Source organism: Micromonospora coxensis (assembly GCF_900090295.1).
Classification (GTDB): Bacteria; Actinomycetota; Actinomycetes; order Mycobacteriales; family Micromonosporaceae; genus Micromonospora; species Micromonospora coxensis.
In genome coordinates, this window is sequence record NZ_LT607753.1 from 4,650,660 (window position 1) to 4,877,058 (window position 226,399).

Below are 226,399 nucleotides of genomic sequence, written 5' to 3' on the forward strand. Positions count from 1 at the left end.
GCCACTCCAGAGGGCACCGGAAAGCCGGAGCCGCGGAGATGGTCTCGGGTGACGGTGACACGCAACTTCCACCAGTCGTCGTCGTACTTGAAGAGCCGGCGGGTGGCGCTCGGCGCCTTGCGAGGTGCCGCTGGGCATTCCCGACGGCGGACCACGCCTTGGACGATCTCGAAGTCTCCGTTTCCGGCGTAGGCCTGAATGCTGCTCGGTGACACGTCGAACCTGCTGGTGATCGAATCGACGAGCCGTCCGATCTCCACCTCGCCTCCTGCGGCAGCGAGTTCCAGACCGATCTGCTGCCGGATTGACGTGTATTCCTCCAGCTGCCAGCTCGCCAGCCCCCAGGTCGACCGGTCGGTCCTCACGAAACGCTCGTCGTCGGCCAGCTGGTTGGCCAGACTCCGGATACTGTTGTCCCGGCCTATCTGCAGCTGCAGTTCGTCGATGTGAAGCGGCTCGCCAGTCGCCGCCAGAAGACCCGCCGCGTGGTCACCGAGCGAGCGGGTACGGGTCAGGATCTGGTTGTTGTGAAGCGTGTAGCCACACCAGCTGAGCCAGGCGAGCAGCTCGGTCTTCGGCATCGAGGTCGCGGTAGCGACAGTGGCCAGATCCACGAGGCCGTGGTCCGTCGCAAAGTCCTCAAGCAGGGTGCGGGTCTGCTCGCGTGCCGCGGCGACGTCGGGAGCTGCCGCCCACCCGTCCGTCACCTCGAAGTAGTCGTCCAAGCGATCCAGCACAAGCCAGAGTGGAACGTTTACCCCCGGAACGTCTCGGGCGAGGTCGGGGTGCAGGGTGATCAACCGGTCCAAGGCGGCGATCGGTTGGATCTCCGTGCGCAGGCTGGCCAGGAGATTCCCGATGGTTGTGCCGAAGTGGAACCTTCCGGCGAGCAGATCCTTTACCTTGCTCTCGATCTGCCGGACTCGCTCACGGGACACGTCGAAGTCGCCTGCCAGCTCGGCAAGTTTCTTTGGTGGCCTGCCGAGGAAGCGGTCGCACAGAATGCGCACCTGTCGCTCGTCGAGCTCGGACAGGAATGCGGTGAACTCGAGGACCGGATCAGAGCTTCCGGTGGCGGAAACCATGTCCGCCGCCGTGAGTGAGTTGAGCCGGAGAGCCAATTCCTGGATTTCCTCAGGCGCTCCGTCCTCGATCACGACATTCAGCAGAGACTGGTCGCCGCGACGTCGGATGTGACGCCAGTCCGCCAACTGGGTCAGGTCCTCCAGTAACTGAAGCTGAGCGGGGGGCAGGGAAGCCGGCGCCGCCCCGCGTAGCGCCTCCCGTTCGTCTTCCGGGCCATCCCACTCGTCCTGCCCACCGGACCGGACGATCGCTGCCGAGACGAGGGCTGTGACCGCATCCTCAACCGTGTTGTGCCCCGTCCCGCGGACGTCGTAGAGGTCTCCGACTGTCAAGGGCCCGAGGTCGGCGACGGTCCGCACCTGCAGGCGCTGAAATGTTGTCGCGACCCTGGAGCTGGTCGCAAGAGTGGACAGGGGCAGATGGCGGGGGACTGTGGGGAAGCTCTGGCCGAAGGCAGCGGTTGAATGACGGACGACGAACAGCTGAGCGAGATGACGGCACAGATCCTCGTGCTCAACGGTCATCGTGGTGACCGCCGGCGACTCGGTGATCCACCAGTCAGGTGAAGGAGTCAGGTCCACGAGTTCTCGTGCCGTCGCCGGCGTGTACGGAGCCAGCCAAGGCAGCAGCCGGGTCCAAGGCGCGTCGTGGTACGCCTCGGGGGGGAGATCCCCGAATGCTGTGTTCACGGGTGTCCTCTCATTGCCAGTACTCAGCACGTTGATCAGCGGTTGGCGTGGAACCCGAGTCGCTTCGCCTCGTCCATGAGTCGAAGCGCCTGACTGGCCTGTTTGTCGGTGACCGGCCAACCGTTGTTGACGTACCGGCCCACGGTCTCGGCCAACTGGCGCTGCCAAGGCTGCAGGTTGCGAGTTTCCTTAGCCCAACGTGCCACTGCAAACCATTCAGGTGCGGAGATGGCCGTCACCGTGGCGACGTCACCGGTCGTGGTATCGTCCGGCACCGTCGGCGCGCTGTCTTCGAGGGGCTGGTCAGCCAGCTCTGCGATGAGTTCGTCCGGCACCGTCCACGGGACGGCGAGGACGGCCTCCCAGCAGTCCGGACGCTTTGCCCACTCGCCGATATTGGTACCACCCCGGAGAGGGTTGACAATCACGTCACGAACGGGAACGCAGAGCTCTTCCAAAGCATTGGCGAGGGCTGGGCTGAGCCCCTGCTCCCGCCAGATCCGATCCAGGTCGATCCGGCGGTTCGTCGCCTCAGCGAGCCGGGCGATTGAGTACGACGTAATGTTGATCTTGTAGCCGCCGAAGTCTTGGGCAGCGACAATCTTGTCGGTCGCCTTGAACAGGATCGCCTTGGCGATGAGACGCTGGCCGAAACTGATGTTGATCTCCGGAACGTTGTCACCCATCCGCATCATCAGCTCGCGGAAGTTCTTCTCAGCCCCTCGGCTCACCAGGTAAGGAAGCCCAGCCCAGGAATGGATGAACTTCGCTGCGTCCGCCTTGGTGAACTTCTGAGCCAGAGGGTGCAGGCTCTTGAACTTGCGCTGGTTGGCCGGCGTTCGTTCGTGGGCCAGCGCGTCGGTGTACTGGCCCCGCGCGCGCTCGTAGAACCAGCGAGTCTCCTGCCCGCTGCCGTCCGCTGCAGGGGCCCAGAGCGATCGGGTGATCTTCTCGATGCCGACGTGGAAGGGGTGGTTCGAGCTGAAGTCGACGACCGTGACCTTGTTCTGGGTGTTCGAGTACTTCGAGATTTCAGGCACGATCTCCTGCAACCGGTCAGGAGAAACCCGGGTCAGCTTCATCTGAACGTGGACCCGACTGAGGTCCGCCTTGTCTCTCGTGTACGCGTAGTGGATGGACGCCGTCGTCTGGCCACCGTTGACGATCTGCAGGTCGTTGACGCGCCTGATCGCCTGTCCGCCGTCGGGGAGCTGGGTGAACTCCACGGTCGAGGCTGTGGCGGTGATCCCGTTGTTGTAGGCCAGGAACCGGTCAGGGTTGTGCAGCAGGGTGTCGCGGATGCCGCGGTTCACGCCGCCCTTGGTCTGCAGGAACGAGCGAACGTTGAGCTCGAGCAGACGCGTACCGTGCCTGCCGTAGAGGTCGGCGAGTTCCTGCCCCGGGATGATAGCCAGGAAGACCGAGTAGTTGCGGTCGGTCTCAGGGGTGGCCAGGCAGGGCAGCGGCGGATCGAAGTCAACCACGATCGGTTCACTGAGGGTGCCGGAGGACGACAGCCGATGAAGGCGGTTCAGGTCCCAGATCTCGTGAGTGACCTTCAGGCCGTCCAGGTCGCCGGGCGGGATGCTGGACACCGCACTGACAACGTCGGTGAGAAGGAAGAGACGGATGCGGGGGGCATCGGGTAGGGCCTTCGCGACCGCGACACACATGTCGTGGACGTCGGAGGACTCGTCGATGTCCCGCGCAAGACCGTCACGGCATTTGCGGACAAACGTTGCCAGGCGCTTGAACAAGGTCTCGACCTGGGCCCGCGGCAGGCGGTCCTCCTCAGGCCTGAGACTGAAGTGGGTGATGAAGAGATCGAGAGTCCCCAGGGACTCATTGGTGCCGTAGCCGTTGACCTCCAGCCCGTGGGCCTTGTGGTAAGCGGTGAAGGTGTTCTCGATCTCGCCGGCCTGCTCCAGTTCGTCGAGCACGCGACGGGTGAAGGTGTCGGGGGCTGTGGCGTTCTCCGCCTCGGCCGTCGCGAGCACGTCGGCGACGAGTTCCTTAGCGTAAGCCGACAGGCTGTTCTGGCTCATGCCTTCCCCTTCACGATGTTGGCCACCCATTCTGCGGAGACACCGTACTGGTCAAGTCCGGCAGTGCTTATCCGGTAGCGGCAGTCACCCACACCGGGGCGGAGGTCTACCTCCACGATTCGTGGGAAATCGCCGATGACCTGCCAGAAATCCGTCCGGCGGACGGTGTACCGAACGTCCTCGTACATGTGACGGTGCTCGGACAGGTAACCGATCCGAACAAGCAGGTCACTGAAATCAGCTCGAGCCGGGCCCTTTAGCATCACGTCTTTCAGCGAGCCGACAACCTCATTCAGCGACTCACCGGAACCGCCTCGCCGTTCGTCCACGGACAGGTGAGCCAGGATCAAGTGGTCCGTCCCAGTCTCGTCGAGCTGACGTTCGCTGGCGATCACGATACTTCCGGGGTTTCTGCCTACTCCGGTCTTGACTTCGATAGCGCTCCCCGGCAACTGAAAGTCCTGATTCGCTCCGGTAGGACCCCGCCAGGCAGAAATCGCTTCAGCGGGAGACAGGGCCGGAAGAAGGTGGTCACGGAGCACCACAAGTTCCCCGAAGAGACCCCGCCTGGCGTCCATGCCGAGGCCGGTGTCCCGAAGCGACTGAAGGAGGTGGCGCCAGTGTTCGAAGCGCTCAATCGCCGCGGTGAGCGCCTGCACCGGCCCCTCCGTTGCCTGAGCTGCCAGAGCGACATCGGCGATCAGCGGGTTGAACACCTCTCGCCGGTCGTCGGCGGTGAGCACCACCCGTAGCTCGGCATTTCCGTCGGGAGCCGTTGCGAACTGCAGCGCCAGACCTTGAGTGCTGGCGAGGGGGGAGTGTCGCTCCGCCACTTCCTCAGCCGCCGCAGCCGGCACACGGAAGACCAGTACGCGCCGCCCACTCGGCTGTTGAACCGCCAGGAAGATGTCATGCCCCGAGCGTGGGAACAGACGACGAGCGACGATGCCGTACGGGTGGTGCTCCGCTTCAAGCGGTGCCCAGTCCTCTTCGCCAATCCTCACTCGTCGGGGTCCTCGTCGTCGTAGTAGTCGATCTCCTGCTGCCTCCAGATGTCGTTGACCACATACTCGGTCTCGGTCGGATGCTCCGAGAAGGGGAAGCTGATGGCAAAGCCGACAACCGGAAGACGATCGTGGTTTGCTGTCTGCTGCGGATGCTCGATCGGGTAGATGATGAGTAGTGGCTCCTGCGCCGGGCGGAATTTCCGGAGTGACTGCCCGGTTGGGACGTCAGGCTCCTTGTACTCCCTGTTCTTGCGCTCGGCCCACGCCCGACGTGCTGCCCTCGTGGCCTGCAAAGCCAGCTCTCTCACCTCGTCTGCGAGATCGCTGCTCTCATCGGCAGGGTTGAGTACCCGCTTGATGATGAAGCGGTCGCCTTCGATCGGGCGCTCCTTGCCCTCAACCGTCGGCGGTCGCCGCTTCACCAACCCGATCTTGTGATTGCCGATCTCCACCTGCCGACCTGGAGCACCCACCAGGCGCACCGTCCACCGGGACAGTTCCCCGAAGACGGCGCAACGGCGGATGTACTCCGCGATGAAGGCGGGTCGCACGCGGTATGAGCCGCGGTCTGAGACATAACGGTCGAGAAAGCCGTCGATGATCTCTGCGGGGGTGATGTTCCGCCACACAAGGCTCTTGCCGTCGGTGTGTGGTGCGGTTGGGTCTCCCAACAGCCTGACGAAGCGCTCCAAGTTGTCGAAGTTGCGTCGCAGTACCTCTGGCCGGAGGTTGAAGATCGTAGTTTCCGGAAGCTCACCGGAGTAGCTCAGCCGTACCTTGACGCCACGGCGCATCTTGTTGGCGGCCGTGACCGCGAGTCCGGCGGAGGATGCGCGAACCCTGAGACCGAAGTTCTTTGGCGTCTCGCCGAGTGCCGCCATTTCCTCGAAATCCCGTCGCAGCTCGTTGTCCGCTGCGGTGATTTCGGCATAAGCCTTGCGAAGATCAGGCGTCGTGTACAACCGGCAGAGGTCCTCGTAACCAGGTCGGTAGCCGAACCAGCGCCCCATCTGCAGCAGAGTGTCGTAGGTGTTCGACGCGCGCAGGTAGTAGCTGACGCTCAGCCCCTCCAAGGTCAGGCCGCGGGACAGCTTGTTGCCGCCCACAGCGACGACTGAGACCCCGGTCCGCCTGTGCTCGTAGTACTCGAGGGCGTCTCGCGAGCTGCCGTTGATCGCGCGTACTTCGATCTTGAGTAGGGCAGGGCGCAGCTCCTCTCGGACATCCTGCCAGGAGGGTGGGTCGGCTTCCTCGGACGGGAATTTCGCACTGGTCGGTGCGAAGTCGCGGTCCCACAGCTCACGGAGCTGGGTGAGAACTTCGCCGGCTTCGCGACCCATGCTGTCTCGGAGCCGGTCCCGCATCAGGCCGAGGTACTCCTCGATCTGGTCGCGTATCAGGTTCTGCACGTTCATGAACCTGGTGACGTGGACAAGCATGGAGTTGTGCTGGCGGCCCTGCCCCCGTGCTCGCCGCGTCGCGCAGGTCAATACGAAGGCGTCCAGTGCCTCGCGCAGGGACTTGGGAAGGTCCTCTGGCGGCGCCCAATCCTTCTTGTGGCGCCGCGGCATCCAGTCTTCGTGATCTTTGATGGCACGGAAGATCGGTAAGGCCCCCACGTCATCCTCGTCCGGGTCCTCGGCGCGTAGGCCGAACACGCGCTCTGGCCCGAGGTAGTTGGATGGCGCAGGCAGACTCTCGATGAAGCTGTCGGGGAACAGATCGAGCCCGAACGTCTCGTGGTCGGCGTCAGGCCTGATGTAGATGTTGGCAAATGGAGTGGCGGTGTAGCCGACGTAGGCGGCCTTATCGAAGCTGTTCAGCAGGTGCCGGATGGACGCGTTGATCCGTGTTGGATCGGCGTCGTCATCCTTCGTCGTGTCGATCGAGGCGTTGTCAGCCTCATCGTCGATCACCAGCAGGGGGATGTCCCGCACGATCTTGGTCACGCCGTCAGCGGTTGGTTCACCCTCAACCTCGACCACCCATTTCCGTACGTATTCGAGGATGCTCTGGTGCTTTTTGATCACCAAGACGACGGGATAATCGCCGATTGGAAGGTTCAGGTTGCTCGCCACGTGCCGCCGGAAGTCGCCTCCCTCGGCACTGTTGGTCAATGAGGCGATTCTGAGGCGCTTCACTCCGGGCATCACGCCAACGCCGATGCGTGCGGTGCTCTTGTTCTCGTCGTAGCGTTGCTGGTACTGGGTGTCGAAGCCGAGGAGGCCTTCGTCGACCCGAAGTTGGGTCTGACTGCGCAGGCTGTTGTGGATCCCGGCAAGGATCACGATGAGCTTGTAGCCGGCGTCGGCCGCCTTGCAGGCCAAGCCGATGTAGTTGCCTGTCTTGCCCGACTGGACCTGACCGACTACCAGTCCGTTACGACGCCAGGAGCCCGGGCGCTGCGGGTCCTCAAGCTGTCGCAGGATTCTGTCTGTGCTCTGGTTCAGCCGTCGTACGACCCGTGGCGGCATCAGCCGGACGTCCTCAAGGTACCGGCGGTACCGGTCCCAGAAGTCCCAGCTGCGGTCCAGCTGCGCCTCGGCCAGCCATTCGATGTGGTTCCGGTCGTCCTTCAATCCCACCGAGTCGTCCTGCCAGACCGCCACCCGAGCCTGGATCTCCTTGAGCAGCAGCTCCCGGTCCAGTGCCTGGCCTCGGGCCTGCTGCATGGCGCAGACCATGTTCACGGCGTCGTTCAGCTCGGTCGGATTCGCCTGTCGATCCTGCGGCAGGAATGCGAGCACGAGCCGGATGGCCTGCTGCATCGCGTCATCTTCATCGTGTGTCAGCGCCGTCATCCGGCCCTCCCCGTTGGTCTGATGCGGTGGTTGGCGGTGGAGCCGTCAACGCTGCTGCCAGAAGCCGTCGAACTGGTCGAAGGGCGGCATCAGTGCGAGCCGTTCCTTGGCTTCCCTGGGAGTCCGTCCCTGAGCGACGAAAGCGGCATAGATGCGGTTCGCCACATCCCCTACCTCTTTGGGAGCCGCCCCGAGGAACGGCTCGGGATCGTCGGTGACGTCGCCGTCGTGCATGATCCGCAGCGCCGCGACCGGCACGGTCTCCTCCAGCAGCCTGATGAGGGCTTTCGCGTCAACTGCAGCATCAGGGCCGCCCTGCAGCACCTCCCGCACGAGCGGGTGGTCCCGGTTGATGCGGCAGCGGATGGTGCCGTCGCGCTTGTCGACGCGCCAGGCGTAGACGAACTCGGCGCCGTGCTCGCGTGCGGCGATCCGCCCACGGTGACTCAGCACCTCCGCGGCTCGGCTCCGGGTCGCAGTACCGATGCGTTGCAGGTGGCGACGCGCACCCACCGGCGGTACCGCCGTTGACTTCCGGACGTCGATTGCCCAGTCGGCGTCCGCCTCGGCCGGCACGTCGACGATGATGCGCGCAAGGTTGTACCGCTCGTCCCGTCGGAAGCCGCGGATGCCGAGCCAGTCGCCGGCCAGGATGAGCCGGTCCCGCCGATACACGTAGAAGCCCTGCTGGTCCAGCCAGCCTCCCGGGCCGGCTGCCTGTTGCTGCTGCTCGGGGCTGAGCTTCTTGGGGTGAGGCAGGATGAACGGCTCGATGCGGACTGTATGGTTGCCGACAGGCAGCTCTTCCCCCGGTAGTCGCTGGACCGACGGGTGTCCGCTTAGGAAGGGGTCCCAGGCCTTGACCGGTGTGCCGTTGACGGTCATCGCGAGCCGGTTCCTGCCCACGAGGAACCTCCCGAACACCATGCCAAGGTGCTCCTCGGCCCGGGTCGCCTCCGCGTAGAACTGTTTTTGCGCCCGTGCGTCTTCAGTGGTCAGGCCGTCCACGGCGAATCGGTGCAGATCTCGCCAGATGACCGTCGTTCCAGCTCCGCCTTCGGGCCGGAGTTGCTTGAGAAGCGTCGCGGTCTCCTCATCGGTCCCGTGCAACAGCCGCCACTCGCTCGTGTCTGCGACGACGGAGAGGTCCCAGGTCCGGACTGCTTCTTCCGGGCTGGCTGCGGTGCTCGTGCCCACAGTGAGGCGGGCCGCCTGCGAGAACGAAGCGCTCTTCAACCCCATGCCGAAGCGCCCAAGATCCTCGGCGGCGCGAGCCTGGTAGGAGCCCCTCGCCGCCACGGTCATTGCAGTGACGAGTTCGTCAGTTGTCATCCCTCTGCCGTCGTCCACCACCGCCACCCATGAGGCGGCGCCGGCCCACGTGAAGTAGACGTCGATCCGACGGGCGCCGGCGGAGACACTGTTGTCCACGAGATCCGCCACAGCAGCCTCGACGCTGTAGCCGAACGACCGTAGTGACGTGATGGTGCCCGCCGGGTCGGGGTTCGCGATGTCGTAGCTCAAGGCATCGGCTCCAGTCGGTGCAGGAACCTCTTCGGTGCCGCACGGTCGCGTTCGTTGCTTCCCTACTCGGCGGGCGTATCGAAGTCTCGGCGGAACCCGAGCCCCGGAGCGGGCTTGATGAGTATAGGTACGTGACGGTGCTTACAGTCAGCCCTCCAAGATCGCTCTTCGCGGGATTTGAGCAGATTGTTCGATTTTGGGAGCGAACTTCAAGCCGTACGGGCAGTAGTTGCCTCAGGACAACGGTGACCTCGGATCCATACCAGTAGCTGCATGGCGGTGTGTCGCCGCCAGCGGTCGATGACACGGGTGGCGTGCCGGTAACCTGCCTTGTCGTGACCACTGAAGACCACCCCCCCGCCCCAGCCCGACGCCGTGGGTACGGAGTCAAGTTGGTCCGTGGTCCTTTCGTCCGGCTCGCACCGCACCCCAAGGCCTGCTCGGAACCCGAGGAGCTCATCTCCCTCGCGTCTGAGCTACGAGCCGAGGGTGTGCGTCTTGCCGCTGACCTGTTCAGCGGCGCCGGCGGTTTGAGTCTTGGTCTTGACGCCGCAGGCTACAAGGTCGTACTCGCGGTCGACCATGACGACGAGGCCGTCGAGACTCACCGCCACCATCACCCGGGACTGAGCGTCAACTGGGACTTGGGCGACCCGGACCGGGTTCGGCAGGTTGGCGAACTCCTGAAGGCCGCCGGAGTTGAGCTGCTGGCGGGCGGCCCGCCTTGCCAGCCGTTCTCGAAGGCGGGGCGCTCGAAGATTCGACACCGGGTCCGGCATGGCCTCCGTGATCCGTATGACGAGCGCCGGGACTTGTGGCGGTCATTCCTGGAGATCGCACGGACCGCGCGTCCACAGGCCGTTGTCATGGAGAACGTGCCAGACATGGCGCTCGACAAGGAGATGTTCATCCTCCGAACGATGGTCCACGAGCTTGAATCGATCGGCTATTCGGTCGAAGAGCGGTCGGTAGAGACGTTCCGCTACGGAGTGCCGCAGTTCCGCCAACGACTCATACTTGTTGCGCTGCGGGACGGCGTCCAGTTCATCTGGCCGCGGGAACAGCCCGAGCGGGTCACGGTCTGGAACGCGATCGGCGATCTTCCCCCTGTCGAGGGGGGCTGGCGACCGGAGGGTGGTGCGGAGGGCTGGAGCGACTACGAGGGGCCGGTCAGCGAATTCCAGCGCCGAATGCGCCAGGCCGTGTCCGCCTCCGACAAGCACAAGGTCTTCGACCACATCACGAGGCCGGTCCGGGAGGACGACGCGCGCGCCTTCGAGGCCATGGATCACAGCACGCGGTACAGCGACCTACCGGACGAGATGAAGCGGTACCGGGACGACATCTTCGACGACAAGTACAAGCGGCTCGACGAGAACAACCTTTCCCGGACCATCACCGCGCACATCGCCAAGGACGGTTACTGGTACATCCATCCTCGTCAGAACCGGACCCTGACGGTTCGGGAGGCGGCCCGCCTCCAGACCTTCCCGGACTGGTTCCGCTTCGCCGGTCCGCCGTCGGCCGCATTCCGTCAGATCGGTAATGCCGTGCCGCCGTTGCTCGGCGAGCATCTCGCCGGCGCCGTGCAGGCATCACTCGACAACCCGCATCCGGTATCGGCTACGACCCAGGATGTCGCGGCGATTCTCGCCAGCTGGTTCGACAGTGCCGTCGTCCGGGGGCTTCCCTGGCTGCGGGCCGAGACACGATGGCAGGTTATACAGGCAGAAATGCTGCTGGACCGTGCCCCGGCGGAGGTCGTGCGTTTCATCTGGCCGCTACTTGCGCGCTGGCGGCAGCCTCAGGACACGGTCCTGTCGGAGAGCGAGCTTGTCGAGATCAGCAAGTGGGCGTCGCGGCCCCAGCGCGCCGGGACGATTCTCGAACTGGCGGGACGGCTCGCGGACAACCCTGAACTGCTCAATGATGACGATCAGCTACGCCAGGTGGCTGGGCTGACGGAGTCGGTGGCTGACTTGGCGGTCCTGGTCGTGCCCGCTTATGGGGACGAGGACTCCGAGGAACCCGTCCTGGTGACCAAGGGCGTGTTGCGAGTGGCGGCACGTTTCAGTGGGGATCCCGTGAATCGCCGCAACCGGCTCACTGACGGGCGGCTCGAGATAGCGCGGATGATTGGCGCGGACAGCGACGCCCGCCGTGCTCACCTCGGACTGGTCGAGCTGGCGAACACCCTGTGCCGGCCGGTGGAGCCCGAGTGCAACGCGTGCCCACTGCAGAAGCTGTGCCTTGAGTCTCGTGCTGACCCATTGCGGCTCTTCTGAGTAGGGTTTCACCGACTCAGCTGTCCAGGCCCAGCGACCTTGCGACCTCGGGCGCTTCTTTGCGCAGGGAAGCGGCGATCCGCTGCCAAGCAGCCCACTCGCCTGCCTGCATCGCTGCGGCTCGAAGGGCTAGCCCGGCGGTGGTCGCTGCCTGCGCGGCGACACGAACGTCGGGAGTGGCATTGAGGTCCGTGGGGACCGACTTCTGCTTGGGCCGTGCGCTCCGACGGTAGGCGTCGTTGGCGTAGATGCAGAGTTCATTGACCGGAGCCTCGAGCATCTGACGTAGCTGCGCGGGTAGCGAAACCCTCATCTTGGCCACGTTGATGTTGAAGGCAGAGTCGAGGTCGGTGCTGAAGTCGAGAGCGGCACGCGCCATCTTCGTATGCTCGTCAATGCCCCGGATGCCACTCCAGCCGCCCCACTGCACCAGTCGGTCTGCACGGTAAACGTAGATGCCCTGCTGCCGGTTCCAGTTCAGCGGGCCGGAGAGCCGCTCGAACTCGCCAGGAGTGGAGAATCGGTCGCGCGAGGGAAGGACGAAGCGTCGAAGATCCACGTGACCTGTAACGTCACCGATCGTGACCTCAAAGCGCTGGGACGGCAGCTCAGACACGCCAGGCTCTTCGGGTGCAAATGGGTTCCAGGCCCTGACCTTCTGACCGTTGACCGTGATGACCAGTGGGGCTTTGCCGTCGATGCCCTCAAGGAAGCGGTGGAACACGACTCCCAAGTGCTCAGCAGTCTTCGCGGCCAGGTTCTCGAACCGGCGCCGAGCCCAACCGCCCTCAGGCTGCTTCTCGGGCAGTACCCGGTCAAGGTGACGCCAGAGGACCACTGTCCCGGTACCCTCGGCCAGCCACTGCTTGGCTCTGGCGACGTCTGGATCATTTCCCGGGTCTACCACGACCCATTGGTCCAATTCCTCCACCACGTCAAGGTCGAGGACCCGGGCCGACGTCCGCACCACCTCGGGATTGCTCCGGGAAACCACCGCCACCGATCGGCACTGGGACAGTGAGGCGGTCTTGAGACCCAACCCGTAGCGGCCCAGCTCACCCAGCCTGTAGGTGCGACGCGTGCCGAGTCGCAGGCCCTCCAGCAAAGCGCCCGGCGACATGCCGCAGCCATCATCTGCTATGTAGACCCGCGACCTTGATCCCGCAAACTCGATCATCACCTCCACCCGCGTCGCTCCGGCAGCCACGCTGTTGTCGACGATGTCCGCCACAGCCGTAGGGAAGTCGTAGCCGATGTCACGAAGCGAGCTGGTCAGGCGGGCAGCCGACGGCGCAACATCGAACCAGGCCTTGCCGGGCACGGCTACCTCCATGAAGTCATGCGAGCGAGGACCAGGATGTCACAGACCACGTCACGACCTTCCACCGGATGCCTGCTCGCTGAGCAGGTGCCGCCACAGCCGCGCGATCTCGTCCGTGGCTCTCACTGGATCCTCATGCTCCCAGAAGTGCCGAACGTGCCAGCCCAGGGCCGACAGCGCCGCGTCCTTCTCCCGGTCCCGCTCAACGTTGCGGAGGAGCTTCGCCTCCCACCAGTCGCGGTTGTTCCTGGGCAGCACACCATGTACCGGACATCGATGCCAGAAGCAGCCGTCAACGAAGACGGCAAGCCGGGCTCTGGTGAAGACGATGTCTGGCTTTCCGGGCAATCCTGGGTGATTTACTCGAAAGCGAAGACCGCGGCGGTGTAGCTCCCTACGGATGAGCAGCTCAGGCTTAGTGGAGGCCCGACGCATGCGCTTCATCTGAGCCGAGACTGCTTGGCTGAGTGGAGCAGGGCGACGGCCGGTAGCGACACGGGGAGAGCGGCTCATCGCCACGGCCTCGCCTCCCTTATCGTTCTGAGCTGTCCGTCCACGTTGCTGATCTCCCCGCCCGGTTCGAGCTTCCGCAGCTTCCTCCGCCGCCCGGCAAGTATTCCGGCTGGGCAGGACGCGAGGGTATCGGCCAGATGACAAGGAAGGTCAGGGCCCCTCGCTCGGTCTTGGTGAGGTGCCCCTTCCAATCCCCCCGGCTCCGGCGCACCAAACTGCGGGTCAGTCGATCACGGCTTAGTCGCTGCGGTCGGCTGCTGTCGACAAGAGTCTCTAAGCTCTCGGCCATGTCGCTCCCGCAGAAGCCCCTTGCTGGCTTCAGCCCGTCCACGTACGAGAGCAAGCTCCGGCAGCTGCTCCAAGACGTCATGAACCTGGCCAGCGGATATTCGCACAAGGGTTCGCCTGCGATGCGTTCCCGCGACGCGGCCCTTCATGATATTGCTGAGGTTCTCAGGGACCTAGTCGGCTCGGCTGCAGCGTCTCTTGGCCTCGATCACCTGAGTTTGGATGTACAGCACGGGGGACGGAGGGGGAGTTATGGCCCTGTTCCCTGGGTGAGGATGTTCTCCAAGCTCTATGCGCCGAGCGCGCAGGAGGGGTATTACCTGGCATATCTCTTTGCGGCTGACGGATCCCGAGTGTACCTGTCCCTGATGCAGGGCACGAGTGAACTCCGTGCAGGAAAGCGTCGACCAGTGCAGAATCGCAGGTTGATCCATTCTCGATCGGCAGAGGCGCGGAGCCTTTTGCGGGGCGTCGCAGGGGCCTCCTTCGACGCTATGGACGCGAGCATCGTTGACCTTGGACTGGGTGGGATTCCGCCCGTAGGCTCAGAAAGCCGTGACCGAATCCGCAATTATGAGGCGGGAACCATTGCCGCTCGCTGCTATGACCGTCTACAAATGCCGACAGGCGACGTTCTTCTCCGACACGTCATCGAGATGCTGACTCTTCTCGCGTACCTTTACCGTGAGCCAGTCATGCAAGGTGTGGTCGGGTCGGTGGGTCCCGCCGAGGCTGAGTTGAAAGCGGTGATTGAAGAGTCTGGTCGTAGCGTTGCCGAACTACGGCAAGGTCGCCTGATGGATCCCATTGTCCGGAAGCTGGTCGAGGTGCATGCTGAGGGGATGGCCAAGGCGGAACTTGTCGCTGACGGTTGGCATGTTCAGGAGGTAGGTCAGTACAAGCGTGGCTACGATCTCGACTGCTGGCGCGATAACGGGCGCGAGTTGCATGTGGAGGTGAAGGGCACCCGATCGTGTGGACGGGAAATAGTACTAACGCCCAATGAGGTCTTTCACAGTCAATCTGCGACGGGCTGTTTTGCCGAACATGCCCTGTATGTCGCGTCGGATATTCGAATTGTTCATGACGTCGGCGTCAGGGCCGTCGGGGGCAGAGGGCGCTGGTTCTGGCCTTGGAGGATCAGCCAAGACGATCTGATCCCCACCGAATACGCTTACCGCCTTCCGGTGAAAACTGGTGATCATGCCCCTTTGTCATCCCCGTCGCCCTCCAGTGATCTGCGGCGCGAGGATGGACGGACTGGGGGTCTTGACTCGCGGTTCTTGGACTAACGACCGTAGCTGCCGTGTAAATTCAGTGCGGCGAGCGCTCGGGTGGCGTAATCGGATGGTCGAGGCAGTCTCGAAAGATTTGGACCGTGGCGAACGGCGTCCATGCTGCGCTGGTTTCGCATCTTCTGATTGATTGCATCCGGTTGGCGAATTCTGCCCGGATCTTGTCGGAGCTGTCGAGGATCGGTGCGGCAGCTGCGATCATTTTGAGTTCTCTGGCTTCACGAAGTGTTGGCCAATACCAGTCGGTCGCGACGTCATACCCATAAGCGGCTGCCATGCTGGCATGTGCTTCGGCTCGGCCGAAGCGCACGCCACCAACCGCCACTGCCGTAAGATCAATCTGCCACGGTCCCTTGCAGGTGGCATCGAAGTCGCACAGCACCACTCGCCCACGTCGATCCCGAAGCAGGTTGCCCACGTGCGCGTCGCCGTGGATGAGCTGCGAGTCATCCTGCCGGCGAAGAGCTGCCACCGGTTCGTCCAAGCGCTCACACCAGCTGAGCAGGAACTCACGATCGTCGTCGCTCAGCCCGTCCGCCTCACTGATGCGACTCCGCGCATCACCAACCGGGTCCCATGCCGGAAGCGGGAACGGAGGAGGTCCGAGGGCGTGAAACTCCCGCAGGACCACTCCGAGGTCCTCGACGGCCGGCGCCGGCGAATTCGGCGGCAGGTACTGCCAGACCGAGGCGATCAGGTCACCTGCCTGCACCGGTTGAGCAATGCCCTCCGCGAGGCGGATGGTCGGCGCGTCGACCTGCTCGAACCACCGCCCGAGCTCGACCACCTTCCGTACCCGGTCCCGCAGCCGATGCGTCCGCGCTATCCGAATCACGATCCCCTCGGACGGCAGCGCGAACACCGCGTTGTTGGTGAGCTGGAGCAGACGTGCATCGTCGGCCCGAACCCCCAGTTGGTCGGCGACCTGGCGCATGGCTGCCGTCATGGCCTCTTCGCCGAATCGTCCAGCCCTGCTCATGCCGGTACAGCCTGGAACGCCGCGAGCTCGCGTGCGAAGGCGACAACCTCCGGATCGTTGCGGCAGGTGGTCATGTCCCGTCTGAGGTTCCGCACCCGGTCCACCGTTCGCTGCGAGGTCAGCGTTCCCGCCCGGCCGATAGCGCGCCGGCCCACGGCCACCGCCTGCTGCGGATCGTCAGCCAGGAACATCGCGCTGCAAAGGCCCACTTCGTTTAGCACGGTGCTGCGGACGTTCTGCTGCCCGAACGCTGCCACCGCCTCCTGTACCCACCGCACCGCATCCGGTGCGTGTCTGCGGTCCGCGCGGGCCAGGTCCCGGTACACCCGGCCGTACTGCGCCAGCAGTTCGCCCCGGTCGTAGAAGCGCATCCACTCCGGCTCCCGGTCGACGGTGATCCGGTCGAAGGCGTCTGTCGACCTCCCGAGCGCTGCCAGTGCTTCCCTGCGCTGGCCGACAGCGGCCAGGGCAGCCGCCTCCGCCCCATGGAGCATCGCCGAGACGGCCGGTGCCGCGGCGGAGCCGAGTTGGATGCGGGCGAGTTGCAGGGTGGCAAGCGCATCCCGATTGTGGCGTTGGTGCTGCAGTTGCCGGGCCTGGCAGTAGCGCACCCTTGCGGCGAGCAGCACGTCGTCGGCGGCCAAGGCGGCTCGCTCGGCAGCGGCGAAGTGCCGCTGCGCGTGATCGTGCAGTCCGGCGTCGAGAGCCGTCCAACCTGCAAGTTGGCGGGCCGCCGCGACCGAACCGACCAGCCTCGGCGTCAACGACTCAGGGTGTGACCAGTCGAGCAGCGCGTACACCGACTGAGCGAATCGATCGACTTCCCGGTAGAGCAGCCCACCGCCACACTCGTAGTCCACCGACCGGTACAGCTCCAGTACGGCGTTGAGTCGTGCGATGTCCGCCGGGCCGAGCCGGCGGGGCCGGGGGAGCGCCACGGCTCCGAGCAGACCGGCGCCGGCGGCCACGGCAGCTATGCCGGCCAGCAGAGCGCGACGGCTTTCATCAGTTGCCATTAACGGATCCAGATCCGGAGGAGTGCTGTCGGTGGACTGCGGCGAGGCGGCCGACGGTGCCCCGGGAAGCGCGAACCACAGCTGCGAGGCCGGTATCCCGAGGACCTTCGCCCAGTGCGCCAACCGGTCCAGGTGCACCACCGGTGGCCCGTTCTCCACCCGGCTCAACTGCGCCTGCGTGATCCCCAACCACCCCGCCACCACGGTCTGCGGCAACACCGATCGCCCGTGGTACGGATGGCACCGGTACGCCCGGATGACCCGCCCCAGGTGCCGTGACGCCAACGCCTGTCGTACTGGCTCGTGCTCCCAGAACGACGCCGGCACCACCGGCGGCGCGCTCATCCGGTCGCGCTCGGCTGCCTGGCAGGGCGCGCAGCGGCCGCTGTCGTTGTCGCGGGCCAGGCGTCCGCCGCACCGGGGGCAGTTCGCGTGTGTCACCGGCAACCTCGCCATCGGCAGGTGACTCCCGTCCGTGTCGCCTCGTCGAGCCTATCCATTCAACCCGCTGAGCGGGGGAGCGGTATACGCAGCGCACATATCGATGATGCTCGCGCTGTCATGTGACCGCGTGTCGTGAACGAGCAGCCTGAGGGCACCGCCGACGGAAGGAGCGTCATGCTGCTGACGAGCACCACACGCACCGGCAGGGAGCTGATCTCGGAGCAGCTCTTCGACCAACTGACCGCCCGCATCGCCCGGGACCATCCTGACCTGGACTCGGACCTGCCGCCCCGGATCCTGGACCAGGCGCTCGCCTTCCTCGGCGCCTGCGCTCTGACGATCGAACCGATCGGCCCGTCCGAGCTGGTCGACATCGGCTGGCACACCTTCATCCTCCACACCCGCGACTACGCCGACTTCTGCCACCGGATCGCCGGCCGGTTCATCCACCACCAGCCCGAGCCCACTTCCGACGACCCGCAGCCGTCGTCACCGGAGCCGATCGGTGCCCCGATCGCCCGTACCGTCTCCGCGATCACTGCCGCCGGCTTCGCGCTCGACCAGGTGCTGTGGGGCGGCACGGCGGCCGAGTGCGGCACGAAGTGCTCCCAGTGCCACGCCGGCTGCACCGACAGCCCGACCCGGTAAGACCGGCTGAGCAGCGGTCCCGGGCATACACTGCCCGGGACCGCTCGCTGTCGGGAGGGCCCGCGATGCCGCGTCGTCACTGGGAGCAGATCCCCGACGAGGTACGCCGCGAGGTCGCTCGCCACAGCGGCCCGATCCGCTCTGCGGTGACTGTCGCCTCCGGTGCCTCCTGCGACCTGGCCGTCGTCCTCGACACCGCCACCGGTCCGGTCTTCTGCAAGGGCGGCGAGGCGGACGGTCCGACCGGCTGGCTCTACCGCAACGAGGCCCGGATCAACCCGTGGCTGCCCGACGTGGCACCGCGCCTGCGCTGGACGGTTGAGAGCTCCGGCTGGCTGCTGCTCGGCTTCGACCACGTCGCGGGTCGCCACCCCGACCTGGCCCCCGGCTCGCCGGACCTCGTCCCGCTCGCCGCGCTGCTCACCGGGCTGACCGGCACGCTGACGCCCTGCCCGCCGGTGCCGGTCCAACGCTTCACCGCACGGTGGCACGGGTTGATCGCCCCCGAACTGGTCGACGGTGACAGCCTCCTGCACACCGACATGACCCCACGGAACTTCCTGCTCGGCGACCGCCTCCACCTCGTCGACTGGTCCAGCCCCGCTGTGGGCGCCGCCTGGATCGACGCCGCGTTCGTCGTGGTGCGACTCGTCCGTGCCGGCCATGAGCCAACGGATGCCGAGTCGTGGGCCAGGCGGATCCCCGCCTACGCCGAAGCCCACGAGCGTGCGGTGACCGCCTTCGTCGACGCCTTCGTCCGCCTCCGGGAACGCAAGCAGCGCACCGTGCCGGCCCCTCACCATGGCCCGATCCTCGATGCGGCCCGCCGCTGGGCGGCCTATCGGGCGCGTCACCGCGCGCATACGCGGCGCGCATGACGGTCACGATCATCGCGGCATAACGGCACTCCTCCCCGCCGGCCAGGGTCGACGCATGGCCCGGGGCGGGTGCTGGGCGCCGGAGGTGCGTCGACCCGAACGACGCGCCTCCGTCCCCGCCCGCCCCGGCGCCCCTTGACCAGCCCCAGCCACCGAGGGACGACCATGAGCGCCACCACGACCGACCTCACCGATCACCACGAGAAGACCAGGCACGCCGGCCGCACCGAGCAGAGCCGATGGGCGTGACACCAGACGAGATCACCAGCACCTGGCTGCGGCTGGTGGTCGCGGACGCGGAGCTGTCGCCGTACCTCATCGGGGTTGATCTGGAACGGCTGGCCACCCACCTGACTGCGGCGCTCGACAACGGCGGCGCGGTGGATGCCTGGCGCGGCCTGGGCCTGTCCGAGGCGCAGCACCGGCGCGTCGTTGACTACCTGACCGGCGTGCTATGGGCGCTCGATCTACCGGAAGACCGCATCGCCCAGGTCACGAAGGCGGTCAGCGGATGACCGCCGCCGACCTCCTACGCGACGCGCTGCGCCCCCGGCTCGCCGAGCACGACGCGCAGCTCCTCCTCGCCGCCCTGCGCCGACACACGGAAGGCGGCGACGACAAGGCGGGCCGGCGCGCACTGCTGACGGTCCTCGGCCAGACCGTCAGCCACTTCGACCTGCTGCCACACGCCGACCGGATCGCCCGACTCACCGGTTGCGCGGTCCCTGCCGCACCCGGCAGCGGCGATGACAAGCCCTGGCGGCCCGCCGAGGTGATCGCCCACGACCGCCCCTGCGCCGGCATCGCCATCCTGACCGTCCGCCCCTGGCACCGCCTGCACTGGCGACCCGGCCAGGCCGTCCCGGTCAACACCCCACGGCACCCCGGCCACTGGCGCTGGTACTCCCCGGCCAACACTCCACGCCCCGACGGCACGATCGAGCTGCACGTCCGTGCCGTCGGCGCCGTCTCCGGCAGCCTCGTGCACGAGGTACGCCCCGGCGAACTGCTGTACCTCGGCCCACCCCGCGACACCAACCTGCACCTGCGCGACGGTGACCTGCTGCTGGTCGCCGGCGGCACCGGCCTGGCCCCGCTACGCGCCCTCGTCGAGCAGACTGCCGCAGCAGCCGAGCATCGGCAGGCCGCCGCCGCACCCGGGCAGCGGCACGCCACCGGACCCGAGCAGCAGCAGGACGCCACCGCAGCCGAGCACCAACACGCCACCACCGCCCCCGGGCAACGGCAGGTCACCCTCATCGTCGGTGCCCGCACCTTCGCCGAGCTGTACGACGCGGTCACCCTCGACCGGCTTCAGTGCGCCCACGACTGGTTGACCCTGGTCCCGGCCCTCTCACGACCCGAGCGCGGAGCCGGCCGAGCGGGGTGACGCCCTCACCCTGGCCCTGCACCACTACCGGCCGCACCAGCGGGTGTACGTGTGCGGCCCACCCGCGATGGTGGCCCACGCCCGCCGCTGGCTGCCGATCGCCGGTGTCCCCGCCGACCGCGTACACCTGCCGGTGGTGCCCTGATGGCCGTCTACCGCAGCCGCAACGCCCTGGCCGGCCCGCTCACCCCGGACGGGCTCACCGCCGTCACCCTGCCGCGCACCCCGCTCGGCCGGCGCGGCTACCGGCCCGCCGACGTCGACGCCCTGCTCCACCGCCTCGCCCACGAGCTGCGCGAACGCACCCGTGAGCGGGACCGGGCGTACGCCGAGAACCAGCGCATCAAGGACGCCCTGCGCACCTGGCAGTCCCGCGGTGCCGAACAGCGGCAGAAGCAGATGTCATCCGCCGACGGCGGGAGCCTCGGCTGCGGAAGGTGATCGCGTGAGCCAGCCGCACTGCGCTCATTCGACGGCCTCGGTCAGGCGGGCGACGAGCCCGCGCACGTGTGCGATCAGCTCGGCCGGCTCGTGGATCCGGAACCGGAAGCCGAGCAGCGCGACGTACAGGGCCAGCTCGTCCAGCGAGTTCGACCCGGTGTGCAGCACGCAGCTGTCCTCGTCGACGGCTTCCACCATGCCGATGGTGGGTGGGATCCGGTCGGCGACGGCCTCAGCCGGGGCGTACACGGTGATGCGCGCCCGGTGGCGGTAGGGCGCGGAGGACACGCCGTGGGTGAGGTAGCCGGCGAGGTCGACGTCGGGTGGTGTGCGCGGGACGAAGCGGGGGCCGCCGGGAATCCGGGGGCGGATCCGGTCGGCCCGGTAGGTGCGCCAGTCACGGCGGTCGGTGTCCCAACCGACGAGGTACCAGCGCCGCCCGGTGTGGACGAGCCGGTGCGGCTCGGTCTCGCGCAGCGAGGTGCTGCCGTCGTGGCGCTGGTAGTCGAAGCGGAGCCGCTGGTGGTCGCGGCACGCGGCGGCGATCGCGGTGAGCACGTCCGGGTCGACCGTCGGGCCGCCGTCGGGCACCGTCACGGTGACCGAGCGGAGCAGGTCGACCCGGTGCCGGACGCGCGACGGGAGGACCTGGTCGAGCTTGGCCAGCGCCCGCAGGGAGCTGTCCTCGATGCCGGTGACCGCGCCCCGTACGGCGGTGCGCAGGCCCACCGCCACGGCGACGGCCTCGTCGTCGTCGAGCAGCAGCGGCGGCAGCTTCGATCCGGCGCCGAGCCGGTAGCCGGCCGCGCCCGGGGTGGCGTGCACCGGGTAGCCGAGGTCGCGCAGTTTCTGGATGTCACGGCGCACGGTGCGGGCGTCCACTCCGAGGCGTGCGGCCAGGTCGGCGCCGCTCCAGTCGCGGGGCGTCTGGAGGAGCGAGAGCAGGCGGAGCAGCCGCGCCGAGGTTTCCCACATGGCCGCAAGTCTGTCAGGAAGCTAGGGCGGAAGCTGTCCTAGCTGGTTCCTAGCGTGGTGGTCATGACCGAAGAGATCACCCCGTTCCGCATCGACATCGCCCAGGACCGCCTCGACGACCTGCGGGACCGGCTGGCGCGGACCCGCTGGCCGGCACCCCTGCCTGGCGACGGCTGGGACACCGGCGTGCCGACCGGCTGGCTTCGGGAGCTGACCGAGCACTGGCGTACGGGCTACGACTGGCGGGCCGCCGAGGCGCAACTCAACGCGTACCCGCAGTTCACCACGACCATCGACGGGCAGCGGATCCACTTCCTGCACGTCCGCTCGCCCGAGCCGGACGCCTTCCCGCTGGTGCTCACCCACGGCTGGCCCGGCTCGGTGGTCGAGTTCCTCGACCTGATCGGGCCGCTGACCGACCCTGTCGCCCACGGCGGCGACCGGTCCGACGCGTTCCACCTGGTGATCCCGTCGCTGCCCGGCTTCGGGTTCTCCGGGCCGACCGCCGACGGCGGCTGGGACACCGACCGGATCGCCCGTGCCTGGGCCGAGCTGATGCGCCGGCTCGGCTACCACCGGTACGGCGCGCACGGCGGGGACATCGGCGCGGCGGTCAGCCCCCAACTGGGCCGGGTCGCACCGGACCGGGTGGCCGGCGTGCACGTCAACGGCGGCCCCGGGCTGCCGCCGCTGCCCCTGGCCGAGGAGGAACTGGCCGACCTCTCCGACGTCGAACGCGACCGGGTCCGCCGGATCGAGGCGTTCATGCAGGAAGAGTTCGGCTACATCGCGATCCAGTCGACCCGCCCGCAGACCCTGGCGTACGGCCTGACCGACTCTCCGGTCGGTCAGCTCGCCTGGCTGATGGACAAGTTCCGCGAGTGGACCCACCCGCGCGAGGTACTGCCCGATCAGATCATCGACCGGGACCGTCTGCTCACCAACGCGATGATCTACTGGCTGACCGGCACCGCCGGTTCGGCCGCGTACGTGGGCTACGTCCAGGAAGCCGCCTGGGGTGCGGTGAAGCCGAACTCGGGTGTGCCCACGGCGGCGATCGTCTTCGCCCACGACGTCGGAATCCGCCGCTACGCCGAGACCGAGAACACCATCACCCGCTGGGTGGACGTCGACCGAGGCGGCCACTTCGCCGCCCTCGAGGAACCCGAGCTGCTGACCGCCGACCTCCGGGAGTTCTTCCGGGATCTGCGCCGGTAGCCGGTGGGACTCCGGCCCGCCCGGTCGCGGGCGGGCCGGGGCAGCCCGCCCTCCCCTGGGGGGTGATCCCGTACAGACCTGGTGGCGATCCCGGATGACTCGATCGTCGACTGTCACTAGCGTCGGTCGGCAGTGGACACTCGACACCACGGGGAGGACGTCCGATGACCCACCACCACCAGCAGAAGGCCGCCCGATGAGGCGGCGTCCCGCGCGCCGGCTCGGCGCCGCCGCCACCGCCCTCGGCCTGTTCGCCGCGGCGCTGACCGTCACCGCGACCCCGGCCACCGCCGCACCCGGCCACGGCGGCGGCTACCAGGCCCTGATCCAGCGCGCCTCGTACGGCGTTCCGCACATCACCGCCCGGGACTTCGCCGGCCTCGGCTACGGCGTCGGCTACGCCCAGGCCGAGGACAACATCTGCCTGATCGCCGAGACGGTCGTCACCGTCAACGCCCAGCGCAGCCGCACCTTCGGCGGCAGTGAGGAGAACGTCACCAGCGACCTGTTCCACCAGAAGGCGATCGACGGCCGGGTGGTCGAGCGGCTGCTCGCCGGCCCCCGCGATGGGGTGCACTCGCCGTCGGGCGAGGTCCGCGACCAGGTGCGCGGCTTCGCCGCCGGCTACAACGCCCACCTGCGTCGTACCGGGGTGGACAGGCTGACCGATCCGGCGTGCGCCGGCAAGCCGTGGGTACGCCCGATCAGCGAGCGGGATCTGTGGCGGGCGCACTGGGCGCGGATGGTTCGGGCCAGCTCCGGCGCGCTCGCCGACGGCATCGTCGCCGCCACCCCACCGCGCGCCGACGGGACCAGCGCGCCGGCGAGCGCCCCGCAGGCCACGTCGATCGTCGACGCCTCCGACGGCGCGCCCGCCGGGGTGGGCAGCAACGCGTACGCCCTCGGGCGGGACACCACCGTCGGCCGCAGCGGGATGCTGCTGGCCAACCCGCACTTCCCATGGGACGGCGACGAGCGGTTCTACCGCATGCGCCTGAAGATCCCCGGCCGGTACGACGTCGAGGGCGCCGCCCTGGTCGGCGACCCGCTGGTGGAGATCGGCCACAACGGCCGGGTCGCCTGGACGCACACCGTCTCCACCGCCCGCCGCTTCGTCTGGCACCGGCTGACCCTGGCCCCCGGTGACCCGACCAGCTACCTGCACGACGGCCGACCCCGGAAGATGACCGCCCGTACGGTCACCGTGCGGACCCCCGGCGGGCCGGTCAGCCGTACCTTCCACGACACCCACTTCGGCCCGGTCGTGGTGGTGCCGGGCCGCTTCGACTGGACCGCCGACACGGCGTACGCGATCAGCGACCCCAACGCCGCGAACAACCGTGCGCTCGACGGCTGGCTCGCCATGGGGCGCGCCCGGTCGGTGGGTGACCTGCGGGCGGCGCTGGACCGGCGGCAGTTCCTGCCCTGGGTCAACGTGATCGCCAGCGACGACCGGGGTCGGGCCCTCTACGCCGACCACTCCGTGGTGCCCCGGGTCACCGACGACCTCGCCGCCACCTGCATCCCCGCGCCGTTCCGCCCCCTGTACGCCAGCAGCGGCCAGGCCGTCCTCGACGGCTCACGGTCCGCCTGCGAGCTGGGCGCGGACCCGGACGCCGCCGTGCCCGGCATCCTCGGCCCGGCGCGCCTGCCGACCCTGGTCCGCTCCGACTACGTGACCAACTCCAACGACAGCTACTGGCTGGCCAACCCCGAGCAGCGGCTGGAGGGCTTCCCGCGCATCATCGGCGACGAGCGCACCGAACGCAGCCTGCGTACCCGGCTCGGCCTGCTCCAGGTGCAGCAGCGCGTCGCCGGCACCGACGGGCTGCCCGGCGCCGGGTTCACCACCGGCAACCTGTGGCAGGTCACCCTCGGCAACCGGGCGTACGGCGGCGAACTGGTCCGCGACGACCTGGTCCGCCTCTGCGAGGCGAACCCGGACGCCACCGCCTCCGACGGCACGCCGGTGGACCTGACCGCCGCCTGCGCCGCCCTGCGCGGCTGGGACCTGCGGGTCGACCTGGACAGCCGGGGCTCGCACGTGTTCACCGAGTTCGCCCGCGAGGGCGGCATGCGCTTCGCCGATCCGTTCGACCCGGCGGCCCCGGTCACCACGCCGCACCGGCTCGCCGTCGACGACCCGAAGGTGCGCACCGCCCTCGCCGACGCGGTCCGCGCGCTGGACGGTGTCCCGCTGGACGCCCGCCTCGGCGACATCCAGACCGAGCCGCGCGGCGACGAGCGGATCCCGATCCACGGCGGCTGGCCGGAGGCCGGCATCTTCAACATGACCATCAACGTGCTCGAACCCGGCATCGGGTACCCGAAGGTGCGGCACGGCACGTCGTACCTGATGGCCGTCGAGCTGGGCCGCGACGGGCCGTCGGGCCGGCAGATCCTCACCTACTCGCAGTCGGCCAACCCGAACTCGCCCTGGTACGCCGACCAGACCCGGCGGTACTCCGGCAAGGGCTTCGACACGATCAAGTTCACCGAGAAGCAGCTCAGGGCCGACCCGAACCTGATCACCTACCGGGTGGGGGAGCGCCGCCACTGACCGGATCGGTGCGCGGTTTGCGGCGTGTCGCGGTGTCCTCGCAGCCGGACACCGCGACACGCCGCAAAAACGGGGGGCGGGAGCGCGGGGCGCGAGGCGCGTTGTCGGGGCGGGCTCGTATGGTGGCGGGACCGCTGCCAGGGGTGGCAGCCGTGCCGGGAGGTGGTCGATGCGCGCCGCGTTGGCGGTCCCGCCCGCCGTCGAGGCGGAACAGGTCATCACCGCCGTCCTCGCCGACCTGCGCTCCGGCGCGCACCGCGGCGTGGTCGTCGACTCCCCGCCCGGCGCCGGCAAGTCCACCCTCGTCGTCCGCGCCGCCGTCGAGCTGGCCGCCGCCGGTGAACCGCTGATCATCGTGGCGCAGACCAACGAGCAGGTCGACGACCTGATCGACCGGCTCGCCCGCAAGGCCCCCGAGCTGCGCATCGGCCGGCTGTCCGCCGGCGACTACCAGCCGTCGGAGCGGGTGAAGGGCCACGACAACGTCCGGGTCGCCGCCAAGGTCACCGACCTCGGCGGTCCGGCGGTCGTCATCGGTACGGCCGCCAAGTGGGCCACCGTCGTTGAGGGCTGCTGGCCGTGGGCGATCGTCGACGAGGCGTACCAGATGCGCTCGGACGCCCTGCTGCGCGTGGCCGGCCGGTTCGAGCGGGCGCTGTTCGTCGGTGACCCGGGGCAGCTCGACCCGTTCTCCACCGTCGAGACCGTCCGCTGGACCGGCCTGACCTGGGATCCGATGCAGGCGGCAGTGGCGGTGCTGCTGCGACACAACCCGGAGCTGCCGGTGCACCGGCTGCCGGTGTCGTGGCGGCTGCCCGCCTCGGCGGCCCCGGTGGTGGCGGAGGCGTTCTACCCGTTCACCGGTTTCCGCGCCGGCACCGGCCCGACCGAGCGGGCGTTGGCGTTCACCGAGCCCGGGCCGGGTGACGCGCTCGACGCGGCGGTGGAGGCGGCCGCGGCGACCGGCTGGGCGTTGCACGAGCTGCCGGCCCGGCACACCGTGCGTACCGATGCGGAGGCGGCCTCGGCCTGCGCGGCGCTGGCGCTGCGGGTGCTGGCCCGGGGCGCGGTCGCGGTCAGCGAGCACGCGCCGGCCGGCACGCCGGTCACCGCCGACCGGATCGCGATCGGCGCCGCGCACCGCGATCAGGTCGCGGCCATCCGCGCCCACCTCGGCGAGGCCGGGGCGGGCGTCACCGTCGACACCGCCAACCGGCTGCAGGGCCGCGAGTACGACCTGACGATCGTGCTGCACCCGCTGTCCGGGCGGCGCGACGCGACCACGTTCCACCTGGAGTCGGGGCGGCTCTGCGTGCTGGCGTCGCGGCACCGGCACGCCTGTGTGGTGGTGGCCCGGGCGGGCATCGGTGAGCTGCTGGACGCGCACCCGTCGACGGAGACGGTGCACCTGGACGTGCCGGTGAAGTTCCCGGACGGGTGGGCCGCCAACCGCACCATGCTCACCCACCTGGGCGCGAGGTGACGACCCCTTCGGGAGCGATCGAGCGGGAAATCGGTTCTCGCCGGTCTGAGTCTCGTGGGATTTCCACGGTTCCCGGCTGATTCATTATCGGTATGTCGACACCTGATCGACCTCCCGCCAACCTGGTGATCAGGCAGGACGGCTTCCTATCCTGAGCCGGACGAAGAAATCCATCGATATCTCGTCGCTGTCCGGAGCTTTCCTCTTCCCGTTCTGCGCGCTCACCACAAGCGAGGTGCCGAATGGTCCTGTCCCGTTTCCTGCGCACGGTGCTCGCCGCGCTCTGCGGCGCGGTTCTGCTCGTGCCGGCCGTGCCCGGCCCGGCACTGGCCGCCTCCGCCGAGCGGGTCGCCGCCCGCCGGCAGGTGGCGGCGTACCTGGCCGCCCATCCCGGCGGGGTGGCGATCAACGACAACGAGATCAGCTACGGCGGGGGCGCGCTCGTGATCACGTTGCGCGCCCCCGAGCGCAACTACGCCGTGGCCGATTGCCCCTGGGGCTGGTACTGCTTCTACGACCGCACCGACTTCGGCTACCCCCGGGGCAAGCTCTCCTCGTGCGGGCGGCAGAACCTGGCCACCTGGCAGTGGCAGTTCCGCGTCGAGTCGGCCCACTACAACATGAGCAGCGGATCGGTGACCTTCTCCTACTACGACACCCCGCTGTTCAGCGTCGGCGCGGGAAACCGGATCCGGGCCGACGCCTCTCCGTACCGGAACTGGGCGAACTACGTCAACCGGTGGTGTTAGCGGGCCTCGAGTCGGCGGACGTCACGCCGCAGCGGGTCTGCGCCGTGCTGTCCGTCCGGGTGGTGGACAGCAACAGGAAGTAGCTGAGCAGGTTGTTGCCCGGGCCGGTGGTCTCGTGGCTGAGCAACTGCCCGGTCGTCGGGTGAAACGTCAGGACCTCCCAGCGTCCCTCGCCGTCAGCGGCGCTGATCGCGTGCCCGACGCGGTCGGCCCGGTCGGGATAGCTGCCCTGGTAGGTGACGCCCGGCGTCTCGGCGAGCAACACGAGCAGGGCGGCGCGCTGCCGTGACGTGAGCGGGCGGTACCGGTAGATCCAGGCGACGGTGCTGATCACCCCGGCCGCGTTGCGCAGCTCCGGCGGGCTCCGGTCGAGCTGCGCGGCGACCTGCCGGCGCAGTTCGGCCGGGTCCGTCGCCGGATTCGGCGGCACATCGGTCAGCTCGCCGTCGTCGTAGCGGGTGACGACCGGCTCGGCGCGCCGACCGTCCTCGACCGCGGTCACCATCCGGCGGCCGGAGCGGCGTGTCGTCCACCAGAGCAGCTCCTCGCGGTACCGGTTCGGGTTCTCCGAGCCGTACGCCAGGTCCTTCGGCGACCACACCCGCAGGCAGGTGTACGCGTACCTGCCCTGCGTCACGGGCTCGGGCAGCGCCGCGACGGCCTCGGCGAGCTGACGCAGCTTGCCCGGCGGGGCCGCCACGTCGACGACCGGCGTCGTGGTCGACGCCCCGTGCCCGTGCCCCTCGCTCTCGTCGCGTACCGGAGTCCGGGCCACCGACCCGGACCGTCCCGGCTCGACCGTGACGCCCGGCAGCAAGAGTGGGAGCAGGCTGGTGCCGAGAATCGCGACGAGTCGGGTCAGCGGCACCGTCCGGCGCCCGCCGACGCGCAGCGAGCGGACGTTCATCCGCCTACGGAGCCGCGGGGCCGGACCGCCGGGCGTGGGGTTGCGCGGCCGCAGTTCCGGCGTCCCGGCCGGCGGGTCGGCCGCCGGCCGCGCTGAGGTCCGGCCGCCGGAGTTCGGGGCGGCGTTGCGCGTCCGGGTCTGGGGTGCCGTCGGACCCGCCGGCGAGGTGGCGGTGTCGACGCGGTGCCGTCCCGGTCGCGCCCCGGCGGTGACCTGCGCGCCGACCGGGCCGATCGATGTCTGCCAGGAGCGCGCCATGGTGTCCTGCGGCCACGCCGGCTCGACCGGGTCGGGCGGGTGCGGGCTGTCCGGGCCGGCCTCGCGTCGGGTCGTCGGGGTGGACCCTCCGGAAGGGGGGACCGGCACCGCCTGCGGCGGTGGGGGGACCATCGCGGGGTGGTGCGCCCGGCGGTGGGCCTCGGCGGCGTGGGCGGCCAGCCGAAAGCACCAGGTGCGGCCGGCGTCCGTGACGCTGTCGAACGTCATGCAGGTGAGTGCCTGGCTGATCAGGGAGAGCCGGTACTGCTGGCGCCACTCCGGCTTCCAGTTGTCCCGCTCGGCGTAGGCCATCCCCGCCTCGTGGACGATCCCGACCAGGGTGGCGAGGACGGACGGCAGCCGGGGTGACGGCTTGTCGTCCGGCCTGACGAGGTGGTCGAGCAGGCTCTCGGCCTGGTCGGGCGGCAGCCCCGGCTGGGAAGCGCCGTCCTCGTCCGGTGGCGGCGCGATCCAGCGCAGCACCGTGGTCAGCAGCAGGCAGATCAGGTCCCGGGTCAGCGGTGCGTCCTGCTGGTAGTTGTCGAGGTCGACCAGCCAGAACCGGTGCGGGTCGACCGGACCGTCGCCGGGGGCCGGGATCAGGGCGTTGCCGCCGTGCAAATCGCCGTGGGAGAAGCCGCAGAGGTGGTCGAGGCTGAACCCGGCGAAGAGGGAGTCGTCGTCGGCCAGGCGCAGCGGGTTCGGCAGCACCCGGCCGTCGAGGCGTACCCAGTCCGCGTCGGGCGTGACCAGCCCCAGCTCCCTGGCCGCCGCCCGGGCCTCCGGCAGCGCCCGCATCACCGCCAGTTCCCGGCCGACGTACGCGGGGAGGTCGGCGCGTCGGATGGACGGCCCGACGCCGGGGTGCTGCTTGGCGTCGCCGTTCCAGTCCGTGAGCAGGCCGGTCACCACCGCCCGGACGGCGCTGACCAGCGTCTCGTCGTCGGTCAGCTCGGTCAGGGCCGAGACCGGGTCGCCGCCGTTGGCGACGCTCTGAAACATCAGGTGCCGGCCGTCGCCCACCGGATACCAGCTGTAGGGCTGCCGGACCAGGTGGCGGGCGGCGAAGTCGGGGGCGGACGACCAGGCACGCTCCTGCTGGCCGGGCTCCGGCGCGTCCCGGCCGGCGGGCAGCACCTTGACGAACAGCTTCTCGTTGCGTCCGGGCCGCCGGAAGGCGATGGTGAACAGGACCGCGCCGCTGTAGCCCTGAGTACGCCTTGACTGGGCGAGCCGGCAGACCGTGCCGTCGTACCCGGCGGCCCACCGGCACAGGGCGGCTGTCACCTCGTCGTCCTGGATGTACTCCGCCAGGCCGGCGTGAAGACCGTGGTTCATCGTCGTCGTTGAACCTTCTGCAAGAGGGGTGGAGCAGGCAGGGGCGACCCGGGGGTACGTCGCCGGGGGGAGGAGTGCGCGGGTACGCGCGGAAGGAAGCTACCTCAACTCGGCCGTTAGTCGGTACTAATTCGCGTGTCAGTCAAAAGCCCTACTTACCGGTAACCATCCATTCACACGAAGGATTGTCTCGATCACCCGAAGTGACATCTAGCAGGCTGGATATAGAATCGGTCACCGGACCAGGAGGCTGATGTGACGCAGCGTGCTGATTCCCTGCTCAGGCACCAGAGCGATCCCGAGATGATGGCGATCCTCCGGGCGATGTCGGTCTGCCACGCACGTGCCCAGCGACTGGACGGCCTGCGCCTGTACCTCTCGATCGCGATCTGCGGGGCCGGCGCCGTGGTGGCGTTCACCGGCGTATCCGCCACCGCGGTGACCGCCGTCGGCGCGCTGTGGGCCGTCGCCAACGCCGTGGGGCTCGCCTCGTGGTCGAACGGGCAGATCCGGCGGGCCGCCACCCTCCAGGAGATGTTCGACGTCGACCTTTTCGGTCTGCCGTGGAACACCGTGGCCGCCGGTGAGCGGCTCGGCCCCCACGAGGTGAGCCGACTCGACCGCGCCTACCGCGGTGGCGAGGTGTACCTGCGCGACTACTACGAGATCCCCGACCTGCCCGCCCCGTACGACGTGCTGGCCTGCCAGCAGCAGAACCTCGGCTGGGGCGCACGGCTGCGCCGCCGGTACGCGTACACCGTGCTCGCCGGCGTGGCGGCCTGGGTCTCGGTCGGCGTGGTCTTCGGTGTCGTCGCCGGGCTGACCGTCGCGCAACTGCTGTTGCAGTGGTTCGTGCCGTCACTGGGCGCGCTGCTGCTCGGCCTGGAGATCTACCGGGGGCAGCGGGACGTCGCGGCCGACCGCGACCGCGCCATGAGCATCCTGCAGGACCGCATCACCTCAGCCGTGCGCCGCCCGCACGACCCGTCTGTGCAGGCGGAGCTGCTGACCCTGGCCCGGCAGGTACAGGACCTGATCCTGCACAGCCGCCGGGGACAGGCACGCGTGCCCGACTGGTTCTTCCGCCGGTTCCACGCCGCCGACCGCGTCGACTTCCAGTCCACCATGGCCAACCTCGCCGAGCTGCTGAACCGGCCCGCGCCCGCGACCCGGCTCGACGGCTGAGCGCGGCAGTCCGCCCGGCCGGGCACGGTGGGACGTGCGCGGCGGCCGGTGGGCAGGCACGCCCACCGGCCGTCGGGACGTCAACCCTGGTGGACCTCCGGTCCGCCTCCGGTGGAGTTGTTCCCGGCCACTACCTGCGCCTCGACGTCGAGTTGTCCGTCGAGCCGGCGCAACAGATCCGTCAGTTCCCGGTCGAGGATGTTCGGGTGGTGACGGTCGAGCAGGTCGCGGACCAGCCGCAGGGTCGACAGCCGTAGCGACGGGCCGGTCAGCCCTTCGAACAGCCGCAGGTCCGTGACGTCGTCGTCCGCCGTCGTGGTGAACGCCGGGGACACCGTGCCGGTCAGACCGTGCCGTGCCCGGGCCTCGGCGATCTCCGTCCAGGCATCGGTGAGGTGCCGCCGGACGGCGTTGGCGGCGTCCTCGACCGTGAGGTGCAGCTCCTGCCACGCCTTCTCGTGCGCGCCCAGCAACCCCTGGGCCTCGGCCCTGAGCCGCTCGTAGCGGCGTCCGGCCAGCTTGGCGCGCCGCTTCACCCGCCGTTGCCGCTCGGCGTACGGGTTGTACGCGCTGGCCTTGAAGGCGATCGCCGAGACGGTCAGCAGCACCAGCAGGGCCACCAGCGGCCAGCGCAGATGCGGTTGCTGGATGCGGTCGCCCCGCAGCCAGGCCCAGAACGCCAGGATCCCGACCATCAGGACGGTGAACGTCACCGGCAGCACCCAGCTCGGCCAGGGCAGCTCATCGGGTCGACGCTCCTCGTCCTCCGGCCGCCACCGCACGAAGATCCGGCGTAGCACGACCTGCCAGTCCAGCCGTCGCCGCCAACGGCGCCGTTCGGCCCGGGACCGATGCCTGAACAGCGGCACCGCCAGCCAGCTGCCGGCGAGCACCAGCCCCATGAAGATCCCGAAACCGGGCAGGTAGGAGACCAGCGACTCGACCGTCGACAGTTCCGTCCCAGTGTCGATGGCGCTTCGGAACGCCTGGGCGAAGAAGAAGGTGTCGTAGATGGCGCTGATGAAGATGACCGTCCAGACGAGGAGCGGATGCTGCCAGCCCGGCCGATTCCGGCGGTCCTCCGCACCGTCGCCGGCGTGCTCCCGTTCGACCAGGTCCTGTCCCGTCGCCGCAGCGGTCAGTTCCCGCCGGGACAGCAACTCCTCCAGCCGGTGCAGGGCCAGCTTGGTCCGCCGCCACGTGTCGATCAGCCGGTCACCCGCGCCCTGCACCCGCGAGTGGTGGGTGACCAGTGTCGCCTCCGCGTCGGCCTTGGCCCGGACCAGCTGTGCGGCCTCGGTGTGGGACAGCTCGTCGACCCGGTACGGTTCCGGAGTGGCGACCGGTTCCGCCAGCCGGGTCGCCCCGAGCGTGAGCGGCCGACCACACGGCACCGACGGATAGCGGCGGCCCGGGGAGCCGTTCTGGTGCAGTACACCGTTCTCATGCATCGCTCATCCGCTCTCTCTGGTGATGACGATCTCGACCCTGCGATTGCGCCCCAGGCACTCCTCGTCCCAGCCGCCGTTGCGTCGCTCGTGCAGGCAGATCCGTCGGGTCTCCCCGACGCCCCGGGTCACCGACACCGGCAGGCCCAACCGCGCCAGCTCCCGTCCGACCGCAGCCGCACGCCGCTCGGAGAGGGCCTTGTTGTACGCGGCGCCACCACGCGAGTCGGTGTGCCCGACGATCTCGACCCGGCTGACCCGTGCGTTCCCGATCCGCTCCCGGACCGCGCCGAGCCGAGCGACACCCTCCGGCCCCACCACGTCGGATTCGTTGGCGAACAGCGCCGCGCTCGGCAGGCTGTAGGTGATGTCGGGTGGGGTCGGCGGCGGGCCGGCCCCGGGCTTGAACAGCACCACCGGGTCGGCCGGCGGGGAGGTCGCGACACCGGACTGGCGGGTGGGCGCCGGGGCGGTGGAGACCTCGCAGGACGCGGCCGGCACGGTCAGGCAGAGCCGCTCCCAGTACTGCCGCAACCAGGCAAGATGCCCGGTCTCCGGCACCGGCCGTCCGGCGACTGGATTGCCCACCCCCACCATCAGCAGGTCCGCCCCGACCAGAGAGGTGGGCCACTCGGGTCGATCCGGGCAGTCCCGGACGGCGGCGTCGATCAGCGCCTCGCCGCCGACCGGGGCGCGGCTGAGATCGGTGCAGCCGGTCGTGCTGAGCCCGTCCGTGGCGAGGACCACGGTCCTGCGGGCCTCACCGGCCGCCCGGGTCTGCTCGGCCGCCACACCGAGCGCGCCCAGCACGTCGGTGCCGGCGGTCCGGGGCGCTGTCGCCGCTGCCTGCGCGGCAACCCGGCGTAGGCAGGACCTGGTTGCCTCCGTCTCGTACTCCTGATTGTCCGGGGTGGTGCTGGTGGGGGCGGTGACGCGGTTCTCGATGGCCCAGGTGACGGTGGCGGCAGAGCCGTCGAAGGTACCGATGGAGACCACGTCGCGGCGCTCGATGGCGGCCTCGACCGGTCCGGCCACCGCAGCCGCCCAGTCCGGTGCGGCGCCGGTCGAACGGGTGGACGCGGTGACGTCGATCAGCACCGCCGTGTGAGCCACCCCGGCGATCGGCGGCGGATCGCCCAGCACCTCGCAGGCGTCCCGGTCGTCCGTGCAGGCCGGGACGGCGATCAGCGCCGCCACGCCCACCACGGCCAGCGCGGCGCGGCCGGACCGTGAGACCCGACGGCGCATCACGACGAGGCCTTCGTCTCGTCGGCGACCGGGAAGCCGTTCTCGTCCAGGTGCATCTGCCGGCGCAGGTTCTGCAGCGCGGCGTCGTAGGCGGCGGCGAACTCGTACAGGCCCACGTGCTCGTGGTCCTTGCTGGCCTGCCGGAGCACGTCGGCCAACTCCACGGCGGAGGCCCGACGGTGGTTGACCAGTCCGGTGACCACCCCGGCGATCGCCGGATCGGTGAGCTGCGCGGCGTAGGCGACCATCGCGTCGTGCCCGAGCTCGTCGAAGAGCCGCTGCCAGCGTCGGGCGACCTCCTCGAACCGGTCGGCCCGCAGCAGCGCCAGCGCCGTGTTGGCCTCCAGCTCCAGCTCCCGCAGTTCGAAGGGCATCAGGTGGTCGCGCACCTTCGGGTCGGGGCGGACCCAGGCCTTGGCCGAGCAGTGCACGGTGCCGGCCGCACCCCGGTAGCACCAGGTGTCGGCGAGCGCCTGCTGGATCGCCTGCTCGGCGGCGGCGGACTGGTAGGGGGAGAAGCCCCGCGCCACCTGCCAGATCCGCTCTCGCACGGTGTCCCGGGCGCTGGCGGTGAACTCCCGCGCCTCGTCCACCAGGTCGTCGTACGACATCTGACGGGAGGACCAGACGAGCGCGGTGTCGACCTGGAACTCGAAGACGTCACCGTGGCTGAGCGCGCTCACCCGGGCGATGTCGTCGGTCGGCTGGTGGATGACCTCCTCGTTGCTGATCGAGGGTGTCGGGCGTGGGGCGCCACGGAACCAGTCGACCAGCCGGCGCCACAGGCTGCGCCGGCGCTTGCCGTGCCGGTACTTGCTGCTCACGGGGTACCTCCTGAGGTGGGGATGGGAGCCGCGGCGCCGCCCGGAGCGCCGGGGCCGTACAGGCGGCGGGCGGTGGCGGAGCCCGGCGACCACTCCCGCAGGTGGAAGCGGCCACGCGCGGCGATCCGGCCGACGAGCATCCGGCCGACCAGGTCGACCACCAGGTCGGCGAGCGCCGCGCCGTCGTCGGCGAGCCGGATCCAGCCGTGCAGTTCCTTCCAGGCACGGAAGGCGGTGGTCGGGTCGGCGAGCGCGGTCTGCCAGAGTGCGACCAGCTCACTGTGGTCGGGGGTGAAGGCGCCGGTGGCGGTGAGCAGCAGGGGCCGGGTCTCCTCGGGTGGCGACGCCCGCTCCCCGGCGAGCAGGGTCAGGCCCCGGGCGGCGTGCACCCGCAGCCGTTGCAGCCCGTCGCCGCTCCAGGTGACCAGCGCCTGCCAGGTCACCTCGGGCGCGACTCCGTACAGGGTGACCAGGGTGCGGGCCACCGAGGCGCTGGCGTTGAGATCCTTCCGGCTGGCCAGCGTCCGAAGCTCCTGCACTGCCTCCTCGGGAGCGAGCTGACCGATCCGGGTGCCGTAGGCGCGGGCGGCGGTGTCGTGCAGCAGGGGGTCGGAACTGCGGACCCAGTCGCGTACCCGGCCACGGATCCGGCCGAGCAGCCGTGGATCAGCGGTCGCCACGTCCAGCGCCCACGCCGCCGCCTGGCGTACGGTGCCCCGGCCATCGGCCGCCCACCGCCGGATCATCGTGTTGCAGACCTCGTCGAAGTCGTACGTGGCCAGCCAACCGGTCACCTCGGCGGCCCGTCGGCGGACCGCTGCTCGGGGACCGAGGACCAGCCGGTCCAGCCAGAACAACAGGGGCAGCCGGACCCCGTCGAAGTCGTTCCACACCACGTCGAGCACGTCGAGCAGCAGCCGCGGGTCGGCGAGCAGGGCCCGCCGGGGTTGCTCGCCGGACTCCACCGTGGCGAGCCGGGGCTCCCCGGACCAGGTGCGCAGCAACTGCTCGACGCCCCCGTCGAAGACCACCCGAACCGTCTGCTCGCTCCCGCTCTCCACCGCCCGCAGGATCCCCAGCAGCAGCTCACCGGCGTCGAAGACATCGGTGAGAGGGTGACTGTGGAAGGTGGCGTACGCGATCTGGAACGACCGGCGGCGCGGGGTCTCCAGCGGGTCGTCCGGGTCCCCTGCCGCGCTGAGCAGCCGGGCCGCGAAGTCACGGCGGTGGCGGCTCAGTCCGCCGAGCGCGTCCTCCAGTTCCTCGTCGACACCGCTCCAGCCCGCCAGCGACCGGGCCAGCTCCACCGTCGGCGCCGGCTGAGGGTGGGTGAACAGCTCGGTGCGGACCCGGTCGTGGGCCAGACACCGGGCGACGAAGCGCGTCCGGCACTCGCCGCTGCACGGCGTACAGCCGTCCAGGCAGCGGCCGGCACGTGTCAGCAGCCGGAGCAGGTGGCGGCCGAGCACGTTCTCCACCGGCGGCTGCCGGTGCGCGAACGTGTACGGCGCGAGCGCCGGGTCCGGGCTGTCCTCGCGGTCCTCCACGATCACCACGTACGCCCCGGCGTCGTGGGCCAGCTTCTCGAAGATGCGCAGCGTCGCCATCCCCACCGCTCCGGCGGCGGGCAGCTCCAGCACCGTGCCGTGCCCCTCGACCAGGAGTCCGTCCTGCCCGGCCAACTGGGTCAGGGTCACGCCGGCGTCGGTGTTCTCGATGCCGACCACCCGGTCGAACCCGACCACGCCGGCGAGCAGCAGTTCCGCGGTGGTCCGGCGGCCGGTGCCGGCCGTCCCGCGCAGCAGCAGGACCCGCCGCTCCTCCAGTTGCCGGCGTGCCTCGGCGAAACCCTCGACGGTGACGTAGGTGGTCTCCGCCTCCCGTAGCGACGCCTCGGTGCGCTGCGACCGCAGGACGGTGATCTGCCGCCCGTCGGGGAGCTGGAAGTTGAACATCATGGCGTGGTCGCCGTAGACGGTCTGCCCGACGTTGCGGAACGTCGAGCCGCCGCCCTGGCCGCCACCGCCGCGCTCGTCCGACGCCTCGTTCGTCCAGCTCTCGTCCTCGCCCTTGGCCTCCCCGGCTGCGTCGCCGGACTGCCGCTCCCGCTTCCATGCCTCCAGGGCCGGTGCGTGTCCCCTGTGGTCGTCGGTCTCGGCGGTGTCCGTACCCGTGGGACTGGCCGGAGCGGTGGGTCCGGCGTCGGCGGGTGCCGGCCGTCCGGGGTCCGGCGGTGGTGGGGTGGCCGGCTCGGGTGCGACCTCGGCCACCGGCTCCTGCCCGGTAGCCGGAGGCAGAGCCGCCGGTTCCACGCTGGTGGGGGTGTCGTCGTCGGTGCTCATGTCCAGTTCCGCCCGTTGCCGATGCCGCCGTGGTTGGTGACCGTGGCGTGGTCGCCGTAGACGACTTGGCCGACGTTGTCGCCGGTGCGCCGCCCATCGAGCGTCCGGCCCTGGTCGGCGCGGGGCGGGCGGGGCCGGGGCATCGACCCTGTCGGGTCCGCGCGGTGGCCGTCCGGCGGCGTGCCGGTGTCCGGTCCCAGGTCGCCGGCCGGTGCCGGATCGTCCGCTGAGACCCAGGGCGGCGGGTAGCCCGGCAGGTGCAGCCAGGCAGTCGCGTCGAACCCCTTCGCCGGCACGTGCGCGCGCACCCGCCGGAACATCCGGGGCTGCACACCGAGCGCCTGGTGCGGGACGACCCGCTGGTAGACGGTGTCCGAGACCACCGCCACGACCGGTGCGTCGGGCACGGCCAACATGGCGTCACGGGCGGCCGCGCAGCTCTGCAACCGGACCGCGTGGACGATCGCGTCGCCACCACGCGGGATGCCCGCCGTGTCGACCTGCACGTCGCCGAAGTCGATCCCGATCCGCAGGCGCAGCCTGCTCTCGGCGTTCTTGTTGCGGTTGTACTCACCGACCTCGACCCGTACCTGGTCGAGGAAGCGAGCCAGCACCCAAGCGACCGGCACGTCGGCGGGAACCAGGACGAGTTCGCCGTCGCCACGTTCGCGGTGGATCCAGCTGCCGCCGTTGGGGCAGGCCTGCTCGACCCTGCTCATGATGCTCTCGGCGGCGAGGGCGAGGTCAGAATGGCGCGGGTAACCGCCAGGGCTCGAATCGACGATGTCGGAGGAGATCGCGGTCCAGGGGCGTGGAAGTTCCATGGCGATTCTTCACCTGCTTCGCATGAGGGAGGAGCGGATTCCACTGTGTGGCAGGAATTGCACGTCCAGCCAGTTGATCTACATCAGGTGATGCAATTCCTGTCTTCCTCGGCGACCTGCGCCAATGCGACCTCGTCCCGGATGACGACCGAGCCGTGTCGGGTGTCGAGGAGGCCGTCCCGGGCCAGCCGGCGCAGCGCCCGGTGCACCGACACCTGGGACGCGCCGACGAGTTGGGCGAGTTCACGTTGTGTCACGTTCACGGTCAGCCGGTCCCCGTCCGCCGCGGCCAGCTCGCACAGGGTGGCGGCGACCCGGGTCGTTACGTCGTGGGACGCGGCCACCGTGCGCTTGTCGGCCGCGCGCAGCCGGTCGGCGAGCACCTGGGCGAAGGGCCGGATCGCTGTCGGGTGGTCGCGTAGGAAGTGGTCGAAGGCGGTCGCGGTGATCCGTCGGGCCACCACCGTCCCGACTGCGATCACCGAGGCGGACCGCGGCCGCTCGTCCAGGTAGGACAGCTCGCCGAGGAGGTCCCCCGACGAGCGGAGGGCGATGCTCCGGACGTCGTCCACGACGACCCGGGCGCGTCCGCTGGTGAGCAGGAGCAGGTGCCGACCGGGCTCGCCCTGGCGGAGCAGGCGGTGGTTGTGCGGGAACTCCTGTCGTCCACCGAGTCGCAGCAGGGCGTCCCGGTCCGACTGCGGCAGACGCCCGGCGAAACTGGTCCTGGACCACCAGGCGGGTGTGGGTCGTTTCGGATGGACGGTGCCGGACAGCATGACGTCTTCTCCTTCTCGAGGGTCGGTTAGAGCAGGCCGAGCGCGACCAGGGCGGCGGCGAGCGTGGTGAGCACGGTCCCGGCACGGGTCCAGCGGTACTTCGTCATCACCAGCCGGCTGATCCAGCAGAGTTGCGAGACCAGGCCCGGCATGGAGTCCCTGGCGGCCCGCTCCACGTACCGGCGGACCAGTGCCGGGTCACGCAGCCGGTGCACGTGGCCGAAGTAGGCCACGTGCCGCAGTTCGGGGGAGCCGGCCGTCCGGGGCAGCAATGCCAGGGCGAACGAGAGCAGCGCCGCGGCGGCGCAGGCGCAGCCGGACCACCAGGCCCAGGCGGCCGCACCGTTGAGGTCGCGGGGTGACCAAGACGCCCCGACGAACACCGTCAGCAGGGCGAGCGAGACGCCCCCGAGCATGGTCAGCCATTGCGAAGCCTTGGCGTCCGCGCGGCGCAACTCGTCCCGGGCCTCGGAGAGCAGCCGCTCGGTGAGCCGTACCGCCGTCTGTGGGTCGGTCCCCGCGCTTCCGGACCGATGGGCGAGGCTGCGGGTCGCGACCCGGACGCCGGGCCGGGCCGGTCGGCGGGCGACCATGCGGACAGTGGGTCGGGCTTCGTCCATGACACTCCTCCGTGATGGATCGGCACCGTCCAGACGAGGGTCGCGAATCGCAGCCCGGGGCTCGATGTCGTCGGCTACGGCTTGGATGTCGACATCGACACAGAGCCGGCCAGGGAGCGGAGTAGATCGGGCTGGACCACGACGATCTGTCGTCGTCGGGTGAGCAGGACGTCGCGCTGCCGGAGCACCCGTAGGGTCCGGGCCACCACCTCGCGTGAGGTGCCCACCGACGCGGCCAGGTCCTGCTGGGTCAGCGGGAGGTCGAGCACGACCCCCTCCGGGGAGGGCACGCCGTGCTTCTCCAGCAGTTCCACCAGCAGCACGACCAGCCGGCTGTCGCCGTTGCTGGATCCGTACTCGACCCGGCGGTTGTCGGCCTCGCGCAGGCTGGAGGCGAGGTGCCGCAGCAGCGACAGGGCGATCTCGGGCCACGCGGTCAGGCAGTCCTGCAACTGCTCGGCGGTGAGCACCGTGGCCGTGACCCGGGTCAGCCCGCTGACGGTGGCCAACCGGGGCCGGCCGTCGACTGCGGAGAGCTCCCCCAGGATGTCGCCCGGTCCCCGGATCGCCAGCAGCGCCTCCCAGCCCTGACGGGAGTAAGAGGTCACCTTCACCCAGCCCTCCCCGATCAACACCACGTGTCGGGACGGGTCGCCCTGGTGGAACAGGGCCGTGCCGGCCGGGTACACCTGGCGGCGGCCGGCCCGCGTCAGCGCGTCCCGTGCCGTCGGCGACAGGTTCGCCAGGAAGGTCCCCACCGGGGGAGACTCGGTGGGCCCGCCGCCACGACGTGCCTGCGTCATCCGCGGTTCACTCCTCTCCTCGCCTCCCGTTCCGCCGGCAATCCACCGGAAGTCCCGTCGACGGGATGCGAGCCGGCGGGCCGGATCGTCGTCGAAGAAAACGGGATGGCGTCCTTTGTATCGTCCGCGTCAATGTCGGGTGATCCGCTGAATGGACGGGCGGGGAACGCCGAAGGTCATTGTCCGTCGGCACGGCCGCGGCACCTTCGCGGGAGACGTCGACCCGTTCATTCAGCGGTCTCGGGACGGTGTCGGGATAGCCATTGACCGAATGGTGGGCGGAGCGTGAAATCTGTCATGCCGTTTCCGGGGATGCAGAAAAGCGGGTCGGCTACGCTGTGTGATCATCTGGGCGGTCGAGTGGGTCGACTGAACTGGTGAGCGTCGATGAGCCGTATCCATGGGTGTGCGGACGACGGAGCTGGTCACCTGCCCCCGGAACACGTTCGACTGGCTCGGGCCGGCCGGCGTCCGCGATGTGGTGGTCCGCTGGCTGCGGCTGATCGCGGCCGACGCCGAACTCGCGCCGTACCTGATCGGGATCGACCGCCCACAGCTCGTCACTCACCTCACCGCCCGGCTCACCGCGGCCCTGGGTGGCCCGGCGGGCGGCCGGGCGGCCGGCGACGCCTGGCGGCGGCTGGGGCTGACCGAGGAGCAGCGCTGGCGGGTGCGGGACTACCTGGCCGCGGTGCTCTGGGCGCGCGACGTGCCGGTCGACACGATCGTCCGCGCGCAGCGGGAGGTGGACGCGTGAGCGGCCGTGCTCGGTAGGCACAGGAATGCCTGCTCACGCCACCGTCGATCACCGGGTTTGCTGTCGGCGTCCCGATAGCGGAGCCGTTCAGGTGATCTATATCGGTCTATAGAGTCCGGTGCATGGACCACAACGGACACCCGCTCTCCCGTCGCCGGCTGCTCGCCGGCGCGGCGGCGGCCTCGGCGGTCACCGTCGCCGGCGTGACCGCCGGCCCGACCGCCGCCACGGCGGCCCCGACCCGCACCACCACCCCGCTGGTCGTCCGCGACGGGATCGCCACCGCCCAGCTGCGTACGGCGGACGGCGGGGTGGCCCGCTTCCAGACCGACTTCCACGAACGCCTCGGCGCCTGGCTGGCGTTCTGGTCGGCCAACTCGCCCCGCTCGTGGAGCGTGCCGGTCGAGGTGGTCGCCTCCGTCGGCGCGGACGGCGACACGCTCACCCTGCACACCGTCCGCCACCGCTACGGCGTCCACCTGCGCGACGGATTCACCGCCGGCCGGGTCGACGCCGCCTGGTGGGGCACCCTCGCCAGCCTGCACCACCACTTCCCGACGGTCCGCGCGCTGCCCGACGGCAGCCTGCGGGTGGTCGACGGCTCCGCCGGCTGGACGGGCTCGTCCGCCCAGGTCGCCTTCGCCGGTGCGGCGCTGCGTGAGCTGTGGGGGGAGCGGTCGACCGGCTGGCAGGAGCCCGCCAACCGGGTGCTCCGCCGGGCCGGGCTCCGGGCGGACGTCGCCTCCCGGGCCGGATGGGCCGCCTTCACCAGGGTCAGCCTGCGCCGCGGGCTGGGCACCGAATCGTACGAGTGATCGGAGACACCACATGTCCCGCAACGAGTTCCGCTTCGTCGTCGACGGCGTCGACCTGACCCCCGAGCAGCAGAGCCACATCGCCGGGGAGATCCAGAAGGCCGGCCTGGCCGCCCTGTCCAGCGCCGGGGCCCAGCTGGCCACCCCGCTCGCCCTCGGCCACGCCAACCTCAAGCTGCGCCCCGAGTGGTACGGGATCTGGGTCATCGACGGCCCGTTCGCCCAGGAGCTCGGCCAGAAGATCAACGACATCGGATTCTGGATGCCCCGGTGACCGAGCCGGCCCGTCGGCCGGACCCGCCGGAGCGGATGTGTCCGAGCACCTCCGCGGCCAACGCCACGGTCTTCCTCGGCATGATCACTCCGGCGGGTCGGGTCGCCTACGTCACCCCGCAGGTCCCCGCCGAGGTCGCGCTCGCCGTGCCCGTCGAGGCGGGCACCCCGGTCGAGGCCCGCTACCGGCTCGCCGGTCCCTGCGTCACCTCGTCCTGCGGCTTCTGGACCGGTGAGCACTGCGGCCTCGGGGCCCGCGTCGTGGCCTCCTACCGGGAGGTGGTCGGCCCGGCCGAGCCGGAGCTGCCCAAGTGCGCGATCCGGCGCACCTGCCGCTGGTACGCCGAGCAGGGGCCGGCGGCCTGCCCCGCCTGCTCGCACGTGGTCACCGACGCCCGCTGAGTGGTGAACCGCTCACCGTGATCGTCCGTATCCCTGGGCGTGGGGATCACGGGGTGCGCGACGGTGGACGGGCTCACGGGCCGACGGGTGGGACGCTGAGGTGGGGACGTACCGCAGTCGCAACGTCCTCACCGAACAGCTGACCCCCGAGCAGATCGCCGCCGTGCGGCTGCCGCTGGCCGCGTGGTACCAGCGCGGCTACCGCCGCGAGGAGGTCGACGCGCTGCTGCACCGGCTGGCGTACGAGCTGCGCGCCCGTGGGCGTGAGCTGGAGGAGGCGCGGGCCGAGAACCAGCGGATCAAGCGGGCGTTGCGGACCTGGCAGTCGGAGCGGGCCGGCGGCGCGAAGTCGAAGCGGACGACGACCGCGCGGCGGGTGCGCCGTACCCAGCCGAAGGTGGCGGCCGACGCCGACCGGCCTCCGAAACTCGCGGGTCACGCCCCGGGCGCCGAGTAGGCGGCCGTCCGGCGGGTCGCCTCGTCGACCTCCTCCGGTGTCAGCACCGGCGTGACCTGCACGCGCAGGCCGCCCGCCGCGCCGATGGCGATCGCCAGCGAGGCGGCCGTCGGATGGTCCGGCAGCTCGCACACCACGTAGGTGTCGTCCTCGCCGAAGGCGAAGTGCATCGACTCCAGCCGCCCGCCGGCGTCCTCGACCATCTTCCGGACGACCTCGGCGCGTCGGCTGCCGCCGTCGCCGGCCAGGCCCCTGAGCCCGTCGGCGGTGTAGGTCGACCTCAGCAGGAACCTCGACATGCCGCATCACTCCCTGGTACTCGTCAGGCCCCGCCCTGCCGGTTGACCCGGTCGCCGTGTGCCAGCGAGGACCGGCCGTGGTCACGCTCGCTGCCCGAGGTGCCGGTCGCGGCGCGCAGGTGCCGGCGCTTCGGTGAACGCTCGACCTCGGAGCCCTGCCGGCCCCGTGCGCCGCTGCCCGGACTCCGTCCGGCGCGGGCCGACTCGCCGCCGGGGTCGTGCTTGTTCTCCTTGTGGCTACCCATGGCCCGCGCGTACCCGGTGCGGGCGCGGCTAGTCATCGGGAGGCGGTCCACCCGAACCGGTCAGACGAACCCCTGCTCGACCAGGACGACCTCTTCCTGGGTGATCTCGTGCCGCCGGCCGGACCCACCGACCACCCGCATCCAGCTCGTCGCCGTCAGCTTCGCCCGCCCCTCGTCGACGGCGAGCCGGTACGTGAAGCCGCCGTACATGCCGGGCACGGCGAAGTGGGTGTCCTCGGTCGGCGTCTCCCGCAGCACCTCCAGCTCCGGCAGCCGGAGCCGGTGCTCGTCGACGAGCGCGCCGACCCGGGCCCGGATCAGGCCGTGGAAGTGCTCCTGTACGGCGCGCAGCTCCCGATCCGGCACGTCGAGCAGCCGGGGCGGGGTCAACACCTCGGTCAGGTGGTGATGACCGGCGCGGACGGCGATGTCGACCGGCCGTTCCCCGTCGGCGGTACGCAGCCCCCGCCAGGCGCCCAGCTCCACCAGGCGGTGCACCACCTCGACGGGCGCACCGGCCCGGGCGGCCTGGTGCAGCGGCGCCCACCGGGAGGTGCCGTCGGGGCGGGTGGCGTTGACCCAGCCCCCGCCGCCCGGCGCGGTGAGCACCGTCAGCACACCTGCCCAGTCGTACGCCCGCGCCCGGTCGGCCAGCTCGTTGCGGGCGGTGAGCGCCCAGTCCGACAGCGACGTGCCCCGCGTGATCCCGTCCCAGGTGTGCCCCACATGATCATTGTGGGGCCGGGGCGCCGGTCGGGGCAGCCCCGCTCAGGCGTACGTGTCGCCGAACTCGCGGACGCCGTCGACGTCGAGGGTGATCCGGTCGTTGCGCGTCCACGCCCCGACGGCCGCCTCCCAGCTCGGGTCGTCGCGCTCGTCGAAGGCGGTCCAGTTGTGCCGGTGCAGGCGGAGCTGGATCGGACCGGTCGACCCGCCGGGGACCAGGACACCGCCGGTGAAGGTGATCTCCACCCAGCCGGGGACCGGCGTCCCGGGCGGCGGGAAGACCGTCGGCGTCGGGCTCGGCGTCGGTGGGCCGGGCGGCGGCGCGGGCGGCGGGAAGTACTGGAGGGTGCGCTGGATCTTCGCGCAGCCCAGCTGGGCCCAGTCGCACTCCGGCACCAGCGAGGTGTTCCCGTCGCCGAAGCGCACGTGGTAGCGGATCCGCACGGTGGTCAGGTCCAGCGGGGCGTCCCCGCTGTTGGTCACCCGCAGCACGAACTGCGCCTGGTTGTCCGTCGGCGACCAGTCCAGGTTGAGGTAGTCGACGACCGCCCGCCCGTCCACGGTCCGCACGACGGTGACCGGTGAGGTGTCGGAGTACCCGCCGATCGCGTACGCCTGCACGGCGATCCGGTACTCGGTGCCGGGGGCCAGGTTGGTCAGCGTGATGGTGGTGTCCTGTGTGCTGCCGAGTCCCCGGTACACGTTGGGGCCCAGGGGTGAGCGCACGTCGTAGGTGATCGGACCGCCCGGCTCGCCCTTCCACAGTGCGGGCGACCAGGCCAGGGTGAGCCGGTGCGGCTCGTTGGCGACCACCACCGGGGCGCTCGGGGTGGTCAGCGCCGGGGTGTCGTCGGCGCGGGCGACGCCGACCGCCAGGCCGCTGAGCAGCGCGGCGAGGGCGGCGACGAGGGTGACGCGGCGGGCACGCATGGTGAGGATGCTACGGATGGACATGCATCCTTATCAATCGTTTGGTCGGCGGCCCCGCGCGTGCTTGCGTTTCGACCGGGGCATCGACACCGGGCCGACGGCCCGCGGGCGCGGTCGTGACCCACCGCGTAGCCGGGCCGTCAGGGCGTCCTTCAGCCGACCGCCCCCGATGACGGCCAGTCCGACCAGCGGCACCGCGAGCAGCACGAAGCCGACGGCCCCCAGCACGCCCTGCACCCGGCCCCGATGGCCGCTGAGCTGGCCGTAGTCGGTGACGAAGTCACCCGGGTCGGTGCGGCTCACCCGGATCGGCACGGTGCTGCGCCAGGCCGGGCACACCTGCACGCAGGCGATCTCCTGCTCGTGGGTGACGCTGTCGAGCGCGTACCGGACGTACACGGTGGTCCGGCTGCGCTCGGTCCGCACGTCGTACACGTACGCCTGCGCCGGCCGGCCCCGCTCGCGCAGCTCGACGGCCCACCGGTCCTGATCGCGGCGCGTCTGGAACGGCACGGAGAACAGTGCCGCGCCGAGGAGCAGCACCACGGGCAGGATCACGGCGGGCCGGGCCAGCCGCGCGAGCCGACCCCGGGCGGCCGACTGGTCGGTCCCGGTCACGACCGGCACGGTAGCCGCGCGGATCAAGCGGCGAGGACGGCGTCCGCCGGTGGAATGTCGGTGCCGGTTGCTTCACTGGAGACCGGCCGACCGGACGGGGGAGCGGTGACGACAGCGGTGCGGATCAGACCATGGGACCAGGACGACCTGGAGTTGCTGCGGCGGCTCAACGCGCCGGAGATCCGCCACCACACCGGCGGCCCGGAGACCGACGAGCAGGTGCTCGCCCGCAACGAGCGATACGCGCGGTTGGCCGGCACCGGCCAGGGCGGCATGTTCACCGTCGTGCTGCCCGACGGGGCGAAGGCCGGCAGCGTCGGCTACTGGGAACGGGTCTGGCACGACGAGCCGGTCTACGAGATGGGCTGGGCGATCCTGCCCGAGCACCAGGGGCGCGGCCTGGCCACCGCCGCCGTCCGGGCGGTCGTCGCCGAGGCCGCCGCCCAGCGCCGGCGTCGCTGGGCGCACGCGTACCCGTCGGTGGACAACCCGGCCTCGAACGCGGTCTGCCGCAAGGCCGGCTTCACCCTGCTCGGCGAGACCGAGTTCGAGTACCCGCCGGGACACCTGATGCGCTCCAACGACTGGCGGATCGACCTGGGCGCCTGACACCACGGCGCGGCGCCTGACACCACGACGCGGCGCCTGACACCACGGCGCGGCGGCGACACCGACGCCACGCCGTGGTGCCGGATCAGCCGACACGGGCCGGTCAGCGCGCCTCGTCCAGCCGGGCCCGCTGCGCCTCGGTCAACTCCAGGTCCACCGCCGCCAAGCTCTCCTCCAACTGCGCCACCGATGACGCGCCGACCAACGGGATCGCCGGTGTCTCCCCGCCCATCAGCCAGGCCAGCACCACCTGGTTCACCGTCGCCCCGCTCTCCGCGGCCACCTGCCGCAGCACGGCCAGCCGGCCGGGCGCGCTGGGCAGGTCGTACGCCGGGCCGAGCGGCCGGTCCGCCCGGGTGTAGCCGCCCTTGGCCAGCGGCGAGTACGCCACCAGCGTCAGCCCCCGCTCCACCCGCAGGTAGCTGGCCAGATCCGGACCGACCGAGCCGACGTCACCGTCCGGATCCAGCTCACTGGGCAGGTCGACCCGGCGGTGCAGGTAGGTGTGGTGGTACTGGAGCACCTCGTACCCGGGCAGGCCGGCCGCCGCGGCCAGCGTGCGGGCCCGTTCCACCCGCCAGGCACGGTGGTTGCTCGCTCCCAACAACCCGACCGTGCCCTCGGCCACCAGTTCGCCGAACGCGCCGACGGTCTCCTCCACCGGCACGGTGCGGTCCTCGATGTGCGCGTAGAGCAGGTCGAGCCGTTCCGTGCCCAGCCGCTCCCGGCTGCGCTGCGCCGACTCGCGGATCACCGTCGCCGACAACCCCTCGGCGTTGTCCGTGTAGCTGGTGCCCGGGGCGAGCGGCCGCGCCCCCACCTTGGTGGCGATGACGATCTCGTCGCCGACGCCCCGGCTGCGCCGCCAGCGCCCGAGCAGCTCCTCGCTCTCCCCGCCCTGCTTGCCGTTGACCCAGAAGGCGTAGTTGTCCGAGGTGTCGATGAACGTCCCGCCCGCCTCGACGTAGCGGTCGAGGATCGCGTACGAGGTGGCCTCGTCGGTAGCGGTGCCGAAGAGCATCGCGCCGAGACTGAGCACGCTCACCTCCCGCCGGGTCGCCGGGTCGGTGCCGATCGTGCGGTAGCGCATGGATCTCCCCTCCACCCGGCCCCCGCCAGGTGTCCGACTCCACCCTCGACGTTCGAGCGCACTCCAGGTCAAGCCCTCACCAGGGCAGCGCCCCCGACGAGTCGTCGGCGGCGAGGTGGCCCCAGAGCAGGCCGCTCGGCCCGTCCGCCGGCAACGTCGCCAGGTGCACGCTCACCTCGGCGCCCTGCTCCGCGCTGCGGTACCCGGAGTTGCCGTTGAGGTCGGTGGCGCAGTACCCGGGGTTGGCCGCGTTGACCAGGATCGGGGTGTCCCGCAGCTCCTTGGCGTACATCGCGGTGACCATGTTCAACGCGGACTTCGACGACGGGTACGGCACCGACGTCAGCGGCCAGAGGAAGCTCTCCGGGTCGGTCATCGTGGTGATCGAACCGACCTCGCTGGAGACGTTGACGATCCGCCCGGCGGGGGAGCGGCGCAGCAGCGGCAGGAACGCGTTGGTCACCGTGACCACCGCGAAGACGTTCGTCTCGTACACCTCGCGCAGGGTGGCCAGGGTGGTCTCGCTGGGCAGCGCCGAGCCGTCGGCCCGGACGATCCCGGCGTTGTTCACCAGCACGTCGAGGCGGCCGTACTCCTGCGCGACGTGCTTCGCGGCGGCGGCGACCGACTCCGGGTCGGTCACCTCCAGCGCCACCGGGTGCGCGTCCGCGCCGCCGTCGCGCAGCGCCGCCACCGCCGCCCCGCCCCGGTCGGCGTCCCGCGCGCCCACCAGCACCGTCATGCCCCGCCCGGCGAGCTGCCGCGCGGTGGCGTACCCGATTCCCTTGTTGGCCCCGGTGACCAGGGCGAGCTTCGTCGTCGTCATGGCGTCGAGCCTGCCGACGAGCCGGTGCGGGCGGGATAGACCGGCGCAGCCTGGGACCGGCGGTACCACCCTCGGCGGGCGCCGGTGCGGCAGGCTGGGGGACATGACCGCAGCCGGGTTGCGCCGCGACGAGCTGGCCACCTTCCTGCGCAGCCGCCGCGCCCGGTTGCGCCCGGCCGACGTCGGCCTGCCCGACGGGGTACGCCGCCGCACCCCCGGCCTGCGCCGCCAGGAGGTCGCCCAGCTCGCCGGCCTCTCCGTCGACTACTACGTGCGGCTGGAGCAGGGCCGTGGCCCGCACCCGTCCCGGCAGGTGCTCGCCGCGCTGGCCCGGGCGCTGCTGCTCACCCGCGACGAGCGGGAGTACCTGTTCCGGGTCGCGGGGCAGAGCCCGCCCCCGGTGCCCGGCCCGAGCGGTGACGTCCCGCCGGGGCTGCGCGACCTGCTCGACGCCATGACCACCACCCCGGCGTACTTGGTCGACGCCAAGTACGACGTGCTGGCCGTCAACCGGCTCGCCGCGCGCCTGCTGGGCGACCTGCCGGAGCGCAACATGATCCGCTGGATGTTCCGGCACCCCACCCCGGACGACCCGGAGGCGCGGCGCTTCGTCCGCGACTCGGTGGCCGACCTGCGCGCCGCCTACGGCCGGTACCCGGGCGACCGGGGGCTGACCGAGCTGGTCACCGAGTTGCTCGGCGTCTCACCCCGGTTCGCCGCGCTCTGGGCCGAGCACGACGTGGCGCAGCGCCGCCCGGTGACCAAGCGGGTGGCGCACCCGGAGCTGGGGCCGCTGGAGTTCGAGTGCCGGGTGCTGCTGGTGCCGGAGACCGACCAGCGGCTGATCGTGTACACCGCCGCCCCCGGCTCGCCGACGCACGAGGTGTTCCGCCGCCTCGCCGAGCAGGTGCGCCCGTGACGCGCACAGCGGGTGCCGGGGTTGCCGACCCGCCGCAGGCCGGCCAGGGACGACGACGAACGTCCTAGTTGACGCCGGTCGGGCGGCGGCTCGGCGCGGGCCCGGCGACCGTCGCCGCGACGGTGCGTCCCGGCACGATCGGGGCGTCCCGGCCGGTGCCGCGCCGGCCGTCACCGCGCCCGGCCCGCTCGTGGTAGTCCTGCTCCACGTTGACGGTCCAGACGTCGTGGCCGGCGCCGTGCACGATGTTCTCGGCGGTCAGCATCGCGGTCAGCATCGAGTGGTCCTGGTTGTTGTACCGGTGCATGCCGTTGCGCCCGACGGGGTGCACGTTGGGCAGCTCCCGGGCCAGCCAGGCCCGGATGGTGTCGACGTTGTGCTGGTAGCGCTCGTCGTAGACCGGGTACGCCTTCGGCATCCGCACCACGTACCCGCTCTCCACGCACCCCGGCCGGACCAGGCCGAGCTGTTCCAACTCGGCGGTGGCCAGCGCCACCAGCTCGTCGTCGGGCCTGCGCCAGGTCTCGTCGTCCTCGAAGACGAAGTACTCCAGGCCGAGGCAGGTGCGCCCGTCCTTGACCAGGTAGGGCGACCAGGAGCCGAAGTTCTGGATCCGGCCGACCTGCACGGCCGGGTCGTGCACGTAGATCCAGTTGTCCGGGAACGAGAACTCCTCCGGCACCACCAGCGCCACCGTGAGGAAGTCGCGGTGGCGCAGGTCGGCGGCGCAGGCCAGCACCTCGGCCGGGGCGGCCGGCCGGACCGCCGTGACCAGCTCGGAGATCGGCATGGAGGAGATCACGTGGTCGGCCGGGACCCGGCGCTCGCCGCCCGGCCCGTCGACGGTGACCGCGACGGCCCGGCCACCCTCGCGGTGCACCGCCGTCACCCAGGTGCCGGTGGAGACCTCGCCGCCGCGCCGGCGGACCTCGTCGGTGCAGCGCTCCCACATCATGCCGGGCCCGAACTTCGGGTACTGGAACTCCTCGATCAGGCTGGTCACGTCCTTGCGGTTGCGGCGGGGCAGCAGCGCGTGGAGCACCGCCCGGGCCAGCGACAGGTTCTTGATCCGCTGGGCCGCCCAGTCGGCCTGCAATCGGTCGGCCGGCATCCCCCACACCTTCTCCGTGTAGGTCTTGAAGAAGATCGAGTACAGCCGCCAGCCGAAGCGCGCCGACACCCAGCCCTCGAAGTGCGACTGGTCGCGGGGCGGACGCAGCCGCGCCTTCGCGTACGAGCCCATGCACCGGGCCGCCTCACGGATCCCGAGGTTGCGCAGGGCGTTGCCGGCGTTGAGCGGGTAGTCGTAGAGCGCGCCACGGTAGAAGATCCGGCTCATCCGGGGGCGCAGCAGGAACTCGTCGTCGGGTAGCACCTCGTGCCAGAACGCCTCGACCCGCGGCACCTTGGTGAAGAACCGGTGCCCGCCGATGTCGAACCGCCAGCCGTCGCGCTCCACCGTACGACTGATCCCGCCGACCACCTGGTCGGCCTCGAACACCCGCACCGTCGCACCGTGCCGGAGCAGCTCGTACGCGGCGGTCAGGCCCGCCGGGCCGGCGCCGATGACCACCGTGCCGTGACGCTCGTCCATCCCCGTGCGCTCCCTGCGGTCGACCCCTGCGGACAGGCGCGGATACCCCGTCCCCGCGTTCTCTCACGTCCCCTGCGGGGAAACTCCCGATCATGCCGCTCCGCGCCGTCGGGGGGCTCATCCGTCCGGGAGGTGTCATCGGGGCCGGGCGGGGGATGTCGGGGCAGCTTCGCGGCCCGTCCCGATCGGCCGCGGGTGCGGACCCGACCTGCGAGGAAGCGCTGATGGCCGACGGCACGACCCAGGAGACGTCCGCGCCGGGCGGCCGCCGGCCCGGCGTGGGCGAACGGGTGGACCGGCTGCGGGCGCGAGCCGGCGGCGTGGCCGCCCGGGTGCCGTGGCGCTGGCGGTACGTCCTGGCGCTCTTCGTCGGCGCGAAGGTCGTCTTCGCCGTCCTCGGCGTGGTCGCGCTGGCGGCGTGGGACGGGGTGCCCGGCGCGCCACCGGCCGACGAGGCGGGCATGCGCACCGCCCAGGAGGCGATCTCCGGGCAGCGCTGGATCTCGCTCTGGTTCGCCTGGGACGCCCTGATCTACGACCACCTGGCCCGGCAACCTGTCACCGGCGACTGGGACGACTTCGGCTTCCCGCTGCTCTACCCGTTCCTGGCCCGGGCGCTGGCGGTGCCGCTCGGCGGGCACACCGCCCTGGCGCTGCTGCTCATCGCCAACGTGGCGTTCCTGCTGCTGCTGTACTACGCGCTGCGGCTGGGGGAGGCGGTGCTCGGCGACGACGCCTCGGCGCGCCGGTTCACCCGGTACCTGGTGCTGCTGCCGACCGCGTTCCTGTTCCAGGCGGCGCTGACCGAGTCGCTCTTCCTCTGCCTCGCCCTGGCCGCGTTCCACTACGCCGAGCAGCGGCGCTGGCTGCTCGTGGGGCTGGTCGGGTACTTCCTGGGGCTCAGCCGCTCGATCGGGTTCCTGGTCGCCGTCCCGCTGGCCCTGGTCCTGCTGCGCCAGCACCGCTACCGGCCGGACCCGCGCAGCACGGCGCGCTACCTGCGCGACGGATGGCCACTGCTGCTGATCCCCGCCGGCTGGCTGACCTTCATGGCGTTCTGCCGCGTCACCGGCGGGGACTGGTTCGCCTACAAGCACGCCCAGGAGAAGGGCTGGGGCATCCGGGTGCAGAACCCGCTGTGGGTGCTCTGGCACGGCCTCACCGGCGGCGACGGCCGGGACGCGGTACGGGTCTGGTTCGCCGTCGCCGTCCTGGTCGTGGTGCTCGCCGGCGCCCGGTGGATCGGGCTGCCGTACGTCGTCTACGCGGTGCTGACGGTCCTGGGTCCGCTGTCGATGGGCCCGCCGGTCTACAAGAGCCTGCTGCGCTACCTGCTCGCCGCGTTCCCGGTCGGCCTGGTGCTGGCCCGCTGGGCGCGCCACGCCACGGCCGACGCCTGGCTGGGCGCCGTGCTGGCCCTGCTCCAGGGGGTGCTGTTCGTGGTCTGGCTGACCTACTGGACGCACTTCATCATCTGAGCACGCGGGGGCCGGCCGCCCCGGCCCCCGCGTCCCGTGACCCTCAGGCGGGCAGGTAGTCGAACGTGTCGGGGTTCGGGCCCTGCCGTCCGGCTTCGCCCTTGTCCAGCCCGGTGATGCGCTCCATCGTCGCCTCGTCCAGGTCGAAGTCGAAGATGTGGAAGTTCTCCTCGATCCGCCGCGGGGTGGTCGACTTCGGGAAGACGATGTCGCCGCGCTGCACGTGCCAGCGGAGCACCACCTGGGCCACCGTGCGGTCCAGTTCCTCGGCGATGTCCACCAGGGTCGGGTCGTCGAGGACCTTCCCCTGGGCGATCGGCGACCACGCCTCGGTCGGGATGCCGTGCGCCCGGCCGTACGCGCGCACGTCGGCGTTGCCGAAGTACGGGTGCACCTCGATCTGGTTCACCGCGGGCACCACCTCGGCCTCGGCGGCCAGCCGCTCGAGGTGCGCGACCTGGAAGTTGGACACGCCGATCGAGCGGGCCCGGCCGTCGCGCCGGAACTCCTCCAGCGTCTGCCAGGTGGAGACGAAGTCGCCGTCGTAGAGGGTGGGCAGCGGCCAGTGGATCAGGAACAGGTCGACGTAGTCCATCTTCAGCGCGGCCAGCGTCGAGTCGAACGCCTTGCGCGCGTCGTCCGGGCGGTGGAAGCCGTTGTTGAGCTTGCTGGTCACGAAGACCTCGCGCCGGTCCAGCCCGGAGCGGCGGACCGCCTCGCCGACCTCGGCCTCGTTGCCGTACATCTCGGCGGTGTCGATGTGCCGGTAGCCGATCTCCAGGGCCTTGCCCACCGCCTCGACGGTGTCCTTCGGCTCGATCTGGTACACCCCGAAGCCGAGCTGCGGGATCGTGTTGCCGTCGTTCAGGGTGATGTCGGGAATCGTGTTCGCCATCCGGCTTCTTCTCCCATCGTCCGGTACGCCCGCCCCGACGGGACGCCGTCGAGCGGGCACGTGCCAACCGGACTTACCCGGTCGGGCCGTACGCTCACGGACCGACCGGGGTGATCTGCGTCAGCCCCAGATGGCGCCGGCCCACTCCGGGTGGTCGACGAACGGGTTCCGGTTGCCCTGCCAGCGCTCGTAGATGCGCTGGTTGCGGCGCTTCTCGAAGGTGTCCGGCGGGTCCTGGGCGTGCCACTGCAACAGCACCGACTGCCGGCCCAGGTACGGCGCGGTGCCGTTGGAGACGGAGTTGTTCATCTCCAGGTTCGGCCAGCCGTCGTTGCCCTCGTACCGGATCGCCATGTACATGATCATGCGGGCCACGTCGCCCTTGACCGCGTTGCGCGGCTCGAACGAGTCGGCGTCGGTGTAGCAGCCCGGCGCCTCGCCGACCGGGCTGCCGCCGGTGTCGAAGTCCTTGTTGCCGCGCAGCGAGTTGACCGAGACGTCCGTCGGACGCAGGTGGTGCACGTCGGTGCCGGGCCCGGTGGCGGTGCCGAAGTCCCCGTGCGACTTGGCCCAGACGTGCTCGCGGTTCCAGTCGTCGACGCCGCCGCCGTTGCTGGTCTTGCTCTGCGAGCGGCCGGTGTAGAGCAGGATCACGTTGTTGGTGTTGGCCGGGTCCTGGTCGGTGTCCCGCAGCGCCTCCCACACCTGGTCGTAGGAGAGCCTGGTCTGGTTCCGGATGATCGAGTGCAGCGAGCTGCGCAGCGCGGGGCCGGTCTTGCCCATCGCGTTCGCGTAGTAGGTCGAGTCGTACGGGCCGCCGGTGAAGGTCGGCGACGGCGACGCGGTGGGCGACGGGGCGGCGCCGCCCAGGCTCATCGCGGTCGGGCTCTTCAACCCGCCGTGGCTGAAGTACGCGGTCAGCGTCCCGGTGGCGGTGATCTGCCTGCCGCGCAGCGACGGGTTGGTCAGCAGCCCGAAACTGCTCCGGTACGCCGTGGTGACCTGGACGTAGAGCATCCGGCCGGTGCTGGTCTCGCTCGCGGTGTCGGCGATGGCGATCGCGGTGTCGGCGGTGTAGTTCGAGGTGATGACGGTGCTCGAGGCGGTGGGTTGCCCGATCACGTAGCCGGTGACGGTGGCGGTCCGGCCGTCCTGGGCGGACAGCGCCTGCGCCACGGTCAGGGTGGCCGCCGCGGACGCCGACGTCGCGGCCACCGCCACCGAGGTCACCAGGGTGACGGCGAGTGCGAACGCCGTGACCATCCGCCCGGGTCGCGGGCGGGTGGAACTCTTCGTATTCATGGCTGGCGATGTTAACGGGCCGGCGGCGACCGGCGGGAGAGCGGCGACGTGAATTCTCAGTGGTGGGTGGTGTCGAACAGCACCGGCCAGGGGCGGGCCGACGGCACGACCGGGGCCGGTGGCGGCGGCTCCTCGGCGGCCAGCACCTCGGCGGCGAGCTGGGCGAACATCACCGCCGCCGGGTGCGCCGAGCGGTCCGGCCAGGCCGCCGACGTCCGCTTCACCAGGGGTGCGCCGACCAGCGGACGCCACGCGATCCGGGGCTGGAGCCGGGCCGACGCCGCCGGCTCCAACGCCACCGCCCCACCCGCCAGCAGCAGACCGAAGATGAACTCGGGGTTACGGGCCGGGCGTACCCGGCGGGGCGTGAAGCCCTGCCGGCGGCAGACGTCCAGGACGTGGTCGTACCAGCCGGGCGCGGTGGGCCGGGGCGGGCCGACCAGGTCCAGCCCGGCCAGGTCGGCCAACGCCACCTCACGCGGCCGGGCCAGCGGCGAGGCCCGGGGCAGCAGCACCCCCACCGGTACGTCCACCGGTGGGCCGAAGCGCAGCCCGTCCGCCTGCACCGGGTGGTGCAGCAGCCCGGCGTCGAGCCGCCCCTCGGCGAGCATCCGCACCTGCTCACCGGTGGTCAGCTCGTGCAGGTCGACGTCGAGCCCGGGCGCGGCGGCGGCGAGCCGGTCCAGCAACGCACGCAGCGTCACCGCCGGGGTCTCCGGCGGCACCCCGGCCCGGAAGACGCCGAGCGCACCCTCGCGGACCTGGCGCATCAGGTGGCGTACCCGGCGCTCCCCGGCCAGCAACTCCTCGGCCTCGCCGAGCAGCAGCTGGCCGGCGGTGGTGAGCCGGACCTGCCGGCGGGACCGGTCGAACAGCTCCACCGCCAGTTCCCGCTCCAGCCGCTGGATCGACTGGCTCAGCGGCGGCTGCGCCATGCCCAGCGCCTCGGCCGCCCGGCCGAAGTGCAGCTCGCGGGCGACCACCACGAAGTGCCGCAGGTGGCGGAGCAGATCCACGCAGGGACCCTACGACAGCGCCCGCTACCGTTCACCGGTGGCAGTTCAGCAGCGGATCGCGCAGGTCTTCGCGCGGGCGGGGGTCACCGGCAGCCTGCACGTCGTACCGGTGGACGGGCCGGACGGACGGGAGATCGCCCTCGACGCCGACCGGCGGACCGTCATCGCCTCGGTCTTCAAGATCCTGCTGGTGCTGGAGTTCGCCCGGCAGGTCGCCGCCGGGCAGCTCGACCCCACCGAACGGGTGCTGGTGACCGCCGGCGACCGGCTCGGCGGCTGGGGCGTGGCCGGCTGCGCCGACGACGTCGAGGTGTCCCTGCGCGACCTGGCCTACTTCGCCATGTCGGTCAGCGACAACACCGCCGCCGACCTGCTGCTGCGCCGCGTCGGCGCGGACGTGCTGCCGATGCTCGCCGCCGAGCTGGAACTGGGGCGTACCCGGGTCCGGGGTGGACCGCGTGACCTGGTGGAGCTGATGCTCGCCGACGTGGGCGCCCGCACCGAGGCGGACTTCGCCCGGATCTTCCCGACCCTGCCGGAGGAGCGGATCCGGGCCATGCGGGTCTTCGACCCGGACCGAACCTCGTCGAGCACCGCCCGGGACCTCACCCGGCTGCTCACCCTGATCTGGCGGGACCGGGCCGGCCCGGCCGTCGCCTGCGCCACCGTGCGGGAACTGATGTCCCGCCAACTCGTACGGACCCGGCTCGCCTCCGGCTTCCCGCCCGGGGTGCGGGTGGTGTCGAAGACCGGCACCCTGCCCGGGCTCTACCTCGACGCCGGGGTGGCCGAGTACCCGGACGGCGCCCGGTACGCGATGGCCGTCCTCGTCCGCGCCGCGCACCTCGGCACCCACCGCACCGACGTGGACCTGGCCATGGGCGAGGCCGCCCGGATCGCCGTGCAGGCGCTGCGCGACACCTGAATCCCCGACCGGTCCGACCCGCTCGCAGCGGCGCTGAGCTGGTCCGATATCCGCACAGGTATCGACGGTTGCGGCATCCGGTCTTGGACGCCGCGGCCGGCGCGGTGGTGGGCTGTGGACCGACCACGTACCGCGTGAGACGGGGAGGATCCACCATGTCCGCACACCAGCTCGACCGCCGCCGCTTCCTGCGCGACAGCGCCGCCGGGGCCGCCGCGCTCACCGCCGCCGGGGCCGCCGCGCTCACCGCCGGTGGGCTCGTCGCCGGCCCGCCCGCCGCAGCCGCGCCGGCCACCGCGCCCGCCGCGACCCGGACCGCCCCCTCCGGGCCGGTCACCTTCCGCTGGTGGGGCACCTCCGGCTGGCGGATCGACATCGGCGAGCGGACCGTGCTGGTCGACCCGTACCTCAGCCGCTACGACACCGGCCTGTTCCGGGGCGCGTTCGATCCGGCCACCCCGCTGACCGTACGGTCGTCGGTGGTGGACTCCCTGGTGGACCGGGCCACCACCGTCCTGGTCACCCACACCCACTGGGACCACTTCAACGACGTGCCGTACATCGCCGGGCGCACCGGGGCCCGGGTCTTCGGCACGCTCACCGCCTACCACCTGGGCATCGCGTACGGGCTGCCGGCCGGGCAGCTCAGCCCGGTCTCCGGCGGCGAGGTGCTGGAGTTCGGCGACCACAGCGTCGAGGTGGTGGCCGCCCTGCACAGCCGCAACGCGTCGTGGTCGATGGCGTTCCCCGGCGTACGCCTCGGCCCGTCCGCGAAGCCGGCCACCATCGCCGACCTGCCCGAAGGCAACACCCTGGCGTACCAGCTGCGGGTCGACGGCGGGCCGTCGGTCTTCTTCATGGGCGCCAGCGACTTCGCCGCCCGCAACCTCACCGGCCTGGCGCCCGACGTGGCGATGGTGGCGCTGCCGGCCACCGGCTCGACCGCCGACTACGTGCCCCGGCTGATGGCGGCGCTGGAGCACCCGACGGTGGTGGTGCCGGTGCACTGGGACAACTTCGAGACCCCACTGACCAACCCGCCGGTCGTCGCCCCGAGCGACCGCAAACGCCTGGACGAGCTGGTCACGGCCGTACGCAAGGCGTCACCGCGCAGCCGGGTGCTGGTCCCCGAGTACGGCACCGCGTACCGCTTCTGAACGACGGCGGACCGGGACCGGACCCGGTCCCGGCCCCGCCGGTGTCACTTGGCGAGCGGCTGGCCCTGCTTGTCCTTGAACGAGCCGACCAGGATCATGATGAAGTCGATCAGCGTCCAGACACCCAGGCCACCGATGGTGAGCAGCTGCAGCACACCGGTGCCGATCTTGCCGGTGTAGAAGCGGTGCACACCGAGGGTGCCGAGGAAGAAGCAGAGCAACAGGGTGACGAGCCAGGACTTCTGGGTCGTGACGGGAGTGGTCACAGGGGGTCCTTTCACGAGGGATAGCCGCGGGAGCGTATCGGGGGCCCAGGTCAGAGGCAAGATCACGACTGCGGTGATCAGCCGGACGGACGAACCGGCCCCGACCGATGCGGTGCCCGGCAAACGCCTGCTCAGGGACCGGTCCGCCCCGGCGACCCGGTGCTACAGTCTGGCCGGCTCGGCGGCGCTCTCGGGGGGAGGGATCGGCGGTGACGACCTTCCGCGACACCCTGTCGCAACTGCTCAAGGCCCGCATCCCGGTGCTGCACGTCGAGTCGTACGAGGAACAGCGGGTGGTCGCCGAGATCACCGCGGTCGCCCACGACGCCGCCCGGGTACGCACCCCGCGCGGGGTGTGGATCTGGTCGGCGACCCACGGCCTGGTCGCCCCGGACGGCAGCCGCCGCAACGGCGCGGGCGAGCCGCAGGCCGCGCTCGACGCCGCGCTGCGGCTCGACGAACCGGCGGTCGTCGTCCTGCTCGACCTGCACCCGGCCCTCGGCGCCGGTGGCCGGCCCGCCGACCCCGGCGTGGTACGCCGGCTGCGCGACCTGGCCGCCGCCTACCGCTCCGGGCCGGTGCCGCGCACCCTGGTCCTGGTGTCACCGGTGCCGCACCTGCCCGGGGAGCTGGCCAAGGACGTCACCGCCGTCGACTTCCCGCTGCCCACCGAGGTCGAGATCCGGGCGGTGCTGGAAGGAATGATCGCCGCCAACACCGCCGGTGGACGGATCCGCATCGACCTCGACGCGCAGGGGCGCGAACGCCTGGCCAAGGCCGCCCTCGGGCTGACCCTGCACGAGGCGGAGAACGCCTTCGCCCGCGCCATGGTGGACGACGGCGTCCTCGACGCGCGCGACGTCGCCCTGGTGCACGAGGAGAAGCGCCAGGCGGTACGCCGCTCCGGCCTGCTGGAGTTCGTCGAGGCCGAGGTCGCGCTGGGCGACGTCGGCGGCCTGGAGAACCTGAAGCGCTGGCTGGCCAAGCGGGACGGCCTCTGGCTGGCCGAGGCCTCCGCGTACGGGCTGCCCGCGCCGCGCGGCGTCCTGATCACCGGGGTGCCGGGCTGCGGCAAGTCGCTGACCGCCAAGGCGGTCGCCGCCGCCTGGGGGCTGCCGCTGCTGCGCCTGGACATCGGCAAGGTCTTCGCCGGCCTGGTCGGCTCCAGCGAGCAGAACATGCGCGAGGCGATCCGCACGGCCGAGGCCGCCGCACCCTGCGTGCTCTGGCTCGACGAGATCGAGAAGGGCTTCGGCGGCGGCGCCGGCGGCGACTCGGGCACCTCGGGACGGGTCTTCGGCTCGTTCCTCACCTGGATGCAGGAGAAGACCCGGGCGGTCTTCGTCATCGCCACCGCCAACGACTTCGAGGGCCTGCCGCCGGAGCTGCTGCGCAAGGGGCGCTTCGACGAGATCTTCTTCGTCGACCTGCCGACCCGGGCCGAGCGCGCCTCGATCTGGGCCCTGCACGTGCAGCGCCGGCTGCGCCACCGGGCCGTCGCGGGCGCGCTCACCGTCGACCACGCGCTGCTCGCGGAGCTGGCCGAGCTGAGCGACGGCTACTCCGGCGCCGAGATCGAGCAGGCGGTGGTGGGCGCGCTGGTCGACGCGTACGCCGAGCGCCGGCCGCTGCGCCGCGACGACCTGTTGCGGGCACTGGTCAACATGGTGCCGTTGAGCGTCACCCAGGCCGAGCGGATCACCGCGGTACGCAACTGGGCGGAACACCGCGCGGTCGCCGCCACCGCCGCCGAGGACTGGGACCTGGACGCCCGCAGCGGGGCCGGTCCCGGGCGGCACGGCGGCCGCCCGGTGGAGTTCTGAGACACCGACCCGACGACGAGAGGATGCCGGTGAGCATCTCGCTGATACTCCTGCCCCTGGCGGTGGCCACGGTGACCGCCGCGCACACGGCCCGCGCCGACCGCGACGAGCGGGGCCGGGTGGTCTGCCAGGTGCAGACCCGGATGCGCGACGAGAACCTGCTGGCCGCCGCGCTGCGCGACACCGACGCCGTGGTCAGCGCCGACGCCGACGTGCTGACCGCCGACTGGTCCGGGGTACGCGCGGACTTCCGGCGTGACGCCGACGGCATCTGGACCGCGCACCTGACCGGCGAGGTGGACGACGCGCGGGCGGTCGAGATCGTCCAGGGCGTCGACGCCGCGTACGGGCGGCAGGTGCAGCGGGCGGTCCTGGAGCGGTTGCGCGCGCAGGCGCCGGCCGCCGGGCTGCGCCTGGAGTCGGAGCAGGTCACCGAGGACACCTCGGTGCGGCTGGTCTTCGCCGTCGAGGGGAGGTCGGCGTGAACGACCGGCCCCGTGTGGTGGTGACGGTGGGCCCGGACGGCGCGGTCAGCGCCGAGACCCGGGGTGTCCACGGTGACCGGTGCCTGGACTACGTCGCCGTGCTGGAGGACCTGCTGGCGGCCCGCGCGGTGCACAGCGCGTACACCGCCGACCACACCCGCGCCGGGGTGGACCTCCGGCAGGAGGAGCACGATGTCGACCGGGCCTGACGGGAGCTGGCAGCCGTTCCCGCCCGGCCCGCCGCCCGGCGCGTACGGCCCGGGCGGCCCGGCCACCCTCGGCCCGCCGCCCACGCCGTCGTCGGCGAATCCGGCGGCGAGCTGGAAGTGGCGGCTGCTGCACAGCTGGTGGCTGCTCCTGCCCATCATCGGGTGCGGCTGTCTCGGCGGCTTCGGCTTCCTCTACGTCGGACTGCGGGCCCGCCGCCCGGCCTGGTGGATCGCCGGCATCGGCTACGCGGTGCTCGGCTGGACCGCCCTGTTCCTGGCCGACGGCGACAAGGACAGCGTCCGGGGGGACATCTCGGCCTCGCTGGCGCTGGCGACCTGGGCCGCCTGCGTGGTGCACGGCATCCTGATCAACCCGGCCTGGCTGCGCTGGCAGGCCGGGTACCGGCCCTGGTACCGGCAGCCGCAGGGCGGGCCGGGCGGTCAGCCGCCGGTGCCGCCGCCGGTCGCGTCGTTCACCCCCTGGCCGCCCCCACCGGGATCGGTCGGCCCCGGCTTCCCGCCGGTCTCCGTGCCGCCGTCGCCCGCCGCGTCGTGGCCTGCGCCGGCCGCCCCGACGCCGCTCGGCGTGCCCGCCCCGACGACGCCGCCCGGCGTGCCCGCGCCGACGATGCCGCTCGGCGTGCCCGCGCCGACGATGCCGCTCGGCGTGCCCGCCCCCACGACGCCGCCCGGCGTGTCCGCGCCGACGACGTCCGCGCCGGCGATGCCGGCCGGGGCACCCGCGACGCCGGTCGCGCCGGTGTCCGGCGCTCCCGCGTCCGGCCCGCCCGCCGGGTCCACGGTGGACGTCAACACCGCGACCGCCGCGCAGCTCGGCGCCCTGCCCGGCTTCGACGCGGCCCGGGTGCACCGGGTGCTCGCCGAGCGGGACGCCCGTCGGGCCTTCGGCAGCGTCGCCGAGTTCGTCGCCGCCGCCGGCCTGGCCCCGCACGAGTACGCCCCGCTGCGGCACGTGCTGGTCTGCGCGCCACCTCCGTCACCGCCACCGGGGACCGGGCATGGACGCGTACTCGATTTCTGAGGCCGGCCCGGTCCGGCCGCCGGTCACGGGCCCGGTGGCGGTGGCCCGGTTCGTGGCCACCACCCGGGCCGAGGGGCCGGGCACCCGGACCGCCGTCTGGGTGCAGGGCTGCGCCATCCGCTGCCCCGGCTGCTTCAACCCACAGCTGTGGGGCTTCCGCGGCGGCGACCTGCTCGCCCCCGCCGACCTGCTCGCCCGGGTGCTCGCCGCCGACAGCGAGGGGCTGACGCTGCTCGGCGGCGAACCGTTCGACCAGGCCGCCGCCCTCGCCGAGGTCGCCGCCGGGGTACGCGACGCCGGCCGCTCGGTGATGACCTTCACCGGGTACACCACCGCCGGGCTGCGGCGCGCGGTCGACGGTGGCCGGACGGACGTGGCCGCCCTGCTGGCCGCGACCGACCTGCTGGTCGCCGGACCGTTCCGGGCCGACCTGGTCGACACCGGGCGGCCCTGGGTGGGCTCCACCAACCAGGAGTTCGTCCTGCTCTCCGACCGCTTCCCCGGGCTGCTCGACGAGCTGCGGCGCACCCCGGACCGGGTGGAGGTGCTGGTCGACCCGGCCGGCCGGGTCAGCGTCAACGGCTGGGCCGAGCTGGACGCGCTGGACGACCTGCTCGCCACGGCCCAGCTCCGGCGCGCCGGGCCGGCGGCCGGAGTGGTCCCCGGCGGCCGGTGATCCCGCTCGGGTGCCGGTCGTGCCGCCGTCGCCGACGCGACCCTGCTGACCCGCGGGTGGTCCCCGGGGCGGCTCAGAGCTGACGGATCGCGGTGGAGTTGACCCGGAAGCCGACCGTCGCCTCGACGATCCGCTCCACCAGCTCGGCCTTGCGGATGCCGGCCACCCCGCGCAACCCGAGCCGGGCCGCCAGTGCCCGCAGGTCCCGGCCCGACCAGCCGGCGAGGTACGCCGTACCGTCCTGGCGGGTGGACAGCGCGGCCAGCGCCGCCACCGCCCGGTCCGGGTCGACGACCGGCGCGACCGGCCGACGCGGCGCGGGCGGGCGGGCGCCGGCCGGGGGCGCCGTGACGGGCACCACCGCCAGCCGGGCCCGCCCCTCGGCCAGCGCGGCCACCTCGGCGGCCGGCAGGTCGGCCACCAGCTCCGCGAGGCGGATCAGCAGCGCGGCGGTGACGGCCGGGTCGGTCACGCCGCCACCTCGGCCGGTTGCAGGTGCGCGATGAACTCGGTGGTGATCTGGCGCAGCTCCTCCTGCACGGCCGGCAGCCCCACCCGGGGACGCAGCACCGCCGGCACGCCGCGCGGGGTGTTCGCGGCGAACAGGGTGACGTTCTCCCGCAGCACGGTCGGGAAGACCGGCAGGCCGAGCGCGCGGACCTGGTCCATGTAGCCCTGGTGCGCGGCGATCGGCTGCTGCGCGCTCAGGTGGATCATGGTGAACACCACTCCGGCGATGCCGGGGGCCACCTTCTGGTGCCGGCGGATCGTGGCGAAGCGCCGCGCGTCGGCGTTGTAGCGGTCGACCAACTCCCGGACGTTGCCGCAGAGGTAGTCGATGCCGAGGGTGGAGAGGTAGTCGGCCTTCGCCGGGATGAGCAGGTGGTCGCTGGCGATGATGGCCGACTGGGTGACCACGTTGAAGTTCGGCGGACAGTCGATCAGCACCAGGTCGTAGCCGCCCAGCGCCTCGTCGTGCAGCCCTTCGGCGAGCGAGCCGCGCACCCGGAACAGCTCCCGGTCGTACTCCTCGCCGTCGGCCACGCCCCGGGCCAGGGCCAGGTCGATGTCGGTGAGGCCGAGGTGCGAGGCGATCAGATCGAGTCGTCCCGCGCCGGACAGGTGGGCGTTGGCCGGGCCGGGAGAGACCACCAGCTCACCCAGGGTGACCGCCGGGGTGTCGCCGCGCAGCCCGTCGTACCACCGCTTCACGGTGCGCCCGTCGCGCAGCCGCTCCCGCCAGTCGTCGGGATCGTAGAAGCTGAAGGTCAGGCTGGTCTGCGGGTCGAGGTCGACCAGCAGCACCTTCATCCCCCGGTTGGCCAGCTCCGCACCGAGGTTGGCGGTCAGGGTGGTCTTGCCCACCCCGCCCTTGTAATTGATCACTGACACCACGTACACCGACGGCACCTCCCCAGACGGGGGAACCGTAGCGGGCGCGGCCTAGTCTGACCATCCATGATGGCGACTCGCGACGGTCACGCTGTGCGACCGGCAGTCAGGTACGCCGCCGGTGTGGGCCTCGCCGTCGTCGCGGCCGTGCTCTGGGCGGTCGGCATGACCGTCCTGCAACCGCTCACCGAGCCGGTCGGGCCGTGGTCCGAGACGCTGCCCGGCAACAACACCTACTGGGCCCGCGACCTGCGGTTCCTGGCGATCCTGGCGGTCGCGGCCGGGCTGGTGCTGGCCGGCGGCGGCCGGCGCGACGCGGCGGTGCCGGCGGTGCTGCTCGCCGGCGGCTGGCTGGCCGTGGACGTCGCCGTCGACCGGGCCGACCCGTACGGCGCCGGTGCGACCGTCGCGCTCGCCGTCGCCGGCTGCCTGGCCGTCGCCGCCACCGCCACCCTGGTACGCCGACCGGCCCGCGCCGCGCCCGACCGGCCGGTGCTGGCCGGGACGGCCTGCGTGGCGGCGGTGCTCGTGCTGGTCGCCACGCTGATCGAGTCACCCACCGACCGGGAGCCGGAACTCGACCCGGCGGCGCTGGCCACCGCCGGGCTGCTGCTCGCGCTGACCGTGGCGGGCGCGCTGGCCGCCGCGCCCGCGTCACCGTCGCCCGGCACGCGGCGCCCCGACGGCTCCCCGCTTCCGGTGACCGCCGAACGTCGTCGGCGCTACGCCGTCGCGGCCGGGATCGCCGTCGTGGGCCTGGTCGGCCTGGTCCTGGTCCGGGCGGTCGAGCCCGGACACCGGCTGACGCCCGCCGCCGCGCTCGGCACGGTCCTGCTGGCCGGGGTCACCCTGCTGGCGTGGGACTGGCCGGACGGCCGCCCCACGTGGTGGCGGCACGGGCTGGCCACCCTCGTCGCTGCGGTCCTCCCGGTGGGGCTGATGGTCGCCGTCGCCGTGGTCACCGGGATGCTGCGCCTGGCGGCGCCGCTGACCGCCCTCGCCGGCAACAGCCCGATCAACAGCGCCGACTCCGACGTCCTGCTGTCGCTGTCCGGGCTGCTCGCCGGCCTCGGCACGGCGCTGCTGCTGGCCCGCCCCGCCACCCTCGGTCAGGCGCCGACGCCCCCGGAGCCGCCCCTGCGGGCCAGCGCCGAGCGGCGGTAGCCGTACACGGCGTAGATGACCGCGCCGAGCAGGAACCAGACTGCGAACCGCAGCCAGGTCACCGGAGCCAGGAAGGTGATCAGCCAGACCGAGAAGAGCGCGCCGAGCGCCGGCACCACCGGCATGCCCGGCAGCCGGAACGTGCGCGGCGCGTCCGGGCGGCGGTAACGCAGCACGATCACCGCGATGCAGACCACCACGAACGCCAGCAGGATGCCGATGTTGGTCAGCTCCGCCGCCTCCCGGATCGGCAGGAAGCCGGCGATCAGCGCCGAGCCCACCCCGACGATCCAGGTGACCCGCACCGGCACCCGGCGGACCGGGTGCACCTTGGCGAACCAGGCCGGCAGCAGCCCGTCCCGGCTCATCGAGAACCACACCCGGGTCACCCCGAGCATGAAGGTGAACATCACGGTCAGGATGCCGATGATCGCGCCGACCGCGATGACGCTGGCCAGGCCGGAGAGGCCCACCGAGGCGAACGCCGAGGAGAAGCCGCTCTCCGGGTCGATCTCCCGGTAGTTCTGCATGCCGGTGAGCACCAGCGTGGCCAGCACGTACAGCACCATCGAGATGGCCAGCGAGTAGATGATGGCCTTCGGCATGTGCCGGCGGGCGTCCTTGGACTCCTCGGCGGCGGTGCTCATCGCGTCGTACCCGAAGACGGCGAAGAAGACGGTGGCCGCGCCGGTGAACGCCCCGGCGATGCCGAACGGGAAGAACGGCGAGTAGTTCGCGGTCCTGACGTAGAAGAAGCCGACCACGATGACCAGCAGCACCACGGCCACCTTCAGGCCGACCACGAACGTCTCGAAGCGGGCCGCCGTCTTGATGCCCCGGGTCAGCAGGTAGGCGATGAAGAGGCAGAGGATCACGGCGAACAGGTCGACCACGTGACCCTCGCCGGTGCCCGGCGCGCCGAGCATCCACGCCGGCAGCCCCACGCCCAGCTCACCGACGAGGAAGCCGAAGTAGCCGGAGATGCCGATCGCCACCACCGCCACGATGGCGGTGTACTCCAGCAGCAGGTCCCAGCCGATGAACCAGCCGACCGCCTCGCCGAGCACCGCGTACCCGTAGGTGTAGGCCGAGCCGGCCTTCGGGATCATGCCGGCGAACTCGGCGTACGACAGCGCCGCCGCCGCGCTGGCCAGTCCGGCGATCAGGAACGACACCAGCACGGCGGGGCCGGCCGTCTCGCTGGCCACCGCCCCGGCCAGGGCGAAGATGCCGGCCCCGATGATGCCGCCGACGCCGATCGCGGTGAGCTGCCACAGCCCCAGTGAGCGGGCCAGCGCCGCGCCCTCCACCTCGTCGACGATCTCCTCGACGGGCTTGCGTCGGAAGATCCCCGTGCCGTTGCCTGCGGAGGCCATCGTCGTCCCCTTCACCGATCGGCGTGGAGTCCCGTGGGGGACGTATGCCCCAACGACCTGACCCGCGTGCGGGTCACTCAGCGACCGGGAGGACCACCTCGTTGCGGCGCAGGAACCACGGCTTCCACGGCGGGTCGAAGCGGGCGTACCGGATCGCGCCCGACGGGGTCAGGCCGGCCGCGGTCACCGCCCGGCCCAGCGCGGTGGCCCGCCGGCCGAACGCCTGCTCCGTCCAGCGACCGGAGAAGCGGACGGCGGCGGCGAGCTGCCCGGGGACCTCCCGGACGGTGATCCGCGGGTCCTGCGGCTCGGGCGCGGTGGCCGTGGACAGGCCCGCCGGCAGCACGAACCGCACCAGCCAGCAGCCGGGCCGGTCGCCCTCCTCCTGCACGACCGGCGCGGTCATCGCGATCCGCTCGGCGCCGGCGGTCTCCTGCACCACGGGGGCGGTCATGGCGACCGTCCGCCGGGACCGGTTGGCCCCGGAGAGGTACCCGAGCAGCGGGCGGAACGCAGCCTTGCCCGCCTCGACGAGCGTCCCCTCCACCCGTATCTCGGCGACCAGGTGGGCCGGGTACCGACGCAGCTCGAAGCCCGGGTGCCTGGCCACCACCCGGTACGGCTGCTGCTCGGTCATCAGGCACGCTCCCGGGCCGTCAGGGCTCCTCCACCCGCACGCTACCGCTCGCCGGCGTCCGGCTCGGGGTGAAGCGGAACCTCCGCCGGCCGCCAGTACTGCCGTCTGCCCTCGTCGCGCACGACCACACCGAGCCGGGCCAGTTCGGCGCGCAGCTCGCGGGCCTCCCCGCCGCGGCCGGCGTCCAGGGCCCGCTGCCGGGCCCGCAGCAGCGCGTCTCCGCCGGGCGGCAGCCCCGGCAGTCCCGCCACCCACCGCCGGTACGCCTGCCGGTGCGGGTCCTGCTCGACCCACGGCCAGCCGTGCCCGGTGAACGCCGCCCGCAGCCGGTCCCGGGCCAGGTCCGACTTCTCCCGGGCCAGCTCCGCGCCGTCGGCGTCCAGCAGCACCAGCGCCTTGCCGTCGAGGAAGACGGCGCTCACCCCGGCCCGGTCGACGTCGTGCCCATGCCCGTCGCGGTGCAGCCGCACCCCGGTGCGGCCCACCGTCACGGTGAGCCGCTCCCGGGTGCCGACGTACGCCACCAGCAGCCCGGCCAGCGCCGGCACCCCCGTGCCGCCGGCGTACGCCTGGGCCTCGGGCAGCCCGGCCAGCAGCGCGAACCAGCCCTGGAACGGCACCCAGGGCAGGTCGGCGAGCCACCCCGCAGCGGCGGTGAGCGCAGCGCCCAGACCGGCCCCGAGCAGCGGGAACCCGCCCCACATGACCACCAGCTCCCCGACCCCGCCGCCGACCACCGTGGCGGTGCCGTGCCCCTGGGCGTCCACGCTCAGGACACCTCCCGCCGCAGGGTGCGGACCAGCCCGGCGGCCAGCGGCACGACCATCCAGACCAGGAGCGAGACCGCCAGCCGCCCCCACTGGCCGGCGGTGACCTCGACGCCCAGCAGCGGCTCCATGGTCACCGAGGTGTCCAGCCACGCCGCCGGCCGGTGCAGCGCCCGCACCATTGCCGACAGGATGCTCCACACGGTCGGCAGCAGCAGGTACGTGACGATCGCCAGCGGGGTGTTCAGCAGCAGCAGGCCGAAGCCCGCGCCCATCAGCACGTTCGCCACCTGCAACACGGCCGCGTGCGGCAGCAGCCGCCAGTCGAGGTTCCATTCGCCCGCGCCGCCGGTGGCCCCGGCGAGCAGCGTGCCGACGGCGGCGACGGCCAGGCTGACCCCGACCGAGGCCAGCGCCGCCAGCACCACCGCGACGAGCTTGGCGACCACCACCCGTTCCCGGCGTGGGACCAGGGCGAACGTGGTCAACGCGGTGCGCTGCGACCACTCCGCGCAGATGGACAGGATGCCGAGCACCGGCAGGAGCAGCCCGACCGGCAGCAGCGACGGGACGAAGAACGCGGTGAACGTCTGCTCGGCGTCGTCGAGGACGAACAGTTGCACGGTGACGATGCCGGCGGCGATCAGCCCGATGGTGGCCAGCAGCCAGCGTCCGGCCCGCGTGTCGGCGAGCTTGCGCAGCTCCACCCCGGTGAGCCGGGCAAGGGACGGCCCGTCGGCCACCGGGCGGCGGTCGGTGACGGCGGGTGCGGTGATGGTGGTCATTTGACGGCTTCCTTCGTCGACGCGCCGGCGGTGAGGGTGAGGAAGAGCTGTTCGAGGCCGCCGCTGCCGGCGGGACGCAGCTCGGTGAGGACCAGTCCGGCGTCGGCGGCGACCTGCCCCACGGCGCCGGGCTCGGCCCGGACCAGGAAGCCGCCGTCGGTCCCGGCGGTGGCGCGCAGGCCGACCCGGTCCAGGGTCAGCCGCAGGGCGTGCGGGTCTCGGCCACGGACCAGGGTGCCGGCGCCGGCCAGCAGCTCGTCCTTGCCGCCGGCGGCGACCACCCGGCCGCCGCCGATCACCACGACCCGGTCGGCGACCGCCTCCACCTCGCGCAGCAGGTGGGAGGAGAGCAGCACGGTGCCACCCCGATCGGCGAAGTCGCGCAGCAGGCCGCGCATCCAGAAGATGCCCTCCGGGTCGAGGCCGTTGGCCGGCTCGTCGAGGATCAGCACCCGGGGGTCACCCAGCAGCGCCAGCGCCAGGCCGAGCCGCTGCCGCATCCCGAGCGAGTACGCCCCGACCCGCCGCTTCGCCGCCGTCGCGTTCAGCCCGACCAGATCGAGGACCGCGCCCACCCGCCCGTGGTCCACGCCCATCGTCCGGGCGGCCAGGGTCAGCGCCTCCCGGCCGGTGCGCCCGGCGTGCTGCGCCGAGGCGTCCAGCAGCACCCCGACCTCCCGCCCGGGGTTGGGCAGCTCCCGGTACCGGCGGCCGGTGACGGTGGCACCGCCGGAGGTCGGCGGGGTCAGCCCGCAGATCATCCGCATGGTGGTGGACTTGCCGGCGCCGTTCGGGCCGAGGAACCCGGTCACCGTGCCCGGTTCGCAGTGGAACGAGACGTCGTCGACGGCGACGTGCGGGCCGTACCGTTTGGTGAGGTGTTCGACCGTGATCATGGCGTCGAGCCTGCCCGCGCCACCCGGCCACGCGCTGCGGCCGGCGGTCGAGAGCCACCCATACCTCGGTCTACCGGCAGCCTTCGACTTTGGTAGGTGTCGCCGGCGCGGGACGGCTTCCTAGCATGGAGCGGTGAGCAGCGCCGTCGTCGTACCCGATCATCCCTGGCTGCTGCCGGGATCCCTCGCCCCCGCCTCCCGAGTGGCCCGCCGGACACCCCGGGACTGGCTGGTCGACGGCCTGCTCTTCCTGCTCTCCCTGGCCTGGGCGGTGCTCGCCTTCGGCGACTCGCTCGGGCCGGAGCCGGAGATGGCCCTCAACGCCGGGCCGTCCTGGCTCAACGAGGTCGACCTGGTGCTCGGGGTGTGGGCCTCCACCGCCCTGTGGCTGCGCCGGCGCTGGCCGGTCGGGCTGGCCGTGGTCACCCTGCCGCTGATCCTCTTCTCGGTCAGCGCGTCGGTGGCCCTGGTGGTCATCCTCTTCACGGTGCTGGTGCACCGCCCGCTGCCGGTGGCGGCGGCGCTGACCGCCGTGCACCTGCTGAGCAGCCCGGTGTTCCTCGCGGTCCGCCCCGATCCGGCGATGCCGTACTGGGCCTCGGTCGCGTTCACGGTGCTGGTGATCGGTGTGATCGTGGCCTGGGCGCTCTTCGTCCGGGCCCGCCGTCAGCTTGTGCTGTCGCTGCGCGAGCGCGCGGACCGGGCCGAGGCCGAGCAGCAGCTGCGGGTCGCCCAGGCCCGGCAGCTGGAGCGCACCCGCATCGCCCGGGAGATGCACGACGTGCTGGCGCACCGGATCTCCCTGCTCAGCCTGCACGCCGGGGCCCTGGAGTTCCGTCCCGACGCGCCCGCGGAGGAGGTCGCGAAGGCGGCCGGGGTGATCCGGGCCAGTGCGCACGCCGCCCTGCAGGACCTGCGCGAGGTGATCGGGGTGCTGCGCGCCGAGTCCGGCGCCGCCGAGACGGCCACCCCGGAACGCCCGCAGCCGACCCTCGGCGACCTGCCGGCGCTGGTGGCGGAGTCCCGGGCGGCCGGGGTGCGGGTCGGCGTGGTGGACGCGGTCGCCGACGCCGCGGCCGTGCCTGCGGCGGTCGGGCGCAGCGCGTACCGGATCGTGCAGGAGGGGCTGACCAACGCCCGCAAGCACGCGCCGGGGGCGCTGGTGTCGGTCCAGCTCGCCGGACGCCCCGGCGACGGTCTGGCCGTCGAGATCCGCAACCCGTGGCCGGTCGGCGAGCCACCGGCCCCGGCGATCCCGGGCACCGGCACCGGCCTGGTCGGCGTCGCCGAGCGGGTCAGCCTCGCCGGTGGCCGGCTGGAGCACGGGCGGGACGCCACCGGCGACTTCCGGCTCGCCGCCTGGCTGCCCTGGCCGGCGTCGTGAGCGCGGGGGAGCAGGCGCCGGTCCGGGTGCTGATCGTGGACGACGACGCGCTGGTCCGGGCCGGACTGTCGATGATCCTCGGCGGGGCGCCCGACGTGCGGGTGGTCGGCGAGGCCGCCGACGGCGCGGAGGTGCCGGCCGCCGTCGAGGCGTACGCGCCGGACGTGGTGCTGATGGACATCCGGATGCCCCGGGTCGACGGGCTGACCGCCACCGAGGCGCTGCGCGCGGGCCCCTGCCCGCCCGAGGTGCTGGTGTTGACCACGTTCGACGCCGACGAGCAGGTGCTGCGCGCGCTGCGCGCCGGGGCGGCCGGCTTCCTGCTCAAGGACACCCCGCCCGCCGAGATCGTCCGGGCGGTGCGCCGGGTGGCGGCGGGGGAGGCCACCCTCTCCCCGACGGTGACCCGCAAGCTGATCACGCACGTGACCGCCGTGGCCGCGCCGTCCGGGCCGGATCCGCGCCGGCAGCGGGCGCTGCGGCTGCTCGACGGGCTCACCGGGCGGGAACGGGAGGTCGCGCTCGCCCTCGGGCAGGGCCGCACCAACGCGGAGATCTCGGCGGAGCTGTTCATGAGCGTGGCGACGGTGAAGGCGTACGTGTCCCGGCTGCTGACCAAGTTGGAGCTGAACAACCGGGTGCAGGTGGCGCTGCTGGTGCACGACGCCGGCCTGGTCTGAGCCCTCCGACGACCTTCTCACCGCCTGGCGCGATTGAACTCCTGCCCGCTGTGGGCCGTACCACTGCCCGAGGATGCGCTGCGGCGGACAGCCGCAGTCGCTGGCGAGCTGCGGGAGGCCTGCCGTGCGAGTTGGTGAGCAGTCGACGGACCCCATCGATCTGATCCTGGGCGAGGTGCCGGTGCCGGCGCCGCTGACGCCGGAGGACGTCCGGCTCGCGGTGCGGGCGGTGGTCGTGCACGCCGCCGAGGAGTGGCCCAACGGGCCGCTGTGCCGCAACGACGGCGCGTCGTACCCCTGCCGGCTGCATCGCTGGGGCCGGCGGGTGCTGGAGAACCACGGGCTCAACGACCGTCAGATCGAGGCCCTGATCCGGCACGGGAACCCGTTCGTGCACGTGCCGTTCCCCTTCACCTACGGCAGCCCGGCCCAGGGCCGGGCCGCCACCCCACCGGCCCGGCAGGCGCCCGGCTACCCGGCGCGCAGCCAGGCCGGGTCCGCCGGCTACCCGCCGCGCAGCCAGGCCGGCCGGGTCGGCGCACCGGGGACCCGGCCCGCCCTCCGGCCCGGCGGGCCCGGCCGGCCGGTGGCACCCCCCGCCACCGCGCCGCGCTGGCCCCGGGCGAGCTGAGCGGAGGTACGACCGCCGGCGGCGCCCGGGCGCCACGACGCCGGCCCGGACCGGGGTGGGAGAGCCCGGTCCGGGCCGGCGTCGACGTTCCCGCGCCGGATCAGTCGGCGGCGCCGACCCCGCAGTCCGGGGCCGACCAGCTCGTGGTGTTGCGGGTCCGGTCGCGGTCGTTCTCCCGCCGCGAGTCGACGTGCACGTGGCTGTCGTGGTTGGTGTATCCCGGGCCGTAGATGCCGCTGAAGCCGTGGCTGCGGGCCGCCCGGGCGACGTCGCACAGCGAGCGCGACCGGGAGACCAGGTCGGCGGCGTTGCCGTAGAGGTGCTGGCTGTCGGACGCGCCGCCCACCCGGCGGTTGCAGGCGATGTCACGGAAGCCGCTGGTCACGTTGAGCGGCCGGTCGCCGAGGCTGCGGCGCAGCGCCTCCAGCTTCCACATGGTGCGCAGCGCGTTGGCCCGGGTCTCGCCGGCCGGCAGCGGGCCTCCCGTCCATCCGCTCTGGCCGCAGCCGTCGTCCAGCTCGGTGTAGCTGAAGTGGGCGGGGGTGCAGTCGTCGTCCTGCAACTGGTAGAGCTTGGCGAAGGTCTGCCGGCCGGCGATGCCGTCGCTACGCAGCCCGTAGGCGCTCTGGAAGCGGCGTACCGCGGCGGCGGTCTCGGCGCCGTACCGGCCGTCGACGCGGACGATCCCGCCGCTGCCGGCCCACCCGGCGACCCGGATCTGGAGTTGACGGACGTCCTCGCCGGAGCGCCCCGGCGCGAGGGTGCGCTGCCAGGTGTAGCAGCCGTCGGCGTGGGCCGCCGGCGCGGCGACCACCACGGCGATCGCGGCCCCGGGCAGTGCCAGGGCGCATGCGACGAGGGCCCGTTTCAGGGTGTGTACGCGCACGGATGTCCTCCCGGTAGGAGAGCGATGGGGTGTCGATCGGGACATCGACCGAGACGTCCCGGCGCTTTCACCCTGACAGCTCTTCTGCCGTTTCGAGGCGGTTGATGAGAATTGTTCTCACGATTGCTTGTTGCTGGGCATTCCCTGGGAATTGCGGCGAATTGCGATACGGCCGAGCCGCCCGACAGTTCGCAATCGGCACAGGGCGCACCACACGGCGACGGCAACCCGAAAACACCCGTCCGGTCACCCGGGGTGACTGCCGGCCCGTGACCGGCGACCGGTAACGTCGGTCCCGGCGCGCGGCGCGCGGCGACGGGGGAGGTGGACGTGGCACGTGGTGGCGTCTTCTGCGTCGAGGGTCAGTGGCACCGGGACCTGCACGAGCGCGGATCGGTCCTGCCCACCCTGGAACTGTTGGAACGGCTCGGCAAGATCCGCTTCATCCACAAGGACGCCGCCACCCGCGACGAGCTCTTCTACTTCGTCGACCGCTGGCTGCTCAAGCAGTACGCCGACTACCGGGTCGGCTTCTTCGCCATGCACGGGGAGCCGAGCCGACTCTGCCTCACCGACTGGGACTCGGTGGCCCTCACCGACGTCGCCGAACGGATGGCCGGGCGCTGCGAGGGGCGGCGGCTCTACTTCGGCAGCTGCTCGGTGCTGCGCGCCTCCGACGCCACCCTGCGCGACTTCCTCGACACCACCGGAGCGGCGCTGGTCTGCGGCTTCACCCGGGAGGTCGACTGGGTGGAGTCGGCGGCCTTCGAGACGGTGCTGCTCGACGTGCTCGCCAACGGCCAGCGGCACAACGCCGCCGAGCTGCGGATGGGCTCGGCGCACTGGGCGCCGCTGGCGGCGTACCTCGGGTTCCGGGTGATCTACGCCAACGGCCGGGCCTGGCGGCCCACGGTCCGCCCCCGGGTTCCGGCGCAGAGTACGCCGGGTCGTGTCGCCGGCCGGTCCCGCTGACCCGCGCCCGCGATCCGCTGACCCGCGCCCGCGATCCGCTGACCCGCGCCCGCGATCCGCTGACCCGCGCCCGCGATCCGCTGACCCGCGCCCGCGATCCGCTGACCCGCGCCCGCGGCCCGGGGGTGCCCGCACGCCGGACGCCGCCGAGTGGGCCGAGGCCGGCGTGCCACCGCTGCGCCGTGCTACAGACTTGAGTACAGATGTGGGTCAGGGCGCGTTCCCCGGCTGAGTCACATCCGTACTCAAGTCTGTAGCGTCACCCGACCAGCCTCCCCCCTCCCGGCTCCGGGTGGCCGCCGCCCTCCCGCCGGGCCGCCTCCACCGGGCCGGCGCGGGGCCGGCCTGGTAGAACCGAGGCATGGCACGCAGCATCGCGAGCAACACCCGGGTCGACCGGGACGCCCTGATCGAGTTCCTCCGGCCCCGGCACCGGGTCGTGCTGATGACCACCCGGTCCGACGGGCGTCCGCAGTCCTCCCCGGTCTCCTGCGGCGTCGACGGCGAGGGCCGGCTGGTGATCTCCACCTACCCGGAACGGGCCAAGGTGCGCAACATCCGGCGCGACCCGAGGGTCTCCGCCTGTGTGCTCTCCGACGACTGGAACGGCCCCTGGGTGCAGGTCGACGGCACCGCCGAGGTGCTCGACCTGCCGGAGGCGCTGGAGCCGCTGGTGGAGTACTTCCGCAGCATCTCCGGCGAGCACCCGGACTGGGACGAGTACCGCGCGGCCATGGTGCGGCAGGGCAAGTCGCTGATCCGGGTCACCGTCGACAGTTGGGGGCCGATCGCCACCGGCGGCTTCCCGGCCCGCCTCGCCGACTGACCGCCCCGGCACTCAGTACGCGGCGGTGAAGCGCATGTTCTCGAAGCGCGGGTTCTCGATCTCGTCGACGATCGCCACGGCCAGGTCCTCGTAGGTCAGCACCGAGCGCCCCTGGTCGTCCACCACCGGGTGCTCGGTGCCGGTGCGGTAACGGCCGGTCCGTTCGCCCGGGTGGAACTCCAGCGGCGGCGGGGAGACGTACGTCCAGGTCACCCCGTCGGCCGAGGAGCGGTACGAGGCCAGCGCATCGGCCTGCCCCAGCGCCGCGTCCCGGTACTCCTCGGGGAAGTCCGGCTCCTCCAGCAGCGGGGTGTCCTTCGGCGTCAGCAGGGTCGCCCCGCCGCCGACGTGGATCACCCGGGGCGGGTCCGGCACGTCCCGCAGGACGGTGATCAGGGTCTGCGCCGCGTCCCGCCAGAGCGCCCGCTCGCCGCCGCCCACCGCCACCACGATGACGTCGGCCGCGCCGGCCAGGTCCCGGACGCTCTGCGCCGAGGTGGCGTCCCCGGTCACCAGGTTCACCCCGGCGGGCAGCCAGGTGACCGCCTCCGGGCGGCGCACCGCCGCGGTGACCCGGTGCCCGCGCGCCACCGCCTCGGCGACGATCCGCGAGCCCGCGGTGCCGCCGGCGCCGTACACCACGACGTTGCTCATGCCGTCCAGGCTATGGACCGACCCGCCCGCCCGTCGGCGGAACGGCTCAGTCCACCAGGGCGGAGTAGACCAGCTGGCGCAGCTGCGAGCGCAGCGGGTACGTGCTCGACGGCATGAGCTGGGTGAACAGCAGCGCGGTGACCTCCTCGACCGGGTCCACCCAGAACGCGGTGCTGGCCAGCCCGCCCCAGTAGTACTCGCCGACGCTGCTCGGCACCCGCGCCGGCACCGGATCCTCGACCACCGCGAAGCCCAGGCCGAAGCCGATGCCGTCCAGCACCGTCTCGGCGAACCCCTCCGGCTCGAACGACGCCAGGTCGCCGCCGCCGGGCAGGTGGTTACGGGTCATGTACCGGACCGTGCGGGGGGCGAGCAGGCGTACGCCGTCCAGTTCGCCGCCGCGCAGCAGCAGCTGGGTGAAGCGGTGGTAGTCGGCGGCCGTGGAGACCAGCCCGCCACCGCCGGAGAAGCACTCCGGGCGGGTCAGCGCGAACGCGCCGATCTTGTCGACCCGGACCGCCTGCCCGGTGGCCGGGTGCGGGGTGTAGAGGGCGGCGAGCCGCTTGGCGTTAGGCTCGTCGACCCAGAACCGGGTGTCGGTCATGCCCAGCGGGGTGAGGATCCGCTCGGTGAAGAACTCCTCCAGGCTCTGCCCGGAGATCACCTCGACCAGCCGGCCCAGCACGTCGGTGGAGACGCCGTAGTTCCAGCCGCTGCCCGGCTGGAACATCAGCGGCAGCTTCGCCATCCCGGCGGTGGCCCCGGCCAGGTCGAGTCCGGGCGGGACGCCCAGGTCGTACCCGGCGGCCCGGTAGAGGGCGTCGACCACCGAGGTCTGCGCGAAGCCGTACGTCAGGCCGGAGGTGTGGGTGAGCAGGTGCCAGACCCGGATCGGCTCGATCGCCGGCACGGTGTACGCCTTGAGCGCCGAGCCCTTGTCGAATACCCGCACGTCGGCGAACTCCGGCAGCCAGCGGCTGATCGGGTCGTTCAGCTCGAACCGGCCCTCCTCCCACAGCATCATCGCCGCGACGGAGGTGATCGGTTTGGTCATCGAGTAGATCCGCCACACGGTGTCCTGCTCGACCGGCGTGCCCGCCTCCACGTCGCGCAGCCCGTACGTCGAGGAGTGCGCCACCTCGCCACGGCGGGTCACCACGATCTGCCAGCCGGCGAGCCGACCGTCGTCGACGTAGCGGCCGAAGTGTTCGTCGATCCGCGCGAGTCGCGCCGGGTCGAAGCCGATCTGGTCCGGGTCGATGCTGCGTGCCACGCTCACGTCCGCGAACCTACTAGCCGGTACGGCGGCGACGGAAGAGCGGGAGGCCACTGTCGGAGCCCCTGGTTAGTGTGGTCCGGTGCCGCAGACGACCGAGGACGCGACGTTCCGCGACGACGACTGGTACGCCGAGGAGCTCATCGACCGGCACTTCGTCCGCTGCGCCTTCCAGCGGGTCGACCTCACCGAGGCGGTCAGCCGCGGCGCGTCCTTCACCGAGTGCCGGTTCGGCAACGTGGCGTTCAACGCCTCCCGGCACGTCGACTCGGCCTTCACCCGGTGCGCGTTCCGCCGGTGCAACCTCTTCGAGGCGGAGTTCGACGGCTGCAAGCTGGTCGGCAGCACCTTCGCGGAGTGCGACCTGCGCCCGCTGCGGGTGACCGGCGGGGACTGGTCGTTCGTCGCGCTGACCGGCGCCGACCTGCGCGGGGTGACGTTCACCGACGTACGGATGCGGGAGGCGGACCTGACCGGGGCCGATCTGACCGGCGCGACGGTGACCGGCGTCGACCTCTCCGGCGCGCAGCTGCACGGGGCCCGGCTCACCCGCGCCGACCTGCGCGGCAGCGACCTGACCTCGGTGGACCCGACCACCGTGCAGCGGGCCGGTGCGCTGATCGACGCGGAGCAGGCGATCGTGCTGGCCCAGGCGCTGGGCTTCGAGATCCGCTGACGCCGGACCACCCCGCGCCCGTATCGTGCGTTTCATGGTGGTACGGGCGGACCTTCGGGACCGGCGGCTGCGCCGGCTCAACGTGGCGGTCGGGCTGCTGCTGGCCGTCGAGGGCATCGCGATGTGGGCGGCGAGCAACGACCTCGCGCTGCCGGTGACCGCCTCCTACCTCACCGCCGACCCGGTGACCGTGCGCGACGGCACCCTGCCCGAGACGGTCTTCCGGCTGGCGATCGGCCCGACGGTGGCGGTCTTCCTGCTGCTCGCCGCCGTCGACCATCTCGTGGTGGCCGCGCCCGGCGTGCACCGCTGGTACGAGCGTCGGCTCGACCGGTGGGCCAACTACGCCCGCTGGATCGAGTACTCGCTCAGCGCGTCCATCATGATCGTCCTGATCGGACTCTTCGTCGGGATCCGCGACCTCGCGGCGGTGATCGGCATCTTCGCGGCCAACACCGCGATGATCCTCTTCGGTCTGCTGATGGAGCGCCAGCAGAAGCCGGGCGCCGCGGACTGGAGCGCCTTCTGGTTCGGCTCGCTGGTCGGCCTCGCCCCCTGGCTGGCGATCGGGGTGTACATCACCCGGCCGCCGGAGGTGCCGACCTTCGTGTACGCGATCACGGTGGTGCAGCTCGTGCTCTTCGCGGGATTCGCGGTCAACATGGCCCTCCAGTACCGTCGGGTCGGCCGGTGGCGCGACTACCGGTTCGGGGAGGTGGGCTACATCCTGCTCAGCCTGGTGGCCAAGTCCGCCCTGGCCTTGCTGATCTTTGCCAACGTGCTGCGGACCTGAGCCGCGACGACGCCCTGCCGCGACCCCGGCGGCCCACCCGCACGGTGACCGCGTGGACACCGAGGGGTTAGGATCCCTACTCGGCCGAGCGGGTCGAAACCAGCGTCGTTAGGACAGTTTTCGTTACGGCCGTTTGGTAACGAACTGGAAACGCTGGCGGGCCTGCCTATGGCGTAACCGGTCGTACGGATGAAAACGTGACGGGGCTCACGTCGGGTAGATGATCACGATCGGGCCCGGGGGAGCGGACGCGCGGCTGGGCGGAGCTGCGGTGTGGGGAACGGAGATGCGGTGACGGACGACCAGGTGAGACGGATCGGCCCGGGCCCGACCGGTGGCCCCACCCCCCGCATCGCCCGTCACCGGTACCGCCGACGCGGGGTGATCGAATCGGTGACCGCGCTGGCCTGCCTGCTCGCGGTCGTGGCGTACCTGAACCTCGACACCGATCCGGAGCCGCCCGCCACCGGCGGCGACTTCTCCGCCGGAGAACCCACGGTGGCCGGTCGCCCCACCGGCCTGCCCGGCACGGTCACCGAGGCGGGCGTCGCCTCACCGGGGCTGAAGCCCCGGCAGCGCCCGCCGTCGCCGAGCCCGTCCCCTTCGACCAGCCCGATGCCGACCCCGGAGCCGGTCACCCCGGTGCTGACCGTCGCCGAGGCCGAGGTGCCGGCCCTGGTGGACCTGACCGGCCTCGGCACCCGCGACTGGGTGCACTGGGGACTGGTCGGTCCCGACCGGACGGTCCGCAAGCGCGACGGCTCCGGCGAGATCCGCGACGAGGGCGGCCGGGGGCAGCGCGGCACCTACGACACCAACCCCGAGGGGTTCAGCTGGCGTGACGGCGCCCCGGTCGGCTCCGCCGACGCCACCCCGACCGGCACGTACGCCTGCGGCGTCGGCAACGGGTTCGTCCTGAGCGTGGCCGGCAGCGGCGAACTGCGCACCGTCCACCTCTTCGCCGGGCTCTGGATGTCGCGCGGGCGGCTCGACGTGCGGCTCTCCACCGGCGGCCCGACCCGGACGCTGCGCCTGGAGGACCCGCACACCAACCACACCGCCCAGTGGGTCATCCGGTTCCGGGCGCCCCGGGGGCAGAAGCTGCTGATGTCGTGGACCACCGAGCAGACCTTCACCGGCTGCGGCAACGTCGGCGTCCAGGCGGTCGCGCTGCGCTGAGCGGCCCCGGGTGCCCCGTGGCGTTACCTGCGCGGTAATCGACGCCACCCGAGCGCCCGCGCAGAATCGTCCCGAACGGCCCGTGCCGCGGGCCGACGGACACGGGGAGGGACGATGCCCGCCTTCGCGCTGGCCCACCTGCGCACGCCGCAGATCAACGAGGACGTGCTCGAGTACATCGACCGGATTCAGTCCACTCTCGACCCGTACCAGGGCAGGTTCCGGGTGCACGGGGCCGAGGTGGAGGTCCTGGAGGGCGACTGGCCGGGGACGGTGGTGATCGTGGAGTTCCCCGACGTGGAACGGGCCCGCGCCTGGTACGCCTCCCCGGCGTACCAGGAGATCCTGCCGCTGCGTACCCGGCACATCGAGGGCTCGACCCTCATCGTGCAGGGCGTCGACCCGGACTACGACCCGCGCCGCACCGCCGCCCGGCTGCGCGAGGCGTCCGCCGGTTGACCGGTCACCCGGGCGGGGGAGCGCGCTCCCCTCGGCACGGGAGCCGGCGCGGTCCGGCCGGCGACAGGCTGGACCCATGACCTCCCTGTCCACCGCGCACCGCCGGGACCTGCTGCCGTACGCCGTCGGGGCCTGGGCCCTCGGCTACGGCGCCCTCCGTCTCTTCTGGACCGTGACCGGTCCGCCGGACTTCCCGCCGCTCGGCGTCGACCTGGTGGTCTTCCACGGCTGGCCGGCGGTGGCGCTCTGCGTCGCCGCCGGGCTGGTCGCCGTGGCGTTGGCCCGGGCCCGGCGCTGGCGCCCGGCGCTGGCGGTCGCCGGATGGGCGGTCTGCGCGGCGCTCGTGGCCGCCTGCGCGCTGCTGCTGCTCGACGTGGTGGGGCTGCTGATCCTCCAGCCGTTCGCGCCGTCCACCGCCGGTGCGGTGGCCGGCCGGCTGGGCGCGCTCACCGGCGCGGTGCTGCTGCACCTGGCGCTGCTGGCGCACCGCCGCCGGTTCCGGGGCGACTGCGCGGGGTGCGGGCGGACCGGTCCGGTGACCGGGCGGCCGGTGGAGGTGCCGGGCTGGGCGCGGATCGCCGCCTGGGTCGCGGTGGCCGGTTGCCTGGTGCGGCTGGCCGCCCAGGTGGCGGTGGGCTTCGACGACGTGCCGCTGGCGCAGGGAGCCTCGATGGTCGCCTTCGAGGTGGGCTTCCTGCTCGCCGGGGTGCTGCTGCCGCTGGCGCTGGTGCACTCCTGGGGACGGGTCTGGCCGGTCTGGGTGCCGCTGCTGGCCGGCCGGCGCGTCCCCCGCCTGCTGCTGCTCGTGCCGGCCGCCGTCTTCTCGGTCGGCCTGGTCGGCTACTTCGGCGTCAGTCTGGGCCAGCTCGCCGTGCAGACGGCCACCGGCACCTTCGACGGCGAGGGACGCTACCCGCCGGCCTTCTTCTGGACCGCCGAGCTGGGCTACTGGGTGTGGGGCTGGGGCCTGGGCCTCGCGGCCCTCGACCACCACCTGCGGACCCGGCGACGGTGCCCACGCTGCGGACGGTGACGGGACCCCGCACGGGCGGGGCCCCGGCACCGGCTCAGCAGACGATCGGCTTCACCCAGGAACACTCCCGGCCCTCCGGGACCCGGGGCGTCTGCGGCGCCGTCGGCGGCGCCACCCGCGCCGTGGTCGGGCTCTTCTCGGTGTACGACGCCAGCGCGATGGCGACCTGGTCCTCCAGCGCCTTCACCGACGAGGCGAGGTAGTTGTTGAACACCACGGAGAAGGCGAGCAGCCGGCCGTCGGCGTCGGTGACGTAACCGGAGAGGCTGGACACCCCGGTGAGGCTGCCGGTCTTGGCGTGCACGTTGCCGGCGGCCGGGGTGCCGCGCATCCGGCTGCGCAGCGTGCCGCCGACGAAGCGGTCGGCGTCGCCGGCGACCGGCAGGGCGGCGTACCAGGTGTCGAACCACGGCTCCTGCCGCACGGCGGTGAGCAGCGCGACGAACTCCGCCGGCGGGACCATGGTGCGTCGGGAGAGCCCGGAGCCGTCGCGTTGGCGCAGCGTGCCGGTGTCCATGCCGGTGTCGGCGACGTATTCGCTGATCGCGGCGAGCCCGGCCGACCAGGTGCCGGAGCCGGAGATGATCCGGCCGACCTCCTTGGTCAGCACCTCGGCGTGCCCGTTGTTGGACAGCTTCAGAAACGGCACCATCAGCTCGGCGAGGGTCATCGAGTCGTGCCGGGCGACGGCGGTCGCGTCCGGCGGGGTGGCCCGGCCGAGCACGGTCCGCCCGAGCACCCGTACGCCGTGCCGGCGCAGCGCCGCGCGGAACACGTCGGCGGCGTACCCGGTGGGCTCCCAGACGGTCGTCCAGTCGCTCTCCGGCTCCGCACCGAGGGCGATCCGGCCGGTGACCACCACGGTGTTGGTGCCGTGCTCGCGCTCGAAGGAGATCGTCGTGTCCCCCTCGGCGACCGTCTCGGCCCGGTTGTCGATGCGCAGCCAGCCGTTGGGCGGGGTCATGGTGACCACCGGGGGAGCGCCGGGGGTGTCGGCCGGGGCGGCGTGCACGATCACGGTGCCGGCGTCGTAGTCGGTGTCCGGCGCGACGGTCAACGCGGAGACCTGCGCCGCGTAGTAGTACGGCTGGTCGTCCCAGGCCCAGTCCGGGCCGAGGCGGGTGCGGTCGTAGCGGGTGTCGTCGGCGACCAGGTTGCCCGTGACCACCCGTACGCCGTCCGCCGCGACCTGGGCGGCGAGCGCGTCGTAGTCGGCGGCGAGCATCGTCGGGTCGCCGCCGCCGCGCAGGTACAGGTCGCCGGAGAGCAGGCCGGCGCGGCGCTGCCCGGCGGCCCGTACGTCGGTGGTGAACCGGTGTCCCGGGCCGAGCAGCTCCAGCGCGGCGGTCGAGGTGAGCAGCTTGGTGTTGGACGCGGGCACCAGCCGGCGGTGGCCGTTGCGGTCGTACAGGGTCCGACCGGTGGCGGTGTCCACCACGACCACTCCGGCCTGCGCGTCGGTCAGCCGGGCGTCGGCGAGGATCGCGTCGATGGTGGCGTGCAGCCGGGTCGCCGCCGGGGTGGGTGACTCGGCGGTGGCGGGAAGCGCGCCGGCGGCGGCCACGGTGGCGGCGAGCGTCACCAGCGCCAGGCTCCGGAGGAAGAGACGACGATGCATGCGTCGACGCTGCCATGAAGATTTCCACCGGACAAGACCTCAGCGCGAAGGTTTTCTTCAAATAGGGGTTGCGTGCCGGTGGCGTCGCTCAGGCGGGGTGTCCCCCGACGTCGGGTCGGCGCGGCCCGGTCGGCTCCTCCGGCTCGCCCCGGTAGCGCGGGTTGCGCTTGGTGACCAGTGGGGCGACCAGCGCGGCCAGGGCCCCGCCCAGCAGCGGGAAGACGACGAAGAGCCAGAGTTGGCGCAGTGCCTGGCCGCCCTCGAAGAGGGCCGGCCCGAAGGACCGGGCCGGGTTGACCGACGTGCCGTCCAGGGTGACGCCCACCAGGTGTGCCGTGGCCAGCGCGAGACCGATCGCCAACCCGGCGAACCCGGCGTGTTCGGACCGGCTCGTCACCACCAGCACCACCAGGACGAAGAAGAACGTGAGCACCGTCTCCAACACCGCGGCGCCACCGGCGTTGATGTGCTCGCCGTACCCGTTGCTGCCCAACGCGCCGGTCTGGTCGACGACGTCGCCCCAGCGCACCAGCGCCCAGATCACGAAGCTCGCCACTGTGGCACCGACGAACTGGGCGATCCAGTACGCGATCGCACCCACCAGGGAGATCTTCCCGGAGAGCAGCACCCCGAGCGTCACCGCCGGGTTGACGTGGCTGCCGGAGAGCGGACCGATCGTGTAGACCAGCGCCAGCATCACGAACCCGAAGGCGAGCGCCACCACCACGACCCCGCCCTGCACGCGGGCGAAGACGGCGCTGCCCACGCCGAAGAAGACCAACAGCAGTGAGCCGAGGAACTCGGCGGCGTACCTTCTGGTGTCCTCCATGACCTCAGCGTATGGACGATCACGGGGTTGAGGAGCGGAAACGTCGAGCCGCCGGGCCCGCTCCCACCGACCGCGCTCTATTTGACGGACGGCCGCCCAGGGGGCACGGTGGTCGTAGGGGGACCGTGGAGTGTGCCCCGATTCGCCGGGCGACGGCCGTTCTCCGCCGTCGGATGCGCGCCTGTTCTCCGTGGCGCGGTGCCCGATCCCCGACCTCATGAGGGAGTTCGTCATGCTCACCATGACCGACAATGCCGTGCTCGTGATCCGTGACCTCGCCGCGCAGCAGGACGTGTCGCAGGACGGCGGTCTGCGCATCGCCGCCGACACCGAGGCCGGCTCGCTCACCGTCGAGCTGGTGTCCCAGCCCGCGCAGGGTGACCAGGTCGTCGACAACCAGGGCGCCCGGATCTTCCTCGACTCCGACGCCGCCGAGCTGCTCCACGACACCTCCGTCGACGCCAGCGTCGGCGACGACGGCGTCGTGCAGTTCGGCTTCACCGAGAAGGAGTGACTCACCCGGCCCGGCGGGTCTCGCCACCCCGGTGCGGCCGGCCGGGCCGACCGCGCTCCTCGTCGCCGCCCCAACGGCCGGACCGCCGGTCGCCGGCGGGCCGGGTCAGCGCGGCCAGCACGTGCGCCAGGTGGTGCGAGGTGCTCCACGCCGTCCAGTTCGCCGCGGACCCGGCCCCGGCCACCCGCCGCGCCCGGCGCAGCAGCTCGTGGTCGCCCCAGGAGAAGCCGGCGCCCGTCGCCGGCCAGTGCGGGGCGGTCACCAGCGTCCGGCACAGGTCGGCGAAGCGCTCGTCGCCCCGGCCGCCCCGGCGGGACCACCGGTAGACCCACCACGCCGTCTCCGTCGTGTACCGGACGGTGGGGACCCGGTCGCCGGGCACCTCGCCGCCGGGCGCGGCCGGCGCGACGCCGTAGTCGCCGTAACCGACCCCCAGGTCGGCCAGCCGCTCCCAGAGCAGCCAGTCCCAGCGGTCGAGGCGTACCGGCTCGTCGGTGGGGAGCCGGTGCACCGTGGGCGGCATGCCGCCGGCCGCCACCGTCACCGAGCGCCAGGCGTGCCGGCGGGACCACTCCACCAGCCGTCGCACCCGGGGCTCGGTCACCCGCAGATCGGCCGGACAGCAGACGTCTCCGGCGTCGACGAGCAGGTCGCACTGCTCCGGCACCAGCCGGGCGTACCGCCAGATCCGCTCCGCGGCGGTGGTGGCGTCCGGGCCGGCCCGGTCCCGGCCGGCCCGCAGCCGGACCACCGCGCGCCGGGTGTACGCCTGCGCCGCCACCCCGTGCGCCACCAGCCGCCGGTCGCTCTCCGCGAGCCCGATCACCGGCACCACCGGTACGCCCCAGCGGACCAGCTCCGTCTCCGGGGTGTCGGGCAGCGCGGAGACGTCGAGCGCGGGGACGAGCCCGGCCGGCAGCCGGCCGAGCAGCTCGACGAGGTGACCGTCGACGGTGGAGACACAGAGGACCGGAGCGAGCAGTGGAGCCGTGGCGCTGTCCAGATGACCCAGCGCCTCCAGCTCACCCCGTCGGCTGGCGAGGATGGGGCGGTAGACCGGTTCCGCCACCCGACCCCCGTGGGCGGGCACCATACTTCAATCTACCGGGACATTCGCCCTCGTCACAGGGTTTCGACCGGATCGGTGCCCGGCGCCGCGCACCGATCCGGGGCGACGCGCACACCGGACGTCCACACCGGACACCCGCGACCTTGGCGCGTCCCGGCGTCCGCCGACCCCCGCCTTTCTCGGCGGGGCCGTGGTGGAACAGTCCGGCGCGGCCGGCCGATGGCGGCCGGATGCCCCCATTCTTCGGCCGCGCGCCCGTCGGTGACTGCGTTTTCGCAGCTCAAACGGGGTGCCTGTCGGGCACCTGACAGTTTTCGACTGGTCACCCGAGCCCCGGCCGGCATAGGTTCGGAAGGGAAGCCGCGTCGGTCATCGCTGATCGGCTCCCTGAGTCGCTGCCGGCTCCACGGCCGGTGGAGGAGTGTCATGTCCAGCACCAACCCCCGGCGGAGGCAGGCCACCCAGCCCGTGCCCTGCCAGGACGACGTCACCCGCGCCGACGCCCAACTGGCCACCGACCGGCCCGTCGGCCTGCCCTGGTCGGCCCGCGCGCTCTACGCCGTGGTGAACGCCGACGGCGCCCTGGCCCGGGGGCTCGGCGCCGCCTCGTCGGCCAAGCTCGCCACCGGGATGTACCAGGTGGTCTTCGACCAGGACGTGTCCGCCGCCGCCTACGTGGGGACCCTGGGGCTGTCGGGCGCCGCCGGCGTCGCGGCCTCCGGCGCGATCACCGTCGCCGGGCGTACCGGAATCCCGAACGGGGTGTTCGTCAAGACGTTCGCCGGGGACGGGAGCGCCGCGGACCGCTCGTTCCACCTGGCGGTGCTGGCCTGAAACTTTCCGGGAAGAGCGCACGGCGCCGCACGACCCCTGGGTCGTCGCGTCGCCGCGCTCCGGCCGTCTCCCACCACCGCAGCCATCCGGCGGTACGCCGGCGGGGACCTGGCCCATCCGACGCGGTACGCGCCGGTCTGGGGTGGTCGATGCCCGTTCCGTCGCGGGTCAAACCTGACCGGGGTGAGGAATCGCGCCATCTGCCGGTACCGGCGTGACCGGTGCCCGCGCCGGGTATGAGCGCGCCATGGAGCATTTCACGATCGCGACCGTCGCCCAGAAGAGCCCGGACTTCCGCCGGGTGCTCTGGACCGGCGAGAAGACCCAGTTGGTGATCATGACCATCCCGCCCGGTGGGGAGATCGGCGAGGAGGTCCACGAGGGGATCGACCAGATCCTGACCTTCGTCAGCGGCACCGGCGAGGCCCGGGTCGCCGGGGAGACGAAGGAGGTCGCCCAGGGCGACCTGGTGGTCGTGCCGGCCGGGACGAAGCACAACTTCGTCAACACCGGCCCGAACCCGCTGGTCCTCTACACCGTGTACGGCCCGCCGGAGCACGCCGACCAGGTGGTGCACCGGACCAAGGAGGAGGCCGACGCGGCCGAGGCCGCCGGCGAGGACGAGCCGCCGACGTCCTGACGCGGACGCGGGCCGGCTCGGTGCGGGCCGGCCCGGACAGCGCCTGTACACCTCCGCCGGGTCTGATCCCGCTCCGCCCGGGTACCCGGGCCGGGTGGACCAGCCGGCGATCTCCGACTACGGGTTCCTCTCCGACTGCCGCTCCGGCGCGCTGGTCGGCCGGAACGGCTCGGTCGACTGGTGGTGTCCCGACCGGTTCGACTCGCCGTCGGTCTTCGGCCGGCTGCTCGACCCGGCCGCCGGGCACTGGTGGCTCGGGCCGTTGGGGCCGTCCCGGGTGCAGCGCGCGTACCGGCCGGACACGCTGGTGCTGCGCACGGTGCACCACACCGCCGAGGGCAGCGTGGCGGTCACCGACGCGCTCGCCGCCGAACTGGGCGCGCGCGGCCACGAACTCGGCATGAACTCCCCGGCGGTGCTGCTGCGCGTGGTGGAGGGGCTCAGCGGCCGGGTCCGGTTGGGTCTGGAGTTCGCGCCCCGCCCGGAGTACGGGCTGCTCACCCCGTACCTGCACGAGCAGCCGGACGGTTCGGTGCTGGCCACCGCCGGCCCGACGGCGCTGACCCTGCGCGGCGCCGGGCTGACCCTGCGCGCCGACGGCGACCGGGTGCGCCACGAGTTCGAGGTGGGCCCGGGCGACACCGTCGGCTTCGACCTCGCGTTCTGCCGGGCGTACGGCGCGCCGCCGGCGCGGCTCGACCCGGTGGTCGCGCTCGCCGAGACGGTGCAGGCGTGGGAGGCGTACCGGGAGACGCACGGCTACGACGGCCGGTACGCCCCGCAGGTGCGCCACGGCGCGACGGTGCTCACCGGCCTGACGTACGCCCGCAGCGGCGCGGTCGCCGCCGCGCTGACCACCTCGCTGCCCGAGCGGTGCGGCGGCGACCGGAACTACGACTACCGCTACTCCTGGCTGCGCGACTTCGCGATGACGCTGCGCGCCCTGTGGGTGGCGGCCTGCCCGGACGAGGCGAACCGCCTCTTCGCCTGGGCGGCCCGCTCGGTCGGCCGGATCGGCGACGCCCCGGTGCCGGTGATGTTCGGGCTGGAGGGGGAGCGGGACATCTCCGAGCACGAACTGGACCACCTGCGCGGGTACGCGGGCAGCCGGCCGGTGCGCATCGGCAACGACGCCTGGCGGCAGCGGCAGCTCGACGTGCCCGGCGAGGTGATCTCGGCGGTCTGGCGGCTGCACGACTACCTCGGCGAGACCTTCGACGAGGAGTTGCGCGAGATGGTGGTGGGGCTGGCCGAGCAGGTCGCGTCGACCTGGCGGCTGCCGGACCGCGGCATGTGGGAGACCCGGGACACCGAGCGGCACTACCTGTCGTCGAAGGTGCTCTGCTGGACGGCGCTGGCCCGGGCCGTGGAGTTGGCGCCCCGCCTCGGCGAGCGGGCCGACGTGGCGCGCTGGGCGGCGATCCGCGACGAGATCCGTGAGGCCGTGCTGCGGGAGGGCTGGAACGACCGGATCGGCGCGTACACCGGGGCGTTCGGGTCGGCGGAGCTGGACGCCTCGGCGCTGCTCCTGCCGATGTTGGGCTTCCTGCCGGCCACCGACGCCCGGATGCGCTCCACCATCGAGGTGGTGGAGCGGGAACTCGGCAGCGACCGGGGTCTGGTGCGGCGCTGGAGCACCGATCCGGCCGGCTTCGTGCTCTGCTCGTTCTGGCTGGTGGAGTGCCTGGTGCTGGCGGGCGAGCCGGAGCGCGCCGACCGGCTCTTCCAGCAGGTGCTCGGCCACGCCAACGACGTCGGTCTCTTCGCCGAGCAGGCCGACCTGCGCACCGGGGCGCAGCTGGGCAACATGCCGCAGGCGTTGTCGCACATCGGGCTGATCAACGCGGCCTGGCGGCTGACCGAGCCGGCCACGGACTGACCCGCCGGGTGATCCTGCAACAGTCCTGCAACCGTTCGGCATTGACGCTGATGTACGGCCGACCCTAGCCTCGTGGTACGGGAAAGCCCTTTCCCAGGGGTCGCACCCCACCCTCCCGCTCCGGAGACCGGGCCTCCGACGGGACGCACCGCGGCAACGGCCACCGACCGCCGTCGCGCCCGCGCACCCTGTTCGACGCGGACGGTCGCCGTCATCCCACCACCTGCTCCACAGGAGGAATCCGTGCGCACCAGAACCCCCACACCCCGACGTCCACTACTGCTCGCGGTGGGTGCCGGCGCCACCGTCGCCGTGCTCGCCGCCGGCATGGGCACCTCGGCCTTCGCGGCCACCGTCTTCTCCGACAACTTCGACGACGGCAACTACTCCGGCTGGTCCAAGTCCGGCGGCACCTGGGCCGTCAGCGGCGGCGTGTTCAGCCAGTCCAGCGCCGGCAGCGAACTGGCCCGGCAGTTCGCCGGCCAGACCAGCTGGACCGACTACCAGGTGCAGGCCCGCGTGCGGCCCGACGGCTTCGGCTCGTCCAGCGCCCTGGTCGGGCTCGCCGCCCGCTCCAGCAGCAGCACCAAGATGTACCGGCTGGCGCTGCTCGGCTCCGGCCGGGCCGAACTGCAGGCCGTCAACGGCAGCCAGATCACCGCCATCGGCTCCGCCTCGGTCGGCGCGTCCGCCGGCACCTGGTACACGCTGCGGATCGAGGCCACCGGCAGCACCATCCGGGGATTCGTCAACGGCACCCAGATCGCCTCGGGCAGCAACAGCCTGGTCGGCGCCGGCCGGATCGGCCTGGTCACCGCGTACGCCAAGGGCAGCTTCGACGACGTGGCGGTGGACACCGCCGGCTCCACCCCGACCACCCCGCCGCCCACGCCCACCTCGTCGCCGACCACCCCGCCGCCGACCACTCCGCCTCCCACCAGCACGCCGCCGCCGTCGACCTCGTGGCCGACGCCGACCGCCAGCGTCAAGGTGGACGCCACCACGAACGTCTCCGGCACCTTCGACGGCGGCATGAAGCGCTACTACGGCATCGGCGACGGCGGGCAGAGCGAGAGCCAGGACCCGATGTTCGTGCTGTCCGCCGGGGCGACCCTGCGCAACGTGATCATCGGCGCCCCGGCCGGTGACGGCGTGCACTGCGAGGGCAACTGCACCCTGATCAACGTGTGGTGGGAGGACGTGGGCGAGGACGCGGCCACCTTCCGCGGCGGCACCACGTACACGGTCGACGGTGGCGGCGCCCGGTCCGCCAGCGACAAGGTGTTCCAGCACAACGGCTCGGGCACGGTGTACATCAAGAACTTCCGGGTGCAGAACGCCGGCAAGCTCTACCGGGCCTGCGGCAACTGCTCCACCTCGTACCAGCGGCACGTGGTGATGGACAACATCGTCGCCACCGACACCGACGTGCTCGCCGGCATCAACACCAACTGGGGCGACACCGCCCGGTTCACCCGGATCACCGCCGACAGCGGCACCCGGATCTGCGTCAAGTACAAGGGCGTGCCGAAGGGCAGCGAGCCGACCGAGATCGGTGAGGGCGCCGACGGCGTCAACTGCGTCTACTCGCCGTCCGACATCACCTGGCGCTGAGCCGCCGCACCGGTGCTCCGTGGACGCCCGGTCCACGGGGCACCGGCCTGCTCAGACCTCGACCAGCGGCACACCGGAGACGTCCACCGTCTCCGGGTACTTCAGCCCGGCGCCGGTGTTGAGCACCACCACCCGCTCGCCGGCCCGGATCCAGCCGCCCGCCCGCAGATGCCGGGCGGCGGTCAGGCAGGCCGCGCCCTCCGGGCACAGCAGCAGCCCCTCCCGGGCGGCGAAGTCCCGCAGGTCGGCGAGGATCTCCGCGTCGTCGACGGCGAGCGCGGTGCCGCTGCTCTCCCGCAGCGCGTCCAGGATCAGCTCGTCACCGAGCGGGGCCGGCACGGTGATCCCGAAGGCGACGGTGCGCGCGTCCGCCCACGGGGTGGCCCGCTCCTCCCCGGCGGCGAAGGCGCGCACGATCGGGGCGCAGCCGGTGGACTGCACCGCGACGAGTCGGGGCAGCCGGTCCTCGACCCAGCCCAGCTCGCGCAGCTCGTGCATCGCCTTGTGGATGCCGATCAGCCCCACCCCGCCGCCGGTCGGGTAGATGATCACGTCGGGCACCTGCCAGCCGAGCTGCTCGACGATCTCGTACCCCATGGTCTTCTTGCCCTCCAGCCGGTACGGCTCGCGCAGCGTGCCGGCGTCGAAGACCGTGCCGCCGGAGTCGGCGACCAGCTTCGCCACCCACCGGCCGGCGTCGCTGATCAGGCCGTCCACCAGGCGCAGGTCCGCACCGGCGGCCAGGCACTCCCGCCGGCAGATGGTCGGCGCGTCCAGCGGCATCGCGATGGTGGCGTCCAGCCCCGCCCGCGTCGCGTACGTCGCCCACGCCGCGCCCGCGTTGCCGTTTGTCGGCATGGCGATGTGCCGCACGCCCAGCTCGCGGGCCCGGCTGACGCCCACCGCCGCCCCGCGCGCCTTGAACGACCCGGTCGGCGTCAGCCCCTCGTCCTTGACGATCAGGTCCGGAATGCCGATCTCGTGGCCGTACGCCGGGGCGCGCCACAGCGGCGTCCAGCCCTCGCCCAGCGTGGTGACGTGCCGCTCGTCGGCGACCGGCAGCACCTCCCGGTAGCGCCACAGGTCGGCCGGGCGCAGCCCGAACCGCTCCGGAGTGACCGCCGCGGCCACCGCGGCCAGGTCGTAGCGGGCCAGCAGCGGCGAGCCGCAGCCGCAGAGGTTGGCCGGCTCGCCGGCGTCGTGCTCCCGGCCGCAACGTGGGCACTCCAGGTGGGTCAGGTACACGATGCTCCTCGCCGTCAGCTCGTGTCGATGCTCAACCAGCGGCGGCTGCGCCGGCCCGGCTCGTAGACCGAGTCGAGCCGCTTCGCCACCACCCCGGGCAGCCGCTGCGCCCGCGCCGTGTCGAGGGCCTCGGCGCCGGTGCCGGGGAACCACGGCGGAGTCTGCCAGTGCGTCCCGGCCGGCGCCAGCCCGTCGAGCAGCTCCCGGCGCTGCGCGTACGGCACGTCGGCGCTGCCCACGCCCTCCAGCCAGAGCAGGTCGACGATCAGGAACTGGCCGTCGCGCCCGGAGGGCCGGCGGACCCGTCCCGCGCCGTCGATACGCACCAGCACCCCGTCCAGCACGGCCTCCGTGGGCGCCAGCGCCTCGGCCATCCCGCGCAGCCAGGGGTACGTCCCGGTGACGTCCTCGTCGGTCTCCGACAGCAGCCGCAGCCGCCCTCCGGACACGTACGCCATCGCCCGGACCCCGTCCCAGCGCAGCTCGTAGCCCCAGGCGTCGGCGTCGCGGGGCAGCCGCGCGGCGGGGGTGGTGTGCATCGGCCGGACCAGCTCCGGCATGGGCGTCCAGCCGGGCGGGGGCGGGTCGGTGCGGCGGACCATCCAGTCCCGCCCGTCCCGGCCGCCGGTGGCGAACAGCACGTACCGCCCCCGGGTCCGCTCCCCGTCGAGCACCACCACGACCTCGTCGTCCTGCCACTTCTCGCAGCGGTAGGTGCCCCGGTCGTGGATGGTCATCGTGCCGCCGCCGTACTCGCCGGCCGGGATCTCGCCGTGGAAGTCGAGGTACTCCATCGGGTGGTCCTCGGTGTGCACGGCGAGGTGGTTGCGCCCGCTGTCCCGGGGCAGGCCGCGCGGCACCGCCCAGGAGGCGAGCACGCCGTCGTGTTCCAGCCGCAGGTCCCAGTGCAGGGCACGGGCGTGGTGCTGCTGGATGACGAAGCGGGCCTCGCCCGCCCTCGCGCGTCGGCGTGGCGGGCGGCGCGGCACCGGCTCCGGGGTGCGCGCGGCGTCCCGCTTGCGCCGGTACTCCTCCAACCGGTCGGCCACCCCCGCATTCTCCGGCAGTGCGCCCGGGTTCGCCGGTTGCCCGGCATGTCCGCGGCGAACCAGGGTAGAACCGTCGGCATGGACCATGACCAGCCCACCGTCCTGCTTCCCGGCGACGTCCGGATGCCGCTGCTCGGTTTCGGCACCTGGCAGGCCACCGGCCAGGCCGGGTACGACGCCGTGCTGGCCGCCCTCGACGCCGGCTACCGGCACATCGACACGGCCACCATGTACGGCAACGAGGAGGAGGTGGGCCGGGCGGTCAAGGAGAGCGGGCTGCGTCGGGAGGACGTCTTCGTCACCACGAAGTTGCCGCCGGAGCGGGTGGGGCGGGAGCGGGAGACCATCGAGGCGAGCCTGCGCGCGCTCGGCCTGGAGTACGTCGACCTGTGGTTGATCCACTGGCCGCCGTCGGCGCCGTCGGACAGCATCCCGATGTGGCGGGAGCTGCTCGCCGCTCGGGACGAGAACCTGACCCGGGCGGTCGGGGTGAGCAACTACAGCACCGCCCAGATGGACGAGTTGATCCAGGCCACCGAGGAGAACCCGGCGGTCAACCAGATCCGGTGGGGCCCGTCGCTGTACGACCGGCGGCGGCACGCCGAGCACCGGGACCGGGGGATCGTGCTGGAGGGGTACAGCCCGTTCAAGACGACGGACCTGTCCGATCCGGTGCTGGTGCGGATCGCCGCCGCGCACGACGTGTCGCCGGCGCAGGTGGTGCTGCGGTGGCACATCGACCACGAAATCGTGGTCATCCCGAAATCGGTGACTCCGGACCGGATCAGGGCGAACGCCGATGTCTGGACCTTCTCGCTGACCGCGGAGGAGATGCGCGACATCGACGCGCTCGGTGGCTGAGCGGCTGATCCATTACCACTACGGCTTGCGTTCCGCCAGGTGTCGACCAGTGGAATGTCCGCCGCTTCGGCGGAATCTGTCGGACGATCGTCGAAACTGACCGCACGCCGATGTTCGAACGTTTGTTCGATTGTGGTCCGGCCTGATGGCCACGGCCCTGACCTGCGTCGATGGCGCGTCCGACTGGCGACGGGAAGTGGGGTTCCGAATCCCGCCGGCCGGCGTGACGACGCCTGCCCCGATCCGCCTCGACCGTCGTCGCCCGGGTCGGCCGGCACGCGGCCGGCGCATTCGACCCGTCGATGTCGCCAATACGCGCGCGCTGCGCGTTTCCTGACGTGGCGACATTGCATACCGCGACGCTGCGTCATCGGATAACCAATTGACGTACGCCGATCGCACATGCGTTTCGGCAGGTCAGCCGACGCGCCCGGCCGCATGCCGTCCGAACTGCCAAGACTCCGCGGAGTAACCAAGCTCGGCAATAAGTCCGATTCGCGGCGTACGTCCTCACAGTTCGTGACTGTGCTTGTGCCCTCCGCTCCCGGCTCCCTACAGTCCCGGTGCACACACAACTGGAGACTCACGGGGGAGGATCAGTGGCACGTCGTCAGACTGCCACCGTCCGTTCATGTCTTGCGGCAGGCGTTGCCGTGATGACGGCGGTCGCACTTTTTGGCATATCGGGCGAGCCGGCGTCGTTCCTGGCCGCAGGCCCGGACGGCGTCACCGGTGGCGTCGAGAACACATCCGACGAGGCGGTGTCCCTGCGCAAGGCGCGGGAGAGCGGTAAGCCGGTCAAGGTCGAGAGCCTCACGTCGGAGACGACCGAGGTGCACGCGCTGCCCGACGGGCAGTTCCGGGCGGACATCGCCACCGGCATGCAGCGCTTCCGGCGCGGCGGTGACTGGGTCCCGGTCGATCTCACCCTCAAGGCGGCGGCGGACGGCTCCGTCGCCCCGGTGGCCCACCCGAACGACCTGCGCATCTCCGGCCGGCAGGGCGAGGGTGCGCACGAACTGGCCGCGGTCGGCGCCGGCGCGCAGCGGGTGGCCATGGGCTGGTCGGGCGCGCTGCCCGCACCGGTCCTCGACGGCAACCGCGCCACCTACGTCGACGCCCGCCCCGGCGTGGACCTCGTCGTCGAGGCCACCCGGACCGGCTTCGAGCAGTTCCTGGTCGTGAAGAACCGGGCCGCCGCCACGCAGGTCGAGACGGTCACCTTCCCGTTCACCGGCCCCGGCGTCGCCGGCTCCAACCGGGCGAAGGACGGCTCGATCGCGATCACCGACCGGGCCGGCAAGCAGACCGCGCACATCCCCGCGCCCCTGATGTGGGACGCGAAGAAGAACACGATCACCGGCGCCCCGGCCGTCGAGAAGCCGGTCCGCACCGAACTGACCACCCGCGGCGACGCCGTCGAGCTGACCCTGGCCCCCGACCGGGCCTGGCTGCGCGACCCGGCCACCGCGTACCCGGTCACCATCGACCCGACGGTCAACCCGCTGGGCACGACGTTCGACACGTACGTCCGGGAGACGGTGACCACCGACAAGAACCAGGAGGCCGACCTGCAGATCGGTCTGCTGGCCACCACCCCGGCCACGCTCACCCGGTCGTTCCTCACCTGGGACACCACGGTCCTGGCCGGCAAGCAGATCAACTCCGCCACGGTCTCGTTCTGGAACTTCTGGTCGCACACCTGCACCGCGACCTCGTGGGAGATCTGGACCACCAACCCGTCGACCTACACCACGACGTTCACCAACCAGCCCACCTGGGACACGGTGGGACCGGACGCCAGGTCGACCGCCACCGCCGGCGGCGGCTCGGGCTGCACCAGCGCCGACGCGTGGTCCAACATCGACGGCAAGACCTTCTTCCAGAAGGCCGCCACCGCCAACAAGACCCGGGCCGGCATGGGCGTGCGGGCCACCGACGAGACGGTGACCGCCGGCTTCAAGCAGTTCCGGTCCCGCGAGGGCGCCAACGCCGCCGAGGACCCGAAGGCGTCGGTGACCTACAACTCGTGGCCGACCGTCACCGCGCGGTCCACCGTCCCGGCGACCAGCTGCGTCACCGGCTCGGGCCGTCCGCTGGTCAACACCCTGACCCCACAGCTCAAGGCGACGGTCTCCGACGGTGACGGCACCGCCATGACGGTGACCTTCGAGTGGTGGGCGATGAACGCCGACATCCCGATCGGGTCCGCCGTCTACAGCGGCGTCGCCTCCGGCGCCACCGCCGCGGCCACCGTCCCGGCCGGCGCCTTCGTCGACGGCGGCATCTACCGCTGGCGGGTCAAGGCCGCCGACGGGGTCTCCGGCAGCGACACCTGGTCGTCGTTCTGCGAGATGCAGGTGTACACCACGGTCACGCCGACGACCGGCTGCACCGCCGGCACCGACAGCGACTTCAACGGCGACGGCGTCGCCGACGTCGCCATCGCCGACCCCGAGGCGACCGTCAACGGGCACGTCCGGGCCGGCCGCGTGAACGTCGCCTACGGCGGCAGCACCACCGTCCACACGCTGCACGAGGGAGTCACCAACGTCCCCGGCGCGGCCGAGCCCGGTGACCGGTTCGGCACCTCGATCTCCGCGTACGACCACAACAACGACGGCTGCACCGACCTCGCGATCGGCGTGCCCAACCAGATCGTCGGCGGCCAGTCCTACGCGGGCGCCGTCTACGTGGTGCTCGGCTCGCCCGCGGGCCTGGCCCAGGGGGCGGCTCCGGTGGTCTACCACCAGGACGTCACCAACGTTCCGGACAGCCCGGAGTCCAACGACTGGTTCGGTCACTCGGTGGCCGGCAGCCGGACCGCCAGCGGCGAGCCCTACCTGGTGATCGGTGTACCGGGCGAGGGCCTTCCCACCGGAGCGCTCGCCGGCATGGTGCACTACCTGCGCGGCAACCTGAACCTGGCGATGAGTCAGGGCAGCGGCACCGGCTTCGCGGGCGGCATCCCCGGCTCGGCCGAGATCGACGACCGCACCGGCTACGCCGTGGCCGCCTCCAAGCACCACTGGGCGGTCAGCTCTCCGGGTGAGGCGATCGGCACCGAGGCCTTCGCCGGAGCAGTGAACGTCTTCGGGCACACGCTGACCAACGGGCTGCCCACGCTCGCCGCCGGGCTGACCCAGGACGCCACGAACGTCTCGAACGTCTCGGAGAACAACGACAACTTCGGTAAGTCGATCTCCATCGCGCCGTACCGGCCGGTGGGCTCGACCTCCCGGGACTCGCTGGTCGTCGTCGGCGTGCCGGGCGAGGACCTCACGGTCGCGGCGACGAACACCCCGGCGCCGGACGCCGGCCTGGTGCACCGCTTCCACGTCACCGCCGCCAACACCTACACCGAGCTGCCCGAGATCACTTATGCCTCCGAGGACGGCGACTACCTCGGCGAGAAGGTCGTCGTGGTGAACACCAACCCGGCCGCCGAAGGCACCAACTCGACGATGTTCATCGCGATCGGTGTCCCCGGTGAGAACGCCGGCACGACCGTCGACTCGGGTCGGGTGCGGGTCTTCCCGGCCCTGGCGAATCCGATCGGCGAGCCGATCACGCTGCACCGGTCGTCGGGCAACATGCCCGGCTCGGCGACGGCCGGGGAGATCCTCGGTACCTCGCTCGCCGCCACCTCGCAGCGGCTCTACGTCGGCACCCCGTACGGCACGGACGCCGTCTACGGCTTCACCTGGTCCGACCTGGCCGCCGGCAACGAGGTTCCGTCCTCGACCTGGCAGCCGGGCGTGGCTGGTCTCCCCGCTGACAAGAGCACCTTCGGGGCGGCGATCAGCTGATGGAACACACGAATTCACACAGTCCAACGGGGGAGGACCTGAGGGTGGCCCGTCGTACGAGAAAGCGGGGCCGGCTCTTCACGCTCGGCCTCATGGTGGGCCTCGCCGGCCTGCTGTCCGCCACGGCCTACGTGGACGCGCCGGAGTCGGCGCCGGCGACCGCGCCGGTCGCCGCGCTGGAGGAGAGCCCGGTCCGGGACACCGAGGCCGAGGCGCTGCTGGCGGCCAAGGCGCTCAACCAGCCGGTCGAGGTGCTCGCCGAGCGCAGCGAGTACCGCGACGTGTTCGCCCAGCCCGACGGCACCCTGATCGCCAACGAGCACAACCAGGCGGTCCGGGTGCTCCAGAACGACGCCTGGGTGCCGGCCGACGCGACGCTCGTCGCCCAGCCGGACGGGACGTACGCGCCCACTGCCGCGCTGCTCAACATGCGGCTGTCCCCCGGCGGCACCACGCCGCTGATGGTCGCCGAGCGCGACTCGCGCGTCATGACGCTCACCTGGCCGAACCCGCTGCCGACGCCCACCGTCAACGGGGACCAGCTCGTCTACCCCGAGGTTTTCCAGGACGTCGACCTGGTCGCGTTCGTGACCGTCGAGGGCTTCTCGCACGTCCTGGTGCTCAAGACCCCCGAGGCGGCGAACCTGCCGGAGCTGCAGAACCTGCGGCTCGGCGTCACCGGTGAGGGGCTCACCATCCAGGAGACGGAGGACGGCGGCATCGTCGCCCTCGACCCGGCCACCGGCAACCCGGTGATGGAGGCCGACGCGCCGACCATGTGGGACAGCGGCAGCCAGGAGGGCGGCGCGGTCGCCACCAGCGGCCTGCGCTCGTCCGCCATGACGGAGACGGAGGCCACCGGCACCGAGGACCCGAACGAGGCGTCCGCCCGGGGCCCGGGTGAGACCTCTCAGGTCGCCCAGGTGGGGCTCTCCTACTCCCAGGGCACGTTGAGCCTCACCCCGGACGCCGCCATGCTCGCCGACCCCGACACCACCTACCCGGTGTACGTGGACCCGGTGTGGCAGGGCAGCACCAACAGCGCCTGGGCGATGGTGGACAGCGGTTACCCGTCCGAGGAGTACTGGAAGTTCGACGGCAAGCGGCACGAGCGCATCGGCCGCTGCCCGAGCTCCTGCAACAACTCGCTGGTAAAGCGTCTCTTCTACCGGCTCTCCACCCCGTACGCGGGCAAGACGATCCTGGAGGCCAAGTTCCGGGTGACGTTGCAGCACGTGTACAACTCCACCGCGCGGGCGGCGGCGCTCTACCTCATGCCGGGGCCGATCGCCACCACCACGAACTGGAGCAACCAGCCCGGCGGGTCGAGCTGGTCGACCGCGACGCACCTGGACACGAACTCTCCGACCAGCGTGCAGTCGACCTGCACCTCCACCAACCAGAACACCGAGTGGGACGCGAAGGTGGCCGTGCAGACGGCCGTGGCGAAGGGGTGGAGCAACGTCACCCTCGGCCTGAAGTCGGTCAACGAGAGCGACTCGACCCACACCAAGCGGTTCTGCGACAACGCGGTGCTCTCGGTCCGCTACAACCGGGCGCCGGTGATCCCCAACCAGTCCGAGCTGACCATGTCGCCCGGTGGTCCCTGCGTGTACGGCACGAACGTGCCCTACACCTCCGAGGTGCCGCGACTCGACGCGATCCTGCGCGACCCGGACCACTCGTCGTCGCACACCGAGCAGGTGCAGGCCGAGTTCCGGGTGACCTACACGCCGGTGGGCAGCTCGACCCCCACGGTCCTGCTGAGCAAGACGGCGTTCAAGGCCAGCGGATCGAAGTTCAGCTACTACGTGCCCAAGACCATTCCGCAGAACGTCACGGTGTCCTGGGACGTGCGTGGTGGCGACGGGGTGAGCTGGGGACCCTGGAGTTCCGACGGGACGCGCAACGTCTGCCAGTTCATCTTCGACGCGACCAGCCCGACCGCGCCGGACGTCGACTCGGCCCAGTACCTGCCGGGCGACGCCGCCGACACCACGTCGGACTGCAAGGACGACGACGAGTGGCGGGGTTCGATCGGCGTCGTCGGCAGCTTCACCTTCGACTCGTCGGCGACCGACGTCGTCGAATACCAGTACAACTTCGACGGCGGGACCTACATCTCGGTGAAGCCGGCCACCGCCGGTGGTCCGGTCACGATCAACTGGACGCCGGACAAGGAAGGCCCCCGCCAGATCTTCGTCAAGGCCGTGGACGCGGCAAAGCGGGCCAGCTCTCCCGCCACCTGCGTCTTCCGGGTCGGCAAGCGGCCGCCGGTCGCGCAGTGGCCGATGGCGGACGCGGCGGGGTCTCCTCGGGCGGACAACACCCGTGGCCCGAACGACGCCACGGTCGGCAGCGGGGTCAGCTTCGCCTCGACCAACAACTTCGGCCAGTGGGACCGCGCCGCGATCTTCGACGGCACGTCCAACGCCTACATGGTCACGGACACGTCGGTGCTGGCGGACACCTCGCAGAGCTTCGCCATCACCGGCTGGTTCCGGGTGGACGACGTCAACCGCCGGCAGGTGGCGGTGAGCCAGGACGGCACCGGTGAGCCCGGCTTCAGCCTCGGCGTCGACCAGGGGCTCTGGTTCTTCCGGATGCCGACGAACGACGTGATCAACCTCGGCGAGTGGAAGGTGACGTCGGCCGGGGTGACCACCGAGTGGACCTTCGTCACGGCGATCTTCGACGGCCCGAACAAGAAGATCTCCCTCCAGGTCGGCAACAACCCGGTCGCCGAGAGGGAGCGGCGTTCGCTGACCCGGGCCCGTGGTCCCCTCCAGCTCGGCCGCCACACCTACAAGGGCGGCGGGTACTCGGACTTCTGGAAGGGCGGCATGGCGGACGTCTCCGTGTTCGACCGGCCGATCGTGACCGAGGACTCGACCGGGCTGCAGAAGCAGCTGCTGAACCGCAAGGCGTACTGGCAGCTCAACACGCAGACCGCGGGCCAGAGTCCGGAGGTGGGCAACGGCTCACCGATGGTGCTCAGCCAGCCGAGTCTGCTGTTCCCGACGCCGACCCCGCTCCATCGGATGGTCGGGACGGGCCACCTCCGACTGGCGGGCGTTCCCGAACACTACGCCCAGTCGACAAGCGCTCTGGTCGACCCGACGGGCAGCTTCACCATCACGGCCCGGGTGAGGCTCACCAGCAGTTCCGTCAACCACGCCATGACCGCCTTCTCGATCAAGGGACCGAACAACAGCGCCGTCATCGTCCGGGCCAACAGTCAGGGCAAGTGGGAGCTGGCCGCGACCACGGACGACACGGCGGGCGCGGTCTTCCAGAAGAAGGAGACGGAGCGGGCCCCACGCCCGGTGGGCGCCGGTGACCACCTCGCCCTGGTCTACGACGGCTACACCCGCCAGCTCACCCTCTGGGTCGAGGGCGAGTCGACGGAGCTGGAACCCCTCACCGTGCCGTTCAAGCCCACCTCGATGTCGAGCATCCAGCTCGGCCGGGCCTTCCTGGGCGCGACGGCGGGTGAGCACCTGTCCGGAAACATCGACGAGGTTCGCGTCTATGACGGTGTCGCGGACAAGGTGAAGATCGACAAGCTCCGTCTGATCGGCGAGGCTCCGACCATCTGACAGCACAGGCGTCGGGGTCGTCCTCCCGGGACGACCCCGACGCCTCCTGCTCTCGGCATCTATCGATGCAACTCTCTTTTTCCAATCGACCCCTGGGGAGGGTGGATGTTCTCCCGACTCCTGGTCGCGTCCGGCGCTGTGCAGCGCCGGGTGGTGCGACCGGTGTCCTGGGCGATGGCCGGTGTGATGAGCATGAGTCTCATCCAGGTGGCCACCGCCCCCGCCTCGGCCGCGGCGGAACGTAAACGCCCAACGGCCACCGACACGGGCAAGACCGTGCCCAACCGTGCCCCGCTCGGTGTGAAGCCGCGCAAGGGCAACCCGGCGGCGGACGCCGCCACGACCACTCCCGCCAAGGTCACCTGGCCGGCGGCGGGCGCCACCGAGATCACCGTGCCCGCCGCTCCGGTCATCGCGCCGACGCCGGCAGGGGCACGTGACGCGGGCAAGGCCGCCAAGGCCACCACCGGACCCGCGGCGACCGCGAAGGCCGGCGGTCTCGCGGTGTCGGTCGCGGCCGTGGCCGCTCCCGCGGCGAAGGTCGACGCCAAAGCGGTGGCACCGTCCATTACACCGTCGACCGCGCCGGGCAAGATCCGCGTCGAGGTGCTCGACCGCAAGGCGACCGAGCGGGCGAAGGTCGACGGCCCGCTGGTGCGAGTGCAGCGCACCGACGGCCAGCAGGGCGCCGGTGACATCAAGCTCGGCGTCAGCTACGACGGGCTGGCCGGGGCGTACGGCGGTGACTTCGGCTCCCGGTTGACGCTGGTGAAGCTGCCGGAGTGCGCGCTGACCACGCCGGAGAAGGCGGCCTGCGCCGCCCAGCCGGTGCCGACCGTCAACGACAACACCACGCGCACCCTGTCGGCGACGGTGAGCGCGGCGGCAGCCGGCACCACCTTCGCGATGGCCGCTACCGAGTCCTCCTCCCAGGGCGACTACGGCGCGACCAAGCTGGCGCCGTCGTCGAAGTGGTCGGTGGCCCCGTCCACCGGTGGCTTCTCCTGGAGCTACCCGATGCGCACGCCGCCGGTCCCGGGTGGCGGAGCCCCGGGCATCACCCTGGCCTACTCGTCGCAGTCGGTCGACGGCCGTACCGCGGCGACCAACAACCAGGGCTCCTGGGTCGGTGAGGGCTTCAACTACGAGCCCGGCCACATCGAGCGCCGCTACAAGAGCTGCTCGGACGACGGCCACGACCAGTACGTCGACCAGTGCTGGGCGTACGACAACGCCACGATCCTGCTCAACGGCAAGTCCACCGAGCTGGTGAAGAGCGGCAGCACCTGGAAGTTCGCCACCGACGACGGCTCCAAGGTGCAGCGGTTCACCGGTGCGGTCAACGGTGACAACGACGGTGAGTACTGGGTCGTCACCACCACCGATGGCACCGAGTACTACTTCGGCAAGAACCGGCTCGACGGCTGGGTCAGCGGCAAGGAGGAGACCAACTCCGTCTGGACCGTCCCGGTCTTCGGCGACGACGCGAACGAGCCATGCAACAAGGCCACCTTCCTCGAGTCGCACTGCAACCAGGCGTGGCGGTGGAGCCTCGACTACGTCAAGGACCGCTACGGCAACGTCAGCTCGTACTTCTACACCCGGGAGACGAACCACTACGCCCGGGCCAAGAACACCGACGTCAACGGGGTGCCCTACCACCGGGGCGGTCACCTCAAGCGGATCGACTACGGGCAGCGGCACAACGCCGTCTACACCACCAACGCGCCGGCGCGGGTGCGCTTCGACGTCAAGGAGCGGTGCCTGCCGTCCGGCACCATCGACTGCGACCCGGCGGACCTGAACGCCACCACCGCGCCGTACTGGCCGGACGTGCCGTTCGACCGCAACTGCAACGCGAACGTCAAGTGCAAGCTCGACCAGATCAGCCCGACGTTCTGGACCCGGGCCCGGCTGACCGGCGTCACCACCGAGATCCGCGAGGGCGCCGGTTGGACCCCGGTCGACAACTGGAAGCTGGACCACCTGCTCACCGACAACGGTGACGGCTCCCGCACCCTCTGGCTCCACAAGATCACCCACACCGGCATGTACGGCTCGGCCGCCGACATCGCCATGCCGTCCGTGGAGCTGGGCGGTCTCCAGCTGCCGAACCGGGTGGACCGGGACAACGACAACATCGGTCCGCTGGTCCGGTTCCGCCTCGCGACCGTGTGGACCGACACCGGCGGGCAGATCGACGTCAACTACGCCAGCCCGGACTGCACGGCCACAACCCTGCCCACCGAGGGCAACAGCACCAAGCGCTGCTACCCGGTGAAGTGGAACCCGCTGGGCACCGGCGACCCGATCACGGACTGGTTCTTCAAGTACGTGGTCGCGGCGGTGATCGAGACCGACCGGACCGGCGGCGCGCCGGACATGGTCACCAAGTACGACTACCTCGACGGCGCCGCCTGGCGGAAGGCCGACCCGGACGGGATCGGCGACCCGAAGGACCTCACCTGGAGCGAGTGGCGCGGCTACGGCAAGGTCGTGGTCACCGTCGGCAACGGCCAGGTGCAGACCACCAAGACCGAGTACCGCTACCTGCGCGGTATGCACGGCGACAAGATCCCGAGCAGCACGGACACCCGGGACGTCCGGGTGACCGACTCGGCGGGCGTCGAGCACATCGACTACGACCAGTTCTCCGGGCACCAGTTGGAGAGCACGGTCTACAACGGCTCGGCCGTGGTCAGCCGCAACATCGCCACCCCCTGGCGGCACAACACCGCCACCGAGTCGCACACCTGGGGTGACAAGAAGGCCTGGTTCACCAACACCTCGACCACCCGCAGCTTCGTCGCGCTGGCGGCGGGCGGCTTCCGGGAGACCAAGAACGTCTCCAGCTTCGAGACGACCTTCGGCCGGGTCACCCAGACTGAGAACCTCGGCGACGTCAACGTCACCGGCGACGAGGCGTGCAACCGCACCACCTACGCCGACAACCCCACCGCCCACCTCTACAGCCTGGTGGCGCGGACCGAGTCGGTGTCGGTGGCGTGTTCCGTCACGCCGGACCGCAAGACCCAGGTCATCTCCGACACCCGGACGCTCTACGACGGCAAGGCCTTCGGGGTTGCACCGACGCTCGGCAACCCGACGAAGTCGGAGCGGCTGAAGAGCCACGACGGCACCACGGCCACCTACATCACGGCCTCGTCGGGCACCTTCGACTCGTACGGCCGGCCGCTGACCGCGACCGACGCGATGGGCAAGACCACCACCACCGCGTACACCGAGACGAACGGCCTCACCACCAAGGTGGTCGAGACCAACCCGCTCGACCACGTCACCACCACCGAGTACGCCCCGGCCTGGGGCAGCCCGGTCAAGCAGACCGACCCGAACAACCTGGTCAGCCAGTTGGAGTACGACCCGCTGGGCCGGCTGACCAAGGTCTGGATGCCGGACCGTACCGGCGCCGCCGGGCTCGACCCGAACATCAAGTACACCTACCTGATCCGCACGGACAAGCCGGTCGCGGTCAAGACCGAGAAACGGCAGACGGACGGCAGCTACAGCGTCGAGTACAAGCTGCACGACGGCCTGCTGCGCCCGCGCCAGGTGCAGACCGAGGGGCCGAACGGCACCCGCATGGTCGCCGACACCATGTACACCCCGACCGGCAAGCTCGATCGGACGTACGCGACGTACAACGCCGCGGGCGCGCCGGCCGACACCATCTTCCCCGCCACGATCGGCGAGGTGGAGGGCCAGACGTTCTACGTCTACGACGGCGCCGACCGGGTCACCGCGGAGATCACCTCCGTCGCGGGCAACGAGAAGTGGCGGACCACCACCACGTATGGCGGTGACCGAATCTCGGTCGACCCGCCGGAGGGTGGCACGCCCACCACCAAGGTCACCAACGCCATCGGACAGACCACCCAGTTGTTGCAGTACAAGGGCACCGGTCCGTCGGGCGCGTTCGACAAGACGGAGTACACCTACACCCCGTCCGGTCAGCTCGCCACGGTGAAGGACCCGGCGGGCAACGTCTGGAGGCACGAGTACGACCAACTCGGCCGGCAGGTCAAGTCGATCGACCCGGATGCGGGGACGACCGTTACGACCTATGACAATTTGAACCGGGTCACCAGCACGACCAATGGCGCCGGCCAAATGATCAGTACCACCTACGACGCGATCGGTCGGACGACCGCCACCTACAAGGGCACGGCCGAGTCGGGTGTACTTCTCAGCAGTTGGACCTACGACCTGGAGATGCTGGGCAAACTTTCATCGGCGAGCCGATGGGTCGAGGGGGCGGAGTATGCCACCTACTACACCGCCTTCGATGAGTTCTATCGACCGCACGCCACCTACTATCAAGTTCCGGAGCACGCGGGCGCTGAGCTAGCTAGCCTTTATACCTTCTCCACTGAGTACAACAGTGATGGCACTGTGGCCTCCGTCGGCATGTCCGAGGGTGGTGGCATGCCCTTCGAGGCGATCGCCTACACCTACGACGGGCTGGAGCGCCTCACCGCCACCAACGGTGACGCCCCCTACCTGACGGATGTCGACTACTCGACCACGGGTGAGGTCATTCAGACCGAGGCGGCGTTGGGCGCCAACAAGGTCTGGTCCACCTACCAGTACGAGCAGGGCACGAAGCGGCTGTCCAAGCTGCGGCTGGACCGCAGCGGCGCGCCGGTGATCGACCTCGACGCCAACTACACGTACGACCCGTCCGGCAACATCCTGCGGATCTCCAACACGCCGTCGGGCACTCGGGACGTGCAGTGCTTCACCTACGACTACCTGCGCCGGATGGAGCGGGCTTGGACGTCGGCGAGCACGGCGACCGACCCGTGCGTCGGCGGCCCGTCGGTGACGGGTGTCGGCGGGGTGGCCCCGTACCACCACGCCTACACGTTCGACGTGACCGGCAACCGCAAGACGGAGACGCAGTACGGCACCGACGGCAGCACGCTGATCAACCGGTCGTACACGTACCCGACGGCGGGCACGGCGCAGCCGCACACGCTGCGCCAGATGACCGAGACCACCCCGCAGGGCGACCGTCTCTACTCCTACGAGTACGACGCAGCCGGCAACACCAAGCGGCGGACCAAGGTCGGCGAGGACCAGACCCTGGTCTGGGACGCCGAAGGCAACCTCGAGTCGGTCACCGACGCCACCGGCAAGAAGACCAGCTTCCTATATGACGTCGACGGTTCGCGGATGCTCCGGAAGGAGCCGAACAGCACGACGCTCTACCTGCCGGGCATGGAGATCCGGCTCAACCACACCACCCGGGCCACCGACGCCACCCGCTACTACTCGCTGCCGGGTGGCGGCACGATCGTCCGCAAGCTCAATGGCCTGTTCTACGTCGCCTCCGACCATCACGGCACTGGCCAGGCGACGGTCGACGAGACGGGTGCCATCACGCACCGGCGGACCACCCCGTTCGGCGAAAACCGGGGCAACCCGCTTGCGCCGGGGCAGTGGCCGACAGAGAAGGGCTTCGTCAACGGCAACGTGGACTCAACCACGGGGCTGGTGAACATCGGTGCTCGCGAATACGACATCGTCACCGGTCGGTTCATCTCGGTCGACCCCATCATTGACAACGGCGACCCGCAGCAGATGAACGGGTACGCGTACGCCAACAACAACCCGATCTCGTTCTCCGACCCCGATGGCCTCAAGGCGTGCTCCGATGACGCCTGCGGTCCCGGTGCGGACTACGAGGACATGTACGGCAACTACCACAACGTCAAGGGGCACAACGACGGGTGTGGTGGCTGCTCCGGGGCGTACGACCCAGATGAACCGACGATCAACGTCCATAACAACCCTCGCGCCACGGCGGCCGACAAGGCCCGTGCCGCTGCTGCGGCTGCTGAAAGAGAGCGGCAGGCACGTATCGCTCGGGCCAAGCAGCGGATTCTTGACTCGGCCAAGGCACTGGCAAAGATCCTGATGGATGAGTTGGGTATCACTGATGCCCTGAACTGCTTCACGCAGGGCGATATGGGTGGATGCCTCGCCACGGCTGGAAACATCGCGGGAGCGATGCTCGGTGGTGTTCTGGGCAAACTTGCTGTGCGGTACGGAGCGCCTTGGAAGTGGAAGAAACTTGCCAACCTGACCAGCCGGGTAAAGGGACTTCTAGGCGACCTCGTTGGCGGAGTCAAGGACTTCTTCAATGCCTGCAGAAAGCACAGCTTCGCCCCGGGAACGCTGGTTCTCTTGGCCGATGGATCAACGCGGCGGATCGAAGAAGTCAAGCCGGGCGATCAGGTTCTGGCCACGGACCCCGAGACAGGGAGGTCTGAGGCGCGGCCAGTTGTCGCCACGCATATCAACCTGGACATCGACCTGGCCGACGTTACTGTCTCCGTAGTTGGTGTAGACGACCAGGTAATCAAAACGACGCAGAATCACCCCTTCTGGAGCCAGGACCGGTTGGCGTGGTTGGGGGCCGCCGAACTTCAGATCGGCGAGAGTCTCCTGACGTCGAGTGGGGTATCTGCAACCGTAGTGGAAGTCGTATCGCACCACGGTCAGAGAGTGATGCATGACCTGACGGTCGACACCATCCACTCTTATCACGTGCTTGCTGGCCCGACTCCTGTCCTTGTTCACAACTGCGAGGTCGCGGTCGACACCAACGTTGTCTCGGCCGCGTTGGGCGAAGGCAAGGAAGCCGCAGTGGATGCCGCTCTGGGAGGGCGTAACCCGGTTCTTTCGCCTACTGCCCGTGGCGAACTCCTAGAGAAGCACTCGGCCGAGGCCGTTGATGGGTGGCTGTCGGCACGTGGCGGAAGGATGGGGCCTCCCGCGACAGAAGGTGGGGTGAAGGCCATCCAGGGTAGCCTCAGGGCTATGTGGAAGGGGAAGTCCTTCAGGCCCGTCATGAAGGACAGTGATGCTGCGGTGCTTGACTCGGCGAGGCAGGAAGGCCTGCCCTTGATGACAAATGACCAACAGTTTGCAAGAAATGCCAGGCGGTTGGGTCATGCCATCGAAGGATTCTGACACGACGGTAATTGCTGGCCCTCTGGCGTGCTGGAAGGATCGACCTTATGGGTAGGGGCGATTTCTTGAGCGATGACGAGTTGGCGGATATTGAGGAGTTGAGTGCAGCAGCCACTCCGGGTCCTTGGTTTGTGAGGAATCTAGACGACGACTCGGCAATGGGGTTGCTGGCGATCAGCACTGTCCCTGATTCCGGCCAAGGTGAAAGGTGGCCAGGGTTCGACCATCGGGAGATTGTTGCCGCTACCCTCGTCCAGCATCCTCGCTACGTCGATGTGGCTGATGGCCGTTGGGATGAGAACGCCGCCTTTATCGCCATGGCGAGGGAGGCGGTGCCCAGAATGGCCGCAGAACTCCGGCGTCTCCGTGCGTTGGTGGAGGAGCGGGGCAGGGGCGATGCGTCCTAGGTGGAGTGCCTCTGCCTGAGGCGGACGTCGCCGAGGGATGGCCAGTAGCTCAATAGCGGTGCGGGCTCCGTCTAGTTGACGGAGCCCGCACTGCGTATGCAGGGGCGCAAACTGAACGACTATTCCTGGATTGGGAACTTACTCGGCAGGGGCTGTCACGCCCGCGAGCAGGCGACCCCGTTGAGCGAGAAGCTGGTCGGCGACGAGTACGCCCCGCTCAGCGTCCCCTGGTACCCGAAGTTCGCGGTACCACCCGGTGCGATCGACCCGTTGAAGCTCACGTTTCGCGCGCTCACCGCGGACCCGCTCTGCGTCACGGTCGCGTTCCACGCGTTGGTGACCTGCTGCCCGGTCGGCAGGTTGTAGGTCAGGTTCCAGCCGTTGATGGTGCTGGAGCCCCGGTTGGTGATCGTCACGTCGGCGGTGAAGCCGTTGTTCCAGACGCTCGCCGGCGTGTACTTCACCGTGCAGGCGGCGTTCGACGGCGGGGGCGACGACGGCGGCGGGGTGGTCGGCGGCGTCGTGGTGGGCGGGGGAGTGGAGCCGCCGCCGTTGACGTTGGCGGAGAAGGACGTCACGCCGAGGCCGGCGCCGCCCTGCCACGGCTCGAAGCCGGCCTGGATGCTGGTGAGGTACCAGCTGTTGGTGATCGCGCCCCGGTTGCGGGTGTCGTTGATGAACGCGAGCAGGTTGAGGTTCGCGCTGCTGATCGCCGACGGCGCCAGGTACGAGATGACGTTGTTGGAGCCGTTGCTGCCGCGCCAGACCTCCCAGCTGCGGCCGTCGATGGTGGCGGTGCCGACCGGCGAGCCGATGGGCTGGATCGGGCCCTGGCGGTTGAGCCAGATCATGATCTCCATCTGGTTCACCCCGTCCCGCTTGGGCGTCGGGTCGAGCCAGATGTCGTACGAGGCGTTGTAGGTGGCTCCGCTGACGTACTTGTAGGTGATGCTGCTGGTGGCGCTGCTGATCTGGCTGACCTGGATCGGCAGGTTCGTGCCGGGGGAGCAGTTGGTGTAGTGGCAGCCGGCGAAGACCGACGGGTACGACACCGGCGCGCCGTTCGTGGGCGAGGAGCCCTGCTGGGTGGTGATCTCGAAGCCGGTGCTGGTGACGTTGATGCACTGCTGGGCGGTGGTGCCCCAGCGGTTGTTCTGCACCACGTACCGGTTCTGGATCGTGGTGGAGCCGTACTGCTCGCAGATCTGGGTGTCGGCGGAGGCGTTGCCGCCGAGGGCGACGGCGACGATCGACCCGGCGGCCAGTAGGCCGGCCGCGGCGATGGCCCGGAGTGAACGTTTCATGATGCTCCTTGGACTACGGCGCGGGGGCGCCGAGTGGGACGGGGGACACGGGCGGGAGCGCTCCCAGGTTCAGTCGACACATTTACATGCCTGCAACGGCATTGCAACCGAACCGGTTAAGTGAATTCACGTGGTCGCGCAGCGCAGTGGTCGTGGAACTTCCATGCGTCGCCGTGCGAGAGGCCGTCGGGTCGGCTGATGTCGCAGGTCAGCCTGGGGGGCGAGGTGGCTGCCGGCCCGAATGAGGGTGGCTCGGTCGGGCGGGGACGTGAATGAGATACGCGAATGGCGTCATCACTCCGAGGGGCGTGCCCGCCAGGGCCGATCAGATCTACCGTGCGTCGATCGCGGGGAGTAGTGTCTTGCCTTCAACGCGTGCCGATCCCCTCCGGAGGCGTACACCACCATGGGTGGCAGCTCCCCCCTGCGCATCCTCGTCGTCGGCGCGGGCATCGCCGGGCTCGCCGTGGCTCGGGCACTACGCCTGGCGGGCTTCCGGCCGGACGTCACCGAGAAGCTCCCGCCGAACGAGCAGGTCGACGGAGGCCTCTTCCTCCCCGGCAACGCGGCGCGGGCGCTGCGCCGCCTCGACCTGGACGACCCGGTCCGGCCGTACGGGCAGGTGATCCACCGGCAGCGCTTCCTCGACGCGGCGGGCGATCTGCTCTGTGAGGTTGATCTCGACGCGCTCTGGGCCGGAGTGGGCGACTGCCGGGCGCTGCCCCGCCGTGACCTCTACCAGGTGCTGCTCAGCGGTGCGGGTGGCGCGGTCCGGCACGGCGCCGAGATCAGCGCCGTGGAGTTGCTGCCCGGCGGCGTCGGGGTCACCTTCACCGACGGCACCGGCGGCGAGTACGACCTGGTCATCGGTGCCGACGGACCCCGATCGGCGGTGCGCAGCCTGGCCGCGCTCGGCGGCCCGCCCCGCCCGGCGGGTCAGGTGGTCTACCGCACCGTGGTCCGGGACGGGCCGGAAATCACCGACTGGACCGCCCTGCTGGGCCAGCGTGCCGGCTTCCTCGTGGTGCCGATCGGCGCGGGACGGCTCTACTGCTACGCCGACGAGGCCGGCACGGTCGCGCCGCCCGACCCGTCGGCCCGGCTGCGGGAACTCTTCGGCTCCTACGGCGGCCCGGTGCCGGCGGTGCTGGAGGCGATCGGCGACGACGTGCAGGTGGGGCTCACCGACGAGGTGGAGCTGGGGCGCTGGCACCGCGGCCGGGTGCTGCTGGTCGGCGACGCCGCCCACGCCACCGCCCCGACCTTGAGTCAGGGTGCCGCGATGGCGCTGGAGGACGCGGTGGTGCTCGCCGAGTCGCTGCAGGCCGCCGGCACGGTCGAGGCGGCGCTGGTGGCGTACGAGAGCCGCCGTCGTCCGCGTACCCGATGGGTGCGGGACCGGACCCGGGACCGCAACCGGACCCGGGACGTCCCGCCGGCGCTGCGCGACCCGCTGCTGCGCGGGCGTGGCGACCGCATCTTCCGGGAGCACTACCGGCTGCTGGTCGGCCCGCTCTGATCCCGTGACGGGTCGCCCGCGTCGACCCGGCCCGATCGCGGGACAGACCCCCCGCCCAGCCTGCCGCACCACCCCGAGCGGCGTTGCCACCTGCCGGGGACTATCCTCCTTGCGGATGACGGCTCGCAGATACCAGCGCGTGCCGAGCGGGACAACCGAGAACCGGAGGCCATTCGTGACCACCGTCGCACCCAAGCCGGTCGTGACCCGGCCATGGCCGGTCCGAGAGCCGGTCAAGGGGTCGGCCATCGCGCGGCTGCTGCGCACCACGGACGCGAAGCAGATCGGGATCATGTACATGGTCACCGCGTTCGTGTTCTTCATGATCGGTGGCCTGATGGCCCTGATCATGCGAGCCGAGCTGGCGCGGCCGGGCCTGCAGTTCCTGTCGCCCGAGCAGTACAACCAGCTGTTCACCATGCACGGCACGATCATGCTGCTGTTCTTCGCGACGCCGATCGTGTTCGCCTTCGCGAACTACGTCGTGCCGCTGCAGATCGGCGCGCCGGACGTCTCCTTCCCCCGGCTCAACGCCTTCGCCTACTGGCTGTACCTCTTCGGTGGCACCATGGCGACGGCCGGCTTCATCAGCCCGGGTGGCGCCGCCGACTTCGGCTGGACCGCCTACACCCCGCTGAGCACGGTCGAGCACTCGCCGGGCGTCGGGGCGAACATGTGGGTGGTCGGCCTGGCCATCTCCGGTCTGGGCACCATCCTCGGCGCGGTCAACCTGATCACCACGATCCTGACCCTGCGCGCCCCCGGCATGACCATGTTCCGGATGCCGATCTTCACCTGGAACATGCTGGTCACCAGCCTGCTGGCGATCCTGATCTTCCCGCTGCTGGCCGCCGCCCTGTTCGCGCTCGCCGCGGACCGGCTGCTCGGCGCCCACGTGTACGACCCGGCGACCGGCGGGCCGATGCTCTGGCAGCACCTGTTCTGGTTCTTCGGGCACCCCGAGGTCTACATCATCGCGCTGCCGTTCTTCGGCATCATCACCGAGATCATCCCGGTCTTCTCGCGGAAGCCGATCTTCGGTTACAAGGGCCTGGTCGCCGCGACCATCGCCATCGCCGCCCTGTCGATGAGCGTGTGGGCGCACCACATGTTCTCCACCGGCCAGGTGCTGCTGCCGTTCTTCAGCTTCCTGAGCTACCTGATCGCCGTGCCGACCGGTATGAAGTTCTTCAACTGGATCGGCACGATGTGGCGGGGCCAGATCACCTTCGAGACGCCGATGCTCTTCGCCGTCGGCTTCCTGGTGACCTTCCTCTTCGGTGGCCTCACCGGTGTGCTGCTCGCCAGCCCGCCGATCGACTTCCACCTGCACGACTCGTACTTCGTGGTGGCGCACTTCCACTACGTGCTCTTCGGCACCATCGTGTTCGCCGTCTTCGGCGGCATCTACTTCTGGTTCCCGAAGATGTTCGGCCGGATGCTCGACGAGCGGCTGGGCAAGATCCACTTCTGGCTGACGATGATCGGCTTCCACACCACGTTCCTCGTCCAGCACTGGCTGGGCAACGAGGGCATGCCGCGTCGGTACGCCGACTACCTGCCCAGCGACGGCTTCACCACGCTGAACATGATCTCCACGATCGGCGCGTTCATCACCGGTATCTCGACCCTGCCGTTCATCTGGAACTGCTGGAAGTCGTACAAGACCGGGCCGGTCGTCGAGGTCGACGACCCGTGGGGCCACGGCAACTCGCTGGAGTGGGCGACCACCTCCCCGCCGCCCCTGCGCAACTTCGACCGGATGCCGCGGATCCGCTCCGAGCGGCCGGCCTTCGACCACAAGTTCCCGGAGCTGGCCGCCGGCCAGACCCTGGCCGGGCCGCCGGAGGGTGGTGCCAAGCCGCTCACCTCCGAGTCCGACGGTGGCGCCAGCTACCAGGAGGACACCGCCAGCGACCTCGACCGGCGCTGACGCTCCGCACGACACCGCCACGGGCGCCGCACCCCACACCAGGGGTACGGCGCCCGTCGCCGTTTCTCCGGCGCCCGTGGCGCCCTCGGCATCGAGGTCGGTGGGCGGGGCCGACGGTGCCCGGAGAGGTGCCGGTCCTGCCCGGCGGCGGGCAGGCACGAGCTCGCGCGGCACCCTACGGGTGACGGAAAGTCACCGGTGGGGCGGGAGGGCGAGAGGGCGCTGTCGCCGCTTTGCTCTGCTGCCATGACCGCACCACCCCTGTGACCAGGGACGATCCGGTGGGCCCCGGGTCGGGAACAGAACGACCACCACGCTGTGTGCCTGGCGCGCCGGTGGCAGCAGAGCAGGGGGAGGGGCCGGTCGACGCGCCGGGAGCAGGGCCGCCGGGTCAGGTGGTCGCGGGAACCAGTTCGGTGGCCTCGCCCGGCGCGACGGCCGCCGCGCGCCGGTGCCGCAGCTCCAGCGGGAGCACCGCCAGGGTCAGCGCCAGCCCGACCGCGCCGGTCACCGCGAAGCCCCACAGCGGCGCCGAGACGTCGATCACCGCACCGGCCAGCGGCGCGCCCAGCGCGATGCCGACCGTGACCGCGGAGCCGTGCAGGCCCATCGCCTCGCCCCGGACCCCGGAGGGGGCCAGCCGGCTCACCGCGTCGGCGGTCGCCGCGAGGGTCGGGGCGCAGAGCGCGCCCGCCGGGACGAGGGCCAGGCAGAGCAGCCACCAGTGGTCGCCGCCCAGCCCGACCGGGATGGTGCAGAGGCTGAGCACGGCGGCCAGCGCCAGCGGGGAGAACGACCGCTGGACCGCGCCGTACGCGAAGCCGCCGACCAGCGACGCGACCGCCCACATGGCGAGGACGGCGCCGGTCCAGCCGACCTCGCCGCCGGCGCGCAGCACGGCGACCACCGCGACGTCGGTGCCGCCCAGCACCAGGGTGGCCCCGGCGCTGACCGCCAGCACGGCCAGCAGGCGGGGGGTCAGCCAGACCCGACGGGGCACCCGGGGCTGCGGCCCCACCGGCTCGTCGGCGCTGCGGGTGGGCGGGTTCATCAGCCAGAGCGTGACGCCGGCGCCGACCACGCCCGCGCCGACGGCCCAGAGCGTGAAGCGCGCCGAGACGGCGGTGGCCAGGGCGACGGCGAGCGCCGGCCCGACCATGAACGACAGCTCCACCGACATCGAGTCCAGCGCGTACGCCGGTCGGCGGCGCTCCTGCGGCACCAGCGCGGCGATCGACTGGCGGATCACCGAGAAGACCGGCAGGGCGAGCAGGCCGGCGAAGAACGCCGCGGGCAGCAGCACCGGGTACGACAGCGTCGGCGCGCTCGCCCAGAACACCGCCTCGGCGACGGTGGTGACGGCGAGCACCGGGCGCAGGCCGTGCCGGTCGACGAGGCGGCCGAGCAGCGGCGAGCCGATCGCGGCGCCCACGGTCAGCGCGGCGCCGATCAGGCCGGCGGCGCCGTAGCCGCGACCGAGGTCGAGCACGACGAAGAAGGTGAGCGTCACCCCGGTCGCGGTGAGCGGGACACGGGCCAGGACGGACACCAGCAGCAACGACCGGAGCCCGGGCTGGGCGAGCGCCTGCCGGTAAGGTGTCAAGTTCACGATGGTCCGTACCTCCGGCGGCCATCCTTCGCCGGGGGTACGACATCGGCAAGCCGTTTACCGGCTCAAGCGGCCCGCATCACAGCCTCACCCTGCAAGGTCACCCCGGCGCCCTGCATCGCCCGCACCGCCACGTCGAGGGTCTCCGGCGCGACGGCGGCGGTCAGGTCGAGCAGCACCGTGGTGTCGAAGCCCTCGCGGGCCGCGTCCAGCGCGGTGGCGCGTACGCAGTGGTCGGTGGCGATGCCCACCACGTCGACCCGGTCCACGTCGTGCCGGCGCAGCCAGTCCGCCAGGCACTCGCCGCCCTCGGCGTGCCCCTCGAAGCCGGAGTACGCGGCGGCGTGCTCGCCCTTGTGGAAGATCGCCTCCACCCGGCCGGTCTCCAGCTCGGGGTGGAACTCGGAGCCGGGGGTGCCCACCACGCAGTGCCGCGGCCAGGAGTCGACGTAGTCCGGCGGATCGCCGAAGTGCGCCCCCGGGTCGACGTGGTAGTCCTTGGTGGCGACCACGTGGTCCCAGCGCTGCGGTTCGGCGGCGAGCAGCCGGGAGATCCCGGCGGCCACGCCGGCGCCGCCGGCGACGGCGAGCGAGCCGCCCTCGCAGAAGTCGTTCTGCACGTCCACGATGATCAAGGCGTTGGCCATCGGAGGTGTCCTTCCTCAGCTTGCCGGTACGACGGTGACCGGGATGGCCGGGTCACCGGCGGAGAGCTTCAACCCCTCCCAGGGGATCGAGATCAGGCACTGCCGCAGGTGCTCCCGGGACTCGTCCAGCGACGGCAGCGCCACCGGCTCCCCGTCCACGATGAACGAGCGTTGCAGCAGCCGGTCGTTGGGCTGCCGGTCCGGCACGCCCTGCGGCACGACGACCTCCTCGGTGGCGGTGCCGGTCGGCTTGTGCCGGCGTACCGCGACCTTCCGGCCGCCGATGGTGGCCTTGTGCTCGGAGCGCTTGACCACCGCCCGGCCCTCCACCTCGACCAGCTTGTAGACCAGCCCGGCGGTCGGCGCGCCGGATCCGGTGACCACGGCGGTGCCGGCGCCGTACATGTCGACCGGCTCGGCGGCGAGCGTGGCGATGGCGTACTCGTCCAGGTCGCCGGAGACGATGATCTTCGTCTCGGTCGCGCCGAGCGAGTCGAGCAGTTCCCGGGACTGCTGGGCGATCACCGTCAGGTCGCCCGAGTCGATCCGGACGGCCCGCAGCTCCGGCCCGGCCACCTCGATCGCGTTACGGATGCCCTGGGTGATGTCGTACGTGTCGACCAGCAGGGTGGTGTCCTTGCCCAGGGTGGCCACCTGCGAGGCGAACGCCGCCTTCTCGTCGTCGTGCAGCAGGGTGAACGCGTGGGCGGCCGTGCCGGCGGTCGGGATGCCGTAGCGCTGCCCCGCCGCCAGGTTGGAGGTGAACCGGAACCCGGCCAGGTACGCCGCCCGCGCCGCGGCCACCGCCGCCTCCTCGTGCGCCCGCCGCGAACCCATCTCGATCAGCGCCCGGCCCCGGGCCGCGGTGACCATCCGGGCGGCGGCGGCCGCCACCGCGCAGTCGTGGTTGAGCACCGAGAGCACCAGCGTCTCCAGCACCACGCACTCGGCGAAGCTGCCGGAGACGGTGAGGATCGGCGAGCCGGGGAAGAAGAGTTCACCCTCGGCGTACCCGTCGACGTCGCCGGTGAAGCGGTAGCCGGCCAGCCACTCGGCGGCGGCGTCGTCGACCACGCCGGTGCGGCGCAGGAAGTCGATCTCCGTCGCGTCGAAGCGGAAGTCGCGGATCAGGTCGACCAGCCGGCCCGTCCCGGCGACCACGCCGTACCGCCGGCCGGTCGGCAGCCGCCGGCTGAACACCTCGAAGGCGCAGCGGCGCTCGGCCGTGCCGTCCCGCAGGGCAGCACTGACCATGGTCAGCTCGTAGTGGTCGGTCAGCAGCGCGGGGCGAAGGGTGCTCACCGCCCCAGCCTAGAGTTCACTCCGTCCCGTCGCCGTCGTGGCCCGTGATCGAGCGCAACGCCGCCGGCAGTTCGGCCCGCCCGGTGATGCCGAGCTTGCTGTAGACCCGCTGGAGGTGGTTCTCCACCGTCCGGGTGGAGAGGAACAGTCGCTCGGCGATCAGCCGGCTGGTCACCCCCGCCGCGGCCAGCCCGGCGATCTGCCGCTCCCGGTCGGTCAGCGCCGGACGCAGCGCCTCCAACGCCGGGGTACGGATCTGGTCGGCGGCGCCGAGCAGGGCCCCGAGCCGCTGGTGGGCGGCGGCGGCCGAGGCGGCGCGGGCCCGGCGCAGCCCGTGCAGGGCGGTCGCGGCGGCCTCGGCGGCCCACACCGTCAGGCCCAGCGCGGCGAAGGCGTCGGCCACTTCCAGCAGGTCCGCGGCGTCGTCGGCGACGGTGGCCCGGGCGTACCGGGCGAGCAGCGGCGGCAGCACCCCGTCGACCCGGTCGGAGAGTTCGGTCAGCCGCTGCGCCACCGTACGCCGGCCGCCGTCGGTGCAGGTCGGCCCGACCGGCGTGTCCGCCCGGCCCAGCCGGACCAGGTCGTGCAGGACCAGCACCTCGTGCCCGGCCAGCCCGTCGGCGCGCAGCCGGTCGGCCAGGTCGGCGAGGTGCTTGGTGGCCCCGGGCAGGTCGCCGCCGGCCGCCAGCACCGCGCCCCGGGCCTGCTCCAGCCACGGGTACAGCACCGCCATCCCCGGGGTGTGCACCCGGTCCGCCTCGGCCATCGCCTCCGCCGCCGCCCCGGCGTCGCCGTGCAGGGCTGCCGCCTGGGCGCGCTCGGCGTGCGCCAGCCCGGCGTAGACCCGGCTGGTGGCCAGCACCGCGCAGGCCCCGAGGCTGATCTTGAGGGCGTCGCCGCTGCGCCCGCGCAGCCGGGCCGCGTACGCCTGGAGGATGGCCAGGTAGCCGGTGCCGAGCCGGAAGTCGCCGGCCCCGGCCAGGTCGGCGAACTCGTCCGCGGCGATCGCGTCGATGCCGGCCAGGTCGCCGGCGAGCGCCAGCCGGGTGCCCCGGGCCAGCTCCATCGCGAGCTGGAGGTAGGGCATGTCGGCCCGCCAGGCCGGCGCCTCGGCCTGCACCCGGGCGATCGCCGCCGCGCTGCGCCGGAACTGCCCGCGCGCCGCGTCGAGGTGGGCGATGGTGCACCGGGCCAGCTCGCGGGCCGCCACGCCGGCGGCCGGGCGGTCGAGCACCGACCGGGACAGCCGCAGCGCCTCCGTCGGGTCGAGGCCGTGCAGCCGCATGATCGCCTCGAAGGCCCGGACCCGCGCCTGGTCGCCCGGGTCGGCCAGCTCTGCGCCCGCGCGGGCGATCTCCTCCACCGTGGACTCCCGGCTGAGCCCCCAGTAGGTGACCATGCCGCGTACCGTCAGCCAGCGGCTGAGCCGCCGGTCGGAGGTGACCTCGCCGGTCACCGCGTCGAGCACCCGGACCGCCTCGTCCGGCCGGTCGGCGAACATGAGGATGGTGGCGAGCAGCTCCGCGGCGTCGAAGCCGCCGTCGGCGTCGAGCGCCGCGCGGGCCAGCCGGGTCGCCAGGGGTACGTCGTAGCGGGCGAACGCCTGCGCCGCCGCGCCCAGCAGCAGGGTGCCGTCCTGGGCGGTGCCGGAGTCCAGCCGCCACACCGCGACCCGGAGCAGGTCGCCCCGGCGGCGCGCGCCGACCGCCTCCAGCAGCTCGGCCAGGCGGGCCTGCAACCGTCTGGTCCGGCTGACCGGGCAGCGGCGGCGCATGATCTCCCCGTACAGCGGGTGGGCCAGTCGGGCGTCGAAGCGGCGGTCGTCCTGCACCACGGTGATCAGGCCGCGCTCCTCGGCCAGCTCCACGTCGGCCGGGTCGGCGGCCTGGCTCAGCAGGTGCAGGCCGAGCGGCTCGCCGAAGGCGACCAGCTCCACCACCGCCCGTACGCCCGACTCCAGCCGGCCGATCCGGGTGTCGATCAGGTCGGTCAGGCTGGGGGCGAGCTCCAGCCGGCCGGTCCAGCGCCAGACCCCGTAGCGGCGGTCCAGCTCGCCCCCGCCGGCCGCGGCGTGCACCAGCTCGCGCAGCAGCAGCGGGTTGCCGGCGGAGAGCCGGAACAGCCGCTCGGCCGAGCCGGCGTCGACCGGACCGTCCAGGATGGCGGCGAGCAGGTTCGTGGTCTCGGTGGGACCCAGCGGGGCCAGCTCCGCGTGCTCGACCAGGTCGTCGGTCCAGAGCGCCCGGATCGGCAGCGGGATCTGCTCGCCGTTGCGCAGCGTCCCCAGGACGGTGGTGTTCTCCTGCCGGGCGAGCAGGTGGACCAGCGCCGCCGACGGCGGGTCGAGCAGGTGGGCGTCGTCGATGGCGAGCACGATCCGCCGGCCGGCCGCCTGCTCCCGCAGCACCTCCACGGCCCAGCGCAGCACCCCGGCGGGGGAGAGGCCCTCGGGCTGCTCGGCGGGGAGCACCTGGGCCAGCCCGCCGAAGGGCAGGGCGGCGGTGGCGCTGCTGGCGGCGACGTACCAGATCGCGTAGCGCTCGGGGGGCAGCGCGCGGACGCCCTCGCGCAGCAGCCGGCTCTTGCCGACCCCGGCGCTGCCGCTGAAGAAGAGCCCGCGTCCCTCGACCCCGTCCACCGCCGATTGCAGACGGTCAAGTTCGTCCGTTCGGCCGACGAAACACCACCGACTCATCGGAGCAGCATATCGATGGAATTCCGTCCGCGCGGGCACCGTCACGCTGCGAAGTTGAGTAATCTCGCAGTTACCGGTGAGTATCCGAGGTGTTCCGTGCCAGTCGGTAAGAGCCCTTACTCTTCCGGCATCCGGGGTGCCACCACACCGGACGTGTCCGCGGGCGGAGCCACTGCCCGCCCTACCGGGAGGCCACCGATGAGACCCGGCCCACTCCCCGGGGTCGACGTGCCCGGCGGTCCTGGCGGCGCAGCCGGGCTGCCCCGCTGCGCTCCGCTGACGACGCGCCTGGGGGTCACCGAGCCCGCGTCCGACGAGCCGCTCACCGTGGTCGCCGCCGGCCCGGCCGGCGCGGCCCGGCGCGAGGTGCTCGCCGCCCTGCTGGGCGTCTCCTCCGGCATGCTCGCCGTGCCGACCGGCAGCACCCTGCTGGTCCGGCACGACCGGACGGCCACCCGCGCGGCCTACGTCCCGGGCTACTCGAAGCCGCACTCCTACGGCGCGGACCAGGCGGCCGCCGGTCCCGCGTTGGCCCGGCCCCCGCGCCGGGTGGAGCTGCACCTGCCCGAGCCGCTGCTGCGCCACTTCGCGCTGCTCGACACGCCGGACACCGACACCCTCGGCGTCGCCGGCGGCCGGGTGCTGCTCGACGCGGTCGGGCGTGGCGGGGCGCTGCTCTTCGTCATCGGCGCGGACCAGGCCTTCGGCGCCGCCGAGCTGCACCTGCTCACCCAGGTGGCCCGCGCGTCGGTCGCGGTCTTCTTCGTGGTCACCCCGGGTGCCGGAGGGTGGGCGACGACCACCGAGGCGGCCGGGACGGAGGACACGGGGGAGTCCGTCCCGTCGCCGGTGGACCCGGCGGAGGTCAGCGTCGAGGCGCACCGGGCGGCGCTGCTCGCCGCCGTGCCGTCGCTGGCCGGGGCCCGGTGGTTCCCGGTGCACCAGGCCGAGCACCCCGGCCTGCGCCGGGCGCTGGTGGGCTGGGCGGCCGACGAGGGGCTGCGCCGGGCCAGCCTGCAACCGCCCGAGCTGCCCGGCGAGCGCGGCCGGGTGAGCGTGCCGCCGGACGCCGACGCCGGGGCGTGGTCGGAGTGGCTGGAACGGCAGAGCCGCTCCTGCGCCCGCAGCATCCGCCAGCACCTCGCCCTGGAGCTGGCCAACGCCCACCTGCGGGTGGTCCAGGAGATCGTCTTCGGGGTCGGCTGCGCGGGTCTGCCGCAGCTGCTGGACCGGGAGATGGAGGCGCTGTCGCTGCTCGCCACCGTGCAGTGCGACGAGGCGGTCCGGGGCATCGTCGACGAGGCCGCCGCGCAGGTGCTCGGTGCGCCGGTGGCCGAGGGGGTCCGGCGCCGCATCGCCCGGGCCACCCGCCTGCGCCTGGCCGACCAGCCGTCCGGGCGGGACCTCGACCGGGTGCTCCTGGTGACCAGCACCGCCGGGGTCGGCGACCTGACCGGCGCGGCGGCGCTGGACGCGCTCGCCGGGCACCCCGGCGCACCGCGCGACGAGGTGCTGCCGCCGGTGGGGGTGGCGCTCTCCGGCGGGTGCTGGCAGCACTGGCGCAGCCCCGGCAACGACGATCCGAGCGGCGCCCGGTCCTGGGCCCAGCGGGCGCTGCGCGAGGTCGAGCTGGAGCTGTGCCGGGAGGTGTCCCGGCGCTTCGAGGTGATCCGTCTCTCGCTCGGCGCGGTGCTCTCCGATGCGCTCGACCACGGCATCCTGCTCGCCTGAGCGCGTGGCCCACGCGCTGTCGCCCGGCCCGGTCACCGCGGTCCGGGAGGGTGAACCGGACGGCCCCGGCGTTCCGGTTCATCGGTTCGCCGGATCCGGTGGCACGATGGGGGGCATGGCGGCTCCACAGGTTGCACCGGTCGAGACGCCGGACACCGACGAGGTGCCGGTGTCGGACCGGCCTTGGGTGACGATCGTCTGGGACGACCCGGTCAATCTCATGACGTACGTGACCTGGGTCTTTCAGAAGCTCTTCGGGTACAGCCGGGAGAAGGCCGAGAAACTGATGCTGGACGTGCACCACAAGGGCAAGGCCGTGGTGTCGACCGGCGCCCGGGAGCGGATGGAGCACGACGCGTCGCAGCTGCACGCGTACGGGCTGTGGGCGACGGTGGAGCGCTCGTGAGCATGTTCCGTCGCCAGGGCGACCGGTACGTCGCCACCTTCGCCGTGGACGAGGTCCGCGTGCTGCGCAAGGTCGCCTCCGAGGTGGTCGGGCTGCTCACCGACGGGTTCGACCACGGCGACCCGGTGGTCGGGCGGCTCTTCCCCGACGCGTACCCGGACGACCCGGCCGGGACCGCGGAGTTCCGTCGGTACACCGAGGGCGACCTGAAGACCGCCAAGATCGACCAGGCGGGGGCGATCCTGGCCGCGCTGCCGGACTCCGCCGGCGGCGAGGTGCGGCTGGACGCCGAGGCGGCCGAGGCGTGGCTGCGGGCGCTCAACGACGCCCGGCTGGCGATGGGCGTCCGGCTGGAGATCAAGGACGGCACCGACCTCGGCGAGGAACTGGACGACGCGGTCGCCGAGGACCCCACCTCGTCCCGAGTGTTCCAACTGTCGGTATACGCCTACCTCGGCTACCTGCAGGAGTCCCTGCTCAACGCCTTGATCGACTGAAGTGTGACGGTCGCCGCCTCGCCGGGCCCGGCAGGTGGGCGCTAGGCTGGGCCACGTGCTGAGCATCGACCGGTCGATCGTCGAGGCGATCGTCGCCCACGCGCGCCGGGACCACCCGGACGAGGCGTGCGGCGTGGTCGCCGGTCCCGCCGGCAGCGACACCCCCACCCGGCACATCCCGATGGACAACGCCGCCCGCTCGATGACGTTCTACGAGTTCGACTCGATGGAGCAGTTGCGCGTGTGGCGGGAGATGGACGACCGCGACGAGGAGCCGGTCGTCATCTACCACTCGCACACCGCGACGGAGGCGTACCCGTCCCGCACGGACATCTCCTTCGCCGGTGAGCCCGGGGCCCACTACCTGCTGGTCTCCACCCGCGAGCCCGACACGGAGGAGATCCGCTCCTTCCGCATCGTCGACGGCGTGGTGACCGAGGAGCCGGTGCGGATCGTGGACGCCGCCGTTGACCCGCACGCGGTGCAGTCCTACATGTTCGGGCAGAGCCCGGCGACGGTCGACTACGAGTGTTCGGGCCGCTGACCCTTCAGCCCCGTTCCCTCTCTCCCGTCACCGAGCACACCCGATCAAGGAGCACGCCACCATGGCCATCGAGGTTCGCATCCCCACCATCCTGCGCAGCTACACCGGCGGCGCGAAGGTCGTCGAGGGCGCCGGGGACACCCTGGGCGACCTGCTCACCGACCTGGACTCCCGGCACGCCGGCCTGAAGGCCCGGCTGGTCACCGACGCCGGCACGCTGCACCGCTTCGTCAACGTCTACGTCAACGACGAGGACGTCCGCTTCCTGGGCGCGCTCGACGCCAAGCTCAACGACGGCGACAGCGTGACCATCCTGCCGGCCGTCGCCGGTGGCGCCTTCGGCTTCGCGGCCGCCGCCGCGCTGGCCGGTGGCCGCCGCGTCGCCGCCGTCCGCTGACGGCGGCCGTCATGGCGCGGTACGACAGCCTGCTCGACGCCTGCGGCGGCACCCCCCTGGTGGGGCTGCCCCGGCTCTCGCCGACGGTGCCCGAGGGGGCACCGCCGGTGCGGCTCTGGGCGAAGCTGGAGGACCGGAACCCGACCGGCAGCATCAAGGACCGCGCGGCCCTGTTCATGGTCCGCGCGGCGGAGGAGGCCGGTCGGCTCCGTCCGGGTGACACCATCCTGGAGCCCACCAGCGGCAACACCGGCATCTCGCTGGCCATGGTGGCCAAGCTGCGCGGCTACCGGCTGGTCTGCGTCATGCCGGAGAACGTCTCCACCGAGCGGGTCCAGCTGCTCCGGATGTACGGCGCGGAGATCATCTTCTCGCCGGCCGCCGGCGGCTCGAACCAGGCCGTCGCGACCGCGAAGCAGATCTCGGCCGAGCATCCCGACTGGGTGATGCTCTACCAGTACGGCAACGAGGCCAACGCCCGGGCGCACTACGAGACGACCGGGCCGGAGCTGCTGCACGACCTGCCCACGATCACCCACTTCGTGGCGGGTCTGGGCACCACCGGCACCCTGATGGGCACCGGACGGTACCTGCGCGAGAAGGTCGACGGCATCCAGGTGGTGGCCGCCGAGCCGCGCTACGGCGAGTTGGTCTACGGCCTGCGCAACATCGACGAGGGGTACGTCCCGGAGCTCTACGACGCCACCGTGCTCAACCGGCGGTTCTCCGTCGGCACCCGGGACGCGGTGCTGCGCACCCGGCAGCTCGTCGAGGTGGAGGGGATCTTCGCGGGCTTCTCCACCGGGGCGATCCTGCACGCCGCCCTGGCCGTGGCGCACGAGGCGGTGCGCGAGGGTCGCCGGGCCGACGTCGCCTTCGTGGTCTGCGACGGCGGCTGGAAGTACCTCTCCACGGGCGCGTACGGCGGCACCCTCGCCGACGCCGAGGACGCCCTCGAAGGACAGCTCTGGGCGTGATGCCCGGCCACGGGCCGGTCGGTGCGTCGCCGGCCGGCCCCGTGGGTGTCACGTTGATGACAAGTTCCAGTAGACGATTCTTGCCCCGCCGTCGCTGCGCGTAGGCTGCGCAGCGTGGCGTACGCGTCGGTAGAGATCATCAGCGGTGCTGACACCGGCGTGTCGACTACGGTCGGTGACAGCGGAGCGACTGGATGAGACTGACCGTCCTGGGCTGCGCGGGCAGCTTCCCCGGCCCCGAATCACCCTGCTCCGCCTACCTGGTCGAGGCGGACGGCTTCCGCCTCCTGGTGGACTTCGGCTCCGGCGCGCTCTCCACCCTCCAGCGCTACGTGGGGCTGCACGCCCCCGACGCCATCCTCCTGACCCACCTGCACTGCGACCACATCCTCGACGCCGCCTCGTACGTGGTGGTCCGCCGGTACGCCCCGGACGGCCCGTACCCGCCGCTGCCGGTGTACGCCCCGTCCGGCGCCCCGGACCGGCTCGCCGCCGTGTACGGCCAGGAGGACAGCACGGTCGAGGACGTCTACCAGTTCTACGGCCTGCAGCCCGGCACCTTCCCGATCGGCCCGTTCACCGTCACCGTCGACCGGATGAACCACCCCGTCGAGACGTACGGGGTGCGGCTGGAGCACGGCGGCCGGGTGCTCTGCTACTCCTCGGACACCGCGCCCTGCGACGCCCTGCTGCGGCTGGCCCAGGACGCCGACGTCTTCCTCTGCGAGGCGAGCTACCTCGACGGCATGGACAACCCGCCGGACCTGCACCTGACCGGCCGGGAGGCCGGCGAGGCGGCCACCAAGGCGGGCGTGGGCCGGCTCCTGCTCACCCATCTCGTGGTGGCCTGGGGCAGCGAGTCGCAGACCGTCGAGGCGGCGGCCGGGGCGTACACCGGGCCGCTGGAAGTCGTCCGCGCCGGCGCCACGTACGACGTGTGACGGGGCAGCCGGTGCGGGCCGGCTGACCCTAGGATCTCGCGGGTGACCGATCCCCACCCGCATCCCGACGCCGGCCCGGGTCGGGTGCCCGCCGGGCCGTACCCGCCCGGACCCGCGCCGCAGCAGCCGCCCGCGCCGGGACCGTTCCCGCCCCGCCCCGCCGGGACAGGGCCGACAGGTCCGATCCCGGTCGGACCGTTCGCGCCGCCCGTCGAGCAGCCGCCCGCGCCCGTGCCGCCCGTGCTGGCCGTGCCGCCCGTGCCCGCCGTGCCGGCTGCGTCGCCGGTGCCGACCGGGTCGCCCGTGGGGCAGTCGGGCGGGCCGTACCCGGTCGGCGCCGGGCCGTACCCGACGGCCGGGCCGTACCCGACGGCCGGGCCGTACCCGGCGGGTGCGGGGCCGTCTGCGGCGGCCTGGGCGCAGCCAGCCGGTGCGGGGCCGCAGCCGCTCGCGCCGTACCCGGCCTCGGCCGGTCAGCACGGCGGGCCGTACCCGGCGAGTGGGCCGCCGCCGGGCCCGGTCCCGCCCGTCCGGGCAGCGGGCACCGGCGGCAAGCGGGTGGCCGTCCTGGTGCTGGCCGGGGTGCTGATCCTCGCCCTCTGCGCCGGTGGGGGCCTCTTCGGCTGGTTCGGCTGGTTCGTGCCCCGGCAGGAGGCGCAGCAGCGGGAGGCCATCCGCGAGGACCTCGGGGTGCCGCGCGGGTTCACCGCGGTGCAGTCGTTCCAGGGCGACGACGTGCTGGTGGCGACGTACCGGCTCCGCTGCCCGAAGGGGGTCTGCCCGCGCGGGGTCGCGCAGGACCTGCACGAATGGCTCTCCGACGCCGGGGCGCAGGGCACCGAGGTCACCGACGTGGCCGGGTGCGTCGCCCACGGTCAGCGGCCCGGTGGGCCGTTGTGCGAGTGGCGCTGGCGCGTGCGGGGCTGCCGGGCGGAGGCGTCCACCCAGGGACTGGAAGAGGCCCCGGTGGGATGGGACCGGGACATGGTCCTGCTGATGCGGCTGCGCGAGTGCGACTGATCCCGGCGGCCCGGGGCGGTGGGCGCGCAGGGCGGCGGGGCGTCGGGCGGGCCGCCGTCGCCCTAGGATCTGCCGCGTGAGCGACCCCTCCGGGAACCCGTACGGGCACCCCGCCGGCCCTGCCCACCCCTCGGCGGCGGGCCGGCCCGCGTCCTGGGCGCACCCCGCCGCACCGGCGTACCCCACCGGCCCGCACCCGGCGGCGCCGCCCGTCCCGCAGCCGATGCGTCCGGACGGGCAGCCGGTCCCCGGCCACCCCGGACCGGGCGGCCCGCAGCCGTACCGGGCGGCTCCGGTCCCGCCGGCGCGCGGCGGGCGCGGCACGGTGTGGGTGGTCCTCGCCGTGGTGGTCGTGCTGGTCCTCGGCTGCGGTGGCGCCGCCGGCTACGTCGGCTGGTTCCGCCCCTGGTACGACGCGAAGCAGCGGGCCGAGGCGCAGACCCGGCTGGGCGCACCCGACGGCTTCACCGAGACGTCGGCGCTGGACAACGACGGCGCGGAGACCCGCACCGTGGTCTACGAGGTCACCTGCCAGGGCAGCGTCTGCCCCGTCGACGTGCCGGAGAGCCTGTACGCCTGGCTGGTCCGGGCCGGGCGGACCGACCTCGACCCCACCGACATCCGCAACTGCCTGCTGCGGCGCGCGCAGGCCGGCGCCGACGCGTGCAGCGACTGGCGATGGCGCTGGGACGGCTACGCGGTGCGCGTCGAGACCCGGGGCGCCCTGCCGCTCGCCGACCCCACGGCGACGGGGCGGAGGACCCTCCAGGTCTGGTTCCACCTCGGTCCCCGCCACTGACCACGGTCGGGCACCGACGCGTGCGCCGGACGCGGCACCCGGGGACGGTCCGTTCACGGCACCGCATAAGGTGCAGGGATGGCGCGACCTGACGGGCGGCTGCCCGACCAACTCCGACCGGTCACCCTCACCCGTGGCTGGAGCACCCACCCGGAGGGCTCGGTGCTCGTCGAGTTCGGCGGCACCCGGGTGCTCTGCACGGCCAGCGTCACCGAGGGGGTGCCCCGCTGGCGCAAGGGATCCGGGCTCGGGTGGGTGACCGCCGAGTACGCGATGCTGCCCCGGGCCACCAACACCCGCTCCGACCGGGAGAGCGTGCGCGGCAAGGTCGGCGGGCGTACCCACGAGATCTCCCGCCTGATCGGGCGCAGCCTGCGGGCCGGCATCGACCTGAAGGCGCTCGGCGAGAACTCGATCGTGCTCGACTGCGACGTGCTCCAGGCCGACGGCGGCACCCGTACGGCGGCGATCACCGGCGCGTACGTCGCCCTGCACGACGCGGTGACCTGGCTGGCCGCCCGCAAGGCGCTGGCCGGCAAGCCGGAGAAGGTCATGCACCGGTCGGTGGCCGCGGTCAGCGTCGGCGTCATCGCCGGCGAGGCGCGGCTGGACCTGAACTACGAGGAGGACGTCGCCGCCGAGGTGGACATGAACGTGGTCTGCACCGGCGCCGGCGAGTTCGTCGAGGTGCAGGGGACGGGGGAGGACGGCGTCTTCTCCCGGGGGCAGCTGGACGCGCTGCTCGACCTGGGCCTGGCGGGCTGTGTGGAACTGGCCGAGGCACAGCGGAAGGCACTGGCATCATGAACAAGGTCCTGCTCGCCACCCGTAACCGCAAGAAGCTCATCGAGCTGCAGCGGATCCTCGACGGCGCGCTCGGCGCGCACCGGATCGCCCTGGTCGGGCTGGACGACGTCGAGGAGTACCCGGAGCTGCCGGAGACCGGCCTGACCTTCGGCGAGAACGCGTTGATCAAGGCGCGGGAGGGCTGCCGGCGCACCGGCCTGCCGACCATCGCCGACGACTCCGGCATCGCCGTCGACGCGCTCAACGGCATGCCGGGCGTGTTCAGCGCCCGCTGGGCCGGCAGCCACGGCGACGACAAGGCCAACCTCCAGCTCGTCCTGGACCAGATCGCCGACCTGCCCGACGAGCACCGCAAGGCGTCCTTCGTCTGCACCGTCGCGCTGGTGCTGCCCGGCGGCAAGGAGCACCTGGTGGACGGCCGGCAGAGCGGCCGGCTGCTGCGCGCGCCGCGCGGCGAGGGCGGCTTCGGCTACGACCCGATCTTCCTCGGTGACGGCCAGGACCGGACCAACGCGGAGCTGACGCCGGAGGAGAAGGACGCGATCAGCCACCGCGGCAAGGCGCTGCGCGAGCTGGCGAAGCTGGTCGCCAAGGTGCTCCCGCCGGCCTGACCGGCACCGGCCACGCCGACACCGACGGGACGGGGACGGCCGGCGGCTCCGGTCCCTGCGGCGGCCGGACGAGGACGACGTCCCCCCCCGGACCGCGCAGTCGGTCGGGGCGGGTCGTCGGGGCACGGTGGAGAAGAGGGACGACGTGCCGGGTGTCCTGACGGGCTTCGCCGTCATCGGGGCCGTGGTCGCCGTCGGCTGGCTGCTCGGCCGGCGCGACGTCCTCGGCCCGCAGGCGTCGACGGTGCTGTCCCGGGTGGCGTTCTTCGTGGCCACCCCGGCGCTGCTGTTCACCACCGTGGCGCGGGCCGACGTGCTCGCGGCCGTCTCGTCCGCCCTGCTCGTGACGGTGCTCAGCACCGCCGTCGTGGCGACCGTCTTCGTGCTCGTGGTGCGCCTGCGGTGGCGCCGCTCCGCCGCCGAGACCACCATCGGGGTGCTCGCCTCGTCGTACGTGAACGCGGCGAACATCGGCATCCCGGTCGCCGTGTACGTCCTCGGCGACGCCTCGATCGTCGCGCCCGTGCTGATGTTCCAGCTGGTGGTGATGGCGCCGCTGGCCTTCGCCGTGCTGGAGACGAGCACCGGCGGGCGGATGCCGCCGCTGCGGGCGGTGACCCGGCCACTGGGCAATCCGGTCACCGTCGCCTGCGCCCTGGGCGTGGCGGTCAACCTGACCGGCTGGTACCCGCCGGAGGCGGTGCTGCGGCCGGTCGAACTGGTGGCCGCGATGGCCGTGCCCGCCGCCCTGCTCGCGTACGGGCTGTCGCTGCACGGGGCGCCGATGCCCGGCTCGGGCGACACCGGCCCGGACGTCCGGCTGGCGGTGCTGCTCAAGACCGTCGCCCAGCCCACCGTCGCGTACCTGATCGCCCGGTTCGCCCTGGCGCTGCCGCACCCGCTCGTGCTGGCCTGCACCGTCACCGCCGCGCTGCCGACCGCGCAGAACGTCTTCGTCTACGCGGTCCGCTACGGCCGGGGCGTGGTGCTGGCCCGGGACGCGGTGCTGCTGTCCACCGTGGTGGCGGTGCCGGTGCTGCTCGGCGTGGCGCTGCTCGGCAGCTGAGCGCCGGACACGGCTCGTCGCCGTCCGTGTCGAGGGTCGCCATCCTCCGCCGTCCGGTCGGTCACCAGCGGCGGGTCTCCAGGCCGCCCAACTCGTCGACGATCGACCTGTCCTCGCCGGCGAGGACGGTGAGCACCCGTTCGACCTCGGCCAGGGTGGCGTACCGTCCGACGGACGTGGCCGTCGAGGTGTCCAGGCGCTCCACCCAGAGGCCGTCCGGTTCCCAGGCCGTCTGCACGCAGTCACCCGAGCGGCCGACGCAGGTGAGGAAGTCCCGACTGAGCGGGCGCATCCGGCGCAGCAGGTGCAGCGTCTCGGCCGTGTCCAGCGGCACGTCCTCCTCGAAGCCCGCCGAGTGCTGGCAGGTCACCTCCAGGAAGCCCGCCGGCCCGGGGATCCGGTCGCCGCCATCCGGCAGGTCGACCAGCCGGCGCGTCAGCTCCACGCCGTCGTACCGGCCCACGCGCGCCTCGCCGCCGTCCCGGTACGCGCCGACGAGGGCGTCCCCCTCCCGCCGGACGACCACGGAGGCGGCTGCGTGGGTCAGACGGAGCCGGGCGCCGGCCGGCAGCCACGGCAGGTGCAGACCTGCGAGACGGGCGGCCGACGTCGGGCCGTCGGCCGGCGCGTGCAGGCCGCGCCATCCGTCGAGCACCTCCACGTCCACGGCGAGGTCGTCGCGAACCGTGGCGGGCAGCGCGGCGAGCCGGCCGACCCGGCGACGTCGCCAGGACATGGGCACCCGGATCCGGGTGTTCGGGTCCCCGGCCCAGTCCACCGTCAGGCCCTCGGCCCGCAGTGCTGCTGCCACCTCCTCGCCGAGCTCGACAGTCGGCGGCCCCTCGAACGACCCGTACGCCACGTGCAGGGCGTCGCCCTCCACCGCGTGCTCGGCGTCCTGCTGGTGGTAGAAGGCGTAACCCCGGACGCCGCGGCCCTGCGGCACCTCCGCGCCGATCTCGCCGAGCCCGCAGTTCTGGCAGCAGGCGAAGTTCTCCCGGGCCACGATGCCAACGGCGTCGAGCGCCCGGAACGCGGCGGTGAGCCGGTCGCTGTCGGTCGACTCCGGCCACCCCGTCTGCGCGGTGAGGTGGGCGGTCAGCTCCTCGACCACGACGGGCCAGGCGGTCGCCTCGACCCGCTCCGGATCGTCCTCGTCGCCCAGGTGCTCCACCGTGGCGGCGACGATCGCGGCGGCCGGCTGCTCCGCGAGGGCGACGTGCAGCCGGACGTGCTCCCGAACGATCCCGACCAGCTGTTCGTGATCTCCATTCACGGCTGCGGACGGTAACAGCCACGACCGACACGGGCACCCGTCAGGCGAGCGGGCCCACCTCCCGCTCGATGGCGGCCCGCAGCTCCGGACCGGCCAGCACCGTCCGGGCGGCCTCCATCACCGGGGCGAGGAAGACGTCCGGCCCGGGCTCCCCGGCGGCGCCGCCCAGCGCCGCCACGGCGGCCCGCCCGGCCGGGGACGGCACCAGCGGCGCGCGCAGCTGCAACCCGCGTACGGCGGACAGCAGCTCCACCGCGAGCACCGTGGTCAGGTTGTCCAGCACGGTGCGCAGCTTCTTGGTCGCCGCCCAGCCCATCGAGACGTGGTCCTCCTGCATGCCGCTGGTGGGCAGCGAGTCGACCGAGGCGGGCGCGGCCAGCCGGCGGTTCTCCGCGACGATCCCGGCCGCCGTGTACTGGGCGATCATCAGGCCGGAGTTGACCCCGGCGTCGGGGGAGAGGAACGCCGGCAAGTCCCGGTTGCGGGCCACGTCGAGCAGCCGGTCGACCCGTCGCTCGGCGATCGCGCCCACCTCCGCGGCGGCGATGGCCAGGTAGTCGGCGGCGAAGCCGAGCGGCGCGCCGTGGAAGTTGCCGGTCGACTCGACCCGTCCGTCCGGCAGCACCACCGGGTTGTCGACCACCGACAGCAGCTCCCGCCCGGCGACGGTCGCGGCGAAGTCGAGGGTGTCCCGGGCCGCGCCGGCCACCTGCGGCGCGCAGCGCATCGAGTACGCGTCCTGCACGGCGTGGGCCAGGTCGTCGCGGTGCGAGTCCATCACCCGGGAGTCCTGCAGCAGCCGGTGGATGTTCGCCGCCGACGCGGCCTGGCCGGGGTGCGGCCGGATGGCGTGCAGCTCCGGCAGGAACGGCCGTTCCGAGCCGAGCATCGCCTCGATCGCGAGGGCGGCGGTCACGTCGGCCATGGTGAACAGGTGCCGGGCGTCGTGGATCGCCAGCAGCAGCATGCCGAGCATGCCGTCGGTGCCGTTGATCAGCGCGAGCCCTTCCTTCGCGGCCAGTTCGATCGGGGCGAGCCCGACCCGGCGCAGCGCCTCGGCGGCGGGGACACGCTCACCGGCCGGGCCGAGCACCCAACCCTCGCCGAGCAGCACCAACGCGCAGTGCGCCAGCGGCGCCAGGTCGCCCGAGGCGCCGAGTGAGCCGTGCTCCGGCACCCACGGGGTGACCTGATGGTTGAGCAGGTCGACCAGGGCCTCGGCGACCAGCGGGCGGACCCCGGAGCGGCCGAGGGCCAGCGAGCGTACCCGCAGCAGCATCATCGCCCGGACCACCTCGCGGGGCATCGGCGCGCCCACCCCGGCGGCGTGCGAGCGGATCAGCGCGTGCTGGAGTTCGGCCCGCCGCCCGGGGGCGACGAACGTGTTGGCCAGCGCCCCGAAGCCGGTGGAGACGCCGTACACGGGCCGGCCGGCGGCCTCGATGCCGTCCACGATGGACCGGCTGGCCACCATGGCCTCGACGGCCGCCGGGTCGAGGACGACCTTGGCGGCGCCGCGGGCCACGGCGAGCACGTCGGCGGGGGAGATCCCGGTGGGTTGGATCATGACGGTCGACATTGCGGCACTCCGTTGTGCAGAACCTGGCGGATCAGTGGGACACCCGGCCGGTAGGCCAGGTGCAGGTGGGACGGCGCGTCGAGGATCATCAGGTCGGCCCGGGCGCCGGGCTCCAGCCGGCCGACGTCGCGGCGGCGCAGCGCCGCCGCCCCGCCGGCGGTGGCGGCCCGGACCGCCTCCGCCGGGGTCATCCGCATCTCGCGGACGGCGAGCGCGATGCAGAACGGCATCGACGAGGTGTACGACGACCCGGGATTGCAGTCCGTGGCCAGCGCCACGGTCACCCCCGCGTCGAGCAGCCGCCGCGCGTCCGGGTACGGCGACCGGGTGGAGAACTCGGCGCCGGGCAGCAGCGTGGCGACGGTCGTCGTCTCCGCGCCCGAGGTCCGGTCCACGGTGGTCGAGGCGAGGGCGTCGACGTCGGCGTCGCTCAGGTGGGTGCAGTGGTCGACGCTGGCCGCGCCCAGCTCCACCCCGAGCTGCACGCCCGGGCCGGGGCCGAGCTGGTTGGCGTGCACCCGTACGCCCAGCCCGACGGCCTGCCCGCAGGCCAGGATCGCCCGGGCGTGGTCGACGTCGAACGCGCCCCGCTCGCAGAACACGTCGATCCAGCGGGCGTACGGGGCGGCGGCGGCCAGCATCGGCCCGCACACCACGCCCACGTAGTCGTCGGGGCGGTCGGCGTACTCGGCGGGGACGACGTGCGCGCCGAGGAAGGTGGTGTCGTCGCTGAACTCGGCGGCGATCCGCAGCGAGCGGGCCTCGTCGGCGACGGTGAGGCCGTACCCGCTCTTGATCTCGATGGTGGTGGTGCCCTGCCGCATCGCCTCCCCGCGCAGCCGGCGCACGGTGGCCCGCAGCTCGTCGTCGGAGGCCGCGCGGGTGGCGCCGACCGTGGTGCGGATCCCGCCCCCGGTGTACGGCTCACCGGCCATCCGGGCGGCGAACTCGGCGGCCCGGTCCCCGGCGAAGACGAGGTGGGCGTGGCTGTCCACGAAGCCGGGCAGCACCGCCGCGCCCTCGGCGTCGATGCGCCGGTCGGCGGCCGGGGCGTCCCGGGCCGGCCCGACCCAGGCGACCTCACCGTCCTCCACCAGCAGCGCGACGTCCCGGCGCAGACCCAGCGGGCCGACGCCGGCGGGGGAGTTGGTGACCAGCTCCCCGATGTTGTCCACCAGCAGGCTGCCGGTGGCGCGGGGCGCCGGACGCCCGCCGGGTCCGGGCCGTGCCACCCGGTGCGACCAGGCGTCCGGGCTCACGAGGTCACCGCCTCGATCGCGTCGCGCAACTCGACCGGGACGTCCACCGTCAGGTGCCGGCCGTCGCGCACCACCACCCGGCCGTCCACCACGACGTGGTCGACGTCGGCGGCGGTGGCCGCGAAGAACACCCCCACCGGCGGCACCCCGGCGGTACGGGCGGAGTCGAGCCGTACGGTGACCAGGTCGGCGCGCATCCCGACGGCGAGTTCACCGGCGTCGCCCCAGCCCAGCGCGGCGTGCCCGGCGCGGGTCGCCGCGGTGAGCAGTTCGTCGGCGCGGAAGTGCCCGCGCCGGCGGGTACGCAGCCGCTCGTCCAGTTCCACCGCGCGGGCCTCCTCGAAGAGGTCCACCACGGCGTGGCTGTCGCTGCCCAGGCTCAGCGGGCTGCCCGCCTCGGCCATCCGCCGGGCCGGGCCGATCCCGTCGGCCAGGTCCCGTTCCGTGGTGGGGCAGAGGCAGACCCCGGTGCGGCTCTCCCCGAGCAGCGCCACGTCCGCGGCGGTCGGGTGGGTGGCGTGCACGGCGGTGGTGTGCCGCCCGAGCACCCCCCGGTCGGCCAGCAGCCGGGTCGGGCTGACTCCGTGCACCGCCCGACAGGCGTCGTTCTCGGCCGGCTGCTCCGACAGGTGTACGTGCAGCGGCGCGCCCTGCCGGTGCGCCCAGCCGGCGACCGTGGCGAGCTGACCGGCCGGCACCGCGCGCACCGAGTGGATCGCCGCGCCGACCCGGGCGTGGTCGTTCTCCGGCGTGAACGCGCCCACCCGGTCGGCCCAGCGCAGCGCGTCCCCGTCACCGAAGCGCCGCTGCGGCCCGGCCAGCGGATCGCCGTCCACCGAGGCGGTCAGGTAGCAGGTGTCGAGCAGGGTGAGCCGGATGCCGGCGTGCGCGGCGGCCTCCACCAGCGCGGCCGACATCGCGTTCGGGTCGTCGTACCGGGTGCCGTCCGGGCCGTGGTGCAGGTAGTGGAACTCGCCGACGCAGGTCACCCCGGCCAGGGCCATCTCGGCGTACGCGGCCCGGGCCAGGGCCAGGTACGAGTCCGGGTCGAGCCGCCCCGCCACGTCGTACATGACCTCCCGCCAGGTCCAGAAGTCACCCCGACCGCCGTGGGTACGCCCGCGCAGCGCCCGGTGGAAGGCGTGCGAGTGGGCGTTGGCCAGCCCCGGCAGGGTGAGCCCGGGCAGCCGTACCGCGTCGTCCAGCACCTGGACCCCGGCGGTGGGCCGGCCGGCGGTCAGCGGCGCGACGGCGGTGATCCGCCCGCCGTCGGTCTCGATCAGCACGTCCGGCGTCGGCTCGGCGTGCGCCGGCAGCCAGGCGTACTCGGCCAGCCATCTCATCGGCATGCCAGCTCCTCCAGCACCCGGGCCAGCGCGCTCACCCCGGCGGCGCAGTCGGCGTCGGTGGCGGACTCGGCGGGGGAGTGCGACACCCCGGTCGGGTTGCGGACGAAGAGCATCGCGGTGGGCAGGTGGGCGGCGAGCACCCCGGCGTCGTGCCCCGCCCCGGTGGGCAGCACCGGCGCGTCGAGCAACGCGGCCAGCCGGCCGGCGAGGCCGCCGTCGAACGCCACCAGCGGCGTCGCCGACTCCTCGGTCAGGGTCAGCCCGGTGCCGTCGCGCCGCGCCCGCTCGGCGGCCTTGGCGTGCACCGCCTCGACCAGGCCGCGCAGCGTGTCCGGCTCCGCGGCCCGGGCGTCGAGCCAGCCGGTGACCTTCGACGGGATCGCGTTGGTGGCGTTCGGCTCGACGGCGACCCGGCCGACCGTGGCGTGCGCGCCACGCAGCCGGGCCTCCTTGTTCGCCGCGAGCACCGTGAAGGCGTACGTCAGCATCGGATCGCGGCGGTCGGCCATCCGGGTCGTACCCGCGTGGTTGCCCTCGCCGTGGAAGTCGAACCGCCAGCGGCCGTGCGGCCAGATCGCGCTCGCCACCGCGACCGGCGCGTCCGCGTCGACAAGCGCCCGGCCCTGCTCGACGTGCAGCTCCACGAAGGCCGTGAAGCGGCCGGTCAGACCCGGGTCGGCCCCCGCCGGCCGGTCGCCGAGCGCCTCGGCGAAGCTCACCCCGGCCGCGTCGCGCAGCCCGGCCGCGCGGTCCACCGCGATCTCACCGGTGAGCAGCCGTGACCCCAGGCAGGGTACGCCGAACCGGGCCCCCTCCTCCTCCACGAACGCGGCCACCGCCACCGACCGGACCGGGGCGACGCCGGCCGCCCGCAGCTCGTCCACCGCGAGGAACGCGTTGACGATGCCGAGCGGCCCGTCGTACGCCCCGCCGTGCGGCACCGAGTCGAAGTGGCTGCCGGTGAGCACCGCGTCCCCGGCCGCCGGGTCTCCCCACCAGGCGAAGAGGTTGCCGTTGCCGTCGGCGGTCACCGGCATGCCCCGCCGGTCGGCCTGCTCCCGGAACCACTGCCGCAGCCGCAGCTCCGCGTCGCCGAAGGCGTAGCGCAGGTAGCCGCCGCTGCCGGCGTCCCGCCCCACCGGGGCGATCTCGTCCCAGAGCGCGCGGAACCGGGCGGCCAGGTCACTCATGCCACGCCCCTGCCGGTCGCGGTGTTCCTGCCGCTCCTGGCGTCCCTGCCGGTGGCGTCGTTCCTGCCGTTCGCGGCGTTCCTGCTGTTCGCGGCGTTCCTGCCGGGCGCGGGGGCCGGTCGCGCCGCGCTCACGCCGTCCCCTCCGCCATCGGCACCCGCACGCCGGTCCGGTCGGCGACCTCGCGGGCGGCGTCGTAGCCGGCGTCGACGTGCCGGATCACCCCCATCGCCGGGTCGTTGGTGAGCACCCGCTCGATCTTCTGCCCGGCCAGGGCGGTGCCGTCGGCGACACAGACCTGCCCGGCGTGGATGGACCGGCCGATGCCCACCCCGCCGCCGTGGTGGATGGAGACCCACGACGCCCCGCTGGCGGTGTTGACCAGGGCGTTGAGCAGCGGCCAGTCGGCGATCGCGTCGGAGCCGTCGGCCATCGCCTCGGTCTCCCGGTACGGGCTCGCCACGCTGCCGCAGTCCAGGTGGTCCCGGCCGATCACCACCGGCGCGGACAGCTCACCGGAGGCGACCATCTCGTTGAACCGCACCCCCGCCCGGTCCCGCTCGCCGTAGCCGAGCCAGCAGATCCGCGCCGGCAGGCCCTGGAAGGCGACCCGCTCGCCGGCCATCCGGATCCACCGGGCCAGCGACTCGTTCTCCGGGAACAGGTCGAGGATCGCCCGGTCGGTGGCGGCGATGTCGGCCGGGTCGCCGGAGAGCGCCGCCCACCGGAACGGGCCCTTGCCCTCGCAGAACAACGGCCGGATGTACGCCGGCACGAAGCCGGGGAAGTCGAAGGCCCGCTCGTACCCGCCGAGCTTCGCCTCGCCCCGGATCGAGTTGCCGTAGTCGAAGACCTCCGCGCCCGCGTCCAGGAAGCCGACCATCGCCTCGACGTGCTTCGCCATCGACGCCCGGGCCCGGTCGGTGAACTCGGCCGGCTTCGCCGCCGCATAGTCCCGCGCGTCGCCGAGGTCCACCCCCTCCGGCAGGTACGACAGCGGGTCGTGCGCGCTGGTCTGGTCGGTCACCACGTCGATCTCCACGCCCCGGCGCAGCAGCTCCGGGAAGACCGTGGCGGCGTTGCCGACCACGCCGACGCTCAGCGCCCGTCGGTCCCGCTTCGCCGCCAGCACCCGGTCGACGGCGTCGTCCAGCGAGTCGGCCACCTCGTCCAGGTAGCGGTCGTGCACCCGACGGTCCAGCCGGGTCCGGTCCACGTCCACCACCAGGCAGGCACCGTCGTTCATGGTGACCGCCAGGGGCTGGGCCCCGCCCATCCCGCCGCAGCCGGCGGTCAACGTCAGCGTCCCGGCCAGCGAACCGCCGAACCGCTTCGCCGCCACCGCCGCGAACGTCTCGTAGGTGCCCTGGAGGATGCCCTGGGTGCCGATGTAGATCCACGAGCCGGCGGTCATCTGCCCGTACATGGTCAGGCCGAGCTGCTCCAGGCGGCGGAACTCCGGCCAGGTGGCCCAGTCGCCGACCAGGTTCGAGTTCGCCAGCAGCACCCGGGGCGCCCACTCGTGGGTCCGGACCACGCCGACCGGGCGGCCGGACTGCACCAGCATCGTCTCGTCGTCGCGCAGCCCGGTCAGCGTCCGCACCAGCGCGTGGTACGACGGCCAGTCCCGGGCGGCCCGACCGGTGCCGCCGTAGACGACCAGGTCCTCCGGGCGCTCGGCCACCTCCGGGTCGAGGTTGTTCATCAACATCCGCAGGGCGGCCTCCTGCGGCCACCCCTGCGCGGTGCGTGCGGTGCCGCGGGCGGCGCGGACGGGCTGGTGCATCTCGTACTCCTCTCAGCCGAGGAACAACTGGCGACGGGCGGCGGACGACTCGAACGCCTCCAAGCGGGCCTGCGTGTCGGCCGGTGAGGCGTCGCAGATCGCCTGGAGGACCACCATGGCCAGGGCCATCGGGGCGGTGTGCAGGTCGAAGACGAGACCGGTGCCGACGGCGGCCGGCAGCACCAGCTCGGCGTACTCGGTGGCGGGGCTGACCGGGGAGTCGGTGATGGCGACGACGGTGAGGCCGGCGTCGCGGGCCTCCCGCAGCGCCTCGAAGGTCTCCCGGGGGTAGCGGGGCAGCACGAAGGCCAGCAGCGCGCCCGCCCCGGCGGCCGCCGCCTGCTCCAGCCGGTCGGTGAGCAGGCTGCCGCCGTCGTCGAGCACCCGCACGTCCGGGTGCACCTTCGCGGCGAAGTAGGCGAAGTAGGAGGCCAGCGGCGCGGCGGCGCGCAGCCCGAGCACCGGCAGCGGTCGGCTCGCCGCCAGCAGCCGCCCGGCGGCGGCGATCCGCTCCCGGTCGGCCAGCTCCCCGGCGAGCCGGTCGAGGTTGGCCATCTCGGCCCGGACCGCCCGTTGCAGCTCGTTGCCCTCGTCGGCGCTGCCCGCGCCGGCGCCGGCGGTCAGCTCGCGCAGGCGGCGGCGCAGCGCGGGGTAACCGTCGTGGCCGAGCGCCATGGCGAACCGGGTCACCGAGGGCTGGCTCACCCCGGCCAGCTCGGCGACCTCGGCGGCCGACAGGTACGACGCGGCGGCGGCGTGCTGCACCAGGCAGTGCGCGATACGCCGCTGGGTCGGGGTGAGCCGGACGCCGTGGAACAGGTCGAGCACCCGGTCGGGGGGTGCGGCGACAGCTCCGTCATTCATGCCGTGACTGTATGCATGAAAACTTTCAGAGGCAACCGTGCGTCGACCCGCGGCACTGCGGGCCGTGGATGCGACGGAAGCCCCGACCGGGCCAGACGCTCAGCCGTTGGGCAGGAACGGCAGCGGGCGGGGCTCGTACCCGTCGAAGTAGCGGCTCGGATCGGCGTTCAGCACCGATGCGAGGGCGGTGCCGAAGACGTCCCGGAAGTCCGTCGTGGCCTTCAGGTCGCCATGATCGAGATCGGTCAGGCTCGGCTGCTCGCCGTAGAGTCCACCCACCACTCGGCCGCCCAGGACCAGCATGGGCCCGGCCGTGCCGTGGTCGGTGCCGTCGGACGCGTTGGCGCGTACCCGGCGGCCGAACTCGCTGTACACGACGATCGTCACCCGGCGCCCGGCTTCGGACCGGGCCATCCTGGCCGTGAACGACGACAACGCCCCGTCGAGCTGTCGGAGGAGGAGCTCCTGCGTGGAGAGTTCGTCCGCGTGGGTGTCGAAGCCACCCAGGCTGACCGAGTAGACCCTGGTCGGAACGCCGACCTCCACGCAGCGGGCCACCAGGGCGAGCTGGGCGCTGAGCGCACTCTCACCGCCGGTGCCCGTCGCCGGGACAACCGGCTCGGTGACAGCCCCCGGGCTGGTCGTGATCTTGTCGGTGCCCCGGATGACGCGGCCCATCTCGAGCAGGTCGGCGAACGCCGACGCGGCCCTGGCCTGCATCTCCGGTTCGCCCGGTTCGACCCGCCCGAGCGCCGCCACCAGCCGCTCATCGGCCCAGGGTGGCAGGTCCAGCCCGTGGTAGCTGACGCAGGAGCCGATCCGTCGGCGGCCCACCAGCAGCGGCGGCAACACCGGCTCGAAGCTGACGGCCGTGCCGACGGGGGCGTCCCTGTCGTCCAACCATCGGCCCACCCAGCCGGTGGTCGCCGGAGCCTTCGGGGAGCCGGTCTGCCAGATGTCCATGGACCGGAAGTGGCTGCGGTCCGGTCGGGGGTAACCGACACCCAGGACGACTGCCAGCCGTCGCTCGTCCCAGAGCCGCTTCAACCCCGTCAGCACCGGGTTCAGGCCCAGGCTGTCGTTCAGCGGTAGGACCCGCTCGGCCGGGTACGCCAGTTCCGGACGACTCGCGTGGTAGGCGGGGTCGGCGTACGGAACGACCGTGTTCAGACCGTCGTTCCCGCCGTACAGGGTGACCAGGACGAGTGTGTCGCCGACCGAGCCGGTGGCCGGGTCTGCGGTGCGCAGCAGTTCCGAGAAGGCCAGCGCGCTTCCCCCGGTGGCCAGGGCGGCCGCACCGGTGACGCCCGAGGCGAGCAGGAACCGACGGCGAGTGAGGGCGTCCATCTCAGGTCACCGCGTATTCCGGGCTGACCAGGCCCAGGGTCAGCAACATGCGGGGGTTGCCCACCTCCCGCAGTACGGCATACGTCCGGTTGGTCCACCGGTCGACGCAGAGCATGGCCGCGACGTCCTCGGGGGTGAGGCGGCCGGGCTCGAGCAGGCTGACCAGCTTGCCGGCCAGACTGAGCTTCAGCCGGGCCGACGACGAGACGAGCCAGGTGGCGCCGGCGGGCCAACCGCCGACGCTCGGTGGGGCGAAGGGACGCTGCCCGAGCCCGCCCAGGCCGTCGCACAACTGGATCAGCATCGCCCGTGGGATGTTCGCCGGGCGTAGCTCCAACTGACGCATGGCCCCCACCATCCACTCGATCGGTTGCTTGACCATGGTGCCGGCGGTGGCACGGAAGGCGTCGTCGGTGAACAACGCCCGCAGCATCGACATCGGAGCGGGGAACGCCGCGACCATCCGGGCTCGGGTCGCCGGCGGGATCGGTTCGGTGGAGGAGGCGTAGCGGAACCACAGGCGGGTGGCGATGAACTCGGCACAGGCCGGCTGCCGGAGCAGCAGGTCGACCAGACTGCGGGCGGTGAAGTCCGACTCCGCCCCGAGGATCGTCTTGCGGCCGGGATCGTGCGCGTCCGGGTCGAGGACCATCCGCTCTGCCCTCAGGTCGAGCCGCCAGCCGGTCAGCGCCCGGCCGGCGGCCTTGACGTCGGCCTCCGTGTAGTGCCCGATGCCGAGCAGGAACAGCTCGCACAGTTCCCGCGCCAGGTTCTCGTTGGGAGCCTGCCGTGTGTTGAGTTGCCCGTCGAGCCAGTAGACGAGCGCCGGATCGACGACCATTCGGCGGGCCATGTCGCCGAAGTCCCGGGCCGAGCGGAGGGTCCTGTGCTGAGCCAACATCAGCTGTGGGCTCTTCACCTTGCGGATCGACGTCGCCCAGTGCCCGTGCCAGAAGAAGATCAGCTTCTCCACCGCCTGGTGATTGGCCACCGTCATCCGGTCCAGCCACCACCGGGTCAACTGCTCGGCCTGTTCCTCGCGGACCTTGTCCGCCGCCGCTCGTCGCGCCGGGGTCGGGTTCGGGTCGGCCGCGTACGGGTCGGGACCGAGCCGGGGCATCGACGCGCTCGTGGCCCCGATGTCGGGCCCTGGCGGCGCTGTCAGCGTGAGGGCCGTGTCGGCGTAGCCCGCCTTCGCCGCTGCTCCCAGTTCCGCGGAGGTCGGGCCGAAACCGGCGCGTCGCAGCAGCAAGGCGACGTCCCCGGACATGGCTCAACCATAGGCGATGGAGACGTCATCCCGGCGACCGTCCCTTGTGCAACGACCGCGAACGCGCATGCCGTCGCCTCCCCCCGACCGCCGGCGCGGCGTCCCCGAGCCGTGACGCCGAAGCGCAGCCGGTAGCCGGACCAGTGGCCGGGGAGCCTCGGTCACCCGCCGGGGCCACACAACCGCTCCCACCGGATATGCTGCGCCCTCCGGCTCTGGCCGGGTGCGAGAGCGTCACCGACCACCGCATGCTGGTCGCAACGGGGATGGATGGGTTGTCATGTCGGAGCAGGCCCTCCGGAAGTCCGCCGCGCCACGGACCACGGAGCACCCCTCCGCGCCGGGCACCTCGCCGACGGCGTTGGCGGGCCGGACGGTGGCTCTCGTGCACGAGTGGTTCGGCGCCACCGGTGGGTCGGAGCAGGTCTTCCGACACATCGCCGACCTCGTCCCGCACGGCGAGCGGTTCGTGCTCTGGAAGGACCGGGACGCCACCGAGCCCGGGCTGCGAGAGTCGTGGTTGGCCCGCACGCCCCTGCGACACAGCAAGGCCGTCGCGCTGCCGATGATGCCACTGGTCTGGCGGACCCTCAGCCGGCAGCGCTTCGACGTGGTCATCTCCTCCAGCCATGCCTTCGCGCACACGGTCAAGCTGGGCCCGCCAGAGGTCACCACGCATCTGAGCTACGTGCACGCTCCCGCCCGGTACATCTGGAGTCCGGCCTTCGACGGCCGAGGTTCGAGCCCGTTGCTGAACGTGCCGCGACGGGTTCTACAGGGCCTCGACGTTCGGCTCAGTGACCACGTGCGTGGCTATGCCGCCAACTCCCAGGAGGTGCGGGCAAGGATCCGCCGCTACTGGGGACGCGACGCGGTAGTCATCAACCCCCCGGTGGACGTGGACTGGTTCGCCGCCGCGCCGGCTGCGGATCGGACCCAGGCCCGCGACTACCTGCTCGGGGTGGGACGGTGGATCCCGTACAAGAACTTCGATCTGATCGTGGCGATCGCGGATGCGGCCGGACTGCCCCTCGTGCTGGCAGGTTCCGGGCCGGAGGAACAGCAGTTGCGCCGACTCGCCGAGCGTGCCGGCGTTCCGGTCACCCTCGAGGTGCGACCGGACCGGGAGCGGCTGCGGCAGCTGTACTGGGGCGCCCGCGCGCTGCTCTTCCCCGTCCACGAGGACTTCGGCATGATCCCCGTCGAGGCCCAGGCCTGCGGCACGCCAGTGGTCGGTCTGCGCCGCGGGGGTCTGTTGGAGACCGTGGTGGAGGGCGAGACCGGATTCCTGGTGGACTCCACGGATCCGGCGGATCACGTACCCCTGCTCCGACGGCTCGGCGAGCTGTCGGCGGCGCGGATCGCCGCCCACGCCGCCGGCTTCTCCCCTGCCCGGTTCGCGGCCGAGATGACGGCGTGGATCGACGATGAGTGCCGCTGACGGGCACGGCAGCAGGGCTCGACCGGCACGGATCCTGCACGTCAGCCACACCGGGCACCGGGGCGGGGCGGAGTTGGCGCTGGCCCGCATGCTCACCGCCGGGCCGCCCTGGGAGGCAGGGCTGTGCTGTCCACCGGGCGGGGACGCGTTCGACGGACTGCCCGGTCACGGGGTGGCCGTCGAGCAACGACTGCCACAGCTCCCGGTCGGCGGCACCCGCAGCCGCAGCCCGCTGCTCGCCGCGCGTTACCTGGCGACGCTGCGGGCGGCCGCCCGCGCCCTGCGGCGCAGCCCGCTGTTCGACCGGGCCGACCTGGTCCACGCGAACACCGCCGCCGCCGCGATCATCGCCGCCCTGGCCAGGCAGGGACGGCCCGTGCCGGTGGTAGTCCATTTGCGGGACCTGGTCACCCCCGAGAGTCTGGGCAGATTCGGGTACGCCGCCTTCACCCGGCTGGCGCTCCCACACGCTGCCGGGGTGATCGCCAACTCGCACACCACTCTCGAGTCGGCCACCGACCGGCTGCCGGCCGGCCTGCCCCGCGCCGTGCTGCAGAGCCCCAGCGGCCTGCACAGCCGGGTCACCGAGCCCCACGTCCGGCCAGAGGTCCGGGTGATCGGCATGGTCGGCCGCCTGCAACGGTGGAAGGGTCAGCACGTCTTCCTGCGTGCCTTCGCCGACTGCTTCCGGGGCACCGATGTGCGCGCCCGGCTGGCGGGAGCCCCGCTGTTCGAGGAGGCGGCCTACGCGGAGGAGTTGCGCTTGCTCGCCGCCGACCTCGGCATCGCGGAGCAGGTCACGTTCACGGGGCACGTCGACGACGTCGCAGGCTTCATCGACTCCGTCGACGTGCTGGTGCACGCGTCGGTCAAGCCCGAGCCACTCGGTCAGACCGTGCTGCAAGGGCTGGCCCGGGCAAAGTCGCTGATCGCCACCGAGGGTGGCGGGCCGAGCGAGTGGATCCGCAGTGGTGTCAACGGTCTGCTCGTACCACCGGACCGGCCGGAGGCACTCGCCGCCGCGATGCGGAAGCTGGCCGGTTCCCGTGAGATGCGGTGGGAGTTGGCCGCTGGGGCGGCTCGGACCGCCGGCATCCTCTCCGACACCGAGTGCGCGATGGCTCACGCTGCCTTCTTCCGGGAGGTCGTGGCGAGCGGACGGTCGGCAGAGCGGGGAGGCCGGTGAAGATGGACGCTCCCGGTCGTCCGCTGCGGGTCGCATACGTCCTGCTCCGCCCGCCGAGCTACAGCGAAACCTTCATCACTTCGGAGATCGAGGCCGTGCGCGCGGCCGGTGCCACCGTCGAGGTCTTCGTGGCCCGCCGTGACGGTGGCCGGGGCGCCGAACTGAGGCAGGTCCTCGGCGCGCTGCTGCGTCATCCGGTCCGGACGCTGGCCGGGGTGCGTGTGCTCGGGATGTCCTACCTGCCGCGGGCGCTGCTGGCCGCGGCTCACGCGGCCCGGCTGTCCGGCCCGGTGTCCCGCTTCGGCGCTGACGTGCTGCACGCCCACTTCGTCAACCTGCCGACCGCGGTCGCCGCGCTGGTCGGGCGGTGGACCGCCGTCCCGGTGACCGCCATGGCGCACGCCGCGGACTTCCTGCTGGATGGCAACGGCCCCGCCCTGGACCGGCGACTCCGGCTGCTCAGCCACCTCTTCGTCATCTCGAGGGCCGCCGCGACCCAACTGGCCGAGCGGGGGGCGACCGTGTCGGAGATCCCGCACAGCGTGGTCCGGGCCGCGTTCGACGGCGAGATCGTCGAACCGCAGGGCCGTCCCACCGGCAGCACGATCCGCCTCGTCACCGTCGCCCGCCTGGTGGAGAAGAAGGGCGTCGACACGGCGTTGGACGCCGTTGCGCTGCTGGTCCGCGCCGGCATCCCGGTCCGCTACGACATCTACGGCGACGGGCCGATCCGATCGGTGCTGGCCGATCGGGCCCACGCGTCGGCCCTCACCGACGTGGTCACGTTCCACGGCGCGGTGAGCCACCGGGTGGCCACCGCCGCGCTCGTCGGCGCGGACGCCGCGGTGCTGCCCTGCCGGCGGGCCGCCGACGGCGACCTCGACGGCATTCCCGTCTTTCTGATGGAGGCCGCCAGCCGGGGAGTGCCCGTCGTGACCACCGCCGTGTCCGGCATCCCCGAACTGATCGGATCCGACGGCGGCTGGCAGGTTCCGCCGGACGATCCGACGGCGCTGGCCGACGCGCTGCGGCAGCTGATTCACCGACCTGAAGAGGGGCGACGACGGGCGGGGATCCTGGCCCGGCGGTTGCGCGAGGAGTTCTCTCCCACGTTGCAGGCCCGGCGGCTGCTGACCGTGTGGGGCCGGCTCGTCGACCGCGCCCCGCGCTCGACCGCCTCCCGTGTCCCGTTCGTGTCCACCGTGGATGGGCGTGCTCCGGCCGCCACCGACCCGGCCGCGGGCCCGGCACGCGAACAGGTCGGCGGGACCCCGGGGGAGGTCGGGACGGCATGGACCTGACCGTCGTCGTCACGTTCTTCCCGCTGCCACAGGACCGGGGAGACCCGATCCGCGTGCTGATGATGCTGCGCGCGTTGGCACGGGCGCGGCGGTACACGTTGTTCGTGGTCCGCCGCCCGGAAACCACCGACGCGGACGTGACGCGGCTGCGCGTCCTGCTCCCCGGGGTCGCCGTGCGGGACTTCACCGCGACGCCGTACCGGCTGGACCGGCTCGGGCCCCTCGGCCGTTACCAGGAATCCCTGCTCGACGGCGTGCCGCCCTGGGTGCGTACCCGGTACAGCCACCAACTGCACGAGGCGCTGCGGACCCGCGCCGGCGTCGGGCTGGCCATCGGCGAGGCGGCCGGGGTGTATGTCCGGGACACTCCGCTGCGGTGGCACTGGGACAAGGCCAACGTGCTCGCCACGAGCAGCCGGCAGGACGTCGACGAGGCGGTGGGCGTGGCCCAGCAGCTCCGGGCGCGATACCTGGCCCGCATCTCCGCCCGATTCGAGCGGGAGGCGCTCACCGGGTGCGCGACGGTGTCGGTGACCAGCGCCGAAGAAGCCACCCGCCTGGCCCGGGAGTACGGCCGGCAGGCCGACTTCACCTTGCCCAGCTGCGTTCCGCTGCCCGACGGGTACGTCGCCCGCCCGGTCGCCGGACGACTGGTCTGGCTCAGCAGCTTCTCCTACCGGCCGAACCTGCTCGGCCTGCACCGGTTCCTTGCCGACGGGTGGCCGCGGCTGCGTGCGGCCGGGTACACCCTCGAACTCGTCGGATCCGGGCTCACCGAACCGGTTCGTGCCGCCCTCGGCGAGCACGACGGTCTGGAGCTGACCGGCTGGGCCGCGGATCTGCGACCGGTCCTCGGTAGGGCCAGGGCAGCGGTCGTGCCACTGTGGAGCGGCGCGGGAGTCAAGCTGAAGACTCTGACCCTGCTGGCACACTCGGTGCCGGTGTTCAGCACCCCGATCGGACGGGAAGGCGTCCCCGCGACGGACGCGGTGCGCACGGCCGACACGCCCGTCGGGCTCGCCGAGGCGATCCTCACCACCACGCCCGCGGAGCTCGACCGGATGGCCGACGCGGCGCTGTCCCTGGTCCGGGGGCACTTCTCGGAGGCACGCTTCGCCGACCAGTTGGTCGACTCCCTCGACCGGCTCGGACAGCTCGGCACCGTGGACTCGTACGAGGGCACCTGATGTCGACGCGCAAACTGGTGTCGGCCTCCACGGCGAATCTGTTGATCCCGATCAGCGGCTTGCTCGTCAGCCCCTTCCTCTCCCGTGAGCTGGGGCCGGAGGGCCGCGGCCTGTACGCGGCGCTCACCCTGCCGATCGTGGTGTGCGGCTGGATCGGCACGTACGGATTGCAGGACGCCCTGAGCTACCACGTCCGGGAGGGGCGGCTGTCGAGACGGGCTGCGGCGAAGGTCAGCCTGGTGGCGATGGCGCCGCTCGGCGTGCTCGCCGTCGGTCTGATGGCGGTGCTCGGGCTCTTCATCTTTCCCGACCCCACCCGGCACGGCCAGTTCCTGACGCTGGCGTTGTTCGCGCCCCTGCACGTGTTGGCGAACCTGTTCATCGGTGCCCTGACCGGTGGCTCGGACATCCGCGGCCTGAACCTGGTCAAAGTGGTGCCGGCGTTGGTCCGTACCGCCCTGGTGATCTTCTGCTGCCTGGCGTTCGATCTGAGCGCGTACCAGGCCGGCCTGATCTTCATCGGGTCGGTGTTGACCGGCCTGGTGATCGGACTGGTCCGGCTCCGCTCGGCGGTCGAGGTGCCCAGCGGTGAGTCCGCCCCGCCGGATCCGGTGCCGACCGGCTCGCTCATCCGCTACGCCCTGACGTGTCTGCCCGGGGTGCTGGCGGCGATCTCCAGCGCCCGCCTCGACCAGGTCGTCGGACTGCCGCTCATCGGAGCGCGGGAACTCGGGTACTACGCCGTCGCGGTGAGCCTGGCGGAACTTCCGATGGTTGTCGCCACAGCGGCCAGAACGGTCCTGATGGGCCGTCCTGCGGGCGAAAGTTCCCGGGACACGACACAGGTCGCCCGGTTGGCGGTTCTGGCGTCGGTGGTCATCTGCGGGCTGTTGGCTCTCTCGGCCGGATTCGCCGTGCCATTGGTCTTCGGCGCGGACTTCACGCCGGCTGTCGCCCCGACGGTCATCCTCTGCGCCGGCACTCTGCTGTACGCCTGCATGACCATCTACAGCGCGGCGCTGCTGGCGCACAACCGTCCCGGGTGGTCCTCCGCTGCCCTGGTGACGGGCTCGGTCGTCGGTATTCTGGCGCTGCTGGCGCTGGCCCCGCTCGGGGCGGTCGGGGCGGCTCTCGCGAGTCTCGCCGGGTACGCCGTTGCGATGATCATCGCCGGTGTCGCGGTCGGCCGGGTGCCGGCACTCGGGTCGCTGCGGATGCTCACGGTGCCGTACGAGGGCGATGTCCGTCTCGTCAAGGAGAAGGTGGCTCGGATGCTGGAAGGGGTACGCCCGACGGCTGCGGCGGTCGGAGGCGGAGCCGACAAGGCCGACCTGCCGGGGACCGGCAGCCCCGCCACGTCGGCAGGTTCGCCGGTGTCCCGGGCGGTAGCCCTCTACCGTCGGATCGGACCGGGCACGACCGGCGTGGCCGTCCTGATCGTCCTGGCCTGGACGCGGGTGCTGGCACCCCAGGTGATGCAGCTCGTCGACACCGGGCGGCCTGCCTTCAACTCCCGAGAGGACCTGGTCCCACCGCTGGGCGAGGCGGCCGGCAACGGGCTGACGCTGCTCTTCCTGCTGCTGGCGGCCGGCCTCGGCGTGCACGGACTGTGGCGGCGGCGCCCGGCCGGCTGGCGGTGGCTCGCTGTCGGCGTCGCTCCCCTGCTCGCCGTCGAGGTCGCCGGTCTGCTGCACGGCCAGACGCCCGGCCCGGTCGCGGTTGCCCTCCCGCTGGCAGCCTTCGCGATCTGGGCGCAGCGCCCGCGCGAGGAGGTGCTCGGGGTCATCGGCGTTCTCGGCGGGCTCACCGCCCTCGTCTCGATGGTCTTCGCCGCGGCGCGTCCCGACCTGGCGCTGATCTCCGGTGCTGCGGCGGGAGAGAAATCCGTGCTGCTCGGCGGTCTGCTCGCCGGGCCGTACCTGCACTCCAACGTATTGGGTATCGCGTTGGCGCTCAGCGTCGCCTTCGTCTTCCACCTGCGTCACCCCGGGCTCCGCTGGACGTGCCTCGCCCTGATCCTCGCCGCGTTGCTGTGGACCGGGTCCCGCACCAGCCAGCTCGCCGTCGGCGCGGTACTGCTGACGTATGTGCTGCTGCGCCTGTTCCGGCACCGGAGTTGGCCGGCGTCCGTGACGCTCGCGGCCGGCGCCCTGCTCGTGGTCGTGGTCCCACTGATCACCACCGATCCCGAGAGCTTCAGCGAGCGAGGCCGGATCTGGGCGGCACTGCTCGATCGGTGGCGGGACAGCCCGATCGTCGGTTGGGGACCGAAGCTCTTCCAGCAGGACCCCGCGCTCGCCGCCGAACTCGGCGGCCAGTTCAACCACGGGCACAACGTCATGGTTCAGCTGCTCGTCGTCGGTGGCCTGCTGGCCCTCGTCGCGTTCGGACTGCTGTGCTGGGCGGCCTGGCGCCGATCCGCGATGCTCGCGGCGCAGGGGCGACCGGCGGCGCTGCTCTTCCTCGTGGGGCTCGTCCACGTCTCGTGGTTGGAGGCTTCCCACATTCCGACGACCCTGTCCGGTTACGTCACGTGGCTACCGCTGCTGACGATCGCGCTCGCCGGACCGACCGCGCTGCTCGACGCGCCGGCGTCTCCCGCCCGGCCCGGTGCGGCGTCCCTGCCCGGATCACGGCCCCGGCCGGTACCCTGGCCGGCGCCGGACGGGCTCGCCGATTCGCACCCGGACACGCAGGGTGGGCCGGACGGAGGTCGGCCCACCCACGTCGCGCTGTCCGGTACGACCGCGACGGCGGGACCGGACGATGATGCTCAGAAGATCAACGTGCCACGCAGATAGTTGGCCACCCGGCGCAGCTGGTTCGCGCCGTCGACCGGTGCCGTCATGCGGAACACCATCTGCCGGTTGAGCTTGCCGTCGGTGCCACCGCGCCAGTAGGCGACGACCACCAACCCGTACCGGCGCTCACCGTCGATCTCCAGCGAGCTGCTCTCGGCGTAGCAGGAGTACCGGCCGCTCCGCACCCACTGCAGGTTCCAGGCCTCCTCGCTCTTGCGCATGGCGGCCTGCTGCTCCTGGGTGCAGTCGAGCGGGCAGTCCCGGACGATCAGCTCTCCGCCGATCTTCGGCTCGCCGGCCACCGCCAGACCGCAGTAGTAGCGGGCGGAGGTCTGCGTCAAGGCGCTGGGGGTGCACTGCCAGTTCTGCGGGACCTTGATCGGGAAGTCGATTCCCTCCAGACCGGTGAGGGTCTGCAAGCCGTCGTTCTCCTGGAAGCGCGGCCAGGCGGCCGGCCAGGCCCCCGCCCTGGGCGGCTCCGCTCCGGGGCTGGCAGGCTGGGCCGTGGTCGCCTCCGCGGACGGCAGCGCACTCGTGGTGCCGCCGGCGTTGGTCGGAGTGGGCCGAGGCCCTGGGTCGTTCCGCAGCACGTTGGCCGCGAGCAGGTAGCCGCCGCCGACCAGCAGCGCCAGGACGAGCGTGCTGACCGCGACCCACAGGCCGGTGCGACGCTGCCGTGGTGGTGAGGGCTTGATCCTGGGCTCGCGGGTTGCCGTGTCGACGTCCTCGGTGTGCTGCACCGGCTGGGCCATCAACGGCGGGATCTCGGTGAACGGCATGGTGACGGCGTACGGCGGAGCCGACACCGACGGCGGCGGGGTCGAGACCGGTACCCCGGAGACGGGAACGGGTGCGCCACTGGTGGGTGAGGCGTTGCCGTCGAGCTGTGCGCTGCTGTCCTGCTGAGGGCCGGTCTCCGCCGGGGGCGTCGCGGCGCTCGCCGCGGACTCCGGCCCGGCCGCCTCCGCCGGGGCGGGCGACGCCGTCAGCTCGACCCCGAGCAATTGGAAGATGCGGGCCGGTGGGGCGGCGTTGTCACCGGTGTAGGCCACCCACGGCGTCGGAGCGGTGAAGTCGGAGGCCACCTCTCCGGCGTCCGGCCGCTCGTACCGGACGGTCGCAGCGGCATTGGTGAACGCCTCCCGCCAGCCCGGGTGGCCCGCCACGGTGGCGTCGAGCTGGGCCACCGTCACGGGCAGGCCGTGAACGTCCGTCCCCGACCACACCGCGCCTGCCGGCGACGACGCCAGCGTCCTGATGAACTGGTAAGGATCCAGCTGCTGCATCTGCGCCTTCTCTGCTCTTCCTGTCGGTGGATCCTAGCGATGAGCCGCAAGCGGCCATCATCCCGGACGCGTGCGCGCCTGCTGGCGCGAGGCGCGCGTCGCACGGGAGGTGATCGGACTTCCGGAGCCCGACCACAGGTGGCTCGGCCTTGCCAGTCGGGCGGACCCGTCCCGGACGCCCGGTGTCGGCGCTGTCCGGTCAGCGACCTCCACCGCGGAAGACCTCCGCGACCGTACGCAACAGGATCTTGATGTCCAACCAGAGCGACCAGTTCTCGACGTAGTAGTTGTCGAATCGTGCCCGGTCGGAGATGGGGGTGTCCCCGCGCAGACCGCTGACCTGCGCCAGTCCGGTCAGCCCCACCGGCACCCGGTGGCGCATCGCGTAGTTCGGGTACTCCGCCGAGAACTTCTCGACGAAGTACGGCCGCTCCGGTCGTGGCCCGACCACGCTCATCTCGCCGCGCAGGATGTTCCACAGCTGGGGCAGCTCGTCCAGCGACGTACGGCGCATGAACCGCCCGATCGGTCCGACCCGTCGGTCGTGCGCGATCGACCAGTTCGTCTGGGACTCGTGCTCGTCCACCGGACGCATCGATCGGAACTTGACCACCTGGAACGGCTTGCCGTACCGACCGATCCGCTCCTGCCGGAAGAAGACGCCCCGACCACCGTCGATGAAGGTCGCGACGAGGCAGAGCAGGAGCAGTGGGCTCAGTACGAGCAGGGCCAGGGTGGCGATGACCACGTCGGAGGCCCGCTTGATCGCCCACCGTGGCCCGGAGAGCGTGATGTCGCCGATCTGGACGATCGGGATGGCGCCGACGTGGTCGGGGTATCCGCCCTGGGACCCCGAGCCCCAGAGGCGGGGGACCGCCCAGAGGTCACAGCGGGCACTGGCGGGACGGAGCAGCGCCTCCATCACGGTCGACTCGGGGCAGTCCGGATCAGCGATGATGACGACGTCGCAGTCGACCAGCCGGACGAGGTGTTCCAGGTCGTCGAGGGTGCCGATCAGCGGAACTCCACCGGCGTCCTGCCGGGTCGGCACGTCGACGCAGCCGACGAACCGCAGGCCGTACTGGGGATAGCGGCGCAGCAGCCGGGCCAGTTCCACACCCACCGGGCCGCCGCCGACGACGATGGCGTTGTGCTCCAGCCACCGGCGCCGGCGCGCCACGATGGTGAGCGTCCTGGTGCAGGCCCGCCCCACGACCACCAGCACCGCCGAGAGCGCCACGCCGTGCATGAACCCGCTGACGTACGGCACCGAGTCGTGGCGGTAGGTCGCGATGATCGCCACCACCGCGCCGCAGGCCAACAGGCGTCCACTCAGGGCGGGCAGCTCGTCCAGGATGCTGAGGTGGCGTCGGGCCCGGTAGAGCCCGCCGGTCGCGAAGACCGCCACCGCGAGGGCGGCGTTGGACAGCGTTCCCCGCCAGTAGCTCTGGCTCAACAGCAGGGGAGCGAGCAGCGCGGCGAGGTCCACGGGCAGGGCCAGCATCCAGGCCCGGAGCCCGCGGGTCCGCTTCGAGGCCCGCGAACCCGCGTACGGCAGCACTGCGGTGGTGTCGAGACCGGCGCGCGCCGGCGTCGCGGTCGTCGGCTCGCTCGGCCGGCGGACCGAGGGGATGCCCATGGGAAGGCCCTCGTCACCTGCCGCCTCGGGCGCTCGCGCGCCGGCCCGTGGTGGTGGTGGTGTGTTCAACCGCGGAACAACCGCAGCCGGATCTGTTGTCGCCGAATGGCCTGACATTGTCGAATCTCCCCCGTGACTGCCCTGGGCCCGCTCGCGCAGGCCCAGGGCGATCGAAGGATACGAGCGTCTCCGCCACACCACCACAGCCGGCACGGCAAAGGGAAGTCCTACTTTCCGGCGGAAACGATCTGCTCGACCGAGTCGCGGCGCACCGCGTCGAACAACGTCTTGGCCCTGGCGTTGTCCGGGAACACCACGCTCTCACTGCCGACGCGGCCGGTTCCCTTGACCGGGCAGGTGTAGAAGCCGAGGTTGCCGCTGCGCAGGTGCCGCATCTCCATGGCCAGGTCCACGAGCGACAGTGACTCGTCCACGGCCACCGCGTTGGCCGTGGCCTTCACGAACGAGTTCAGCTTGGTGGGGCTGCTCAACGTGCCACCCGAGGCGGCCTTGTCGAGAATCGCCTTGATGACCTGCTGCTGGTGCTTGATCCGGGTGAAGTCGCCGTTGGCGAACGCGTACCGCTCGCGGGCGTAGTCCAGGGCGGCGGCCCCGTCCATCGTCTGCCGACCCGCGACGAACTCGCGCTTGCCGCCCGGGTTGAGCGAGTGGGTCGAGGTGAAGCCCTGTTCCACGTCGATGTCGATCCCGCCCAGGGCGTCCACGATCTCCTTGAACCCGGCGAAGTCCACCATCGCCACGTGGTCGATCCGGACGCCGGTGAACTTCTCCACCGTCTGCACCATCAACGGCACGCCACCCCACGCGTACGCCGCGTTGATCTTGGCGTCCCGGCCGCCGCGGCCCTGCTTCGAGCGCGGAACGTTCGTCCAGGTGTCCCGCGGGATCGAGATGAGCTGGGCGCTCGACCGGTCCTTCGGCAGGTGGGCGAGGATGATGGTGTCGCTCCGGGAGCCCCCGGCGTTCTCCGGGTCGCGGGAGTCGCTGCCCAGGATCATGATGTTCATCGCGCCCTTGGCGACCACCTGCGGGCGGGACTCCTCGGGCACCTCGGTGAACGCGTCGACCCGGTCGATGGAGGAGTTGACCGAGCGGTAGTACAGACCGCCCGCGAGCGCGCCACCGCCGGCCAGCAACGCCACCACCAGCAGCACGATCAGCGCGATCCGCCGCCCCCGACGGCGACGCCGCACCGGCGCGACCGGCTGAGTCCCACCCTCGGCATCCACATCGGACGCCGGGAAACGCGGTTCGGGATCGGCGAGCTGCTGACGATCTGACATGGCCGCGATGCTACTGATTCACGTTTCGGCGCGGGGACCCTCGTCCGGTCGGCCGACCCCGGCCACCCGGTCGGTGAATCGAAACTTTCCTCGCCGATCTTCATCTTCGCCTGGTAGAACCCTCCCGTGGACGCAACGACGCTTCGCCGGGCCATCGCCCGCACCCGCCTCGCCCCGGTCGCCGCCTTCCCCAAGCGGCTCGCCCGGGTGGCCCGGCACGACGCCAAGGTCATCCGTACCAGCACCCGGTGGCTCTTCACCTCCCGCGAACACCACAACTACACCTACGACCTGACGAAGCTCAGCCGGCAGCACCTCGCCTGGTTCGTCAGCGTCGTCTGCGACGTGCCCGTCAAGCAGGTCCGCGCGTACCTCGACGAGATCGAGTCCGACGACACGCTGCGCGGCCACATCGAGCGGGCCACCGCCGGGTCCGCGCGCCGCGGCCTGGCCGACAAGCAGGTCCGCTACGCCCGCCGCATCGGCTGGTACGCCATCGTCCGCGCCACCCGTCCCGCCCACGTGGTGGAGACCGGCGTCGACAAGGGGCTCGGCAGCTGCGTGCTCGCCGCCGCGCTGCTGCGCAACGCCGCCGAGGGCCACCCCGGCCGGGTGACCTCACTGGACATCAACCCCGAGGCCGGCTACCTGGCCCGCACCGCCCCCTGGTCCGAGGTGGTGGACCTGGTCATCGGCGACTCGATCGCCTCGATCGGCGCGCTCGACCGTCCCGTCGACCTGTTCCTGCACGACAGCGACCACAGCCGCGCCCACGAGCGGCGCGAGTTCGAGGCCGTCGAGGCCAAGCTCGCCCCCGGCGCGATCCTGCTCACCGACAACGTCACCCACACCAACGTGCTCGCCGAGCACGCCGAACGCACCGGTCGCAGGTTCCTCGCCTACCGGGAGACCCCGCGCGACCACTGGTACCCGGGGGACGGCATCGGCGTGGCCTGGTGACCACGGCGGCCCAGGTCACGATCGGGGGTCGACCTGGGCCGACGGGCCTTGCCGCAGGCACCGACACCGATCGATGATGGCCGCACTGGCACATCGACAGAGGAGTCGAGATGCAGGTAGTCCACCACCCCCGCCTCGCCTGGGACACCGCCCGGTTGTTCGTCGCCGCGGCCGACGACGCGGAGCTGTTCGCCTGGCTCGCCCATCAGGTCGGCGAGATCCTCGGCCCCGCCCACGAGCAGGAACTGCGTGACACCGGGGCCAGGGTGTCGTACCCCGCCGAGGACCGGTCCCCGGTCGAGGCCGGCATCTGGCGGGTCCGCCTGGAGGACCTGCTGCGCGCCCGGCCGGAGGTCGTCGAGCCGCTGCGCTCGCTCACCGTGACCGCGTCGGGGCTGCTGCGCGACCGTCAGAGGCTGGCGTCCTGACAATCGCCCGGCCGACTTGTCCCCGGAGGCACCGGTCCGGCAACATCGACCGGCGTGATCGACGGTAGCGCTCCCACCGACCCCGCCACCCGTCCCGCGGCGGGCCGTCGCCGGGCTCCCCGCGCGCCCCGCACCCGCTGGCTCGCCGCCGCCGGCGCCAGCGGGCTCGCCGTCGTCCTCGCCCTGAGCCTCGCCCTGCGCTCCGGCGCCGCCCCCGCCTGCGCCGCCGCGCCGCGCGCCGCCGCCCCGCCCGTCGGCGGCGCCGTCCACAAGGGCAAGGCGACCTTCTACGACTCCAAGGGCGCCGGCGGCAACTGCTCGTACCCCGCCGCGCCCGCCAACCGGCTCTACGTCGCGCTCGGCCCCGACGAGTACGCCGCCGGCGCCGCCTGCGGCGGCCACCTCGACGTCACCGGCCCGCGCGGCACCGTCCGGGTGCTGGTCATGGACCAGTGCCCCGAGTGCGCCACCGGTCACCTCGACCTGTCCCGCGAGGCGTTCGCCCGCATCGCCGACCCCGTGCAGGGCATCGTCTCCGTCAGCTACCGCGCGGTCGTCGACCCGCCCCTGCCCGGGCCGCTCACCTTCCGGATGAAGGAGGGCTCCTCGCAGTACTGGTTCGCCGTGCTCGTCGGCGACCACGGCAACCCGCTGCGTTCCGTCGAGGTACGACCGAGCGGCTCGACGACGTTCCGCTCCGCCACCCGGCAGGACTACAACTACTGGCTGATCGAGTCCGGGGCCGGCCCCGGGCCGTACACCGTGCGGGTCACCGACGTGTACGGCCACCGCGCCACCGCCACCGGGATCCGGATGGCGCCCGGCCGGACCCAACGCAGCACCGTGCGGATGTACGGCGGCGGAAGCGCCGCGCCCGGCACCGACCGGACCGGCACGCCGACCCGGTCCCCGTCGGCGCGGCCGAGCCCGTCGCGGTCGGCCTCGCCCCGCCCCACCACCAGCCCGACGGGCAGCGCCACGCCGGCGTCGCCCGGCGCGGCCGTCGCACCGGCGGCGGAGGGGACCCGGGCACCCGGCTGCTCCTGACCGGCGGACGGCAAGAGGTGGGCCGTGTCGGGCCGTGCCCCGCCGCGCCCTGCCGTCGGCGTGGGCTGTCCCGCCCGCCCCGAGCCCCCGGCTGGGTGCTGCCCGGTCAGTCCGCCGGCTGGTCCAGGTCGAGCCAGAACAGGACCTCGTCGCGGTCGTCGCCGGGCGCCACCCGCAGCGCGGCCGGCAGCCGGCCCACCTCGCGGTAGCCGAGCCGGGCGTAGAACCTCTCCAGGCCCAGGCCGCCCCGCACGGTCACGTGCAGCGCCTGCCAGCCGAGTCCGGGGGCGAGGCGCGCGGCCTCCCGCATGATCGCGGCGCCGTACCCGCGACCCTGCGTCCCCGGATGGACCATGACCCGCTTGAGGGTGCCCCAGTGGGCCTTGAGTCGGAACCGGTTGTCCGCGAAGATCAGCACCGCGACGGGCTGCCCGTCCTCGAAACCGACGAGGAGCCGGTCCGGGCCGGCCGTGATGTCGTCGAAGGTCGCCTCGGCGACCGGGCGGACGTCGTCGGCGGTGACCGGGGCGACGAAGCCCACGGCGCCACCGGCGTTGGTGACGTCCACCCAGAGGTCGGTGATCCGTCGGCGCAGCTCGGGCGTCAGGTCGGGGTCGAGGACGAAGCACAGGCTCACGCCGGCCATCCTGCGCGACGGGGTACGGCGTTATCCTGCGATCGTGACGACCGCAACAGCGGTCGTGGGGCCGCAGGGCCGAGTGGGGCTGGTGCGGGAGGGGGGTTTCGAACCCCCACGTCCTCTCGGACACAGGCTCCTAAGGCCTGCGCGTCTGCCGTTCCGCCACTCCCGCCGACCCGCTGAGTCTAGAGCGTCGCGCGGAAACCGTGTGCAGCCCCGCTCTCCGCAGGACGGTGGAGACCGTGCCGTGGCTGACCGTGCACCTCCCGTCGGTGGCCGCCCGGATGGCGTCGGCCAGCCGGCGAGGACCGAGCGTGGGGTTGGCCAGCGCGTACGCCACGATCGTCTCCGCATGCGCCGCACCGACCGTGGTGCGGGGTGTTCGGGGCGGAATGGTGACGGTGCCCGTGGCGGTGAGTCGCTCCCGTAGCCGCGCCACGTGGTTGCGGTGGCAGCCGATGCGCCTCGCGGCCTCGGACGGCCCGATGACGCCCGCTCGCAGCTCGGTGAGGACGTCTTCGGTCTGCGCGTCCCCGAGCCGGGAACGGACGGCGGCTGTCGCGTCGGCGGGCGGTGGCGGAGCCCGCTCGGTGTCCCGCTTGTTCCGTCCCGCGTAGGTGGCGGTCTGACTGTGGCAGTTCGGGCAGAGCATCCGCAGGTTGGGCGGCCGGTTGTCGAGGAAGTCACCGTTGACGTGGTCCACGTGCAGGGTCAGGGGGCGGCCCTGCCAGATCGCCCCGACACCGCACTCCTCGCACTGCTCGGGCACCCCGATGTCGCGTAGCGCCCACTTCAGGCGGGTCCCCGGCGTACGGCGGGACCCGGGCGGCAGGCCTCGCAGCAGTTGCATGGAGGTCGTCCGCCGTACGCCCCGGCTGCCCCTGTTGTGGGCGCTGCCGGTGAAGTGCGACGTGTCGATACCGAACCGCTTCATCTGCCGGCTGATGTGCGCGTGCGACCCGCCGCTGACGCGCACCCCGAGCAGCCGCAGCACCTCGGTGACGCTGTGCGCGGCGGCGGCAACCTCGCCCAGCCGCTCGGGCGCGTACTTGTACCGGACCACGCACGGACGGTAGTGGCCCGGTACGACAACCTCAGTCCAGGCCGAGGTCGCGGCGCAGCTTGGCGACGTGCCCGGTGGCCTTGACGTTGTAGAACGCCCGCTCGAGCTTGCCGTCCGGGTCGATGACGAAGGTGGACCGGATCACTCCGGTGACGGTCCTGCCGTACATCTGCTTCTCGCCGTACGCGCCGTAGGCGGTGAGCACCGCCTTGTCGGTGTCGGCGACGAGCGGGAAGGTGATGGCGTCGCGCTCGCGGAACTTGGCCAGCTTCTCGGGCTTGTCGGGGGAGATGCCGACGACCTCGTAGCCGGCGGCCTGCAACGAGGCGAGCGAGTCGCGGAAGTCGCAGGCCTGCTTGGTGCAGCCGGGGGTCATCGCCGCCGGGTAGGCGTACAGGATGACCCGGCGGCCGCGCAGGTCCGCCAGGGCGAGCGTCTCGCCGGTGTCGGTGGGCAGGGTGAAGTCGGGGGCGGGGTCGCCGGGGCTGAGGCGGTCGGGCGCGGTCATGGCGACGACCCTACCGCCGGTCGCCGGCCGGGTGGCCGACGCGCGCCGGGCGTACGGTGATCAACGCCATGGCTTGTTGCCACATCTTGGCAACAGCGATGCCGTGGAAATAAGCTGACCCGGTGGACACCCTGGCGATGCACATCTCGAACGGGATCATCAACGGTCCCGTGGCGGGGACATTCGCGGCGCTCGCCCTCGCCGCGCTGACCGTCTGCGTCCTGCGCGGCCGCCGTGACCTGGACGACCGGCTGGCCCCGATGGCCGGCCTGGTCGCCGCCTTCATCTTCGCCGTGCAGATGCTCAACTTCCCGATCTTCACCGCCGGGGTGAGCGGCCACCTGCTCGGTGGCGCGCTCGCCGCGCTGCTGGTCGGCCCCTGGGTCGGTGCGCTCTGCGTGGCGGTGGTGCTGGTGGTGCAGGCCCTGGTCTTCGGCGACGGCGGCGTCGCGATGCTCGGCCTGAACGTCACCAACATGGCGCTGCTGGGCACCGCGGTGGCGTACCTGCTGATCGCCGGGCTGCTGCGGGTGCTGCCGCGCACCCCGGCCGGGCTGGGCGTGACCGCGTTCGTCTCCGCGCTGCTCAGCGTGGTGGTCGCCGCGCAGGGCTTCGTCCTGCAGTACTGGCTCGGCGGCACCACCGACCTGGGCGGCAACATCACCGGGCTGGCCGCCACGATGGGCGGCGTGCACCTGCTGATCGGCATCGGCGAGGGGCTGATCACCGCGACCACCGTGGTCACCGTCGCCAAGGTCCGACCCGACCTGGTGTACGCGCTGCGTTCGCTGAAGCCGGCCGCGCCGGCGCCCGTCCCGGCGGTCGGAGGTGTCCGGTGAGGAAGCGGTCCTGGGGTTTCGTCGCGGTCGGCCTGCTGGTCGCGCTCCTGCTGGCCGGGGTGGTCAGCAACTACGCCTCGTCGCACCCGGACGGGTTGGACTCCTCCCTGCTCAAGGGTTGCACGGTCGACGCCGAGGGGGAGATCACCGGCGGCTCCTGCCCGGCGCAGCAGGAGAAGGAGCACGAGGTGGGCGGTCCGCTCGCCGACTACGGGGTCGCCGGGATCGACGACGGCTTCCTCTCGACCGGCCTGTCCGGGGTGCTCGGGGTGCTGCTCACGTTCGCCATCGGCGGCGGTCTGTTCTGGCTGCTGCGCCGGCGCGGCCCGGCCGGGCCGGACGACTCCGGTGACGCGGCCCGCGACGAGCGGCAGCGCGCCGGCGCCACCGGCTGAGCGGGCGGACGACGATGGGCGCGGGACACGCGCACGTGCTCTACCGCGAGGCGTCCTCCCCGGTGCACCGGCTCGCCCCCGAGGTGAAGATCACCGCGATGGTGCTGTTCACCGTCGCCGTGGTCGCCACCCCGCGCGAGGCGCTCTGGGCGTTCGCCGGGTACGCGGCGCTGGTCGCCGTGGTCGCTGCGCTGGCCCGGGTCGGCCTGCGCTGGCTGCTGCTGCGCTCGATGATCGAGCTGCCGTTCGTGCTCTTCGCCGTCGCGCTGCCGTTCCTCGGCGCGGGGGAGCGGGTGCAGGTGGTCGGGCTGAGCCTGTCGGTGGACGGTCTCTACGGCGGGTGGAACATCGTCGCCAAGGGCACCCTGGGGGTGCTGGCGTCGCTGCTGCTGGCGGCGACCACCACGACCCGGGACCTGATTCTCGGCCTGGACCGGTTGCGCTGCCCGGAGATCGTCACCCAGATCGCCACCTTCATGCTGCGCTACCTGGACGTGCTGGTCGGCGAGGCCCGCCGGATGCGGGTGGCCCGGATGTCCCGGGGCGACGACCCACGCTTCCTGTGGCAGCTGCGCGGCTTCGCCGCCGGGGTCGGCGCGCTGTTCCTGCGCGCGTTCGAGCGGGGCGAGCGGGTGTACCTGGCGATGCTGTCGCGCGGTTACTCCGGCCGGATGCCGGCGGTCTGGCAGGGCGCGGGCGCGGCGACGGCCGGGCAGTGGCTGGCGGCGGCGACGGTGCCGGTGGTCGCGGTCTGCATCGCCGCCACCGCCGTCGTCCTGACATGATCGGGGACGTGCAGCCCGCTGTCTCCCTGGACGTCCGTGGCGTCCGGTACGCGTACCCGGACGGGCACGTCGCCCTGCACGGGGTGGACCTGACCGTCCCGCGCGGCGAGCGGGTGGCCCTGCTCGGCCCGAACGGGGCCGGCAAGACCACGCTGGTGCTGCACCTCAACGGCATCCTGACGCCCACCGAGGGCACGGTCACCGTCGGCGGGCTGACCGTGTCGAAGGACCGGGCCACGCTGGCCGAGATCCGCCGCCGGGTGGGCATCGTCTTCCAGGACCCGGACGACCAGCTCTTCCTGCCCACGGTCGCCGAGGACGTGGCGTTCGGCCCGGCCAACCTGGGGCTGCGCGGCGCGGAGCTGGCCGAGCGGGTGGACGAGGCGCTCGCGGCGGTGCGGATGGGCGAGCACCGGGACCGGGCCCCGCACCACCTGTCGTTCGGGCAGCGCCGCCGGGTGGCGGTCGCCACCGTGCTGGCCATGCGCCCGGAGATCCTGGTGCTCGACGAGCCGTCGTCGAACCTGGACCCGGCGTCGCGCCGGGAGTTGGCGGAGATCCTGCGCGGCCTGCCGGTGACCCTGCTGATGGTCACCCACGACCTGCCGTACGCGGCGGAGCTGTGCGACCGCGCGGTGATCCTGGACGCCGGCCGGATCGTCGCCGACGCCCCCACCCTGGACGTCCTGGCCGACGCCGAGCTGCTGGCCCGGCACCGCCTGGAACTTCCCTACGGCTTCACCCCGCACTCGCTGCCCCGCCCCTGACCGGCGGTGTCACCGGTGGTCGCCGCGCCGAGGCCTCGACCGACCGCCCCGGACGCCGGCCCGCCGGGCCGCCCGGGCCGCCCGAGCGCTGCCCTCGACGGGCGGTCGGGCGACCACCCGGCGGGCAGGCGCGAGGTGCGTGCGCGGCCCGACGGCGCGCGCCCGGCGAGCCAGGCGGGCAGGCGGGCGAGCGACGGCCGGCCGGGCGGGCGACCATCGTGCGGGCGACCATCGTGCAGGCGACGGGCGACGGGCGACGGGCGACGGGCGACGGGCGACGGGCGACGGGCGACGGGCGACGGGCGACGGGCGACGGGCGGTGAGGCGGTCAGGCGGGCACCGGGGTGCGGTCGGCCGACGCCGCGAGGGCGGCGCGCGAGGCGGCGTGCAGCCGTAGGACACCGGCGGCGAGCGCGCCGGCGCCGGCGGCCAGGACGAGCACGAGCAGCAGCCGGGCGTACTGGCCGGGCCAGGGCACCGGCGCCACCGCGCGGGAGAGCATCGACAGGTTGGTCACCCCGACGAAGATCGCCAGGCAGGTGCCGGCCAGCGCCAGCGCGAAGTCGGCGGCCGGGCGGCGGGCCAGCGCGTAGCCGCCCGCCGCGATCGCGCCGAGCGCGGTGAGCAGCGCCCACACCTGCCCGCCGAGCAGCCCGAGCAGCAGTCCGCCGAGGCCGTCGGCGCCGGCGTCGAGTTCCCGGCCGACGACGAGGACGACCGCCGCCGCGCCGCCGAGCGTGAGCAGCGCCCCGACCGCGCGCAGCGCCTGCGTCCCGGCGGCCGAGCCGGCCGGCAGCAGCCCGGCCGCGCCGAGGGCGAGGGCGCCGAGGGTGGCGGCCACCCACCACGGGTACGGGTCCGGCGGCGGCACCCAGTCCAGGGTGCCCCGGATCTCCACCGGCTCGGCGCCGTCGCGTACCGGCACGGCCCAGTCGCGGACCCGGTGCTCGCGGGTCGGGTCGGCGGCGACCGGGGCCGGCACCCCGGATTCGCGCCACAGGGCGCGCTGGTCGTGCCAGCGGACCCGCGGCTCGTCGGCGATCCTGCGCCACTGCGGCGGCGCGGCAGGGTCCGCCTCGGCGGGCAGGGTGGTGTCGCCGGCCAGGGTCCGGTTCAGGTACGTGGCGGGGGAGCGGGTGTTCTCGTACGCCCCGCCCGGCCCGACCTTCAGGTACGGCTCCCCGGAGTAGCCGATCACCTCGACGTCGCGTCCGCCGGTGTTGACCAGTTCCAGCCGCGCGCCCGCCTCGACCGCCCGTACGGTCAGGCCGGGGCGGGCCGGGGTGAGGCCGGTCACCTCGGTGCGGTAGTCGGTGCCGTCGGGGGCGTCCGCGCCGTGCGCGGCGGCCGGGGCGGCGACGGTGAGGACGGTGAGCAACGCGGCGGTGACGGCCAGGCCGGCCCGCCGGAGCAGGGGCGGGATCACTTGCCGGCCGCCTCCACCGCCGCCTTGATCCCCTCCGGGGAGCGGTCCGCGACGTCCTTGCCGTCGACCCGGATGGTCGGGGTGCCGGTGACGCGGGCCTTGCTGGCGTCCTCGGTCACGTGCTGGGTCCACGGCTTGAAGGTGCCGTCGGAGACGCAGGAGCCGAAGTCGTCGCGGTTCAGCCCGACCCCCGCGCCGATGTCGATCAGCTCGTCGTCGCTCAGTCCGGGGCCGCCCTCCGGCGGCTGCCGCTCGAACAGCGCGTCGGTGAACTCCTTGAACTTGCCGCCCTCGGCGGCGCAGCCGGAGGCGGCCGACGAGCGGGTCGAGTACTCGGTGGTGGAGTAGCGGTTGAGGATGGCGACCGGGTGGAAGACCACCTTCGCCTTGCCCTCGCTGACGAGCTGGTCGATGGTCGCGCCGCTGATCTCCTGGAACTGCTTGCAGGCGGGGCAGAGGTAGTCCTCGTACAGGTCGATGGTGACCGGGCCGCTGCCGATCACCACGCCGGTGCCGGCGTCGTTGGTGCCCTTGGGTGCGGTGAAGTCGTCGGCGCGCTGGCTGGAGTAGACGCTCCAGCCGATCAGCCCGGCGATGACCAGGACCACGACCGCGCCGACCGACGTCCACAGCGTCCGCTTGCGCCGCTTCTCCCGGGCCAGTTGCTCGCGGACCACCCGGGCCGCGTCCTTCTGCCCCTTGCGACTACTCATCGTCGTCCTCCACGCCAGGGTCGCCCGCCAGCCAGCCGTCCACCGAGACGGGGGTGCGGGGCCAGATCAGCAGGAATCCGGCCAGCGCCAGGAATCCCAGGTCCCGGAGGATCTCCGGGAGGTAGCTCGGGGTCTGCCCGGCGGCGAGCTGCCCGCCGCTGCCGAAGCACCCGCAGTCGATGGACAGGCCGCGGCTCCAGGCGGAGGCGATGCCGGCGACGAAGACCACCAGCAGCGCGGCGGAGACGCCGGCGGCGAGCCGGGTGGCGAGGCCGAGCAGCAGGATCACCCCGAGCGCCAGCTCCACGAAGGGCAGCGCCGCGCCGATCACCATCGCCAGGTCGTACGGCATCACCTGGTAGGCGTTGACGGCGCGGCCGGAGGCGGCGAGGTCACCGACCTTCGCCCCGCCGGCGATCAGCCAGACGGCGGCCAGGCCGAGCCGGGCGGCGACACCGATCCAGGGGCGTACGACGGGCCAGCGGCCGGTGCGGGTGGGCTCAGCGGTCACACTCATTTGTCGTCGCGTCCCGTCCCGAAGTTCCACGGTTCAGCCGGCCATCGCGTCGTGGACGGCGTCGACCAGGTCGTGGCGGGCCCGGGCCACCCGGGAGCGGATGGTGCCGACCGGCACGCCCTCCACGGCGGCGGCCTCGGCGTACGACAGGCCGAGCAGCTGGGTGAGGACGAACGCGCCGCGCCGCTCGGCGGGCAGCCGGCGGACCAGGTCGGCGGTGTCGAGCTGCCCGGCCGGGTCGGGGTGCGCCCGGCCGGTGTGCGCGTCGGCGGCGAGGCGTTCGTCCAGCCGACGCCGCCGGACCACGGTGCGCAGGTGGTCGGCGCAGGCCCGGCGGGCGATGCCGAGCAGCCAGGTGCGCGCGCTGGAGCGGCCCTGGAAGCCGGGCAGCGCCCGGAACGCCCGCAGGTAGGTCTCCTGGGTGAGGTCGTCGGCGCTGTCCGGGTCGACCAGCGCGGCGGCGAAACGCCACACCTCGACCTGGGTGGCCCGCACGAAGGCCGCCTGAGCGGTGGGATCGCCGTCCCGGGCGGCCAGCGCCCACCCGGTCGCCGGGTCCGGCGCAGCACCGCGCGCCGCCGGGTGGCGGCCGGCGGAGGTGTCACGCGGGGCGGGGATCACGTCACCCGAGGTTACGCGGCGCAAATGGGGAGGGCAGGGTCCTTCGACCCTTTCCATGGCCTGGCTCACGTCGGGAACTTTCCCGCCCCCGTACCCGACTACCTGCCCATGAACTGCGACGACGTACGCGCGGCGCTGTCGGCGCGGCTGGACGGCGAGGACCCGCAGGTCCCGGAGGCGGTGCTGGACGCGCACACGGCGGCCTGCCCCGGCTGCCGCTCCTGGCTGGCCCGCGCCGAGCAGGTGACCCGGCTCACCCGGGTACGCGCCGTGCAGGTGCCCGACCTGACCGCCCGGGTGCTGGCGGCGGTGGCCGCCGACCCGGTGCTGGCCGGGCGCGCCCCGGCGGCGGTGCGCGCCGCACGTCGTCAGGTGCTGCGGGTGGCCGTGGGAGTGGCCGCCGTGGCGCAGCTCGCCATCGCCCTGCCGGTGCTGCTCGCCGGGCTGGGGGTGGCCGCCGACCCGCACGTCAGCCGGGAGATGGCCTCGTTCGACGTGGCGCTCGCGGTGGGCTTCGCGCTGGCCGCCTGGCGGCCGGAACGGGCCCGGGCGTTCCTGCCGGTGGCGCTGGTGCTGGCGCTCTGCCTGGCCGGCACCAGCGTGGTGGACATCGCCAATTCGACGACCGCGCTGGTGCACGAGATCGGCCACCTGGCCGCCGTGGTGCAGGCGGGCCTGCTGTGGGCGCTGGGCCGGGTCGGCGGGGAACCGGGCCGGCACTGGTCGGGCGCGGTCGTGGCGGGACGCGGGTGAGCCGCCGTCCGTCGGGTCGGCAGGTCGCGCCGGGGTGGGCGGCACGCCGCCCGGGTACGCCCGTGGTGGCGGACGCCACGGTGACCGACAGGGCACGGGGCCGGGTCGCCGAACGGGCCCCGCGTCGGCGAGCATGGCCGTCATGAACGTCGTCGATCGTCGCTGGTCCGTCCGGCTCGGCGCCACCGCCGGCCTCCTGGTCGCCCTCGTCGCGTTGCTGCTCGTCCCGGCGACACCGGCGAGCGCCCACGCCGTGCTGGTGAGCAGCAGCCCGGTCGCCTCGGCCGTGGTGCCGGAGGCGCCGGCCGAGGTGGTGCTGACCTTCAGCGAGTCCGTCCGCAAGGTCACCGGCAAGATCCGGGTGATCGCCCCGGACGGCTCCCGCGCCGACCGGGGCGAGCCGACCTTCGAGGGCGCGGTGGTGACCGTCCCGGTGGACCGGGCCGGGCCGCGCGGCACCTATCTGGTCAGCTACCGGGTGATCTCCGCCGACAGCCACCCGGTCTCCGGCGCGTTCACCTACTCCGTCGGCGCGCCGTCGCCGCCGCCGACCGACTCCGGCGCGGACAGTCGCGCCAACCCGGTGGTGGAGACCGGGGTGAAGGTGGTCAAGTACCTCGGCTACGTGGGGCTGCTGCTGGTGACCGGCGCGGCCCTGGTGCTCACCGCCCTCTGGCCGCAGCGGCTCTCCCGCCGGGGCCCGGCCCGGGTGCTCTGGGCCGGCGCCGTCCTGCTCGCCGTCGCCACCGTGGCCGAGCTGTGGTTGCAGGTGCCGTACACGGCCGGGGGCGGGCCGTTCGCCGTCACCGGCGCGGGCTTCGGTGAGGTGCTGGGCAGCACGTACGGCACCGCGCACCTGGTCCGGCTGGGGTTGCTCGTGGCGGCGGTGTTCCTGCTGCGCCCGCTGACCCGGGGGCAGGTGGACCGCTCGGACGGGATCATCCTGACCGTGCTCGGCGCGGCGGCGCTGCTGACCTGGCCGCTGTCCGGGCACGCGGCGGCCTCGCCCGCGCCGGCCGTCTCGGTGCTGGTCGACGCGGTGCACCTGGGCAGCATGGCGGTCTGGCTGGGCGGGCTGGTGATGCTCGCCGGGTTCCTGCTGCGCCGCGCCGACGAGCGGGAGCTGGGGGCGATCCTGCCGATCTGGTCGCGCTGGGCGGCGCTGGCGGTGGCGGCGCTGCTGCTGGCCGGCACCGTGCAGGCGCTGATCGAGGTGGGTGGCCTCGCCGCGCTCCTCGACACCACGTACGGGCGGCTGCTGCTCGCGAAGATCGCGCTGTTCGCGCTGGTGGTCGGGGTGGCGGCGTACTCGCGGGCGCTGGTGCGCCGGCGCACCGCCGCCGGTCGGCCGACGCCGGTGCGGCGGGCGGTCTGGGTCGAGCTGGCGATCACCGCGGTGGTGCTCGGGGTCTCCGCCACCCTGGTGCAGACCACCCCGGCCCGGGTCGCCGCCGCCGAGGTGGCCGGTACCACCAACGGCACCTTCTCCGCCACGCTGACCAGCCCGATCTACTCGCTCGAGGTGCAGCTGGACCCGGCCGAGCGGGGCAACAACTCGCTGCACCTGTACGCGTACACGAAGGACAACCGGCCGCAGCCGGTGGCCGAGTGGAAGGCCACCGCCGCGCTGCCGTCGGCGGGGATCGAACCGATCGAGATCCCGCTGCTGCCGCTGACCGACAACCACGCGACCGGGGAGGTCACCTTCCCGGCGGCCGGTGAGTGGCAGCTGCGGCTCACCGTCCGCACGTCCGACATCGACCAGGCCACGGTGACCGCCACCGTGCCGATCAAGTAGGCGAAAGGCTCTCAGATGCTCCGTCTCCGGCGTACCGCAACCGCCGCCGCTGTCGTGTTCACCGTCGCCACCACGGCCGTGCTCGGCGTCGCCGGGCCCGCCTCGGCGCACGTGTCGGTCAACCCGAAGGAGGCGACCCAGGGCGGCTACGGCCGCTTCGCCTTCCGGGTCCCCAACGAGAGCGACACCGCCTCGACCACCAAGGTCGAGGTGGTGCTGCCGGAGAACGCCCCGGTCGGTTCGGTCTCGACGATGCCGGTGCCGGGGTGGACGGTCGCGGTGGAGAAGCGCAAGGTCGACCCGCCGGTGGAGGTGCACGGCAGCCAGCTCACCGAGGTGGTGTCGAAGCTGACCTGGACGGCCAGCGGCGACGCGGCGGTCAAGCCGGGCCAGTTCCAGGAGTTCCCGGTGTCGATGGGGCCGCTGCCGCAGGTCGACCGGATGGTCTTCAAGTCGTTGCAGACGTACTCCGACGGCAACGTGGTGCGCTGGATCGAGGAGCCGACCCCGGGTGCGGAGGAGCCGGAGAAGCCGGCCCCCGTCCTCACCCTCACCCCGGCGTCGGCCGCGCCGTCGGCCGCCCCGGCCGGGCAGGTCGAGGCCGACGATGACGACGACGACTCCGACGGCGCGGCGACCGGGCTGGGCGTCGCCGGCCTGGTGGCCGGGCTGGCCGGCCTGCTCCTGGGTGGACTCGCCCTGGCCCGGACCCGCCGGGAGGCCGCACCGAAGGCGTGATCGCGCGGTGCGCCGCCGGCCGTCCGCCCGCCGGCGGCCGTCCGGGTCGGTCCCGCCGATATCCGCAGATCAAGGCGGTGCCGTCGGTAAGGTCGGCCGGGTACCCGGTCACCGAAGGAGACGGAACGTATGCGGTTCGTGCGGGCGTTCACCGGAATGCTGCTGCTGGTCGTCGGGATCCCCCTGCTGCTGGCGGGCGCCGGCCTGGGTGTCGTCGCCCGGCACGCCGCCGGGGACGGGGCCTTCACCGCCCGGGTCGAGCCGCTGCGCACCCCGGGCCGGGCGGTGCTGGTGCAGGACGTCGACGCGCTGCTGCGCGCCGAGGCGCCGTTCGCCCGGGTCGGGCCGTCCCGGCTGCGGCTGACCGCCCGTACCGCCGACGGTCCGGCCTTCGTCGGCCTGGCCCCGACCGAGCAGGTGCGGGGCTGGCTGGACGGGACCGCGCACGCCGTGGTCGGGCGGGTCGCGCTGGCGCGGGGCCCGCTGCCGGTCCGGCTGACCGAGGCGACGCCCGCGTCCGCCGCCGCCCCGGCGGGGCCGGTCCCGGCCGTCCCGCTCGACGCCGCCTTCTGGGTACGCCAGGGAATCGGCGCGGTCGAGTGGAGCCCTGCCGAACTGGCGGGTCGGCGGCTGAGCCTGGTGGTGATGCGCCCCGACGGGCGCACCGACCTGGCCGTGGCGGTGCGCGCCGAGTGGCGCGCCGACTGGTTCCGGCCCCTGGCGTGGGGCTCGTCGGCCGGCGGCCTGCTCCTGGTCGCCCTGGCGGTGCTGGTGCTGGTGCGGCCCGTCCGGCCCCGCGAGGTGGTCTTCGTGGTGGAGCCGGACCAGGTGCCGGTGCTCGCCGGACGGCTCGGGGTGAGTTCGCTGAGCGGCCTGGGCGCCGGGCCCGCCCGGGAACCGGAGCGGCAACTGGTGTCGGTGGGCGCGTCCGAGGCCGCCCGTCCGGCGATCGGGGCGGTGCCGGCGCGCCGCCCGGCCAGCCTGGCGGACCTGCCGCCGTGGCCGCCGCAGCGTCCGGATGCGACACCCGACCCGGTGGACGGGGACTGACCACGTCATACGGACGGCCCTGCGCGCTGCCGACGCGCAGGGCCGTCCTCACCGGGGGATCGGTGCCACCTGACAGGTGCCAGAGGTGGGTGTCGTCAGATTAGCGCCGATAGTCGCTCGTAGGAACGTCTGTCCATTTGATGCGATTTTATCCGCGTGCCGGCCGGGTCGTCCGCCGCACCGGCAGGGTCACCAGCAGCAGCAGCGCCAGCAGCACGTACGCGTTGCGCAGCAGGAACTCCCACGGGGTGTCGGTACGCGCCGGCGCCACACCCCAGTCGTAGAAGGACACCACCCCGTACACGATCACCACGCCCGTGCCGACCGCGAGCGCGAGCAGTCGGCGCCGTCGCCGGGCTCCGCCGGCGTCGTCCCGGTCGGCGTCGAGCGCGGCGTCCACCAGCACCACCACCGCCGGGATGAACCAGTAGATGTGGTGGGTCCAGGTGATCGGGCTGATCAGCCCGCCGACCAGGCCGGTGAGGGTGAGCCCGGTCAGTTCGTCGCCGGCCCGCGCCGCCCGGGCCGCCCGCCACAGGCCGTACCCGGCGACGACCGCGACCAGCGCCAGCCAGAGCAGCCGGTTCGGCTCGGCCGGCGCGTCGATCCGGCTGAGCAGGCCGAACAACGACTGGTTGCCGGTGTAGTCGGTGCGGCCGACCCGGTCGGTCGCCCAGAGTTCGTGGGTCCAGAACCGCCAGGAGTCCCGGGGCGCCACCGCCGCCGCGAGCAGCGTCGCCACCGCCGCCGTCACCGCGGCCACCGCCGCGGCCCGCCACCGCCGGGTCACCAGCAGGTAGACGATGAAGATGCCCGGGAAGAGCTTGAGCGCCGTGGCGAGCCCGACGGCCACCCCGGCCCAGCGCCGCGCCTGCGGCACGGCGAAGAGCAGGTCGGCCAGGACCAGCACCACCAGCAGCATGTTGATCTGGCCGAAGGTGATGGTCTCCCGGGTGCTCTCGACCGCGAAGACCAGCAGCACCGCCACGGTGAGGGTGAACACCCGGGGCAGGTCGTGCCGCGCGATCACCGGGGTGAGCAGCCAGCGGGTGGTGTAGATCACCGCGATGCCGGTGAGGACGGTGAAGACCGCGATGGTCAGCCCGAGCGGCAGCACCGCGAACGGCCGCAGCAGCAGCGCGCTGAACGGCGGGTAGGTGAAGTAGAGCGCGCCCTGCACCCGGTCCGGCTGCACGTAGTCGTAGAGCGGGTGCCCGGCCGCCCACCAGTCCATCGCCCGCATGTAGATCTTCAGGTCGAAGAAGTCGTGCACCATGCCGGGCAGGTAGAGCGCCGGCAGCACGGCCGCCAGCGCCAGCACCGTGGCGACCCGGCGGACCGTACGGCTCCTCCGGTCGTCTGCGGTGACGGCGGGTGGCGCGACGGATTCGGCTGGCACGGGGAAACCCTAGCGGTCCACCGCGCCGACGGTGCCGAGGCGCGGGCACCTGGGCTGCGACTAGTCTGTCGGGCGTGGCTGACCTTCTCGTCTGGATCGACTGTGAGATGACCGGGCTCGATCTCGGCAGGGACGCGCTGATCGAGGTCGCCGCGCTCGTCACCGACCCCGACCTCAACGTGCTCGGCGAGGGGGTCGACGTGGTCATCCACGCCGACGAGGCGGCCCTGGAGGCGATGCCGGAGATCGTGCGCACGATGCACGGCAAGTCCGGGCTCACCGAGGAGGTGCGCCGCTCGACGGTCACCCTCGCGGAGGCGGAGGACATGGTGCTGGAGTACGTCACCAGCCACGTCAAGGACCCGCGGACCGCCCCGCTGTGCGGCAACTCGATCGCCACCGACCGGGGCTTCATCACCCGGGACATGCCGCGCCTCGACGCCCACCTGCACTACCGCATGATCGACGTCTCCTCGATCAAGGAGCTGTGCCGGCGCTGGTACCCCCGGGTGTACTTCGGCCAGCCGCAGAAGGGGCTGGCCCACCGGGCCCTCGCCGACATCCGGGAGAGCATCCGGGAGCTGGAGTACTACCGACGCACCATCTTCGTGCCGCTGCCCGGACCGGACGTGGACAGCGCGAAGGCGATCGCCGCCCAGCTGTAGGGCACGCTCCCTGCGGGCGTGGGCGAACCCGCTGGACGGGGCCCGCGGGGGTGTGGCTATTATTAGTCCGCACCCGCCCGGGTCACCGGAGCGGACGGCATGGTGGCTGTAGCTCAGTTGGCAGAGCACCGGGTTGTGGTCCCGGTTGTCGTGGGTTCAATTCCCATCAGTCACCCCATGACGAAGGCCCCCTCCACGCGGAGGGGGCCTTCGTCGTACCCGCCCGGTCAGGGCGTGGGCTCGGTGCTCGGCTCCTCGCCGTCGGCGCTCGGCTCGACGTCCGGCGCGGCCGGCGGCTCGTACGGCAGGGCACTGCCCTCGACGTACTGCTCCCAGCTCATGTTCCAGTCGGTCCAGCCGTTGCCGTTCTGCAGTCGGCGCTCGGTGCCCTTGACCGTGATCGGGTCACCGATCCGGGTGTTCTCGAAGAGCCACTTCCCGTCGGCCATCGAGACGTTCACGCAGCCGTGCGAGACGTTGACGCGGCCCTGCTGTCCCTCGGACCAGGGCGCGGCGTGGATGAACTCGCCGCCCCAGGTGAGCCGCTGGGCGTAGTCGATCTTCGTCCGGTAACCCTCCACCGGGCCCAGCTCCTCCAGGGTGTCGAAGACCGTCTTGCGCAGCTTCTCGATCACCACCATGGTGCCGCTGGACGACGGGGTGCTCTTCTTGCCCAGGCTCACCGGGATCGTCTTGACCACGGTGCCGTCCCTGGTGACGGTCATCCGCTTGGTCTTGTTGTCCACCACCATGACCAGCGACGGGCCGATCTTGACGTCCACCGTCAGGTCGGAGCGGCCGTACCAGCCGTCACCCATCGGCAGCCCGCCGGCCTGCACCCGGTACGACACGGTGCTGCCCGGCTGCCAGAACTCCTTCGGCCGGTAGCGGATCTCGGTCGGGCTGGCCCAGTGCCAGATCCCCTCCTGGGCCGGGGTGGAGGTGACGCTCATCCGGCGCTGCACGTCGTCGCGGTAGTCCTCCGGCACGGCCCGGCCGAACCGGACGATCAGCGGCATGCCCACGCCGACCACCTGGCCGTCGCCGAGGAAGCTGGTGATGCGCACCTGCTTGTCGGGCTGGGGCATGACGGTGAAGGTGCTGGTGGCGGTGGCCGGCTTGCCGTCGTCGCCGGTGGCCGTCACGGTGGCGGTGTACTTCCCGCCGTACTCCAACGCGCCGGTGGGCAGCCAGCTCGTGCCGTCGGCGGCCAGCTCGCCCTCGACGGCCTCGCCGGCCGAGTCGGTGAGTTCGACGGTGGTCTTCTCGGCGTCCTTGGTGGTGAAGGTGATGCCGGTGGAGGCCGGGACGTCCGTGGCGTCGGCCTTCGGTTCGGTGATGGTGACCGCCGCCCTGGGGGCGCTCTCCCCGCCGCCCGACGCGCCCGACGGCCTGTCGTCGCCGGAGCCGGTGCAGGCGGAGGTGAAGGTGAGCGCGGCGGCGAGGAGCCCCGCCGCGAGCGCGCGGCGCCGCCCGGTGCGCCGGGTCGGCCGGTCCTGGGTAGCTCGCATGATCCCCTCACAGTCGTGGTCCCCGTATGCCTCATCCTTACCCACTGACGCACGCCCGCGCCCGCCGGTTGCCGGGCGTGAAGGGGAACACGCCGATCAGGACGCGCGGATGTCGGTACGATGCCGCACCTTCCCGAGCGCGGCTCGTGTCCGGCCGGTCCGGTCGCCGGTGCGCCGGCGGGGGTCGCGCCGGCGCGGGGCCGGTTCCGGTCGGGCCGGCGGTGGTGGCCGGCCCGACCGGAGGGCTCAGATCAGCGGTCCGGAGCCGCCCTCGGGCACCGGCAGCGCGCTGCCCTTGACGAACTCCGACCAGCTCAGGCTCCAGGCCGTCCAGCCGTTGCCCGGGGCCAGCTTGCGCGAGGTGCCGCTGACCGTGATCGGGTCACCGATCTTCGTCTGGGCGAAGAGCCACCGGCCCATCGCCATGGAGACGTTGACGCACCCGTGCGACACGTTCTGCCGCCCCTGCACGCCCTCGGACCAGGGCGCCGCGTGGATGTACTCGCCACCCCAGGTCAGGCGCTGGGCGAAGTCGATGTCGATGCGGTACCTGTTCTCCGGCTCGGGGGAGTCCATGGTGTCGAAGACGGTCTTCTCCTTCTTCTCCATCACCACCATGGTGCCGCTGGAGGAGGGCGTGCTCTTCTTGCCCAGGCTGACCGGGATCGTGCGGACCACCTGGCCGTCCTGCAGGACGGTCATCTTCTTGGTGGCGTTGTCGACCTTCATCTCGAAGGAGCGTCCGATCTTGGCGGTCGCCGACCGGTCGACGTTGCCGTAGCGGCCGTTGCTCAGCGGGACGCCGGCCAGCGCGATCCGTACGTCGAGCGTGGTGCCGGGCTTCCAGTACTCCGGCGCCCGGTAGTAGGCCTGGGTGCCGTTGTAGACCCAGTGCCACGCGCCCGGCTGCGGCGGATCGGTCTTGACGAACATCCGCTTCTGCACCGCCGCCCGGTCCTTCTTCGGGATGCCCGGGTGGAACTCCACCACGACCGGCATGGCCACGCCGTACGTCCGGTCGTCGAAGAGGTACAGCCCGGAGCTGATCATCGACTTCGGCTTGGCCATGGTGGTGAAGGTGCTGGTGCCCTGCCGGGTCTCGCCCCCGGCGCCGGTGCCGGTCACCGTGGCGGTGTAGGTGGTGCCGTACTTCAGCGGCGTCGACGGCACCCACGAGGAGCCGTCCCGCCGCATCGTGCCCTCGACCTGCTTGCCGTCGGCGGAGGCGAGGGTGACCGAGGACACCTTCCCGCCGCCGGGGATCTTCGCGCTGATCTCGGTGCTGACCGGCCTGCTCTTCGCCCCGTCCGCCGGGCTGACCGCCAGGCTCGCCGCCGGGGCCGACGTGTCGCCCGGCTGGGGAGCCTGCGGCGTGTCCGCGCTCGGGGCGGTGCTGCCGCCCACGAACTCGGCCTTCTTCTCGCCGTCGCCGCACCCGGTCAGTGCCAGCGACGCCGCCAGGGCCAGGGCGCCCACCTTCGCCCCGACCCGCGTGAACCTGCCCATTCCCACCTCAGTTCTCGCGTGCCTGGCGGACATGGTGCCGCATCACCGCCATCACCTCGGTCCCGCGCAGCGGCCAACCGGCCCCTTTGGCCCCATTCGCCCGATAAGCTCACCCGAAGAGGGGAGTCGGGTACCCGATTTGGAAGAGCGCTCGGGGCCCGTGTACTGTTCTCTCCGTTGCCAACGAGCGCCGCTAGCTCAACTGGCAGAGCAGCGGACTCTTAATCCGCGGGTTCGGGGTTCGAGTCCCTGGCGGCGCACCAGCAGTAACACCCTCAAGCCCGGTCCACACGGACCGGGCTTGACCCGTTCCTGCCCTCCCCGCCTCCCCGCCTCTCCGCGCCCCCGCCCCTGCCTCCGTCGCGGTGATCAAGAGGTTCTGGTCCGGATCCGGCTCGCCGGAGACCCGGAACTTCTTGATCGACACGGTCGGGTCGATCGACATGGTGGGATCGGGGTGGGTGGAAACCCGGTTGTCGGGGGTGGGGAGGGACCCGGTATGGTGCTCTCCGTTGTCAGCGAGCGCCGCTAGCTCAACTGGCAGAGCAGCGGACTCTTAATCCGCGGGTTCGGGGTTCGAGTCCCTGGCGGCGCACCAGCAACGAAGGGCTCCGGCCTGGTGGTTCTCCACCTGGGCCGGAGCCCTCTTCGTAGCGTCCATGGGGCCCTCCGTGCCGTTTCCCGCCGACTATCCTGACCGCCTCGAACGCGGGGAGGGCTCGGCATGGCGGACGGTGAGGTGGCAGGGGTCGGACGGGGCCTGACGCCCGGCGCGGTGCTGGGGTTCGCGTCCCACACCCTGCCGATGGCGCTGGTGTGGCTGCTCGCCGTCCTGGTGCGCGAGCACGACCGGCGGGTGGACCTCGAAGCCGGCGGACGTTTCGGCGCCGCCCTCGGCATCGCGGCGCTCTTCGTCGCGGCCCACCTGCTGGTCGGGCTCGCGGTGTTCGTCGCCGAGACGCGGGGTCCGGGGCGGTCCGGCCTGGTCAGGGGATGGGCGGTCGGCTGGTTGCCCACCGCTGCCGCCGCCGTGTGGTTCTGCGCGTAGCGACCCGATCGTCAACCGGTGGTTGACGCCGAGGGTGCGTCAACCTATGGTTGACGCATGACGGAGCCCATCCAGATCGCCAATCCGGTACGCCTCGACGACCTGATCCAGGCGATCAAGAAAGCCCACACCGACGCCCTCGACCAGCTCACCGACGCCGTCATCGCGGCCGACCACCTGGGCGAGCTGGCCGACCACCTGATCGGCCACTTCGTCGACCAGGCCCGCCGCTCCGGCGCCTCGTGGACCGAGATCGGCAACAGCATGGGGGTCAGCAAGCAGGCCGCCCAGAAGCGTTCCGCCGCCAAGGTCGAGGCCGCCGCGACCCTCGACCCGGCCGCCGGCTTCAGCCGCTTCACCCCCCGGGCCCGCAACGTGGTGATGGCCTCGCAGAACGAGGCCCGCGGCACCGGGCACGCCGAGATCCGTCCGGAGCACCTGGTGCTCGGGCTGCTCGCCGAACCGGAGGCGGTCGCCGCGCTCGCCGTCGTCGAGGAGGGCGTGTCGCTGGACGACGTACGGCGGGCGGCCACCGCGGCCCTGCCGCCGCCGGCGGAGCGGGTGCCCGACCTGATCCCGTTCGACGCCCAGGGCAAGAAGGCGCTGGAGCTGACGTTCCGGGAGGCGCTGCGGCTCGGGCACAACTACGTCGGCACCGAGCACATCCTGCTCGCCCTGCTGGAGTTGGAGGACGGCGCCGGGGTCCTCTCCGGCCTGGGACTGGACAAGGCCGGGGTCGAGGGGCGGATCGTCGCCGCCCTGGCGCGCTACCGGTGAACCCCGGCGGGGGAGGCGACTCCCCCGCACCGGGGAGCACTGCGGGCCCGGACGACGGCAGAGTCGCAGGTGGACCTGGACCGACGTCAGGAGCTACCGATGCGGACGACCCTCGATGCGCCCCGCTGGGCCCGCTGGGCGGCGTACGCCGTACCCCTGCTGGTGCTGCCCTCCGGGATCTGGCGTCTCGCGCTCGGCGCGGGCGTGCCGGTGGGGTTCACCGGCGAGCTGGGCCGGCTCTACGCCGCTCCCGGCTGGATCACCCCGTACGTCGTCGTGCTCACCGTCGCGGCCGAGGCGGCGGCGCTGCTGACCCTCGGGCTGGTGCGGCCGTGGGGCGAGGTGGTGCCGGCCCGGGTGCCCCGCTTCGGCGGACGACCCCTGCCGACGTGGTGCGTGGTGCTTCCGGCGGCACTCGGCGTCGCCGCGCTCACCGCGATCGCCGTGCCCACCGTGGCCCTGTGGAACGGCCCGGAGAACATGGGCGACCCGGGCGCTCCGCAGGGGATCGCCGGCGTGGTCATGACGGCCTGCTACGCCCCGATGCTCGCCTGGCCGCCGCTGCTCGCGGCCGTCACGGTGGCCTACTGGCGGCGTCGCCGGGCCGCCGGGTGACCACCGTCGGTGGCCGGGGTGCGGCACGGGGGCGCGTCCCGGCCACCGACGGGACCAGGGTCAGGAGTCGGTGGGGAAGCCGTACCGGGCGGCGTGCTCCGGGTCGGCCGGGTCGATCTGCCGGATGCCGGCGTCGGCGAGGCGCTTGTTCACCTCGTCGAGCTGCTCCCGGACCAGTCGGGCCTCCTCCTCGGTGACCCGACCCCGGTGCGGCTTGCCGGCATGCTCGATGGTGCCGTAGTCCACCTTCTCCGCGCTCTTGCGGGCCTTCGGCGGCCGCACCCGCTCGGCCGTCCTCAGCAGCTGGGCCATCGGCACGTCGGTGGCCATCGCGTCGAACTCGCTCGCGGTCAGCACCACCCGGCGCGGCTCGCCGCCGCCGTGCCGGTCGTGGATCTCCACCACGGCGACGTCCAGCGCCGCGTCGTCGATGCTCTCCACCTCGACCGCGGTGGCGTCCAGTCGCACGGGCCCGGCCACCAGGTCAGGGTGCTCCAGCACGACGACCTTGACCACCTCGTCGTCGGGTTGCAGCACCGTGCCGCTGAAGTCGGAGACGTGGATCGTCTTCTTGCCCATGCGCGGAGTGTCTCCTGTCGTAGGCCGAGTTTCGGACCAGAAGACGCTACCCGACAGGTGTGCGAACACCCCGGCTGGACGCCCCGGGTGTGTCGTCGGTTGCCCCCGGCTCAGCGGGTGTTGAGGCCCCGGCGCGAGGAGGCGCCGGCCGGCAGGCTGTTCAGGTCGCTCCAGGAGAGCGCGGCATTCGCCCCGCGTCCGGTCCGGGCCTCGCGGTACGGCGGCTGGGCGGGGAACCGTCCGGCGGCCTCCGCCGCCTGCCACGCCCGCTCGCTGTCCTGCTGGTACCGGTCATTCGGCTGCATCGGCATGACCATTACCGTCCCAAAGAAAGTTGTACATGTATGGAAATCGATATGACGCCCGATCGATGGTGATGGTTCCACCCGATGGCTCTTCCTCCGTACCGGTTACCCGGTGCGGCGGGTGGCGAACCGGTGTGCGGCCCTCGGAACGGCGCGCCCGGGTGGCCGGTGCGGCGTACCGTGATCACGGTTGGTCGTACCCGAGCGGGGTGAGGGAGGTCTGCGGTGCTCGACCGCCGGCTCCACCTGCACCTGGTCACCTGGCTGGGCCAGTGGCCGGCCGGTCCCGGCCTGCACGTGGTGGGTTCCCGTCGGCGGGCGCGGCCGGCCTGGGACGGCCGGCTCCGCCCGGCGATCGGCGTGCGGGCCCCCTCCGGCGACACGGTGCTCTCGGTGCCCCCGGAGCGGGTCGAGGCGATCCGCGCGCTGGCCCGTGGCCCGCGCGCCGGTCTCCTCGCGGCGCTGCCCGCCGCGGTCGGCCAGCCGGGCTGGGCGGTGCACCAGGACACCTTCCGCTGGAGTGTCGCCCCGGCGCCGCTGCCCGAGGTGGGGCAGTGGTGTGCCCCCACCGATCCCGCCCTCCCCTCCTGGCTGCGCCTGTTCGACCGGGAGGTCCTGGTGGTCCGCGACGACGGCGGCGGCTACCTCGCCGGGGTGGGGATCAAGCGGCACGACGCGCACGGCCACGAACTGGCGGTGGGCACGGTGCCGGCGGCGCGCGGCCGGGGGCTGGCCCGGCGGCTGGTCGCCCAGGCGGCCCGCCGGGTGCTCGACGAGGGGGCGGTGCCGACGTACCGCCACGATCCGGCCAACCTCGCCTCGGCGCGGGTCGCCGACGCGGCCGGATTCCCGGACCGGGGCTGGGAGTCGTTCGGCGTCTATCCGCCCTGACCGGCGGGTGGACGGTGTCCGTCGTACCGGCCGCCGGCCCGACGACGGCAGGGCGCGGACCGTGGATTCCGGGCCGAATCCACGGTCCGCAGCCTTCCCCCAGGTCCCTCCGTGAGCCGGCGTCCGCCGGCTGGTCCCGTGATGGTCACGCTACGTACGGATCGGCTGCCGAGCAAGAGACGATCGACTGGTTAGGACTGTCTGGTAGTGGACTTGAGCTGCGGCGCAAGCCATGGCGCCAGCGGCGAGGGCTGGTGACGGAGCGTGCGCACCCCGGCGGCGGGCAGCGGTGTCCCGGATCCCCGCAACGTCCACGCGGGTATCGTCGGGCGGCAACGACGACTTCTCGGCGAGGAGCGGGCATGCGGGTGGACGTGCGGAGCGAGGCCGGCGGGCGAGTCGTCCTCCGCCCGGTCGGCGAGGTCGACATGTCCACCGCCGCCGTCCTGGACCGGGCCGTGGACGCCGCCCTCGACCGTCCGGAGACGGTGCAGGTGGTCGTCGATCTCGCCGAGGTGCCCTTCCTCGACTCGACCGGGCTGGCGGCCCTGCTGCGGGGCGCCGCCGAGGCGGTGGGCCGGGGCGCCTCGCTCCGGGTGGTCGACCCGCAGCCCGTGGTCGCCCGGGTCCTGCGGATCACCGCCGTCGACACGCTCCTCGGCCTCACCTCCGGGCGCCAGGCGCCACCCGAGTCCGACCCTGGCGCCACCGCCGCGTAGGGCCTGATCCGACGCCCTCCCCGGTGGCGCCCCGGCGTCCGGGGGCGTGGTCGCTGCCCGGCCGACGGCCTGGTCCCTCGTGCGGGACGGTGTCCCGAACCCGAACCCGAACCCGAACCCGAACCCGAACCCGAACCCGAACCCGAACCCGATGCCGAGCGCGGCGACTGCCGTGCCCGTGGCGGCGGGGATGTCCTGCCCCGGCCGGTGGTGCCGGGCCCCTGTCGCAGGTCGGGCGTGCCCGCCGACAACTCGTCAGTGTCGCCTGCGGAGAAATCTGCACCCGATGGCATCATCCCCGTTGCGCATGGCATCACGATGATGCCATAGTGGCGTCATGGAACTCCGTGCTTACGTCGACGCGATCCGGCACCAGCTCGCGGTGGCCGCCGCCGCAGGCGGTGACGACGCCCGGGAACTGGCCGAGCGGCTCACCGCACCGCTGGACTCCGCGATCCGGCTCGCCCTGCTCGACGCGCTCTCCGAGGCGGCCACCGAGATCACTCGCGACCTCGCGCCCGGTTCGGTCGACCTGCGCCTGCGCGACCGGGAGCCCAGCTTCGTCGTGACACCGCCGCCGGCCGAGCAGTGGGCCGACGAGGCGGAGCCGGTGGCGCCACCACCGCCGAGTCCGACACGGCCCCCCGCCGACGGCGAGGACGAGGCGACCGTACGGATCAGCCTGCGCCTGCCGGAGCACCTGAAGACGCGCGTCGAGCAGGCCGCCGCCCAGGCCGGCGTCTCGATCAACACCTGGCTGATCCGGGCGGCGACCGCCGCCGTCGACGCCGACAGCCAGCACCACCGGGCCGAGACCCCCCGGCGATCCGGCACGGCCACCGGCGGCCAGCGCTTCACCGGCTGGGTGCGCTAGCGGCACCGGCCTCCACCGACCACCCGAAAGGGGAGCACCATGCCATCCTTCGACACCCCCGCACCGATCTCGGCATCGGTCGAACTCGTCGCCGGCGACGTGCGGATCACCGCCGGCCCGCGCACCGACACCGTCGTCCAGGTGCGCCCGGCCGACGAGGCGGACGAGCGCGACGTGCGCGCCGCCGCGCAGACCCGGGTGGAGTACGCCTCCGGCCGCCTCGTGGTCCACGGGCCCAGACAGCCCCACTTCGGCATCTTCGGCCGGACCGGCTCCGTCGAGGTGACCATCGAGCTGCCGGCCGGCTCCGCCGTGGAGGGGAAGCTGGGCGTCGGCGCGGTCAACTGCTCCGGCTCGCTGGCCGACTGCCGCCTGCGCACCGGCGCGGGAGACCTCCAGGTCGAGGACGCCGACACCGTCCACCTGCACACCGGCCACGGCGCCGCCATCGCGGAGAACGTGGCCGGCGACGCGGACCTCGCCACCGGCTCCGGGAAGCTCAGCGTCCGCGCCGTCGGCGGGCGCGCGGTGCTGAAGAACGGCAACGGCGACACCTGGATCGGCGACACCCGGGGTGACCTGCGGGTCAACGCCGCGAACGGTCACGTCGCCGCCGAGCACGCCGCCGCCTCGGTCACGGCGAACACCGCCAACGGTGACATCCGCATCGGTGAGCTGGTCCGCGGATCGGCCACGTTGCGCACCGCCGCCGGGCGCATCCAGGTCGGGATCCGCCGGGGCACGGCGGCCCGGCTCGACCTGCACACCCAGTTCGGCAAGGTACGCAATGACCTGGACGCCACCGCCGGTCCCGGCGACAGCGACGAGAAGGCCGAGGTGCGGGCGCGTACCGCGTTCGGCGACATCCTGATCCACCGCTCCTGACAGCTCCCACCGACTGCTCCACCGGTCGCGGGCGTCCTGCCCGCGACCGGTGATGACGCGCGCCGTCGTGTCCCGGTCCGCCCGCGCGGCTCGACCGGCGATGACGCGCGCCCGCGACCCGCGCACAGCGACCAGTGGAGGAAACAATGGCGGCGACGACCGCTACCCGGCCGGCCATCTCGGTGTCCGGTCTGCGCAAGACGTTCGGGGACAAGCTCGTCCTCGACGGCATCGATCTCATGGTCACCGAGGGAACGATCTTCTCGCTGCTCGGGCCCAACGGCGCGGGCAAGACCACCGTGGTGCGGATCCTGTCCACCCTGGTGCCCGCCGACGCCGGCTCGGTCCGCGTCGCCGGCCACGACCTCGCCCGGCAGCCCCAGGGCGTACGGGCGTCGATCGGGGTGACCGGCCAGTTCTCCGCCGTCGACAACCTGCTCACCGGCGAGGAGAACCTCAGGCTGATGGCCGACCTCCACCACCTCGGCCGCGTCGAGGGCAGACGCCGCGTCGCCCGGCTGATCGACCGCTTCGACCTCGGGGAGATGGCGCGCAAGCCGGCCCAGGTCTACTCCGGGGGGATGCGCCGCCGCCTCGACCTGGCGATGACCCTGGTCGGCGACCCGAGGCTGATCTTCCTCGACGAACCGACCACCGGCCTCGACCCCCGCAGCCGGCAGGCGATGTGGGAGATCATCCGGGGGCTCGTCGCCGAGGGCGTCACCGTCTTCCTGACCACCCAGTACCTCGACGAGGCCGATCAGCTCGCCGACCGCATCGCCCTGCTCGACCAGGGCCGCATCGTCGTCGAGGGCACCCCCGACGAACTCAAGCGCCGCATCCCCGGCGGGCACATCCTGCTGCGCTTCGCCGACCCGGCCGCGCTGGACACCGCCGCCGGCGTGCTCACCGTCGCCCAGCGCGACGACGCCGCCCTCACCCTGCAGATCCCCGGCGGTGACGACGTCCGCTCCCTGCGGGCCGTGCTCGACCGGCTCGACGACGCACACGTCGAGGTCGACCAGCTCTCGATCCACACCCCGGACCTGGACGACGTCTTCTTCGCCTTCACCGGCACGCCCGCCACCGCCGCCCACGCCACCACCGGGGGACACCGATGACCAGCCTCGCCCACACCGTGACCGACTCGGCGACCATGCTGCGCCGACAGCTGCGCCACATGCAGCGTTACCCCTCGCTGACCGGGATGCTGATCGGCATGCCGGTCGTGCTCCTGCTGCTGTTCGTCTACGTCTTCGGCGAGACCCTCGGCGCCGGACTCCCCGTCGCGGACGGTGACCGCGGCGCCTACCTCGACTACCTGGTGCCCGGCATGTTGCTCTTCGGCGCGGCCGGCGCCGCGCAGGGCACCGCCATCTCCATCGCGATGGACACGACCGAGGGCATCGTGGACCGCTTCCGCACCATGGCCATCGCCCGCGCCGCCGTGCTGACCGGCCACGTCCTCGGCAGCCTGATCCAGACCATGCTCTGCCTCGCCGTCCTGCTCGGCGTGGCGGTGGCCATCGGCTTCCGGCCCACCGCCACCGCGCTGGAGTGGCTCGCCGCCGCCGGCGTGCTCACCGCGATCACGTTCGCGCTCATCTGGCTGTCGGTCGCCCTCGGCCTCGTCAGCGACAGCGTGGAGACCGCCAGCAACCTGCCCATGTTCCTGATCCTCCTGCCCTTCCTGGGCAGCGGCTTCGTGCCCACCGACACCATGCCCGCCGGCCTGCGGTGGTTCGCCGAGCACCAGCCGTTCACGCCGGTGATCGAGACGCTGCGCGGGCTGCTGCTCGGCACGGGCATCGGCGACAGCGCGGTCTACGCGCTGGCCTGGTGCGCGGCGATCTCGCTGCTGTCCTACCTGTGGGCCAGGCGCGCGTTCCACCGGCGGGCGGCCCGCTAGGGCGGCTGTCGAGGTCGCCGGCCGGCCTCCGGCGGCGGTGGGGGAGCCCGGCCCGGGATCAGACCAGGCCGAGCGCCTCGGCCGCCGCCCGGCCGTTGGCGTGGCTCGCGCCGAAGGTGGTGACGAAGGCGCGTACGCCGGCCGGCCGCCACCCGCCCGGCCAGCCCATCTCGACCACCGTCACCGGGCACGCCGCCGCCAGCGCGTCGACCAGCGCGGTGCCCCCGGGCGACCGGTGCAGGTGCCGGCCGACCAGCACGATGGGCCGTCCCGCGGCGAGCCGGCCCAGCTCGGCCGGCTCGATCTCGCCGGCCACCACGCGGAGCTCCTCCAGGCCGACCAGGTGCGGGCCCAACCCCCACGGCACCCGGCCCTCGGCGATGGTGGAGGTGGCGTGCACCTGCACCACCAGCGGCCGGCCCAGGCCGGTCACGTCCCCCTCGACCCGGACCGCCCGCCGCGCGGCGGCGTACCCGAGGTCGGTGGGGGTGGTGGCGGTGGCGCCGGCGGCCCGGGTCCAGCCGGCGAGCGCGGCGGCGCGGCCGGCGGCCTCCTCCACCCGGGCCCGGTCCAGCCGGCCGTCCCCGATCGCCGTCACGATCTCGGCGACCACGTGCTCGACCAGCGCGGCGTCCACCTTCGCGCCGACGCAGAGCAGGTCCGCCCCGGCGGCCAGGGCGAGCACGGCGGCCGGCCCGACCCCGCCGGCGGCGAGCGCGGCGCCCTTCATCTCCAGCGCGTCGGTGATCACCGTGCCGGTGAAGCCGTAGTCGCGGCGGAGCAGGTCGACCAGGACGGCCCGGCTGAACGTGGCCGGCCCGTCGCCGGTGAGCGCCGGCACCCGGATGTGCGCGGTCATGATCGCCCGGACCCCGGCGGAGATCACCGCGGCGAAGGGCGGCAGGTCCCGTTCGCGCAGCACGGCCGGCGAGGCGTCCACGGTGGGCAGTTCGTGGTGCGAGTCGGCGACGGTGGCGCCGTGGCCGGGGAAGTGCTTGGCGCAGGCGGCGACACCGGTGGACTGGAGGCCCTCGACGGCGGCGGCGGAGTGCGCGGCGACCCGGGCCGGGTCCGCGCCGAACGAGCGGGTGCCGATCACCGGGTTCTCGTCGGCGGTGTTCACGTCGACGGTGGGAGCCAGGTCCACGGTGACGCCGAGGGCGGCCAGCTCCGCCCCGATGGCCGCGTAGACCTGCCGGGTGAGGGTGGTGTCGTCGACCGCGCCGAGCGCGGCGTTGCCCGGGTACGGGCTGCCGGTGGCGTGCGCCAGCCGGGTGACGTCGCCGCCCTCCTCGTCGATGGCGACCAGCACGTCGGCCCGGCCGGCCCGCAGCGCGGCGGTGCTCGCCGCCACCTGGGCCGGGTCGTGGACGTTGGTGCCGAAGAGCGTGTGCCCGGCCAGCCCGTCGGTGACCAGGTCGACGGCCCAGTCCGGGGGCACCGGCCCCGGGTACGCGGCGAGCAACGTGCCCAGCGCGAGCCGACGCAGTCCTGGATCCAGCCCCACGTGATTCCCCCTTCGGTGCCGGACGGCACGAGTGTCGCACCGCGGTCGCCGGGTCGTCCGAGTTCCGCGGTGCGGGGTGGCCGATACGCTACGGGCACCCGTCTGCAGGTCGATTCGGTTAGCAAAGTTTACGGAAACTAGAGGACGTGGCATGAGTGCGACCCGGCTGCCCGGCACCCCCCGCCTGTTGCGGGCGCTCAACGACCGAGCGGCCCTGGAGCTGCTGCTGGAGCGAGGCCCGCTCACCCGGGCCCGGCTCGGCGAGCTGACCGGCCTGTCCAAGGTCACCGCCTCGCAGCTGGTGGAGCGGCTGGAGGAGCGCGGGCTGGTCGCCCGGGTCGGTGAGCAGGCCGGCGGGCGGGGCCCGAACGCCCAGCTCTACGCGGTCCGGCCGGGCAGCGCGTACGTGGTGGGCGTGGACGTCGGCGCGGAGCGGGTGGTCGCCGCGTGCGCGGACATCACCGGCGCGGTGGTCGGCCGGGTCGAGCAGTCCACCCGGGACACCGACGACCCGGTCGGCGTGGTGCACAACGCGGTGGTGCAGGCGGCCAGCAGCGCCGGGGCGGAGCTGTCCAGCGTCCGCCGGGTGGTGCTCGGCACCCCGGGCCTGGTGGACCCGGCCACCGGCGACATCACCTTCGCGTTCAACCTGCCCCGCTGGCACCGGGGCCTGCTCGCCGCGCTCCGCGAGGACCTGCACACCCCGGTCGTCTTCGAAAACGACGTCAACCTGGCGGCGGTGGCCGAGGCGCAGTCCGGCGCGGCCCGGGGGTTGACGGACTTCGTCCTGGTCTGGGTCGGCGCCGGTGTCGGTCTGGCGATCGTGCTCGGTGGGCGGCTGCACCACGGCAGCAGCGGCGCGGCCGGCGAGATCGGCTACCTGCCGGTGCCCGGGGTGCCCATCCCGCGTGACGTCTCGCGCCGGGCCAAGCCGGCGTTCCAGCAGCTCGCCGGGGCGGACGCGGTCCGGGCGGTGGCGCGCGAGCACGGCTTCGACGCCGCCGACGCGGCCGGCGCCGTGCGCGCCGCCATCGCGGCCGGCACCCAGGGCGGCCCGGTGCTCGACGAGCTGGCCCGCCGGCTGGCCCTCGGGGTGGCCAGCACCTGCGTGGTGCTGGACCCGCCGCTGGTGGTGCTCGCCGGGGAGGTCGGGCAGGCCGGTGGCGCGGCGCTGGCCGAGCGGGTGCAGCACGAGGTGGCCGCGATCACCCTGGTCCGGCCCCGGGTGGTCGCCACCGGGCTGACCGAGGAGCCGATCCTGCACGGCGCGCTGCGCACCGCGCTGGACGCCGTCCGCGACGAGGTGTTCGGCTCCACCGTCGGCTGACGCCCGTCGCCACCGACAACCCGTCATGTGAAGGAATTCTTCACCACCGGCCCGGACCACGGCAAGATCCTGCCGCTGTCCGGGCCGGTGGCGTCACCGTGCCGCGGCGACCGGCGCCGCGGCACGGCGAAGCGTCAGATCAGGTCCCGGCGACGGAACACCGCGAACGCCGACACGGTCACCGCGCCGACCAGCGTGAGCAGGATCGCCAGCGCCGGCGCCCAGGTGATCGTGTAACTGCCGGTGCAGAGACCCAGCCCTCCCGGGCCGTCGCCGCAGACCATGTCGTCGTAGAGCTCGACCCGGCCGGTCAGCCAGGCGCCCACGTACGTCGAGAGCATCAGCTGGTCGACCCGGGCCACGTCGAGGATCTCGAAGACCACCCGCGCCCCCAGCTCCCACACCACCCCGTACGCGGCCACCGCGCCCAGCGCCGCCGAGGTGTGCCGGCCCAACGTGGCGATGCCGAACCCGAGCGCGGACGCGAGCAGCACCAACGCCACGCCGCGCCCCCAGATCGCCCCCAGGTTCTGCCAGAACGGGCCGTCCATCCGGCCCGGCAGCCCGGCGGTCTGCCCGATCATCCAGAAGGTGCCCAGGTAGACGACGGTGGCGGCCACCGATAGCGCGGCCACCACGCCGATCAGCGCGCCCAGCTTGGTGCCGAGCACGGTCAGCCGGCGTGGCCGCCACAGCAGCAGGTTGACCACCCCGCCGGAGGTGATGTCGGCCCCGATGTACGAGGCGCCGACCAGGAACCCGAACAGCAGCAGGAAGGCGATCAGGAAGTAGAGCAGCGGCTCGGCCTGCTGCCCGAAGACGAAGACCCCGGGCAGGTAGTCGGCGACGACCGGCAGCCGCTCCTGCAACGCCGGGTCCAGCTCGCTGCAGTCGGCCGGCACGTACCCGGCCTGGTCGAGCGGGACCTCGCCGGCCTTGATCCGCAGGCAGCGTTGGTACTCGACCTCCAGACCACGGATCGCCTCGGAGACCTGGGCCCGGGCCTCGGCCACCTCACTCGCCGACGGCTGGTGCGACCCGAGCACGGTGGTCACCGTCGTGACCACGAACGCGAACCCCAGCAGCACCACCATCAGCTGCACGAAACGACGGGCGAGCAGCCGCTCCACCTCGGCGCGGACCAGCTTCACGCGTCCACCTCCCGGCCTGCGGTCGCGTCCAGGTCGATCATCGGCTCGGGCCCCTCTCCGGGCAGGCCGGGCCCACCCACCTGCCTCGGCAGTGTCGGATGCGGTGCGGTCCCGGTGAGCTCCAGGAAGACGCTCTCCAGGTCGGGCCGGATCGGGGTCAGCTCCCGGACCCACAGCCCCTGCTCGCCGAGGGTCCGGCTGATCAGCTCGGGCTCGGGCGCCCCGCCGACCACCAACCGTCCCTCGTGGTCGGTCACCGACAGCCCGGCCTCCCGCAGCAGCGCGCCGGCCCGCTCCGGCTCGGCCACGCCCACCTGCCACTCGTGCTGGTCGAAGCCGGCCAGCACCTCGTCGACCCGGCCGGCGGCCACCCGCCGGCCGCTCGCGATGATCGTCACGTGGTCGCAGATCAGCTGGATCTCGGCCAGGATGTGGCTGGAGATCAGCACCGTCACCCCGGACGCGGCCAGCGACCGGACCAGGTCGCGCATCTCCCGGATGCCGGCCGGGTCCAGCCCGTTCGCCGGCTCGTCGAGGATCAGCAGCTGTGGATCCTTCAGCAGGGCCGAGGCGACGGCGAGCCGCTGCTTCATGCCGAGCGAGTACCCCTTGACCCGGTCGTCGCCGCGCTCGCGCAGGCCGACCTGCTCCAGCACCTCGTCCACCCGGCTGGTCGGCACCCCGCCGGCCACGGCGAGCAGCCGCAGCGTCCGGTGACCGGTGAAGTTGCCGAAGAACTGCGGGCTCTCCACGATCGCGCCCACCCGGCCGGCCACCCGGGCCAACTCGTCGGGGGCCGGGACACCGAACACGCTCATCCGGCCGTCGTCCGGACGGACCAGGCCGAGCAGGGCGCGCAGGGTGGTCGTCTTGCCCGAGCCGTTGGGGCCGAGGAAGCCGTGCACCTGCCCGGCCTCGACCACCATGTCGAAGCCGTCCACCGCCACCCGGCGCCCCCGGCGCAGACTGTGGAACGTCTTGCGCAGCCCTTCGATCTCGATGACCGCGCTCATCGGCGGCGCCTGAGCAGGTGATCGGACATGCTCGCCCTCCCGGGTGTGGTGACCAACGACACGGCGCCCCACCCTAAGGCGGCGGCCCCGCCCGTGGGGGGCACCGCGCAGGCTGCGTGGTTGGATGGAGCGGTGACTGGTGACCTGATCCCCGGCGCCGCCGGCGCCCCCGCCGCCCCCTCGCCCGTGGACGCGGATCTGGTGGTCAGCCTCGACGGTGTCGCCGTCCTGCGCTCCGGCACCGCGCTGCTGCGCGACGTGGACTGGCGGGTCGAGCTCGACGAGCGCTGGGTCGTCCTCGGCCCCAACGGCGCCGGCAAGACCACCCTGCTCAACCTGGCCGCCGGCCAGCTGCACCCGAGCACCGGCACCGCCCACGTCCTCGGTGAGCGGATCGGCCGGACCGACGTCAACGAGCTGCGGACCCGGATCGGCCTGTCCACCGCCGCCCTGGCCGAGCGGCTGCCCGCCGAGGAGCGGGTCGGCGACGTGGTGGTCACCGCCGCCTGGTCGGTGGTGGGCCGCTGGCGGGAGAGCTACGACCGCGCCGACGAGGCCCGTGCCCGCGCCCTGCTCGGGCAGCTCGGCATCGCCCACCTCGCCGACCGGGCGTACGGCACCCTCTCCGAGGGCGAGCGCAAGCGGGTGCAGATCGCCCGCGCGCTGATGACCGACCCCGAGCTGCTGCTGCTCGACGAGCCGGCCGCCGGGCTCGACCTGGGCGGTCGGGAGGACCTCGTCGCCCGGCTGGCCGAGCTGGCGTACGACCCGGACGCCCCCGCCCTGGTGCTGGTCACCCACCACGTCGAGGAGATCCCGCCCGGCTTCACCCACGCGCTGCTGCTGCGCGACGGTGGCGTCGTCGCGCAGGGCCTGCTCGCCGAGACGCTCACCGGCGACAACCTCTCCAAGACCTTCGGCCTGCCGCTGCTCGTCGAGCGGCACGGCGAGCGGTACACCGCCCGGGCGGCCTGAGCCGCGCCGCCCGCCCCGGCGGGCAGGCCCTAGACTCGCGGCGACACGCAGGTCGGGGCAGGAGGTTCGTGGTGCGGCAGACCCGGGTCGTCGTGGTGGGCAGCGCGAACATGGACCTCGTCGGGACCGGCCCGGCGCTGCCCCGGCCGGGGGAGACCGTGCTCGGCAGCGACTTCGTGATGGTGCCCGGCGGCAAGGGCGCCAACCAGGCGATCGCCGCGGCCCGGGCGGGCGCCTCCTGCGCCTTCCTCGGCGCGCTCGGCTCGGACGCCTTCGGGGTGACCCTGCGGGCCCGGATCACCGCCGCCGGGGTGGACACCGGGCAGCTACGGGTGGTCTACGGCGCCTCCGGCGTGGCCCTGGTCATGGTCAACACCGACGGGGAGAACGCGATCCTGGTGACCCCGGGAGCCAACGCCTCCTTCCTCGGGCTCACCGACGGCGAGCTGGACGCCGTACGCCAGGCGGACGTGCTGGTCGCGCAGGTGGAGATTCCGTTGGAGACGGTGACCGCGGCGGCGGTCGCCGCCCGGCAGGCCGGCACCCGGGTGATCCTCAACGCGGCGCCGGCCCGGCCGCTGCCCGACGAGCTGCTGGCCGCGGTGGACCTGCTGGTGGTCAACGAGACCGAGGCACAGGCGCTCACCGGCCGGGGCCGCGACGAGCCGGAGGCGCTGCGGGAGCTGGTGCCCCGCGCCGTGCTCACCCTCGGCGGCGAGGGCGCCTGGTACGTCGACCGCGACGGCGCCCGCAGCCACGTGCCGGCGGTCAAGGTCGACGTGGTCGACTCCACGGCGGCGGGCGACGCCTTCACGGCCGCGCTGGCGGTGGCCTGGGGCGAGGGTCGCGAGGTGCTCGACGCGGTCCACTGGGCGGCGGCGGCCGGCGCGGCCTGTGTCCGCCGGCTCGGCGCCTCCGTGGCGCTGCCGCACCGGGCGGAGATCGACGCCCTGTACACCCCGCCCGCCGGCTGAGCGCGCCGGCGCGTCCTGCCCGCCGGCTCACCCGCCGACCGAACCGGACGGCCCGCGCTCGACCGGCCCGGGCTCAGGCGGCCCGCGCTCGACCGGCCCGGGCTCAGGCGGCCCGCGCTCGATCGGCCGGGCTCAGTCGGCCCGGGGGAAGGCCCGCCGGTACGCCGACGGCGAGGTGCGCATCGCCCGGGTGAAGTGGTGCCGGTAGGTGACCACGCTGTCGAACCCGACCGACCGGGCGACCTCGGCCACCGGCAGCGCGGTCGACTCCAGCAGCGCCAGGCTGGCCCGTACCCGCTGGTCGATCAGCCAGCGGATCGGGCTGGTGCCGGTGGCCCGGGCGAACTGCCGCAGGTAGGTGCGGGACGACATGTGCGCCTGACGGGCCAGCCGCTGCACGGTCAGCGGCTCGGCGAGGTGGGCCAGCGCCCAGTCCACGCTGCGGGCGATCCGGTCGTCGTCCGGGTCGGCCGGCACCGGGGCCTCGATGAACTGCGCCTGCCCGCCGTCGCGGTGCGGCGGGATGACCAGCCGCCGGGCCACCGCGTTGGCGATCGCCGCGCCGAAGTCGCGCCGGACGACGTGCACGCACAGGTCCAGGCCGGCGGCGCTGCCCGCGCTGGTCAGGATGTCGCCGTCGTCGAGGTAGAGCACGTCGGCGTCGACCTCGACGCGCCGATGGCGGCGGGCCAGCAGGTCGGCGTAGCGCCAGTGGGTGGTGGCCCGCCGCCCGTCGAGCAGCCCGGCCCCGGCGAGCGCGAACGCCCCGGAGCAGATCGACATGATCCGGGCGCCGGCGGCGTGCGCCCGGCGCAGCGCGGCGACCAGCTCGGGTGACGGGTCGGCGGTCACGTCCGGCACCCCCGGGACGACCACCGTCGCGGCCCGGGCCAGCACGTCCAGCCCGTACGGGGTGTGCAGGGCGGCCCCGCCGACCAGCGGCACCGGGCCCGGCCGCTCGGCGCAGACGGTGAGCGAGTACCAGTCGACGTCGAACTCGGGCCGGGGCAGCCCGAACACCTCGGTGACGATGCCGGTCTCGAAGACCGACATCCCCGGGTACGCCAGCACCGCCACCGTCCGGTCCATGGCGGGATGTTAACGGAGAACGGCGTTCCCGCCACTGCCGTGGGTGGGGCCGTGCGGCCGACGATGACAGGCATGTCGTACACCCTTGCCGTGCCGCCGGCCGACCCGGCGGTCGCCGTCGCCCACTTCCGCAACCGGCTCCGCTTCGAGACCGACGTCAGTGACGTGCACGCCGACCTGCTCGCCGGGGTGCCCGGCCTGGTGGTGGTGGACTCCCGGGGCCCGGACGCCTGGCGGCAGGGACACCTGCCCGACGCGGTGCACCTGCCCACCGCCGAGATCGCCACCCGCGCCGCCGCCCTGGTGCCGCGTGGCGCGCTGGTGGTCACCTACTGCTGGGGACCGGGCTGCAACGGCGCCACCCGGGCGGCGCTGGAGTTCGCCCGGCTCGGCTACCCGGTCAAGGAGATGCTGGGCGGCTTCGAGTACTGGGTCCGCGAAGGGCTGCCGGTGCGCACCCCGGCGGGGGAGACCCGCCGGCCGGTGGACGAGCTGACCGCTCCCCGGAGCGCGGCGACCTGCGACTGCTGACGGCGAGCCGGGCGGAGGACGCCCGGCTCGCCGGCCGGGCCGGCGTCGCCCGAGGGGGGCGGTCCGGCCGGGTCACTCGGCGGGCTCGTCCTCGGAGAGCCGCTCGCCGCGCCGGCGCAGCATGCCGAGCCCGGGGATGCCGGCCACGGCGAGCTTGAGGTCACGGGTGACGTCGAGCAGGTCGTGCAGGTCCGGCCCGACCCGGTCCAGGGTGGCCAGGATCGGCAGGATGTCCGAGGTCAGGTGCTGCTTGAGCTTGGGCAGCTCGTCGACCAGCCGGATCGCCGCCGCCACCTCCTCGTGGCTCAGCTCGGCCACGAACCGGTTCGCCATCGGTGCCCCCCGGCGCAGCGCCGGCTCGTACGCGGCGAGCAGTTCGGCGGCCGTGGCGGCCGACTCCTCCGCCGCCGCCAGCGTGCGGTCGGCCCGGCCGGCGACGGTCTGCGCCTCGGCGACCACCACACCGGCGGCGCGGGCCACCCGGTCCGCCTCGCCGACCACCACGGCCGCCGCACCGGAGACCTGCTCCGCCTCACCGACCACCACGGCCGCCGCCGTGGCGACCTCGGTGGCCGTCTCGATCGCGGTCGTCGCCGCGGCGCTGATCACCGCGACCTCCCGTACCGCCGCCTCGGCGTCGGTGAGCACCCGGTCGGTCCGGTCCAGGGTGCCTTCGATGCGGTCCACCACCCCGTTGATCCGGTGCAGCAGCGCCTCCACCCCGTCCAGGACGGCGAACGCGCGGGCCGGGACGGCGGCGAACGAGGCGGCCGAGCCGAGCGCCTGGTCGAGGGCGGAGCGGGTGAGGCCGACGACGGCGGTCGGACGGGGCAGCGGAATGGCCATGCCACCAGTGTGCGTCGCTCCCGCCAGCGACGCCGGACGGGGACGGGGCGGTTCTGGTCACGCTCCGCGCCGGCCGGGTCCGCCGGGGAGCGGTGCCCGCGAGCGCGCGGAGCGGACGCCACGGGACGGCGGGACCGCCGGGTACCGTACCGGGCATGTCGGTCCGCCCCTCCGGCGTCGCCCCGGCCACCCGCCGGACCGTCCTGCTCACGCTGCTGGCGGTGCTGGCCGTCCTGGCCGGTGCGGTCGGGCTGGTCCGCGCCGACGTGGGGTCGACCACCCGGCAGGTCACCGTCGGCGGGGTGCCGCTGACCGAGGTGCGCGCCGGACCGGCCGAGGGTCGACGACCCGGCGTGGTGATCGCCCACGGTTTCGCCGGGTCGGCGCGGCTGATGCGTCCGCTCGCCGACACGGTGGCGCGGCAGGGCGCCGTCGCGCTGCTGCTCGACTTCGCCGGGCACGGGGCCAACCCGGCCCGGCTGCCCGGCGCCGGACGGGACGCGGCCGACTCGCGCGCCGCCCTGGCGCGGGACCTGGACGTCGCCGTCGCCCACCTGCGTACCCTGCCCGACGTCGACCCGGCCCGGATCGTCCTGGTCGGACACTCGATGGGCGCCGGCGCGGTCACCCGGTACGCCGCCGGGCACCCCGACATCGCCCGGACCGTCGCGATCTCGCTGCCCGACGGCGACGACCTGCCCGACGGCCGACCGGAAGGGCTGCTGCTGATCGTCGGCGGCGCGGAGTTCCCCGGCTTCCGGGACACCGCCGAGGCCACCGCCCGCCGGGGTGACCCGGCCGATCGGCGGTTGGTGGTCGTACCGGGGGTCGAGCACATCTCGGTGCTCTTCGCCGGTCGTACCCATCGGGAGGTCGCCGCCTGGGTCGGTGGGGGCGGTGTACCCCCGTGGCCCGTCGCCCGGCCGGCGTCCGCCGGGTTGCTGCTGCTCGGCGCGGGACTCGGCTTCGTCCCGCTGGTGGGCCTGCTGCTGGGCCGGCGGCGGCCGGCGCCGCCGCGACCGGTGCCGCCGACGGCCGTGGTGGCGACGCTCGCCGTCGGGGCCGGCGTGGGCGTCGCGGCGCTCGCCCCGACCGCCCGGCTCCCGCTCGCGGTGGGCGGGTACGTCACCGGGTTCCTGCTGGTGACCGGCGGGCTGCTGGTCGCGGCCGCCCGCTGGTGGCCGCTGCCCCGCCCGGCCGCCGCGCCGGTCGGCCCCCGCCGCGACGGGCGCGCCGTGGTGGCGGGCCTCGTACTGACCGGGTACGCCGTCGGCGCCGTCGCCGTGCCGATCCACCTCGGCCTCACCTCGGCCCTGCCGGTGGGCGCCCGGTGGTGGCTGCTGCCCCTGGTGGCCGCCGGCTGCCTGGTCTTCCTCACCGGCGCGGAGCTGGTCACCGGCGGGCGGAGCCGGCGGTACGCGGCGGTCGGCGCGAGCGCCGTGCTGGCGCTGACCGGGGCGGCCGTGGTGGGGCTGGCGCCCGGGTTCGTGCTGCTGGTGGTGCCGCTCTTCGCGGTGCTGGTGGCCTGGCAGGCGGCCTGGGCGGCGGTGCTGCGCCGGGCCGGCGCGCCCCGGTGGCTGCCGGCCCTGGTGGGCGCGGTGCTGCTGGCCTGGCCGGTCGCCACCACGCTGCCGTTGAGCTGACCGGCCGGGCGGTCACGGTTGTCGCCGCGCCAGCGACGTCCCACCGGGTCGGCAGCGCCGTGGTGATGCCGGCCGGCGTCGGTCCCGACGCCGGCCGGCGTGGGCTCAGCGCACGCCCTCGAAGCTCACCTGCGGGTCGGTCTGCGCCGGGGCGCCCCAGACCGCGTCGTCGTAGCTGGTGTTCCCGGCGAGGTAGAGCAGGAACCACTCGGTGAGCAGCCGCTTGCTGATCGGCAGTTGGGCCGCCCGGGTGATGCCGCCGCTGTCGCAGAAGAGCGAGCCGCTGTCCATGAAGCCGCAGTGGAAGCCGCCCTTGATGATCCGCAGCTGCTTGGTCGGCGGTTTCGCCGTGTAGATCGGTCGCTGGTGGTCGGTGACCCCGGCGATGGTGTCGCGGTCACCGGCGATCAGTCGGACCGGCAGGGTGAGCGTCGCGGCGGCCGCCTTCGCCGACGGGTTGGTCTCCGCCGCGGCCAGGTTCGCCACCGCGTCGACCTGCGGGTTGCGGGCCGCCGCCAGGAGGCTGGCCCCGCCGCCCATCGAGTGTCCGGAGAGCCCCAGCCGGTCGGTGCGGACGTGCCCGGCGAACCGCGACCCGGTCGTGCCGTCCTGGGCGACCACCCAGGTCAGGGCGGCGTTGAGGTCGTCGGCGAAGGCGCTGTGGTTGGGCGAGAGGCCGCCCTGCGAGGTGGGGGCGAGCACGATGAAGCCCCACGAGGCGAGGTGGCCCAGGGTCGAGTAGTACTTCGACACGCTCTGGAAGAAGCCGTGGCCGAACGCGATCGCCGGGAACCGGCCCGCCGCCACCGGCTGGCCGCTGCCCGCCGTGGTGGCCGGGTAGTAGATCCGGGCGGAGAACGAGCGGCCGGACGCGCTGACCGTGGCGTCGACGTACCCGGCGGCGTACGCCCCGGGCGCGGACGGGTCGGCGGCGCTCGTCACCCCGGTCGCGGTGTCCGGCGGCGTCGCACCGGCGGCGGTGCCGGGCAGCACCAGAGCCAGGGCCGCCGCGACGGCGACGGCGGATCTTCTCCACATGACAGCCTCCCCATATCGATGGATCCCACTGACCATCGAGGAGAGCACCTAATTGGCGCGCTGCCAACAACTCGCTTCGTCAATAACACGCGGGTTATGCCCCGCTGCGGGCCACCCGCCACGCCCACCACACCAGCGGGACCTGCAACGGCAGCCGGCCGTACGCGACGGCCCGCCGGGCGGCGCCCTTGTCCCGCCAGTCCGCCGCCATCTGCACGTTCGCCGGGAACACCGCGGCGAACAGGGCCGCCGCGGCCAGGCCGCCGTGCCGCCGGGTCGCCGGGTGGGCGACCGCCGCCGCCACCGCCAGCTCCGCGACCCCGCTGGCGTACGTCCAGAAGCGGGCCGACCCGGGCAGCGCGCGCGGCACGATCCGGTCGTAGGAGCGCGGCGCGACGAAGTGGGTGACGCCGGCGGTGGCGAGCAGCCCGGCCAGGGCGGCGGCCTCGCCGCGACGGTGGGTCATCGGGGCTCTCCCTGCTGTTCGACGGCGCGCTGCACGGCCCGGTAGATCTGCCCGAACCGTAGCGCGTCCGGCGTGCGCACCAGCATCACCTCGGTGCCGTGGTGCTGCACCCACAACTCGTTCACCCGGTTGCCGCGTTCGTAGGAGCGGTCCAGCCAGCCCAGTGGCAGCTCCAGGAACGGGAGCAGCGCCAGCGCCACCACCGCGCAGGCGGCCAGGACGACCAGCGCCGGCTTCCAGTCGCCCCGGTCCTGCGCCGAGTAGACCAGCGACACCACGCAGACCAGCGCCACCAGCGGTGGCAGGGAGAGCAGCAGGACCAGCACGCCCCGGCCCAGCACCCGGCCCCGTACGGCCATCGTCGTGGCTCCCCGCGCGTGCCAGACGTACGTCACGTCGGCGATCCGGACGATGTGCCCGCCGGCCCGGATCGACTCGGAGGTCACCTGCACCGCGTCGTCCCGGTAATAGAGGGTCATCACTAACCCTAACCGTCCGCGAGGCCACCTCGCCTCCGGTCGGCACGGTGCCACGGCGTCGATCCCCTGGGGCTGAGGCCGGGTCGGCGGGGCGGCACGGACCGCGGGGCGGACCTAGCATCGGCGGCATGGGCGACGGTGAGCGGGAGCGCAACGTCGATACGGTCCGCCGGTACCTGCGGACCTTCGTCACCAAGGACCTGGCCGAACTGGCCGAGGTGGTGGCCGAGGACGTCGAGATCTACGGCTCGGGTACGGCGGTGCGGGGCCGGCAGTTCGTCGAGCGGGCGGTCTCCTCGCCCGGGTTGACCGTCCTCGACCAGGAGATCGTCGAGCTGTTCGCGGCCGGTGACCGGGTGGTGGTGTCGTTCGCGCAGACCTACCGGTACGACGCCACCGGCGCGACCACGGTGCAGAGCGGCTGCAAGATGTACCGGCTGGCCGGCGGCCGGATCGTCCAGTTCTGGGGCGAGCAGGACACCTACGGCCTGCTGCGCGGGCTGGGGCTGCTGCCCGACGAGCCGATCCCCTTCTGACGCGACGCCGGCCGGGCCGCCGGGGCGGGCCCCGGCGCCGGCCGGCGGTTCTCCACGGCCCGCTGCACCGCCCGGTAGATCTGCCCGAAGCGCAGCGCGTCCCCGGTGCGCAGCAGCAGGACCGGCCGCCCGCGCCAGCGGGCCCACATCTCCCACTCCCGGCTGCCCCGCGCGTACGAGCGGTCGAGGAACTCGAGGAGGAAGTCGGCGAGCGGGCCGACGGCGATCCCGACCAGCACCGAGGCGCCCACGATGGCGAGGGTGACGGTGGGGCTGCGGTGCAGCCAGACGGCGAGTCCGATGCCGAGCGCGGCGGCGACCAACGGCCCGGCCAGCGCCGCGCCGAGCGCGCCGCGTCCGGCGAGCACCCGCCAGGAGCGCCCGCCCCGGCGGTGCCACACCATGCCGACCTCGGCGAGCGGAACGGTGCGCCCGTCGATCCGGATGACGGTGGAGGTGACCTGCACCGACCTGTCGTCGTAGTACGTGATCATCCCTGGACTCCCGGCAGCGGGGCGGACACCTCGACTATGTACCCCAACGAGCCCGCCCGTAAGGTTGGCACGCGACTTCGACGAGGAAGTGAGGGCAGCGTGAGCGAGTTCGTGCGGCTGGAGACCAGGGACGGCATCGGCACCATCCGGCTGGAGCGGCCGCCGATGAACGCGCTCAACACCCAGGTGCAGGAGGAGTTGCGCGCCGCCGCGGCGGCGGCCACCGCCGACCCGGGCGTCCGCGCCGTGATCGTGTACGGCGGCGAGAAGGTCTTCGCGGCCGGCGCGGACATCAAGGAGATGGCCGACATGTCCTACGTGGACATGGCGGAGCGGGCCGCCGACCTGTCCAGCGCGCTCGGCGCGATCGCCCGGATCCCCAAGCCGGTCGTCGCGGCGATCACCGGGTACGCCCTCGGCGGCGGCTGCGAGCTGGCGCTGGCCTGCGACTGGCGGATCGTGGCCGAGGACGCCAAGCTCGGCCAGCCGGAGATCAAGCTCGGCATCATTCCCGGCGCCGGCGGCACCCAGCGGCTGGCCCGGCTGGTCGGCCCGGCCCGCGCCAAGGACCTGATCATGTCGGGGCGGATGGTCGACGCGCAGGAGGCGCTGCGGATCGGCCTGGCCGACCGGGTGGTCCCGGCGGCCGAGGTCTACGCCGCCGCGGTCGAGCTGGTGACGCCGTTCCTGACCGGTCCGGTGCAGGCGCTGCGCGCGGCCAAGCTGGCCGTCGACGGCGGCCTGGACATGGACCTGAACTCCGGCCTGGCCTGGGAGAGCCAGCTCTTCGCGGCGCTCTTCGCCACCGACGACCGGCGCGAGGGCATGGCCGCGTTCGTGGCCAAGCGCAAGCCGGACTTCACCGGCCGCTGACCTCGACGGGCCGGTGACCGCTGCGGGTCGCCGGCCCCCGCCGGTCGAGCCGAGAAGTGTTCACATCCCGCGTACCGGCCAGTAGCGTGTGACACCGCATCTGTGACGAGGGGAGCGGCGATGACGGAACGGGTCGAGGGCCACGGCGGGGAACTGGCGCTGGCGGCCCTGCGCGCGCACGGCGTACGGGAGATGTTCACCCTCTCCGGCGGGCACGTCTTCCCTCTCTACGACGCCGCCCACCGCACCGACTTCCCGATCTACGACGTCCGGCACGAGCAGTCCGCGGTCTTCGCCGCCGAGGCGGTCGCCAAGCTCCAGCGCCGCCCCGGCCTCGCCGTGCTCACCGCCGGCCCCGGCGTCACCAACGGCATCTCCGGCCTGACCAGCGCGTACTTCAACGCCTCCCCGGTGCTGGTGCTGGGGGGCAGGGCGCCGCAGTTCCGCTGGGGCTCGGGCAGCCTGCAGGAGATGGACCACCTGCCGCTGGTCACCCCGGTGACCAAGCACGCCGAGACGGTGTTCAGCGCCGACGACATCCCGCGCGCCGTCACCACCGCGCTGACCGCCGCGCTGACTCCGCACCGTGGCCCGGTCTTCCTCGACTTCCCGCTGGAGGCGGTCTTCTCCGTCGGCGACGCCGACCTGCCGGCGGTCGCACCGGTCGCCCCGATCGAGCCCGACCCGGACGAGGTCGCCCGGGCCGCCGCCCTGATCGCCGGGGCGAGCCGCCCGGTCGTCATCGCCGGCTCGGACGTGTACGCCGGCGACGCCGTCGACGCGTTGCGCGCCGCCGCCGAGTCGCTGCAGGTGCCGGTCTTCACCAACGGGATGGGCCGGGGCGCGCTGCCGCCCGCGCACCCGCTCGCCTTCGCCAAGGCCCGCCGGGTCGCCCTCAGGGGCGCCGACGTGGTCGTGGTGGTGGGCACCCCGCTGGACTTCCGGCTCGGCTTCGGCGACTTCGGCGACGCCAGGGTCGTGCACGTCGTCGACGCCCCCGGCCAGCGCGCCGGGCACGTGCAGCCGGCCGCCAGCCCTGCCGGTGACCTGCGGCTGATCCTGACCGCGTTCGCCGAGTACGGCGGCGACCGGGCCGGGCACGCCGACTGGGTGGCCGAGCTGCGTGCCGCCGAGGACGCCGCGAAGGCCCGCGACGCGGCCGAGATGGCCGCCGAGACCGACCCGATCCGCCCGGCCCGGGTCTACGGCGAGCTGCGCCGGGTGCTGGCCGCCGACGCGATCACCATCGGCGACGGCGGCGACTTCGTCTCGTACGCCGGGAAGTACCTGGAGCCGGCGCAGCCCGGCACCTGGCTCGACCCGGGCCCGTACGGCTGCCTCGGCACCGGCATGGGCTACGCGATGGGGGCCCGGGTCACCCACCCGGACCGGCAGATCTGCGTGCTGATGGGCGACGGCGCGGCCGGATTCTCGCTGATGGACGTGGAGTCCCTGGTCCGGCAGGAGCTGCCGGTCGTCATCGTGGTCGGCAACAACGGCATCTGGGGTCTGGAGAAGCACCCGATGCGGGCCATGTACGGCTACGACGTCGCCGCCGACCTCCAGCCGGAGCTGCGCTACGACAAGGTGGTCGAGGCGCTCGGCGGCGCCGGCGAGACGGTGGCGAAGGCCGCCGACCTCGGCCCGGCCCTGGCCCGCGCCTTCGACGCCGGGGTGCCGTACCTGGTCAACGTGCTGACCGACCCGGCGGACGCGTACCCCCGCTCGTCGAACCTGGCCTGAGGCGCGGCCGGGCCGCCGTCGCCGGGATGACCGGCGGCGGCGCGTTCGGCCCCTGGCATAAATCAGCGGAATCCTGGCGTCGGCCGTCGTAACGTCAGCCGAGTGCCGACGGAGTGTCACACCCGTCGGGCACGGTGAGACCGACCAGCGACGACGGGAGTCTCCGCATGACCTACGCGATCCGCGCCGAGGGGTTGGTGCGCCGGTTCGGCGACACCACCGCCCTGGCCGGTGTCGACCTGGCGGTCCCCACCGGGACGGTGTTCGGCCTGCTGGGGCCGAACGGCGCCGGCAAGACCACCACCGTACGGGTGCTCGCCACCCTGCTCACCGCCGACGAGGGGCACGCCACCGTCGGCGGGTACGACGTGCACCGCGACCCGCACCGGGTGCGCCAGCTCATCGGCCTGACCGGCCAGTACGCCTCGGTCGACGAAACCCTCACCGGCACGGAGAACCTGCTGCTCATCGGCCGGCTGCTCGGGCTGGGCCGGGCCGAGGCGCGGGCCCGTGCCGCCGAACTGCTCGCCGAGTTCCATCTCGACGACGCGGCCGGCCGGGCGGCCAAGACCTACTCCGGCGGGATGCGCCGCCGCCTCGACCTGGCGGCCAGCCTGGTGGGGCGGCCGCAGGTGCTCTTCCTCGACGAGCCGACCACCGGCCTCGACCCGCGCAGCCGTAACGAGCTGTGGGACATCGTGCGCAACCTGGTCGCCGACGGGGTGACCGTGCTGCTCACCACGCAGTACCTGGAGGAGGCCGACCAGCTGGCCGGCGAGATCGCGGTGGTCGACCACGGCCGGGTGATCGCGCAGGGCACCCCGGAGGAGCTGAAGGCGAAGACCGGCGGGCAGGTGCTCGCCGTCCGGCCGGTCGACCCGGCCGACGTGTCGACCGTGGTGGCCGTGGCCGGCGAGGTCGCCGGCACCGTCCCCGAGGTCGCCCAGAACACGGTCACCGTGCCGGTGAACGATCCGGGCGCGCTGCCCGCCGTGGTCCGCCGTCTCGACGACGCCGGTGTCGCCGTGGCCGAGCTGGCGTTGCGCGGTTCCAGCCTGGACGAGGTCTTCCTCTCCCTCACCGGCCACCGGGCCGAGGACGACGCCGCCACCGACGCTCTCGAGAGGAGCCCGGCATGACCGCCGCCACCGCCACCGCCGCCGCCCCGCTCACCCCGGCCCGTCGTCTCGGCGTCGTCGCCGGCCTGCGGCACACCCTGACCCTGGCCTGGCGCAGCCTGGTGCAGATCAAGCACAACCCGATGGAGCTGCTCGACCTGAGCATCCAGCCGGTGATGTTCGTGCTGCTCTTCACGTACGTCTTCGGCACCGCGATCTCCGGCTCGCCGGGGGAGTACCTCACCTTCGCGCTGCCCGGCATCATCGTGCAGAACGCCTTCTTCGCCACCATGAGCACCGGGTTCGGGCTCAACAACGACCTCACCAAGGGCGTCTTCGACCGGCTGCGGGCCCTGCCGATCGCCCGCTGGGCGCCGTTGGCCGGGCGGATCCTCGCCGACACGGTCAAGCAGGCCTGGTCGGTGTCGCTGCTGGTCTCGGTCGGCGCGATCCTCGGGTTCCGGCTGGGCAACGGGCTGGCGGGGCTGCTCGGCGCGTTCGCGTTGCTGCTGACCTTCTCCCTGGCCGCGGCCTGGATCTCGGTGCTGGTCGGGGTGCTGGTGGACGAGCCGGAGAAGGTGCAGGTCTTCGGCTTCACGGTGATCTTCCCGCTCACCTTCACCAGCAACGTCTTCGTGCCGACCGACCGGATGCCGGGCTGGCTGCAGAACTGGGTGGAGATCAACCCGGTCACCATCCTGGCCGACGCGCTGCGCGGCCTGCTGGTCGGCGGCCCGGTCGCCGGTCCCGCCCTCCAGTCGCTGCTCTGGGCGGCCGGCATCGCCGCGGTGTTCGCGCCGCTGGCGGTGCGGGCGCTGCGGCGTCGGGTGTGAGCCGGACGCCGGCCGGGGCGGCACGACGCGCGCCCCGGCCGGCGCGTCCGGCGTCCTAGGCCTGGGGGCGGTCGTCCTCGCGGGGCGGCTCGTCCTCGCGCCGGCGCAGGTCGTCCTCGCGGCGGCGCAGGTCCTCCTCCCAGCGGCGGAACAGCTCCGCGTCCTCGCGACGGGACTGTTCGGCGATGGACTTGAGGAACTCCGGATCGTCGTCCGGGGCGACGGGACGCGTGACCCGCCCGCTCCCGCCCCGGGTGGCGGGCGGACCGGCGGGCGTCGCGGGCGTCGGGCGACCGGCGAGGAACCAGGCGATCGACCCGATCAGCGGAAAGACCAGGATGATCAGCACCCAGGCGAAGCGGGGCAGCGCCCGGATCCGCTCCTCCTCGGCGGAGAGGCAGCTGATCAGCGCGATGACCGCGAGGACGATCTGGATCAGGAAGAGCAGGACGGACAGCCGGGCCATGCCCCCATGATGGCGCACCCGGCCGCGATCACCACATTCCGCGCAGCACCAACGGCACCGAGAGCAGCGCCAGCCCGGCGGTGGCCAGCGCGACCAGCGGCAGGGAGCGTGGCCCGACCGGGGTCGGCCCGCTGCCGGCGGCCCGGGCCCAGCAGGCGGTGAGCGCCCCCGCCCAGAGCAGCACCACGGCCGCCGCGAGCAACGCGCCGGCGACGTCGCCGGTCAGGGCGAGCCGGATCGCCAGCACGGTCACCACGGTCAGCGCCAGGGCGGTACGCCGCCAGGCCAGCCGGGTGCGCTCGGGTTGCAGTCCGGGGTCCCGGGTCATCGCCCGCCGAACCCCTTCACCAGCACGGCAGCCACCAGCAGCAGCGCCCCGAGCCCCACGAGCAGGGCGAGCACGGCCGGGAACCGGGAGGCGGGCAACTCCTCGCCGAGCCGGATGGCCCGTTCGGTGCGCGCCCAGTGGTCCACCGCCCGGATCGCGACGGTGCCGCCGAGCAGCAGCAACGCCACGGCGATCGCCTCGCGCAGGTGCCGCAGCGGCAGCGGCGGCAGGAACTGGGCGGCGGCCAGCCCGCCGGCGATCAGCGCCAGCCCGGTCCGCAGCCAGGCCAGGAAGGTCCGCTCGTTGGCCAGGGAGAAGCGGTAGTCCGGGGTGGTGCCCACGCTCCTGAGCTCCGACGGGTCGAACCACCGCCTGATCGCCTGCCACACGCCGACGATTATCCGCTTTGTTCCCGGCATAGCCTGGACGGATGACGGATCTTGACGCGCGGACCCTGCGCGACGCGTACGACACCCAGCTCCGTCCGGATATTCCGGACCCGCTGCCCGCCGGGGTGACCGTGGACTCCGACGGCCCGTTGGTGCGGGTCCTCGGCCTCGACCAGCGCGGCTTCCTCACCTACCGGAGCCTGGACGGCCTGGCCGGCGCGGAGTTGGACGCGCTGATCGCCCGGCAGGTCGAGTTCTTCCGTGCGCGCGGCGAGGCGGTGGAGTGGAAGCTCGTCGGCCACGACGAGCCGGCGGACCTGGCCGAGCGGCTGCGCGCCGCCGGGTTCGTGCCGGAGGACCAGGAGACCGTCGTGGTGGGCCCGGTGGCGGCGTTGGCCGGCGCCCTCCCGGTCCTGCCCGACGGGGTGCGCCTGCGCGAGGTCACCTCCCGCGCGGACCTGGAGCGCATCGCCGCCATGGAGGAGCAGGTCTGGGGTTCCGACCGCAGCCACCTGGTCATCGGCCTGGAGAAGGAGATCGCGGCCGACCCCCAGTCGATCGCGGTGGTGGTGGCCGAGGCGGGGGAGACGGTGGTCAGCGCCGGCTGGATCCGCTACCCGGCCGGCACCGGCTTCGGCACCCTGTGGGGCGGCTCGACCCTGCCCGCCTGGCGACGCCGGGGCATCTACCGGGCGTTGGTGGCGTACCGGGCGCGGCTGGCCGAGCAGCGCGGCCGGACGCTGCTGCAGGTGGACTGCTCGCCGGACAGCAGGCCGATCCTGGAACGGCTCGGACTCGTCGCGGTCACCACGACCACGCCCTACGTCTACACTCCGTGATGATGGAGCAGCGATTGACGGACGAGGAGCGGCTGACCCTCAAGACGGGCGCCTTCGGCGCGGTCTTCCTGGTGTCGAACGCCGATCCGGGCATGTTCGCCATGATCCGGGAGAGCATCGCGGCCTCGGGGGCGTTGAACGATGCCCGCGGGCTGGTGAAGGAGGCGCTGACCACCGGTCCGCTGCCCCAGTTGCCGCGTGACTCGGCGTTGGAGGTCGAGGCGGTGGTGCTCCCGGCGCTCGGCCGGGCGGTCGACATCCTGCGGGCGAAGTCGCCGGACGACCTGGCGGTGTACCGACAGGTGGTGCTGGCCGCCGCCGACCGGGTGGCCGAGGCGCACCGGGGGGTCGTGCCGGCCGAGGCGGCCGTGATCGAGCGGATCAGGGGTGCCCTGGCCGAGCCGGCCTGAGGTCGTCGTCGGCGGCGGCCTGAGGCCGTCGTCGGCGGCCGGGTCCGGCGCGCGCCCCGGGTCGCACCCGGGTCTCTCGCCGCCGTGGTCCGTGCCGGGGTGATCGTCGCCACGCCGATCGTCCCGGGTGGCTGCGGGTGGGGTGACGGCCGGCTCGTGACGGCCTCCGGGGCCCGGCGCTGCGGCGGTCAGGCGTCGGCCGGGAGCGGCCCGACCGGTTCGTCGTGCGGCTCCGACCAGACGGCGTGCACGGTGTCGCGGACGCAGCGGTCGCGGAGCCGACCGCAGGCGCAGCGGTGCGAGTCGGCCGCCTCCGAGCGCCCGCAGCGGGCCGGGTCGGTGCCGGGACGGGCGGCCGTCTCGACCGGTGGCGGGTTGCTCTGTCCCGACATGTTCGGACACCTCCCTCATGAGAATTTAACCAGGCGCGCGGTGCTCGGTGAGCTGTGTCACTCTGAGTGCCCGGGGAGCCCAAGCTACTGGCAGGTAACATTGCGCCGTGGGCAACTGCACAGCAGTCCGTTGTTGACCGACCGTTAAGTCACGCGGCAGGCTGCGCCCGAGACCGGGCGAGTGATCGCTACACCAAACAGGAGGGTCGTCGAAACGCGATGAACATCGTCGTACTCGTCAAGCAGGTGCCCGATTCGGGCGCGGACCGCAACCTGCGTAGTGACGACAACACCGTCGACCGCGGTTCGGCGAACAACGTCATCAACGAGATGGACGAGTACGCCATCGAAGAGGCGTTGAAGATCAAGGAGGCGCACGGCGGCGAGGTCACCATCCTGACCATGGGTCCGGACCGGGCGACCGAGTCGATCCGCAAGGCGCTCTCCATGGGCCCGGACAAGGCCGTGCACGTGGTGGACGACGCCCTGCACGGGTCCTGCGCCGTGGCCACCTCGAAGGTGCTCGCCGCCGCCCTGGGGCAGCTCAACGCGGACCTGGTGATCTGCGGCGCGGAGTCGACCGACGGCCGCGTGCAGGTCATGCCGCACATGATCGCCGAGCGGCTGGGCGTGGCGGCGCTGACCGGCGCCCGCAAGCTCACCGTCGACGGCGGCACGCTGACCGTCGAGCGGCAGACCGAGGAGGGCTACGAGGTGGTCACCGCCTCGACCCCGGCCGTGGTCTCCGTCTGGGACACCATCAACGAGCCGCGCTACCCGTCGTTCAAGGGCATCATGGCCGCCAAGAAGAAGCCGGTGCAGACGCTCTCCCTGGCCGACCTCGGCGTCGCCCCGACCGAGGTGGGCTTCGACGGCGCGACCAGCGCCGTGCTGGAGCACACCAAGCGTCCGCCGCGCTCCGGCGGCGCGAAGATCACCGACGAGGGCGAGGGCGGCGTCAAGCTGGTCGAGTTCCTCGCCACCGAGAAGTTCGTGTGAGAGGTCTGGACATGTCTGAGGTTCTCGTCGTCGTCGAAGCCACCCGGGAATTCGGCGTCAAGAAGGTCACCCTGGAGATGCTCACCCTCGCCCGCGAGCTGGGCACCCCGAGCGCGGTGGTGCTCGGTGGCGCCGGCGCGGCCGAGGCGCTGAGCGCCAAGCTGGGCGAGTACGGCGCGCAGAAGATCTACGCCGCCGAGAGCGAGGAGATCGACGGCTACCTGGTGGCCCCGAAGGCCACCGTGCTGGCCGAGCTGGTCAACCGGGTGCAGCCGGCGGCCGTGCTGCTGGCCTCCGCCCAGGAGGGCAAGGAGATCGCCGCCCGCCTCGCCGTCAAGCTGGACAACGGCATCCTGACCGACGTGGTCGGCCTGGACGCCGACGGCACCGCGACCCAGGTCGCCTTCGCCGGGTCCACCATCGTCAAGTCCAAGGTCACCAAGGGCCTGCCGCTGGTCACCCTCCGGCCGAACTCGGTCAACCCGACCCCGGCCCCGGCCACCCCGGCCGTCGAGCAGCTCACCGTGTCGGTCACCGACACCGACAAGCTGGCCAAGGTCGTCGACCGGGTCGCCGAGCAGAAGGGCTCCCGCCCCGAGCTGACCGAGGCCGGCGTGGTCGTCTCCGGCGGTCGCGGTGTCGGCAACGCCGACAACTTCAAGCTGGTCGAGGAGCTGGCCGACCTGCTCGGCGGCGCCGTCGGCGCGTCCCGGGCCGCCGTCGACTCCGGCTTCTACCCGCACCAGTTCCAGGTGGGCCAGACCGGCAAGACCGTCTCCCCGCAGCTCTACGTCGCGCTGGGCATCTCCGGCGCGATCCAGCACCGGGCCGGCATGCAGACCTCGAAGACCATCGTCGCCGTGAACAAGGACGGCGAGGCCCCGATCTTCGAGCTGGCCGACTTCGGCGTGGTGGGCGACCTGTTCAAGGTCGTACCGCAGGCGGCCGAGGAGATCCGCAAGCGCAAGTGAGCTGAGCACCAGCCACGGCGAGGGCCGGGAACCGCCAGTCGGTTCCCGGCCCTCGCCGTGTCCCGACCTCGCGGTCGAGCACGGCCGGAACGGCCACGACAAGCCCCGGGAGCTGCGACGATGACCGGGTCCCCCGTGCACCCGCCCGAGGAGCGACGAGGAGTGCGCCATGCCGGCCAGGACGCCCGGAGGCGGTCACCACGCGTTGGCCGTGCACGAGGTCGTGCTGCTGCTGGAGACCGACACCGACCGAGGGCTGACCGACGACGAGGCCGCCGCGCGCCTGGCCCGGTTCGGCCCGAACGTGCTGCCCGCCGCCGCCCGGGGCGGCACCCTGCGCCGGCTGCTGCGGCAGTTCCAGAACCCGCTGGTGTACGTGCTGCTCGTCGCCGGTGTGGTGACCCTCCTGCTCGCCGAGTACGTCGACTCCGCGGTGATCGTCGGGGTGGTGGTGGTCAACGCTGCCGTCGGCTTCCTCCAGGAGTCGAAGGCCGAGTCGGCGCTGGACGCGCTGCGGGCGATGGTGCGTACCGAGGCGCGGGTGGTACGCGGCGGACGGCACCTGCGGGTCCCCTCCGAGCAGGTCGTCCCCGGCGACCTGGTGCTGGTCGAGGCGGGCGAGAAGGTCCCCGCCGACCTGCGGCTGGCCCGCGCCGACGAGCTGCGCGCCGACGAGTCGGCGCTGACCGGCGAGTCCCTGCCGGTGCGCAAGGACGAGGTGGCCGTGCCCGACGAGACGCCGGTGGCCGACCGCCGCAACGTGCTCTACTCCGGCACCCTGCTCACCGGCGGCTCCGGCGCCGGCATCGTGGTGGCCACCGGGGCGGAGACCGAGCTGGGGCGCATCCACCGCCTGGTCGGTGCCGCGCAGGTCCTCGACACCCCGCTGACGGCGAAACTGGCCCGGTTCAGCCGCGTCCTCACCCTGGCGATCCTGGTGCTCGCGGGGGTCACCTTCGCCGTCGGGCTGGCCCGGGGGGAGGCGGCGGGAGCGACCTTCACCGCGGCGGTGGCGCTGGCGGTGGGGGCCATCCCCGAGGGCCTGCCGGCCGCGGTGACCATCACGCTGGCGATCGGGGTGGCGCGGATGGCCCGTCGCCGGGCGGTGATCCGGCGGCTGCCGGCCGTGGAGACCCTCGGCAGCACGACGGTGATCTGCACCGACAAGACCGGCACCCTCACCGAGAACCAGATGACCGTGCAGGCCCTCTGGACCGTCAGCGGCCGGTACGAGGTCAGCGGCGGCGGTTACACCCCGCTCGGGGAGATCCGTGACCCGGACGGCGGCCCGGCCCCCACCGGCGAGGGAGGTGCGCTGCGCTGGTCGCTGCTGGCCGGCGTCGCCTGCAACGACGCCCGTCTCGACGAGCGCGCGGAAGGGTGGACGGTGCTCGGCGACCCCACCGAGGGGGCGATGCTCGTGGTCGGCGCCAAGGTGGGGCTGCGCGCCGAGGAGGTCGCCGCCGAACTGCCCCGGGTGGCGGCCGTCCCGTTCACCTCCGAGCGGCAGTACATGGCGACCCTGCACGACCAGTCCGACGGCGCGCGGGTGGTTCTGGTCAAGGGCGCGGTGGAGCGGATCGTCGAGTGGTCCACGGCGGCGCTCGACGCCGACGGCGGGACCGTCGCGCTGGACCGTGCCGCCGTGCTGGCCGCCGCCGGGGAGCTGGCCGGCGAGGGTCTGCGGGTGCTCGCCACCGCCCTGCGCCGGGTCGACCGCGGCGACGGGCTGGCGGAGGAGTCGCTGCCCGGCCAGCTGATCTTCACCGGGCTGCACGCGATGCTCGACCCGCCCCGCGAGGCCGCGGCCGCCGCGGTCGCCTCGTGCCGGCGGGCTGGGATCGCGGTGAAGATGATCACCGGCGACCACCGGGTCACCGCGAGCGCCATCGCCGTACGCCTGGGGCTGCTGGCCGGCGAGCCGGGACCGGGCGAGGTGCTCAGCGGGGAGGACCTGGCGGGACTCTCCGACGCCGAGCGTCCGGAGGCGGTGCGCCGGGCGGCGGTGTTCGCCCGGGTGTCCCCGGAGCAGAAGCTGCGGCTGATGGAGGCGTTGCAGGCCGAGGGGCAGGTGGTGGCGATGACCGGCGACGGCGTCAACGACGCCCCCGCGCTGCGCCAGGCCGACATCGGGGTGGCGATGGGGCGCAGCGGCACCGAGGTGGCCAAGGAGGCCGCCGACATCGTGCTCACCGACGACGACTTCGCCACCATCGAGTCGGCCGTGGAGGAGGGCCGGGGCGTCTTCGCCAACCTGACCAAGTTCATCACCTGGACGCTGCCGACGAACACCGGAGAGGGACTGGTCATCCTGGTCGCGATCGTGCTCGGCACGGCGCTGCCGATCCTGCCCAGTCAGATCCTCTGGATCAACATGACCACCGCGGTGGCGCTCGGCCTGACGCTCGCCTTCGAGCCGAAGGAGCCGGGGATCATGGACCGCCCGCCGCGCGATCCCGCGCAGCCGTTGCTCACCGGCGCCCTGGTGGTCCGGATCCTGCTTGTCTCCGCCCTGCTCGTGGCGGGCGCGTGGTGGCTGTTCCAGTGGGAACTGGACAGCGGGGCGGAACTGGCCGAGGCGCGTACGGCGGCGGTGAACCTGTTCGTCACGGTGCAGGCGTTCTACCTGTTCAGCTGCCGCTCGCTGACCCGCTCGCCGTGGCGGCTCGGGCTGTTCGGCAACCGCTGGCTCATCGGCGGCGTGCTGGTCCAGGCCCTCGGTCAGCTGGCGCTGACCTACCTGCCGGTGATGAACACGCTGTTCCGGACGGCCCCCATCGACCTCGGCGCGTGGTGGCGCATCCTCGGCATCGCCGTGCTCGTCTCCGCCGTGGTGGCGCTGGACAAGCGGTTCGGCTGGTTCGGTCGCCGGCTCGGGTGACGAGCCGGCGACCGCCGGTGCGAAGGGAGCTGATCGGCGGGCCGGGGAGCTGAGCCGGCCCGCCGATCAGCCCGTCAGGGTGCCCCTCAGCAGGCTGTCGCCGGAGTGGGCGGGCTTGTTGTCGTACTGCTCGGCGGAGACGTCGACAACCGAGTATGCCTCAAGGTCGACGTTGGGTGGCAACGGGAGCAGCGCATCTCCCGACCCGTCGCGCAGCACACCGACCGAGAACATCTCCATGTTCTTCGGGTTGATCAGCCATACCTCGTAATACCCCGGAACGTCCGGGAGATTCGCCACGTGCAGGTGCAGTCGGCCGTCGACGAACACCCGCGCGTCGCCGTTGGCGTCCTTCGGTGTCTGCCCGTACGCGGTCAGCGGCGCGCTGGCCAGCACGACCTGCCGTGGCGCCGGGTCCGGCTCCCGCCGGTCCGGATCGAGCACGGCGAGCGTGCCGACCACGCCGAGCACGGCGGCGGCCGTGGCGGTCACCACGGTGATGGCCCAGCGGGGCCAGCGCCGACGGCGGCGGGACGCGCCGGCCGGCGACGCGGTGGCCGGGGCGTCCGCCACCGGCTCGGCGGTCGTGGACTGCTGGCGGCGGGCCCCGGTCAGCGAGGGCAGCTCCTCGGCGGCGCTGATCTCCGCGACGATGCCCTGCCAGATGTGCTCCGGCGGATCGGGCAGGTCGCGCAGGGTCTGCGTCGCCGCGCCGAGGCCGGCGACGTGCTGGAGGTTCTCCATCTCGCCCCGGCAGGTGGCGCAGGCGTCGAGGTGGTCGGTCTCGCCGTGGTCCGCCTCGCTCTCACCGAGCGCCAGAAAGACCAGCCGGTCGTGGTCCAGGTGCTGCACCGTCCACCTCCCATCTGCGTTTCAAGCTCGCCATGCCCCGTCGGATGTGACTCTTGACGGTGCCCAGGGGCACTCCGGTCATCGTCGAGATCTGCTGGTGTGTCAGGTCGTCGTAGAAGGCCAGCTCCAGCATCCGGCGTTGGTCGTCCGGGAGGCGGGCCAGCTCGTCGGCGACCACCAGCCGGTCGACCACGGTGTCCGGGTCCGGACCGGTGGCGACCGGCTCGGGCAGTTGCCGGACCGTCTCCACCACCCGGGTCTCCCGGGCCGAGGCGCGCAGCCGGTCGATCACCTTGCGCCGCCCGATGCCGAGCAGCCAGCCGATCAAGGAGCCCTTGGTCGGGTCGAAGGTCTCCCGCCCCAGCCAGGCCGCCACGAAGGTGGCCTGGGTGACGTCCTCCGCGTCGCTGCGGTTGGCCAGCGTGCTGGTGGCCAGGTGCAGGACGGCCCGGCCGTACCGGTCGTACGCCTCCCGCAGGGCGGTCTCGTCGCCCGTGCGGAACCGTTGCGCCAGATCGTCCTGCGGTGGGGGATCCGGCTCCTGTCGCACCGCCGTCACCGGGCGGCTCGCCTTCCGTGGAGCATGCCCGACTGTAGCTCCCACAGCCCCCGCCCCACTTTCCCGGTCCGTGTGTCCCTGTGCTCCTGTCACCTGCTCTTCGTCGCCGGGGGCGGTTCCGGATGCGATCCGGGTGAAGAAAAAGAATTCCGTCCGGCTGCATCCGGCCGTTCGGAAGCCGGCGTATCCCGTTCTGCAAGCCAGGCCTGACGAATCAGCACCAATCACCAGGAGGCAGTCATGCAGCTCTCGAACTTCCGTCGGGTCGCCGCGGGTGGCGCGGTCGCCGCCCTGACCTTCGCCGGCGTCGGGGCCCTCACCGCGACGCCCGCCTTCGCCGCCTCGTCGAAGGTCTCCGTCGTGCACGGCATCCCGGACACCCCGGTCGACGTGTACGTCAACGGCAAGAAGACGCTGGACAACTTCAAGCCCGGCGACGTGGCCGGCCCGCTGACGCTGGAGGAGGGCGCGTACGACATCGCCCTGACCAAGCCGGGCGAGGCGCTCGACAAGGCGATCCTCTCGGTCGACGACGCCGCCGTGCCGGGCGGGGCCAACATCAGCATCGCGGCCCACCTCGACGCCTCCGGCCAGCCGAAGATCACCCCGTTCGCCAACGACGTCGCCAAGGTCGGCGCCGGCAAGGCCCGGCTGATCGTCCGGCACACCGCGGCGGCCCCGGCCGTGGACGTGCGGGCCGGCGGCAGCCCGGTCTTCGAGGACCTGACCAACCCGAACGAGGCGAAGGCCGACGTCGACGCCGGCACCGTCAAGGCCGACGTGGTGCTGGCCGGCACCGAGACCGTGGCCATCGGCCCGGCGGACCTCACCCTCAAGGAGGGCACCGCGACGATCGTGTACGCGATCGGCTCCGCCGAGGGCAAGACCCTCGACCTGGTCGCCCAGACCGTGACCGGGCTGCACTCGGCGCCGGGCGGCGTGCCCAGCGGCAGCGGTGGCCAGGCCGGCACCGGCGTGGACACCTGGTGGTACGTGCTGGCCGGCGCCGGCGCGCTGCTCCTGGTCGGCGGCGGGACGCGGGTGGCGACCGCCCGGGCCGGTCGCCGGTGACGGTGCGACACCGCGGGGCGCTGGCGGCGGTGGCCGCCGGCGTCGCCGCGCTCACCGTCGCCGGGGTGGTGGCCTGCGGTTCGCAGCCGGCCGAGGACGTCGGCGCCGAGGAGGCCGCCGCGCTGGCCGGGTCCGCCACCCCGACCCCGGCGGGCACCTCGTCGTCGGTGCCGGTCACCGCCGGTGAGCTGCCGACGGGTGAGCAGAGCGTGCCTCCGGTGCGGCTCGTCATCCCGTCGATCGACGTCACCGCCACCGTCGACCCGGTCGGGGTCAACCCGCGCACCGACGAGTTCGAGGTCCCGCCGAGCGTCGACCGGATCGGCTGGTACCGGTACGGCCCCGGGCTGGAGGCGACGGCCGGGTCGGTGGTGATCGCCGGCCACGTGGACAGCGCCGACCAGGGCAAGGGGGCCTTCTTCCGGCTGCGCGAGCTGGGCCGCGACGACACCGTCACCGTCACCGGCACGGACGGCCGGCAGCGGGCGTACCGGGTGGTGGCCCGCCAGGAGTACGACAAGTCGAAGATCCCGCTGGAGCGGTACTTCGCGCGCGACGGCAAGCTCCGGTTGACCCTGATCACCTGCGGTGGGCCGTTCGACGCGAAGACCCGCTCGTACCGGGACAACATCGTCGTCACGGCGGTGCCCGCCTGAGCCGGCGTCACCCGGGCGGGCCCGGGTGGCCGGGCCGTTCCGTCGTACCCCGGGACGGGCGGTCCGGGGGCCCGCCGTCCGGTCCGACCCTCGGACCGGACCGGCCGGGGTGGGGAGGGCGCCCTCCCCACCCCGGCGCCGGAGCCGGCGGTGGTCCGGCGTCCGGGCGGCGGCCTGCCGGTCGTTACGCTGAACGGTGATGGCATACCTGGATCACGCGGCGACGACCCCGATGCTCGACGAGGCGTTGGAGGCGTACGTCGCCACCGCTCGCGAGGTCGGCAACGCGTCGTCGCTGCACGCCGCCGGCCGGCGTGCCCGACGGCGGGTCGAGGAGTCGCGTGAGCGGGTCGCCGCCGCGCTCGGCGCCCGACCGTCCGAGGTCGTCTTCACCGGCGGCGGCACGGAGAGCGACAACCTCGCGGTCAAGGGCATCTTCTGGGCCCGGCGCGGGGCCGCGCCGGCGCGGGCGCGGGTGGTGTCCAGCGCCGTCGAGCACCACGCCGTGCTGGACGCCGTGGACTGGCTCGCTGCCCACGAGGGCGCCGAGGTGGGCTGGCTGCCGGTCGACGCGGCCGGCCGGCTGGACCCGGAACGGCTGCGCGCGGAACTGGCCGGGCACGCCGACCGGGTCGCCCTGGTGACCGCAATGTGGGCCAACAACGAGGTGGGCACCGTCCAGCCGGTGGCTGCGCTGGCCGCGGTGGCCGCCGAGCACGGGGTGCCGTTCCACACCGACGCGATCCAGGCGGTCGGCCAGGTGCCGGTCGACTTCGCCGCCAGCGGCGTCTCCGCGCTCACCGTCACCGGGCACAAGCTGGGCGGCCCGGCCGGGGTCGGCGCGCTGTTGCTGGCCCGCGACGTCGCGGCCACCCCGCTGCTGCACGGCGGCGGCCAGGAGCGCGACGTGCGCTCCGGGACCCTGGACACCGCCGGCGTCGTCGCCTTCGCGGTCGCCGTCGAGGCCGCGGTCAAGGGCCAGCAGGAGTACGCCGCGCGGGTGGCCGCGCTCCGCGACGACCTGGTCCGGCGGGTCCGCGAGGCGGTGCCCGAGGTGGTCTACAACGGCGACCCGACCGACCGGCTGCCGGGCAACGCGCACTTCTCCTTTCCCGGCTGCGAGGGAGACGCGCTGCTGCTCCTGCTCGACGCCCAGGGCATCGCCTGCTCCACCGGTTCGGCCTGCTCGGCCGGGGTGGCGCAGCCCTCGCACGTGCTCATCGCGATGGGCGCCGACCACGACCGGGCCCGCTCGTCGCTGCGCTTCACCCTCGGGCACACCAGCACTCCGGCCGAGGTCGACGCCCTCATCGCGGCGCTGCCGGCGGCCGTCGAACGCGCCCGCCGCGCCGCCGCGCTGCGCAGCCCGCGCTGACCCGTCCCACCGGTGCCGGCTGCCGGTCCCGGACGCGCGCGGGCGTGGGGGTGGTCGCAGTCGCGCGGTGGGGGAGCGGACGGCGGGGCGCGGGCGGATAGGCTCGGTGGGGTGAAGGGGGTACGGCGGTGAGGGTTCTGGCGGCCATGTCGGGCGGGGTGGACTCCGCTGTCGCGGCGGCGCGCGCGGTGGCGGCCGGGCACGACGTGACCGGGGTGCACCTGGCGCTGGCCCGCAACCCGCAGACCTACCGCACCGGGGCGCGCGGCTGCTGCACCCTGGAGGACTCCCGGGACGCCCGCCGCGCCGCCGACGTGATCGGCATCCCGTTCTACGTCTGGGACATGGCCGAGCGGTTCCACGCCGACGTGGTGGACGACTTCGTCGCCGAGTACGCGGCCGGCCGTACCCCGAATCCCTGCCTCCGCTGCAACGAGAAGATCAAGTTCGCGGCGGTGCTGGACCGGGCGGTGGCCCTGGGCTTCGACGCCGTGGTCACCGGCCACCACGCCCGGCTCGGCCCCGACGGCCTGCTGCGCCGCAGCGTCGACCAGGCCAAGGACCAGTCGTACGTGCTGGCGGTGCTGACCCGCGCGCAGCTCGACCGGTCGATCTTCCCGCTCGGCGACGCCACCAAGGCCGAGGTCCGCGACGAGGCGGCCCGGCGTGGGCTGGCCGTGGCGGACAAGCCCGACTCGCACGACATCTGCTTCATCGCCGACGGCGACACCCGCGGCTTCCTCGCCGGGCGGCTGGGTGAGGCCCCCGGCGACGTGGTCGACGCGTCGACCGGCGCGGTCGTCGGCAGCCACACCGGCGCCTACCAGTACACCGTGGGGCAGCGGCGCGGCCTGCGCCTGGACCGGCCCGCCCCGGACGGCCGCCCCCGCTACGTGCTCTCCATCACCCCGAAGACCAACACGGTGACCGTCGGCCCCGCCGAGGCGCTGGAGGTCTCGCAGGTACGGGCCACCCGCCCGGTCTGGACCGGCGGCGAGCGGCCCACCGCCCCGATCGAGTGCGAGGTGCAGTTGCGCGCGCACGGCGACGTGGTCCCGGCCATCGTGACGCTGGACGGCGACACCCTCCACGCCGAGCTGCGTCGACCGGTGCGCGGGGTCGCCGCCGGACAGGCGATCGTGGCGTACCGGCCGGATCCGGCGGGCGACGTGGTGCTCGGGTCCGCCACCATCACCGGCTGACCCCGGGGGCCGCCCGACCCGTGTCCGTACCCTCCCGGGGCGAGCCGCAGCGCGGCACCAGGGTCCGGCGCCGCTCCTGTCCGACGACGCGTGGCTGACCGCCCGGCCCTCGGCGACGGATCCGACGACCCGTGTCGCTCCGGCGGCCTGTCCGGTGGCGTCGGGTGTGGGCCGCTCGCGCCGCCCGGTCCGGGGCAGCGGATACCCTTCGGCCGTGACTGAACAGTCCTGGCCATGGCCCCCGGGGGCCGCCACCGGCATCGGCTCGCTGCCCGGCACCGACGTCGCCGAGGCGCAGCGGATCGTCCTCGGCGAGCTGCCCGCCCTTCCCCACCTGCCGGAACTACCGGCGCGCGGTCCCGGCGCCGACCTGATCGGGCGGACCGGTGGGCTGCTGGTCGAGCTGCCGGTCGAGCTTTACGCGGCCCGCTGGCGGATCGCGCCCCGCCCCGGGCGGGACCTGCGCCGGGCACGCGACCTGATGGAACGCGACCTGGACCAGCTCGCCGAGCAGGCCGAGACGTACGCCGGGCCGGTGAAGATCCAGGCCGGCGGGCCGTTCACCCTGGCCGCGGCGCTGGAGCTGCCGATCGGCGGCCGGATGCTGCGCGACCCGGGCGCGGTGCGGGACCTGGCCGGTTCGCTGGCCGAGGGACTGCGGGCGCACGTCGCGGCGGTGAGCCGTCGGCTGCCCCGCGCCTCGGTGCTGCTCCAACTGGACGAGCCCTCCCTGCCGGCGGTGCTCGCCGGCCGGGTGCCCACCGAGAGCGGCTTCGGCACCCACCGGGCGGTGCAGCCCGAGGTCGCCCGGAGCCTGCTGCGCCAGGTGATCGACGCGGCCGGGGCGCCGACCGTGGTGCACTGCTGCGCCCCGGAGGTGCCGCTGGAGCTGATCCGCTCGGCCGGAGCGGTCGGGGTGGCGCTGGACCTCGCCCTGGTCAAGGAACTGGACCCGCTCGGCGAGGCGATCGACGCCGGGCTCGGGCTGCTGGCCGGGGCCGCGCCCACGCCGGCCCCGCCGGCCGGCCGCGCGCCGACCTCGGCCGAGGTCGCCGACCGGGTACGCACCCTCTGGGACCGCCTCGGGTTCCCCCGCCGCCGGCTCGCCGAGCAGGTGGTGGTCACCCCGGCCTGCGGGCTCGCCGGAGCCACCCCGGCGTACGCGCGAGCGGTCCTCGCCGCCTGCCGGGACGCCGGCCGGCGGTTGGCGGAGGACTGAGGTTTTCCGTCGTACCGGCGGGGCAGGATGACCGGCATGATTGGACAGTTGCGTTCGACGGTGATCGACTGCCCGGATCCGCGCGCCCTGGCCGCCTTCTACGCCGAGCTGCTCGGGCTGCCGCTGGTCGAGGAGCAGTCCGACGGCGACGGGTGGGTGGTGCTCGGCGGTCCGCCCGGCCACCAGCCGCGGCTCGCCTTCCAGAAGGCCCCCGACCTGCGACCGCCGGCCTGGCCGGATCCGGACCGGCCGCAGCAGTTCCACCTCGACGTCACCGTCGACGACGTCGAGGCCGCGGAACGGGCGGTGCTCGCCCTGGGCGCGCGCCGGCTGCCCGGCGAGGGCAAGGGCTTCCGGGTGTACGCCGACCCGGCCGGCCACCCGTTCTGCCTCTGCTGGGACTGACCCGCCGGCCCGGTGCCACCGGCTCCGGCGGGCTTCCTCGGTCGGGCCCGGCGGGTGCGGCCGGTGCGCCGGTCACGAGGTTGCCGGTCGGGTGCGGCGGTCACCGGGTTGCGGGCGGCCGGCATGATCACGGGCGTGATCGACTCCTCGCTCCGCCGTGCCTCCGGCTCGCTCTTCGGCCTCGCCTACGGTGACGCCCTCGGCAAGCCGACCGAGTTCCTGACCGTCGCCGAGATCCACCGCCGGTACGGCCCGACCGGCCCGCGTGAGCTGGCGGGCGACCCGGCGCTGGTCACCGACGACACGCAGATGGCCCTGGCGGTGGCGTGGGCGCTGCACGACGCGGACGCCCACACGCCGGAGGCGGTCGAGTCGCTGCTGCGGCAGCGCTTCCTCGACTGGGCGGTCAGCCCGGACAACAACCGCGCCCCGGGCACGACCTGCCTGCGCGCCTGCGCCGAGCTGAGCCGAGGGCTGCCCTGGCAGCAGGCCACCGTGGCCGGCTCGAAGGGCTGCGGCGCGAACATGCGGGTCACTCCGGTCGGGCTGCTCGACGTCGACCTGGACACCCTGGCCGGGCTGGCGCAGCTCCAGGCCGGCCTGACCCACGGCCACCCGACCGGGCTGGCGGCCAGCGAGCTGACCGCGTACGCGGTGCGGCTGCTGTGCGACGGGGCGGGCCTGGCGGAGCTGCCCGCGCTGCTCACCGCGCGGGCCCGGGAGCAGCGCCGGGTCTACCGGGGCGACTGGCTCGGTGACCTGTGGCAGCGCCCCGGGATCGACTCCCCGGCGGAGTTCATCGCCCGGGGCTGGGACGAGTGCCTGCACGCGCTGCGCCGGCTCGACCTCGCGCTCGGCCGCCCCGACGACGGCGACGACCCCTGCCGGCACACCGGTGAGGGCTGGATCGCCGAGGAGGCGCTGGCCACGGCGCTGCTCTGCGCCCTCTGGCATCCGGACGACCCGGTCACCGCGATCGCCCGGGGCGCCACCACCGCCGGCGACTCCGACTCGATCGCCGCCCTGGCCGGCGCCTTCGTCGGGGCCGCCCACGGCACGGCGGCCTGGCCGACCGACTGGCCCACCCGCATCGAGTACGCCGACCAGCTCACCGCCCTCGGCGCGGCCTGGGACTGAGCCCGGGCGGGACCGTGCGGGCGCCGGCCGGTCGGCGCAGCGGGTCTGCGGCAGGCGGCGCGCCGAAGGCCCGCACGGTCAGGCCGGGCTGCGCCGGCCGTGCAGTCGCCGTACCTGCCGCCACAGCTCCGGGTCGCAGGAGCCGGCGCGGCGGGAGAAGTCGTCGAGCGGCACGGACAGGGGCTCGGCGAGGTCGAGCCAGCTGTCGTGGTCGGCGTCCGGGTCCCAGTCGCCGGTGGGGATGCGGACGTGGTCGTCCCGGCCGCTCTTGTCCTGACTGGTGATCTTGAGCACCTCGGCGCTCCGGTCGTCGGCCCGCAGCACCAGGCAGGGGCGCACCTTCGAGCCGCTGCCGTCGGCGTACGGGACGTCGGCCCACCAGATCTCGCCCGGCCTGGGCGTACCGGTGGGGGTGCGCGGTCGGGGCGGCGCGGTCGGGCGGGCCCGGTCCCGCGGCGGGGTGCCCCGCTGCGGCCTGGCCCGGTCGCCGCCGCCGTCGGACGGGCGACCGCCCCGGCGTCGCCATTCGTTCCAGGCCCACCCGGCGACCACGGCCAGGACGACCAGCAGCGCCCACCACACCCACTCCGGCATCCGTACCCCTGCCTCTCCCCGGGCGGCGCACCGGGCCGCCGACGTGCGGCGATCGTCGCACGGACGGCGGGCGCCCGCCCGTCGGGCGCGGCGGGGGAGGCACGGGATTGTCCGACCGGCCCGTTACCGTGCTCCGGTAGCGTGATCACGGGGAGGTTCCAGGGTGTCCGGAGGCGGCGAAGTGTCGGAAGAAGAGATCTCCCCGCAGGTCAGCGCCGCGCAGGAGGCGGCGGCCGGCGGCGAACCCACCCCCGAGGTGCGGGAGCGGCACGCCACGCTGAGCCAGGAGCTCACCGAACACCAGTACCGCTACTACGTCCTCGACGCGCCGACCGTCTCCGACGCCGAGTTCGACCGGCAGCTGCGCGAGCTGGAGGCGTTGGAGGCGGAGTACCCGGCGCTGCGCACGCCCGACTCGCCGACCCAGCGCGTCGGCGGCACCTTCTCCACCGACTTCACCCCGGTGGACCACGCCGAGCGGATGCTCTCGCTGGACAACGCCTTCGCCGACGAGGAGCTGGCGGCCTGGGCCGAGCGGGTCGAGCGGGACGCCGGCGGCCCGGTGCCCTACCTCTGCGAACTCAAGGTCGACGGGCTCGCCATCAACCTCACCTACGAGAAGGGGCGGCTGGTCCGAGCGGCCACCCGGGGCGACGGGCGCACCGGCGAGGACGTCACCGCCAACGTGCGCGCCATCCGGGACGTGCCCGCCCGGCTGACCCCGTCGGCCGAGTTCGGCGCGCTGCCCGAGCTGCTGGAGGTGCGGGGCGAGATCTACTTCCCGGTGGCCGGCTTCGCCGACCTCAACGCCGGCCTGGTCGAGCAGGGCAAGGCGCCGTTCGCCAACCCGCGCAACGCCGCCGCCGGCAGCCTGCGCCAGAAGGACCCGCGGATCACCGCGTCCCGGCCGCTGCGCCTGGTGGTGCACGGCATCGGCGCCCGCCGGGGCTTCCAGCCGACCGCGCAGTCCGAGTCGTACGCGGCGCTCAAGGCGTGGGGGCTGCCCACCAGCGACCGCTGGCGGGTGGTGCCCGACCTGGCCGGCGTCGCCGAGTACATCGCCCACTACGCGACCCACCGGCACGACGTCGAGCACGAGATCGACGGGGTGGTGGTCAAGGTCGACCCGGTCTCCATCCAGGGCCGGCTCGGCTCCACCAGCCGGGCGCCCCGCTGGGCGATCGCCTTCAAGTACCCGCCGGAGGAGGTCAACACCACCCTGCTCGACATCGAGGTGGAGGTGGGGCGGACCGGCCGGGTCACGCCGCGCGCCGTGCTCCAGCCGGTGAAGGTGGCCGGCTCCACCGTCGCGTACGCCACCCTGCACAACGCCCGCGAGGTGGAGCGCAAGGGGGTGCTGATCGGCGACACGGTGGTGCTGCGCAAGGCCGGCGACGTGATCCCCGAGGTGCTCGGCCCGGTGGTCGAGCTGCGGCCCGCCGACGCCCGCCCGTTCGTCATGCCGACGACCTGCCCGTCCTGCGGCACGCCGCTCGCCCCGGCCAAGGAGAGCGACGTCGACATCCGCTGCCCCAACACCCGCAGCTGCCCGGCGCAGCTGCGCGAGCGGGTCTTCCACCTGGCCGGCCGGGGCGCCTTCGACATCGAGGTGCTCGGCTACAAGGGCGCGGCGGCGCTGCTCGACGCGCAGATCATCACCGACGAGGGCGACCTGTTCTCCCTCGACGCCGAGCAGCTCGCCCGCTCGCCGTTCTTCGTCAACAAGGACGGCACGCTCGGCAGCAACGCCACCAAGCTGCTGGACAACCTCGCCGTCGCCAAGGAACGCGACCTGTGGCGGGTGCTGGTCGCGCTCTCCATCCGGCACGTCGGCCCGACCGCCGCCCAGGCGCTGGCCCGGCACTTCCGCTCGGTCGAGGCGATCGAGGCGGCCTCCGAGGAGGAACTGTCCTCGGTGGACGGGGTCGGCCCGACCATCGCCGCGAGCATCAAGGAGTGGTTCGCCGTCGACTGGCACCGCGAGCTGGTCCGCAAGTGGGCCGAGGCGGGCGTACGGATGGCGGAGGAGGCGGTCGACGAGGGGCCGCGCCCGCTGGAGGGGGTGACGGTGGTGGTCACCGGCACCCTGGCCGGGTTCAGCCGGGACCAGGCCGCCGAGGCGATCCAGAGCCGGGGCGGCAAGGTCAGCGGCTCGGTCTCCAAGAAGACCGGCTTCGTGGTGGTCGGCGACAACCCCGGCTCGAAGGCCGACAAGGCCGCCTCGCTCAAGGTGCCGGTCCTCGACGAGGACGGCTTCCGGGTGCTGCTGGACCAGGGTCCCGACGCGGCCCGCGAGGTGGCCCGGGTCGAGGAGTGACCGTCCCGGACAGAATCGGATCTTGCGGTCGTATACCAACTTAATTACGACTACGACCGATTCGTGACTGTCGCCTGGGGGATCACGTCGCTCAGGGCGTTTCATGGGTGCACGGTGTGCGACCGACGCACACCTCGGCCGGACGCCCGGGAGGTGCGATGGAGACCGCCGACCCCCGCAACTCCGTCCCGCCCGGGCACCAGGCGTTCGGCGGGTTCGTCGTCGCGGTGACCGTGGTGGCGGCGCTGATCGCCGTCCCGGCACTGGTGGGCCTGCCGGACCGGCTGCCCGCCCTGCCGGCCGCGTTCTGGACGATGGCGGCGTTCGCGGTGGCCTGCGACGCGCGCCCGTTCGTCCCACCCGGCCGCCGGCAGACCTCGGCGGTCTTCCCGTCCACCTGCTTCACCTTCGCCATCCTGCTCGGCTGGGGGCTCGGCCCGGCGCTGGTGGTGCAGGCCGTCGCGGTCGCCGTCTCCGGCTGGCGGATGCGGCACGCGCTCTGGCGGACCGCCTTCAACACCGCCCAGTACGCCTGCGCCCTCGGCGCCGCGTACCTGGTGCTCCGGCTCGGGCCGGGCGGCCTGGCCGCTGGCGGGCGGCTGCGCTGGACCGACGTCGTCGTCGTCGGCGCGGCCGTGGTGACCTGGTTCGCGGTCAACCACGGCATGGTCAGCACCGCGCTGCGACTGCGCTTCGGCGGCCGGTGGTGGCCGAGCGTCCGGCAGGCGCTTCCCTTCGAACTGCTCTCCACCGGGTCGCTGCTGCTGCTCGCCCCCGTGCTGGTCGCCGCCGCGCGGGCCAGCGCCGCGCTGATCCCGCTGGTGCTGGTGCCGCTCTTCGCCGTCTACCGGATGTCCCGGCTCTCCGCCGAGCAGGAACAGCTCGCCGCCCTCGACCCGCTCACCGGCCTGCCCAACCGCAAGGCGCTGTTGGCCGAGGTGGCCGAGCAGGTGCACCTGCACGCCGAGCGGGTGGCCCGGGGCGCCCCGGACGCCCACCTCGCCCTGCTCCTGATCGACCTGGACCGGTTCAAGAACGTCAACGACGCGCTCGGGCACGCGGTCGGCGACCGCCTGCTGGTGGAGGTCAGCGCCCGGCTGGCCGACGTCGTCGGCGGGCGGGACATGCTGGCCCGCCTCGGCGGGGACGAGTTCGCCATCGTCGCCACCGGGCTGGCCGGCGTCGACGAGGCCCGCGAGCTGGCCGACCGGGTGGTCGCGGCGCTCGCCGAGCCGGTGCCGCTGGACGGGCTGCCGCTGGACGTGGGCGCCTCCATCGGCGTCGCGCTCTTCCCCGAGCACGGTGAGGACTACGCCACCCTGATGCGCCACGCCGACGTGGCGATGTACGACGCGAAGCACCGCAACGACACCGTCGCCGTGTACGCCGCCGAGTCCGACCACAACTCCGCCGAGCGGTTGGGCCTGCTGGCCGACCTGCGCCGGGTCCTGGAGGCGGGGCCGCACCCGGCGCGGACGGTGCGCGGCGGCGACGGGGCCACGCTGCCGTCCCGGCTGACCGACGACCCGGGCCCCCGGTCGGGGCAGAGCCGCTGGTGGCCGCGCCGCCGCCGCCCGCGCACCGGCCCCGAGCACCCGGACGAGCTGCTCAACCGGATCCTGACCGGGGCGGACCCGACCCGCCCGCGGGTCACCCGCCGGGAGCCCGAGGCGCCCCTGCCGGGCGACGCGCCGGTCGCCCCCGCCCCGGCCCGCGACGACGCGGTGGCCGACGTCGGCGCGATCACCATGTACTACCAACCGCAGATCGCCATCGCCACCGGCGAGGTGGTCGGCGTGGAGGCGCTGCTGCGGTGGCGGCACCCGCGCCGGGGCATGGTCGACCCGGGGGAGCTGATCCGCCTCGCCGAGCAGAGCGCGGTGATGCGGCTGCTCACCCGGCGGGTGGTCGACGACGTGATCGAGCAGCTGGCGAAGTGGTCGGCGGCCGGGATCACCCTGCGGGCCTCGCTCAACGTCAGCGTCCGGGACCTGCACACCGGTGAGATCGCCGACCGGATCGCCGAGCAGCTCACCCGCTTCGGGGTACGCCCGGAACGGCTGCAACTGGAGATCACCGAGGGCGCGTTGATGGCCGACCCCCGGCGGGTGCTCGCCACCATCACCCGGCTGCACCGGCTCGGGGTGGCGATCTCGCTGGACGACTTCGGCACCGGCTACTCGTCCCTGCAGCACCTGCGACGGTTGCCGCTGGCCGAGGTGAAGGTGGACCGGTCGTTCGTGCTGGGGATGGCCGACGACGCCGACGACGCGGCGGTGGTCCGGTCGATGATCGAGCTGGCGGGCGCGCTCGGGCTGCGGGTGGTCGCCGAGGGCGTGGAGGACGAGCGCACCTGGCGGCTGCTGCACACGGCCGGTTGCGACGTGGCCCAGGGCTGGTTCCACGCCCGGCCGATGCCCGCCGAGGATCTGGCCACCTGGCTGTCCCGGTACCGGCCGGTGCACCCGACGGTGGCCGCCGAGACGGACGGGCCGCGCCGCGCCGGCCGGTGACGCGGCCGACAGGCGGACGGCGGGGGGAGTCGGAGGCGTCGCCGCGTCCGCAGGACAATAGACTCGCTCCGGTCACCGCGCGTCATCTGCACCGCGACCGCGCGGCCGGCACACCGCAGACGCAGTCAGGACAGCCACGAAGGGGGCACTGATGGCCGCCATCTCCCGCGAGGAGGTCGCGCACCTCGCGCGACTGTCGCGGCTCGCCGTCACCGAGGAGGAGCTGGACACCTTCGCCGGCCAGCTCGACGTCATCCTCCAGTCGGTCGCCCAGGTCGGCGAGGTCGCCGCGGCGGACATCCCGCCGACCTCGCACTCGGTGCCGCTGACCAACGTCCTGCGCGAGGACGTGGTGGTGCCGGGGCTGACCCCGCAGGAGGCGCTGTCGGGGGCGCCCGACGCCGACCAGCAGCGGTTCCGCGTCCCGCGGATCCTGGACGAGGATGTGGCGTCATGAGCGAGCGCAGCGGGCGAATCATCAGACTCAGTGCGCTGGTGCCTCATGGCGGCGCGGAGCGAAGCGGAGTGCCGGCATGAGCGACCTGACCAGACTGACCGCGACGGAGATCGCCGGCCTGGTGGCGACGGGTGAGACCTCCGCCGTCGAGGTGACCCGGGCCCACCTGGACCGGATCGCCGCCGTCGACGAGCAGGTCCACGCGTTCCTGCACGTCGACACCGAGGGCGCGCTGGCCGCCGCCCGCGCCGTGGACGAGCGCCGGGCCGCCGGCGAGGAGCTGGGCCCGCTCGCGGGCGTGCCGGTCGCGGTCAAGGACGTGCTCACCACCAAGGGCGTGCCGACCACCGTCGGCTCGAAGATCCTGGAGGGCTGGCGCCCGCCGTACGACGCGACGATCGTGCAGCGGCTGCGCGACGCGGGCACGGTGATGCTCGGCAAGACCAACATGGACGAGTTCGCGATGGGCTCCTCCACGGAGTACTCGGCGTACGGCCCGACCCGCAACCCGTGGGACCTCGACCGCATCCCGGGTGGCTCCGGTGGCGGCAGCGCCGCAGCCCTCGCCGCGTACGAGGCCCCGCTGTCGATCGGCTCGGACACCGGCGGCTCGATCCGGCAGCCGGGCGCGGTCACCGGCACGGTCGGCGCGAAGCCCACCTACGGCGGCACCTCCCGCTACGGCCTGGTGGCCTTCTCCTCCTCGCTGGACACCCCCGGCCCGTGCGCCCGTACGGTGCTCGACGCCGCGCTGCTGCACCAGGTCATCGGTGGGCACGACCCGCGCGACTCGACCTCCATCCCGGCCCCGGTGCCGGACGTGGTGGCCGCCGCGAAGCTCGGCGCGACCGGCGACCTGACCGGCGTGAAGCTCGGCGTCGTCACCGAGTTCACCGGTGAGGGCGCGGAGCCGGGTGTGATGGCCGCGTTCCGCGAGTCGGTCGACACGCTGGCCAAGCTGGGCGCCGAGATCGTCGAGGTGTCCTGCCCGCACTTCCGGTACGCGCTGCCGGCGTACTACCTGATCGCGCCGAGCGAGTGCTCCTCCAACCTGGCCCGCTTCGACGGCGTCCGGTTCGGCCTGCGGGTCGGCGACGACGGCAACCGGTCGCTGGAGGAGGTCATGTCGCTGACCCGCGAGGCCGGCTTCGGCCCCGAGGTCAAGCGGCGCATCATGATCGGCACGTACGCGCTCTCCTCGGGCTACTACGACGCCTACTACGGGCAGGCGCAGAAGGTCCGCACCCTGATCACCCGCGACTTCACCGCGGCGTTCGAGCGGGTGGACGCGCTGATCTCGCCGACCACCCCGTTCGTGGCGTTCCCGCTCGGCGCGCGCACCGCCGACCCGTACCAGATGTACCTGGCCGACCTGTTCACCATCCCGACCAACCTGTACGGCGGCCCGGGCATCTCGGTGCCGTGCGGGCTCTCCGACGGTCTCCCCGTCGGCCTTCAGGTGATGGCCCCGACGATGGCGGACGACCGGATGTACCGGGTCGCCGCCGCGCTGGAGTCCGTGGTCGGCACGTTCACCCCACCGGCGCTGTGAGGCAGGAGCTCAGATGACCACGACACTGCCCGCGTACGACGACGTCGTCGCGCGCTACGAACCGGTGATCGGCCTGGAGACCCACGTCGAGCTGGGCACGAACACCAAGATGTTCTGCGGCTGCCCGACCGACTTCGGCGGCGAGCCGAACACCCGGGTCTGCCCGGTCTGCCTGGGCCTGCCGGGCTCGCTGCCGGTGGCCAACAAGGCGGCCATCGAGGCGACCATCCGGATCGGCCTCGCGCTGAACTGCTCGATCGCCGAGTGGTGCCGGTTCGCCCGGAAGAACTACTTCTACCCGGACATGCCGAAGGACTACCAGATCAGCCAGTACGACGAGCCGCTCTGCTTCGACGGCTACCTGGACGTCGAGGTGAACGGCGAGCTGGTGCGGATCGGCATCGAGCGGGTGCACCTGGAGGAGGACACCGGCAAGACGCTGCACGTCGGTGGCGCCACCGGCCGCATCCACGGCGCGACCGAGTCGCTGGTCGACTACAACCGGGCCGGCATCCCGCTGGTGGAGATCGTCACCAAGCCGGTTCCCGGCACCGGCGCGTTGGCGCCGGAGGTGGCCCGGGCGTACGTCACCGAGCTGCGCGACGTGATCCGCTCGCTGGGCGTCTCCGACGTGCGGATGGAGGAGGGGTCGCTGCGCTGCGACGTCAACACCTCCCTCAACCTGCCGGGCGAGGAGTGGGGCACCCGCACCGAGACCAAGAACGTCAACTCGCTGCGGTCGGTCGAGCGGGCGGTCCGCTCGGAGATGCTGCGCCAGGCGGCCGTGCTCGACGCCGGCGGCAAGATCACCCAGGAGACCCGGCACTTCCACGAGGACACCGGCGACACCACCCCGGGCCGGTCCAAGGAGACCGCCACCGACTACCGGTACTTCCCGGAGCCGGACCTGGTGCCGCTCGCCCCGGACGCGGCCTGGGTGGCCGAGCTGAAGGCCGCGCTGCCGGAGCTGCCGCGGCTGCACCGCCGCCGGCTCCAGCAGGAGTGGGGCCTGTCCGACCTGGACATGCAGTCGGTGCTCAACGCCGGCGCGGTCGAGCTGATCGAGGCCACCGTCGCCGCCGGCGCCACCCCGGCCGCCGCCCGCAAGTGGTGGCTCGGTGAGCTGTCCCGCCGGGCCAACGAGGCGGGCGTGGAGCTGGCCGACGTCGGCGCCACCCCGAAGCAGGTCGCCGAGCTGCAGGGCCTGGTCGACGCCGGCAAGCTCAACGACAAGCTGGCCCGCAGCGTCCTGGAGGGCGTGGTGGCCGGCGAGGGCTCGCCGACCGAGATCATGACCAACCGGGGCCTGGAGGTCGTCTCCGACACCGGCGCGCTCACCGCCGCCGTGGACGAGGCGATCGCCGCCAACCCCGACATCGCCGAGAAGGTCCGCAGCGGCAAGGTCGCCGCGGCCGGCGCGCTGGTCGGCGCGGTCATGAAGACCACCCGTGGCCAGGCCGACGCCAAGACCGTCCGTGAGCTGATCCTGGAGCGCCTCGGCGCCCAGGGCTGAGTCCCACCGCCGGTGGCCGCCGTCCGACCGGCGGCGGCCACCGGCCCTTTCTTCGGGTACGCGGCCACCCCGCACCCCTCGTGAGGGCGTCAACGGCGACGCCCGGATGGAGTCACCGTGAACCAGCACGACCTCGACGTCCTCGACGAGATCCAGCGGCGGGTGCTCTGGCTCGCCACCCGCATCGTCGACGCGGCCAACCACGACCGGGACACCGGTGACGGGGTGAAGGTCGGCGGCCACCAGGCGTCCAGCGCGTCGCTGGTCACCGCGATGACCGCGCTCTGGTTCGCGCACCTGGACGCCGAGGACCGGGTGGCGGTCAAGCCGCACGCCTCGCCGGTCTTCCACGCCGTGCAGTACCTGCTGGGCAACCTGGACCGGTCGTACCTGACGAAGCTGCGCTCGCGCGGTGGGCTCCAGTCGTACCCGTCGCGGACCAAGGACCCGGACGAGGTCGACTTCTCCACCGGCTCGGTCGGGCTCGGCGCGGCCGCGCCGCTCTTCGCCGCGGTCACCCGCCGCTACGTCGACGCCCACTTCGGGGCCCGCCCGCACTCCCGGTTCATCGCGTTGATCGGCGACGCCGAACTGGACGAGGGCAACATCTGGGAGGCGGTCGCCGACCCGGCCACCACCGGCCTGGGCAACGTGATGTGGCTCGTCGACTTCAACCGGCAGTCGCTGGACCGGGTCGTCCCGGGCATCCGGATCAACCAGTGGCGCGGCCAGTTCGAGGCCGCCGGCTGGCACGTCGTCGAGGTCAAGTACGGCCGCAAGCTCGCCGAGGCGTACGCCCGGCCGGGCGGTGAGGCGCTGCGCGACTGGATCGACCGGATGCCCAACGAGCAGTACCAGTCGCTGTTCGGGCTGGCCGGGCCGGCGCTGCGCAAGCAGTTCCTCGACGGCGCGCCGGCCGAGGTGTCCGCCTTCGTCGCCGACATCGCCGACGACGACCTCGGCCCGCTCGTGACCGACCTGGGCGGGCACGACCTGGAGGCGATGCTCGACGCGTACGCGCAGTGCGACGCGGTCACCGACCGGCCCAGCGTGGTCTTCGCGTACACGGTGAAGGGCTGGGGGCTGCCGATCGCCGGCAACCCGCGCAACCACTCGGCGCTGCTCAGCACCGAGCAGGTCGACGCGCTGCGCGCCGCGCACGGGCTGACCGTGGAGACCGAATGGGACCGCCTCGACCCGGCGAGCCCGGCCGGAATCCGGGCCGGCGAGCGGCGGGAGGCGCTGTCCCGCGCGCCGCGCGAGCGGGCGCTGGGGGTCACCGTCCCGGAGACCACGAAGGTACGCGCCACCAAGCCCGTCTCCACCCAGGAGGTCTTCGGCCGGGTCCTGGTCGACCTGGCCCGCGATCCGCAGGTCGCGCCCTACCTGGTGACCACCGCCCCGGACGTGGCGACCTCCACCAACCTCGCCGGGTTCATCAACAAGACCGGCGTCTTCGCCCCCACCGAGCAGCGCTCCTGGACCGAGGACCGGATGCTGCGCTGGACGGAGAGCCCCGCCGGGCAGCACATCGAGCTGGGCATCTCGGAGATGAACCTGTTCCTGCTGCTCGGGCAGCTCGGCCTGTCGT

At 72.8% G+C, this 226,399-nt stretch carries 207 protein-coding genes and 4 tRNA genes (2 of these 211 only partly in view); 119 read left to right on the plus strand and 92 right to left on the minus strand.

The window, feature by feature from the left end; all coding sequences use genetic code 11:
• The 5 genes in view from GA0070614_RS21280 to GA0070614_RS21300 are tightly spaced (at most 45 nt apart) and all read right to left on the minus strand, a layout consistent with a single transcriptional unit that may run on beyond the window.
• Positions 1–1,775 carry the 5' portion of a sigma factor-like helix-turn-helix DNA-binding protein gene (locus tag GA0070614_RS21280; protein ID WP_157745057.1) on the minus strand. Its footprint begins 946 nt before the window's first position, so only the first 1,775 of its 2,721 coding nucleotides appear in the window; its start codon is at positions 1,773–1,775; its stop codon lies beyond the left edge, outside the window.
• A gap of 35 nt (positions 1,776–1,810) precedes the next feature.
• Positions 1,811–3,820, minus strand: coding sequence for an AIPR family protein (locus GA0070614_RS21285; protein ID WP_088977619.1), 2,010 nt, complete (start codon positions 3,818–3,820; stop codon positions 1,811–1,813).
• Positions 3,817–4,824 (minus strand): PD-(D/E)XK motif protein, encoded by a 1,008-nt coding sequence (locus tag GA0070614_RS21290; RefSeq protein ID WP_157745058.1) that lies wholly within the window; start codon positions 4,822–4,824, stop codon positions 3,817–3,819. The genes GA0070614_RS21285 and GA0070614_RS21290 overlap by 4 nt, the downstream gene beginning before the upstream one ends.
• Complete coding sequence (locus tag GA0070614_RS21295; protein ID WP_172892474.1) at positions 4,821–7,628, minus strand: Z1 domain-containing protein; 2,808 nt, start codon at positions 7,626–7,628, stop codon at positions 4,821–4,823. Before GA0070614_RS21295 ends, GA0070614_RS21290 begins: the two co-directional genes overlap by 4 nt.
• A gap of 45 nt (positions 7,629–7,673) precedes the next feature.
• Entirely contained in the window at positions 7,674–9,152 is a 1,479-nt protein-coding gene (locus tag GA0070614_RS21300; RefSeq protein ID WP_088977621.1) for an ATP-binding protein, read from the minus strand.
• A 491-nt stretch (positions 9,153–9,643) separates the two neighbouring features.
• Here GA0070614_RS21300 and dcm point away from each other — a divergent pair, with 491 nt between their 5' ends.
• Positions 9,644–11,437, plus strand: coding sequence for a DNA cytosine methyltransferase (gene dcm, locus GA0070614_RS21305; protein WP_231933345.1), 1,794 nt, complete (start codon positions 9,644–9,646; stop codon positions 11,435–11,437).
• Positions 11,438–11,453: 16 nt separating this feature from the next.
• Here the strand turns inward: dcm and GA0070614_RS21310 are convergent, their stop codons facing one another.
• Together GA0070614_RS21310 and GA0070614_RS21315 are read right to left on the minus strand one after the other, a co-directional pair.
• Positions 11,454–12,770 (minus strand): ATP-binding protein, encoded by a 1,317-nt coding sequence (locus GA0070614_RS21310; protein ID WP_088977623.1) that lies wholly within the window; start codon positions 12,768–12,770, stop codon positions 11,454–11,456.
• 39 nt (positions 12,771–12,809) lie between these two features.
• Positions 12,810–13,271, minus strand: coding sequence for a very short patch repair endonuclease (locus GA0070614_RS21315; RefSeq protein ID WP_331715115.1), 462 nt, complete (start codon positions 13,269–13,271; stop codon positions 12,810–12,812).
• Between the two features lie 410 nt (positions 13,272–13,681).
• On the opposite strand from GA0070614_RS21315, the gene GA0070614_RS21320 reads away from it, so the two are divergent.
• Positions 13,682–14,851, plus strand: a complete 1,170-nt coding sequence (locus tag GA0070614_RS21320) for an MrcB family domain-containing protein (protein WP_231933732.1) — start codon at positions 13,682–13,684, stop codon at positions 14,849–14,851.
• Positions 14,852–14,873: 22 nt separating this feature from the next.
• Here the strand turns inward: GA0070614_RS21320 and GA0070614_RS21325 are convergent, their stop codons facing one another.
• The gene (locus GA0070614_RS21325) at positions 14,874–15,833 is read right to left on the minus strand and encodes an aminoglycoside phosphotransferase family protein (RefSeq protein WP_231933346.1); all 960 of its coding nucleotides are present in this window, start codon (positions 15,831–15,833) and stop codon (positions 14,874–14,876) included.
• On the minus strand, positions 15,830–17,290 hold the full coding sequence (locus GA0070614_RS21330) for a helix-turn-helix domain-containing protein (RefSeq protein ID WP_231933347.1): 1,461 nt from the start codon (positions 17,288–17,290) through the stop codon (positions 15,830–15,832). Before GA0070614_RS21330 ends, GA0070614_RS21325 begins: the two co-directional genes overlap by 4 nt.
• Positions 17,291–17,467: 177 nt before the next feature.
• Here GA0070614_RS21330 and GA0070614_RS21335 point away from each other — a divergent pair, with 177 nt between their 5' ends.
• The 5 genes from GA0070614_RS21335 (at position 17,468) to GA0070614_RS21355 (ending at position 20,650) form a co-directional block, all read left to right on the plus strand.
• On the plus strand, positions 17,468–17,941 hold the full coding sequence (locus GA0070614_RS21335; protein WP_231933348.1) for a glycine-rich domain-containing protein: 474 nt from the start codon (positions 17,468–17,470) through the stop codon (positions 17,939–17,941).
• Between the two features lie 65 nt (positions 17,942–18,006).
• Positions 18,007–18,819, plus strand: coding sequence for a hypothetical protein (locus GA0070614_RS21340; RefSeq protein WP_088977626.1), 813 nt, complete (start codon positions 18,007–18,009; stop codon positions 18,817–18,819).
• A gap of 239 nt (positions 18,820–19,058) precedes the next feature.
• Positions 19,059–19,334: a globin family protein gene (locus GA0070614_RS21345; RefSeq protein WP_231933349.1), complete on the plus strand. Its 276-nt coding sequence runs from the start codon at positions 19,059–19,061 to the stop codon at positions 19,332–19,334.
• Positions 19,331–20,209, plus strand: a complete 879-nt coding sequence (locus GA0070614_RS21350) for an FAD-binding oxidoreductase (RefSeq protein ID WP_157745059.1) — start codon at positions 19,331–19,333, stop codon at positions 20,207–20,209. The genes GA0070614_RS21345 and GA0070614_RS21350 overlap by 4 nt, the downstream gene beginning before the upstream one ends.
• A gap of 144 nt (positions 20,210–20,353) precedes the next feature.
• Positions 20,354–20,650, plus strand: coding sequence for a DivIVA domain-containing protein (locus tag GA0070614_RS21355; protein ID WP_088977628.1), 297 nt, complete (start codon positions 20,354–20,356; stop codon positions 20,648–20,650).
• A gap of 24 nt (positions 20,651–20,674) precedes the next feature.
• Here GA0070614_RS21355 and GA0070614_RS21360 read toward each other — a convergent pair whose 3' ends face one another.
• A complete protein-coding gene (locus GA0070614_RS21360) occupies positions 20,675–21,625 on the minus strand; it encodes a helix-turn-helix transcriptional regulator (RefSeq protein WP_088977629.1) in 951 nt (316 codons plus the stop codon).
• Positions 21,626–21,688: 63 nt separating this feature from the next.
• Here GA0070614_RS21360 and GA0070614_RS21365 point away from each other — a divergent pair, with 63 nt between their 5' ends.
• The 4 genes from GA0070614_RS21365 to GA0070614_RS21380 all read left to right on the plus strand — a co-directional run bounded on the left by GA0070614_RS21365 (position 21,689) and on the right by GA0070614_RS21380 (position 27,635).
• Positions 21,689–22,843 carry an epoxide hydrolase family protein gene (locus GA0070614_RS21365; protein ID WP_088979571.1) on the plus strand — a complete coding sequence of 385 codons (1,155 nt, stop codon included), beginning with the start codon at positions 21,689–21,691 and terminating at the stop codon, positions 22,841–22,843.
• Positions 22,844–23,039: 196 nt separating this feature from the next.
• Positions 23,040–25,403 (plus strand): acylase, encoded by a 2,364-nt coding sequence (locus tag GA0070614_RS21370; RefSeq protein WP_088977630.1) that lies wholly within the window; start codon positions 23,040–23,042, stop codon positions 25,401–25,403.
• Between the two features lie 169 nt (positions 25,404–25,572).
• Entirely contained in the window at positions 25,573–26,886 is a 1,314-nt protein-coding gene (locus tag GA0070614_RS21375) for an AAA domain-containing protein (RefSeq protein WP_088977631.1), read from the plus strand.
• Between the two features lie 242 nt (positions 26,887–27,128).
• Positions 27,129–27,635 carry a hypothetical protein gene (locus GA0070614_RS21380; protein ID WP_088977632.1) on the plus strand — a complete coding sequence of 169 codons (507 nt, stop codon included), beginning with the start codon at positions 27,129–27,131 and terminating at the stop codon, positions 27,633–27,635.
• Here GA0070614_RS21380 and GA0070614_RS21385 read toward each other — a convergent pair.
• Positions 27,619–30,138: a hypothetical protein gene (locus GA0070614_RS21385; protein WP_088977633.1), complete on the minus strand. Its 2,520-nt coding sequence runs from the start codon at positions 30,136–30,138 to the stop codon at positions 27,619–27,621. The genes GA0070614_RS21380 and GA0070614_RS21385 overlap by 17 nt on opposite strands.
• 255 nt (positions 30,139–30,393) lie before the next feature.
• Between GA0070614_RS21385 and GA0070614_RS21390 the strand changes: the two genes are divergently transcribed.
• Positions 30,394–31,323, plus strand: a complete 930-nt coding sequence (locus tag GA0070614_RS21390; RefSeq protein ID WP_157745060.1) for an S-4TM family putative pore-forming effector — start codon at positions 30,394–30,396, stop codon at positions 31,321–31,323.
• An 80-nt stretch (positions 31,324–31,403) separates the two neighbouring features.
• Here the strand turns inward: GA0070614_RS21390 and GA0070614_RS21395 are convergent, their stop codons facing one another.
• The 8 genes from GA0070614_RS21395 to GA0070614_RS21430 form a co-directional block, all read right to left on the minus strand.
• The gene (locus tag GA0070614_RS21395) at positions 31,404–32,774 is read right to left on the minus strand and encodes a hypothetical protein (protein WP_088977635.1); all 1,371 of its coding nucleotides are present in this window, start codon (positions 32,772–32,774) and stop codon (positions 31,404–31,406) included.
• Positions 32,775–32,777: 3 nt separating this feature from the next.
• Positions 32,778–34,019, minus strand: coding sequence for an OmpA family protein (locus tag GA0070614_RS21400; RefSeq protein ID WP_088977636.1), 1,242 nt, complete (start codon positions 34,017–34,019; stop codon positions 32,778–32,780).
• On the minus strand, positions 34,019–34,843 hold the full coding sequence (locus tag GA0070614_RS21405; protein WP_088977637.1) for a hypothetical protein: 825 nt from the start codon (positions 34,841–34,843) through the stop codon (positions 34,019–34,021). Before GA0070614_RS21405 ends, GA0070614_RS21400 begins: the two co-directional genes overlap by 1 nt.
• The gene (locus tag GA0070614_RS21410) at positions 34,840–37,185 is read right to left on the minus strand and encodes a HEAT repeat domain-containing protein (protein WP_088977638.1); all 2,346 of its coding nucleotides are present in this window, start codon (positions 37,183–37,185) and stop codon (positions 34,840–34,842) included. The genes GA0070614_RS21405 and GA0070614_RS21410 overlap by 4 nt, the downstream gene beginning before the upstream one ends.
• Positions 37,182–38,009, minus strand: coding sequence for a nucleotidyl cyclase domain-containing protein (locus tag GA0070614_RS21415; protein ID WP_157745061.1), 828 nt, complete (start codon positions 38,007–38,009; stop codon positions 37,182–37,184). Before GA0070614_RS21415 ends, GA0070614_RS21410 begins: the two co-directional genes overlap by 4 nt.
• Before the next feature lie 83 nt (positions 38,010–38,092).
• Positions 38,093–38,788, minus strand: coding sequence for a Crp/Fnr family transcriptional regulator (locus tag GA0070614_RS21420; RefSeq protein WP_088977640.1), 696 nt, complete (start codon positions 38,786–38,788; stop codon positions 38,093–38,095).
• A gap of 26 nt (positions 38,789–38,814) precedes the next feature.
• Positions 38,815–39,408, minus strand: a complete 594-nt coding sequence (locus GA0070614_RS21425) for a Pycsar system effector family protein (RefSeq protein ID WP_157745062.1) — start codon at positions 39,406–39,408, stop codon at positions 38,815–38,817.
• A 74-nt stretch (positions 39,409–39,482) separates the two neighbouring features.
• Positions 39,483–40,211: a Crp/Fnr family transcriptional regulator gene (locus GA0070614_RS21430; RefSeq protein ID WP_231933350.1), complete on the minus strand. Its 729-nt coding sequence runs from the start codon at positions 40,209–40,211 to the stop codon at positions 39,483–39,485.
• 400 nt (positions 40,212–40,611) lie between these two features.
• Between GA0070614_RS21430 and GA0070614_RS21435 the strand changes: the two genes are divergently transcribed.
• The 5 genes from GA0070614_RS21435 to GA0070614_RS21455 all read left to right on the plus strand — a co-directional run bounded on the left by GA0070614_RS21435 (position 40,612) and on the right by GA0070614_RS21455 (position 42,915).
• Positions 40,612–40,968: a globin family protein gene (locus GA0070614_RS21435; protein WP_088977642.1), complete on the plus strand. Its 357-nt coding sequence runs from the start codon at positions 40,612–40,614 to the stop codon at positions 40,966–40,968.
• Positions 40,969–41,090: 122 nt separating this feature from the next.
• Entirely contained in the window at positions 41,091–41,783 is a 693-nt protein-coding gene (locus GA0070614_RS21440) for a hypothetical protein (RefSeq protein WP_088977643.1), read from the plus strand.
• Positions 41,784–41,796: 13 nt separating this feature from the next.
• Entirely contained in the window at positions 41,797–42,057 is a 261-nt protein-coding gene (locus tag GA0070614_RS21445; protein WP_088977644.1) for a hypothetical protein, read from the plus strand.
• The gene (locus tag GA0070614_RS21450) at positions 42,054–42,458 is read left to right on the plus strand and encodes a hypothetical protein (protein ID WP_088977645.1); all 405 of its coding nucleotides are present in this window, start codon (positions 42,054–42,056) and stop codon (positions 42,456–42,458) included. The genes GA0070614_RS21445 and GA0070614_RS21450 overlap by 4 nt, the downstream gene beginning before the upstream one ends.
• A 100-nt stretch (positions 42,459–42,558) precedes the next feature.
• Entirely contained in the window at positions 42,559–42,915 is a 357-nt protein-coding gene (locus tag GA0070614_RS21455) for a DivIVA domain-containing protein (RefSeq protein ID WP_088977646.1), read from the plus strand.
• Here the strand turns inward: GA0070614_RS21455 and GA0070614_RS21460 are convergent.
• The 5 genes from GA0070614_RS21460 to GA0070614_RS21480 are packed head-to-tail and all read right to left on the minus strand — an operon-like array spanning position 42,894 to position 45,733.
• Positions 42,894–43,214, minus strand: a complete 321-nt coding sequence (locus tag GA0070614_RS21460) for a GYD domain-containing protein (protein WP_088977647.1) — start codon at positions 43,212–43,214, stop codon at positions 42,894–42,896. The genes GA0070614_RS21455 and GA0070614_RS21460 overlap by 22 nt on opposite strands.
• A 23-nt stretch (positions 43,215–43,237) precedes the next feature.
• Positions 43,238–43,459: a hypothetical protein gene (locus GA0070614_RS21465; protein WP_088977648.1), complete on the minus strand. Its 222-nt coding sequence runs from the start codon at positions 43,457–43,459 to the stop codon at positions 43,238–43,240.
• Between the two features lie 60 nt (positions 43,460–43,519).
• On the minus strand, positions 43,520–44,185 hold the full coding sequence (locus GA0070614_RS21470; protein WP_088977649.1) for an ankyrin repeat domain-containing protein: 666 nt from the start codon (positions 44,183–44,185) through the stop codon (positions 43,520–43,522).
• Positions 44,186–44,227: 42 nt separating this feature from the next.
• Positions 44,228–45,139 (minus strand): fibronectin type III domain-containing protein, encoded by a 912-nt coding sequence (locus GA0070614_RS21475; RefSeq protein WP_231933351.1) that lies wholly within the window; start codon positions 45,137–45,139, stop codon positions 44,228–44,230.
• 9 nt (positions 45,140–45,148) lie between these two features.
• Positions 45,149–45,733 (minus strand): hypothetical protein, encoded by a 585-nt coding sequence (locus GA0070614_RS21480; RefSeq protein WP_157745063.1) that lies wholly within the window; start codon positions 45,731–45,733, stop codon positions 45,149–45,151.
• Between the two features lie 117 nt (positions 45,734–45,850).
• Here GA0070614_RS21480 and GA0070614_RS21485 point away from each other — a divergent pair, with 117 nt between their 5' ends.
• Positions 45,851–46,342: a GNAT family N-acetyltransferase gene (locus GA0070614_RS21485; RefSeq protein ID WP_231933352.1), complete on the plus strand. Its 492-nt coding sequence runs from the start codon at positions 45,851–45,853 to the stop codon at positions 46,340–46,342.
• Between the two features lie 103 nt (positions 46,343–46,445).
• On the opposite strand, the gene GA0070614_RS21490 is transcribed toward GA0070614_RS21485, so the two are convergent.
• Complete coding sequence (locus GA0070614_RS21490; RefSeq protein WP_088977652.1) at positions 46,446–47,432, minus strand: aldo/keto reductase; 987 nt, start codon at positions 47,430–47,432, stop codon at positions 46,446–46,448.
• A gap of 76 nt (positions 47,433–47,508) precedes the next feature.
• Complete coding sequence (locus GA0070614_RS21495; protein ID WP_088977653.1) at positions 47,509–48,258, minus strand: SDR family oxidoreductase; 750 nt, start codon at positions 48,256–48,258, stop codon at positions 47,509–47,511.
• A 103-nt stretch (positions 48,259–48,361) separates the two neighbouring features.
• Here GA0070614_RS21495 and GA0070614_RS21500 point away from each other — a divergent pair, with 103 nt between their 5' ends.
• A complete protein-coding gene (locus GA0070614_RS21500; RefSeq protein ID WP_088977654.1) occupies positions 48,362–49,177 on the plus strand; it encodes a helix-turn-helix transcriptional regulator in 816 nt (271 codons plus the stop codon).
• 64 nt (positions 49,178–49,241) lie between these two features.
• Here GA0070614_RS21500 and GA0070614_RS21505 read toward each other — a convergent pair whose 3' ends face one another.
• Entirely contained in the window at positions 49,242–50,771 is a 1,530-nt protein-coding gene (locus GA0070614_RS21505) for an NAD(P)/FAD-dependent oxidoreductase (RefSeq protein WP_088977655.1), read from the minus strand.
• A 224-nt stretch (positions 50,772–50,995) separates the two neighbouring features.
• Between GA0070614_RS21505 and GA0070614_RS21510 the strand changes: the two genes are divergently transcribed.
• Entirely contained in the window at positions 50,996–52,249 is a 1,254-nt protein-coding gene (locus tag GA0070614_RS21510; protein ID WP_231933353.1) for a hypothetical protein, read from the plus strand.
• A gap of 43 nt (positions 52,250–52,292) precedes the next feature.
• On the opposite strand, the gene GA0070614_RS21515 is transcribed toward GA0070614_RS21510, so the two are convergent.
• The 3 genes from GA0070614_RS21515 to GA0070614_RS21525 form a co-directional block, all read right to left on the minus strand.
• Positions 52,293–53,144, minus strand: coding sequence for an aldo/keto reductase (locus tag GA0070614_RS21515; protein WP_088977656.1), 852 nt, complete (start codon positions 53,142–53,144; stop codon positions 52,293–52,295).
• Positions 53,145–53,264: 120 nt separating this feature from the next.
• Positions 53,265–54,446 (minus strand): endonuclease, encoded by a 1,182-nt coding sequence (locus GA0070614_RS21520; RefSeq protein ID WP_088977657.1) that lies wholly within the window; start codon positions 54,444–54,446, stop codon positions 53,265–53,267.
• Positions 54,447–54,502: 56 nt separating this feature from the next.
• Entirely contained in the window at positions 54,503–55,462 is a 960-nt protein-coding gene (locus tag GA0070614_RS21525; protein WP_088977658.1) for a LysR family transcriptional regulator, read from the minus strand.
• Between the two features lie 37 nt (positions 55,463–55,499).
• Between GA0070614_RS21525 and GA0070614_RS21530 the strand changes: the two genes are divergently transcribed.
• Both GA0070614_RS21530 and GA0070614_RS21535 read left to right on the plus strand, forming a co-directional pair.
• Positions 55,500–56,387, plus strand: coding sequence for a serine hydrolase (locus GA0070614_RS21530; RefSeq protein ID WP_088977659.1), 888 nt, complete (start codon positions 55,500–55,502; stop codon positions 56,385–56,387).
• A gap of 155 nt (positions 56,388–56,542) precedes the next feature.
• The gene (locus tag GA0070614_RS21535) at positions 56,543–57,544 is read left to right on the plus strand and encodes an MBL fold metallo-hydrolase (protein ID WP_088977660.1); all 1,002 of its coding nucleotides are present in this window, start codon (positions 56,543–56,545) and stop codon (positions 57,542–57,544) included.
• Positions 57,545–57,588: 44 nt separating this feature from the next.
• Here GA0070614_RS21535 and GA0070614_RS21540 read toward each other — a convergent pair whose 3' ends face one another.
• A complete protein-coding gene (locus GA0070614_RS21540; RefSeq protein ID WP_088977661.1) occupies positions 57,589–57,810 on the minus strand; it encodes a TM2 domain-containing protein in 222 nt (73 codons plus the stop codon).
• Between the two features lie 209 nt (positions 57,811–58,019).
• Between GA0070614_RS21540 and GA0070614_RS21545 the strand changes: the two genes are divergently transcribed.
• Genes GA0070614_RS21545 through GA0070614_RS21565 form a run of 5 tightly spaced genes read left to right on the plus strand, consistent with a single transcriptional unit; the run spans position 58,020 to position 62,045 of the window.
• On the plus strand, positions 58,020–59,633 hold the full coding sequence (locus GA0070614_RS21545; RefSeq protein WP_231933354.1) for an AAA family ATPase: 1,614 nt from the start codon (positions 58,020–58,022) through the stop codon (positions 59,631–59,633).
• Between the two features lie 29 nt (positions 59,634–59,662).
• The gene (locus GA0070614_RS21550) at positions 59,663–60,118 is read left to right on the plus strand and encodes a hypothetical protein (protein ID WP_088979575.1); all 456 of its coding nucleotides are present in this window, start codon (positions 59,663–59,665) and stop codon (positions 60,116–60,118) included.
• Complete coding sequence (locus GA0070614_RS21555) at positions 60,115–60,327, plus strand: DUF2997 domain-containing protein (protein WP_088977663.1); 213 nt, start codon at positions 60,115–60,117, stop codon at positions 60,325–60,327. The genes GA0070614_RS21550 and GA0070614_RS21555 overlap by 4 nt, the downstream gene beginning before the upstream one ends.
• The gene (locus tag GA0070614_RS31450; RefSeq protein ID WP_088977664.1) at positions 60,311–61,369 is read left to right on the plus strand and encodes a ComEA family DNA-binding protein; all 1,059 of its coding nucleotides are present in this window, start codon (positions 60,311–60,313) and stop codon (positions 61,367–61,369) included. The genes GA0070614_RS21555 and GA0070614_RS31450 overlap by 17 nt, the downstream gene beginning before the upstream one ends.
• Positions 61,347–62,045, plus strand: a complete 699-nt coding sequence (locus GA0070614_RS21565; RefSeq protein WP_088977665.1) for a 4Fe-4S single cluster domain-containing protein — start codon at positions 61,347–61,349, stop codon at positions 62,043–62,045. Before GA0070614_RS31450 ends, GA0070614_RS21565 begins: the two co-directional genes overlap by 23 nt.
• Positions 62,046–62,118: 73 nt before the next feature.
• Here the strand turns inward: GA0070614_RS21565 and GA0070614_RS21570 are convergent, their stop codons facing one another.
• Complete coding sequence (locus GA0070614_RS21570; RefSeq protein WP_088977666.1) at positions 62,119–62,517, minus strand: Rho termination factor N-terminal domain-containing protein; 399 nt, start codon at positions 62,515–62,517, stop codon at positions 62,119–62,121.
• Positions 62,514–63,446, minus strand: coding sequence for a ParA family protein (locus GA0070614_RS21575; RefSeq protein WP_157745064.1), 933 nt, complete (start codon positions 63,444–63,446; stop codon positions 62,514–62,516). The genes GA0070614_RS21570 and GA0070614_RS21575 overlap by 4 nt, the downstream gene beginning before the upstream one ends.
• 84 nt (positions 63,447–63,530) lie before the next feature.
• Here GA0070614_RS21575 and GA0070614_RS21580 point away from each other — a divergent pair, with 84 nt between their 5' ends.
• The gene (locus GA0070614_RS21580; RefSeq protein ID WP_157745065.1) at positions 63,531–64,601 is read left to right on the plus strand and encodes a hypothetical protein; all 1,071 of its coding nucleotides are present in this window, start codon (positions 63,531–63,533) and stop codon (positions 64,599–64,601) included.
• On the opposite strand, the gene GA0070614_RS21585 is transcribed toward GA0070614_RS21580, so the two are convergent.
• The 5 genes from GA0070614_RS21585 to GA0070614_RS21605 form a co-directional block, all read right to left on the minus strand.
• Positions 64,547–65,977, minus strand: a complete 1,431-nt coding sequence (locus GA0070614_RS21585; RefSeq protein WP_088977669.1) for an amino acid permease — start codon at positions 65,975–65,977, stop codon at positions 64,547–64,549. The two genes, GA0070614_RS21580 and GA0070614_RS21585, sit on opposite strands and share 55 nt — an antisense overlap.
• Positions 65,978–66,050: 73 nt before the next feature.
• Positions 66,051–66,614 carry an SOUL family heme-binding protein gene (locus GA0070614_RS21590; RefSeq protein WP_088977670.1) on the minus strand — a complete coding sequence of 188 codons (564 nt, stop codon included), beginning with the start codon at positions 66,612–66,614 and terminating at the stop codon, positions 66,051–66,053.
• 41 nt (positions 66,615–66,655) lie between these two features.
• Positions 66,656–67,381, minus strand: a complete 726-nt coding sequence (locus tag GA0070614_RS21595; RefSeq protein WP_088977671.1) for a YqeB family protein — start codon at positions 67,379–67,381, stop codon at positions 66,656–66,658.
• Positions 67,382–67,383: 2 nt separating this feature from the next.
• A complete protein-coding gene (locus GA0070614_RS21600; protein ID WP_088977672.1) occupies positions 67,384–68,166 on the minus strand; it encodes an ABC transporter permease in 783 nt (260 codons plus the stop codon).
• Positions 68,163–69,062: an ATP-binding cassette domain-containing protein gene (locus tag GA0070614_RS21605; RefSeq protein ID WP_088977673.1), complete on the minus strand. Its 900-nt coding sequence runs from the start codon at positions 69,060–69,062 to the stop codon at positions 68,163–68,165. Before GA0070614_RS21605 ends, GA0070614_RS21600 begins: the two co-directional genes overlap by 4 nt.
• Positions 69,063–69,195: 133 nt before the next feature.
• Between GA0070614_RS21605 and GA0070614_RS21610 the strand changes: the two genes are divergently transcribed.
• The 3 genes from GA0070614_RS21610 (at position 69,196) to GA0070614_RS21620 (ending at position 71,757) form a co-directional block, all read left to right on the plus strand.
• Complete coding sequence (locus GA0070614_RS21610; RefSeq protein WP_088977674.1) at positions 69,196–70,446, plus strand: sensor histidine kinase; 1,251 nt, start codon at positions 69,196–69,198, stop codon at positions 70,444–70,446.
• Complete coding sequence (locus GA0070614_RS21615; protein ID WP_088979576.1) at positions 70,422–71,126, plus strand: response regulator; 705 nt, start codon at positions 70,422–70,424, stop codon at positions 71,124–71,126. Before GA0070614_RS21610 ends, GA0070614_RS21615 begins: the two co-directional genes overlap by 25 nt.
• Before the next feature lie 124 nt (positions 71,127–71,250).
• Positions 71,251–71,757 carry a hypothetical protein gene (locus tag GA0070614_RS21620; RefSeq protein WP_088977675.1) on the plus strand — a complete coding sequence of 169 codons (507 nt, stop codon included), beginning with the start codon at positions 71,251–71,253 and terminating at the stop codon, positions 71,755–71,757.
• A 100-nt stretch (positions 71,758–71,857) separates the two neighbouring features.
• On the opposite strand, the gene GA0070614_RS21625 is transcribed toward GA0070614_RS21620, so the two are convergent.
• Positions 71,858–72,643: a D-Ala-D-Ala carboxypeptidase family metallohydrolase gene (locus GA0070614_RS21625; RefSeq protein ID WP_088977676.1), complete on the minus strand. Its 786-nt coding sequence runs from the start codon at positions 72,641–72,643 to the stop codon at positions 71,858–71,860.
• 330 nt (positions 72,644–72,973) lie between these two features.
• Here GA0070614_RS21625 and GA0070614_RS21630 point away from each other — a divergent pair, with 330 nt between their 5' ends.
• Both GA0070614_RS21630 and GA0070614_RS21635 read left to right on the plus strand, forming a co-directional pair.
• Positions 72,974–73,615, plus strand: coding sequence for a DUF6642 family protein (locus GA0070614_RS21630; RefSeq protein ID WP_088979577.1), 642 nt, complete (start codon positions 72,974–72,976; stop codon positions 73,613–73,615).
• Positions 73,616–73,976: 361 nt separating this feature from the next.
• A complete protein-coding gene (locus GA0070614_RS21635) occupies positions 73,977–74,441 on the plus strand; it encodes a PPOX class F420-dependent oxidoreductase (protein ID WP_088977677.1) in 465 nt (154 codons plus the stop codon).
• A 12-nt stretch (positions 74,442–74,453) separates the two neighbouring features.
• On the opposite strand, the gene GA0070614_RS21640 is transcribed toward GA0070614_RS21635, so the two are convergent.
• Positions 74,454–75,095, minus strand: coding sequence for an NAD(P)-dependent oxidoreductase (locus GA0070614_RS21640; RefSeq protein WP_088977678.1), 642 nt, complete (start codon positions 75,093–75,095; stop codon positions 74,454–74,456).
• 46 nt (positions 75,096–75,141) lie between these two features.
• Positions 75,142–76,374, minus strand: coding sequence for a serine hydrolase domain-containing protein (locus GA0070614_RS21645; RefSeq protein ID WP_088977679.1), 1,233 nt, complete (start codon positions 76,372–76,374; stop codon positions 75,142–75,144).
• Between the two features lie 79 nt (positions 76,375–76,453).
• Between GA0070614_RS21645 and GA0070614_RS21650 the strand changes: the two genes are divergently transcribed.
• The 5 genes from GA0070614_RS21650 to GA0070614_RS21670 all read left to right on the plus strand — a co-directional run bounded on the left by GA0070614_RS21650 (position 76,454) and on the right by GA0070614_RS21670 (position 80,511).
• Positions 76,454–77,047: a pentapeptide repeat-containing protein gene (locus GA0070614_RS21650; protein WP_088977680.1), complete on the plus strand. Its 594-nt coding sequence runs from the start codon at positions 76,454–76,456 to the stop codon at positions 77,045–77,047.
• Positions 77,048–77,081: 34 nt separating this feature from the next.
• Positions 77,082–77,840, plus strand: coding sequence for a heliorhodopsin HeR (gene heR, locus GA0070614_RS21655; protein ID WP_088977681.1), 759 nt, complete (start codon positions 77,082–77,084; stop codon positions 77,838–77,840).
• 291 nt (positions 77,841–78,131) lie between these two features.
• Positions 78,132–79,019, plus strand: coding sequence for a hypothetical protein (locus GA0070614_RS21660; RefSeq protein ID WP_197701344.1), 888 nt, complete (start codon positions 78,132–78,134; stop codon positions 79,017–79,019).
• Positions 79,020–79,133: 114 nt separating this feature from the next.
• Positions 79,134–79,478 (plus strand): DUF1330 domain-containing protein, encoded by a 345-nt coding sequence (locus tag GA0070614_RS21665; RefSeq protein ID WP_088977682.1) that lies wholly within the window; start codon positions 79,134–79,136, stop codon positions 79,476–79,478.
• Positions 79,479–79,554: 76 nt separating this feature from the next.
• Positions 79,555–80,511 (plus strand): hypothetical protein, encoded by a 957-nt coding sequence (locus tag GA0070614_RS21670; protein WP_088977683.1) that lies wholly within the window; start codon positions 79,555–79,557, stop codon positions 80,509–80,511.
• Between the two features lie 34 nt (positions 80,512–80,545).
• On the opposite strand, the gene dacB is transcribed toward GA0070614_RS21670, so the two are convergent.
• Both dacB and GA0070614_RS21680 read right to left on the minus strand, forming a co-directional pair.
• Positions 80,546–82,129, minus strand: coding sequence for a D-alanyl-D-alanine carboxypeptidase/D-alanyl-D-alanine endopeptidase (gene dacB, locus GA0070614_RS21675; protein WP_088977684.1), 1,584 nt, complete (start codon positions 82,127–82,129; stop codon positions 80,546–80,548).
• Positions 82,130–82,217: 88 nt separating this feature from the next.
• Positions 82,218–82,958, minus strand: a complete 741-nt coding sequence (locus GA0070614_RS21680; RefSeq protein WP_088977685.1) for an aquaporin — start codon at positions 82,956–82,958, stop codon at positions 82,218–82,220.
• A 232-nt stretch (positions 82,959–83,190) separates the two neighbouring features.
• On the opposite strand from GA0070614_RS21680, the gene GA0070614_RS21685 reads away from it, so the two are divergent.
• Positions 83,191–83,472 (plus strand): iron-sulfur cluster biosynthesis family protein, encoded by a 282-nt coding sequence (locus GA0070614_RS21685; RefSeq protein WP_088979579.1) that lies wholly within the window; start codon positions 83,191–83,193, stop codon positions 83,470–83,472.
• A 1-nt stretch (position 83,473) separates the two neighbouring features.
• Here the strand turns inward: GA0070614_RS21685 and GA0070614_RS21690 are convergent, their stop codons facing one another.
• Complete coding sequence (locus tag GA0070614_RS21690) at positions 83,474–84,541, minus strand: beta family protein (RefSeq protein WP_231933356.1); 1,068 nt, start codon at positions 84,539–84,541, stop codon at positions 83,474–83,476.
• Between the two features lie 426 nt (positions 84,542–84,967).
• Here GA0070614_RS21690 and GA0070614_RS21695 point away from each other — a divergent pair, with 426 nt between their 5' ends.
• From GA0070614_RS21695 to GA0070614_RS21710, 4 genes are all read left to right on the plus strand, one after another.
• Positions 84,968–85,375, plus strand: coding sequence for a hypothetical protein (locus tag GA0070614_RS21695; RefSeq protein WP_088977686.1), 408 nt, complete (start codon positions 84,968–84,970; stop codon positions 85,373–85,375).
• Positions 85,376–85,622: 247 nt separating this feature from the next.
• Positions 85,623–86,015, plus strand: coding sequence for a cupin domain-containing protein (locus GA0070614_RS21700; RefSeq protein WP_088977687.1), 393 nt, complete (start codon positions 85,623–85,625; stop codon positions 86,013–86,015).
• A gap of 94 nt (positions 86,016–86,109) precedes the next feature.
• The gene (locus GA0070614_RS21705) at positions 86,110–87,894 is read left to right on the plus strand and encodes a glycoside hydrolase family 15 protein (RefSeq protein ID WP_088977688.1); all 1,785 of its coding nucleotides are present in this window, start codon (positions 86,110–86,112) and stop codon (positions 87,892–87,894) included.
• Positions 87,895–88,137: 243 nt separating this feature from the next.
• Entirely contained in the window at positions 88,138–89,508 is a 1,371-nt protein-coding gene (locus GA0070614_RS21710) for a pectate lyase (protein ID WP_231933357.1), read from the plus strand.
• Positions 89,509–89,559: 51 nt separating this feature from the next.
• On the opposite strand, the gene GA0070614_RS21715 is transcribed toward GA0070614_RS21710, so the two are convergent.
• Together GA0070614_RS21715 and GA0070614_RS21720 are read right to left on the minus strand one after the other, a co-directional pair.
• Positions 89,560–90,753, minus strand: a complete 1,194-nt coding sequence (locus GA0070614_RS21715; protein WP_088977689.1) for a threonine synthase — start codon at positions 90,751–90,753, stop codon at positions 89,560–89,562.
• 14 nt (positions 90,754–90,767) lie between these two features.
• The gene (locus tag GA0070614_RS21720; RefSeq protein ID WP_088977690.1) at positions 90,768–91,802 is read right to left on the minus strand and encodes a DNA polymerase ligase N-terminal domain-containing protein; all 1,035 of its coding nucleotides are present in this window, start codon (positions 91,800–91,802) and stop codon (positions 90,768–90,770) included.
• Positions 91,803–91,880: 78 nt separating this feature from the next.
• On the opposite strand from GA0070614_RS21720, the gene GA0070614_RS21725 reads away from it, so the two are divergent.
• The 5 genes from GA0070614_RS21725 (at position 91,881) to GA0070614_RS30635 (ending at position 107,474) form a co-directional block, all read left to right on the plus strand.
• Entirely contained in the window at positions 91,881–92,663 is a 783-nt protein-coding gene (locus GA0070614_RS21725) for an aldo/keto reductase (RefSeq protein ID WP_088977691.1), read from the plus strand.
• 656 nt (positions 92,664–93,319) lie between these two features.
• Entirely contained in the window at positions 93,320–96,472 is a 3,153-nt protein-coding gene (locus GA0070614_RS21730) for an FG-GAP repeat protein (protein ID WP_172892478.1), read from the plus strand.
• A gap of 92 nt (positions 96,473–96,564) precedes the next feature.
• Positions 96,565–100,071 (plus strand): LamG-like jellyroll fold domain-containing protein, encoded by a 3,507-nt coding sequence (locus tag GA0070614_RS21735; RefSeq protein WP_088977693.1) that lies wholly within the window; start codon positions 96,565–96,567, stop codon positions 100,069–100,071.
• Between the two features lie 105 nt (positions 100,072–100,176).
• Positions 100,177–107,067 (plus strand): polymorphic toxin-type HINT domain-containing protein, encoded by a 6,891-nt coding sequence (locus tag GA0070614_RS21740; protein WP_088977694.1) that lies wholly within the window; start codon positions 100,177–100,179, stop codon positions 107,065–107,067.
• A gap of 65 nt (positions 107,068–107,132) precedes the next feature.
• Entirely contained in the window at positions 107,133–107,474 is a 342-nt protein-coding gene (locus tag GA0070614_RS30635) for a hypothetical protein (protein WP_197701345.1), read from the plus strand.
• 155 nt (positions 107,475–107,629) lie between these two features.
• Here GA0070614_RS30635 and GA0070614_RS21750 read toward each other — a convergent pair whose 3' ends face one another.
• On the minus strand, positions 107,630–108,778 hold the full coding sequence (locus GA0070614_RS21750) for a GH12 family glycosyl hydrolase domain-containing protein (RefSeq protein ID WP_088977696.1): 1,149 nt from the start codon (positions 108,776–108,778) through the stop codon (positions 107,630–107,632).
• 406 nt (positions 108,779–109,184) lie between these two features.
• Here GA0070614_RS21750 and GA0070614_RS21755 point away from each other — a divergent pair, with 406 nt between their 5' ends.
• Entirely contained in the window at positions 109,185–110,297 is a 1,113-nt protein-coding gene (locus tag GA0070614_RS21755; RefSeq protein ID WP_088977697.1) for an FAD-dependent monooxygenase, read from the plus strand.
• Positions 110,298–110,472: 175 nt separating this feature from the next.
• On the plus strand, positions 110,473–112,230 hold the full coding sequence (gene ctaD / locus GA0070614_RS21760) for an aa3-type cytochrome oxidase subunit I (RefSeq protein ID WP_088977698.1): 1,758 nt from the start codon (positions 110,473–110,475) through the stop codon (positions 112,228–112,230).
• Between the two features lie 391 nt (positions 112,231–112,621).
• On the opposite strand, the gene GA0070614_RS21765 is transcribed toward ctaD, so the two are convergent.
• The 4 genes from GA0070614_RS21765 to GA0070614_RS21780 form a co-directional block, all read right to left on the minus strand.
• Complete coding sequence (locus GA0070614_RS21765) at positions 112,622–113,839, minus strand: MFS transporter (protein ID WP_088977699.1); 1,218 nt, start codon at positions 113,837–113,839, stop codon at positions 112,622–112,624.
• A gap of 65 nt (positions 113,840–113,904) precedes the next feature.
• Positions 113,905–114,486, minus strand: coding sequence for an isochorismatase family protein (locus GA0070614_RS21770; RefSeq protein WP_088977700.1), 582 nt, complete (start codon positions 114,484–114,486; stop codon positions 113,905–113,907).
• 15 nt (positions 114,487–114,501) lie between these two features.
• Positions 114,502–115,788 carry a nicotinate phosphoribosyltransferase gene (locus tag GA0070614_RS21775; protein ID WP_088977701.1) on the minus strand — a complete coding sequence of 429 codons (1,287 nt, stop codon included), beginning with the start codon at positions 115,786–115,788 and terminating at the stop codon, positions 114,502–114,504.
• 16 nt (positions 115,789–115,804) lie between these two features.
• The gene (locus GA0070614_RS21780; protein ID WP_088977702.1) at positions 115,805–118,483 is read right to left on the minus strand and encodes a helix-turn-helix transcriptional regulator; all 2,679 of its coding nucleotides are present in this window, start codon (positions 118,481–118,483) and stop codon (positions 115,805–115,807) included.
• A 198-nt stretch (positions 118,484–118,681) separates the two neighbouring features.
• Here GA0070614_RS21780 and GA0070614_RS21785 point away from each other — a divergent pair, with 198 nt between their 5' ends.
• From GA0070614_RS21785 to GA0070614_RS21840, 12 genes are all read left to right on the plus strand, one after another.
• Positions 118,682–120,214 carry a P-loop NTPase family protein gene (locus GA0070614_RS21785; protein WP_088977703.1) on the plus strand — a complete coding sequence of 511 codons (1,533 nt, stop codon included), beginning with the start codon at positions 118,682–118,684 and terminating at the stop codon, positions 120,212–120,214.
• Between the two features lie 115 nt (positions 120,215–120,329).
• On the plus strand, positions 120,330–120,620 hold the full coding sequence (gene clpS / locus GA0070614_RS21790) for an ATP-dependent Clp protease adapter ClpS (RefSeq protein ID WP_088979582.1): 291 nt from the start codon (positions 120,330–120,332) through the stop codon (positions 120,618–120,620).
• A 2-nt stretch (positions 120,621–120,622) separates the two neighbouring features.
• Positions 120,623–121,117: a DUF2017 domain-containing protein gene (locus GA0070614_RS21795; RefSeq protein ID WP_172892612.1), complete on the plus strand. Its 495-nt coding sequence runs from the start codon at positions 120,623–120,625 to the stop codon at positions 121,115–121,117.
• A gap of 55 nt (positions 121,118–121,172) precedes the next feature.
• Positions 121,173–121,661, plus strand: a complete 489-nt coding sequence (locus GA0070614_RS21800) for a Mov34/MPN/PAD-1 family protein (protein WP_088977704.1) — start codon at positions 121,173–121,175, stop codon at positions 121,659–121,661.
• A 61-nt stretch (positions 121,662–121,722) separates the two neighbouring features.
• Entirely contained in the window at positions 121,723–122,058 is a 336-nt protein-coding gene (locus GA0070614_RS21805) for a MoaD family protein (protein ID WP_088977705.1), read from the plus strand.
• A gap of 11 nt (positions 122,059–122,069) precedes the next feature.
• Positions 122,070–123,035 carry a PLP-dependent cysteine synthase family protein gene (locus GA0070614_RS21810; RefSeq protein ID WP_088977706.1) on the plus strand — a complete coding sequence of 322 codons (966 nt, stop codon included), beginning with the start codon at positions 122,070–122,072 and terminating at the stop codon, positions 123,033–123,035.
• A 194-nt stretch (positions 123,036–123,229) separates the two neighbouring features.
• Complete coding sequence (locus tag GA0070614_RS21815) at positions 123,230–123,976, plus strand: MBL fold metallo-hydrolase (RefSeq protein ID WP_088977707.1); 747 nt, start codon at positions 123,230–123,232, stop codon at positions 123,974–123,976.
• Between the two features lie 42 nt (positions 123,977–124,018).
• A complete protein-coding gene (locus GA0070614_RS21820; RefSeq protein ID WP_157745066.1) occupies positions 124,019–124,996 on the plus strand; it encodes a hypothetical protein in 978 nt (325 codons plus the stop codon).
• 76 nt (positions 124,997–125,072) lie between these two features.
• On the plus strand, positions 125,073–125,795 hold the full coding sequence (locus tag GA0070614_RS21825; RefSeq protein WP_088977709.1) for a hypothetical protein: 723 nt from the start codon (positions 125,073–125,075) through the stop codon (positions 125,793–125,795).
• 78 nt (positions 125,796–125,873) lie between these two features.
• Positions 125,874–126,602 carry a ribonuclease PH gene (gene rph, locus GA0070614_RS21830; protein WP_088977710.1) on the plus strand — a complete coding sequence of 243 codons (729 nt, stop codon included), beginning with the start codon at positions 125,874–125,876 and terminating at the stop codon, positions 126,600–126,602.
• Complete coding sequence (rdgB, locus tag GA0070614_RS21835) at positions 126,599–127,213, plus strand: RdgB/HAM1 family non-canonical purine NTP pyrophosphatase (RefSeq protein WP_088977711.1); 615 nt, start codon at positions 126,599–126,601, stop codon at positions 127,211–127,213. The genes rph and rdgB overlap by 4 nt, the downstream gene beginning before the upstream one ends.
• A 145-nt stretch (positions 127,214–127,358) precedes the next feature.
• The gene (locus GA0070614_RS21840; RefSeq protein WP_088977712.1) at positions 127,359–128,279 is read left to right on the plus strand and encodes an AEC family transporter; all 921 of its coding nucleotides are present in this window, start codon (positions 127,359–127,361) and stop codon (positions 128,277–128,279) included.
• Between the two features lie 61 nt (positions 128,280–128,340).
• Here the strand turns inward: GA0070614_RS21840 and GA0070614_RS21845 are convergent, their stop codons facing one another.
• From GA0070614_RS21845 to GA0070614_RS21885, 9 genes are all read right to left on the minus strand, one after another.
• Positions 128,341–129,555: a DUF6891 domain-containing protein gene (locus tag GA0070614_RS21845; RefSeq protein WP_088977713.1), complete on the minus strand. Its 1,215-nt coding sequence runs from the start codon at positions 129,553–129,555 to the stop codon at positions 128,341–128,343.
• 40 nt (positions 129,556–129,595) lie between these two features.
• Positions 129,596–131,134, minus strand: coding sequence for a histidine ammonia-lyase (gene hutH, locus GA0070614_RS21850; protein WP_088977714.1), 1,539 nt, complete (start codon positions 131,132–131,134; stop codon positions 129,596–129,598).
• Positions 131,119–132,366: an imidazolonepropionase gene (gene hutI / locus GA0070614_RS21855; RefSeq protein ID WP_088979584.1), complete on the minus strand. Its 1,248-nt coding sequence runs from the start codon at positions 132,364–132,366 to the stop codon at positions 131,119–131,121. Before hutI ends, hutH begins: the two co-directional genes overlap by 16 nt.
• 23 nt (positions 132,367–132,389) lie before the next feature.
• A complete protein-coding gene (locus GA0070614_RS21860) occupies positions 132,390–133,742 on the minus strand; it encodes a formimidoylglutamate deiminase (RefSeq protein ID WP_088977715.1) in 1,353 nt (450 codons plus the stop codon).
• The gene (locus GA0070614_RS21865; protein ID WP_088977716.1) at positions 133,733–134,932 is read right to left on the minus strand and encodes an allantoate amidohydrolase; all 1,200 of its coding nucleotides are present in this window, start codon (positions 134,930–134,932) and stop codon (positions 133,733–133,735) included. Before GA0070614_RS21865 ends, GA0070614_RS21860 begins: the two co-directional genes overlap by 10 nt.
• A gap of 130 nt (positions 134,933–135,062) precedes the next feature.
• Complete coding sequence (gene hutU / locus GA0070614_RS21870; RefSeq protein WP_088977717.1) at positions 135,063–136,718, minus strand: urocanate hydratase; 1,656 nt, start codon at positions 136,716–136,718, stop codon at positions 135,063–135,065.
• A gap of 12 nt (positions 136,719–136,730) precedes the next feature.
• Positions 136,731–137,582 carry a MurR/RpiR family transcriptional regulator gene (locus GA0070614_RS21875; RefSeq protein ID WP_088977718.1) on the minus strand — a complete coding sequence of 284 codons (852 nt, stop codon included), beginning with the start codon at positions 137,580–137,582 and terminating at the stop codon, positions 136,731–136,733.
• Positions 137,583–137,681: 99 nt separating this feature from the next.
• Positions 137,682–138,929 carry a DUF1501 domain-containing protein gene (locus GA0070614_RS21880; RefSeq protein WP_088977719.1) on the minus strand — a complete coding sequence of 416 codons (1,248 nt, stop codon included), beginning with the start codon at positions 138,927–138,929 and terminating at the stop codon, positions 137,682–137,684.
• Position 138,930: 1 nt separating this feature from the next.
• A complete protein-coding gene (locus GA0070614_RS21885) occupies positions 138,931–140,199 on the minus strand; it encodes a DUF1800 domain-containing protein (protein ID WP_088977720.1) in 1,269 nt (422 codons plus the stop codon).
• A gap of 280 nt (positions 140,200–140,479) precedes the next feature.
• Here GA0070614_RS21885 and GA0070614_RS21890 point away from each other — a divergent pair, with 280 nt between their 5' ends.
• From GA0070614_RS21890 to GA0070614_RS21910, 5 genes are read left to right on the plus strand one after another with little or no spacing between them, the layout of a single operon-like run.
• Complete coding sequence (locus GA0070614_RS21890) at positions 140,480–141,640, plus strand: glycosyltransferase (protein WP_088977721.1); 1,161 nt, start codon at positions 140,480–140,482, stop codon at positions 141,638–141,640.
• A complete protein-coding gene (locus GA0070614_RS21895; RefSeq protein WP_088977722.1) occupies positions 141,627–142,826 on the plus strand; it encodes a glycosyltransferase family 4 protein in 1,200 nt (399 codons plus the stop codon). The genes GA0070614_RS21890 and GA0070614_RS21895 overlap by 14 nt, the downstream gene beginning before the upstream one ends.
• A gap of 2 nt (positions 142,827–142,828) precedes the next feature.
• Positions 142,829–144,127 carry a glycosyltransferase gene (locus tag GA0070614_RS21900; protein ID WP_088977723.1) on the plus strand — a complete coding sequence of 433 codons (1,299 nt, stop codon included), beginning with the start codon at positions 142,829–142,831 and terminating at the stop codon, positions 144,125–144,127.
• On the plus strand, positions 144,118–145,314 hold the full coding sequence (locus GA0070614_RS21905) for a glycosyltransferase (protein ID WP_088977724.1): 1,197 nt from the start codon (positions 144,118–144,120) through the stop codon (positions 145,312–145,314). Before GA0070614_RS21900 ends, GA0070614_RS21905 begins: the two co-directional genes overlap by 10 nt.
• Positions 145,314–148,115: an O-antigen ligase family protein gene (locus GA0070614_RS21910; protein ID WP_088977725.1), complete on the plus strand. Its 2,802-nt coding sequence runs from the start codon at positions 145,314–145,316 to the stop codon at positions 148,113–148,115. The genes GA0070614_RS21905 and GA0070614_RS21910 overlap by 1 nt, the downstream gene beginning before the upstream one ends.
• Here GA0070614_RS21910 and GA0070614_RS21915 read toward each other — a convergent pair.
• The 3 genes from GA0070614_RS21915 to GA0070614_RS21925 form a co-directional block, all read right to left on the minus strand.
• The gene (locus tag GA0070614_RS21915) at positions 148,088–149,401 is read right to left on the minus strand and encodes a hypothetical protein (RefSeq protein WP_157745068.1); all 1,314 of its coding nucleotides are present in this window, start codon (positions 149,399–149,401) and stop codon (positions 148,088–148,090) included. The two genes, GA0070614_RS21910 and GA0070614_RS21915, sit on opposite strands and share 28 nt — an antisense overlap.
• A 199-nt stretch (positions 149,402–149,600) precedes the next feature.
• Positions 149,601–151,040: a sugar transferase gene (locus tag GA0070614_RS21920; protein ID WP_088977727.1), complete on the minus strand. Its 1,440-nt coding sequence runs from the start codon at positions 151,038–151,040 to the stop codon at positions 149,601–149,603.
• A gap of 227 nt (positions 151,041–151,267) precedes the next feature.
• On the minus strand, positions 151,268–152,344 hold the full coding sequence (locus GA0070614_RS21925) for an LCP family protein (protein ID WP_088977728.1): 1,077 nt from the start codon (positions 152,342–152,344) through the stop codon (positions 151,268–151,270).
• Between the two features lie 126 nt (positions 152,345–152,470).
• Between GA0070614_RS21925 and GA0070614_RS21930 the strand changes: the two genes are divergently transcribed.
• The 3 genes from GA0070614_RS21930 (at position 152,471) to GA0070614_RS21940 (ending at position 154,779) form a co-directional block, all read left to right on the plus strand.
• Positions 152,471–153,304, plus strand: a complete 834-nt coding sequence (locus GA0070614_RS21930) for an O-methyltransferase (RefSeq protein ID WP_088977729.1) — start codon at positions 152,471–152,473, stop codon at positions 153,302–153,304.
• A gap of 110 nt (positions 153,305–153,414) precedes the next feature.
• A complete protein-coding gene (locus GA0070614_RS21935; protein ID WP_197701346.1) occupies positions 153,415–153,732 on the plus strand; it encodes a hypothetical protein in 318 nt (105 codons plus the stop codon).
• Positions 153,733–153,786: 54 nt separating this feature from the next.
• Positions 153,787–154,779 (plus strand): expansin EXLX1 family cellulose-binding protein, encoded by a 993-nt coding sequence (locus tag GA0070614_RS21940; RefSeq protein ID WP_088977730.1) that lies wholly within the window; start codon positions 153,787–153,789, stop codon positions 154,777–154,779.
• A gap of 106 nt (positions 154,780–154,885) precedes the next feature.
• Here the strand turns inward: GA0070614_RS21940 and GA0070614_RS21945 are convergent, their stop codons facing one another.
• The 4 genes from GA0070614_RS21945 to bcp all read right to left on the minus strand — a co-directional run bounded on the left by GA0070614_RS21945 (position 154,886) and on the right by bcp (position 156,990).
• Entirely contained in the window at positions 154,886–155,416 is a 531-nt protein-coding gene (locus GA0070614_RS21945; protein ID WP_088979585.1) for a GNAT family N-acetyltransferase, read from the minus strand.
• 89 nt (positions 155,417–155,505) lie between these two features.
• A tRNA-Leu gene (locus GA0070614_RS21950) sits at positions 155,506–155,591 on the minus strand.
• Positions 155,556–156,482: an HNH endonuclease gene (locus GA0070614_RS30795; RefSeq protein WP_197701347.1), complete on the minus strand. Its 927-nt coding sequence runs from the start codon at positions 156,480–156,482 to the stop codon at positions 155,556–155,558. The genes GA0070614_RS21950 and GA0070614_RS30795 overlap by 36 nt, the downstream gene beginning before the upstream one ends.
• 31 nt (positions 156,483–156,513) lie before the next feature.
• On the minus strand, positions 156,514–156,990 hold the full coding sequence (gene bcp, locus GA0070614_RS21960) for a thioredoxin-dependent thiol peroxidase (protein WP_088977731.1): 477 nt from the start codon (positions 156,988–156,990) through the stop codon (positions 156,514–156,516).
• Between the two features lie 122 nt (positions 156,991–157,112).
• On the opposite strand from bcp, the gene GA0070614_RS21965 reads away from it, so the two are divergent.
• Genes GA0070614_RS21965 through GA0070614_RS21980 form a run of 4 tightly spaced genes read left to right on the plus strand, consistent with a single transcriptional unit; the run spans position 157,113 to position 159,776 of the window.
• Positions 157,113–157,829: an energy-coupling factor ABC transporter permease gene (locus GA0070614_RS21965; RefSeq protein ID WP_088977732.1), complete on the plus strand. Its 717-nt coding sequence runs from the start codon at positions 157,113–157,115 to the stop codon at positions 157,827–157,829.
• Positions 157,826–158,224: a PDGLE domain-containing protein gene (locus GA0070614_RS21970; RefSeq protein ID WP_088977733.1), complete on the plus strand. Its 399-nt coding sequence runs from the start codon at positions 157,826–157,828 to the stop codon at positions 158,222–158,224. Before GA0070614_RS21965 ends, GA0070614_RS21970 begins: the two co-directional genes overlap by 4 nt.
• A gap of 14 nt (positions 158,225–158,238) precedes the next feature.
• Positions 158,239–159,009, plus strand: coding sequence for a cobalt ECF transporter T component CbiQ (gene cbiQ / locus GA0070614_RS21975; protein ID WP_088977734.1), 771 nt, complete (start codon positions 158,239–158,241; stop codon positions 159,007–159,009).
• Positions 159,006–159,776, plus strand: a complete 771-nt coding sequence (locus tag GA0070614_RS21980) for an energy-coupling factor ABC transporter ATP-binding protein (RefSeq protein WP_088977735.1) — start codon at positions 159,006–159,008, stop codon at positions 159,774–159,776. Before cbiQ ends, GA0070614_RS21980 begins: the two co-directional genes overlap by 4 nt.
• Before the next feature lie 328 nt (positions 159,777–160,104).
• On the opposite strand, the gene GA0070614_RS21985 is transcribed toward GA0070614_RS21980, so the two are convergent.
• The 4 genes from GA0070614_RS21985 to GA0070614_RS22000 are packed head-to-tail and all read right to left on the minus strand — an operon-like array spanning position 160,105 to position 163,053.
• Positions 160,105–161,202: a hypothetical protein gene (locus GA0070614_RS21985; RefSeq protein ID WP_088977736.1), complete on the minus strand. Its 1,098-nt coding sequence runs from the start codon at positions 161,200–161,202 to the stop codon at positions 160,105–160,107.
• Positions 161,199–161,915: a DsbA family protein gene (locus GA0070614_RS21990; protein WP_088977737.1), complete on the minus strand. Its 717-nt coding sequence runs from the start codon at positions 161,913–161,915 to the stop codon at positions 161,199–161,201. The genes GA0070614_RS21985 and GA0070614_RS21990 overlap by 4 nt, the downstream gene beginning before the upstream one ends.
• Entirely contained in the window at positions 161,908–162,432 is a 525-nt protein-coding gene (locus GA0070614_RS21995) for a MauE/DoxX family redox-associated membrane protein (RefSeq protein ID WP_088977738.1), read from the minus strand. Before GA0070614_RS21995 ends, GA0070614_RS21990 begins: the two co-directional genes overlap by 8 nt.
• Positions 162,433–162,465: 33 nt before the next feature.
• Positions 162,466–163,053: a sigma-70 family RNA polymerase sigma factor gene (locus tag GA0070614_RS22000; protein ID WP_088977739.1), complete on the minus strand. Its 588-nt coding sequence runs from the start codon at positions 163,051–163,053 to the stop codon at positions 162,466–162,468.
• A 108-nt stretch (positions 163,054–163,161) separates the two neighbouring features.
• Here GA0070614_RS22000 and GA0070614_RS22005 point away from each other — a divergent pair, with 108 nt between their 5' ends.
• From GA0070614_RS22005 to GA0070614_RS31705, 4 genes are all read left to right on the plus strand, one after another.
• Positions 163,162–163,806 carry a zf-HC2 domain-containing protein gene (locus GA0070614_RS22005; protein WP_172892479.1) on the plus strand — a complete coding sequence of 215 codons (645 nt, stop codon included), beginning with the start codon at positions 163,162–163,164 and terminating at the stop codon, positions 163,804–163,806.
• Positions 163,807–163,939: 133 nt separating this feature from the next.
• Positions 163,940–165,604, plus strand: a complete 1,665-nt coding sequence (locus GA0070614_RS22010; protein WP_088977741.1) for a copper resistance CopC/CopD family protein — start codon at positions 163,940–163,942, stop codon at positions 165,602–165,604.
• A gap of 15 nt (positions 165,605–165,619) precedes the next feature.
• Positions 165,620–166,342: a YcnI family copper-binding membrane protein gene (locus tag GA0070614_RS22015; protein WP_088977742.1), complete on the plus strand. Its 723-nt coding sequence runs from the start codon at positions 165,620–165,622 to the stop codon at positions 166,340–166,342.
• A gap of 129 nt (positions 166,343–166,471) precedes the next feature.
• Positions 166,472–167,392, plus strand: coding sequence for a hypothetical protein (locus GA0070614_RS31705; protein ID WP_088977743.1), 921 nt, complete (start codon positions 166,472–166,474; stop codon positions 167,390–167,392).
• Positions 167,393–167,540: 148 nt separating this feature from the next.
• On the opposite strand, the gene GA0070614_RS22025 is transcribed toward GA0070614_RS31705, so the two are convergent.
• The gene (locus GA0070614_RS22025) at positions 167,541–168,791 is read right to left on the minus strand and encodes a glycosyltransferase 87 family protein (protein ID WP_088977744.1); all 1,251 of its coding nucleotides are present in this window, start codon (positions 168,789–168,791) and stop codon (positions 167,541–167,543) included.
• A gap of 74 nt (positions 168,792–168,865) precedes the next feature.
• Between GA0070614_RS22025 and orn the strand changes: the two genes are divergently transcribed.
• Positions 168,866–169,456, plus strand: coding sequence for an oligoribonuclease (orn, locus tag GA0070614_RS22030; protein ID WP_088977745.1), 591 nt, complete (start codon positions 168,866–168,868; stop codon positions 169,454–169,456).
• A gap of 102 nt (positions 169,457–169,558) precedes the next feature.
• A tRNA-His gene (locus tag GA0070614_RS22035) sits at positions 169,559–169,634 on the plus strand.
• Positions 169,635–169,683: 49 nt separating this feature from the next.
• Here the strand turns inward: GA0070614_RS22035 and GA0070614_RS22040 are convergent.
• Together GA0070614_RS22040 and GA0070614_RS22045 are read right to left on the minus strand one after the other, a co-directional pair.
• Positions 169,684–170,967: a L,D-transpeptidase gene (locus GA0070614_RS22040; protein ID WP_088977746.1), complete on the minus strand. Its 1,284-nt coding sequence runs from the start codon at positions 170,965–170,967 to the stop codon at positions 169,684–169,686.
• A 246-nt stretch (positions 170,968–171,213) separates the two neighbouring features.
• Positions 171,214–172,473: a L,D-transpeptidase gene (locus tag GA0070614_RS22045; RefSeq protein WP_088977747.1), complete on the minus strand. Its 1,260-nt coding sequence runs from the start codon at positions 172,471–172,473 to the stop codon at positions 171,214–171,216.
• 187 nt (positions 172,474–172,660) lie between these two features.
• Between GA0070614_RS22045 and GA0070614_RS22050 the strand changes: the two genes are divergently transcribed.
• The 5 genes from GA0070614_RS22050 to GA0070614_RS22070 all read left to right on the plus strand — a co-directional run bounded on the left by GA0070614_RS22050 (position 172,661) and on the right by GA0070614_RS22070 (position 174,913).
• Positions 172,661–172,736, plus strand: a tRNA-Lys gene (locus GA0070614_RS22050).
• A gap of 259 nt (positions 172,737–172,995) precedes the next feature.
• Positions 172,996–173,071 (plus strand) — tRNA-Lys (locus GA0070614_RS22055).
• A gap of 126 nt (positions 173,072–173,197) precedes the next feature.
• Positions 173,198–173,521, plus strand: a complete 324-nt coding sequence (locus GA0070614_RS22060) for a hypothetical protein (RefSeq protein WP_088977748.1) — start codon at positions 173,198–173,200, stop codon at positions 173,519–173,521.
• A gap of 57 nt (positions 173,522–173,578) precedes the next feature.
• Entirely contained in the window at positions 173,579–174,298 is a 720-nt protein-coding gene (locus GA0070614_RS22065; RefSeq protein ID WP_088977749.1) for a Clp protease N-terminal domain-containing protein, read from the plus strand.
• Between the two features lie 99 nt (positions 174,299–174,397).
• Positions 174,398–174,913, plus strand: coding sequence for a hypothetical protein (locus tag GA0070614_RS22070; protein WP_088979586.1), 516 nt, complete (start codon positions 174,398–174,400; stop codon positions 174,911–174,913).
• Between the two features lie 60 nt (positions 174,914–174,973).
• Here GA0070614_RS22070 and GA0070614_RS22075 read toward each other — a convergent pair whose 3' ends face one another.
• Together GA0070614_RS22075 and GA0070614_RS22080 are read right to left on the minus strand one after the other, a co-directional pair.
• Entirely contained in the window at positions 174,974–175,492 is a 519-nt protein-coding gene (locus GA0070614_RS22075) for a hypothetical protein (RefSeq protein ID WP_088977750.1), read from the minus strand.
• A 110-nt stretch (positions 175,493–175,602) separates the two neighbouring features.
• Positions 175,603–175,803 carry a DNA repair protein gene (locus GA0070614_RS22080; protein WP_088979587.1) on the minus strand — a complete coding sequence of 67 codons (201 nt, stop codon included), beginning with the start codon at positions 175,801–175,803 and terminating at the stop codon, positions 175,603–175,605.
• Between the two features lie 219 nt (positions 175,804–176,022).
• Between GA0070614_RS22080 and GA0070614_RS22085 the strand changes: the two genes are divergently transcribed.
• The 6 genes from GA0070614_RS22085 (at position 176,023) to GA0070614_RS22110 (ending at position 181,075) form a co-directional block, all read left to right on the plus strand.
• On the plus strand, positions 176,023–176,688 hold the full coding sequence (locus GA0070614_RS22085) for a GNAT family N-acetyltransferase (RefSeq protein ID WP_088977751.1): 666 nt from the start codon (positions 176,023–176,025) through the stop codon (positions 176,686–176,688).
• Positions 176,689–177,050: 362 nt separating this feature from the next.
• Positions 177,051–177,407: an STAS domain-containing protein gene (locus tag GA0070614_RS22090; protein WP_088977752.1), complete on the plus strand. Its 357-nt coding sequence runs from the start codon at positions 177,051–177,053 to the stop codon at positions 177,405–177,407.
• Between the two features lie 337 nt (positions 177,408–177,744).
• On the plus strand, positions 177,745–178,281 hold the full coding sequence (locus GA0070614_RS22095) for a toxin-antitoxin system HicB family antitoxin (RefSeq protein WP_088977753.1): 537 nt from the start codon (positions 177,745–177,747) through the stop codon (positions 178,279–178,281).
• A 39-nt stretch (positions 178,282–178,320) separates the two neighbouring features.
• Positions 178,321–179,166: a DUF4097 family beta strand repeat-containing protein gene (locus GA0070614_RS22100; protein ID WP_088977754.1), complete on the plus strand. Its 846-nt coding sequence runs from the start codon at positions 178,321–178,323 to the stop codon at positions 179,164–179,166.
• 146 nt (positions 179,167–179,312) lie between these two features.
• Positions 179,313–180,287: an ATP-binding cassette domain-containing protein gene (locus GA0070614_RS22105; RefSeq protein ID WP_088977755.1), complete on the plus strand. Its 975-nt coding sequence runs from the start codon at positions 179,313–179,315 to the stop codon at positions 180,285–180,287.
• On the plus strand, positions 180,284–181,075 hold the full coding sequence (locus GA0070614_RS22110; protein ID WP_088977756.1) for an ABC transporter permease: 792 nt from the start codon (positions 180,284–180,286) through the stop codon (positions 181,073–181,075). The genes GA0070614_RS22105 and GA0070614_RS22110 overlap by 4 nt, the downstream gene beginning before the upstream one ends.
• Before the next feature lie 58 nt (positions 181,076–181,133).
• Here GA0070614_RS22110 and GA0070614_RS22115 read toward each other — a convergent pair whose 3' ends face one another.
• Positions 181,134–182,582 (minus strand): glycoside hydrolase family 3 N-terminal domain-containing protein, encoded by a 1,449-nt coding sequence (locus GA0070614_RS22115; RefSeq protein WP_088977757.1) that lies wholly within the window; start codon positions 182,580–182,582, stop codon positions 181,134–181,136.
• A 151-nt stretch (positions 182,583–182,733) separates the two neighbouring features.
• On the opposite strand from GA0070614_RS22115, the gene GA0070614_RS22120 reads away from it, so the two are divergent.
• A complete protein-coding gene (locus GA0070614_RS22120; protein ID WP_088977758.1) occupies positions 182,734–183,909 on the plus strand; it encodes an ROK family transcriptional regulator in 1,176 nt (391 codons plus the stop codon).
• A gap of 134 nt (positions 183,910–184,043) precedes the next feature.
• Here GA0070614_RS22120 and GA0070614_RS22125 read toward each other — a convergent pair whose 3' ends face one another.
• Both GA0070614_RS22125 and GA0070614_RS22130 read right to left on the minus strand, forming a co-directional pair.
• On the minus strand, positions 184,044–185,060 hold the full coding sequence (locus tag GA0070614_RS22125; protein WP_088977759.1) for an ABC transporter permease subunit: 1,017 nt from the start codon (positions 185,058–185,060) through the stop codon (positions 184,044–184,046).
• Positions 185,057–186,073: an ABC transporter ATP-binding protein gene (locus tag GA0070614_RS22130; RefSeq protein WP_088977760.1), complete on the minus strand. Its 1,017-nt coding sequence runs from the start codon at positions 186,071–186,073 to the stop codon at positions 185,057–185,059. Before GA0070614_RS22130 ends, GA0070614_RS22125 begins: the two co-directional genes overlap by 4 nt.
• A gap of 132 nt (positions 186,074–186,205) precedes the next feature.
• Here GA0070614_RS22130 and GA0070614_RS22135 point away from each other — a divergent pair, with 132 nt between their 5' ends.
• Together GA0070614_RS22135 and GA0070614_RS22140 are read left to right on the plus strand one after the other, a co-directional pair.
• Entirely contained in the window at positions 186,206–187,048 is an 843-nt protein-coding gene (locus GA0070614_RS22135; protein WP_088977761.1) for an ABC transporter ATP-binding protein, read from the plus strand.
• A gap of 71 nt (positions 187,049–187,119) precedes the next feature.
• The gene (locus GA0070614_RS22140; protein WP_088977762.1) at positions 187,120–188,022 is read left to right on the plus strand and encodes a ribokinase; all 903 of its coding nucleotides are present in this window, start codon (positions 187,120–187,122) and stop codon (positions 188,020–188,022) included.
• 132 nt (positions 188,023–188,154) lie between these two features.
• Here the strand turns inward: GA0070614_RS22140 and ftrA are convergent, their stop codons facing one another.
• The gene (gene ftrA / locus GA0070614_RS22145; RefSeq protein WP_088977763.1) at positions 188,155–189,111 is read right to left on the minus strand and encodes a transcriptional regulator FtrA; all 957 of its coding nucleotides are present in this window, start codon (positions 189,109–189,111) and stop codon (positions 188,155–188,157) included.
• A gap of 72 nt (positions 189,112–189,183) precedes the next feature.
• On the opposite strand from ftrA, the gene GA0070614_RS22150 reads away from it, so the two are divergent.
• Positions 189,184–189,642 (plus strand): rhodanese-like domain-containing protein, encoded by a 459-nt coding sequence (locus tag GA0070614_RS22150; RefSeq protein ID WP_408630701.1) that lies wholly within the window; start codon positions 189,184–189,186, stop codon positions 189,640–189,642.
• Between the two features lie 72 nt (positions 189,643–189,714).
• Here GA0070614_RS22150 and GA0070614_RS22155 read toward each other — a convergent pair whose 3' ends face one another.
• Positions 189,715–190,488, minus strand: coding sequence for a hypothetical protein (locus tag GA0070614_RS22155; protein WP_088977764.1), 774 nt, complete (start codon positions 190,486–190,488; stop codon positions 189,715–189,717).
• A 155-nt stretch (positions 190,489–190,643) separates the two neighbouring features.
• On the opposite strand from GA0070614_RS22155, the gene GA0070614_RS22160 reads away from it, so the two are divergent.
• Positions 190,644–192,131, plus strand: a complete 1,488-nt coding sequence (locus tag GA0070614_RS22160) for an alpha/beta hydrolase (RefSeq protein ID WP_088977765.1) — start codon at positions 190,644–190,646, stop codon at positions 192,129–192,131.
• Between the two features lie 105 nt (positions 192,132–192,236).
• On the opposite strand, the gene GA0070614_RS22165 is transcribed toward GA0070614_RS22160, so the two are convergent.
• The 3 genes from GA0070614_RS22165 to GA0070614_RS22175 form a co-directional block, all read right to left on the minus strand.
• A complete protein-coding gene (locus tag GA0070614_RS22165) occupies positions 192,237–193,169 on the minus strand; it encodes an alpha/beta hydrolase family protein (RefSeq protein ID WP_088977766.1) in 933 nt (310 codons plus the stop codon).
• A gap of 94 nt (positions 193,170–193,263) precedes the next feature.
• Positions 193,264–193,635, minus strand: coding sequence for a DoxX family protein (locus GA0070614_RS22170; protein ID WP_088977767.1), 372 nt, complete (start codon positions 193,633–193,635; stop codon positions 193,264–193,266).
• Complete coding sequence (locus GA0070614_RS22175; protein ID WP_088977768.1) at positions 193,632–194,114, minus strand: DUF6232 family protein; 483 nt, start codon at positions 194,112–194,114, stop codon at positions 193,632–193,634. The genes GA0070614_RS22170 and GA0070614_RS22175 overlap by 4 nt, the downstream gene beginning before the upstream one ends.
• A gap of 128 nt (positions 194,115–194,242) precedes the next feature.
• On the opposite strand from GA0070614_RS22175, the gene GA0070614_RS22180 reads away from it, so the two are divergent.
• Positions 194,243–194,650: a nuclear transport factor 2 family protein gene (locus GA0070614_RS22180; protein ID WP_088977769.1), complete on the plus strand. Its 408-nt coding sequence runs from the start codon at positions 194,243–194,245 to the stop codon at positions 194,648–194,650.
• Here GA0070614_RS22180 and GA0070614_RS22185 read toward each other — a convergent pair.
• Complete coding sequence (locus GA0070614_RS22185; protein ID WP_088977770.1) at positions 194,596–195,144, minus strand: DUF6232 family protein; 549 nt, start codon at positions 195,142–195,144, stop codon at positions 194,596–194,598. The two genes, GA0070614_RS22180 and GA0070614_RS22185, sit on opposite strands and share 55 nt — an antisense overlap.
• Positions 195,145–195,243: 99 nt before the next feature.
• Here GA0070614_RS22185 and GA0070614_RS22190 point away from each other — a divergent pair, with 99 nt between their 5' ends.
• The 4 genes from GA0070614_RS22190 (at position 195,244) to GA0070614_RS22205 (ending at position 199,711) form a co-directional block, all read left to right on the plus strand.
• A complete protein-coding gene (locus GA0070614_RS22190) occupies positions 195,244–196,017 on the plus strand; it encodes an enoyl-CoA hydratase-related protein (RefSeq protein ID WP_088977771.1) in 774 nt (257 codons plus the stop codon).
• A 120-nt stretch (positions 196,018–196,137) separates the two neighbouring features.
• Complete coding sequence (locus GA0070614_RS22195; protein WP_088977772.1) at positions 196,138–197,760, plus strand: acetolactate synthase; 1,623 nt, start codon at positions 196,138–196,140, stop codon at positions 197,758–197,760.
• 167 nt (positions 197,761–197,927) lie between these two features.
• A complete protein-coding gene (locus GA0070614_RS22200; RefSeq protein ID WP_088977773.1) occupies positions 197,928–198,899 on the plus strand; it encodes an ATP-binding cassette domain-containing protein in 972 nt (323 codons plus the stop codon).
• Entirely contained in the window at positions 198,896–199,711 is an 816-nt protein-coding gene (locus GA0070614_RS22205; RefSeq protein WP_088977774.1) for an ABC transporter permease, read from the plus strand. Before GA0070614_RS22200 ends, GA0070614_RS22205 begins: the two co-directional genes overlap by 4 nt.
• A 55-nt stretch (positions 199,712–199,766) precedes the next feature.
• On the opposite strand, the gene GA0070614_RS22210 is transcribed toward GA0070614_RS22205, so the two are convergent.
• Genes GA0070614_RS22210 through GA0070614_RS22220 form a run of 3 tightly spaced genes read right to left on the minus strand, consistent with a single transcriptional unit; the run spans position 199,767 to position 200,924 of the window.
• Positions 199,767–200,177 (minus strand): PLD nuclease N-terminal domain-containing protein, encoded by a 411-nt coding sequence (locus tag GA0070614_RS22210; RefSeq protein WP_088977775.1) that lies wholly within the window; start codon positions 200,175–200,177, stop codon positions 199,767–199,769.
• 28 nt (positions 200,178–200,205) lie between these two features.
• Positions 200,206–200,505 (minus strand): DUF202 domain-containing protein, encoded by a 300-nt coding sequence (locus GA0070614_RS22215; RefSeq protein ID WP_088977776.1) that lies wholly within the window; start codon positions 200,503–200,505, stop codon positions 200,206–200,208.
• A complete protein-coding gene (locus GA0070614_RS22220; RefSeq protein WP_408630702.1) occupies positions 200,502–200,924 on the minus strand; it encodes a YidH family protein in 423 nt (140 codons plus the stop codon). The genes GA0070614_RS22215 and GA0070614_RS22220 overlap by 4 nt, the downstream gene beginning before the upstream one ends.
• An 11-nt stretch (positions 200,925–200,935) precedes the next feature.
• On the opposite strand from GA0070614_RS22220, the gene GA0070614_RS22225 reads away from it, so the two are divergent.
• The gene (locus GA0070614_RS22225; protein WP_088977778.1) at positions 200,936–201,733 is read left to right on the plus strand and encodes a GNAT family N-acetyltransferase; all 798 of its coding nucleotides are present in this window, start codon (positions 200,936–200,938) and stop codon (positions 201,731–201,733) included.
• A gap of 2 nt (positions 201,734–201,735) precedes the next feature.
• On the plus strand, positions 201,736–202,143 hold the full coding sequence (locus tag GA0070614_RS22230) for a hypothetical protein (protein WP_088977779.1): 408 nt from the start codon (positions 201,736–201,738) through the stop codon (positions 202,141–202,143).
• 188 nt (positions 202,144–202,331) lie between these two features.
• Here the strand turns inward: GA0070614_RS22230 and GA0070614_RS22235 are convergent, their stop codons facing one another.
• The gene (locus GA0070614_RS22235) at positions 202,332–202,535 is read right to left on the minus strand and encodes a hypothetical protein (protein WP_088977780.1); all 204 of its coding nucleotides are present in this window, start codon (positions 202,533–202,535) and stop codon (positions 202,332–202,334) included.
• A gap of 219 nt (positions 202,536–202,754) precedes the next feature.
• Between GA0070614_RS22235 and GA0070614_RS22240 the strand changes: the two genes are divergently transcribed.
• The 3 genes from GA0070614_RS22240 to GA0070614_RS22250 all read left to right on the plus strand — a co-directional run bounded on the left by GA0070614_RS22240 (position 202,755) and on the right by GA0070614_RS22250 (position 207,386).
• Positions 202,755–203,534: an electron transfer flavoprotein subunit beta/FixA family protein gene (locus tag GA0070614_RS22240; RefSeq protein WP_088977781.1), complete on the plus strand. Its 780-nt coding sequence runs from the start codon at positions 202,755–202,757 to the stop codon at positions 203,532–203,534.
• Positions 203,535–203,545: 11 nt separating this feature from the next.
• Complete coding sequence (locus GA0070614_RS22245; RefSeq protein ID WP_088977782.1) at positions 203,546–204,505, plus strand: electron transfer flavoprotein subunit alpha/FixB family protein; 960 nt, start codon at positions 203,546–203,548, stop codon at positions 204,503–204,505.
• A gap of 169 nt (positions 204,506–204,674) precedes the next feature.
• Positions 204,675–207,386, plus strand: coding sequence for an HAD-IC family P-type ATPase (locus GA0070614_RS22250; protein ID WP_088977783.1), 2,712 nt, complete (start codon positions 204,675–204,677; stop codon positions 207,384–207,386).
• 66 nt (positions 207,387–207,452) lie between these two features.
• On the opposite strand, the gene GA0070614_RS22255 is transcribed toward GA0070614_RS22250, so the two are convergent.
• Both GA0070614_RS22255 and GA0070614_RS22260 read right to left on the minus strand, forming a co-directional pair.
• Positions 207,453–208,238 carry an anti-sigma factor gene (locus tag GA0070614_RS22255; protein WP_088977784.1) on the minus strand — a complete coding sequence of 262 codons (786 nt, stop codon included), beginning with the start codon at positions 208,236–208,238 and terminating at the stop codon, positions 207,453–207,455.
• A complete protein-coding gene (locus tag GA0070614_RS22260; RefSeq protein ID WP_088977785.1) occupies positions 208,192–208,797 on the minus strand; it encodes an RNA polymerase sigma factor in 606 nt (201 codons plus the stop codon). Before GA0070614_RS22260 ends, GA0070614_RS22255 begins: the two co-directional genes overlap by 47 nt.
• A 240-nt stretch (positions 208,798–209,037) precedes the next feature.
• On the opposite strand from GA0070614_RS22260, the gene GA0070614_RS22265 reads away from it, so the two are divergent.
• The 7 genes from GA0070614_RS22265 (at position 209,038) to GA0070614_RS22295 (ending at position 215,862) form a co-directional block, all read left to right on the plus strand.
• Positions 209,038–209,868, plus strand: coding sequence for a DUF4397 domain-containing protein (locus GA0070614_RS22265; protein WP_088977786.1), 831 nt, complete (start codon positions 209,038–209,040; stop codon positions 209,866–209,868).
• Positions 209,865–210,524 (plus strand): class F sortase, encoded by a 660-nt coding sequence (locus GA0070614_RS22270; RefSeq protein WP_088977787.1) that lies wholly within the window; start codon positions 209,865–209,867, stop codon positions 210,522–210,524. Before GA0070614_RS22265 ends, GA0070614_RS22270 begins: the two co-directional genes overlap by 4 nt.
• Before the next feature lie 199 nt (positions 210,525–210,723).
• Positions 210,724–211,899, plus strand: a complete 1,176-nt coding sequence (locus GA0070614_RS22275; protein WP_088977788.1) for a cysteine desulfurase family protein — start codon at positions 210,724–210,726, stop codon at positions 211,897–211,899.
• A 128-nt stretch (positions 211,900–212,027) separates the two neighbouring features.
• A complete protein-coding gene (mnmA, locus tag GA0070614_RS22280) occupies positions 212,028–213,101 on the plus strand; it encodes a tRNA 2-thiouridine(34) synthase MnmA (RefSeq protein ID WP_197701348.1) in 1,074 nt (357 codons plus the stop codon).
• A gap of 214 nt (positions 213,102–213,315) precedes the next feature.
• Entirely contained in the window at positions 213,316–214,320 is a 1,005-nt protein-coding gene (locus GA0070614_RS22285; protein WP_088977790.1) for a uroporphyrinogen decarboxylase/cobalamine-independent methonine synthase family protein, read from the plus strand.
• Positions 214,321–214,356: 36 nt separating this feature from the next.
• A complete protein-coding gene (locus GA0070614_RS22290; protein ID WP_172892481.1) occupies positions 214,357–214,725 on the plus strand; it encodes a VOC family protein in 369 nt (122 codons plus the stop codon).
• Positions 214,726–214,848: 123 nt separating this feature from the next.
• Entirely contained in the window at positions 214,849–215,862 is a 1,014-nt protein-coding gene (locus tag GA0070614_RS22295) for an ADP-ribosylglycohydrolase family protein (RefSeq protein ID WP_088979589.1), read from the plus strand.
• Positions 215,863–215,940: 78 nt separating this feature from the next.
• Here the strand turns inward: GA0070614_RS22295 and GA0070614_RS22300 are convergent, their stop codons facing one another.
• Positions 215,941–216,456 carry a type II toxin-antitoxin system PemK/MazF family toxin gene (locus tag GA0070614_RS22300; protein ID WP_088977792.1) on the minus strand — a complete coding sequence of 172 codons (516 nt, stop codon included), beginning with the start codon at positions 216,454–216,456 and terminating at the stop codon, positions 215,941–215,943.
• Between the two features lie 181 nt (positions 216,457–216,637).
• Here GA0070614_RS22300 and ligA point away from each other — a divergent pair, with 181 nt between their 5' ends.
• From ligA to GA0070614_RS22330, 6 genes are all read left to right on the plus strand, one after another.
• Complete coding sequence (gene ligA / locus GA0070614_RS22305; RefSeq protein WP_088977793.1) at positions 216,638–218,773, plus strand: NAD-dependent DNA ligase LigA; 2,136 nt, start codon at positions 216,638–216,640, stop codon at positions 218,771–218,773.
• Positions 218,774–218,931: 158 nt separating this feature from the next.
• Positions 218,932–221,286, plus strand: coding sequence for a putative bifunctional diguanylate cyclase/phosphodiesterase (locus GA0070614_RS22310; protein WP_088977794.1), 2,355 nt, complete (start codon positions 218,932–218,934; stop codon positions 221,284–221,286).
• A gap of 151 nt (positions 221,287–221,437) precedes the next feature.
• Positions 221,438–221,743, plus strand: a complete 306-nt coding sequence (gene gatC, locus GA0070614_RS22315) for an Asp-tRNA(Asn)/Glu-tRNA(Gln) amidotransferase subunit GatC (RefSeq protein WP_088977795.1) — start codon at positions 221,438–221,440, stop codon at positions 221,741–221,743.
• 76 nt (positions 221,744–221,819) lie between these two features.
• Positions 221,820–223,295, plus strand: coding sequence for an Asp-tRNA(Asn)/Glu-tRNA(Gln) amidotransferase subunit GatA (gene gatA / locus GA0070614_RS22320; protein WP_088977796.1), 1,476 nt, complete (start codon positions 221,820–221,822; stop codon positions 223,293–223,295).
• 13 nt (positions 223,296–223,308) lie between these two features.
• Complete coding sequence (gatB, locus tag GA0070614_RS22325) at positions 223,309–224,808, plus strand: Asp-tRNA(Asn)/Glu-tRNA(Gln) amidotransferase subunit GatB (protein ID WP_088977797.1); 1,500 nt, start codon at positions 223,309–223,311, stop codon at positions 224,806–224,808.
• A gap of 117 nt (positions 224,809–224,925) precedes the next feature.
• A protein-coding gene (locus tag GA0070614_RS22330; protein WP_088977798.1) for a transketolase-like TK C-terminal-containing protein crosses the window boundary here: on the plus strand, positions 224,926–226,399 show its 5' portion. 884 nt of this gene lie beyond the right edge of the window; only the first 1,474 of its 2,358 coding nucleotides appear in the window; its start codon is at positions 224,926–224,928; its stop codon lies off the right edge, out of view.

What these genes read in the sequence shown, in the direction of transcription:
- GA0070614_RS21285 (WP_088977619.1), bottom strand. Translation starts at nt 3,820, where the DNA reads ATGAGCCAGAACAGCCTGTCGGCTTACGCTAAGGAACTCGTCGCCGAC.
- GA0070614_RS21295 (WP_172892474.1), bottom strand. Translation starts at nt 7,628, where the DNA reads ATGACGGCGCTGACACACGATGAAGATGACGCGATGCAGCAGGCCATC.
- GA0070614_RS21310 (WP_088977623.1), bottom strand. Translation starts at nt 12,770, where the DNA reads ATGGAGGTAGCCGTGCCCGGCAAGGCCTGGTTCGATGTTGCGCCGTCG.
- GA0070614_RS21315 (WP_331715115.1), bottom strand. Translation starts at nt 13,271, where the DNA reads ATGAGCCGCTCTCCCCGTGTCGCTACCGGCCGTCGCCCTGCTCCACTC.
- GA0070614_RS21320 (WP_231933732.1), top strand. Translation starts at nt 13,682, where the DNA reads ATGCGTTCCCGCGACGCGGCCCTTCATGATATTGCTGAGGTTCTCAGG.
- GA0070614_RS21325 (WP_231933346.1), bottom strand. Translation starts at nt 15,833, where the DNA reads ATGAGCAGGGCTGGACGATTCGGCGAAGAGGCCATGACGGCAGCCATG.
- GA0070614_RS21335 (WP_231933348.1), top strand. Translation starts at nt 17,468, where the DNA reads ATGCTGCTGACGAGCACCACACGCACCGGCAGGGAGCTGATCTCGGAG.
- GA0070614_RS21340 (WP_088977626.1), top strand. Translation starts at nt 18,007, where the DNA reads ATGCCGCGTCGTCACTGGGAGCAGATCCCCGACGAGGTACGCCGCGAG.
- GA0070614_RS21345 (WP_231933349.1), top strand. Translation starts at nt 19,059, where the DNA reads ATGGGCGTGACACCAGACGAGATCACCAGCACCTGGCTGCGGCTGGTG.
- GA0070614_RS21350 (WP_157745059.1), top strand. Translation starts at nt 19,331, where the DNA reads ATGACCGCCGCCGACCTCCTACGCGACGCGCTGCGCCCCCGGCTCGCC.
- GA0070614_RS21355 (WP_088977628.1), top strand. Translation starts at nt 20,354, where the DNA reads ATGGCCGTCTACCGCAGCCGCAACGCCCTGGCCGGCCCGCTCACCCCG.
- GA0070614_RS21360 (WP_088977629.1), bottom strand. Translation starts at nt 21,625, where the DNA reads ATGTGGGAAACCTCGGCGCGGCTGCTCCGCCTGCTCTCGCTCCTCCAG.
- GA0070614_RS21365 (WP_088979571.1), top strand. Translation starts at nt 21,689, where the DNA reads ATGACCGAAGAGATCACCCCGTTCCGCATCGACATCGCCCAGGACCGC.
- GA0070614_RS21370 (WP_088977630.1), top strand. Translation starts at nt 23,040, where the DNA reads ATGAGGCGGCGTCCCGCGCGCCGGCTCGGCGCCGCCGCCACCGCCCTC.
- GA0070614_RS21375 (WP_088977631.1), top strand. Translation starts at nt 25,573, where the DNA reads ATGCGCGCCGCGTTGGCGGTCCCGCCCGCCGTCGAGGCGGAACAGGTC.
- GA0070614_RS21380 (WP_088977632.1), top strand. Translation starts at nt 27,129, where the DNA reads ATGGTCCTGTCCCGTTTCCTGCGCACGGTGCTCGCCGCGCTCTGCGGC.
- GA0070614_RS21385 (WP_088977633.1), bottom strand. Translation starts at nt 30,138, where the DNA reads ATGAACCACGGTCTTCACGCCGGCCTGGCGGAGTACATCCAGGACGAC.
- GA0070614_RS21395 (WP_088977635.1), bottom strand. Translation starts at nt 32,774, where the DNA reads ATGCATGAGAACGGTGTACTGCACCAGAACGGCTCCCCGGGCCGCCGC.
- GA0070614_RS21400 (WP_088977636.1), bottom strand. Translation starts at nt 34,019, where the DNA reads ATGCGCCGTCGGGTCTCACGGTCCGGCCGCGCCGCGCTGGCCGTGGTG.
- GA0070614_RS21410 (WP_088977638.1), bottom strand. Translation starts at nt 37,185, where the DNA reads ATGAGCACCGACGACGACACCCCCACCAGCGTGGAACCGGCGGCTCTG.
- GA0070614_RS21415 (WP_157745061.1), bottom strand. Translation starts at nt 38,009, where the DNA reads ATGGAACTTCCACGCCCCTGGACCGCGATCTCCTCCGACATCGTCGAT.
- GA0070614_RS21420 (WP_088977640.1), bottom strand. Translation starts at nt 38,788, where the DNA reads ATGCTGTCCGGCACCGTCCATCCGAAACGACCCACACCCGCCTGGTGG.
- GA0070614_RS21425 (WP_157745062.1), bottom strand. Translation starts at nt 39,408, where the DNA reads ATGGACGAAGCCCGACCCACTGTCCGCATGGTCGCCCGCCGACCGGCC.
- GA0070614_RS21430 (WP_231933350.1), bottom strand. Translation starts at nt 40,211, where the DNA reads ATGACGCAGGCACGTCGTGGCGGCGGGCCCACCGAGTCTCCCCCGGTG.
- GA0070614_RS21435 (WP_088977642.1), top strand. Translation starts at nt 40,612, where the DNA reads ATGGGTGTGCGGACGACGGAGCTGGTCACCTGCCCCCGGAACACGTTC.
- GA0070614_RS21440 (WP_088977643.1), top strand. Translation starts at nt 41,091, where the DNA reads ATGGACCACAACGGACACCCGCTCTCCCGTCGCCGGCTGCTCGCCGGC.
- GA0070614_RS21445 (WP_088977644.1), top strand. Translation starts at nt 41,797, where the DNA reads ATGTCCCGCAACGAGTTCCGCTTCGTCGTCGACGGCGTCGACCTGACC.
- GA0070614_RS21460 (WP_088977647.1), bottom strand. Translation starts at nt 43,214, where the DNA reads ATGTCGAGGTTCCTGCTGAGGTCGACCTACACCGCCGACGGGCTCAGG.
- GA0070614_RS21465 (WP_088977648.1), bottom strand. Translation starts at nt 43,459, where the DNA reads ATGGGTAGCCACAAGGAGAACAAGCACGACCCCGGCGGCGAGTCGGCC.
- GA0070614_RS21475 (WP_231933351.1), bottom strand. Translation starts at nt 45,139, where the DNA reads ATGTCCATCCGTAGCATCCTCACCATGCGTGCCCGCCGCGTCACCCTC.
- GA0070614_RS21490 (WP_088977652.1), bottom strand. Translation starts at nt 47,432, where the DNA reads ATGCGCTACCGCACGATCGGCACCGACCCGGCGACCCGGCGGGAGGTG.
- GA0070614_RS21495 (WP_088977653.1), bottom strand. Translation starts at nt 48,258, where the DNA reads ATGACGACGACGAAGCTCGCCCTGGTCACCGGGGCCAACAAGGGAATC.
- GA0070614_RS21500 (WP_088977654.1), top strand. Translation starts at nt 48,362, where the DNA reads ATGACCGCAGCCGGGTTGCGCCGCGACGAGCTGGCCACCTTCCTGCGC.
- GA0070614_RS21505 (WP_088977655.1), bottom strand. Translation starts at nt 50,771, where the DNA reads ATGGACGAGCGTCACGGCACGGTGGTCATCGGCGCCGGCCCGGCGGGC.
- GA0070614_RS21510 (WP_231933353.1), top strand. Translation starts at nt 50,996, where the DNA reads ATGGCCGACGGCACGACCCAGGAGACGTCCGCGCCGGGCGGCCGCCGG.
- GA0070614_RS21515 (WP_088977656.1), bottom strand. Translation starts at nt 53,144, where the DNA reads ATGGCGAACACGATTCCCGACATCACCCTGAACGACGGCAACACGATC.
- GA0070614_RS21520 (WP_088977657.1), bottom strand. Translation starts at nt 54,446, where the DNA reads ATGAATACGAAGAGTTCCACCCGCCCGCGACCCGGGCGGATGGTCACG.
- GA0070614_RS21535 (WP_088977660.1), top strand. Translation starts at nt 56,543, where the DNA reads ATGTCCGCACACCAGCTCGACCGCCGCCGCTTCCTGCGCGACAGCGCC.
- GA0070614_RS31450 (WP_088977664.1), top strand. Translation starts at nt 60,311, where the DNA reads ATGTCGACCGGGCCTGACGGGAGCTGGCAGCCGTTCCCGCCCGGCCCG.
- GA0070614_RS21565 (WP_088977665.1), top strand. Translation starts at nt 61,347, where the DNA reads ATGGACGCGTACTCGATTTCTGAGGCCGGCCCGGTCCGGCCGCCGGTC.
- GA0070614_RS21585 (WP_088977669.1), bottom strand. Translation starts at nt 65,977, where the DNA reads ATGGCCTCCGCAGGCAACGGCACGGGGATCTTCCGACGCAAGCCCGTC.
- GA0070614_RS21590 (WP_088977670.1), bottom strand. Translation starts at nt 66,614, where the DNA reads ATGACCGAGCAGCAGCCGTACCGGGTGGTGGCCAGGCACCCGGGCTTC.
- GA0070614_RS21600 (WP_088977672.1), bottom strand. Translation starts at nt 68,166, where the DNA reads ATGACCACCATCACCGCACCCGCCGTCACCGACCGCCGCCCGGTGGCC.
- GA0070614_RS21605 (WP_088977673.1), bottom strand. Translation starts at nt 69,062, where the DNA reads ATGATCACGGTCGAACACCTCACCAAACGGTACGGCCCGCACGTCGCC.
- GA0070614_RS21635 (WP_088977677.1), top strand. Translation starts at nt 73,977, where the DNA reads ATGGCACGCAGCATCGCGAGCAACACCCGGGTCGACCGGGACGCCCTG.
- GA0070614_RS21640 (WP_088977678.1), bottom strand. Translation starts at nt 75,095, where the DNA reads ATGAGCAACGTCGTGGTGTACGGCGCCGGCGGCACCGCGGGCTCGCGG.
- heR (WP_088977681.1), top strand. Translation starts at nt 77,082, where the DNA reads ATGGTGGTACGGGCGGACCTTCGGGACCGGCGGCTGCGCCGGCTCAAC.
- GA0070614_RS21665 (WP_088977682.1), top strand. Translation starts at nt 79,134, where the DNA reads ATGCCCGCCTTCGCGCTGGCCCACCTGCGCACGCCGCAGATCAACGAG.
- GA0070614_RS21670 (WP_088977683.1), top strand. Translation starts at nt 79,555, where the DNA reads ATGACCTCCCTGTCCACCGCGCACCGCCGGGACCTGCTGCCGTACGCC.
- dacB (WP_088977684.1), bottom strand. Translation starts at nt 82,129, where the DNA reads ATGCATCGTCGTCTCTTCCTCCGGAGCCTGGCGCTGGTGACGCTCGCC.
- GA0070614_RS21680 (WP_088977685.1), bottom strand. Translation starts at nt 82,958, where the DNA reads ATGGAGGACACCAGAAGGTACGCCGCCGAGTTCCTCGGCTCACTGCTG.
- GA0070614_RS21685 (WP_088979579.1), top strand. Translation starts at nt 83,191, where the DNA reads ATGCTCACCATGACCGACAATGCCGTGCTCGTGATCCGTGACCTCGCC.
- GA0070614_RS21695 (WP_088977686.1), top strand. Translation starts at nt 84,968, where the DNA reads ATGTCCAGCACCAACCCCCGGCGGAGGCAGGCCACCCAGCCCGTGCCC.
- GA0070614_RS21700 (WP_088977687.1), top strand. Translation starts at nt 85,623, where the DNA reads ATGGAGCATTTCACGATCGCGACCGTCGCCCAGAAGAGCCCGGACTTC.
- GA0070614_RS21725 (WP_088977691.1), top strand. Translation starts at nt 91,881, where the DNA reads ATGGACCATGACCAGCCCACCGTCCTGCTTCCCGGCGACGTCCGGATG.
- GA0070614_RS21730 (WP_172892478.1), top strand. Translation starts at nt 93,320, where the DNA reads ATGACGGCGGTCGCACTTTTTGGCATATCGGGCGAGCCGGCGTCGTTC.
- GA0070614_RS21735 (WP_088977693.1), top strand. Translation starts at nt 96,565, where the DNA reads ATGGTGGGCCTCGCCGGCCTGCTGTCCGCCACGGCCTACGTGGACGCG.
- GA0070614_RS21740 (WP_088977694.1), top strand. Translation starts at nt 100,177, where the DNA reads ATGTTCTCCCGACTCCTGGTCGCGTCCGGCGCTGTGCAGCGCCGGGTG.
- GA0070614_RS21750 (WP_088977696.1), bottom strand. Translation starts at nt 108,778, where the DNA reads ATGAAACGTTCACTCCGGGCCATCGCCGCGGCCGGCCTACTGGCCGCC.
- GA0070614_RS21755 (WP_088977697.1), top strand. Translation starts at nt 109,185, where the DNA reads ATGGGTGGCAGCTCCCCCCTGCGCATCCTCGTCGTCGGCGCGGGCATC.
- GA0070614_RS21770 (WP_088977700.1), bottom strand. Translation starts at nt 114,486, where the DNA reads ATGGCCAACGCCTTGATCATCGTGGACGTGCAGAACGACTTCTGCGAG.
- GA0070614_RS21780 (WP_088977702.1), bottom strand. Translation starts at nt 118,483, where the DNA reads ATGAGTCGGTGGTGTTTCGTCGGCCGAACGGACGAACTTGACCGTCTG.
- GA0070614_RS21785 (WP_088977703.1), top strand. Translation starts at nt 118,682, where the DNA reads ATGAGACCCGGCCCACTCCCCGGGGTCGACGTGCCCGGCGGTCCTGGC.
- clpS (WP_088979582.1), top strand. Translation starts at nt 120,330, where the DNA reads ATGGCGGCTCCACAGGTTGCACCGGTCGAGACGCCGGACACCGACGAG.
- GA0070614_RS21795 (WP_172892612.1), top strand. Translation starts at nt 120,623, where the DNA reads ATGTTCCGTCGCCAGGGCGACCGGTACGTCGCCACCTTCGCCGTGGAC.
- GA0070614_RS21805 (WP_088977705.1), top strand. Translation starts at nt 121,723, where the DNA reads ATGGCCATCGAGGTTCGCATCCCCACCATCCTGCGCAGCTACACCGGC.
- GA0070614_RS21810 (WP_088977706.1), top strand. Translation starts at nt 122,070, where the DNA reads ATGGCGCGGTACGACAGCCTGCTCGACGCCTGCGGCGGCACCCCCCTG.
- GA0070614_RS21815 (WP_088977707.1), top strand. Translation starts at nt 123,230, where the DNA reads ATGAGACTGACCGTCCTGGGCTGCGCGGGCAGCTTCCCCGGCCCCGAA.
- rph (WP_088977710.1), top strand. Translation starts at nt 125,874, where the DNA reads ATGGCGCGACCTGACGGGCGGCTGCCCGACCAACTCCGACCGGTCACC.
- rdgB (WP_088977711.1), top strand. Translation starts at nt 126,599, where the DNA reads ATGAACAAGGTCCTGCTCGCCACCCGTAACCGCAAGAAGCTCATCGAG.
- hutH (WP_088977714.1), bottom strand. Translation starts at nt 131,134, where the DNA reads ATGTCGACCGTCATGATCCAACCCACCGGGATCTCCCCCGCCGACGTG.
- GA0070614_RS21860 (WP_088977715.1), bottom strand. Translation starts at nt 133,742, where the DNA reads ATGCCGATGAGATGGCTGGCCGAGTACGCCTGGCTGCCGGCGCACGCC.
- GA0070614_RS21865 (WP_088977716.1), bottom strand. Translation starts at nt 134,932, where the DNA reads ATGAGTGACCTGGCCGCCCGGTTCCGCGCGCTCTGGGACGAGATCGCC.
- hutU (WP_088977717.1), bottom strand. Translation starts at nt 136,718, where the DNA reads ATGCACCAGCCCGTCCGCGCCGCCCGCGGCACCGCACGCACCGCGCAG.
- GA0070614_RS21875 (WP_088977718.1), bottom strand. Translation starts at nt 137,582, where the DNA reads ATGAATGACGGAGCTGTCGCCGCACCCCCCGACCGGGTGCTCGACCTG.
- GA0070614_RS21880 (WP_088977719.1), bottom strand. Translation starts at nt 138,929, where the DNA reads ATGGACGCCCTCACTCGCCGTCGGTTCCTGCTCGCCTCGGGCGTCACC.
- GA0070614_RS21885 (WP_088977720.1), bottom strand. Translation starts at nt 140,199, where the DNA reads ATGTCCGGGGACGTCGCCTTGCTGCTGCGACGCGCCGGTTTCGGCCCG.
- GA0070614_RS21890 (WP_088977721.1), top strand. Translation starts at nt 140,480, where the DNA reads ATGTCGGAGCAGGCCCTCCGGAAGTCCGCCGCGCCACGGACCACGGAG.
- GA0070614_RS21895 (WP_088977722.1), top strand. Translation starts at nt 141,627, where the DNA reads ATGAGTGCCGCTGACGGGCACGGCAGCAGGGCTCGACCGGCACGGATC.
- GA0070614_RS21900 (WP_088977723.1), top strand. Translation starts at nt 142,829, where the DNA reads ATGGACGCTCCCGGTCGTCCGCTGCGGGTCGCATACGTCCTGCTCCGC.
- GA0070614_RS21905 (WP_088977724.1), top strand. Translation starts at nt 144,118, where the DNA reads ATGGACCTGACCGTCGTCGTCACGTTCTTCCCGCTGCCACAGGACCGG.
- GA0070614_RS21910 (WP_088977725.1), top strand. Translation starts at nt 145,314, where the DNA reads ATGTCGACGCGCAAACTGGTGTCGGCCTCCACGGCGAATCTGTTGATC.
- GA0070614_RS21915 (WP_157745068.1), bottom strand. Translation starts at nt 149,401, where the DNA reads ATGCAGCAGCTGGATCCTTACCAGTTCATCAGGACGCTGGCGTCGTCG.
- GA0070614_RS21920 (WP_088977727.1), bottom strand. Translation starts at nt 151,040, where the DNA reads ATGGGCATCCCCTCGGTCCGCCGGCCGAGCGAGCCGACGACCGCGACG.
- GA0070614_RS21925 (WP_088977728.1), bottom strand. Translation starts at nt 152,344, where the DNA reads ATGTCAGATCGTCAGCAGCTCGCCGATCCCGAACCGCGTTTCCCGGCG.
- GA0070614_RS21935 (WP_197701346.1), top strand. Translation starts at nt 153,415, where the DNA reads ATGCAGGTAGTCCACCACCCCCGCCTCGCCTGGGACACCGCCCGGTTG.
- bcp (WP_088977731.1), bottom strand. Translation starts at nt 156,990, where the DNA reads ATGACCGCGCCCGACCGCCTCAGCCCCGGCGACCCCGCCCCCGACTTC.
- cbiQ (WP_088977734.1), top strand. Translation starts at nt 158,239, where the DNA reads ATGGGCGCGGGACACGCGCACGTGCTCTACCGCGAGGCGTCCTCCCCG.
- GA0070614_RS21980 (WP_088977735.1), top strand. Translation starts at nt 159,006, where the DNA reads ATGATCGGGGACGTGCAGCCCGCTGTCTCCCTGGACGTCCGTGGCGTC.
- GA0070614_RS21990 (WP_088977737.1), bottom strand. Translation starts at nt 161,915, where the DNA reads ATGAGTAGTCGCAAGGGGCAGAAGGACGCGGCCCGGGTGGTCCGCGAG.
- GA0070614_RS21995 (WP_088977738.1), bottom strand. Translation starts at nt 162,432, where the DNA reads ATGAGTGTGACCGCTGAGCCCACCCGCACCGGCCGCTGGCCCGTCGTA.
- GA0070614_RS22005 (WP_172892479.1), top strand. Translation starts at nt 163,162, where the DNA reads ATGAACTGCGACGACGTACGCGCGGCGCTGTCGGCGCGGCTGGACGGC.
- GA0070614_RS22010 (WP_088977741.1), top strand. Translation starts at nt 163,940, where the DNA reads ATGGCCGTCATGAACGTCGTCGATCGTCGCTGGTCCGTCCGGCTCGGC.
- GA0070614_RS22015 (WP_088977742.1), top strand. Translation starts at nt 165,620, where the DNA reads ATGCTCCGTCTCCGGCGTACCGCAACCGCCGCCGCTGTCGTGTTCACC.
- GA0070614_RS31705 (WP_088977743.1), top strand. Translation starts at nt 166,472, where the DNA reads ATGCGGTTCGTGCGGGCGTTCACCGGAATGCTGCTGCTGGTCGTCGGG.
- GA0070614_RS22040 (WP_088977746.1), bottom strand. Translation starts at nt 170,967, where the DNA reads ATGCGAGCTACCCAGGACCGGCCGACCCGGCGCACCGGGCGGCGCCGC.
- GA0070614_RS22045 (WP_088977747.1), bottom strand. Translation starts at nt 172,473, where the DNA reads ATGGGCAGGTTCACGCGGGTCGGGGCGAAGGTGGGCGCCCTGGCCCTG.
- GA0070614_RS22060 (WP_088977748.1), top strand. Translation starts at nt 173,198, where the DNA reads ATGGCGGACGGTGAGGTGGCAGGGGTCGGACGGGGCCTGACGCCCGGC.
- GA0070614_RS22065 (WP_088977749.1), top strand. Translation starts at nt 173,579, where the DNA reads ATGACGGAGCCCATCCAGATCGCCAATCCGGTACGCCTCGACGACCTG.
- GA0070614_RS22070 (WP_088979586.1), top strand. Translation starts at nt 174,398, where the DNA reads ATGCGGACGACCCTCGATGCGCCCCGCTGGGCCCGCTGGGCGGCGTAC.
- GA0070614_RS22075 (WP_088977750.1), bottom strand. Translation starts at nt 175,492, where the DNA reads ATGGGCAAGAAGACGATCCACGTCTCCGACTTCAGCGGCACGGTGCTG.
- GA0070614_RS22080 (WP_088979587.1), bottom strand. Translation starts at nt 175,803, where the DNA reads ATGCCGATGCAGCCGAATGACCGGTACCAGCAGGACAGCGAGCGGGCG.
- GA0070614_RS22090 (WP_088977752.1), top strand. Translation starts at nt 177,051, where the DNA reads ATGCGGGTGGACGTGCGGAGCGAGGCCGGCGGGCGAGTCGTCCTCCGC.
- GA0070614_RS22095 (WP_088977753.1), top strand. Translation starts at nt 177,745, where the DNA reads ATGGAACTCCGTGCTTACGTCGACGCGATCCGGCACCAGCTCGCGGTG.
- GA0070614_RS22100 (WP_088977754.1), top strand. Translation starts at nt 178,321, where the DNA reads ATGCCATCCTTCGACACCCCCGCACCGATCTCGGCATCGGTCGAACTC.
- GA0070614_RS22105 (WP_088977755.1), top strand. Translation starts at nt 179,313, where the DNA reads ATGGCGGCGACGACCGCTACCCGGCCGGCCATCTCGGTGTCCGGTCTG.
- GA0070614_RS22110 (WP_088977756.1), top strand. Translation starts at nt 180,284, where the DNA reads ATGACCAGCCTCGCCCACACCGTGACCGACTCGGCGACCATGCTGCGC.
- GA0070614_RS22120 (WP_088977758.1), top strand. Translation starts at nt 182,734, where the DNA reads ATGAGTGCGACCCGGCTGCCCGGCACCCCCCGCCTGTTGCGGGCGCTC.
- GA0070614_RS22130 (WP_088977760.1), bottom strand. Translation starts at nt 186,073, where the DNA reads ATGAGCGCGGTCATCGAGATCGAAGGGCTGCGCAAGACGTTCCACAGT.
- ftrA (WP_088977763.1), bottom strand. Translation starts at nt 189,111, where the DNA reads ATGGACCGGACGGTGGCGGTGCTGGCGTACCCGGGGATGTCGGTCTTC.
- GA0070614_RS22150 (WP_408630701.1), top strand. Translation starts at nt 189,184, where the DNA reads ATGTCGTACACCCTTGCCGTGCCGCCGGCCGACCCGGCGGTCGCCGTC.
- GA0070614_RS22155 (WP_088977764.1), bottom strand. Translation starts at nt 190,488, where the DNA reads ATGGCCATTCCGCTGCCCCGTCCGACCGCCGTCGTCGGCCTCACCCGC.
- GA0070614_RS22160 (WP_088977765.1), top strand. Translation starts at nt 190,644, where the DNA reads ATGTCGGTCCGCCCCTCCGGCGTCGCCCCGGCCACCCGCCGGACCGTC.
- GA0070614_RS22165 (WP_088977766.1), bottom strand. Translation starts at nt 193,169, where the DNA reads ATGTGGAGAAGATCCGCCGTCGCCGTCGCGGCGGCCCTGGCTCTGGTG.
- GA0070614_RS22170 (WP_088977767.1), bottom strand. Translation starts at nt 193,635, where the DNA reads ATGACCCACCGTCGCGGCGAGGCCGCCGCCCTGGCCGGGCTGCTCGCC.
- GA0070614_RS22175 (WP_088977768.1), bottom strand. Translation starts at nt 194,114, where the DNA reads ATGACCCTCTATTACCGGGACGACGCGGTGCAGGTGACCTCCGAGTCG.
- GA0070614_RS22180 (WP_088977769.1), top strand. Translation starts at nt 194,243, where the DNA reads ATGGGCGACGGTGAGCGGGAGCGCAACGTCGATACGGTCCGCCGGTAC.
- GA0070614_RS22185 (WP_088977770.1), bottom strand. Translation starts at nt 195,144, where the DNA reads ATGATCACGTACTACGACGACAGGTCGGTGCAGGTCACCTCCACCGTC.
- GA0070614_RS22195 (WP_088977772.1), top strand. Translation starts at nt 196,138, where the DNA reads ATGACGGAACGGGTCGAGGGCCACGGCGGGGAACTGGCGCTGGCGGCC.
- GA0070614_RS22200 (WP_088977773.1), top strand. Translation starts at nt 197,928, where the DNA reads ATGACCTACGCGATCCGCGCCGAGGGGTTGGTGCGCCGGTTCGGCGAC.
- GA0070614_RS22205 (WP_088977774.1), top strand. Translation starts at nt 198,896, where the DNA reads ATGACCGCCGCCACCGCCACCGCCGCCGCCCCGCTCACCCCGGCCCGT.
- GA0070614_RS22210 (WP_088977775.1), bottom strand. Translation starts at nt 200,177, where the DNA reads ATGGCCCGGCTGTCCGTCCTGCTCTTCCTGATCCAGATCGTCCTCGCG.
- GA0070614_RS22215 (WP_088977776.1), bottom strand. Translation starts at nt 200,505, where the DNA reads ATGACCCGGGACCCCGGACTGCAACCCGAGCGCACCCGGCTGGCCTGG.
- GA0070614_RS22220 (WP_408630702.1), bottom strand. Translation starts at nt 200,924, where the DNA reads ATGCCGGGAACAAAGCGGATAATCGTCGGCGTGTGGCAGGCGATCAGG.
- GA0070614_RS22225 (WP_088977778.1), top strand. Translation starts at nt 200,936, where the DNA reads ATGACGGATCTTGACGCGCGGACCCTGCGCGACGCGTACGACACCCAG.
- GA0070614_RS22230 (WP_088977779.1), top strand. Translation starts at nt 201,736, where the DNA reads ATGGAGCAGCGATTGACGGACGAGGAGCGGCTGACCCTCAAGACGGGC.
- GA0070614_RS22235 (WP_088977780.1), bottom strand. Translation starts at nt 202,535, where the DNA reads ATGTCGGGACAGAGCAACCCGCCACCGGTCGAGACGGCCGCCCGTCCC.
- GA0070614_RS22240 (WP_088977781.1), top strand. Translation starts at nt 202,755, where the DNA reads ATGAACATCGTCGTACTCGTCAAGCAGGTGCCCGATTCGGGCGCGGAC.
- GA0070614_RS22245 (WP_088977782.1), top strand. Translation starts at nt 203,546, where the DNA reads ATGTCTGAGGTTCTCGTCGTCGTCGAAGCCACCCGGGAATTCGGCGTC.
- GA0070614_RS22250 (WP_088977783.1), top strand. Translation starts at nt 204,675, where the DNA reads ATGCCGGCCAGGACGCCCGGAGGCGGTCACCACGCGTTGGCCGTGCAC.
- GA0070614_RS22265 (WP_088977786.1), top strand. Translation starts at nt 209,038, where the DNA reads ATGCAGCTCTCGAACTTCCGTCGGGTCGCCGCGGGTGGCGCGGTCGCC.
- GA0070614_RS22275 (WP_088977788.1), top strand. Translation starts at nt 210,724, where the DNA reads ATGGCATACCTGGATCACGCGGCGACGACCCCGATGCTCGACGAGGCG.
- GA0070614_RS22290 (WP_172892481.1), top strand. Translation starts at nt 214,357, where the DNA reads ATGATTGGACAGTTGCGTTCGACGGTGATCGACTGCCCGGATCCGCGC.
- GA0070614_RS22295 (WP_088979589.1), top strand. Translation starts at nt 214,849, where the DNA reads ATGATCACGGGCGTGATCGACTCCTCGCTCCGCCGTGCCTCCGGCTCG.
- GA0070614_RS22300 (WP_088977792.1), bottom strand. Translation starts at nt 216,456, where the DNA reads ATGCCGGAGTGGGTGTGGTGGGCGCTGCTGGTCGTCCTGGCCGTGGTC.
- GA0070614_RS22310 (WP_088977794.1), top strand. Translation starts at nt 218,932, where the DNA reads ATGGAGACCGCCGACCCCCGCAACTCCGTCCCGCCCGGGCACCAGGCG.
- gatC (WP_088977795.1), top strand. Translation starts at nt 221,438, where the DNA reads ATGGCCGCCATCTCCCGCGAGGAGGTCGCGCACCTCGCGCGACTGTCG.
- gatA (WP_088977796.1), top strand. Translation starts at nt 221,820, where the DNA reads ATGAGCGACCTGACCAGACTGACCGCGACGGAGATCGCCGGCCTGGTG.
- gatB (WP_088977797.1), top strand. Translation starts at nt 223,309, where the DNA reads ATGACCACGACACTGCCCGCGTACGACGACGTCGTCGCGCGCTACGAA.